The sequence below is a fragment of the Calidithermus timidus DSM 17022 genome, from assembly GCF_000373205.1.
In the GTDB taxonomy this organism is placed as follows: Bacteria; Deinococcota; Deinococci; order Deinococcales; family Thermaceae; genus Calidithermus; species Calidithermus timidus.
This window is the reverse complement of sequence record NZ_KB890688.1, coordinates 250,895-475,816: the sequence shown is the minus strand read 5'-3', so window position 1 is coordinate 475,816 and position 224,922 is coordinate 250,895. Positions and strand designations below refer to the sequence as shown.

The following is a 224,922-nucleotide window of genomic DNA, read 5'->3' as shown; positions in this document are numbered from 1 at the left end:
CCCGATAAACCCCACCCGGATGGGCTGGGGCTGGGCTAGGCCCAGCCCGCCCAAGCTCAACGCCAACGCCCAAACGCCCGCTCGCCAAGATTTCCACATGGCCTCCTCCTTCTGGGAATCCCAACAGGTGCTGTTTCTACTGGCCTACTTATGTCTACAGTTAGTAGAACTATATACACTTTACGTTTTTGTGTCAACAATGCTAGGATGAAGCCATGGAGAAAGCCCCCCCCAGCCGTGACGGCCAGAACATGCTGCACATCCACGACCGGCTGCGGGCCTCCATCCTGCGCGGCCTCCTGGCCCCAGGCCAGGTCACCAGCCAGCTCGAGCTAGCCCGCGACCTAGGGGTAGGCCGCACCCCCCTGCGCGAGGCCCTGCGCCTCTTGCAGCGGGAAGGGCTGGTGTTGCAGGAACCCAACCGTCGGGTGCGCATTGCCGCGCTCTCCGTCTCCGACGCGGAGGAAATCTACACCCTGCGCATCACCCTCGAGGCCATGGCCATGCGCCTTACCGTGCCCAGGCTCACACCCGAGGACTTCGCCGAGCTGGAAGGCCTATACGCCCAGATGGAGCACTACATCCGCACCCAGGACATCGAGCGCCTAGACGGCCCCCACCGGGCCTTCCACCTGCGATTTGTGCAGGCAGCAGGCCCCCGCTGGGTGGAGGAAATTGGCCGGCTTTTTGACCACGCCGAGCGCTACCGCCTTTCGTTTTTCCATGCCCACCCCGAGCGGGGCCAGCTCCGCCAGGCCGAACACCGGGCTATGTTGGATGCGGCTGTCCAGCGTGATGTGGAAGCCGCCGTAAGATGCATGGCCCGCCACTACGCCCACACCGCGCTGGCGGTGTTTGCCCAGTTAGCGCCCGGATATGTTTCGGAAAAGCTCAACACCGTACTGGAAACCATAATGTCGGATTCCTCAACCGCACTGCAATTTGGTACACGCTAGACTTGCTGAAGAAGTAGTACTGCTCTAGTAAACGTAAGCTGGGAGCTAAAGATTCAACTAGTGATGGATTGCCAGACAGGGTTTGAGTACGACTACAACCATTGCCAGACAGGGTTTGAGTACGACTACAACCGGGGATGCTGATGCGGGAACGGGTACCGGACTAATCCCCTCCAAGCGGCAGCACCAGGGTCAGGTGCACCACCGGGCGCCCCAGCCAGGGTGCCCAGAGGGGGCTCGTCCAGCGGGCGTACTCCCGGAAGCCCAGCTTCTGATAGAGCCCCAGGGCCGCCCGATTTTCCTCGGTGGTGGAGAGCTGGACACCGGGCAAGCCTTTTTGCTGAAGGCAGGCCAGGTGCGCCCGCAGGAGCCGCTCGCCCCAGCCCTGGCCCCGCACCCCGCTCAGAAGGTTGAGGTGCAGATGGGCAGGAAAAAGCCTATTGGGAGCGGCCTTGCTGGGGTAGCGCAGGGCGCGCAAGAGGAAGCGCAGGCTGGCCTCGAGCCCTGAAAAACGACCCTGGGCCGCCTGGAGCAGCCAGCGGGGCAGCCCTTGCAGGAAGTATCGGCGGTAGGCCAGGGGGTCTTGCGCGCCCAGCACGTAGCCTAAAATTTGACCCCCTTCCTCGAGCACCAAACCACACCCTCCCGCAGGCCCCAGGTAGGGCCCCACCCAGAGCTCGCCGAAGAGCCGCTTGGCCGGAAAGTAGACCTCCGCCGAACGGCCAAAAAAGCCGGTAGCGTAGGCCACCTCGGTGAGGGCCGCAAGGTCGGTGGGAAGGGCAGGGCGAAGCTGGGGGGGCATGGCAGCTCCTAGGCGGAAAAACCGCTCACCAGCCTGGCCAGGCCGTAGGCCGCGCCGGCGGCCAAACCCCCGACCAGCACGGTTTGCCAGGCCCCTTTCAAAAGGGGGAGTCCGGTAAAGCGGGCCTTGAAAGCTCCAAAAATTCCCAGGGCCACCAGCGTTATCCCTGCACTCAGCAGTAAGGACTGCCCGATGGAAAGCGGCAAGAGGTAGGGAAGCAAGGGGATGGCCCCACCCGCCACATACGAACCCCCAATGGTCAGGGCGCTGCGCAGCGCCCGCCTGGGGTCAGGCTCCTCCAGGCCCAGCTCCTCCTGCATCATGAAGCTGAGCCAGACCTTAGGATCGCGGATTATGGCCTGGGTGGCTTGCTCGAGGGCCTCCCCTTCCAGACCGTAGCGACGGAAGACCGCCCGCACCTCCTCGATCTCGGCCTGAGGCAGCTCGCGCACCTCCCGCTCTTCGCGCGCCAGCTCGGCTTGGTAGTGGTCGGCCTCGGTGCGGGCCGCCAGGTACCCACCCAGGCCCATGGCGATGGAGCCGGCCACCACCTCGGCAACCCCCGCCACCAGCACCACGAAGTTGGAATCTACCGCCCCAGCCAGTCCCGCCGCCAGGGCAAAGGGCACCGTAAGGCCATCGGACATCCCGATGACCACATCCCGTACGGTCTCAGAGCCGGAAAAATGCCGCTCGATATGAGCTTTAGGCACAAGGTACCTCCGTGGAAAATCCCCTCCAGCTATCGTATTTAAGCCCCACTTCAGCACCCTCCGCCCTTGGGGAGTCCTGCACCCGGCTCACACACAATCAGGGCTCTGGCAGCTCCAGCCGGGCCCGTAGCCCCCCCTCGGGGGCTTGCTCCAACCTAAGGCGCCCCCCGTGCTGCTCGGCGATGGCCATGACCAAGGTCAGGCCCAGGCCGGCCCCCCGCACCCCCTGGGTGCCCGCGCCGCGCTGGAAGGGCTGCAGGAGACGCTCGAGCTGCTCGGGGGGAATGCCCGGCCCCTCGTCGGCCACCTCCACCACTGCGCGCGCTCCCTCGCGCCGGGTGCGCAGCCAAACCCGCCCGCCCACCGGCCCGTACTTGATGGCGTTGGAGAGCAGGTTGGCGATGGCGGTGCGCAGGGTGAAGGGATGGCCTCGGTAGGGGGTGGGCTCGAGCTCCAACACCAAGCGCACCTGCCTCTCCTTGGCCAGCCCCTCCAGCTGCTCCTGAACCTCCAGGGCCAGCAGGTCGAGCTCCACCGGCTCGGGCTCGAAGGGCGCGTGGGTGCGGGCTAGCAGCAGGAGGGCTTCGATGACCTGGGCCAGATCCTCGGCGGTGCGGGCGATCTCCGCGAGGGCCTCGCGGTACTGCTCGGGGGTGCGGGGCCGCTCCAAGCTCAGGCTGGCCCGACCCTGCAGCAGGCTCAAGGGGGTGCGCAGCTCGTGGGCCGCGGCCAGGGCGAAGGCCTTTTCGCGCTCGATGGTGCGCTCGAGGCGGCCCAGCATGGCGTTGAAGGTACGGGTCAGCCGGGCCATCTCGTCTTGCCCGGGGCTCTCCGGCACCCGCTGCCCGTACCGCCCCGAGGCGGCGATGGCCCCGGCCAGCCGGGTGACCTGATCCACCGGGCGCAGCGAACGGTCGGCCAGCAGATACCCCACCCCCAGAGCCACCACAAAGAGCACCGGCAGCCCCAGCAGCAAGGTTTTTTGGGTTCGGCTCAGGGTATTCACAGCCTCCTGCTGCGAGCGCATCACCTGCACCACCCCACCGTCCGGCAGGGGGTGGTTGTAGACCCGCGTCCCCTGTACGCTCAGGAAGCCGGTTTTGAGCTCAACTTCGACCCAGGGCTCCCCCAGCTGCCAAAGCGGCCGCCCCTGGGCGTCGTAGACGGTGAGCGCGGTGACCCCCGGTAAACGGTTTTGTAGCCGGCTGGAGCCTCCGTCAGAGGCCGTGCCGAGCCGAATCTCCGCAGCGGTGAGGATGGCGGTCTCTTGCAGGGACTCATCCAGAGTCTGGTGCAGCGCTGCGTGAAAAACCCCATAGACCACAACCCCGCTCAGCAGCAAAAAAGCCACCAGCACCAGGCCGTAGTACAGGGTCAGGCGCAGCCGCAGACTCAAAGGCTCTCCTCCAGCCGCCCCAGGCGGTAGCCCAACCCGCGCACCGTCTCGATAAAATCCTCGCCCAGTTTGCGCCGCAGGCTCGAGACGTAGACGTCCACCACCTTGGTGTCCACCTCGCTCTCCCCCGGCCAGACCCGCTCGATCAGGCTGTTGCGGCTATAGGCCCGCCCCGGGTTCAGCCCAAAGCACTCCACCAAGGCGTACTCCCGTGGGGTGAGGGGCACCGGCTGGCCGTCCTTGAGCACCTGGTGGGCCGCCAGGTCGAGGGTGTAGCCCCGGGGCAGTGGAATCAGGTTGGTGGCCTCGCCCCTGGCCCGCCGCACCAGGGCGCGGATGCGGGCCCGCAGCTCGCGGAAGTCGAAGGGTTTGCTCAGGTAGTCGTCGCCCCCGCTGTCGAGCCCGGTGAGCTTGGAGTCCACATCCCCCCGGGCGGTGAGGAAGAGGATGGGGGTCTTGTCCCGTTGGTTACGTAGCATGCGGGCCAGCGCGAAGCCGGCCTGGGGCCCTTCGGGCAGCATCACGTCCAGAATCAAGAGGTCGTAGGTCTCCAGCTCGGCCATGCCCCGCCCGATGGCGGCGTTGGGGGCATGGTCCACCATCAGCCCGTCGTCGCGCAAACCCTCGGTGATGAGCGCGGCCAGCCGGGGGTCGTCTTCTACCAGCAGCACCCGCATAGGCTCCTCTAGCATGGCAGGCTACGCCGCGAGGGTAAAGATTGGGTAAAACTCAAAGAGGCAGCCATAGGCTCATCCGGGCTCCTTCCGCGGTATTGGTCGCTTCCACCCTCCCCCCATGCCAGCGCACGATGGCCGCAACCAGGGCCAGCCCCAGCCCGCTGCCGCTGCGGCGGTGCTCTACCCGCGCCTGGTAGAAGCGCTGGAAAAGGTGGGGTAGGGCCTCCTCCGGGAAACCACCCCCGGTGTCCTCCACCTCCAGCAGGGCCCATTCCCCTTCCTTCCGCAACCGCACCCGCACCTCACCCGAAGGGGTAAATTTGAGGGCATTTTCCAACAGGTTGCGCAGGGCCAGCCCCAAAGCCAGCCGATCCCCCGTCACCTCCAGCGGCTCCTGCGGCAAGAGGACGTGCAGGGCCAGACCTTTGACCTCGAAGAGGGGGCGCATATCCTCCACCTCCTCGGCCACCAGACGATGAAGGGAAACCCGCTCGCGCAAAAGCCCCTGGCCAGCCTCGGCCCGGGCCAGGTGCAGGAGCTTTTCCACCAGCGCCAAGAGCCGCTGGGCCGAGCGGTAAGCCTGTTCCAGGGCCCGGGCCACCTGGGGGTCGTGGTTCTTTTCCTGGGCCTGCTCGAGCCGCCCCAAAAGCACCGTGAGGGGGGTGCGCAGCTCGTGGGCGGCATCCTGGGTAAAGCGCCGCTCGCTCTCGATGAGCTCGCCCAGGCTCTTTAGCAGCGCGTTGAAGGCCTGACTCAGGGTAAATAGCTCGTCCCGCACAGAAGGCTCGGGCAAGGGACGGTTCCAGATGCGGCCTAAGGCCCGCTCACGGGCGGCCTCGGTTAGGAGGCGCACCGGGCCGAGCGCTCGCCCCACCAGGAAGTAGCCCAGGCCCAAGGCCAGCAGCAAAGCCCCCGGAGCGATGGCCCAGAGCACGCGGTTGAGCGCTTCCAGGCTGGCCTCGAGCCCGGCCAAGGGCCGACCCGCTAGGAGGATAGCCCCCTCCACCCCACGGCCACAAAAGCGCCACTCTCCCGAGGCAAAGCAACCGATCCGCGCGGCGGGCAGGGGCTGGGGTTTGGGGCCCAGGGCCTCCACCAGACCCCGAGGGCCATACAGCAGCAAGGCTAAGTCGGCTGGCAACTTTGGCGGTAGCTCCCCTTCCTGGCTCAGGCCCAGGCGGCCATTGTCGTTGTTCACCCAGGGCTCGGCTAGGATTAGCGCTGCTTGCAGGCTCTGATCTAGTTCGCTTTGCAGGATACGCTCCAGCCCCAGCCGCAGGCTTATCCCCGCCAGTAGCAACACCCCGGCCACCAGCAGGGCGTAGAACAGGGTAAGCCGCAGGCGAAGGCTCATCCGATGAGGCGGTAGCCCAGCCCGCGCCGGGTCTCGATGGCCTCCGGGGCCAGCTTCTGGCGCAGGCGGGAGATGTAAGGGTCGAGGCTGCGCGGGTCGATGCTGGCCTCGCCGGGCCAGATGTGCTCCAAAAGCAGCTCCCGGGGGTAAAACGTCTGGGGGTGGAGGGCGAGGAATTCCAGGATCGCCCACTCCTTGGCGGAGAGCTCGAGCGCCTCTCCCGCCCACCAGGCCTGCTTGGCCCCTAAGTCCAGGGCGAGACGCCCCACCTCCACCCGGTTGTGGGGCACGCCCCGCGAGCGACGCAGCAAGGCCCGCACCCGGGCCCGGAGCTCGCGCAGGTGGAAGGGCTTGAGCAGGTAGTCGTCGGCTCCTGCCTCTAGTCCTTGTACCCGGTCGTCTAGGCCGTCGCGGGCGGTCAGGATGAGCACCGGTACCCCATGGCCCTGTCCTCGGAAGTGGGCGAGCAGGCTTAGCCCGTCCCGCCGCGGCAGGCCCACGTCCAGCACCACCAGGTCGTAGGGAAAGCCCTGCCAAAGGCCCAAGGCCTCCTCACCGTCGGTGGCCCAGTCCACCGCGTAGGGTTCGGCCTCGAGGGTCTCCTTGACCAAGGCGCCCACCTCGAGGTCATCCTCCACCAGCAGGATGCGCATGGCCTACCCCCTTTGGCCCACCGCCCAGCGGTACCACAGCCCCACCACCCAGAGGAAGCTCAAGGCCCAGCCCGCCAGCACGTCCGAGGGGTAGTGCACCTGCAGGTAAAGCCGGGAAAGGCCCACCAAGAAGGCCCAGGGTAGGCCCAAGGCCAAGACCCAGCGGGCCGCCTGGGGAAAGCGGGGCGCCAAAAGCCCATAGAGTGCCAGTACCAAGGTCAGGCTGGCCATGGTGTGGCCGGAGGGGAAGCTGTAGTCGTGCTCGGGGGTGAGCTGGGGGAAAAGGTGGGGCCGGGTACGAGCAAAAAAGAGTTTGGAAGCCAGGTTCAAGAGCACCGACCCGCCCAGGCCCAGGGCAAAGAGGGGCCAGGCCAACCGGCGCCCGTAGGCCCACAGCAGCACCAGCAAAGTCAGCCCCACCACCGCCGGCGCCGAGGCCGATTGCGTGAGCGCCAGGGCGATGGCGTTCCAGAGGCTGTTTTGTTGGGTGTGCAGGAAGGCCAGAATGGGCCCATCAAAGAAAAAACCCTCCCGCTCGTAGACGTCCTCGGCCAGGCCTATAAAGGCCAGCAAGCTTAGAAACAGCAGCCCCAGAAGCCACAAAGGCGCCAGGCGAAGCCCCTTTTCCCAGATGCCGGATATCCTTTGGATCACGCTAGTTCTCCTCGATTTTATCGTAGTCGGGACGAACCCTCCGAACCGAGCAGCTCCGAGAGCTCAACGAAAACGAACCCCCGCGCCTGCAAAGCCGGGATCAGCTCCCTGAGGGCCGGAAGCGTGGCGGGGCCTCCCTGGCTGTGCACATCCTCACCGCATCACCCCGGTGTGCCCCAGGGAGTAGCGACCCGGCTGGGGGTAGATGGCCAGCCCGTGGGGGCCTTTGCCTACCTTGATGCGCCGGATCAGGCCACCCTTTTGCAGGTCGGTATCGAAGACGTACACCTCCCCGTGGTAGCGCCCAGAAAGCCACAATGTTCTGCCATCCGCTGAGACCCCGCCCATGTCCGGGCTGCCCCCGCCGGGAATCTTCCATTTGGTCACCAGCTTGCGGGTGGCGAACTCGAGCACGCTCACCGAGCCCTCGCCCCGGTTGGAGATGTAGAGGTACCGGGTATCGCGGCTGGGGTAGAGGCCGTGGGCCCCTTTGCCGGTAGGGATGAAGCCGAGGGGGTGAAACCTCTCGGCGTCGATCAGGTGCACCCCGCCCGCGTCCATGTCAGCCACGTAGAACACCCGGCCATCCGGGGAGAGCTTCACGTCCTGGGGCATCCCCCCCAGGTGCAGCTTGTCCAGCACCTTTCGGGCTGCCACGTCGATCTTCAGCAGGTCCCCGCTGAACTCGCAGGCCGCCACCAGGGTGCGCCCGTCGGCGCTGTAGTCCATGTGGTTGATACCCTTGCAAGGCACCCCCAGGCTCCCTTGGGGCTGCCAGGTCTGCGGGTCAAAGAAGTCCAACCGGTGCTGGTACTCCGCCACCACGATGGCCGATCTTCCGTCCGGGGTGAAGTAGAGGTTGTAGGGGTCTTTGACCGGGATTCGCTTCCCCAGGGCTCCGCTCTGGGGATCGATGGGAATAAGGGTATTGCCCACGTCGTTGGCCACATAGAGGGTCTTCAGGTCGTAGGAAGGCACCACGTGCTGGGGCTCGGCGTCCATCTTATCGCTGGCCACCACCCGGTAGGTTTTGGGGTCGATCACGTACAGCCGGTTGGTCTTGCCATCGGGCACATAGACCCGTTCGGGGAAATCCCTGACCGTAGGCGAGAGCATCCCTGCCTGGGTGAAGGCGTAGACGTTCTTAGGGTCGTAGGGGGGCATTCCCGGCAGGCCGGACTTAAGCCCTTGGCTCGCGGCCATGGGGGGCAGGCTTGAACCTCCCCTTGCCGAACCAAGGTTCCGCGCCTGGGCCCAGCAAGCCACAAGGGAGAACAAGAGCAACGCCGCCCGCCAACCAGGGTGTATTCCACTCATAACCGCCCTCCGTGGGAGCACGTTAGAGCGCTTAGGTAAAGCTCTGGTAAAAAGCTGCCGGGCAGGCCCGGCAGCCCCCAGGTTCAGGGTTTAACCGTTATCGTCGTGGCTTTCCCCGTCGTTTTCGTCGTGGCGCTCGCCGTCCTTCTCCTCCGGAGCACCCACAGCCTCCTGGTGCAGCACCTGGCCGTTGCCCGCGTCTACCTTGACCTCCTGCCCGGCGAGCACCACCTCCCAGACCAGGTAGCCGTTCTCCACCCCCAGTTTGACCTTGGTGGGCGTGGCGGTGGTGTTCAGGGCCGCCTGCGCCGCCTTTACAGCATCCTGTAGGGAGACCTTGGCCATAGCCTGGTACTGCTGGGCGCTCAGGTTCTCCGAAACCGGCAGACTGCCGGTGTAGCTGGGGTTTTGGGCGCCGTTCTGCCCCGTCTTCTGGGCAAAGGCCGCCAGGCTTAAGAGGGCCGAAGCCGCCAACAAGATCGCTTTGCCGTACTTTTTCATCACTTTCCTCCTCGCCAGGCTCCTGCCTGGACAGGGCCAAAGTAACCCCGCCACCTTGCAGAAAGGTTGCGCTCTTTGAGGGGAAGGTGAGGGCCGGCGCCGCTTTTTACCAAACCTTTACGTGGCCTCCATAGCCTGGGGCGTGCTCGAGGGTCTGCGCTTCCTGTGGAACAACCCCTACGTGCGGGGGGTGGCCGGGCTGCTGCTGCTTTTGGCCCTGCTGCGGCTTTTGTACCTCACCGCCGACCTCTTCGGGCTTCTCCTTCTGGCCCTTCTGCTCGCAGCCCTGGTGCGCCCGTGGGTAGACCGGCTGGAGCGGCTCCGACTGCCGCGCCCGGCCGCTTTGGCGCTGGTACTGCTGCTTTTGGGGCTGGGCCTGAGCCTCCTCGGGGTGGGGCTGGTGCGGGTCGGGGAGGAGCTGACCCACTTCGCCCGCACCCTCCCGGGGGCCGCCGGCGGCCTGAGCACCTGGTGGAACCAGCTGCCCGAACGGCTCCACGCCTCGGGGCTGCCTCCTTGGCTGATGGGGGCCCTCGAGCAGGCCTATGGTTCGGTGGGCAGGCTCTTGCAAAACCTCTCCGCCGAGCTCATCCCCCGCCTGGGTGGCTTCGCCCAAAGCGGGCTGATCCCGGCCCTGGCCCTTTTGTTTGGCGGGGCGGTCAAGCTGGCGGCCTTTGTGGTGTCCTTTATCTACCTGCTGGCCGATGGGCCGCGCATGGGCCAGGACCTTTTGCATAGGCTTCCCCCCAACCTGCGGGCCTGGAGTGAGCGGATGGTGGGCTACCTCGAGCGGGCTGTGATGGGCTACTTTCGGGGACAGCTCCTGGTCGCCGCCAGCCTGGGTGGGCTGGTGGGGCTCAGCCTGGGTCTGCTGGGGGTGCCCCTGGCCTTGCCGCTGGGCCTGCTGGTGGGGGTGCTGGAGCTCATCCCCTACCTGGGCCTCGCACTGGGAGGGGTGCTGGTCTTCTTCGCGGCGTTGCCGCTGGGCTGGCCGGTGGTGCTCAAGGCCCTGCTGGTGCTCCTGGCCGCGGCCCAGCTCGAAGGCCACCTGCTGGCCCCGTGGCTGGTAGGCCAGAGCACCTCGCTGCACCCGCTTACAGTGCTGTTCGCTTTGCTGCTGGGTGAGCGGCTGGCCGGGGTGCCGGGGCTGCTGGTCGCGGTGCCTCTGGCCGCTTTGCTCAAGCTCTGGCTGGAAGATTTCTGGCCCTGGAGGTAGATTATGGATATTCTCAACAACCTCTTCTGGCTCTTCTTGCTGCTCTCCTTCCTGAGCCCGCTTCTGCAGCGGCAGATGCTGGCGCTGGCTCGAGCCCGCAGCCTTCAAACCCTCGAGCGCCGCCGGGGTAGCCGCCTCATCACCCTCATCCACCGCCAGGAGGCCGTCGCCCTGCTGGGCCTGCCCCTGAGCCGCTACATCGACATCGACGACTCCGAGCAGGTCTTGCGGGCCATCCGCCTCACCGACCCCCAGCTGCCCATCGACCTGGTGCTGCACACCCCCGGTGGGCTGGTGCTGGCTGCCGAGCAGATCGCCGAGGCCCTCCTGCGCCATTCGGCCAAGGTCACGGTTTTCGTGCCCCACTACGCCATGTCCGGCGGCACGCTCATCGCCCTGGCCGCCGACGAGATCGTCATGGATGCCAACGCCGTGCTGGGCCCGGTCGACCCCCAACTCGGGCAGTACCCGGCGGCCTCCATCCTGAAGGTGCTGGAGCAGAAGCCCATCGAGAAGATCGACGACGAGACCCTGATCCTGGCCGACCAGGCTAAAAAGGCCCTGGTGCAGGTCAAGGCCGTCGCCAAGAACCTCCTGCGCAAGCACCTCGAGGAAACCCAGGCCGAGACCCTGGCCCATAGGCTCTCCCAGGGCACCTGGACCCACGACTATCCCATCAGCGCCGAGGAGGCTCGCGCCATGGGCTTGCCCGTCTCCACCGCGATGCCCCCGGAGGTCTACGCCCTGATGGAACTCTACCCCCAGCCCCGCGGCAACCGGCCCAGCGTGCAGTATGTACCCCTGCCCTACCGGCGGGAAGAGCACCGGCCTCGCTAGGAAGCCATGCTGAGCCACGGTCCCTTGAGCGACCCCGAAACCCAGGCCGAGGCCCTGCGGGTGCTGGAGCGCCGCTCGGAAAAACGCGGGCTGGCTCGAGTCCTGCCCTTTTTGGGCCCGGCTTTCGTGGCCAGCGTAGCCTATATGGATCCCGGCAACTTTGCCACCAACATCCAGGCCGGGGCCCAGTTCGGCTACCGGTTGCTTTGGGTGGTGCTCCTCTCCAACCTGATGGCCATGCTGATCCAAAGCCTCTCGGCGCGTCTGGGCATCGCCGCCGAGATGAGCCTGCCCGAGGCGATCCGGCGCACTTACCCCCCTTCAATGAGCTACTTCTACTGGGTTCAGGCCGAGCTGGCCGCCATCGCCACCGACCTGGCCGAGTTCATCGGGGCCGCACTCGGCTTCCATCTGCTCTTAGGGGTTCCCCTGGCCTGGGGCGCGGGGTTGGCGGCGCTGGTCACCTTCGCCCTGCTGGGCCTGGGGCGCTATGGCTTTCGCCCGCTCGAGGCGGCCATCACTGCGCTGGTGGGGGTCATCGCCGCGGCCTATATCCTGGAGCTTTTCCTCGCCCACCCCGACCCCCGGCTGCTGCAGGGGTTTGTGCCCCACTTTGAGGGCCAAGAGAGCGTGCTGCTGGCGGTGGGCATCCTGGGGGCCACGGTGATGCCCCACGTGATCTACCTGCACTCCGCCCTTTCCGACCAGCGCATCCCCCTACACGATCCCGCCCTCAAGCGCCGCCTGCTCGCCTTTAGCAACCTCGACGTGGTGCTGGCCCTCTCCATAGCAGGCTTCGTGAATCTGGCCATGCTGGTTGCGGCTGCGGCCACCTTTCACCACACCGGCCGTACCGAGGTGGCCGACCTCACCACCGCCTACCAGACCCTCTCGCCCCTGTTGGGGCCGCTGGCCGCCGGGGTTTTTGCCCTGGCCCTGCTGGCCTCGGGGCTCTCCTCTACCACCGTCGGCACCATGGCCGGCCAGGTGGTGATGCAGGGTTTCGTGGGCTTTGGCATCCCACTTTGGGTGCGCCGCCTGGTCACACTGGTACCCTCTTTTGTGGTGATTCTGCTTGGCCTGGATCCCACCCGGGTACTGGTGCTTTCGCAGGTGGTGCTCTCCTTTGCCATCCCCTTTGCCCTGGTGCCGCTGCTGCTCCTGACCGCTAGCCGCCAGCTGATGAGCGAGCTGGCCATCGGCAAACCCCTCCAGGTACTGGGCTGGCTGGTGGCCGCGCTGATCATCGGGCTCAACCTGTACCTGCTAGGGCAGAGCCTGTGGCCGGTTTAGCCCACCGGAAAGGAGGCGAAGGTTGTGACGAAGTCCCTGCTTCAAGTTCTATACGTGCTGACCATGATAGCGGTGGTGGTCTTGGTGGACGTCCTGTTTTTGCGAGACAAATTCTGGCTACGGCTGTGGGTGAACATCGGCATTGTGGCCCTGTTTGTGGTTTTCTACCTGCTCTTTTTGAAGAACCGCTAATCCCCGAAGCTCAAAACCGGGCCAAGCCGGTTTTTGCCGGATGGCCGGTGTTTTCAGCGCCTCGAGCGGATTTTGCTTTTACCGAACTTAAACCTCGAGGGCCTACCCTTCTGGCTGTGCTTGCGGATGCAAGCCAGGGAGCGACAGCCATGAAAAATACCGTACTCAAAACCTCCAGCCTGCTGGCGGTGATGGTGCTTTCGGGTTCGGCTTTGTGGTTCGCCCTTAGCCAGGGCCAGCCAAGCCCCACCCCCGCCCCGGCCCCCAGCGCCCTCCAGGGCCTTCTGCCCGACGAACGCAACACCGTCGAGATTGCGCAGACGGCCAGCCCAGGGGTGGTCTACATCTCGGTGCGCAGCAACCCGGCAGCCAGCCTGCCCGACAACCTCCAGCCCTTTGCGCCCTTCCTGCAACCCCAACCGCAGCAGGGCACCGGCTCGGGTTTCGTGCTGGATAAGCAAGGGCACATCCTCACCAACTACCACGTGGTGCAGGGGGCCAGCCAGATCACGGTGCGCTTCAAGGACAGCCTCAAGAGCTACAGCGCCAAAGTGCTGGGCACCGCTCCGGCCCTCGACCTGGCGGTGATTCAGGTACAAGCCCCGGCCAACCTGCTCAAGCCCCTGACCCTGGGCAACTCCGACCAGGTGCTGGTGGGCGAAAAGGCCATCGCCATCGGGAATCCCTTCGGGCTCGACTACAGCGTCTCCACTGGCATCGTCTCGGCGGTGCGGCGCAACCCGGGCGCGGTGGACGCGCTGGTACCCACCCTGATCCAGACCGACGCGGCCATCAACCCCGGCAACTCCGGTGGGCCTTTGCTCAACTCCAAAGGCGAGGTCATCGGCATCAACACCGCCATCCTCTCGCCCTCGGGCCAGTTTGGCAACCCGCAGAACGCCGGGGTGGGCTTCGCCATCCCCATCAACCTGGCCAAGCAGTACCTGCAGCCGCTCGAGCAGGGCAAAAACGTCAGCGACAAGGAAATCCTGGCCTCCCGCCCGCGCCTGGGAGTCTCGGTGATACCCCTGGCGGCCTATAGCCCCCAAACCCTCAAGGCCAACAACCTACCCGAAGCAGGCCTGATGATCCAGAGCGTGGAGAAGGGCTCGCCCGCCGAAAAAGCTGGCCTTAAAGCACCCACCCGCTTCCTCCAGGTGCAATCCCCAGACGGCACGGTGCAACAGGTAGGGCTCAACGGGGACGTCATCTTGGAAGCCAACGGCAACCCCATCCAGGACATTGGCGATCTGCGAGGGGTGCTGGAGGCCGCCAACGGCCAGCCGGTCACCCTCAAAGTCTGGCGCGAGGGCAAGATCTTGAACGTGAACGTCATCCCCCAAATTCTCGCTTCCCAATAGAAAGCGCTTCGAATTGGTGGGGTTATACCAGCTTCGGTTGGTGCGTCGCCGCTTGGTGACGCACCAACCCTGCTTCTCCGAGGCGGTAACGCAGCTTGAGCAGCCCCCAGAACATTGGTGTTCTGTTAGGCCAAGCGTACACGCCTCGGAGGTGAACAATACAAGCTACTCACCCGGTGCGTTATGTGTTAGTATTTAGGGCGCTTACCGCCGCAGTGCTGCAAAGCCAAAGAGCGCCCGCTCGCTTGAGCAAGAATGGTGCCAAAACCGCGCTCGAGCGCAAGGCTGACAAAAAGCTGAAGTGGCGCTTTTATGGTTCGGGCGGGAAGTCATTCCCAGGAGGAAGCATGAAGCATAGCATGCCCGTCTTGATGCTGATAGCGATTTTGGGAACGGTTGGGCTAGCTCAACGTGTGACGGTGGAATTCTGGCACGCCTTCGGTGATCCCAAGCGGGGTGGTTGGATCCAAGCCAAGGCCGAGGCCTTCAACAAAGCCAATCCTAACATCAATGTAGTTCCAACCTTTAAAGGCAGCTACCCGGAGATCCTGCAAGCCGCTACCCTCGCCGCACGCCAGGGTAAGCCTCCCGCACTGGTGCAAATGTACGAGATCGGCAGCCAGTTCGCCCTCGACTCCGGCATCTTCCAGCCGGTCAGCAACGTGGGTCCTATCGATACCGCCGACTACATCAAGCCGGTGCTCAACTACTACACCATTGGCGGCAAGGTCAATAGCATCCCCTTCAACTCTTCCTCACCGGTGCTCTACTTCAACAAAGATCTGATGAAGAAAGCCGGCCTGGATCCGGCCAAACCGCCCATGACCTTTGGTGAACTCACCGCCGCCTGCGGCAAGATCGCTGCGGCCAACCTGGGGGTGAAGTGCTTCGGGATGAGCCTCAACGGCTGGTTCTTCGAGCAGTGGATGGCCGAGCAGGGAGCCCTCCTGGCCAACAACTCCAACGGGCGCAAGGGCCGGGCTACCGAGGTGCTGCTGACCAGCGAGCCGGCCAAGCGGATCGTCTCCTGGCTCAAGGAAATGAACGACAAGGGCTACTACACCTACACCGGCAAGCTCGAGGACTGGGACGGCAGCGATGCCATCTTCACCGATGGCAAGGTGGTCTTCCACATCACCTCCACCGCCGACATCGTCAACATTAACGACGCTGCCAAGAAGACCGGCTTCGAGATGGGGGTAGGTTTCCTGCCCATTCCCGATGGAGTCAAGCGCAACGGGGTGGTGATCGGCGGGGCCAGCCTGTGGATCAGCAAGGGCATCCCCAAGGAGCAGGCCGAGGCGGCCCTCAAGTTTGCCCTGTACATGACCAACACCGACAACATGGCCGAGTGGCACAAGATCACCGGCTACTACCCAGTGCGGCTCAGCTCGATCGAGCGGCTGAAAAAAGAGGGCTGGCTGAACGCACAGGCCCCGCAGCTCGTGGCCTTCAACCAACTCCTCGAGACCATCCCCAACGAGGCCACTGCCGGGGCCTTAATCGGCCCCTTCCAGCAAATCCGCCGCATCGTCGAGGAGACCATCCAGAAGGTTTTCTCCGGTACCCCGGTAGACGCTGCTCTGAACGAAGCCAAAACCCGGGCCGACGCCGCGCTCAAGGAGTACAACGCCAGCATCAAGTAAGCTCCATAGAAAAGGGGGCCGGGAGCGGAGCGCTTTTGGCCCTCTTTTCCTGACTTTGTTCATATGAGCAACTTATCTGTCTTCAAGAACCGCTGGTTGGCTTTTTTAATGCTCCTACCCACCTTGGTGGTGCTGGGAGTGTTTTTGTATTATCCGGCCCTCGAGACCTTCCGCCTTTCCCTCTACCGCGCCAACTTCGTCTTCCAGACCGAGACCTTCGTGGGGTTGGCCCAATTTCAACGGCTTCTGGGCGATCCTGCTTATTACCAAAGCCTGCTACAAACCCTGATTTTCTGTGTCCTGGTGGTAAGCCTGGGGCTTGCCACAGGTCTCGGTTTGGCCCTTCTGACCAACCAGCCAATCCGTGGGAGCGCGGTATACCGTGCGCTGTTACTCTACCCTTATGCCCTCTCTCCCGCCATCGCCGGAACCCTATGGCTGTTCATGTTCAACCCCGAGGTGGGGCTGGTAAATAACCTCCTACGCACCCTCTTCGGCATCGCCCCACGCTGGCTGGATAACCCCATTTTGGCCTTTGTCCTGGTGGTATTTGCCGCCGTATGGAAAAACATCGGCTACAACCTGGCTTTCTATACCGCGGCTTTGCAAAACCTACCGAGGGAACTGCTCGAGGCTGCTGCCATAGACGGAGCAACCCCCTGGCAGCGGTTTCGTTATGTAACCCTGCCTTTGCTCTCCCCGATTACCTTTTTTCTCATTTTTGTCAACCTCACCTACGCCATCTTCGACACCTTCAGCTTGGTGGACATCCTCACCGCTGGTGGCCCTACCCTGGGAAAAACCGGCATCACCACCTTTTTGATCTACCGGATATACCAAGATGGATTCCAAAATTTCCAAACCGGCTTCGCCGCGGCCCAAGCCATCCTAATGCTGGTGATCGTGGGGGCCCTTACCCTCTTGCAGTTCCGTACAGGTCGGAGGATCAACTATGGGGCGTAAGACTATCCAAGCCGCTCTGACCCATCTGGCCTTGATCCTGGCAGTACTGCTGGTGGGATTCCCGCTGCTGTTCGCCCTGATCAAAGCTACCCAAGCTGGCTCGGCAGTGAACTCTGCCAACCTCATCCCCAGCACCCATCTATGGGATAACCTGCTGAGCGCTTGGAACGGAGCCAAGTTGGGGCTTTATATCCGCAACAGCTTCGTAGTGGCTGTGGGAATCACGGTCTTGAAAGTAATTACTTCAGCCTTAGCGGCAATGGTTCTGGTGTATTTTCGCATCCCGGCCAAGGGAGTGTTGTTCAGCCTGATTCTATTGACCTTGATGCTCCCTAGCGACTTACTGGTAGTCGCGCTATTTGACTTGGTCAATGCACTGGGTTGGGCCAACACCTATCAAGCCGTTATCCTCCCTTTTGCCGCCTCGGCGACGGGGATTTTCCTGCTGCGTCAACACTTCATGAACATCCCCTCGAGCCTGTTGGATGCAGCTCGTATTGACGGGGCTGGCCCTTTTCGTTTCCTCTTTTCCGTGCTGCTTCCCTTGAGCTGGAACACCATCGGCGCACTGGCGCTGATTCAATTTATCTATGGCTGGGAGCAGTACTTGTGGCCGCTGATCATCATCCGTGATAGCAGCCACCAAGTGGTTCAAGTAGGCCTCAAGAGCCTTATCGGGCAGGCCAGCGGGCAGACCGATTGGGGTATGGTGATGGCCGGAACCTTGGTGGTCATCCTTCCACCCATGGTGGTATTTACCCTGTTGGGGCGGCAATTTAGCAAGGGCTTTGTGCTCTCAGAAAGCAAGTGAAGTCAGTCTAATGATGAGATCGCAAGCGCGGCCTTGGGTATCACCGTACTGGCGCTCCTTCCTGGTCCTGGGGTTTAGCCTCCTGGGCAAAAGCGCAGTGTCCACTTCCACTGGCCGCCAAGCAGTTCACTTTGCCGAAGGCTGGCAGAGGGTGCGGTATATTCAGGCCCGATGGGTACGCGCTTAGCCCTCTATCTCGGCCTTAGCATGGTGGCCGTGCTGGTTCGGCTGCTGTGGGACCTGCGCTTTGCTGGGCCAACTTTGTATGCCCTGGCGGCGGTCGCAACCCTGGCAGCCGGGTTATGGGCGATCCGGGGTAAACCGCTGCCGCTGGCCTGGTTGGGACTGACCATCGGCCTGACAGGGGCCGTGGCGGGGTATGGCCTGCCCTGGCTCTCGCTGCTGATACCGCTGGGCGTATTCGTGGGCTACTGGGGCTGGGCGAAGCACGTCAGCGAGAAGGACCTAGGGGCGTTTTGGGGCTGGGCGCTGGTCTGGCCTGCGGTGGGGCTGCTGCTGGTGTGGCAGGTGATCCCCGCTTTTTACGCTCTGTGGCTTTCTTTTTTCGACCGCTTCAATTTCATCGGCCACAGCCGCTTCGTGGGATTGTTGAACTACGAAATTCTGCTGACGCGTGATCCGCTGTTCTGGAAAGCCATGGGCAACACCTTTTGGTTCGTAGTCTTCACCGTGCCCATCGGAATCGGGCTAGCGACCCTCGCGGCCATCCTGCTCAACGAGAAGGTGAGGCTGCAGGGGCTCTTCCGTACGCTATACTTCCTGCCCTACATCACCGCACTCACCGCAGCGGCGGCGGTATGGGACTGGATCTACAATCCTGAGTTCGGCTTCTTAAACTGGCTGCTGGGAACACCCGGCTTCCAGTGGCTGAGCACGCCGGAGGGCATCTTCGCCCGCATGCTCAGGCCGCTGGGCATAAACCTAAGCGGCTTCTGGGCTGGCCCGAGCGTGGCCTTCGTGGCGGTGATGGCCATGAGCGTTTGGCACTTCCTGGGTTATCAAGTGGTGGTACTGCTGGCCGGACTGCAAAACATCCCCAAAGAGTACTACGAGGCTGCTGAACTCGACGGGGCGAGCTGGTGGCAGAAGGTGCGCTTCATCACCTGGCCGCTGCTCTCCCCCACCACTTTTTTCCTCTTCACCCTGTCCTTAATCGGAGCTTTCCAGGTTTTCACGCAGGTGCTCATCCTCACGCCCACCGGCGGGGTCTTGCAAGACACGCTGACCATAACGCTCTACCTCTACAACAAGGGCTTCCGCGACTCCAACTTCTCCTACGCCTCAGCGCTGGCGGTGGTGGTGTTCATGGTGATTCTGGTACTGACGCTGGTGCAGCGGCGGGTGCTCGAGCGGAGGGTGACTTATGAGGCCTAAACCCCTGCGCTGGCAAGCCCTGTTGGGACAAGCCGCCCTCTACGCCGTGCTCATCACGGGTTCGGTGGTCATGGCCTTCCCCTTCTACTGGATGCTTGCCACCAGCCTCAAGAGCCCCCAGGAAGCCCAGCAGGCCGTGCCGGTGTGGGTGCCCGAGCGGCTCAAGCCGGCCAACTGGGCCGCGGCAGCCCGACTGGGGGCGCAGGGAGGCTCCATGTGGTGGGGGGGCTACCGGGCCGGGCGCAGCGTGGTGCTGCGGATCTATACGGGCGAGAAGGGCCTCGAGCCGGTGGTTACCATCCCCACCCCCCCGGCGGCCTTCTCCGACCCCCGGGCCGATAACACCCGCGTCGAGACGACCTTTAAGGATGGCCGGTGGGAGATCGCACTCACCAACGGCGGACAGGGGTCCTTCCGGCTACTACCGGTGCGGGTGTACATTGCCAAGAGCTACCGGGAATTCCACCCTGAGCTGCAACCCGATAGCGTCAGCAGCCGGGGCGACAACTGGGAGCTCTCCTGGAGCAACCTGGCGCCGGGGGTGCTGGGTTATGTGTTCCACAACTTCCGTGAGGCCTGGTACGCTGCGCCCTTTGGCCGTTACTTCTTCAACAGCTTCTTCACCGCGCTCACGCAGGTGCTGGGGGGCCTCTTCATCGCGGCCATGGCGGCCTTCGCGCTCGCACGCATCCCCTTCCCCGGCAAGGAGTTTGTGTTCGGCCTGATCATCGCCACCCTGATGATCCCCGGCGAGGTGTTGCTGATCCCCAACTACATCCTGCTCTCGCGCTTGGGTTGGCTCGACAGCTACTACGCCCTGATCGTGCCCTGGCTGGCCTCGGTGTTCGGCATCTTCCTGCTGCGCCAGTTCTATCTCTCGCTGCCACAAGATCTATTCGACGCTGCCCGCATCGATGGGGCAACCTACTGGACTCAGCTCTGGCGCATCGCCCTGCCGCTGTCGGTACCGGGCATGGTCACCTACGGCATTTTCACCTTCTTGGGTGCCTACAATGCGCTCTTGTGGCCGCTGATCGTGACGAACTCACCGGAGATGCGCACCATCCAGCTCGGGCTACAGTCCTTCATCGGAGAGGCAGGAAGTGACTACGGCGGACTGATGGCCGCCTCGACGCTCTCGATTCTGCCGATCGTATTGGGGTATTTCCTGGCTCAAAAGCAGTTCGTTCAGGGTGTGGCCAGAAGCGGAATCAAATAGTAGCGTGCGTATCGCACCGGGAATTGCAAGGGACATTTCGCCCCAAAACTCATAGCCATAATGAAAATGCCGGAAAGTGCCATCTCAATGTGATTGATCCGGCTTTGGACGTGGGTGCGCGTGCTGGCTCGGCCGTGCTAGGGTAACCCGGCTGCGGGCTGGGGATGTCATGGTTGGTGTCGCCGTTGACGGGAGATGAAAGGAGGCAACAGCCCCCTCGCTGAACATCTGCGATATCAAGAACGTCTTCAGTAGCGCTTTTGTGAGGAGGTTTTATGTACAGTAGGATCCTGATTCCCACCGACGGCAGCGGCTGCAGCGAGGCCGCCGCTCGGGTAGGCCTCGAGCTAGCCAAAGCCCTGGCCGCCGAGGTCACCGCCCTCCACGTGCTCGAGCCGCTCACGAACCTGGTGGTGACGCCCGCCAGCATCCCCTATTACTCCGACCTGGAGCGCGATCTGCAGGTAGCCGGACAAACGGCACTGTCCAAGGTGGAAGAGCTGGCGCGCTCTGCCGGGGTGGTCTGCCATGCCCAGCAGGAGACGGGCCGTGCAGCCGAGGTCATCGTCAAGCGAGCACAGGAACACGACCTGATCGTGATGGGAACCCATGGCTACGGCGGGTTGGATCGCTTTCTGCTGGGTAGCGTCGCCATCAGCGTGCTGCACAGGAGCACCAAGCCGGTGCTGGTGGTGCGGGAGGGAGCCAAAGCCGACGCAATCCGGCAAATCCTGCTGCCCACCGACGGCAGCCAGGCCAGCCAGAAGGCGCTGGGTCAGGGCCTCGAGCTGGCCAAGGCCCTAGGGGCCAGCGTGGGCTTGCTGTATGTGGTGGAAGGTGTGTATCACTACCTCGGGCCCGAAGCGGCCATGTACGCCGTAGCCGAGGACTTGGAGGCCAGTTTCAAAGAGATCGGCCAGGAAGCCCTTGATAAAGCCCTGGAGGCGGCAGCCGGAGCAGGGGTGCAGGTGCAGAGCAAACTGGCCCTGGGCAAAGCGGTCGATCAAATCGCAGAAGAGGCCAAGGCCTACGATTTGGTGGTCATGGGCACGCATGGACGCAGCGGCCTGAACCGCTTGTTGTTGGGGTCGGTGACCGAGGGGGTCATCCGCAGGAGCGAAAAACCCGTGCTGGTGATCCCCGTCCGTGAGTGAGGGTTCGTGTCCGGCCCTCGAGGAGTAAAAGCCATGAGCCAGCGTGGGCTGTCCCACCGGGAAGCCCAGGCGCGACTGAGCAGGTATGGCCCCAACATACTCCCGGAAAAGCCCCTCGAGCCCATCTGGGCCCGGTTTTTCCGCCAGTTTCAAAGCCCTTTGATCTACATCCTGCTCTTCGCGCTGCTCTTCGATTTGGGGTTGTGGTTCTACGAGGGCATGCACGGCCTGCCCATTGAAGCATTGAGCATCGGCCTGATCCTCCTGTTCAACGCGGGGCTAGGGGTCTATCAGGAGTCCCGTTCAGAGAGAGCGCTGGCCCGTTTGAAAGAGCTGGCTGCCCCCAAAAGCTGGGTGCTGCGCGAGGGGGAGTGGCTGCACTTACCCAGCCGGGAGATCGTGCCGGGGGACTGGGTGCGCCTGGAGGCCGGGGACCGAGTTCCCGCTGACGGGGTGCTGCGCGAAGCCCAGGGGGTGCTGCTGGACGAGTCGGTACTCACCGGCGAGTCGCTGCTGCAAGAGAAAGAATCGGCTCAGGAAGCCTTTAGTGGCACCCTGCTGGTGCGGGGAAGGGCCTTTCTGGAGGTCAGCCGTACGGGCGCGCACAGCAGCATGGGCAAACTGGCCCTGATGCTGGGTGAGATCGAGGCCAGCAAGACCCCCCTCGAGCAGCGGCTCGAGCGCTTCGGCCAACAGGTCGCCCGCTGGGTGCTGGCCCTGGCTGCCCTCATCGCGGTGGCCGGCGTGCTGGCGGAAGGCCTGGAACGACTCGATGAGGTGATGGTGTTCGCCGTAGCGCTGGCGGTGGCTGCGGTTCCGGAGGGGCTCCCGGCGGTGCTCACCCTTACCCTGGCCCTCGGCGTCGAGCGCATGGCCAAGCGCAAGGCCGTGGTGCGGCGTCTGGCCGCCGTCGAGGCGCTGGGCTCGGTCACGGTGATCGCCACCGACAAGACCGGGACCCTGACCGAGAACCAAATGGAGGTGCATCACCTCGACTCGCCCGACCCCGCCCGGGCCCTCAAGGCCCTGGCCATCGCCAACGACGCCGACGAGGCCACGGGGGCGGGAGACCCGCTGGAACTGGGGCTCATGCGCTTCGTCCGGGCCCAGGGAGTGGACGCAGCGGCCCTCCGGGGGCTCCCACGCCGCTCGAGCCGCTCCTTCGACAGCGCCTGGAGGTACATGCGGGTCACGGTGGAGGAAGGGGAGAAGCCCGTGAGCTACCTTAAGGGGGCCCCCGAGGTCTTGCTCAGCCGAAGCCGGCTGAGCCCCGAAGAACAGCGCTTGTGGAGCGAGAAAGCCATTGCCTATGCAGGCGAGGGATACCGGGTATTGGGCATAGCCGCTGGATCGGGGGAAGTCGAGGAAGGCCTGGAATTTCTGGGTGTGGTGCTGTTTTGGGACCCCCCTCGGCCCGAAGTCTCCAAAGCAATCGCCAGGGCCCAACAGGCCGGGATCCGGGTGCTGATGGTTACGGGAGATCACCCCGCTACCGCACTTGCCATCGCCCGGCAGGTTGGTATTCACAGCGAGGGCGTGCTGAGCGGGGAGGACCTGGAGGACTACACTGCCGAAGCCCTGCAGCAAGCCCTGCGACAGGTTAGCGTGTTCGCTCGCGTGCGCCCCGAACACAAGCTGCGCCTGGTGCAAGCCCTACAAGCCCAGGGGGAGATCGTGGCCATGACCGGCGACGGGGTCAACGACGCCCCGGCCCTCAAGCGCTCGGACGTGGGAGTAGCGATGGGCCAGCGCGGCTCGGACGTGAGCCGCGAGGTGGCCGACCTGGTCCTCTTAGACGACAACTTCGCCACCATCGTGGCGGCCATCGAGGAAGGGCGCAGCATCTACGAGAACATCCAGAAGTTTTTGCGCTTCTTGTTCTCCACCAACCTCTCGGAGGTGCTGCTGGTCGCGCTGGGTGCCTTCATCGCCTTCTTCCTAAAGCTGCGCGAGGTCGATGGCTCACTTTTGCTTCCGCTTACGGCGGTGCAAATCCTATGGATCAACCTCATGACCGACGGTCTGCCCGCACTCGCGCTGGCGCTGGACAAAAACCCCGCGGTGATGCAGCGCCCTCCCAAACCACCCAACGCTCCCCTGCTGGACCTGGCCTCACTGCGCTTCGTGCTGATCTCGGGCCTGGTCAAAGCGCTGCTGGGCCTAGGCTTGCTGGGACTGGTACCGCGGATAGGGAACTCGCTCGAGGCCGCCCGCAGTGTGGCGTTCAACTTCATGGCGATCGGGCAGCTCTTCTTCACCTATCCCTCGAGGCGCACTGAGGTCTCCCCGCCCCCAAACCCAGCGCTGCACTTGGTGGTATTGCTGGGGATCGGGGTTCAGGTGCTGGTGGGAGCCTGGCCCACAGCCATCCGGGCTTTCGGGAGCGTTATGCTTCCGCTGCCCTTGTGGGGACTGGTCCTGGCCGCCGCGCTTTTGGCCTGGGCCTTGGCTGAACTCATTGGCCGGTGGTTCTGGCAGGCTAGGCGAAACGGTTGTGAAAGCCAAAGAAGCCTTGGTTAGGCCGATGGTTGTGTCGAGCATCGGCTTTTGGCTTTCGTCATGACATAATCCTGACAAGCACTACCGAATGTAGGGCTGTAACCGAGGAGGAAGCATGAAACGGAGTTTCGCGCTGTGGCTGTCGTTGGGGATCGCTAGCTTAGCCGTGGCTCAGCCCAAAGCCGAGGACCTGATCAAGGAGCAGTGCGCCAAGACCGAAGTGGTGGCTGAGCTGTGGCACGGCTTCACCGGGGGCGCGCCCAAGGCTGCGCTGGAGAATTTGGTTGTGGAGTTCAACCGGAGCAAGGGGGGCGCGGCCTGTGTCAGGCCTGTAGCTCAGGGCAACTACCGCGACCTTTCCACCAAGCTTAAAGCGGCCTTCGCCGCAGGCAAGGTCCCGGCCATGGCCCAAGCCTTCGAGAACAACATCGCGCTGTACCTCGAGGCCGACGCCGTATTGCCGGTCTCGAGCCTGGGCCTCGACCTCAAGGGCCTCAACCCCCTCTTCGTCAATGCCACCAAGATCAAGGGGCAAATCTACGGCGTGCCCTTCAACAAGAGCGTCCAGATCATGTACTACAACAACGACCTCTTGAAGAAGTACGGCGCCAAGGTGCCCAGTTCCATCGACGAGTTCGTGGCGACAGCCAAGCGCCTGTCGGAGGGCGAGAAGACCCCGGTCTACTTCTTCGTGCCCGACGCTTCGACCTACGCCTACTGGTTCTTCACCCGCGGCGGCAACTACCTGCAAAACGACAAGCTGGTGCTCAACTCCAAGGTGGGGGTAGAGACGCTGGAATTCCTGGTGAAGGCCGTGAAGGACGGCTGGGCTAAGCCCATCACCCAAGGTTTCATCAACCAGAACTTCGGCTCGGGAACCTTCGGCTTCTCCACCGACACCTCCGCGGGCTATAGCTTCTACAAGAGCGCGGCCAAGTTCGACCTGGGCACCGCGACCCTGCCGGGCAAGACCAGCAAGCAGCCCGGCTATGCCTTGGTGCAAGGCACCAACCTCATCGTCTTCAAGCAGGCCGACGCCAAGGAGCGCGCGTTGGCGACCGAGTTCCTCAAGTTTGTGATCAGTCCGAAGGCCCAGGCGGTGTTTGGCGTGGCCACCGGCTACGTGCCAGTGCACCTGGGTGCGGGGGCCGACGCCATCGTGACCCGCTACGTCAAAGAGAACCCCTGGTTCGGCACCATCCTCACCCAAAGTCGCTTTGCCCGCTTCGAGCCGGCCATCGCCGAGTGGGAGCAGATCCGCTTCGACATCCTGGGTCAGGCCATCAAGGAGGCGGTGTTGGGCCAGGCCACGCCCAAAGCTGCCCTGGACAAAGCCCAGAAACAGGTGGAGGATCTGCTTTCAGGACGGACGCGCTAGGTCATCAAGCCGATCATCGGCTAAGTGAATTGGGACCCCACTCCGCTCGAGCCGGGCCTCGAGCGGAGTAATCTATTGCAGGCGCGCTGCTTGGACGCAGTTCAGGAGCAGCCGGAGTGGAAAAGTTGGGGTATAGTGTGAGCGCTGCTGCGAAGCAGAACCCCACACAGGGAGGAACTATGCGCGTAGGAATCAACGGTTTTGGGCGTATCGGTCGCCAGGTGTTCCGCATTCTCGAAGAACGCGGGGTGGAAGTGGTCGCCCTCAACGACCTCACCGACAACTCCATCCTGGCCCACTTGCTCAAGTACGACTCCAACTACGGCAAATTCCCCGGAAGCATCAGCTACGACGAGAACAACATTATCGTCAACGGCAAGACCATCCGGGTTTACGAGGAAAAAGACCCGGCTGCCCTGCCCTGGGGCGACATCGGCGTAGACATCGTCATCGAGTCCACCGGGCGCTTCACCAAGCTCGAGGCCGCCGAGGCTCACCTCAAGGCCGGGGCCAAGAAGGTCATCATCAGCGCACCGGGCAAGGGCGAGATGCTCACGGTGGTGATGGGGGTCAACGAGCACATGTACGACCCCGCCAAGCACCACGTCATCTCCAACGCCAGCTGCACCACCAACGGCCTGGCTCCCGTCGCTAAGGTGCTCAACGACCGCTTCGGCATCGAGCGAGGCCTCCTGACCACCGTGCACGCCTACACCGCCAGCCAGAGCCTGGTGGACGCGGCCAAGGATGACCCCCGCGACGCCCGCGCCGCCGCCCTCAATATCGTGCCCAGTGAGACCGGGGCAGCCAAGGCCGTGGGACTGGTAATCCCCGAGCTCAAGGGCAAGTTCGGCGGGATGGCCTTCCGCGTACCCACCAGCACGGTGAGCGTGGTGGACTTCACCGCCGTCTTAAAGCGTGAGGCCAGCAAGGAGGAGATCAACGCTGCGATGAAGGAGTACGCCGAGGGACCCATGAAGGGTATCCTGGCCTATACCGAGGAACCGTTGGTGTCCTCCGACCTCAAAGGCGACCCGCACTCCTCGATCTTCAGCGCCCTTGACACGCTGGTGGTGGGCAATCTGGCCAAGGTGGTGAGCTGGTACGACAACGAGTGGGGCTATTCCTGCCGCGTGGCCGACCTGACGCAGTACATCGGCAGCAAGCTGTAGCGACGCAAGGGGCAAAGCGCGAGTGGCTGTCGACCATCAGCCATCGACTATCGGCATATTCCATGAGGTGAATCATGCATACCCTCAAGGACTTCGATGCGTCCGGCAAGCGGGTATTGGTGCGGGTAGACTTCAACGTGCCCCTCAAGGAGGGCAAGGTAGGGGACGCAACCCGCATATCGGCGGCCATCCCAACGCTCAAGCACCTGCTCGAGCAGGGCGCCACATTGGTGCTCTTCAGCCACCTGGGCCGCCCCAAGGGGGGTTTCGAGGAGGCCAGCAGTTTGGCACCGGTGGCCCCGGTGCTCGAGCAGCACCTGGGTCGCCCGGTGACTTTCATCGGTGGCAGCCCCGAGCTGACCCCGGCCTCGGAGGCTACGCTCGAGCGGGTCAAGGCACTGCCCGCGGGCGCGGTGGCCCTGCTGGACAACGTGCGCTTTGAAGCGGGAGAGGAAAAGAACGACGAAGCTCTAGCGCGCAAGTACGCCCGGCTGGGCGACGCCTTCGTGCTCGATGCCTTCGGCTCGGCGCACCGCGCGCACGCCTCGGTGACGGGGGTGGCCAGGTTCCTTCCCAGCTACGCCGGGTTTCTGATGGAGAAGGAGGTCTCGAGCATCAAGCGCGTCATCGACAACCCCGAAAAGCCCTACTGGGTGGTGCTGGGCGGGGCCAAGGTCTCCGACAAGATCGGGGTGATCGAGAACCTGCTGCCGCGCGTGAGCGGTATGGTGATCGGCGGGGCCATGGCCTTCACCTTCATCAAGGCTCGAGGGGGTAAGGTGGGGTCTAGCCTGGTCGAGGACGACAAGCTCGAGCTCGCCCGCGATCTGCTCGAGCGGGCGCAGGGGCTGGGAGTCAAGCTGCTGCTGCCCAGCGACGTGGTGGCCGCGCAGAAGATCGAGGCAGGGGCCCAGACGCAGGTCGTCCCGGCGGACCAGATCCCTGAAGGCTGGATGGGCCTGGACATCGGCCCCGAGAGCGCCAAGACCTTCGCGGCGGCGCTGCAGGAGGCCAAGACCGTGCTGTGGAACGGCCCCATGGGGGTCTTCGAGGTGGACGACTTCGCCAGGGGCACCTTGGCCGTGGGGCAGGCCATCGCCGAGCTGAAGGGAGCCTTCACGGTGATCGGCGGAGGGGACTCGGTGGCAGCGGCCAATAAGCTGGGCGTGGCCGACAAATTCAGCCATGTCTCGACGGGAGGCGGGGCCAGCTTGGAGCTGCTCGAGCTCGGCACCCTGCCCGGCATCGAGGCGTTGTCGTAGGATTCTCTATGCGTAAAACCCTGGTTGCGGGCAACTGGAAGATGTATAAGACCCCCTCCGAAGCCAGAGCCTGGTTCAAGGAACTGCTGGAGCGCTACCCCACCACCCCTGCCGAGGCCGCCCTGATGGTCTCCTTCCCCTCCCTGCCCGCTGCCCAGGAGACGCTCTGGGGTACGGTGGTAGCCTACGGCGCCCAGGATGTCTCGGCTCACGTGGAGGGGGCCTATACCGGGGAGGTCTCGGTGCGGATGCTGGCCGACGTAGGCTGCAAATACACCGTCATCGGACACTCCGAGCGTCGCAGCTATCACCGCGAGGGCGACGCGCTGGTGGCCGAGAAAGCCCGGCGGCTCCTGGAGCACGGCATCATCCCCATCGTCTGCGTGGGGGAGCCGCTGGAGGTGCGCGAGGCCGGCGGAGCGGTGGAGTACACCCTCCGCCAGCTCGAGGGGAGCCTCGAGGGGGTAGAGATCGAGGATCACGACCAACTGGTGATCGCTTACGAGCCGGTCTGGGCCATCGGCACCGGCAGAACCGCCACCCCGGAGGACGCCGAGGCCATGCACCGCGAAATCCGCGCCTGGTTCGCTCGCCGCTTCGACCTGGCCTTCGCAGACGGGGTGCGCATCCTCTACGGCGGCTCGGTCAAGCCCGACAACGCGGCGGCCCTGTTCGCCCAGCCCAACATCGACGGGGGGCTGGTGGGCGGGGCCAGCCTGCAGCTCGAGAGCTTCATCGCGCTGCTGCAAGCCGCCCCCGGAGGGAAAGCGTGAAGGTGGAGAGCTTCGAACACTACCAGCGTGAGTCGCGCAGGACCTGGAACCTGGTCCACACCGACCACCCCATCGTCTACCCCACCCTTGGCCTGGCCAACGAGGCGGGCGAGGTAGCCGGCAAGGTCAAGAAGCTCTTTCGCGATAAGGGTGGACAGATCGGCGAGGCCGACCGCGAAGCGCTGAAGCAGGAGCTGGGGGATGTGCTGTGGTACTTGGCTCAAATCGCCACCGAGCTGGGTTTGAGCCTGCAGGAGATCGCCGAGGCCAACCTCGAAAAGCTCAAAAGCCGCCTCGAGCGCGGCCAGATCAAAGGCGAGGGCGACAACCGCTGAAAGACGCGCTATCTTGACCTATGCCCGCTGAGCTCCATCCCCGCACCAAGATCACCACCGAGAGCATCTTCTCCCGGATGAGCCGCCTGGCCCTCCAGCACGGCGCGATCAACCTGGGCCAGGGCTTCCCCTCCAACCCGCCGCCCGCCTTCTTGCTCGAGGCCGCCCGCAAGGCGGTGGGAAAGGTAGATCAGTACACCCCGCCCTTCGGCCTGCCCAGTCTGCGCGAGGCCCTGGCCGAGGATTTGGGGGTCTCGCCCGAGGACATCGTGATCACCGCCGGGGCCACCGAGGCGCTGTCCTCGCTGGCCGACTCCCTCTACGGCGAGGGTGACGAGGTGGTGATGCTCGAGCCCTACTTCGACGCCTACCTGCCCCAAACGCTGATGGTGGGTGCCAGGCCCGTGCTGGTGCCCATGCGCCTGACGGACGGCTGGGAACTCGATCTGGAGGCACTCGAGCGCGCCATCACCCCGCGCACCCGGGCCCTGCTGATCAACAGCCCCTACAACCCCACCGGCTCGATCTTCTCGCGGGAAGAGCTCGAGGCCATCGTAGCCCTGGCCCGCAAACACGAGCTTTGGATCATCAGCGACGAAGTATATGACGAGCTGTACTTCGGAGCACCGCCCACCCCCCTGCGCACGCTGGCTCCTGAGCGGGTGTTCACGGTGGGTTCGGCAGGAAAGCGGCTCGAGGCCACCGGTTGGCGCATCGGATGGATCGTCACCCCGCCCGGCCTGGCTCCCGCCGTCACCGGAATGCGCCAGTGGTCAAGTTTCTGCTCGGCGGCCCCCCTACAAGCCGCCGTTGCCCAGGCCCTGCCCGTCGCTCGAGCCGAGGGCTTTTACCAGCAACTTCGGGAGAGTTACCGCCAGCGCAAGGACCTGCTCGCGCAGGGGCTGCAGGCCATGGGCCTGGAGGTCTTCGAGCCGGCGGGCACCTATTTCCTGACCGCCCGCATGCCGGGTTTGAGCGCTGAGAGCCTGGTGCAGCAAGCCAAGGTCGCCCTCATCCCCGGCAGCGCTTTCTACGCCTCTAGTCCACCCCCCGAGGGGCTCGTCCGCTTTGCCTTCTGCAAGGCCCCCGAGGAGATCGCGCGGGCGTTGGAGCAGCTCGAGCGCTTCCTGAAGATCCAGGGCTGAGCGCGGGGAGGCTTTATGTGCTTTATTTCACGATAAGTCTGGCTTGTGATTTTTTTATTTGAATAACCGGGTCGAACCCCTAACGGGCGTTAGGGTAAACTGATCGGCGTGGATACAGTTCGCTACCTTGACGATGACGGAAAACCCTTGCGGGACATACCCCTGAGCGAGGAAGAGCTGCTGTCGGGCTACCGCGCCCTGAGGCGAGCGCGGCACTTCGACGAACGTGCGCTGGTACTGCAGCGGCAAGGACGGCTGGGGGTGTATCCGCCTTTTCGCGGCCAGGAAGCGGCACAGGTGGGGGTGGCGCTGTGCTTAGAGCCCTCGCGCGACTGGCTGCTGCCGAGCTATCGTGAGACGGCGGCAGCCATCACCTTTGGAATGCCTCTGAGCAAACTCATCCTGAGCTGGCGGGCCGATCCCGCCGGTTGGGGGGCACCGCCCGAAGTGAACATGGTGCAGTTCTATATCCCCATCGCCACCCAAGTACCCCAAGCCGCCGGAGTGGCCCACGCCCTGCGGCTACAGGGGAAGGATGCGGTGGCGGCAGTATTCATCGGGGATGGCGGGACCTCGGAGGGCGATTTCCATGAAGGGCTCAACTTCGCCTCGGTCTTCGATGCGCCGCTGCTGGTGGTGGTGCAGAACAACGGCTGGGCCATCAGCGTGCCGACCCAAAAGCAGATGAAGGTCCAGCGCATCGCCCTGAAGGCCCAAGGCTACGGCATCCCCGGCGTAACGGTGGACGGCAACGACCTGGTGGCGGTCTGGACGGTGGCCCGCAAGGCCGCGGCCCGGGCCCGCGCCGGGGAAGGTCCCACCCTCATCGAGGCTCTGACCTACCGGGTAGCCCCTCACACCTCCTCCGACGATCCGGGGCGCTACCGCACCGAAGACGAGGCCGAGGCCTGGAAGAAGCGCGATCCCATCGATCGGATGCGGGGTTGTCTGCTGCACCTGGGCCTGTGGGACGAGGAGAAGGAGCGGGCCTTGAGCGAGGAACTCGAGGCCGAGTTCCTCACAGCGGTGGAAGAGGCCGACCAAGCTTCCGAGCCTAGGCCCTGGGAGATCGTCGAACAGGTCTACGCCGAGATGCAACCCGACCAGCAGGCGGCGTGGCAGTATCTGCACGGAGGTGAAGCATGATCGTCGAGCGCGGCACCCGCGTGATCAACCTGGTCCAGGCGGTAAACGAGGCACTGGACTTAGCCCTAGAGCGCGACCCGCGGGTGGTGCTCTTCGGCGAGGACGTGGGCAAGATGGGCGGGGTGTTCCGGGCCTCCGACGGCCTGCAGCCCAAGTACGGCGAGAAGCGCGTCTTCGACACCCCGCTGGCCGAGAGCGGAATCGTGGGCTTCGCCATCGGCATGGCCATGGCTGGCCTGCGCCCGGTGGCCGAGATTCAGTTCGCGGGCTTCCTCTACCCCGCCCTCGATCAGATCCTCTCGCACCTCGGGCGCATGCGCCACCGCACCCGGGGCCGCTTCACCATCCCGCTGGTGATCCGCGCACCCTATGGCGGCGGGGTCAAGACCCCCGAGCAGCACGCCGACAGCCCCGAGGCCATCCTCTGCCACGTCCCCGGCGTCAAGGTGATCATCCCCAGCAGCCCCGAGCGGGCCAAGGGCTTGCTGCTGGCGGCCATCGAGGACCCCGACCCGGTGTTCTTCCTCGAGGCCATCAAGCTCTACCGCGGCGTGAAGGCCGAGGTGCCCGAGGGCTACTACACCTTGCCCATCGGCAAGGCCCGCGTGGTGCGCGAGGGGAATGCCGCGACGCTGATCGCCTACGGCGGCATGGTCGAGGTGTGCCAGAAAGCCGCCGAGGTGGCCGCGCATGAGGGGGTGGAACTCGAGGTCATCGACGCGGAAACCCTGGTCCCGCTCGATACCCCGACGCTGGTGGAGTCGGTGGCCAAGACGGGCCGCGCCGTGGTGGTCTACGAGGCCATGCGCACCGGCGGCTTCGGCGCGGAGATCGCGGCCCGCCTGGCCGAGGAGGCCTTGGACTACCTCGAGGCCCCCGTCGTCCGCGTGGCCGGCTGGGACGCGCCCTACCCCCCCTTCAGCGCGGTGGAGAACTTCTACCGACCCGATGCTAAGAGGGTGCTCGAGGCGGTGCGAAGGGTGCTGATGTACTGAAAGAGGTCGATAGCCAGCAGTGGCAAGGGTCTAGTAGGGGAGGGCTCCGTGCTCGCCCCTACGCCGATTGCGTTTGGCGTCTTGCTTTTGACGACTCCTCAAAGCACGCTAAACTCTTGAAGGTATGCAACGCGTCTTCATCGAGGAAATCAGCAAGCGCGAAGGACAGGAGGCCCTGATCCGCGGCTGGGTCACGGGCCGCCGTAGCAAGGGCAAGATCCACTTCCTCACCCTGCGCGACGGGACCGGCTTCATCCAGGCTACCGTGTTCAAGGGCGAACTCCCCGACGAGCAGTTCGAGCAAGCCGACCACCTGCCCCAGGAGGCCGCCGTCGAGGTGGGGGGGCTGGTGCGCTCCGACCCTCGCGCTCCGGGCGGCTTCGAGCTTTCGGTCAGGAGCCTGAAGGTCATCAGCCTGCCCAGCAAGGAATACCCCATTACTCCCAAAGAGCACGGCGTGGACTTTTTGATGGATCACCGCCACCTGCACCTGCGCCACCGCAGGGCCTGGGCAGTACTGCGGGTGCGCGACGAGCTCGAGCGGGCCATCCACGACTTCTTCCACGCACGGGGCTTCATTCGCCTCGACGCCCCCATCCTCACGCCCAACGCCGTCGAAGGCACCACCGACCTCTTCGAAGTGGACCTCTTCGACGGGGAAAAGGCCTATCTCTCGCAATCGGGCCAGCTCTACGCCGAGGCCGGGGCCATGGCCTTCGGCAAGGTCTACACCTTCGGCCCCACCTTCCGCGCCGAGCGCAGCAAGACCCGCCGCCACCTGCTGGAGTTCTGGATGATCGAGCCCGAAGTAGCCTTCATGACCCACGAGGAGAACATGCAGCTGCAGGAGGAGCTGGTGGCCTATTTGGTGGGGCGGGTGCTGGAGGAGAAGAAGCTCGAGCTACAAATGCTCGAGCGCGATACCACCGCGCTACAGGCCACCGCGCAGGGCAACTACCCCCGCATCCACTACACCCAGGCGGTGGAGATGGTGAACCAAATTGCAAGGGAGCAGCCTGAGCAGGGGCTCACCCCCATGCAGTGGGGCGACGACTTCGGCGCCCCCCACGAGGCCGCCCTCACCAGCCGCTTCGACCGGCCCATCTTCGTCGAAAAGTACCCCGCTGCCGTGAAGGCCTTCTACATGCAGCCCGACGACGAAGACCCCCGGCTGGTCAAAAACGCCGACATGCTGGCGCCCGAGGGCGTGGGCGAGATCATCGGCGGCAGCCAGCGCATCCACGACCCCGAGCTGTTGCGGCAGAAGATCCGCGAGCACGGCCTGCCCGAAGAGGTCTTCGACTGGTATATGGACCTGCGACTCTTCGGCACGGTGCCTCACTCAGGCTTCGGAATCGGGCTCGAGCGCACCGTACGCTGGATTTGCGGCATCGAGCACATCCGCGAGGCGATTCCCTTCCCCCGAATGTACACCCGTATGCGGCCATGACCTTAAGGGTTACCCCCACCAGCGCCCACTCAGCACCAGCAGCGCACGGATGGCCAGAGGAGCGAGGGGCAGCGATAGCTGTGCGAAGTCGGGCTCTCCCCAGGTCAGCGCAAGCACGTATGCGAAGCCGAAGATGGCACCGAAGGGCAACCAGCCTACCTGGGGCCAAAGGCGTTCGTGGGTGAGCTTGTGCAGGGCTCCAATCGCCAGGGCCAATACCAGACCAATCAGGGCCGGGCCGGGCAGCAGGTAGAGCACGTAGCCGAAGGCCGGAGCCAGGCCGCCCCCGCCACGAAAGCCGAAGAACACCGGCCAGATGTGGCCCGTAGTCAAGGCCGCCCCCATCCAAGGCCGCACCTCTGGGCTTGCCGCTTGCGCCAGCAGGGCGGCCAACATCCCTCGGCCAATGTCGGCCAAACCCACCCCGATTCCCCACATCGGCCCAAATTGGCGAAAAACTCCAGAAGCTCCGGCGATGTCCCACTGGCGAATGTCGAGGTGCTTGAGCCGACCGACCACGATAGCCAGATTCAGCGAGCCGATGAGGTAAGCCAGCACCAGCAAAAGCCCATCCATCTAGCTTAGACTACAAGCAAGCTAGCCTTGCCCATAGCCAGAAGCCCCAACCCTCGTTCAATCACCCTGAAGCCGCCTATCTCTGGCGCCGGGGGCCGGAGGGCTGGGGTTCGCGCTCGTAGGGCAGGGGCACGTACTGCACGCTGGGCTTGCCCCCTCTGGGCTGGGGATACATCTCCATGAGGGCATAGACCTCCAAGGGCATCTCGGTGGAGACTTTGAGCCCCAGCGAACGGGCTTCCTCCACGCTGATGGGGTAGTCGTGGGTCCAGGTGCCTTGGGAGAGAATCTGGGCCACCTCCTCGGCCCGGGTTTCCTCGAGGTGCTTTTGCAGCAAGCCCTTGACCGTGGCCTTGACCTGAAGCAGGGCTTTGCGAGCCACGTCGGCCAGGATCAGGGTTTGGTCGTCGATCTCGCTAATGGGTTTGTGCTCGAGTACCTTCAGCACCGAAGCCGCAGGGTACTGGCCCAATTGAGGATCCACCGGCCCCAACACCGCGTTATCGTCCATGACGATCTCGTCGGCGGCTAGGGCGATGAGCGTGCCGCCGGACATGGCGTAGTGGGGCACGAAGACCGTGACCTTGGCGGGGTGCTTCAAGAGGGCCTCGGCGATCTGCTCGGCAGCCAGCACCAACCCGCCGGGGGTGTGCAGCACCAGGTCGATGGGCAGCTGGGGGTCGGTGAGGCGGATGGCCCGCAAGACCTGCTCGGAGTCGTCGATGTCGATGTAGCGGGCGAAGGGGATGCCTAAGAAGGAAAAACCCTCCTGGCGGTGGATCAGGGTGATAACCCGGCTCTTACGCTTGCGCTCGAGTTCGGTGATCTTGCGCGCGCGACCGAGCAGGAGCATTTGCTGGTTGAAGTAGGGGGTCAGGGTGGAGAGGATGAAGAATAGCCAGAACAACTGGAAAAAGATGTCCATCGCGCCTCCTCGGTAGAAAAGCAAGCTACCCAGGCCCCTCACCCGCTCCGCCTCGAAGCGATCAGGGGCGTGCGCCCAGCAGGATGGAAGCCAGTACCAGCATAACCACTACCTGGTACCTGGGCTGCTAGTAAAACCGCTTCCTCAACGCGAACGCGCATCCTTGCCCCCTCCCCACTGCTGGGTGGCCAGGGCGCGGGCTGCCACCAAAGCCAGCAAGCCACTGCTCCAAAGCAGTACTTCCGTGCCCTGAATGTCGCCGCCGAACAGGCCCAGCAGCATCTCCCGCAGCACAAAGGCCACCCCCACCTCCAAGAGCACCTCCAGCCGGATGCGCTCGTACTCGAAGTACTCCACGAAAGCCCGTACCAGCTCCAGCATCACCACCAGCGAGAGCACGTTGGTGACCAAGTCTTTCAAACCCAGGCGCACGCTGGGCTCGGAGAGGGTCAGGCCCAGCTCGAGCAGCGTTCGCCCAACCCCGATCAAAAGCCCCAGCAGCAAGGCCAGGATCGCCAAGTTGAAGATGAGCTGTATGGTGAAGCGAAACCCCCGGAGGACGCTCTGCTGGAGACCCTTTTGCATGATCCCCTCACTTTGGCTTCAGCCCTCGATGGCGATGGAGCGCCGGGCTGGGCCAGGGCTGGGAGCACGGGGGATTTCCACCTCCAGCACTCCCCGCCTCAAGCGGGCCTGGATCCCCTCGAGTCGGGCGTCGGCGGGCAGGGGAATGGAGCGGTAAATGCGGCCATAGTAGATCTCGGATAGGTGGCGCTTACGCTGCTCCTCCTTGCGCTCGGCCTCAATGATGAGGAAAGGCCCCTCGAGATACACCTGGACATCCTTCTTGTCCAGGCCCGGCAATTCGGTGCGCAGCAGGTAACGCCCCTCTTCTTCTACCAGCTCGCTGCTGGGCTCGAAGTCCGCTCCTTCAAAGGCTTTCTCCAAAGCCTCGTCCAGGGCCTTGCGAAATTTGCTACGCCGCGTAAAAGGCCAGATGCGCTCTAGCATAGCTTTTTCACCTCCACAACTCAGTTCTTCTGTAGATGGGGAGCCAGTCGGGCCAGGAGGGCCGCTTTGGGCACGGCTCCGACAATGCGCTCGGCGGGCTGGCCGTTTTTGAAGAGGATCAGGGTGGGGATGCTGTGTACCTGATAAGCGCTGGCTGGGAGGGGATGCTGGTCCACGTTCAGCTTCACCACCTTGAGCCGCCCGGCCTGCTCGCGGGCAATTTCCTCGAGTACCGGGGCCATCATACGGCAGGGGCCACACCACTGGGCCCAGAAGTCCACCAACACCGGCACGCCGGCCTGGAGTTCGGGCGTGAGGCCGCCCTCGCCGGCCTCCACCAGCCAGGGCAGGGGCTTCTTGCAGGCCCCGCAAACCGGCACCCGGCCGGCGGGTGGGGTGCCCAGGCGGTTCTTAGCCCCGCAGGAAGGGCAGGTCACCACGGTGTTCACCAAACCACCTCAAGAGAGCCGCGCCGAGCGAGGGCTCGGGGCCAGCAGAGAAGCGCCCATCAGCCGGAGAATCAACAGGGTCAGATCGGTCATCGTCTACTCATCTCCTTCCCCGGAGGAGCCCCCAGGCACAAGCGTGCGACGCCGAGATCCCTCACCATAGGCGACTCCTCCCGGCTTCAGCAGTAGCACATTGAGTAAAGCTTTGTCAAGATATCTGATTGTACTTATTGGCGATCAACTTAGGGTAGCACGCGCAAAGCCGCGGAAGCTCGAGGCGGCCAAGCCTGATATACTGACTAACAATCGTTAGTTAGTACCTTAGGGAGGATCGATGCAACTCAGCAGTTACGCCGCAGGAAGCTGGTTTAAGGCCAGCGACGGTGGAATTCTGGTCACAGACGCGGTCTACGGAGAGCCCGTCGCTACGGTCAGCAGCACGGGGCTGGACTTCGGGGCGATGGTGCGCTATGCCCGCGAGGTGGGTGGGCCTAACCTGCGCCGCTATACCTTTCACGAGCGGGCCGCCATGTTGCGGGCGCTGGCGCAGTACCTCATGGAGCGCAAGGAGAGCTTTTACGAGCTTTCCTTCAAGACCGGTGCCACCCGACGCGACGGCTGGGTGGACATCGAGGGTGGGATCGGGACCTTCTTCTCCTACTCCAGCCTGGCCCGGCGCGAATTGCCCAACGAGAAGTTCCTGGTCGAGGACGACGTGCAGCAGATCTCCAAGGCCGGGACCTTCCTGGGGCGACACATCCTGGTGCCCCGCGAGGGCGTGGCAGTGCACATCAACGCCTTCAACTTTCCCGTGTGGGGGATGCTCGAGAAGCTGGCCCCCGGCCTCATCGCCGGGGTTCCGGCCATCGTCAAGCCCGCCACCCAGACCGCCTACCTCACCGAAGCCGTTTTCCGGGCCATGATCGAGTCGGGGATTTTACCCGAGGGGGCCATCCAGCTCATCTGCGGCAGCACCGGCGATCTGCTGAACCACCTCAGCGAGCAGGACCTGGTGACCTTCACCGGCTCAGCCTCCACCGGACGCAAGCTCAAGACCCACCCCAACCTGGTAGCCCACTCGGTGCCCTTCAACCTCGAGGCCGACAGCCTCAACTGCTCGATCCTGGGGGCTACGGTGGAGCCCGGCGACCCCGAGTTCGACCTCTTCGTGCGCGAGGTGACCAACGAGATGGTCGTCAAGGCCGGGCAGAAGTGCACGGCCATCCGGCGGGTAATCGTGCCCGCCGAAAAGGTGGAGGCGGTGATCGAGGCCCTCAAAGAGCGCCTGAGCAGGATTACCATCGGCGACCCCAGCCGCGAGGATGTGCGGATGGGCCCGCTGGTGAGCACCGCCCAGCGCGAGGAGGTCAAAGAGCGCGTGGGCGAGCTCTCCCGCAGCTGCGAGGTGGTGCTCGAAGCCCCCCTCGAGCTCCTGGGCGGCGACCCCGAGAAGGGCGGCTTCCTCAGCCCGCGGCTGTTGTACTGCGACCAGCCACTAAAGGCCCGCGAGCCCCACGAGGTCGAGGCCTTCGGCCCAGTAGCCACGCTGCTCCCCTACCGCAACCTCGACGAGGCCATCCAGCTCGCCAAGATGGGCCGGGGCAGCCTCGCCGGCTCCATCGTCACCCACGACCGCGACGAGGCCCGCACGCTCTTCTTCGGCTGCGCCAGCTCGCACGGGCGCCTCCTGATCCTCAACCGCGAGAACGCCAAGGAGAACACCGGCCACGGCTCCCCCCTGCCCCAGCTCATCCACGGCGGGCCGGGGCGGGCCGGGGCGGGCGAGGAGATGGGCGGGGTGCGGGGCATCAAGCACTTCATGCAGCGCAGCGCCATCCAGGCCGACCCCACCACCCTGAGCTTCATCTCCCGCGAGTACGTGCGCGGGGCCGAGACCAAAAGCGACGGCGTGCACCCCTTCCGCAAGTACTTCGAGGACCTCCAGATCGGCGAGAGCTTCCTCACCCACCGCCGCACCGTCACCGAGGCCGATATCGTCAACTTCGCCAACGTCAGCGGCGACTACTTCTACGCCCACGTGGACGAGCTCGGGGCCAAGGATTCCATCTTCGGCAAGCGCGTAGCCCACGGCTATTTCCTGATCTCGGCGGCTGCTGGGCTCTTCGTGAGCCCGGCCCCGGGGCCGGTGCTGGCGAACTACGGGCTCGAGAAGCTGCGCTTCATCGAGCCGGTGGGCATCGGCGACACCATCCAGGCCCGTCTGACGGTAAAGAGCAAGACCAAGAAGGACCCCAAGCCCGGCGAGCGCCCGACGGGGGTGGTGACCTGGGCGGTGGAGATCACCAACCAAGAGGGCAAGACCGTGGCACTGTACGACATCCTGACGCTGGTGGAGCGTAGGGGGGAATCCTCAGCGCGAGCCTAGGGCGTGTCACAAAACTAGCCCGATTGCCTCCCCTCCCGGAGCGGGTTCTGCCCGGTAGCCCCTCTCGGTTTGGATCAATCTCCCCAACGGGTAACCCGGCTCGTGGGTGAAGCACAATAGGTAATCGCCCTCGAGCCAGCGCACATACATCTTCTTGCGGGTCTCCAGCGTGGTCATGGGGTACAGGTCGAAGGCCATGATGTAGGGCAGCGGGGTCTGCATGAGGGTGGGGACCAGGTCAGCGGTGAAGGCCAGCCGCTGGCCCTCGGACTCGAGTTCGACCGCCTGCATGCCCAGGGTGTGGCCGGGGACCGGGATCAGACGCAGGCCCCCCAACAGCTCGGCCTCCCCTTCCACGACCTCGAAGAGGTCCGCCTCGAGCACGGGCTCGATGTTCTCGGGTAGGTAGCTGGCGCGGCTGCGCTCATGAGGATGGGTGGCGTCCTCTAGCTCCTGTTTCTGCACAACGTAGCGGGCTTTAGGAAAGGTAGGGAGCAATCTTCCCCCCTCCAGGCGGGTGTTGAGCCCGGCGTGATCGAAGTGCAGGTGGGTGTTGATCACCCAGGCGATGTCCTCGGGCCAGACGCCGAGCGAGGCGAGCTGGGCAAGCACCGGGTTTTCGTCGCCGAGCCTATAGAGCTCACGGTGCTTAGGACCGGGCTTGCGGTCGATGCCGGTCTCGATAAGTACCCACTGCCCGGCAATCCGCACCAGAAGGGGGTTCATGCTCAGGCGGATGCGGTTTTGCTCGTCGGGCTCGGTGAGCTGGCTCCAGATGACGCGGGGGACCACCCCGAAGGTGGAGCCCCCGTCGAGCCAGATATCCCCGTCGTTGAGCACGAACAGCTCAAGCTCGCCGAGCTTGAAGTGAAGCGGGGGGCGCATCGAAGTTGATTATCTCAGGGTCGTAGGGAGCGAGTCTACGCCGCATGACCTCGAGGGCATCGGGGTTCTGGTCCACCAGCACGAAGCCCCGCCCCTGCCGTGCGGCGGCCTCACCGGTGGTTCCCGATCCCGCGAAGAAGTCGAGCACGACCTCGCCGGGGTTGGAGTGAACCCTGACGATGCGCTCGAGCAGCTTGAGCGGTTTCTGCGTGGGGTAACCGGTCTTCTCCCTGCCGCCCGTGGGGACGATGGTCTGCCACCACACGTCGGTAGGGGTTTTACCCCTGGCCGCCTTCTCCGGACCGACCATCCTGGGGGTCATGTAAGGGATGCGGTCGATGGCCTCGCGGTTGAAAGTGTAGGCCTCGGGGTCTCTGGCATACCAGAGGATCGTGTCGTGTTTGGCGGGCCAGCGGTTGCGCGGGCGGCCTCCGTAGTCGTAGGCCCAGATGATCTCGTTGATGAAGTGCTTGCGGCCAAAGATACCGTCCAGGAGCACCTTGACGTAGTGGACCTCGCGGTAGTCGAGGTGGACGAAGAGCGAACCGGTGGGGGTGAGCAGGCGGTAGGCCTCGCGCAAGCGGGGCTCGAGGAAGCCCAGGAAGTCCTCGAAGGAATCGGGATAGGCTGGAGACTCCAGCACTTCACTGCGATACCTCTTGCCACCAAAGCCACTGCGCGAGCCGTTTTCATCCTGTACCACCCGCATGCGGTTGCGCTTTTGGGGTTTGCCGGTGTTGAAGGGCGGGTCCAGGTAGATCAGGGGGAAAGATGCGTCCGGGAGCGTTTGGGTATAGCTCAGGCACTCCGCCTGGACGATGCGCTTCATGCTTTGGATTGTACTGGTTGTGGGCTAAACGCTCGCCTGCCTAAAGAGCCCCAGCCGCACCTCCTCCAGTACGGGCTCTACGGCTCTCCCCTCCTCGTGGGCACGGATGAGGGCGCTGGCGATCACCGCGCCGTCGGCGGCCCTCGCGGCCTGGGCGGCGGTAGAGCGGCTCGAGATGCCAAAGCCTATGGCCACCGGCGCGTCGGTGTGCTGTTTGATGCGCTGGACCAATTCCGGGAGGCCCTCCGGCAGACGGTCGCGGGCCCCGGTGACGCCGGTGACGGAGACGGTGTAAACGAAGCCGGTGCAGAAGGGGGCGACGGTCCTTATGCGGGCGTCGGTGGAGGTGGGAGCCAGGAGGAAGGTGGTCTCGAGCCCCGCCGCGTGCGCTTTCTCAACCAGCGCGAGGTCTTCGTCCGGGGGGAGGTCGGGCAGGATCAGCCCGGTGGCCCCGGCGCTGCGGAAGGCCTCGAAAAAGCGCTCGGGCCCGGCGGCGATTACCGGGTTGATGTAGGTCATCACGAACAGCGGCTTGTCGGTGAGGGTGCGTACCTGGCGCACGAACTCGAGCACGTCCTTCTGGCGGGTGCCCTGCCTCAGGGCTTGCTCGGAGGCCCGCTGGATCACCGGACCGTCGCCCAAGGGGTCGGAATAGGGCAAGCCGATCTCGAGCACGTCGGCAAAGGGCAGCACCCGGCGCAACAGCTCGAGGGCCCCCGTGGCGTCGGGATATCCGGCCATGACGTAGGGGATCAGCGCAGCTCGGCCTTCAGCGGCGGCGCGTTCGAAGGCCTCGCGGGTGGTCATCAAGCCACCCCCTGGGACACTTGACCCTCGGCCCTCGAGCCTCGGCGCTCTTCGAGCACCCGCATCACCTCCACCACGTCCTTGTCTCCACGGCCCGAGAGGTTGATGACGATGACCTGCTCGGGATCCATCTCGGGAGCCAACTTGGCGGCGTAGGCGATGGCGTGGGCGCTCTCGAGGGCGGGCAGGATACCCTCCAGGCGCGCCAGGAGCTTGAAGCCCTCCAGGGCCTCGTCATCGGTAATGCCCACGTACTCAGCGATGCCCCGCTCGGCAAAGTAGGAGTGTTCGGGGCCCACGCCGGGGTAGTCCAGGCCCGCCGAGACCGAGTGGGCCGGTTGGATCTGGCCGTCCTCGTCGTAAAGCAGGTACATCATCGCCCCGTGCAGCACTCCCTTGCGGCCCGCGCCGATGGAGAGGGCGTGCATGCTCGAGGTCAGCCCGTGCCCGGCGGCCTCGACGCCGATGAGCCGGGGGCGCTCTTCCTGGTAGGCGAAGGGCGCGAACACCCCGATGGCGTTGGAGCCTCCCCCCACGCAGGCGATCACCGCATCAGGGGTCGCACGGCCCTCTTTGGCCAGCAACTGCTGTTTGACCTCCTCACCCACGACGCTCTGAAAGTCGCGGGCCATGGCCGGATAAGGGTGTGGCCCCACCACCGAGCCGATGATGTAGAAAGAATCGCGCACGTTGGTTACCCAGTCACGGATGGCCTCGTTGGTGGCGTCCTTGAGGGTCTTGGTACCGCTCTCTACCGAGCGCACTTCAGCCCCCAACAACCGCATGCGGAAGACGTTGAGCGCCTGGCGGCGCACGTCCTCGGCACCCTGATAGACCACGCACTCCAGGCCCATCAAGGCGGCTACCGTCGCCACCGAAACCCCGTGCTGCCCGGCCCCTGTCTCGGCGATGACCCGCCTCTTGCCCATGCGCTTGCATAGCAAGGCCTGACCCAAAGTGTTGTTGATCTTATGGGCTCCGGTGTGGTTGAGGTCCTCGCGCTTGAGGTAGATCCTGGCCCCGCCGAGGTGGCGGGTCAGGTTTTCGGCGAAGTACAGGGGCGTGGGACGGCCCACGTACTCCTTGAGGTAGTACTCGTACTCCTCGAGGAAGCCGGGGTCGTGCTTGAAGTGGAGGTAGGCAGCGGTGAGCTCCTCGAGCGCCGGGATCAGCGTCTCGGGCACGTAGCGTCCGCCGAAGTCGCCGTAGCGGCCTCGGGAGTCGGGCAAGGGGTAGTTGGGTAGTTGCATGCGGGCACCTCATTTCAAGGCCGACGGTCGATAGCCCCTAGCTACGACATACGACCTTTGGCATCTTGCGCTTTGCGTCTTAAACCGTGTACGGCGAAGACCCCTGCGGTCTTCGGCTTTCAGCGCCGGGCGTAGAGGCTCTGCCTCCACTTCTGGTGGTGCCACTTATAGCTGCGGGGGGTGCGGGGTCTTATGCCCTCCATGCTCGCCCCAGGGTATCGGCCATCACAAGGCGTCGTCAAGCTTCGGGTAGAGTGTTGGGGCATGAGCAGCAACGACTTCACCACCAAACTCGATCGCCTGGCCCAGATCGCAGTGAAGGTTGGCCTCAACCTCCAACCGGGGCAGGAACTGGTCATGACCGCCCCCGTCGAAGCCCTCGAGCTCACCCGCAAGATCACCGAGCAAGCCTACAGGGCCGGGGCCTCCTTGGTCACCACCCTCTTCAGCGACGACGCGGCCACCCTGGCCCGTTTCCAGCACGCTCCTGAGGAAAGCTTCGACAAAGCTCCCGCCTGGCTCTACCGGGCCATGGCCGAGGCCTACCGCAGCGGTGCGGCCCGGCTGGCCATCAGCGGGCAGAACCCCACGCTGCTTAAAGGGCAAGATCCCGGGCGCGTGGCCCGCGCAAGCAAGGCCCAGGCCATCGCCTATCAACCGGCGCTCGAGCTCATCACCCGCTTCCACGTCAACTGGACCATCGTGGCCTACGCCACCCCTGCCTGGGCCAAGGCGGTCTTCCCCAACGACCCCGAAGAGGTAGCCGTCTCCAGGCTGTGGCAGGCCATCTTCCAGGCCTCGAGGGTGGACCAGGACGACCCGGTAGCCGCCTGGGAAGCCCACAACCGGCAGCTCAAGGAGCGGGTGGACTTTCTCAACGCCAGGCGCTACCAGGCCCTACACTTTCGGGGGCCCGGCACCGACTTGCGGGTGGGCCTGGCCGAAGGGCACCTGTGGGTCGGCGGCAGAAGCCCGGCTAAGAACGGCGTGGCCTGTAACCCCAACATCCCCACCGAGGAAGTCTTCACCACCCCCCACAAGGACCGCATCGAGGGCTACGTCAGCTCGAGCAAGCCGCTCTCCCATCAGGGCAGCCTCATCGACGGTATCCGGGTGCGCTTCGAGGGGGGCAAAATCGTCGAGGCCAGCGCCCGCCAAGGGGAGGAGATCCTGCGCAAGTTGCTCGAGAGCGACGAGGGCGCGCGAAGCTTGGGTGAGGTCGCGCTGGTGCCCCATTCTTCCCCCATCGCTCAGATGGGCATCCTCTTCTACAACACCCTCTTCGACGAAAACGCCGCCAGCCACATCGCCCTAGGGCAGGCCTACAGCGAGTGCATGGTGAATGGTGAGCGGCTCAGCGCGGAAGAGCTGGCCGCGCGCGGGGCGAACTCGAGCCTCATCCACGTCGACTGGATGATCGGCTCAAACGAGGTGGATGTGGACGGCGTCACCTTCAGCGGAACCCTCGAGCCGCTGATGCGCTCGGGCGAGTGGGTGCCTGGCCTTTAGAGCGCTTGGCCATACCTCCGGTTATCGTCTTTGAACTCGCTTAGCAAAAGCTTGGTTATTTGCCGCAGGGATTTACTCTTTGGCTTGCTAGGCTCGAGTTCAAGTTATGACCCTGGTCCAGGCCATCGAAATCGTGCTGCGGGAAGCGGAGGGTCCGCTTTACCACCGGGAAATTACCCGGCGCATCGTGGAGAAAGGGCTTTGGAAAGAGACCGATAGCCTAGCCGACAACGTCTTGCAAAAACTCACCGCCAGCGTGCGCTGGGCGTATTCCCCTTTCGAGCGGGTCGCGCCAGGGTACTACGCCCTGCGGGCGAGGGATCTCGACTTCGGCACACACGAGCCGCCGGTTCCGGGATCGGTGGCCGACTGAGCACGACCCGGGAAGATCGCGTTCAGCTATCGATCATCAATCGCTCTGGCGCGTGCGCTCGAGATAGAATCATCGCCGGTGCCGAAGTGAAGCAGAATCCGAGCCAGCGCATGCAGAGCAAGAGCGTCAAACCCCGAACCCCGGTGGCCAACCACCGCTTCTGGCTGATCTTCTTCGGCCTGATGCTCTTCTTCGCCGCCAGCGTGGTGTTCTACGTCTGGCGGGCCCTCAGGCCAATTCCCCCGGCCCCCGAAGCGCTCAGCGCTCTCAGCAGCGACGCTGCCGTATCGGTCGAGGCCAGGGACTGGGGCTACCTGATGAAGCCCACCCACAACACTGCCCAGCTCGGCCTGGCCTTCTACCCCGGCGCGCGGGTAGATTACCGCGCCTACGCCCCGGTGCTGCGGCAGATAGCGGCAGCGGGCTATCCGGTGGCCCTGATGTGGGTGCCCTTCAATCTGGCCATCACCGACCAGGACCGAGCCAAAGTGGTGCTCGAGGGCTATCCCCAGCTCAGGTGGGTGTTGGCCGGGCACTCCATGGGCGGGGTAGCCGCGTCTAATTTTGCATCTTCGGACGACCCAGCCGTGCGCCGATCGGTGGTTGGGCTGATCTTGTGGGCTTCCTACCCGCAATACGACCTCTCCGGGCTCACCCTGCCCACCCTGGCCCTCTTCGGCAGCAAGGACGGGCTGATCCCGGCGGAAAAACGCGCCCTCGAGGTCCCCCGCATGCCCAAAGGCACCCGCGTGGAAGTGCTCGAGGGGCTCAACCATGCCGCTTTCGGGGCCTACGGAGCCCAAGCTGGGGATCAGCCCGCCGACCTCCCCCAGGCCGAGGGGTGGGAGCAGATCGCGCGGGCGAGCATTGAGTTTTTGCAACAGGTCGATAGCCGATAGCCAGACCGAACGGCCCCTTGCCTTCGTCGTCAGTTACACGCAGCGTTGGCCGGGTCTACCACCTTGGACGCGTCGATCAGGCCGTAGCCAAGCTCGAGCGAGGGCGTGGAGAACTGGGCTGCGCTGCGCAGGCACTCCCGCACCGCTTGCAGCACCTGGCTCCCGGCTCCCCCTGCGTAGAAAGTACCGTACTGGCGTTGGTTCTGGTAGAGGTGCAGCGCCACCGTGGCGCTGACGAAGGCCGCCGACACCGAGGTACCGTAGGCGTTTCCCACCACGTCGGCTTCCTGGCCGCCGTAGCTGGGAACGGCGGTACCGGGGGCCACGAAGTCGAGCTCTGGGCCATAGTTGGAGCCAAAGCCGCTGCCCCATACCGCCCGCCGACCTTGATCATCGGTCGCACCCACGGCGATGACGTAGGGGGAGGAAGCCGGATAGCTCACGCTGTCACTGTCGCCATTGCCGCTGGAAGCCACCACTACCAGCCCCTGGGCCGTGACTCGAGCCAGCACGCTCTCGAGGTAGGGATCGTAGGCCTGCCCGGCCAGCGAGAGGTTGACCACCTGGGCGGGGGTGGGGTTGGTGAAGGTCTGGCCACCGATTTGGGTCTGCCCGGCGGCGTACTCGAGGGCCTGGGCGATCTGAAGCGTGCCGGTGCGACCCTGGGCGTCGAAGATCTTGATGGGCAGCACTTGGGCTAGGTTGTAGCTCACCCCGGCCAGCATCGAGCCGTCGTTGGTAGTAGCAGCGATGACGCTGGCCACGGCGGTGCCGTGGGAATTGCCGCCGTGGGGAGCCGCGACTCCCTGGCGGGGCTGGGGCGCTTCGAGGCTCGAGCCCACCACGTCGAGCCAACTCGGCTGGGGGGTGAGGTTGGGGGCGAGATCGGGGCGGTCGGTGAAGAAGCCGGTGTCGGCCACGGCGACCACCGGGCGCGGGCACCCGGCGCTGAGGCTCTTCCAGGCCTGCTCGAGGCGCATCTGGGCGAAAAGTTCGTTCTGGGCAGGATACTGACGGTTGGCCGGGGGCACGGCGGCCTCGGCGGCCTCGTAGAGGTACTCGGGCTGGGCATAGTCGGCTAAGCCCTGCTCAACGAGGGCGCGGGCCTTGGCGGCCTCCTGGCCCTGCGGTACCCGCATCAGACCCCACCCACCCTCCAGGCGCACAGCGCCCAACTTCTGCAGGCGGCTGTTGCTCTTGCTGAACACCAGCAGGCGGCCGCTGGCGTAGGGCCGGTCGAAGCGACCCAGTCCGGTGGGGCTGAACTGCTCAGGCGCAGCGAGGGCGGCGCGGACGGCGGAACGGCTCGAGCTCGGGCAGCTCACGGAAGCCTGGGGCTCGACCGTGAGGGTCTGGGTCTTGCGCACGCCACCGAGCTCGAGGGTGAAGCGGTAGGTCCTGGCGGTGGTGGTGGGGTTGCCCCGCACCCTCACCGAGAAGGAGCGATCGCGGGTGGTGAGGGGAAATCCGGGCAGTTGGGGGTCGCTCGAGATGGTGACCTCCGTAATACCCTCGGCTTGCCAGAAGAAGGAAAGCTCTCCCCCGCTCACCGGAAGCCGGGCGGGTGCGACGGTGAACTCGGCCTGGGTCTGGGCGATGGGTTGTCCACAACCCGCCAGAACCACGGCAGCGAGCCCGGCCACTGCCCAAAGCGGACGAAAGGTCGAAAGGCCAACGGTGGAGATGGATGGGAAAAGCCGGGGTCCGTCAGGAACGCTTTCTTCGCGCTCGGCCGGTTGCACCACTGGCTCCCCGGTTCCCTTGGTGCCCACATTGGGAAACACGGTTCAACGCCTCCGAACACCCTAAACAACGCCTAGGGCCAGGCTGGGAGCCTGACCGGCGAGAAACGCCCACGGCGCGGCAAATTGCGTACGGAGTGGCTGTCTCTCGGCCGGTTGCGCCACTGGCTCGGCCTGTCCCAGGCGCCCAAGTGCAGGACAGGCTTCGTCGCTTCCGAGGGGAGGTTTCCCTCCAAGTGTCGTTATACCACATCCCCTAGGTGGGGGAAATGGCCAAACGTCACATCTGGAGCGTTACTTTCGTGACTTGAAGGTACCCGCGCCTCATTCCCACTCGATGGTAGCGGGCGGTTTGGAGGTTATGTCGTAGACCACGCGCCCGACTTCGGGAACCTGGCGGGTGATCTTGCGGGCGACCTCGTCGAGGAAGTCGAGGGGCAGACGAGCCCAGTCGGCGGTCATGAAGTCGGCGGTGCTCACCGCGCGTAGGCCCAGCACGTAGCCGTAGCTGCGCTCGTCGCCGATGACGCCCACGCTCTGCATGGGGGTGAGCACGGCCAGGGCTTGGGAAACGCTGTCGTAGAGATTCCACTCCCGCAGGGCGCTGATGAAGATGTCGTCGGCGCGACGCAGGATGTCGAGCTTCTCGGGCGTAACCTCGCCCAAAATGCGGATCGCAAGGCCAGGGCCGGGAAAGGGGTGGCGCATGCGGATGGGCTCGGGCAGACCCAAGAGCAGGGCCAGCTCGCGCACCTCGTCCTTGAAGAGGTAACGGAAGGGCTCTAAGAGCTCGAATTTCAAATCTGGAGGCAGCCCTCCTACGTTGTGGTGGCTCTTGATGTTGGCCGCCCCTTCCCCACCCGCCGACTCGATGACGTCGGGGTAGAGGGTACCCTGGGCCAACCAGCGGCAGCCCTCCTGCGAGAGCTTGCGGGCTTCGGCCTCGAAGACCCGGATGAACTCCCGCCCCACGACCCGGCGCTTTTCCTCGGGATCACTCACGCCCTTCAGCGCCCGCAAAAATTGCTCGGAGGCGTCCACCACACGTAAGTTTTCGTCACCCAGTGGCCTAAGGGCCTGCTCGACCTCGTGGCGCTCGCCCAGCCGCAACAGCCCGTGATCCACGAACACGGCGGTGAGCTGGGAACCGATGGCCCTCGAGAGCAGCAGGGCCAGCGTGGAGGAGTCCACTCCACCCGACACCGCCAGCAGCACCCGGTCCTTGCCCACTTTGGCGCGGATGTCGGCGATGAGGGTTTCCAGGGTGTGCTCAGGGGTCCAGTCGCGGCGCACCCCGGCGAGCTCGAGGAAGTTCTCCAGCACCGCCATACCCTTGGGACTGTGCGCGACTTCGGGGTGGAACTGCACCCCAAAGGTCCTGCCGTCGGGCGCGGCAATGGCGGCCACCGGGTTTTCCGCGGTCTCGGCGATCACCTTCCAGCCCTCGGGCAGCGCAGTCACGGCGTCGGAGTGGCTCATCCACATTTGGAGTTCGCCTTCCAAGCCCGCGAACAGCGGCCCCTCGTGGCGGGTGAGGATGGCTTTGCCGTACTCACGCCGTCCGGCCCGCTCCACCCGCCCTCCCAGGGCCTGGGCGAGGTACTGCATCCCGTAGCAGATGCCCAGCACCGGCAGACCCCGCTCGAGCAGCCCCTCGGCGGGCTTAGGTGAGCCTGGATCGAAGACCGAGTTGGGCCCACCCGAGAGAATTACCGCCTGTGGCCGCTCGGCCAGGATGCGCTCCAAGCTGGCCGTGCCGGGCAGGATTACCGAGTAAGCCCGCAACTCGCGCACCCGCCGGGCAATGAGCCGGGTGTACTGCGAGCCAAAATCGAGGATGACAACGCTCATGTGGGTGAGTGTACCCGTAAAAGACGGCGATGGGTATCACCATCGCGCTTACTGCAACCTAATCGTCACCCCACCGGGCGTGGGCACGTCCAGCAGAACCTCCTTGGGCTCACGGCCATCCACACGAATGCGCACACGGTAGGCTCCGGCCTTGTCAAAATGCACGGGGCCCGGAAGCTCGGCGATGGTGCGCCCCTTCTCCATGGCGGAGCCAGGAGGGGCCTCCAAGATCTCGATGCGGCCTGTGGCTTCGGGGGGATCGAAGCGGAATTCGACGACATAGCCGCTGACGACGGGTTGGGGGCGGGGCCACAGCCACACGGCCAGACCCACCGCCACCAGCAGCAGCAACCCCCCCAAGTAGCGCAGCAAGCTCCGACGGCGAGGCTGGGGCTCGATCACAGGGAAGGAGGGCTCGAGCGGCTCTTCAATGCGGATGCGGCGAGGTGCGACGGGCGCTTCTTCGCCCGGTGACCCCTCAGGAAGGCGCGCGGGCTGGGACTCAACCCGCAGTTGGGATTTGCTCTTGGGGACGGGAGTAGGCGGAGGTGGGGGTTCTTCGGTGGCCCGCACTGCAGGCGTGGGCTCGTCCTCGAGCGCGGCCTGAAGGGGGGCCGGGGGCTCAGCCTCCACCTCCGCGGCCTCTGCAGCCACTGCCTCGGCCACAGGTTCGCTCGTGAGTCGCCCACATACTTCTTCCAGGCTAAGTTTGCCTTGAGCAAAGGCCTCGAGCTCGGTGGAAAACAGCAGGTGCGACCAACCCTCCCCCGCCAACTGGCGCAGGGCCTCTACCACGCCTTGGGGGTCGGGTTTCATGGGCTGCGTCGGCAGGCCGGCGCCCTCGAGCCATATGCGCGGGCCCCGCACCCATAGCCGCTCGACGCTGATGTTGCCGTGGCTCAGCCCGGCCTCCTGCAAACGTCCCAGCGTCTCGAGCAACCCCCGCGCCCAGGCCAGAAGGCGCTTGGGGTCGGCGGTGCCTTGAAAACGGGTGGCTTCCACGGCGGCCGCGGGGATCTCGGCGATCCAGGCCGACTCGAGGCTCTCGAGCCAGGGCAGCATCCCGGCCACAGCCTCCGGTGGCTCGCCCTCGAGCGGGCGGTATACCACCACGCCGATGCCGGTGCGCGAATCGCGGCCCAGCCAGGCCTCGAGCACGCGGCCCTGGGTGTCGAGCAGCCCTCCTGGGATAACGGGTGCGTGTAGAACATAAGGTCCCAGGCTATCCATAAACCCGAGTATACCCAGCCCCGAGGCCCAGACGAAAAACGCGCCTCGACCTTGCCCTAGCCCGATCGCAAAACCTATAATCTCGTTGAACGAACGGCCACCCGCTTTTGGCGATGGGGGCAGACCGGCGGCCCTTGGGCCGCATGCTGGAAAGGAGCAACAGGATGGAGTTCAAGGTGACCCTATCGACCGAGGAGATCGTGCGCGGGCTCAAACACTACCGCCGCATTGCCAAGCAAGACGTGCTGCGGGCCCCCGAAACCCCTAACCCCGAAGTGTTCCGCCTTCACGCCGAAGCCCGCCGTGAGGTGTACGCTCGCCTGGCCGAGACCGCCGAAACCGATGGCCCCGAGGCCGTGGTTGCCAAGGCCCTCGAGCTCTACCAAAATCTCCCCTTCGTCACCGGCACCAGCGAGGACGCTTATCCCGAGGTCAAGGGGCAGGAAAACGCCCTGGAGAACTTCTTCCTCATGATCGGCCTCGACCCCAAGGTGCGCCGCGAGGCCCGCAAAGCCCGCAAGCCCATCGAGTGAGGGACAAGGCACAACACCAGAGCAAATTTTAGAGCAGGCCGAAAGCGAGGCAGTCTACAGCGCTTTTGGCCTTTTGCTGTGTAGGATGTTCGGAGCCATGAGTTTGGATCTGGAGCTACTGGCCGCACAGGCTCGCACTTGCACTGCCTGCCGTCTGGCCGCTTCACGGCTGAACGTAGTATTCGGCGAGGGAAACCCCGACGCCCAGCTCATGATCGTGGGCGAGGGGCCCGGCGAAGAAGAAGACAAGACCGGACGGCCCTTCGTGGGCAAGGCCGGCCAACTGTTGGACAAAATCCTCGAAGCCGCGGGCATTCCCCGCGAGGGCATCTACATCGGCAACATCGTCAAGTGCCGCCCGCCGGGCAACCGCGTTCCCCTGCCCGACGAGGCCAAGACCTGCACCGCGCTGTGGCTCAACAAGCAGCTCGAGCTCATCCGGCCCCAGATCATCGTGCCGCTGGGAGCCACAGCCTGCGAGTATTTTCTGGGCGAGAAGGTCTCGATTAGCAAGATTCGCGGGCAGTGGCTGGACTGGCAGGGCATCAAGCTGTTCCCCATGTTCCACCCGGCCTACTTGCTGCGCAATCCAGCCCGCACTCCGGGCAGCCCCAAACACCTCACCTGGCTGGACATCCAGGAGGTCAAGAAAGCCCTCGACAGCCTGGGCGAAAAACCCAAGCGCTCGCTCAAGACCGTGAGCCAGGAGTCGCTCTTCTGAACCCCCTGCCCACCAGCGGCCTGATCCACCTGGGTGTGCTCTACATAGTGTGGGGTAGCACCTACCTGAGCTTTCGGCTAGGTGTGGGGCCAGGGGGTGGCTTTGAGCCCTTCATGATGGGAGCGCTGCGCTTTTTGCCCTCGGCAGCGGTGCTGATGGGCTACGCTCTGCTCACCCGGCAACGTTTGAGGCTCGAGCGGCGCGAGTTGCTGGTGATGGCACTTTCGGGCGTGGTGCTGTGGGTGGGCGGCAACGGCCTGATCCTCATCGCCAGCCAGTACTCCAGCTCGGGCTACGCGGCCTTGATGGTAGCGACCACGCCCATCTGGGCCGCGACCTTCGAGGCCATCCTCAACCGCAAAGCCCCCTCGCCCAAGCTGGTCGCCGGGCTGCTGTTGGGTCTGGTAGGGGTGGTGGTGCTCTCTGTGCCCAAACTGGCCCACAGCTCACAAGCGACCTTGCTGGCGGTAGGGCTCTTACTGCTCTCCCCCATGCTGTGGTCGGCGGGCACGCTCTTCTACCAGCGCAACCAGAGCCGCCTCGAGCCCGTGGTGGTCTCGGCCTACCAGCAGCTCTTCGGCGGCCTGGCCTTCCTGCTGCTCTCCCCCCTGCTGGGCGAGCGCTGGACTATGCCCACCCTCCAGGGCTGGCTGGCGCTGGCCTACCTGATCGTCTTCGGCTCGCTGCTGGCCTACACCTCCTTCATCCTGGCCGTGAAGCTCCTGCCGGTGAGCCTGGTGACGACCTATGCCTACGTCAACCCGGTGGTGGCGCTGTTTTTAGGCTGGCTGGTGCTGGACGAAACCATCGGCCTATGGACCATCGCCGGAGCCACGCTGGTGCTGATCGCGGTGGGGGTGGTGTTCCAAGCGAGGAAGCGGTGAAATTGGGCCACCTTCGGCCCTTTCAGTTCGTCCACGAGGCATGATACCGGATTCAAAAAGATAATCACCCAAACCAAAGACCTTCAGAGGCTATCTTTTTGAATCCTAGAGCACTCCCTTCGGTCGGGTCAGTTCGTTCCCGAATGGGAACGAACTGACCGAATCTGGTATGAGAACCGCGCTCAGTGCTTGAAGTGCCTCGAGCCCGTGAACACCATCGCCACGCCCAGCTCGTCGGCGGCGGCGATCACCTCGGGGTCGCGCTTGGCCCCGCCGGGCTGGACGATAGCCCTGACGCCGGCGGCGGCAGCGGCACGCACCACGTCGTCGAAGGGGAAGAAGGCTTCGGAAGCGAGCACCGCACCCTTAGCCCGCTCCCCGGCGTTGAGGATGGCGCGCTCGGCGGCCCAGATACGGCTCACCGCGCCGGTACCCACCCCCACCGTCACGCCGTCCCTGGCGAGCACCACGTTGTTGGAGCGGGCGTGCTTGCCCACCTTCCAGGCGAACTCGAGGTCGCGCCACTCCTGTGCAGTAGGCTCGCGCACCGTCACCACGCGGGGCTCGAGGCCACCCCAGGCCTGAAGGTCGCGGTCTTGCACCAGAAAGCCGCCCAGGATGGGGCGGAACTCCAGCGGGCCGAAGCGGCTCGGCCCGGCTACCAGCACCCTCAGGTCGGGCTTCTTGGTTCTGAACCACTCCAGGGCCTCCGGGCTCACCTCGGGGGCGATGAGAACCTCGAGGAAAGTCCCCTTCGTGGCCTGGGCGGTCTCGAGGTCCACGGGTCGGTTGAGCGCTACCACCCCGCCGAAGACCGAGAGGGTATCGGCGTCGCGGGCGCGCTCCCAGGCCGTCTTGGCATCGGCGGCCACCGCGACCCCACAGGGGTTGGCGTGCTTGATGCATACGCACGCGGGTTCGTCGAACTCGCTCACCAGCGCCCAGGCCGCGTCGGCGTCGGCGTAGTTGTTGAAACCCATCGGCTTTCCAGCCAGCACCTCGGCGTCGAGCACCGGACCGGTTTCGCCCTGAAGCCGGTACAGGGCTGCAGCCTGGTGGGGATTCTCGCCGTAGCGTAGCTCGCCGACACGCTCGAGCGCGAGCGTGAGGCTCGGCCTGAACTTCTCCTGGCCCAGGAATTCGGCGATGGCCGCGTCGTAAGCGGCAGTGTGGGCAAAGGCCTTGTAGGCGAGTTCCTGGCGCAGGGCGCTGCTCACCCCGTTGCGCAGGGCCTCGAGCACGCGCGGGTAGTCGGCGGGATCGCACACCGGCAGCACGGCGGCGTGGTTCTTGGCTGCCGCCCGCAGCATGGCCGGGCCGCCGATGTCGATGTTCTCAATGCATTCCTCGAAGCTGGCCCCTCGGCGCACGGTCTGGCGGAAGGGGTAGAGGTTGACGCACAGCAGGTCGATGCGGGTGATGCCGTGCCGCTCGAGCTGGGCCTGGTGGGCCTCGCTGCGGGTGGCCAGAAGCCCGGCGTGGATGTTTGGGTGCAGCGTCTTGACCCGCCCGTCCAGGATTTCAGGAAAGCCGGTCACGTCAGAGACGTGGACGACCTCCAGCCCCGCCTCCTGAAGGATCTTATGCGTTCCACCCGTGGAAAGCAGCTCGAAGCCCATAGCCGCCAGCTCACGGGCAAACTCCACCAGGCCCGCCTTGTTGGAAACCGAAAGCAGCGCACGCATACAGGGGGCATCATATAGGTCGATCGTCGGTAATCGATAGCCAGGCGTTCAGCGTCCTGCACCCACACCTGTGTAACAACTCTGTAACAGCCCCCCGGTAGACTCGGCCTCAATCGAACTCGAGGGGTTTTGTGATGCCTTATCTACGGGGCCTTGGAGTCTACTTGCCTGTACCGCGCATGACCAGCGGCGAAATCGCCGCGGCGAGCGGTTTGCCGGAGTGGGTGGTGCGGGAGAAGCTGGGCATCCACCAAAAGCCGGTGCCGGGGCCGAACGACCACCCCGCCCGCATGGCCGGGTGGGCTGCGGCCCAAGCGCTGGAGGAAGCGGGGCTCGAGGCCAGCGCCATCGACGTGGTCATCAGCATCACCGATGAGCACAAGGATTATCCGGTCTGGACCAGTGCCCCCCTCATCGCGCAGATGGTCGGGGCCGAGCGGGCTTGGGCCTTCGACGTCAACCAGAAATGCGCTACTTTCATCACCGCTGTGGCAATCGCCGACGGGCTGTTCGCCGCTCGAGCCGAGGTACGGCACGTGCTGATCGCAGGTGGCTACCGCAACGGCGACCTGATCGACTACACCGACCCTGACGTGCGCTTCATGTACGACCTGGCCGCCGGGGGCGGAGCCGCCGTGCTGAGCCGGGAGGGGCCGGGCCTACGGCTGCGTTCCACCCGGCTCAAGACCGATGCCGTGCTGGCCCAGGCGGTGCGGGTTCCGGTGGGCGGGACCGCCGAGCCACTGAGCTCTGAAAACGTCGGGCAGTACAGGCTACGGGTGGCCGAGCCCGAGCTGATGAAATCGCGCCTGGAGGCCGTTTCCATGTCTGGCTTTCTCGAGGTCATCGGCGGAGCCTTGCAAGACGCAGGCTACACCCCTGCCGACCTCGACTACCTGGCGCTGCTGCACATGAAGCCCTCGGCCCACCGAGGGGTGCTCGAGGGGCTGGGTCTGAGCGAGGCGCAGAGCATCTACCTCTGCGACTACGGTCACCTGGGCCAGCTCGATCCCATCCTCTCGCTCAAGCTGGCCCGCGAGGTCGGGAAGATCGGACCCGGCAGCCTTATCGCGCTGGCGGCGGCGGGCGTGGGCTACCACTGGGGGGCGGCGGTGCTGCGCTGGGAGGAGGGCTGATGGAACTCAACGCCAACTGGCTGGGGCGCCTGGCGGCCTACCACCCCGAGCGCCCGGCGGTCTACTGGCGGGGAAGCTGGATCGGCTACGGTGAGTTGTACGCTCGGGTCCGGCGGGCGGCGGGGTCGCTGGCCGGGCTGGGTGTGGGCCAGGGGGACCGGGTAGCGGTGCTCGGCCCCAACCACCTGGGCTACCTCGAGCTCTACTTCGCCGCTGCCTTACTGGGCTTCGTGCCCGCCTTCCTCAACCACCGGCTGAGCCTGAGCGAGTTGCAGGGGCTGATGGAGTACGTCCAGCCCAGGGCGCTGTTCTTCGGAGCGGGGCAGGAAGAAGCAGCCCGGCGGCTAGACCCCGCAGCGAGGTCGCTCGAGGAGTTGCAGACCCTACCCACCGCCGGGTTCACCCCCTTCACCGCGGGGCTGGAGGACACCGCGCTCATCCTGTTCACCGGCGGCACCACCGGGCTGCCCAAGGGGGCCATGCTGCCCTATCGCCAGCTGCTGGTCAACGCCGCCCAGACCGCCATGACCTGGGGCCTCTCCCCACAGGACCGCTACATCGTCGCCACGCCGATGTTCCACGCCGCCCTCAACGCGCTGTGCACGCCCCTTCTGTACCTGGGGGGCAGCGTGATGATCCAGGAGAAGTTCGACCCTGCCGAGTACCTGGCCTGGGTAAGAATGCACGGCGTAAGCCTTTTGTTCTTGGTGCCCACCATGTACCAAATGCTCGCCGCTCACCCCGACTTCGCCCGCAGCGACTTCTCCGGCGTGCGCTGGGCCATCTCGGGCGGAGCGCCCTGCCCGGCCCCCGTGCGGGAGGCCTACGCCGCCAAGGGCATTCGCTTCCGGCAGGGCTACGGCCTGACCGAGTGCGGGGTCAACTGCTTCACCCTCGAGCCCGACGAGGCCGAGCGCTTTCCCGAGTCGGTGGGTCGGCCCATGCCCCACCTGTGGGCGCGGCTGGTAGATGCCGAGGGCCAGGAGGTGCAGGGGGCTGGAACTGGGGAGCTGTGGCTGAGCGGACCCACCGTGATGAGCGGCTATTTCGCGCGCCCGGAGGACAGCGCGAAGGTTCTGCTCGAGCAGCAGGGGCGAACCTGGCTGCGCACCGGCGACCTAGCCCAGCGCGACGAGGCCGGACGTTACTTCATCGTCGGGCGCAGCAAGGAGATGTTCATCTCGGGTGGGGAGAACGTCTATCCCATCGAGATCGAGCGGGCCCTCTACGACCATCCCCTGGTGCAGGAGTGTGCCGTGATCGGCGTCCCCGATGCCCAGTGGGGCGAGGTCGGGCTGGCCTGCGTGGTGCTCAAGGGTGGCAAGACCCTGACGGAAGACGAGCTGCGCAGCTTTCTCAGGAGCCGCCTGGCCGCCTACAAGGTGCCCAAGCGCTTTGTCTTCCTCGACGAGCTTCCCAAGAGTGCCCCCGGCAAAATTCTCAAGGGCCAACTGGCCGAGCGCTACGGGAGGAGCCATGCCTAAAATCGCCGTGAACGGCACGGAATTGTACTACCAGCTCGAGGGCAGCGGCCCCGTCCTGGTGCTCGCCAACGGCATCTTCCAGCGGGTCGAGGCCTGGGAGCCCCTGATGCCGCACCTACAAGGTTTGACGGTCCTGCGCTACGACATGCGCGGCCAGGGGCGCAGCGCCGTACCAGAAGGGGCTTATACGCCTGAACTCCACGCCCAAGACCTTCGGGCCCTGCTCGAGGCCCTCGGCATGGAGCGCTACCACCTGCTGGGGCTCTCCAACGGCGGCGTGGTCGCCCAGGTCTTCGCATCCCATCGGCCCAGAGGACTGCAAAGCCTGATCCTGTTGTGCACCACGCCCCGGCTGGACCCCCTGATCCGGGCCAAGGTCGAAAGCTGGCGGCTGGCGCTGGAGTGGGACGGCTCCATGGGACGGCTGCGGGTGGCGCTGCCGTGGATCTGGGGCCGAGCCTATCTCGAGGCCCACCCCGAAGTGGACAGCCCTCCCTCGCTCGAGCAAATGCTCCTCGCCGCGCCTAGCGAAGAGGCCCAGCGCAACCTGATCGCTGGCTTCCTCACCCTGGGCGACCTGCGGCCCCGGCTGGCGAGCATCGCCGTCCCAACCCTGGTGATCTCGGGCGAGGAGGACCTGCTCTTCCCACCGCGCTACGGCCAGGAGATCGCCCAGGCCATCCCCGGCGCGCGGCACCACACCCTGAGCGCCGTAGGGCACGTGGCGGCGCTCGAGGACACCCCCGGCCTGGCTCGGCTGCTGCACGAATTCCTGGAGGTGAAAGCGTGAAGTTCAAGGTAGGCGACGCTGCGAGCTACTCGCAGACCATCACCGAGGCCAGCATCGCCCTGTTCGTCGGCGCGGTGGGCGACACCAACCCGCTGCACACCGACGCCGAGTACGCCCGAAAAAGCCGCTTCGGTGGGCGTATTGCCCAGGGCATCTTGGTAGCCGGGCTGATCTCGAGCTGCATCGGCACCAAGTTGCCCGGCGTGGGCGCGGTCTACTTGGGCCAGAGCCTGAAGTTTCTGCGCCCTACCTACATCGGCGACACCATCACCGCAACCGTCACGGTCACGGCCATTCGCGAAGACAAACCCATCCTCACCCTGCAAACCCTCTGCACCAACCAGCGTGGTGAGCGGGTGATCGAAGGCGAGGCCACGGTGCTCTACGAGGAGCCCACGTGAAGCACAGCAGCGCAGACCAACAGCGCAGGCGCTGAAGTTCGAGGAGGCAAAACATGAGGAAACTGTGGGTTTTGGCAAGCACAGCCGCTGCGGTCATGGGCCTGGGTCTGGCTCAGACCAGCGTGAAGGTAGGCGTCATCCTGCCGCTTTCGACCGTGGGTGGCAAGGCTGCCCTCAACGGCATCCAGCTCGCCGCCGATGAGGCCGCTGCGGCAGGCAAGGTCAGGCTCGAGCTCGTGACCGTGGACGACGGCAACGCCGCCGATAAGGCAGTCCCCGCCCTGACCAAGCTGCTGACCGTGGACAAGGTGGACATCGTCATCGGCGGGCTGGGCTCGGGCCCCACCCTGGCGATGGCGGGCCCGGTCAAGCAGTACAAGCCGCTGTTTTTGGCCATCGGTGCCGCCAGCTCGCTCGTAGAAAACGCCTTCACCGGCTACGACGACTTCTTCCACTTCCACCCCTGGGACTACCACAACGTCGCCGCGGCCATGGACTTCTTCAAGTACCTCTACGGCCAGGGAGCCCGCAAGATCGCCATCCTCTACGAAGACGGCCCCTTCGGCTCGGCGGGGATGCCCACCTACCGCAAGCTCTTGCAGGACGCGGGCTATGAAGTGCAGGCCGAGCCCTTCAAAACCAATAGCGGCAACTTCACCGCCATCCTGACGCGCTTCAAGTCCTTCCAGCCCGACATCCTCTACTGGATCGGCTACGACTGGGACGCCCTTCCCATCGCCACCCAGGCCCGTCAGGTAGGCCTCAAGCCCAAACTGATCTACGGCGCCCCCCCAGCCTGGCCCATCGGCTTCGATAAGAACCCCAACAGCAACGACGTGGTGGGCATGAGCGCCTGGCTGCCTTCGGTCTCCAACCAGGAGTCGCGCAACTTCGTCGCGGCCTACAAGAAGAAATACGGCGAAGTGACCGAGGAGTACATGGCTCCCATGGGCTACACCATCGTCAAGGCCCTCACCGCAGCCATCACCGCGGCGGGCAGCGCCGAAAAGGACAAGGTGGCCGAGGCCCTGGCCAAAGTCAAGCTCAACACCCCCTTCGGCCCGCTGGCCTTCAAGCCCTCCGACACTGGAAAGACCAAATACCAAGGCTTCGACGCGAGCATCTGGTTCCAGTTCCAGTACCTGGGCGGCACGCGTCGTCAGGTCTACCCCGTTCAGGGGGCCGCCCGTCCCATCCGCTACCCTGGTAGCTATTGATCCGCGTTGGGGCGATTGGTGAAGCGCCTCAGCCTCTACCCCCTATAGCCCTGTGGAAACCTTCCTGCAAACCCTCATCAACGGACTGCTGGCGGCTGGGGTATACGCCCTGGTCGCCAGCGGGCTGGCCCTGGCAGTGGGCGTCGTCGGCATCGTCAACTTCGCCCACGGCGAGTTCCTGATGCTTGGCGCCTTCGTCTCCTACTTCCTGTTCAGCGCACGGGGCCTCGACCCCCTGATCGCGCTGGGGGTGGCAGCCATCGCAGTCTTTGCGGTCGGAGCCGTCAGCTACTACGGGCTCATCCGGCCTGTGCTGGCCGCGCCTGAACTCAACCAGATGCTCCTGACCTTCGGCCTGTCCATTGCCTTGCAAAACCTGGCGCTGCTGCTCTTCGGGGCCGACACCCGCGTGGTCAGCCCACCCTACCAGGGCAGCACCATCAGCCTGCTCAGCCTCTCCTTCGGAGTGGTGCCCTTCGCCTCCTTCGTGCTCTCGGTAGTGCTGCTCGGTGGGCTGTATTGGTTCTTGGGTCGTACCCGGCTGGGTTTTGCGGTGCGGGCGGTGGCACAGAACCGGCTCGCTCCAGGGTTGTTGGGGATCGAGACCCAGCGGATCTACCTCATCGCTTTCGGGCTCTCGGCGGCGCTGGCCGGGATCGCCGGGGTCATGCTCTCGGTGATGCTCTATGCCTCGCCCACCATCGGCTTCGCCTACACCCTCAAAGCCTTCGCCATCATCGTGATGGCGGGATTGGGCAACCTGCGGGGAGTGATCCCAGCCGCCATCGTGCTGGCCATGGCCGAGGCCTTCGTGAGCACCTACGTGCCGGGTGGGGGCGGCTGGGTGGAGGCGGTGTTCTTCCTGGTGATCTTCATCAGCCTGACCTACCGAAGCTGGAGGTTTCGATGATCCTCGCGGGCATCTTGTTGCTCTTGGCCCTGATCCTGCCCGCGTTGCCCCTGGGAAGCTGGCAAGCCTTTGCGCTGGACACTGCTCAGTTCGCTTTTCTGCTCAGCGGGTTGGCGCTGTCGTGGGACCTGCTGGCCCGCACCGGACAGCTCTCGCTGGCGCACGGGGCCTTCTTCGGGCTGGGGGCCTACACCGCCGCGCTCAGCGCCCCAACCCTCGGCACACTGCCCGCGTTGCTCGCGGGGGCTGGCGTCGCTGCCGCGGGGAGCTTCCTGCTGGGTCTGGCAACGCTGCGGCTGCAGGGGATGTACTTCGCCATTGCTACCTTAGCCTTCAGCGAGGTGATGCGCACCTTCGTGCTCAAGGCAGGCTTCACCGGTGGCTCCATCGGCATGATCGTGGCCCCACCCTTCGACGGGCGCTTCCCCCTGGGGGGGTACTACCTGGCGGTAGGGGTGCTGGGCCTGTGCGTACTGGCGAGCTATCTCGTCAGCCGCAGCCGCTTCAGCTACGCCATGGCCGCCATCCGGCAGGGGGAGCCGGTGGCTCGTGTGCTGGGAGTTCCGGTGGTTCGGGTAAAGCTGCTGGCTTTCCTGCTCTCGAGCGCCCTCGCCGGCCTGGCCGGGGGTGTGTACGGCATGAAGACGCTCTTCCTCTCGCCTTACGACGCCTTCAGCCTGGGCCGGGCGGTTGAAGCGCTGGTGATCCCCATCTTCGGCGGGCTCTACACCACAGCGGGGCCGCTGGTGGGAGGTCTGCTGCTGGTGGGCCTGGAGACCTGGCTACGGCTGCGCATCGGGGAGGGATACCTGGTGGTCTACGGGGTGCTGCTGATCCTGGCCATCCTCTTCCTGCCGCGTGGCCTCGTGGGGTGGCTCTCCCGGCGTAAAGGGGGGCCGCATGCTTAAGCTCAATCGCCTGACCAAGCGCTTCGGCGGCCTGGTGGCCGTCAGTGAGGTGAGCTTCGAGGTGCGGCAGGGCGAGATCTTCGCTGTGATCGGGCCTAACGGTGCGGGCAAGAGCACGCTGCTCAACCTGATCTCCGGGCTGCTGCGGCCCGACGGGGGGAGCCTCGAGCTACAAGGCCGAGACCTGACCCAGGCCCCTCCCGAGGCGCGGGCCTGGCACGGCTTGGGGCGGGCCTTCCAGATCGTACAGCCCTTCCCCGAGATGAGCGTGCAGGAGAACCTACTGGTGGGAGCGCTTTTCGGCAAACCCAAAACCCCCATGAGCAAAGCAAAAAAGGTCGTGCAGGAGGTGCTCGAGCTCACCGGGCTAGCTCCCAAGGCCCAGACACCCGCTCACGAGCTGACGCTGCTGGAGGACAAGCGGCTGGAGCTGGCCCGCGCCCTATGCACCCAGCCCAGGCTACTGCTGCTGGACGAGGTGATGGCCGGCCTACGGCCCGCCGAGGCTATGGAGGCCGTCGAACTGGTCAAGAAGGTTCGCGCTAGCGGGGTGACGGTGCTCTTCATCGAGCACCTGATGCCGGTGGTGCGGGCCCTGGCCGACCGGGTGGTGGTCATGGACTACGGACAGGTCATCGCTCAGGGCACCTACGATGAGGTGGCCGCCGATCCCAGGGTGCGCGAGGCCTATTTGGGGAGGAGCGCGTGAAGGCTGAACGTCGGAGGTCGCCATGAAGCTCACCGTCAGTAACCTCACCGCCGGTTATGCCAAGGCCCAGGTGCTCTTCGGGATGAACCTCGAGCTTGGTCAGGGGGAGCTGGTGGCCGTGCTGGGGGCCAACGGGGCGGGCAAGACCACCACACTGCGAGCCATCTCCGGGCTGATCCGACCCTGGGGCGGGGAAATCCGGCTGGATGGGCAAAGCCTGATGGGGCTCTCCGCCGCCCGCCGGGCCGGGATGGGGCTGGGGCACGTACCCGAGGGTCGGCAGCTCTTCCCCTTGATGAGCGTGGAAGAGAACTTGCTGCTGGGCGCGGCTTTTTTGGCCTGGGACAAGCGGCGGGAGAGCCTCGAGCTCACCTACACCCTCTTCCCCCGCCTCGCCGAACGCCGCGGCCAGCTCGCGGGCACCCTCTCCGGCGGAGAACAGCAGATGCTGGCAATTGGCCGGGCCCTGATGGGCCAGCCCCGCATCCTGATGGTGGACGAACCCAGCCTGGGCCTCTCCCCCAAGCTGGCCGAGGAAGTGCTCGCGACCCTGGCCCGCATCAAGGCCGAGGGCATGGGGGTGCTGCTGGTCGAGCAAAACGTGGCGTTGTCGCTCGAGGTCGCCGATAGGGCCTACGTGGTCGAGCACGGCAAGGTGGTGCTAGCGGGCCCGGCACAGGAGCTGGCCCAGGACGAGCGGGTACAGAAGGCCTACTTGGCGCTCTAATACCGGATTCAAAAGCTACTCTTCAAAACCAAAACCCAGACGAACTAACCGAATCTGGTATAAGACTTGGTTCGTAGCTTGTGGCTTTCGAAGCTTGAAGCATGACGTACGGTGTACGACCGCTTTAGGATACCGCCATGCAACTCTCCGGCAAAACCGCACTCATCACCGGCGCGGGTAGCGGCATCGGTCGCGCCATCGCCATCGCCTTCGCCCGTGAGGGGGCGAAAGTTGTACTCAACGACATCTCCCCCGCGGCAGAGCATCTCGCCCACGACCTGGGAGGGGTCTTCCTCAAGGCCGACCTCTCCGACCCCGAAGCCGTGGTAGGACTGGCCCGGCGGGCACTCGAACGCGACTCCATAGACATCCTGGTCAACAACGCCGGGCTCCAGCGCATCCACCCGGTAGACGAATTCCCCGAGGAGACCTGGAGCATGATGATCCAGGTGCTGCTCACGGCTCCCTTCCAGCTCATCAAGTACACCCTGCCGGGCATGAAGCAAAAACGCTGGGGGCGGATCATCAACATCTCGAGCCTGCACGGGCTGGTGGCGAGCCCCTACAAGGCCGCCTACATCTCGGCCAAGCACGGCTTGCTGGGCCTGACCAAGACGGTCGCGCTCGAGGTAGCCGAATATGGCATCACCTGTAACGCCATCTGCCCCGCCTACGTGCGCACCGGCATCGTCGAGAGCCAAATCGCCGACCAGAGCCGCACGCTGGGCATTCCTGAGTCCGAGGTCATCGAGAAGGTCATGCTGGCCCCCGCTGCCATCAAGCGACTGATCGAGCCCGAGGAGGTCGCGGAGTTCGCCCTGTTCCTCGCCTCCGACAAGGCAAGCGCCATCACCGGCTCAGCCCAGCTCATGGACCTGGGCTGGACCGCGCGCTGATCCAGCTCCGGGGCACTCTCGCACACACACGATGCTGGGGGAGGGTAAAACCCCTCCCCCAGGGCTTTTTCTACCCACTGGACGCCTTGGGCTGTGAGCAAGGGTTTGCAACGAAGTCTACAATTCTAGGGACATTTGTCCTATACTGTGGACAAACTTCTTCAAGCGTTTCCAGTCATTCCGTCCGGCGCATCCGGCATGTCCACCTAAGTTAGGAAGGTGCAGGTCCAAGGAGGTAGCGGATGAGGCTGCAAGAAGAGCTGGAGATCTTCGTTCGGGCTCCGATTCAAGTGGTCTGGGACACGCTCAACGACTTCGAGAGCTGGCCCCGCTGGTCTACCTACATCAAGGAGGTGCGCAAGGAGCCGAGGGGGTATCGCTTTGTGGCTCGCGGGATGCCACCGGTCGATCTGGTCTGGGTGGCCCAAGGGGTCAAGCGCGAAGAGCCTTATTACCTCGAGTTCGCCAGCGTCCCCGGAGCCCAGCACGGCCTCAACGTCAGCGGTTGGGTCAAGCTGGAGGAAACTCCCAAGGGCACCCAGCTAGACCTACACTTCGACGGCATGGTCGATTTCTCCTCTCCCCTGCTCGAGCGGGTGGCCGATGTCTACGCCACGCTCTTCGGCGAGCCCCATAAGCTGCTCAAGGTCACCCTCGAGGAGTTCAAGCGCGAGGCCGAGCGCAAAGCCCAACTGGCTGCAGCCTAAGCCCATCTAGCGGTATAGCTCCCGCTCGGCGGGGGCTATATTGTTTGCCTTCCAATAAGCGCGCTCCTCGCCCATGTGAGCAGATATGGCGTAAGATAGGGCTATGGACCGCAGAATTCGGGTTCTAGTAGCCAAACCAGGCCTGGACGGACACGACAGGGGTGCCAAGGTAGTCGCTCGAGCGCTGAGGGATTCGGGGATGGAAGTAATCTACACCGGCTTGCGACAAACCCCGGAGATGATCGTCTCTGCTGCTTTGCAGGAGGACGTAGACGCCATCGGTCTATCCGTTCTCTCGGGGGCTCACATGCACTACTTCCGGGAAGTCAAGCGGCTCCTGAGTGAACAGCAAGCCGACGACATCCTGCTCTTCGGCGGAGGGATCATCCCCGACGAAGACGTTCCCAAGCTCAAAGATCTCGGCGTCGCGGCGGTGTTTGGACCCGGCACCAGCACCCAGGACATCGTCGCATTCTTGCAGCAGTCGGCCCCCAAGCGCTGGGCGGCCCAAGGAGGGTAAGTGGCCTCAAACGCTGTAATCGACCAGGTTTTGGCGCTCTCGCAAGAGGGCAAGACCCCCACCGAAATCGCTCGACAGACGGGGATGCCTTTTCGCCAGGTGCGCAGTTTGCTGAGCAAAGCCGGGCAAATCGCCTCCTCCGAGGCGCCCGACGCCTCCACTCAGTCCAAGCGCGCATCCGAGGAGCTATCCGAGGAGTTGCTGGCGGAGATCGAAAAGCGCTACCAGCAAGGCGAAACCGCCATCAACATCGCGACCTCGCTGGAGCTCAACTATCAGAGGGTGTTGCGCACCCTACGGGAGAAGGGCCTTCTGCGCCAGGAGCGACGGAGGCGAGGCAACAAGGGGAGCGGGCAACCCACGGCTGCCGAGCCATCCCAGCCGCTCACCGCGGAGGTGCTGCAACTCGCCCAGCAGGGCATGAGCCCGGTACAGATCGCCCGTTCGACGGGGCTGAAGGTTCGCCAGATTAACAGCATCCTCCAGCGCAGCACCCACCCACCGGTGGCCCCAGCTCCTCCCCGGCCTCAACGCGTCTCCAGGCACGATGCTACCTCGTGGCTCAGGGTGCCGGAGGCCCAGGAGTTGCCGGAGCAGGTACAGACCCTCTTTGGCAAATTCATCGAGAAAACCGGCTTCCTCCCCAATGTCATACGCAATTTCGCCCTGCTGCCGGAGCACCTGCTGCGCTGGTTCGGCTACTACGACTACCTCATGCGCTCAGAGGGTCACCTCTCCCGGCGCGAACGCGAGATGATCGCGGTGGTGGTCTCGAGCCTCAACCGGTGTGAGTACTGCTTAGCCTCGCACTCGGCCTACCTGCGCGACCTCAGCGGCGACCCCGTTCTCCCCGACGTGCTCATCGCCAACTACCGACGCGCGGAGATCTCCCCGCGTGAGCGGGCTCTCCTGGACTTCGCCTTCAAGCTAACCACCGATTCCCCGCACATGGAAGAAGACGACCTCGAGCCGCTGCGAAACGTGGGGCTCAGCGATGAAGCCATCTTCGAGGCTGCCCAGGTCGCGGCCATGTTCAACTTCACCAACCGTCTGGCCAACGCCTTGGGCTGGAAACCCAACGCCGAATACTACGCCATGCACCGCGCTTACGAATAAACCGACATGGAGGGAGTGGGACGCTTCTTAAAGTGGACGGCTGCCGCCGTCGCCGCCGGGCTGGTGCTACAGGGCCTCAAGCTCTACCTCGAGCGCCAGGGCCAGGCGGTGGACCTCGAGCTGGGCGTGCTGGGCTTCGTGGCGGTTTATGCCCTGGCCCTGATCAGCTTGCTCAGCACCAAGCCCAAGTAGAATAACCCTCATCTTAGGGGCAGGCAGCCGTGTCTGCCCTGTTTTTCTCGGCCTGGCAAGATCTATGGAAGGTTTGCTGATCAACGCGGTCCTGCGCGAGCTCGCCGGGCGCTTGCCGGCGCGAAGCCTAGGCTGGGCTTTCCCAGACGAGGGCACGGCGGCCTTGCTGGTCGAGGGGCTGGGCAACCTGGTGCTGCGCTACCGACCGCCTCACCCCCTGCTCACCCTCGAGCCCGGCAGCCTCGAGGGTGAGGCCAAAACCGCCTTCCAGCGCTCGCTGGCGGCCAGGGCCAAAGGACGTCTGCTCAAAGCAGAGCAGCTCAAGCTCGACCGGGTGGTCTTCTTCGAGCTCGAGGGCGAGAGCGGCTTCGTGGACACCCCGCCCACCCGTCTGATCTTCGAGCTCACCGGGCGCAACGCCAACCTGCTGCTCACCACCCCCGAGGGCCGCATCCTCACCCTCGACCGCGAGGTGACCCAGCAGGTCAACCGCTTCCGCGAGCTGCGGCCCGGTCTCACCTACACCCCTCCCCCGCCCTACCACAAGCTCGACCCGCGCACCGCGGGGCCTGGCGACCTCGAGCGGCTGCTCGGCCTGAGCCTGAGCCAGGCAGCCTCCAAGCACCTCGACGGCCTGGGCAAGGAGCTGACCCTGGAACTGGCCCGCCGCGCGGGCCTCCCCCCGCAGACCGTGCTCTCCCCGGAGCACCTCGCGCCCCTCCACCGCGCCCTCAAGAGCCTGGTCGAGCGCCCAAGCGGTACCCCAGAGCACCCTTCCCTCGCCACCGAGCTCCGGGCCGAGTGGGAGCGGCAGGAGGCCGAGGCCCTGCGCCGCCCGCTGCGCGAGGCCCTGCGCAAGCGCATCCACACCCTCGAGGCCCGCCTGGCCGACTACCATAGGGCCCTCGCCCGGCTCGACGAGGTGCCCGCGCTGCGCGAGAAGGGCAACGTGCTGCTGGCCTACTTGCACCGCGTCCCCGGCGGGGCCGCCTCGGTGACGCTGGAGGACTTCACGGGTAAGCCCCTCGAGATCGCCCTCGACCCCACCCTCACCCCGGCCCAGAACGCCGAGCGCTACTACGGCCGTGCCCGCCGCCTGGAGGCGCTGGCCGAGCGGGCCATGGAGCTACAGCCGCGCACCCAAGCTCAGCTCGAGGCCCTGCGTCAGGAAATCGCCGGCCTGGAGAAAGCCACCCTTCCCGAACTGCTCAAGCGGCTACAGCGCAAGGAGGAGTCCGAGGAAGGACGCGTCGGCCTGCGGCTGCGCTCACCGGGCGGCTTCGCGGTGTGGGTGGGCCGCAATGCCAAGGAGAACGACTTCCTCACCCGCAGCGCCCACTCTATGGATCTGTGGTTCCACGCCCAGGGCATCCCCGGCTCGCACGTCATCCTGCGCACCCAGGGCCAGCCCGCCCCCCTCCCCGACCTGCTCTTCGCCGCCCAGCTCGCCGCCTACCACTCCAAGGCCCGCGGCGAGCGCAACGTCGCGGTGGACTACACGGCCAAGAAGAACGTCTGGCGTCCACGCAAGGCCGCACCGGGACAGGTGCTCTACACGGGGGCCAAGACCCTCTTCGTGGACGCCGAGGACCCTTCGGCGCCGTCTGAAGGCGTAGACTGAGAACGGTTTTCACCATGATCGCACGGCTTCGCACCTACCTCGAGCTCGTCCGCTTCGAGCACACCCTCTTCGCCCTACCCTTCGCCTACGGCGGCATGCTGCTGGCCGGGCGCGGCTGGCCGGGCCTGGAGACCTTCTTCTGGATCACCCTGGCCATGGTGGGCGCCCGCACCGCCGCCATGGCCCTCAACCGGCTCATCGACCGGGCCATCGATGCGCGCAATCCCCGCACCGCTCAGCGGCACCTGCCCCGGGGTGCGCTCAGCCCGGCCGAGGTGCTGGCGCTCTCGCTCATCAGCCTGCTGCTGCTGGGCGTGGCGGCGCTCAAGCTCAACGCCCTCACGGCCTCGCTGCTGCCGGTGGCGGTGTTCTTCCTGGTGGGCTACAGCTACACCAAGCGCTTCACCTGGCTGTGCCACTACTGGCTGGGCCTCACCATCGGCGCGGCGGCGGTGGGCGGCTGGATCGCGGTAACCGGGGCCTTCGAGCCGGCCACCTTCGCCCTTTGGGCTGCGGTGGGCCTATGGATCGCGGGCTTCGACATCCTTTACGCCACCCAGGACTTCCATTTCGATCGGCAGAACCGCATCCACAGCGTCCCGGCTCGTTTTGGCCTCGCCACGGCACTGCAAATTGCCCGCGCGACCCATTTCCTGGCCTGGCTGGGGTTCGGGCTCACCGGCCTGCTGTATGGGGCGGGGGTAGTCTATTTTCTGGGTGTGCTGTGCGTGGGAGTGGTGCTGTGGTACGAGCACCGCCTGGTCAGCCCCTCCGACCTCTCCAAGATCGACGCTGCCTTCTTTCAGGCCAACGTGGTGGTGAGCTTAGGCATGTTCGCGTTCATCGCCCTGGAAACCCTTCTATAGCTGCAAGCGAAGCCCCAGGCCACCTTGCCTGGCGCAGCTGCCCTCCATTTGCTTTTCCCTCATCTGGGCCCCGCGGGAAGCGTTGATCCGCGCGCCGATGGGGAAACTTGGTAAGCGCCAAGCCAAGATGTGAAGCCTCCCGTGGGGTGCTTAGGAAGCCTGATGCGCTATCCTTCCTTGTATGGCCCTCGAGCCCAGCCAGTCCACCCCGCAAGCCTCGAGCATTCCCCCCCTCATCCGGCGCAACACCTTGCTGCTGGCGATCACCCAGGCTGTGGTGGGGGCCGGGATGCAGCTCATCCCCGCCCTGGGGGCCATCAGCGTGGTGCAGCTGATGGGAAGCACTACCTGGTCGGGGCTGGCCACCGCGCTGGCCGGGTTGGCCCGCATGCTCATCGCCTATCCGGTGGGCCGGGTGAGCGACTCGAGAGGCCGCAAGGCTGGCCTCTACATCGGCTTGCTGCTGGCCCTCTTCGGCTCACCGATCATCGGCGTGGGCATGGGAGCGGGATCCTTCTGGCTCTTCGTCCTTGGGGTACTGGTCTTCGGAGCCGGGGTGGGGGCTACCCAGCAGCTACGGGTGGCCGCCGCCGACATGTATCCCCCCCAACGCCGCAGCGAGGGGATCAGCTTCGTGCTGATGGGGTCACTGCTGGGAGCACTGCTCTCGCCGCTGATCGTGGCTCTGGCCGAGCGGCTAGCGGTGGAGGTGGGGCAATCCCCCCTGGCGGTGGCCTGGTTCATCGTGCCGCTGGGTGTAGCCCCGGCCTTCGTGTTCACCGCCCTGGTCCGGCCTGACCCCAAGCGCATCGCGCTGCGGCTGAGGGACTACTACCCCCAGCTTCCTCCTCAGAACGTGGGCCAGGTGCATTCAAGGGCCCACTCGAGCTTCCCCCGCAGAGTAGCCATCTGGGCTGGGATCGCCGCACAGGGGCAGATGGTCATGCTGATGGCCATGACCTCGCTGGCCCTGCACCAGCAGGGGTGCAGCTTTAACCTGATCTCCCTCTCGGTAACCCTGCACGTGCTGGGCATGTTCGCCTTCTCCTGGCCGGTGGGCTGGCTCGCCGACCGCATCGGGCGCAAACCGGTAATGCTGGGAGGATTGCTGCTCTCGGCCTTGGGGGCCTTGCTGGTAGGCTTCACCGGAGAGTACGCCTCGATCACGCTGGGCACCTTCCTGGTGGGCCTGGGCTGGTGCGGCACCTACAACGGCGCGACCACCGTCGTCGCCGACACCACCGCCCCAGGCGAGCGGGGCCGGGCGGTGGGCATTCTGGACGTGTGGTCAAACGGGGCGGGAACCGTGCTGCCCATCCTGGCGGGCTTCCTGGTGGAGGGAATCGGCATCTGGGCCATTGGGGTCGCAGGCGTGCTGCTGCTGGGCTACCCGGCTTTGATGGTCTCGAGGCTCACGGAGGTCAGCCCGGGGCGGTACGAGGGCTGATACCGGGTGCAAAAAGATGATTGCCCAAGGCGGTCGGCGAACACATCCCTCCGGCTGACCGAATCGGGATTTTCCCTACGGCGTCTCGCGTACGGCTTACGACGTAGGACTCCCACCCAGCCCCCTCACCGCAGAAACGCCGTGAGAATCTCCTCCACCTGGTCGGTCTCGATCAGGAAAGCGTCGTGCCCGTGCGGGCTCTGGATCTCGCGGTATTCGCCGCCCGAGAGCAGCGCGCCCAGCCGCACCTCGGCGGCGGTGTAGAGCACGTCGGTGTCGATGCCCACCCACAAGCTGGGGATGCTCCGCAAGCGGTTTAGGGCAGCCTCGAGGCTCCCCCGACCCCGTGCGACGTCGTGGGTGTCCATGGCGTTCGACAGCACCAGGTAGGCGTTGGCGTCGAAGCGGCGGATGAACTTCTCGCCCTGGTAGAGCACGTAGCTCTCCCCCTTGACTGGGTTCTCGTTCCAACGCAGGTTGAAGGAGTGCGGCGAGCGAAAGGAGAGCATGGCAATGGCTCGAGCGAGTTGCAGACCCAGGGGCTGCTCGCTGTAGTAGCCGCCCCGGTAGCCCGGATCGCTGAGCACGGCCTCGCGGGAGAGCCGGTTGAAGGCGCGGGCCCAGGGGCCGTGCGTGGTGGGCGCAGCCAGCACGATGAGTTGTCTGACCCGCTCAGGGTAAAGCAGGGCAAACTCCAGCGCCACCATTCCCCCTAAGCTGCCGCCCAGCACCGTGACCCGCTCGATGCCCAGGTGGTCGAGCAACCGGACCTGGGCGCGGGCCATGTCGCGCACGGTGATGGCGGGGAATTCCGGGCCGTAGGGCTCGCCGGTGAGGGGGTTGCGCGAGAGCGGTCCGGTGGAGCCATAGCACGAGCCGATGTGATTGGCGCAGATCACGAAGCTGTGCCGGGTGTCGAGCACCCGGCCCGGCCCCACCAGCGCGTCCCACCAGCCGTCGGCGCCGAAAGCCTGCTCGAGCGGGCTCAGCAGCTTGAGGGTGGGCTCGTCGTAGGTTCCGGCCAGGTGAGCCGAGCCCGTCCAGGCGTGGAAGACCAGCACCGCGTTGTCACGGGCCTGGTTGAGGTAGCCGTAGGTCTCGTAGCGCAGGTGCAACTCGGGCAGGAGGCCGCCCTGCTCGAGCCCAAACACCTCGCCCGGCGCGGTCAGGCGCAGGGTCTGGGGCTGGGGCGGCGCAACCCGTCCCCTCGAGCGCGGCGGCTTGTAGAGCAAGGCCTCGTGCTCGCCCCAGGTTTCCTGGATCAAGCCGCCTCCAGAGTCAAGCACCACACTGGTCGTGCTCACGGCCTTGGCCTCCCCTCTGCCCCGCTCAAACGCCCACCGGGGCCCGCAGCGCCTGCTTGAGGTCGGCCTTGAGGTCCTCGGCGGCCTCGAGGCCCACGCTCAGGCGCACCAGCTCGGGGCTGACCCCAGCCAGTGCCTGCTCCTGGGCGCTGAGCTGGGAGTGGGTGGTGGAGGCGGGGTGAATGGCCAGGGTGCGCGAATCCCCCACGTTGGCCAGGTGCGAGATGAGCTCGAGGCGGTTGATGAAGCCCTTAGCCGCCTCGTAGCCGCCCCTGAGCCCGAAGGTGAGCACCGCGCCCGGCTTGCCGCGGAAGTACTTCTGGGCCTTGGCGTAGCTGGGGTGGTCTTCCAGGCCGGGGTAGTTGACCCAGGCCACCTCCTCCCGCTCGCGCAGCCAGTGGGCGATCTCCAGGGTGTTCTGCACGTGGCGCTCGGCCCGCAGCGAGAGGGTCTCTAAGCCCAGCAGCAGCACCCAGGCCTCGAAGGGGCCCAGCGCCTGGCCCTGGTCGCGCAGGCCATCGACGCGGGCCTTGAGGATGAAGGCCAGGTTGCCGAAGGCCTTGGTGAGCTCGAGGCCGTGGTAGCCGGGCTGGGGCTGGGTGAGGAGCGGGTAGCGCCCGTTGTCCCAGGCGAAGTTGCCCCCGTCCACGATCAACCCGGCGATGGCCGCCCCGTGCCCGCCGATCCACTTGGTGCCCGAGTGCACCACCACGTTGGCCCCCCACTCGAGGGGCCGGAATAAGTAACCCCCCTGCCCGAAGGTGTTGTCCACGATCAGGGCCACGCCCTTCTCCTGGGCAGCCTGAGCGATGGCTTCGAAGTCGGGGATGTTGAGCGCGGGATTGCCGATGGACTCGATGAACCAAGCCCGGGTGTTCGCGTCGGTGGCGGCGAGGAATTCCTCGGGGCTCTCGGCGCGGCTGGTGAAACGGGTCTCGATGCCCAGACGCGGCAGCGTGACCTTGAGCTGGTTCCAGGTGCCACCGTAGAGGTTGGGCGTGGCCACGATGTTGTCCCCGGCCTGAGCCAGGTTGGTGAAGGTGAGGAACTGCGCGGCGTGGCCCGAGCTCGTCGCCAGGCCCGCCACCCCGCCCTCGAGCGCGGCGATGCGCTTCTCGAGCACGTCGGTGGTGGGGTTCATGATGCGGGTGTAGATGTTGCCGAATTCCTGCAAGCCAAAGAGCCGCGCCGCGTGGTCGGCGTCCTTGAACTGGTAAGAGGTGGTGGCGTAGATGGGCACCTGGCGGGCGCCCGTGCTGGGGTCGGGGCTGTAACCGGCGTGAAGCTGCAGGGTCTCAAAAGCGAGCTTTCTGGACATAAAAAACCTCCAACCGCAGGCTTTGGGGCGGGACTTCTGGCTGGAGGTTTCAAAAGCGAAACCCCCATTCCGATGACGGTTCTCTACCGGAAGGGGGCTCACTGTGCCTAGCGAACGCGCACCCTTCTCTCATCTGCCTCCGGGCGTTTCCCCCGCCTGGAGTCGGAATTGGCACCTTTGCACTCGTGTCCGGTGATGAAACGAACACTCCTGCGGGTTGCCGCGGCATCTTCGGGCCGAATCCCTCCGCCGCTCTGGATAAGAGAACGTGTTATGTCTCGGTTGTTGCCGCGCCCCGGCGCGGTTAGATGCGAGTGTAGGCGAGAGAGGGCGGGGATGTCAAGGGAAAAGCCAAACGCCGGGCACGGGTCGTACGTTTTACGTCGTACACGATACGCAAGACGCCCCAGCTCTAGACGCTGGGCAATGGCCCGGAGGGCCGGAAATGGGTGATCAGGGCCTCGAGCGCGCTATCCAGCGGCTTGCCCACGGACAGGAGGCCGACGCCGGTTCCGGCGAGGAGGAGCTGGCCCTCGAGTTCGTCGGGCTTGAGGCGGGCCTCGGACACGCGGAGGCCGAGGGTGGCTGCCTGCTCGGCCACTTTTTGGCGGGTGATGCCCTCGACCCCGCCCTGCAGCACGCACAGTTCGCCGGCGCGGTAGAGCAGCGGGCTGGTACGGCTGCCGTCGACGACGTGCCCCTTTGCGTCGAGCAGCAGGCCCTCGAAGTGCCCGGCGCGCTCGGCCTCGAGGCGGGCCAAGCGATAGGGCAGGTAGTTGCCGGTCTTGTAGTGGCCGAGGTCGGGGTGAACCCGCAGCGAGGTGACGCAGACGCTCACCCCGCGGGTGTAGGTGGCTTCGGGGGGCGGGGCGAAGGGGCGTGCGCTCGAGACGTAGGCCTCTGGGGCCACCACCAAGCGCAACAACATGTCGGCGCGCTGCTGGCAGTGATGTTCGACCTCGCGCTCGAGCGCCTTAAAACCGGGGAAGGCAATGCCTAAAGCCTGGGCGTGGCGGCGCAGGCGCTCGAGGTGCTCGGGAAGCCACAGCGGTTCACCACCCTCTAAGCGAAGCGTGGTGAACACGAAAAAGCCATGCCACAGGGATTCGGGGAGCGGGGTGCCGACGGGTTCGCCGTTGATGCGGGTCATGGGGAGGGCCTCGAGGTCAGGAGGGGATCGGTTCAGGCCGGCCTGCCGGCTCGTCCACGGGGCTCAGCGACAGGAAGTTGCTCAGCAGCACCATCCCGTACTCCGAGAGCATGCTCTCCGGGTGGAACTGCACGCCCCAGGCCAGGCCGTGGGCGTGGGATAGCGCCATGCACAAACGCGTCTCTGGATCCCCGCCCTGGGTCCAGGCCTCCAGTCGCAAGGTCGGGGGCAGGTCGCGGATGAGCAGGGAGTGGTAGCGCGTGAAGCGGGCCGGGCTAGGCACTCCCGCGAAGATCCCCTCGCCGCGGTGCTCGACCGGGAAGGCCTCGCCGTGGACCGGGCGGGGGGAGCGCCCCAACCGCGCCCCCAGCGCCACCCCGAGCGCCTGATGCCCCAGGCAGATCCCCAGGAAGGGCAAGCGGGCCTCGAGCGCGGCCCGGGTCCACTCGAGGGTCCGGCCCGCCGTCGCCGGCTCACCCGGCCCCGGCCCGACGACGAGGTGGGTGGCCCAGGACAGGTCGGGGGCCACGCCGTGGTCCAGCACGCGGATTTCCGCCCCGAGCGCGGCCAGGTAGTCCACGATGTTGTAGCTGAAGGAGTCGTGGTTCTCCAGGAAGATCACCCGGGCCTCGAGGCGTCTCGCCGGTCTTGGCGGCCTCCAAACGCTGTCTCGGCGCGGCGGGGCCGGGGCCTGCCCCTCCCGGCCCTGCCCCAGAGCTTGCAGCAGGGCTTCCGCCTTGGCCTGGGTCTCGGCGTACTCGCGCTCGGGATCGCTCTCGATAACGATGCCCGCTCCAGCCGAGAAATAGCCGCTGCCTGCCGCAAAGCTGAAGCTACGGATGAGGATGTTGAAGTCGCAGCCCTTCCCCGAGACGTAGCCCATCGCCCCGGTATAGGCCCCGCGGGGAACGGGCTCGAGCTCAGCGATAGCGCGCATGACGCTCTCCTTGGGCGCTCCGGTGATGGTCCCACCGGGAAAAATGCTGGCGAACACCTGCCGCAAGGGCGCGTGGCTGCGGCCCCGCACCTCGGAGACCAGGTGCATGACGTGGGAGTAGCGCTCGAGGGTAAAGGCTTCGCTCACCTCCACGCTTCCCGGCTCACACACCCGCGCCAGGTCGTTGCGCAACAAGTCCACGAGCATGACGTGCTCGGCTCGCTCCTTGGCGTTGGCAAGGAGCTCGGCCCCCAGCGCCTCGTCTTGCCGGGGCGTCCGCCCTCTGGGCCGGGTTCCGGCGATGGGCCGCGCGGTGAGCATCCCCTCGCGGTAGGCGAACAAGCGCTCGGGGCTGCCTGCGACCACCGCGTAGCCCTCCCGGCGTACCGGTGAAGCCGGTCCCGTAAGGGAATCTGCCTCCCGGCGTACCGGTGAAGCCGGTCCCGTAAGGGAATCTGCCTCGCCCTCGAGCAGGCCCATGAAGGGGCTGGGGTTGTAGCACCGCAGGGCCCGGTACAAGGCCAGGGGATCGATCCCGCCCGCTGCGAAGCGGAAGCGGTGCGAAAGGTTGACCTGGTAGACCCAACCGGCTCGGATGCGCTCTTGCACCTCCTCGACGCCCGACAAAAAGGCATCCCTGGGATAGTCGCTATGCAACTCAACTTTTGGCAGCGGTTGAGCCCCGGCCAGCAGCGGGGCCAGCGACGCAGAGGGACTCTGGACGCGCTGCCCCTCGAGCCAGGCGTAGCCCTCGGGATAGAAGTAAAACGCCGCCTCGGGCAATCCGGGCAGGGGAGCGTGGGTAGGCAGCCCCAAGTGACGGGCGTACTCGTAGGCGAAGAAGCCGATCCAGGCCGGAAAATACCCCGCTCCCAGGCCCTGCTCGAGGAAGCCGAACACCTCGAGCGCGTCCCCCACCGCCTCCCCGTCGAGGTAGGTGATGCCGTCCCAGACCTCGAGCCGCCGCGTAGCCCCCACCCCGAGCAGGGTCAAGCGCCCAAACGGGGTCACGACCCCGGCGGACTCGAGCAAGGCCGGGCGCAGGCCCAAAGCCCGGGCCCGGGCGTAGAGGGTGGCGGCGTCGTCCGGCATCGCCTCGATTGTAAACGCATCGAGAGCAGTTTCAGTTCCCTGGTTCGCTCGCTGCACCCGCACGCGGGGCAGGTCAAGACCTTCTCAAAATCGCTCTCATCCACTCGGGTGTGTTGCCCTGACTTCAGGTAGCAAACGAGGTCATTGTGGAGCAGCCTGCTCACTCATAGATTGAAGTACTTCGCCGACGGGTGGTGCACCACGATCGCGCTGGTGGACTGCTCGGGGTGGAGCTGGAACTCCTCGGAGAGTTCGACCCCGATCTCCTGCCACTGCAAGAGGTCTTGCAGGTATTTCTGATCCTCCAGGCGTGGGCAGGCGGGGTAGCCGAAGCTGTAGCGGCTACCCTGGTAGCCCTGTTGGAACAAAGCTTGCAGGTCGGTGGCGTCGTCCTGGGCGATGCCGAGTTGCTGGCGCACGCGCTTGTGCCAGTACTCGGCCAAGGCTTCGGCCATCTCCACCGAGAAGCCGTGCCAGTAGAGGTAGTCCTGGTAGCGGTCGGAGCCGAAGAGCTTCGCCGCGTGCTCGGAAGCGGCGCGGCCCATGGTCACGACCTGGCAGCCCAGCACGTCGCGCGCGCCATTTTCCCAGGCCGCTTTGGGCATCCAAAGGGCCTCATCGCCAATGGGGTCGGCATAGCGGGGGCGGAAGAAGTCGGCGATGCAAAGGTGGCGGCTACTGGCCCCCATCTGGCGGGGGAAGTCGAAGGCGAAGAGCTCGGCGCCGGTTTCGGGGTCGAAGACGGCGAGCTTGTTCTTGTCGGAGGCCACCGGCCAGAAACCGTAGACCACGGCCGGTTCTAAGGTCCTCTCGCGCATAGCCTGCTCGAGCAACTCACGGAAGATGGGCTCGGCTTCGCGCTCGAGCTTCTGGGCGTACTCCGCTTTGTCCATCTCGCCCCGGCGAAAGCCCCACTGGCCGCGGAAGAGGGCGTTCTTGTTGACGTACTGGGCGATCACCCCTAGGTCGAGTTCGCCCTGGGTCTCGAGACGCCCTGCCCGGTGCGGCAACATCTCCCCTTCCATCCGCACCACCTTGCGCCCCCAGAAGGGCGGGCGGGGAATGCGGGGGGCAGGGGGAAGGTTCGAGGGGATGTACTCCGAGCCGGCCTCGAGCTTCTCCATGAGGATCTCGTAGGCGGTCTTGTACTTGTGCCCGCTCTGCTCGCGGCTGGTGAGTTTGGGCGGAGCGTGGCCGCAGAGTTCGTCCATCAGTTGTAGGCCGTCGAAGGCGTCGGAGGCGTAGTAGACGGGGCCGGTGGTGTAGGTCTGGCGCAGGTCGTTCTCCACGTAGTGGCGGTTGAGGGCCGCCCCGCCGAGCACCACCGGGATGCGGTAGCCCCGCTCGCGCATGTACTCGAGGTTCTCCTTCATCACCACCGTGCTCTTGACCAACAGGCCGCTCATGCCCACCGCGTTGGGCCGGTACTCCTCCACCGCGGCCAGGATCTCCTCGATGGGCTTCTTGATGCCCAGGTTCACCACCTTATAGCCGTTGTTCGAGAGGATGATATCGACGAGGTTCTTGCCGATATCGTGCACATCGCCCTTGACGGTGGCGAGGACCATGGTGCCCTTGTGCACGCCCTCGAGCCGGTCCATCTTAGGCTCGAGGTAGCGCACCGCCGCCTTCATGCATTCGGCGGCCTGGAGTACAAAGGGGAGCTGCATCTTGCCCGCGCCGAAGAGGTCGCCCACCACCTTCATGCCCTCCAAAAGCACCTCGTTGATCACCGAGACCGGGGTGTAGCCCGCCTGCAAAGCAGCCTCGAGATCGGCCTCGAGGCCCACCTTGCGCCCCTCGATGATGCGCTTTTTCAGGCGCTCCTCCAGCTTTAGCCCAGCGAAAGGATCCGTCGCCGCCGATCGCTCCACCTTGTTCTTGGCGAAGTAGTCCACGAAGGCGAAGAGTGGGTCGTGGGCCACCGAGCCGTCGGGGTTGAAGCTGCGGCGGTCGTAGATGAGGTCGAGGGCAAGCTTGTACTGCTCCTGGGGGATCTGGTTGATGGGCAAAATCTTGCCCGCGTTGAGGATGGCCGCGGTGAGCCCGGCCTTGATGCACTCGTCGAGGAAGACCGAGTTGAGCACCACGCGCGCCTGGGGCGAGAGACCGAAGGAGACGTTGGAGACACCCAGGATGAAGCCCACCTCCGGCAGCAGCTCGCGCAGGCGGCGGATGCCCTCGATGGTCCACATCGCCAGCTTGCGGGTATCCTCGTCGCCCTGGGTGATGGGGAAGGTGAGTAGGTCGAAGAGGATGGAGCTTGCCGGGATGCCGTGAACCTGGGTCAGGCGCTCATACATGCGCAGGGCGATCTCGACCTTGCGCTCGGGGGTCTTGGCCATCCCGGCCTCTTTGTCCTCGTCGATGGTGAGCGCGACCAGGGCCGCCCCGTGCTGGCGGGCGAGGGAGGCCACACGGTCGAACTTCTCCAGGCCGTCCTCGAGGTTGACCGAGTTGAGGATGGCCCGACCCCCCAGGTGCTCGAGCGCTTCCTGCATCACGTCGACCTGGGTGGAGTCGATCATGAGGGGGATTTGCACGCTGGTGGCAAAGCGCCTGACGACCTCGCGCATGTCGCGCACCTCGTCGCGGCCCGTCCAGGCTACGGAGATGTCGAGGACGTGGGCTCCTTCGGCCACCTGCTCCTGGGCGAGCTCGAGCATCCCCTCGAAGTCGTCGGCGAACAAGAGCTCGCGGAACTTCTTGCTCCCCGTGGCGTTGGTGCGCTCCCCCACGATGAGGATGCCGGTGTCCTGCCTCAGCGGCAGCGCCTGGTAGAGGCTCGCCACCTGTGCAGGAAACTGCGCCGGGGGCTTTGCGGCCTGCGGGTGGCCGTCCAGAGCCTCTGCCAGTGCACGGATGTGCTCTGGTCCGGTGCCGCAGCAGCCGCCCACGACGTTTAGGCCGTACTCGCGCACGAACTTGAGCTGCCAGCGCACCAGCTCGGCAGGGGTGAGGTCGTAGACCACCCGCCCCCTCTCGTTGCGCGGCAGGCCGGCGTTGGGCAAGCAGGAGACCCAGCGGGTGGAGTTCTGGCAGAAGAAGCGGATGTGCGAGTCCATCAGGTCGGGGCCGGTGGCGCAGTTCATCCCGATGACATCGATGGGGAGGGCCTCGAGCGCGGTCAGCGCAGCGTTGTCATCGGTGCCTACAAGCATGGTTCCGGTGGACTCGATGGTGACCTGCACCTGGATGGGCACTTCCCGACCCACCTCGCGCATGGCCGCACGGGCCGCCTGCACCGCACAGCGCACCTGGAGGATGTCCTGGCAGGTCTCGATGAGCAGGAGGTCTACCCCACCCTGGATCAGGCCGCGGGCGGCCACGCGGTAGGACCCCAGCATCTGCCGCCAGCCGATCTGCCCCAGGCTGATGAGCTTGGTGCCCGGCCCCAGCGAGCCGGCCACAAAGCGGGGCTTTTCGGTCGTGGAGAGCCTATCGGCCTCCTCACGGGCGATGCGGGCGCCCAGGTAGGCCAACTCCTCGGCCTCGGCCTCGAGCCCATACTCCACCAGCACGTGAGGGAAGGCCCCGAAGGTGTTGGTCTCGATCACGTCGGCGCCGGCCTCGAGGTAGCTGCGGTGGATGCGTGCGATCACGTCGGGCCGGGTGCGGTTGAGCACTTCCGGGCAGCCGCTGTAGGGCTCGCCGCCAAAATCGGCTGCCGTGAGGTTGTATTTGAAGATCTCGGTACCCATGGCCCCGTCATAGACCAGCACCCGGCGTGAGAGGGCCTGAAGGTAGGGAAAAGCTCGAGCCCGCGCCTCTCGCTGATAGCCCTGGGCAGTAAGGGGCTCCAACCCCTGCTCAGCAAAAAAGTCACGGTATACCCGCCCGCTCATGCCCCGTATTGTGCCACAGAACGCCGGGCGCTGGATGCCGATAGCCAAGCGCCTTGCGTTTCGTAAGACCAGCCCTTCACGTTGGACGTATATTGAACCCATGGCCAGCCTCACCGAGGGCATATTGCTCACCGACCAGTACCAGCTCACCATGGCCCAGGTCTACTTTCGCCTGGGAATCCACGAAAAACCCGCGCTGTTCGAGTACTTCTACCGCAAGAACCCCGATTACGGGCAGCATCAGGCAGGGTATGGCGTGTTCGCCGGATTGGATCCCCTGCTGCGGTGGATGGAAACCGCACGTTTTGGCGCGGAGGAGCTCGAGGTGTTGCGCTCGCACAAAACCCGCGCAGGCAAACCCCTCTTCGGAGCGGATTTCCTGGCCTGGATGGGACGCAACGGCTCCTTCGACGGGCTCACCCTGCGGGCGGTGGCCGAGGGTCGGGTGGTGCATCCCCAAGTACCCCTGGTTGCCATCGAAGGACCGCTGGCCCAGGCCCAGCTGCTCGAGACCGCCCTGCTGAACAAGCTCAACTTCGAGACCCTCATCGCCACCAAATCCAGCCGCATCCGCGAGGCCGCCGGAGCAGCGGCCTACATCCTGGACATGGGCCTGCGCCGGGCCGCCAGCGGGGCGGGCAACGCCGCGACCCGCGCCGCGCTGATCGGGGGCGCCAACCGTAGCTCGAACGTGGGGATGTCGCACGAGCTGGGCTTGCAAGCCGCCGGAACCCACGCCCACAGCATGGTGCAGGCCTTCATGGCGCTGGGCATGGGCGAACTCGAGGCCTTCCGGGCCTTCGCCGAGGTCTACCCCGACGACACCGTGCTGCTGGTAGACACCGTAGACGTGCTCGAGAGCGGCATCCCCAACGCCGTCAAAGTCTTCGAGGAGCTCAAGCGCAAGGGCCACCGCCCTATCGGCATCCGGCTCGACTCGGGCGACCTGGCCTACCTCTCCATCCGCGCAGCCCAGATGCTCGACAAGGCGGGCTTCGCCGACGTCTCGATCGTGCTCTCCTCCGAGCTCGACGAGCTGGTGATCTGGCAGATCCACACCCAGATCCGCGAGGAGGCCCCGCGCTACGGGGTAGATGCCGATGCCCTGATCAGGCGGCTGGTGTTCGGGGTAGGCACGCGCATGGTAACGAGCTGGGGCCAGCCGGCCCTGAACGGGGTGTACAAGGTGGTAGCCGTGCGGGATGGCGAGGAGTGGAAACCGGCGATCAAGGTCTCGGAGTCCATCGAGAAGGTACTCAACCCCGGGCGCAAAAAGGTCTGGCGGCTCTACGACGAGCGCGGGCTGGCCTCCGCCGACCTGCTCACCCTCTTCGACGAGGACCCCTGCGCCGAGCGCTCGCTCACGCTGCACCACCCCTCCGAGGCTGGCAAGCTGCGTCGGGTCAATATGGAGCGCTGCCGCCTCGAGCCCCTCCACGCCGAGGTCTGGCGGGGCAAGCGCCTCCTCGAGCCCCAGCCCCTCGAGGTCCTGCGCGAACGCCACCGCAAGGACGTGGAGCTGCTCGACCCCGGCGTGCGCCGCCTGATCAACCCCCACACCTACCACGTCTCCCTCTCCAGCCGCCTCTGGCAGCTCAAGAACCAGATGATCGAAGCCCTGACGCAGGGGGAAGGGGAATAGGCTTTCGCATCTTGCGTTAGCATAACCCCATGCGAATTGAGGCTGCCCAACTCAAGCTCATCACCCTTCCGCTACGCTTCCGCTTCGAGACCTCCTTTGGCGTCCAGACCGAGCGGCACATCATCGTGCTCACCCTCTACGGCGAGGGCCTGGAGGGCTACGCCGAGACGGTGATGGAGCACACGCCGCACTACCGCGAGGAAACCATCGCCGGAGCCTGGGCGCTTTTGGAGGAGCTGCTCATTCCCAGCGTCCTGGGCAAGGAAATCCCCAACCCTGAGGCCCTGTGGTCGCACATCGGCAATTTCCGGGGCAACAAGATGACCAAGGCCGCGCTCGAGATGGCCTTCTGGGACCTGTGGTGCAAGAGCCTGGGACAGCCGCTTTGGAGGGTACTGGGCGGGGTGCGCGAGGAGATTCCGGTGGGGATCAGCTTAGGCATCGAACCCACCATCGAGAGCACCCTCGAGAAGGTCGGCAAGGGGCTCGAGCAGGGCTACAAGCGCATCAAGCTCAAGATCAAACCCGGCTGGGACGTGAAGATGCTGCTGGCGGTGCGCGAGGCCTACCCCGAGGCCAACCTCACCGTCGACGCCAACTCGGCCTACACCCTCAACCACATCGCCACCTTCAAGGCCATGGACGCCGCCGGGCTCGATTACATCGAGCAACCCCTGGCCTTCGACGACATCGTCGATCACGCCAAGCTGCAAGCGGCCATCTCCACCTCGATCTGCCTCGACGAGTCCATCACCTCCCCTGAGGACGCGCGCAAGGCCCTCGAGATTGGCGCCGGACGGGTGATCAACCTCAAGCCCGCCCGCGTGGGGGGCATCCTCGCCAGCCGCAAGATCCACGACATCACCGAGAGCTGGGGCCTGCCGGTGTGGATGGGAGGAATGCTCGAGGCTGGAATTGGCCGGGCCACCAACATCCACGTGGCGACGCTGCCCATGTTCGTCAAGCCCGGCGATACGTCCTCGGCCAGCCGTTACTGGGAGGAGGACATCATCGAGGAGAGCCTCGAGGCCAATGGCGGCATGATGAGGGTACCCCAGGGGCCCGGCATCGGCGTGACCCCCAAGCGCGAGTTCATCGACCGCCTGGCCCTCAAGTCGGCCTACATCTCCAACACCTGAGGATGAAAGTCATCGTACGCGAACTGCACCAGCCGGAGGAGATTCTCCCGCTGGAGGAACTCCAGGCGGCGATCTGGGGCGACCCCGAGGACGTGATGCCCGCCCGCTCGATGATGGCCATGGGCCACGAGGGCGCCCTGATCGCCGGAGCCTTTCTCCATGATCAACTCGTGGGCTTCGTCTTCGGCTTCCCCACCGCCGACCCCAAGCGCCACCACTCGCACATGATGGGGGTGCTCGAGGCCCACCGCGGCAGCCCAGCAGCCCTGCTGCTCAAGCGCTTCCAGCGCGACTGGTGCCTGAGCAAAGGCTACGAGCGGGTGGTCTGGACCTTCGACCCTTTGCGCGGGGTCAACGCCAACTTCAACCTGCGCAAGCTGGGCGCGACCTTCGGCAAATACATCCCCAACTGCTACGGCCCCATGGGCGGCATCAACGCCGGAGCCCCCTCCGATCGAGCCGAGGCCGAGTGGGAAATCCGCAGCGAGCGGGTCTTCCGGCGCATCTACGCCCCCGAGTCTCTGCCAGAAGTCGAAGGCCTGCCCCAGGCTAACACCGTGCAGGACGAGCGGCCTGTGGCGCTGAACCTGGGCCTGGAGGCCCGCAGGCTGCTGCTACAGATCCCCGAGGACTGGGGAAGAATTCTGCAAAACGATAAGGCTCTGGCCATGACCTGGCGCGAGCACTCGCGGCAGTTATTCGGCCATTACTTCGCCCTGGGTTACCGAGCGGTGGACTTCGTGCGCCACCCCAACCGCTACCTGCTGGAGCGTGCATGGTGAAGCTCGAGCCCGAAATCTGGAGTGCCGAGGTGGTGTACCTGGGTTTCGGAACCCCCATGCTGCGGGGCGGGCTCTTGGTGGTGGGCGAGCACGTCGCCATGGCAGGGGGGCTCGAGGAGCTGCGCCGCGCCTATCCCGACGCGCCGATCCGATCCAAGGGCAAGGCGCTGACCCCCCCTGTGGTCAATGCCCACGCCCACCTCGACCTCTCACGGCTCCCCTACTTCCGAGGACGCTACATCGACTTCATCCGCCACGTCATCGCCCACGGCTCGGCGCGGGGAGTGGAGGCGGCCCGGCAGGGGCTGGAAGAACTGCAAAGGCTGAGCGTGGGCGCTTTCGGCGACATCGTCGCCCGTGGCGAGGTGATGGATTGGCTGCTCGAGGAGTCCGGGCTACCGGGAGTCGCCTATTACGAGGTGATCGGCCCCGACCCCAGCAAGGCCGACGACATCTTCGAGGCCATCAAGCCGCGCCTGCTGGCTTGGAAGAAGCGCGAGGGCCGGGTTCGGGTAGGCATCTCGCCCCACGCTCCCCACACCGTCAGCGCTCCTCTGTTGCAAAAGACGGCGGAGTTCGCCCGCCTCGAGGGCTTTCCCGTGCAAATCCACGTCGCAGAGAGCCCCGATGAAAGGGAGTACCTGGAGCGAGCCAAAGGCAGCTTCGTGGAGTTCAACCAGCAGATGAAGATCCCCGTTTGGGAGCCTCCCGGTGTCTCACCCATCCGCTACCTGGCCGACCTGGGCGTCCTGGGCCCTGGCGTCACCGTGGTGCACGGGGTTCAAGTGGACGAGGGCGACGTTCAGATCTTGGCCCAAGCCGGGTGCTGGGTGGTTTCCTGCCCCCGCAGCAACGAGGGGCTGGAGTGCGGCGAGTTTCCCTGGGCGCTTTACCTCAAGCACGGCGTAGAAGTGGCCTTGGGCACCGACTCACGCGGAAGCAGCCCCGACTTGAACGTAAAGAACGAGGCCCTACACCTGTGGGGCAAAGTAGACCCACGGGTGCTGGTACGCGCCGCCACCCGCAGCGGCTACCGGGTGCTGGGTCTGGAAACCCCGCGCATTACGCGTGGAACCCACCTAAGCCAGGTAGAATCGTGGTAGTGCGAATGCTCACGACTGATCCGGCGCCCAATTCAACAATCCCCTCCCGGTGCAGTCCTGCGCTCGGCGTAAAGCGCAGGACGCACAGCCTTCAGCCGGCTTTTGACATCTGACAGGTATCCTCATGCAGGTCGGCCCCCTCATCCTCTACAGCGGATTCGTCGGTGCGCTCACCGGCCTGGTGGCGGCCCTGTTGGCTCTTGGCCTGGGTCTGGTGCAAAACCTCGTGCTGGGCTGGGTGCTGGGCTACCAGCCTCCGGGGCTGCCCGGTGAGGGCGGGCTGGCTCAGGCCTTCACCGGGCCACGCCTGTGGGTGCTGGCCCTGCTGCCAGCGCTGATCTTCGCCCTCGCCAGCCTGGTGGGCACGGGCCACGGGCTGGGTTGGTTTCTGTCGATGTACCGCACCGAACGCCGTGCCCGCTTCCTCGAGCACCTGCGCTCGAGCCTCGCCGCCATCGGGCAACTGGGTGCGGGCTCTCCCCTAGGCCGGGAAGGCCCCATGGCCACGATGGGCCTGTGGATTGGAGCCGTCATCGGACAGCGCTTTCCCATGGGGGGCTCCGGGCGCTACCTGCCCTTCGCCGGCATGGCCGCCGGGTTTGCCGCAGCCTTCCACGCCCCCCTGGCCGCGGCCCTGCTGGCCTCGGAGATCGCATTCCGTGGGCTGGCCCTCGAGGTCACCGCACTGGCTCCGGCGCTGATCGGGGCGCTGGCCGGCTTCTCGGTCTACGGCGCGATCATGGGCTATGGCCCCATCTTCGACATCAAAGCCGGCGCCGTTCCCCTGACCTCGCTGGTCTTCGGGCTGGCGGTGGGGCTGTTGTGCGCGGGGGTCGGGGCGCTGTGGCTGGAGGGCAGCTACTGGCTGCGCTTCCTGGTGAAGAAGCTCCCCTACCTGTATCGCCACCTGCTGCTGGGCCTGCTGATGGGGGTCGTGGTGTTGGTGTTCCCGGCCGCTTTGGGCAATGCCCTACCCTGGGTGCAGCTCGGGCTGTCACCCATCCTGGATCTGCGCTTCCTGGCCCTGCTCTTCCTGCTTCAGCTCATCCTGCTGATAGCCGCCGGCGGGGTGCGCGGCTATGGGGGTTATTTTGGCCCGGCGCTGGCCCTAGGAGGTCTGGTGGGGATCATCGCCTCGAGGGTCGTGCCGGGATTCGCTCCCCCTGCCGAGGCCGCCGCGCTGGCTGGCATGGCCGGCTTACTGGCAGGGATCGCCCGCGCTCCCTTTGCCTCGGTGGTCTTAGCCTGTGAGATCGGCGGGTACAGCGTCCTGCCGGTAGCCCTCCCCGCCGCCTTCGCAGCCTACGCCCTGACCAATCCCCAGCGTATGCCCGACCAGGTGGCTATTCTGGAAGATAAGGGTGGGGCAGCGGTCCCTCCGCCTGAAAGCGCTCAGCGTAGCGAACCCCAGCCAGACTCCCAAGCCGCGCCCGGTTCGCCCTGAAGGCCTCGAGGCTGTAGTCCCATTGGTAAAAATCACGGTACAAGCTGAAGACCCGCTCGGCCACCGCCTGCCCTTCCTCCCCGATGTCAACGTAGACCGCCGGACGCCGGATGTCCTCGCGGTAGTAGTGCAGCAGCCGGATCCGACCACGGTGGGCTTCACCCACCAGCTTGGGAATGCGGCAAAACTTGAGCGCCGAAAGCGTCGCGGTGTGGGCCGCGCGGTGGTCGGGGTGAACGTCGTGAGGGTCCCAGGTAAACACCACGTCCGGCTTCCAGGCCGCGATCAGCCTGGCGATGCACAGCGCCTCTTCCCGCCCACCGGTGAGACCGGTATCGGGATAGTTCAGAAACTCGTACTCCGCCCCCAGAATGCGGGCCACTTCCCGGCCATGACCTTCGCGCACGGCCGCCACCTCTTCGGGTGGCGCATCGCCAAACTGGCTGGCCAGCTCGCCCCTGGTGAGCCAAACCAGCTTGACGGCATCGCCGCGCAGGGCGTGCTTGGCCAGGGTTCCAGCCGTGCCAATCTCGTCGTCGGGATGGGGAAAGATTGCCATCAGCCGCATTGTTGCAGTCTACCCCGCACCGCCCCTTTATGACAGAAACATGCGCTAGACACAACCTGGAGGGTGTGCTACATTCATGGGTGCTGCGCCGTGGAGAGGTGCCCGAGTGGTTGAAGGGGCACGCCTGGAGAGCGTGTATAGGGCGTTCGCTCTATCGAGGGTTCGAATCCCTCCCTCTCCGCCAGCAGCAGGGGAAAAACCCCCACTCCGCAAGGGTGGGGGTTTGAACACCCTAGAGTAGTTCCCACGATTACCGCCTACAGCGAGAGGCCGCTGTAGGCGGTAATTTACGCCGCGCCGCGTGCGGCGTAAATGTGAGAACCGCGATAAGGGTTCGTTGGTTTGTGTTGATTATCTTTTTGAATCCCAGAGCACACCCCCCCCTGACGGTCGACCGCCCCGCCTTGGCGGGGCGGCGTCACCATTCGGTGACGAACTTCACGTCTTCCTCGGCGTGCGGACAAACGCTGGGGAAAATCAAGCGAAGGGCACTTATTTAGCCTCGAGCCAGTTCTCCCCGACGCCGGTGCCCACCTCCAGCGGCACCTCGAATTCCCAGGCTGTGCGCATGGTCTCGCGGGCCAGCTCGGCCACTTCTTCGGCGCGCTCCCTAGGGGCCTCGATCACCAGTTCGTCATGGACCTGCAGCACCAGGTGGGCATCCAGGGGCTCGAGCTTCGGCCCCAGCTTGACCATGGCCAGCTTCATCAAGTCAGCGGCGGTGCCCTGCACCGGCATATTGAAGGCCATGCGCTCGGCGGCTTGGCGCACGCTGGAAACCTTGGCCGAGAGTTCGGAAACGAAGCGCTTGCGGCCAAAGAGCGTTTCGACGTAGCCGCGCTCGCGGGCTTCCGCCAGGGTCCTGTCGATCCAGGAGCGCACCTTGGGGTAGGTTGCGAAGTAACGCTCGATAAAACCCTCGGCCTCGGCATAGGGGATGGAGAGTTCGCTCGAGAGCCGGTGGGCACTCATGCCGTACAGCACCCCGAATACCACCGTCTTAGCCGCCCGGCGGCGGTAGGAATCGACGGTCTCGGGCGCGATGCCAAACATCCAGGCCGCGGTCTGGGTGTGGATGTCGCGGCCCTCGAGGAAGACCTGCTTGAGGTTCTCGTCGCCCGAGAGGTGGGCGAGCAGGCGCAGCTCGATCTGGGAGTAGTCGGCGGCTACCAAGCAGTAGCCGGGGCGGGCCACGAAGGCCTTGCGGATCTTGCGGCCCACCTCGGTACGCACCGGGATGTTTTGCAGGTTGGGGTCGGAGCTCGACAGCCGCCCGGTGGCGGTGGCGGTCTGGTTGAAGCGGGTGTGGAGCCTTCCGGTCTTGGGGTGGATGAGCTTGGGCAGGGGGTCGAGGTAGGTGCTCTTGAGCTTCGACAGCTCGCGGTAGTCCAGGATTTTATCGACGATGGGGTGGAGGGAGCGCATCTCCTCGAGCACGCTGGCGGCGGTGGAACGCTTACCGGTGGCGGTCTTCTTGCCCCCGGCTTGCAACTTGAGCTCGTCGTAGAGGATGGCCTCGAGCTGATCGCGCGAGTTGACGTTGAAGGGGCGCCCGGCCAGGCGGTGAATCTCGGCCTCGAGGTAGCCCAGCTCCTTGCCCAGCTCCTCGGAGAGCTCCCGGAGGTAGGGCACATCCAGGGCCACCCCCTGCACCTCCATGCGGGCCAGGATGCCCGAGAGCGGCTGCTCAACTTCGCGGTAGAGCCACCACAAGCGCTCGTCCTTCTCGGTGCGGCGCCCCAGGGTCTCCCAGAGGGTCTGGGCGGCCAGAGCCCGCTGGGCCGGGTCGGTGGTCCAATCGCCGGCCCCGTAGCGGCGCACGGTTCCAGCCGGCTCACTGTTGGCCGGGTCGTAGAGATAGGCCAGCAGCATGGGGTCGTCGCCGGGAGGCACCCAGTAACCCTCCCGCAGCAGCAGCACGCTGAGGTCTTTGGCCTCGAGGCTGTTGAGCCGCCCAAGCGTTTTCAGGTCGGCGAGGTCGGTCGGGCCCCTGTAGAGCGTGTCGCCCTTGGCCGCGGCCAGCCCGGTCAGCTCGGCCCACATCGGCTGGGCACGGTCGAGGGTGAAGCCCAGGAACGCTCCGGGAGGGGGGGGCCAAGGGGCTTCGGTGGTAGGTCTGTGTGCCTCCAGGAGGCCTAGGTCGCGCAGGATCGAGCCGAACTCGAGCCGCTCGAGCATCTCCCGCAGCTCGGCAGTCTTCGGCTCGCGGCGGTGGGCTTTTGAGAAGTCGCACAGCTCGGGCTCGAGGGGGACGTCGGTGTGGATCTGGGAGAGCTCGCGCGAGAGCTTGATGTCCTCCAGGCTGGCCCTGATGAGCTCGCGGGTGCGCTCGGGCCTGACTTCCTCGAGGTGCGTGAGGAGGTTGTCCAGGCTCTTCCACTCCTCAAGAAGCTTGCTCGCCCCCTTGGGGCCGATGCCCTTGGCACCGGGGATGTTGTCGGAGGCGTCGCCGGTGAGGGCACGGTAATCCACCCACTGCTCCACGCTCACCCCGTACTTCTCCCTTACCTGGCTGGGGCCGATGATCGAGCCGTCGGGGTGAAAAATCCAGATGTTCTCGCTCAGAAGCTGGTAGGCGTCGCGGTCGCCAGTGAGGATACGCACCTGGTAGCCCTCGGCCTCGGCTTTCTTGGCCAGGGTGCCGATGACGTCGTCGGCCTCGTAGCCGGGGACCTCGAGGCACACTAGCCCCAGCAGCTCGACGAGTTGTTTGATCTTGCGGATCTGCTCGGGCAAATCCTCCGGCGTCGGCGCGCGCCCGGCCTTGTAGGCCTCGAAGTTGTCGTGGCGGAAAGTCCTGGCCGGGGCGTCGAAGACCACGATGACGCAGGAGCTGTTCTCCTTGAGGTACTTCAGCAGCGTTCGCAGAAAACCGAAGATGGCCTGAACCGGCTCTCCGGTGGAGGTGGTGAGCTTCTCGAAGGCGAAGTAGGTGCGGTAGGCCAGGTGGTGGCCGTCGATCAGGATCACCCGCTCGGCGCGGGGCGCCGGAGCGGGCTTGGGCTGGGTCTCGGGTTCGGGGTCAAATAGGCTTCGCTGCTGCACGAGGCTATTCTAACCCCATTCGTTTCGCCCTGAACAGAACCAAACGGTGAGCGCAAGCCCCTCAATTACCCCTCAAACCGCCCGACGAGCTCCAGGCGCAAAGCCCCCCGGCTGGCATCCCTCAAGGCGACCCGAAAGGCCTCGAGCCGGGCTTCCTCGAGGACGAACTCGAGCACCAGACCGGCTTCGGTGTAGCCCTCGAACTCACGGGCCAGCTTCCAGCGCTCGAGCAGGGCGTAGACCTGCCCGGCCATCTCGAAAGGGGCCTCCAGGCGCAGCCGCAGCCGCGGCACGATCTCGCGCTTGGGCGCCTGACGCAGGCACTCCGCCGCAACGCCACCGTAAGCCCGCGCCAGCCCGCCCGCCCCCAGCTTGACCCCGCCGAAGTAGCGGGTGACCACCACCATCACCCGGTCGAGGCCCTGGGCCTGGATGGCCCGCAGGATGGGCTGCCCGGCGGTGCCGCCCGGCTCGCCGTCGTCGCAGAAGCGGTAGAGCAGCCCGATCTGGTAGGCCCAGCAGTTGTGGGTGGCCTCGGGCTCGCGCACGCGCTCGAGGAAGGCCAGGGCCTCCTCGGGCGTAGTTGCGGGGGCAGCCCGCGCGATGAAGCGGCTCTTCTGCACGAGCTGCTCGAGTTCGCAGGGAGCGGCCAGCGTGATCATGCGCCCAGCGTCTCCCGCGCAGCCTGGTACATGACCTCGACCGGAGGCCGCACCCCGGTCCAGAGCTCGAAGGCCAGAGCCCCCTGCCAGATCAGCATAGGCAGCCCATCCAAGGTCTTGAGACCCGCCGCCCTGGCCTCCCGTAGCAGGCGGGTCTCGAGGGGGTTGTACACGATGTCCACCACCGTACCCTTTTCCGGAAACCACTCGGCGCGTAGGGGCGTGGCGGAAGGGTCCTTGAGCCCCACGGTGGTGGTGTTGACGATGAGGTCGCTCGAGCGGGCCATGCCCGAGAGCGCCCACTCGTCGTTGGTGACCTCACCCAAGCCGAATTCCCGCTGGAGCTGGGCAGCGCGTTCAAGGGTGCGGTTGGCGAGGCGCACCTGGGCACCGGCTTGCTTGAGGGCCCAGGCGATGGCCCGTGCAGCACCTCCGGCCCCCAAGATGAGCACCTTGGCATCCCGGTACTCGATCCCCGCCTCCTCGAGCCCCTTGAGGAAACCCGGCGCATCGGTGTTGTGGCCCTCGAGCCGGCCCGCGTGGTTGACGACGGTGTTGACCGCGCCGATCGAGCGGGCCTCGGGGGAAAGGGAGTCGAGGTAGGACATGACCGCTTCCTTGTAGGGCACGGTGACGTTTACCCCGCGGTACTCCCGGCGCAGCTCCTCCAAGCGCTGGGCCAGGGCTTCGCCAGGGGTCTCGAGCGCGACATAGCTGCCTCCCAGACCCAGAGCCCTCAGGGCCGCGGTGTGCATGGCTGGGGAGAGGGTGTGCGAGAGTGGATAGCCGATCAGGCCCAGTCTCATGGGGTCAGTTTACAGTCGAGGGCGCCTGGCCCATTATGATGAAGCTAGTGATACGTCTAGTTTTTCTGCTTCTTCTTGCTCTGGGCTGGGCAGGCGCGAAGAGCTACATCATCCCCATTGAAGGAGCCATCGATCAGCCCCTGGCCATCTTCCTCGAGCAGTCCCTCGCGCGGGCTGAGCGGGAAGGTGCCAGCGGCGTGGTGCTCTACGTGGATACCCCCGGAGGGCGGGTCGATGCGGCCATCCGCATGTCCGACGCCATCCTAGCCAGCCCCCTGCCCACCATCGCCGTGGTGCAGAACGCCTTCTCGGCAGGGGCCCTCATTTCCTTGTCGGCCCAGCAGATCTACATGCTGCCGGGTTCCGAGATCGGGGCGGCCCTGCCCATCACTGTGAGCCCCATCGCCCAGCCGGAGGCCGCTGACCGTAAGGTGATCTCGGCCCTGAGGGGCAAGTTCCGCGCGGTGGCCGAGGCCCGTGGTCGTCCGGTCAACCTGGCCGAGGCCATGGTAGACCCCGAGCGCGAGGTGCCGGGCCTCTCGACGCGGGGCGAGCCCCTCACCCTCTCGGCGCAGAAGGCCACGGAGACCAAGATCGCCGATGGGGTGGTGAGCAGTCTGGGTGAAGCCCTCGAGAAGGCCGGCTTCAGCACCCAAACCGAGCGGCTCGAACCCGGCACTCGGGTCAACGTGGCCCGCTTTCTCACCAACCAGATCGTAGCGGCCATCCTGCTGGCGGTGGGCATCCTGGGCATCGCGCTGGAGTTCTTCACCCCTGGCACTTTCCTCCCGGCCACCATCGGCATCATCTCGCTGGCGCTGTACTTCCTCGGAGGCTACCTCGCAGGCTTCTCGAGCCTGCTGGAGATCAGCCTGTTCGTGGGTGGGTTGCTGCTACTCCTGATCGAGCTGTTCGTCACGCCGGGCTTTGGCGTGCTGGGCGGCTTGGGCATCGCGAGCATCGTGGCCTCGGTCTACCTGACCTTCGGCAGCCAGTCGGTGGCGGTGGGTTCTTACGCCATCGTGATCGTGGCCTTCGGTCTGTTCCTGATGTTCCGCTTCTTCCCCCGCTCGCGCCTGGGCCGCTCGCTGGTGCTCGAGAGCGCCATCGGGGAGCAGGCCCCTCCGCGTGAGGAGTTGCAAGACATGGTGGGGGCCATCGGCACGGCCCTGACCGACCTGCGCCCCGCCGGGACCGCGCTCATCGGCGAACGCCGGGTGGACGTGGTCACGCAGGGAGAGTTCATCGAGCGCGGCACCCCGATCCGGGTCACCAAGGTCGAGGGTGTGCGCGTGGTGGTAAGAAAGGAAGGATAAGCGTGGAAGTACTGGCTCCAGTTGTCTTAGCAACGCTGATCATCATCGTTCTGTTCGTCTTCTTCACCTTCATCCCGGTGGGGCTGTGGATCACGGCTTTCTTCTCCGGGGTACGCGTGAGTCTGGGCACGTTGGTGGGCCAGCGGCTGCGCCGCATCCCCCCGGCTCGCATCATCCTGCCCATGATCAAGAGCTTCAAGGCCGGCATTCCGGTGGAGGTAACCCGCCTGGAGTCGCAGTACCTGGCCGGGGGCAACGTCGACCGGGTGGTCGACGCTCTGATCGCCGCCGAAAAGGCCGGGATCAAGCTGACCTTCGACCGCGCGGCGGCCATCGACCTCGCCGGGCGCGACGTGCTCGAGGCGGTACGGCTTTCGGTCAATCCCAAGGTCATCACCAGCCCCATGGTCGCAGGCATGGCCAAGGACGGCATCCAGCTCCTGGCCACCGCCCGCATCACCGTGCGGGCCAACATCGACCGCCTAGTGGGCGGCGCCGGTGAGGAGACCATCGTCGCCCGCGTGGGCGAAGGCATCGTAGCCTCCATCGGCCAGTCGGAGGACCACAAGCAGGTGCTCGAGCAGCCCGACCGCATCTCCAAGACCGTGCTCGCCAAGGGCCTTGACGCCGGCACCGCCTTCGAGATCCTTTCGGTGGACATCGCCGAGGTGGACGTAGGCAAGAACATCGGCGCCCAACTGCGCACCGACCAAGCCGAAGCCGACAAGAAAATCGCCCAGGCCAAGGCCGAGGAGCGCCGCGCTATGGCCGTGGCTGCCGAACAGGAGAACCGAGCCATGGTCGAGGCCATGCGGGCCAAGCTGGTCGAAGCCCAAGCCGCCGTACCCCTGGCCATGGCCGAGGCCCTCAGGAGCGGCAAGCTCAGCGTGATGGACTACTATCAGCTCAAAAACATCGAGGCCGACACCGACATGCGCCACTCGATCAGCAGGGCCACCGAAGGGGAGGAGGGTCGGTGATGAGCGATGCAGCTTGACGACCTGCTGGGTCTGTTGTTCTTGTTCTTCTTCGTCATCCTCCCTGCCCTGCGCGGCCTGCTGCGTCGGGGTGAGAATACTTTCGACATCCCCGACATCGACGAGCTGCCCAACGAGCCCGACCACCCGGCCTCGGCTCAACCCCGGCCCGCCCAGTCCACCCCTCAACCACAGCCGACCCAGCCTCCCGCACCCTCGAGCCCCCCTCCCAAGGCCCAGCCGCGTCCGGCCCAACCCCGGCCCCAACGCAAAGAGGCAGACCCCTTTCGGGAGCGGGCCAGGCTCGCCGCGTCTGAGGAGCAGGTGCGGCGCAAGCTGAGCGAGCTCGAGCGCCGGCTCAGCCAGGCTCAGCCCAAAGCCGCAAAGCCCGCTCCCCAAGAACCTGCCCAACAACCCATGAAAAAGCCGCCCGCCTTTGGCACCGACAGCCAGGCGATCTTGAACGGGATCGTGTGGAGCGAGATCCTCAAGGAACCCAAGGGCCGGTCTTACCTCAACAAACGCAATCCCAGGTTCGACGTCAAGAGCCTGGTAAAGGAGCGGTGAAGCTTTGCCACAGAGCGTCAAAGAGGTCCTCATTCCCCTGCAATCGGCACAAGAAGCCATGACCCTGATGGGCCAGGGCGACCGCCATCTCAAATACCTGCGCCGGCTCCTGTCGGCCCAGATCGTCGCTCGAGGCCAGGAAATCCGCGTCCAGGGGAGCCCCGAGGAGGTCGAGTTCGGCGAGCGGGTCATCCGGGATCTGCTCGCGCTGGTACGTCAGGGGGCCGAGATCGACCAGAGCACCCTCGAGCAGGCCGTCTCACTGGCCCAGGGCGGGAGCACCCTGACCCAGAGCACCACCCTCCAGGACATGGGCGAGATCCACCTGCCGGGTCGTCTCAAGCCCAAGACCGCCGGTCAGACCCGCTACGTCGAGGCCATCGCCCGCAGCGACATCACCTTCGGCATCGGCCCGGCGGGCACGGGAAAGACTTACCTGGCCGTGGCACTGGCCGTGGCCTTCCTCAAGGCCAAGAGGATCAAGCGCATCATCCTCACCCGCCCCGCTGTCGAAGCCGGCGAGAAGCTGGGTTATTTGCCCGGCGACCTCCAGGCCAAGATCGACCCCTACCTGCGCCCGCTCTACGACGCGCTCTTCGACATGATCGATGCCGAGCGCTTCGAGCACTACCTGCAGTCGGGGGTGATCGAGGTGGCGCCGCTGGCATATATGCGTGGCAGAACGCTCAACGATGCCTTCATCATCCTCGACGAAGCCCAAAACACCACCCCCGAGCAGATGAAGATGTTCCTGACCCGCATGGGCTTCAATTCGCGGGTTGTCATCACCGGCGACGTGACCCAGATCGACCTGCCCAAGGCCCAGAAGAGCGGGCTGATCGAGGCCATGAGGATCCTCAAGGACATCGAGGGCATCGCCATGATCTACTTCCGCGAGTCGGACGTGGTGCGCCACCCCCTCGTCGCCCGAATCGTCAAAGCCTACGAGTTGAGCGAACACAACCTCGAGTTAAATGCCCCACATCGACCTGATCACCAAGATCAATCCGCCTAAGGGCCTGCGCCCGCGTCTGCGCAAGGCCCTGGGCTCTCTGATGCGAGAGCTCGGCTACGGCCATCACGCCCTCACCGTCGTGCTGACCGACGACAACGAGATTCGCTCGCTCAAAAAGCAACACTGGGGCGAGGATGAGCCTACCGACGTGCTGTCTTTCCCTACCTTCGAGCCCGGCGACCCCTTCGTGCCCCCGCACCTGGGGGACATTATCATTAGCCTGGACACTGCCGCGCGGCAGGCTCGCCAGCAGGGACACGGCCTCGAGGACGAAGTGCTGATCCTCGCAGCCCACTCACTGTGGCACCTGCTGGGACACGACCACACCACGGAGGCCGAATGGGCTGGGTTCCACCGCGTCCAGGCGCAGATCCTAAAGCGATGAGGGGGCTCAGGGCCTCCTTCGCCTACGCCTTCGCGGGCTTGCGCCATGCCTGGAAAAGCCAGCGTAACTTCCGGCTGGAGTGCTACGCGGGGGTTATGGCCCTGGGGTTGTCGCTGTGGCTGGGGGTGGGGCTGGTGGAAGTATTGCTGCTGATCCTGGTAGTGCTTTCCCTCGAGCTGCTCAACACCGCGCTCGAGGCCGTGGTGGACCTGTCCTCCCCCACCTATCATCCCCTGGCCAAGGCCGCCAAGGATACCGCAGCCGCAGCGGTACTGGTCTCGAGTGTGCTCTCTGCTACTATCGGTGCGGTGCTCCTCCTACCGGCTTTGCTGCAGCGCCTTGGCCTGTAGCCTCGTACCGACGGAATTGAGCAGGCAAGGGCCTCCTGCAACCGATACCCTCCCTCAAATGTGGCCCCACCTCTGACAGGTGGACTGAGGGGGTGTGCTAGAATCGCATTCGTTAGGTATGGATAACCCTTCCAGTCGTAGGGCTGTTGCCGCGTTTCTCCCTGCACAACCCATTTCGCTCCGCAGGACTCACCCCTCTTTCGTCGCATCGCAGGGGCCTTTTCCCCTGCGCGCACCCCTGATGGTTTTTGTGTCACCCGATCTCCAACGTGGCCTGCTCAGCCCTTAAGCCGAGCGCCCTATGGAAATCCTGATCCTCCTGGTCCTGACCCTCTTCAACGGGGTTTTCGCCATGTCTGAGCTGGCGCTGGTTTCAGCCCGCAAGGCCCGCCTGCAGCAACAAGCCGAGGATGGCAATGCCGGAGCCAAAGCCGCGCTCGAGCTCTTAGAGCACCCCAGCCGCCTGCTCTCGACGGTGCAGGTAGGCATCACCCTCATCGGCACGGTCGCCGGGGCCTACGGCGGCAGCACCGTGGCCAAGAACCTCGAGCCCGTGGTAGGGCGGGTGTCCTTCTTGGCCCCCTACAAGCAGGAGATCGCCTTCATCCTGGTGGTGCTGTTCATCAGCTACCTCTCGCTGGTCCTGGGCGAGCTGGTGCCCAAGCGGCTGGCGATGCGCAACCCCGAGCGCATCGCCAGCGTCGTGGCCTACCCCATGCGATTCGTGGAACTGCTCAGCAAGCCGTTGGTGTGGCTGCTGAGCGCTTCCACCGACGCCGTTTTGCGCATCTTCGGCATCCGCGGCGCTTCCGAAACGACCGTGACCGAGGAGGAAATCAAAGTGCTCATCGACGAAGGCACCAAGGCCGGGGTCTTCGAGGAGGCCGAGCAGGAGATCGTCACCAGCGCCCTCGGACTGGCCGACCGGCAGGCCGTCTCCTTCATGACCCCCCGCCACGATATCGTCTGGATCGACCTCGAAGAACCCATCGAGAGCATACGGAAGCTCATCATGGAAAACCCCCACGCCCGCTTCCCGGTAGCCGAGGGGAGCCTGGACAAGGTGGTGGGAATCATCCGGGCACGCGACCTGCTCGATGGCAACTTCACCAAGGAAAGCATCCGCGAGCGCATGCAAAAACCCCTGGTCGTACCCGATGGCTTCAGTGGCCTCGAGCTGCTCGAGCAGTTCAAGCGTGAGCGCACCCACATGGCGCTGGTGGTCGATGAGTACGGCAACCTGCAGGGCCTGGTCACGCTCCACGACATCCTCGAGGCCATCGTGGGGGACCTGCCCGGCAGCGACGAGGACGAAGAGGAGCCTTGGGTGGTGGCTCGCGAGGACGGCAGCTACCTGCTTGACGGGGCCTTGCCGGTGGAGGAGCTCAAGAAACTCTTCGACCTCGACGAGTTGCCCGAGGAGGATGAGTACCGCACCCTAGGCGGCTTCGTGGTCAACCGTCTCGAGCACATCCCCAAGGCGGGCGAGCACTTCACCTGGCACAACCTGCGCTTCGAGGTCGTGGACATGGACCTCAACCGAGTGGATAAGGTACTCGTCCTGCCCCAACAACCCGAAGAAGCTCCAGTCCTGCCCGAGGCCACCGAATAATGGACACCATCGCCGATCAACTGCGCGCCCTGCTGCAAAAAGCTTATGCACCCTACTCGCGCTACCCCGTCGCGGCCATCGTCAAAAGCGCCAGCGGGCGGCTGTTCTTCGGGGTCAACGTGGAAAACGCGGCCTATCCCATGACCCGCTGCGCCGAGCAGATCGCGGTGGGCGCAATGGTTAGCGCAGGTGAACGTCGGATCGCCGAGGTCTGGGTGATGGGCCGGAATGCCCCTACCCCCTGCGGGGGCTGCCGCCAGGTGTTGAGCGAGTTCGCCGGGCCTGAAGTCAAAGTGCACTGCCTGGCCCAGGACGGGCAAGAGCAGGTCTACCGCATGGCCGACCTGCTCCCCTTTGCCTTCCGCCCCGAAGACCTAACCCAAGCAGGCGAGTAGCCCGCGCTCCGTGAGCAAGGGCTTTCGACACATACCATCAGCCTCGAGCGATCTTTTCGCGTTATACCGGATTCAAAAAGATACTCTTCAAAAACCCAGAGCACTCCCTTCGGTCGACCGCCCCGCCAAGGCGGGGCGGCGTTCCCATTCGGGAACGAACTGACCGAATCTGGTATTATACCGGATTCAAAAAGATAATCACCCAAACTAAAGACCTTCAGAGGCTATCTTTTTGAATCCTAGAGCACTCCCTTCGGTCGGGTCAGTTCGTCCCCATTCGGGAACGAACTGACCGAATCTGGTATTAGACCCCCTTTAGCGCAAAAGCCCCTCGAGCACCTGGCGAATGTCCCGCTCCCAGATCCCGGGGATGCGGGCCTTGAGCTCGACCTGCACCTGCACACTGCCCAGGCCAGGAAAGCCGCTCAGGCGTACCGCTGCGTCGCTGCGCTCGCGGGCGCCGGGGGGTAGGCGCATATCCAAGTCGACCTCGGCCACCCGGCTGCCGCCGATGAGCACCCGTACGGGACCCTCGAGGCTAAAGCCGATGGGGTTGGGGTTGGAGACCTCGAGCCCAATCCTCAAGCTGCCCCCCTCCAACCGCAAGTCCACCAAACGGAGAGTGGGAGGCTGGAAGTTGAGGCTGATCTGCACCGTGCGGTCAACGAAGGTCAGGGGCCCCAGGGGTACCGCCACCGGCCCCGCCGAAACCCGCAGCTCCCCCGAGAGCCGCAAGCGGGTGGGCTGGCCGCTCAGCAAGATGCCCAACGAGCGGGCCCCCTCCACCACCGGAACCCGCAGGCGGGCTAAGGTCTCGCGAGTGCCACCCGCCGGGAGTTCAACCGCACCCAGCCTCATGGCAAAGCTGGCCCCGGCCAGCTCGGCGGTGAGGGTGCTGTCGAGGATGGGCAGGGTGAGGGCGTTGGGGTTGGTGAGCTTGAGGCGCAGGTCGAAGTCGGCGCTGCCGGCGAAGGGGTCCAGGCGCAGCAGGCGGAACTCGAGCAACTCGATGCCGGGCGGCTGCGGGCGCGCCACCTGCGGAACACAGCCCGCCAGCCCGAGCATCACAACGATCAGGAACCAGCTTCTCCTCATCGGCATTCCTCCGGTCAACTCAGTCGCCCGTGATCAGCCACCCCTCGGCCTTGAGGTCCTCCAAAATTCCCTTGAACAAGGGCCATAAGGGGCTTTCGGCAGGGTAGGGGGGGCGGGGATAGCCCGCGGGCAGACCCAGGTGGCGCATGGCCTGCTTCAGCAGCACGAAGCCCCCCTGCCCCAGCACCCGGCCCAGCGGCTCCAGGCGGGTTTGCAGCAGGTTGGCCGTGACCATGTTGCCCGACCTCCAGGCCTCCTCGAGCTTGCGGAAGGCCAGGGGAGCCAGGTTGGAAGCCGCTAAGATCCCGCCGCTGGCCCCCAGGGCTAAAGCGCCCAAGAAGGTGGGGGCGTGGCCGGTGAAGTACTCGAGGTCTAAGCTCTGGGACTGGTAAAAAGCCAGCCGGGCCAGCTCACCGCTGGAGTCTTTGAGGCCGCTGATGTTGGGGTGGCGGCTGAGGTTGGCCACCACGCTCAGGGGCATCTCGGCCTTGGTGTTCTGCGGCACGTGGTAGAGCCAGAGCTGTTTTCCGGCGTCGGCCAGGCCGCTGAAGTAGGCCTCGAGCCCCTCGTTGCCTAGGTTGGCCGCGTAGTAGCGTGGAGGTGTGACCAGTACGGCCCTGGGCTGTACGATCTGGGCCTGCTCGAGGGCCTCGAGGCCCTGCGCCAGGGTCTCCTCCATCAACCCTACCAGCGGGGGCTTGCGGGGGTTCTGAACCGCCAGCCCCTTTTCTCGCTCGGCGCGGGTGAGGTGGACGCCTTCGCCGTTGGAGCCATAGAACAGAATGCCGTCCACGTGGGGCTCGAGCATCTGTGCCAGATCGCGGAAAGCTTCGACATCGAGATTGCCTTTGCGGTCAAAAGGAGTGGGTATGGGGGGATAGATCACATTGCACCTCGGCGCGGACGGGCCAGCAGCCACATCACCAAATGAACGAGAACGGCCACAACGACCCCGTAAAGGGCCGTCGCCTGGCCCGCTTGGTAAAGCCACAGACAGTACAGGCCAAAGCCGGCCAGCAACACGCCCCAGCCCTGGCTATACAGCGGACTACCCAGGAACAAAAGCTGCACCCCGTAACGCCAGTTGGGGTAACCGGCGGCGCCACGGGGGCGGGGCAGGAAAAAGCTCAGCAGGATAAACAGCAACAGCACCAACAGCACAATACCGCTGGCCCAAGCCGCCACGGGATTTGCAACGATGCGGATGTCGCTCCAGGTGCGCAGGAAGTCGCGGCGCAGGTCCTCGAGCCCGGCCTGGGTCACCACCAGCCACATCAAACGTAGGGTCGGCACCCCCTCCCTGGCCACTCCGGCATCGCGATACGCCTGTGACCAGGGATCGGCACCAAAGCCCAGCGCGTCCTGCACGGCGGAGTACTGCGGTGCAGCCCAGTAGGCCCGGCTGAGGGATTCGGGGTCCCCGCGCCCCAGCAACACGACCGGCCAGCTCGAGGCCGCCCGGTAAAGCCGCTGCGATTCGGCGGGGTCGCTCTGGGCCAGGGCATAGGCCAGCAGCCCCCGGCTGGCGGGGACATCGGTCAGGCTGCGAAGCAGGTTCTGCGCGGCCTCCGAGCGCAAAGTCCCCCGGCTGAGCGCATCGTTGGCGAGGAGGGTCTCGGTGCGCCGAACGAAGCCATACACCACCACCGCCCCCCCAAGCAACAGCAACAACGCCAACAGCACGACACGCTCGGAAACGGTGGCATAGGCCAGCGCAGTGTGCCTTAGGCGCAGCAAGGGATTGGTGAACCACCCCACCAGCCACCCCCCCACCGCAGCCAGGTTGCGCCGTTGCGCAGGCAGATAGGCCAGCATCAGGTATACCCCCACCAGCAAGAACAACCCCGCGCTCACCCCAGCCAGCACCAGCATCGAACTCGAGCGCAGCGGCACATCCCACGACCGCAAGGTGCGCAAGGCAACGCGGTAACGCAGGGCGAGGTCGGGGCGACCCTGGTTTTCCAGCCAAAGCGCCTGCTCGAAGAGAGCCTGCCGCCCGCCGGGAAACTGCGGCAGGTACTCCAGCAGGGTGTCCGACCACATCAGGCTAGCTTCGATGCCCTGAGCGCGTGCGGCCCGCATGCGCTCGAGCCAAGGAGACAGCCAAAGCATCACCCCCTGGCCCCAGGGAAGTTCAGGGCGGTGTCCCCGGCGCAGGAGATCACGGCCAAAGGCCTTGAGGTCTTGGGCGCTAAGGCGGCTGGGGGGCTGGGCCAGGTAGTACCAGTAGGGCCGGCCCTCGGTGGGGCTTTGATCGAGGTTGCGGCTGCCGCTGCTCTCGAGGAGCTGGTCAAACTCGCGGATGACCTGCAAGCTCTCCCAGCGCCCTTCGTAGGGCAGCCCCCCCAGGGCATCGAGCCTCAGCCGCCGCCCACCCTCGAGCAGTACGCTCGGCAGGTTCTCTCCAGGGGCGGGAACCTCGAGGGCCTGGACCTCGGCAGGGGGGTAGTAGCGGTTGGAAATCCTGGGGTTGCTCAGGTCGATCTCGAGCACCAGCGGCCCCCGGAAGATGTAGGCTCGGTTGGCCACCACCAGCGGCTCGCTCCAGTCTCCGGGCAGGGGCAGTTTCCAGTTGCCCACCCGCAGGCCCTCAGCGGTGAGCACTGGGGTCTGGGCCATGATCTGAACGCTGCTGCTGGCCTCGAGGGTGCGGTCGGGCAGGACCAGTCGGAACTGGTAGGTTCCGGGCACCTTGGGGGTGTAGGACAGCTTGAACGCGCCGCGAGAGGTCTCCACGGGAAAGGACTCGTTGCCCGCCGGAGAGGTGACTTGCAGGGTGTAAAGACCCTCGGGCAAGCTCTCTCCCGAGATCTCCAGGGCAGAGCCGGTTCGACCCGATGGCGGGGCGCTGAGGGTCTGAGCCCAGCCGAGGGAGGCCACACAAAGCAGCCCCACAGCGAGCCATCGCTCATACCCCCGCCCTCGAGAGGCTCGCAAAGGGCATAGCCCAGGGCGCAGGCGTCGGAATCGCATCTGCATGGGCCTATTGTATCGGTATCCACCACTTTCCACACCCCAAGGCCCACTGTCCGCGCTATAATCCCCTATCAGTACCAGCCCCGGACGGCGTGAGGCTGGTGGTGCTTTTTTGCTGTGGCCGCGCATTTTGAAGGCGCGACCTGGAACCCAAAGGCATCTTTTGGAGGAGGCATGACCAAGAAACCCGTATACATGACCGCTGAAGGGGTAAAGCGGTTGCAGGAAGAACTGACCCACCGCAAGACCACCAAACTCGCCCAGATCGCCAACGACATGGGAGCCGCCATCGCCGAGGGCGACCTGCGCGAAAACGCCGGATACGACGAGGCCCGGCGAGCCATGTGGGACAACAATAGCCGCATCGCCGAAATCGAGGACATTCTGAGCCGGGTGGTGGTGGTGGAAGCCGGCAACGGCACCCCCGAGGAAGTTAGGGTGGGCGTCACGGTAGAGCTCGAGACCGAAACCGGCCAGCGCATGAGCCTGACCATCGTCGGCAGCGCGGAGGCCGACGTGTTCAGCGGCAAGATCTCCGACGAGTCGCCCATGGGCAAGGCCCTGCTGGGCAAGAAGCCGGGCGACCACGTGGAGATCCCCGGACGCCGGGGCGCTCAGATCTACCGGGTGCTCGAGCTGAAGTACGCCTGATACCAGATTCGCTCAGTTCACCACCGAAGTTATACCGGATTCAAAAAGATAATCACCCAAAGCAAAGACCTTCAGAGGCTATCTTTTTGAATCCTAAAGCACACCCCTCCCTGACGGTCGGCCGCCCCGCCAAAGCGGAGCGGCCGACCGAATCTGGTATTATCCGCGTAGCGGAGGGCGGTAGCGCCCACAAGCGCCTGTGTTGTAGGCGCCAATCGACGCCTCACCGTGTGCGGCGTAAATGCAGAAAACGCAACAGGACCCCAAAAGATAGCCACTGGGGTTGTTTGAAGGCTTTGCGCCCAGCGCTAAAGCATACGGCTCAGCCAATCGTGAATGTGGTGTGCTTGGCCTTGAACTCCGGCTCGACGTGAACCGTCAGCTGGGCCCCGGGCAGAAGCTGGCGAAGGGTTTCCTCGAGCTGGTCACAAATTTCGTGGGCCTCGGCCACCGACATCTCGCCCGGCACCACCAGGTGCAGCTCGGCAAAGGTGCTGGGTCCAGCCCGGCGGGTCTTGAGGTCGTGGATCTCGATGACCTTGTCCTGCAGCACCAAGCCCTGTACCGCCTGGTGCAGGGCCTGGCGGATCTGCTGGAGCTCCTCCGGCTTGAGGCTCTCGTCCATCAACCCCCCCACCGAGTCCCGCACCAGCTTCCAGCCCACCCACAGGATGTTACCGGCGACCACGATGGCCAAGAGGGGATCGAGCAGCCAAAAGCCCGTCAGCCAGGCCAACCCCATTCCCATCAGAACACCCAGCGAGGTGATCACGTCGCTGAGCACGTGGTGCGCGTCGGCGACCAGGGCTGGAGAGCGGGCCACCTTGCCGCTGCGCATGAGGAAAGACGCCAGGGCCAGGTTCAGCCCCGAAGCCAGCAGGGAGATGAGCAGGCCCACCCCTACCGTGTGGGGCGCGCTGGGGGCCAGCAAGCGGGGCCAGGCCTCCCGCACGATGGTGAAGGCGGCCAGTACGATCAGAACCCCCTCGAGCACCGCCGAGAAGTACTCGGCCTTGCTGTGGCCGTAGGGGTGGTTGGCATCGGCAGGACGCCGGGAAAGGCCCACTGCCCACAGTGCCGCCAGCGCCGCCACGATGTTGACGATGGACTCTAGCGCATCCGACAGCAGGGCCACCGAGCCCGTAAGCCGGTAGGCCGTCCACTTCAGGGCGAAGATCGCGCAGCCTACCAGCAGGCTCAGGTAGGCAGCCTGCAGCGGTTGCATCACTCGACCTCGGCGGGAATGGTCTCGGCCCCAACGGGGCCGGCCTTGCGCGGTTTGAGCAAGGGGAACAGCAGCACGTCGCGGATGCTGGGCTGGTCGGTGAGCACCATGGTGAAGCGGTCGATGCCGAAACCCATGCCGCCCGCCGGAGGCATGCCGTATTCCAAAGCCAGCAGGAAGTCCTCGTCGGGTTCGGGGATCTCCTCATCGCCCGCCGCCCGCTGCTCGAGCTGCCGCATGAAGCGCTCGCGCTGCTCGAGGGCGTCGTTGAGTTCGGAGTAGATAGGGGCGATCTCGAAGCCGGCCACGAACAAGTCGGTACGCTCGGTCAGGCCGGGGCGAGTGCGGTGCTTCTTGACCAGCGGGCTGATGGCCAGCGGCACGTCCATCACAAAGGTGGGGTTGATCAGGGTGGGTTCAACGTAGATCCCGAAGAGCTTATCGAGCAGGCCGTAGTCGGGGACTTTGCGCAGTTCGGGGTGGCGGGCGTCGGTCCACTCACGCAGGCGGGCAAGGTCGGTGGGGTCGAAGTCGAGGCCGGCCTTCTCCTTCAAGGAGCCCACGAAGTCGACGCGGGCGAAGGGGCGTGAGAAGTCGATGTCGTGCTGGCCGTAGCGCAGCTTGGGGCTGCCCTTGACCGCCACCACCACCGAGTGCACCAACTCCTCGACGAGCGCGCTCATATCGTTGTAGTCGGCGTAGGCCCAGTAGGCCTCGAGCATGGTGAACTCGGGGTTGTGCTTGGGGCTGATGCCCTCGTTGCGGTAGTTGCGCCCGATCTCGAAGACCTTCTCGAAGCCGCCTACTAAGAGCCGCTTGAGGTGTAGCTCGAGGGCGATGCGCAGGTTGAACTCGTGGCCCAGGGCGTTGTGGTAGGTCTTGAAGGGCCTGGCCTCGGTGCCGCCGGCCACCTCGTGCAGGGTGGGGCCTTCGACCTCGAGGAAGCCTCGCTCCTCGAAGAAGCGCCGGATCAGCCGGATGATCTGGGTGCGGGTTTTGAAGACTTCGCGTACCTCGGGGTTCTGAATGAGGTCGAGGTAGCGCTGACGGTAACGCACCTCCACGTCCTTGATGCCGTGCCACTTGTCGGGCAGGGGGTGCAGCGCTTTGACCAGCGGTGTCCAGTGCCGCACCTTGACGGTGATCTCCCCGGTCTTGGTGGTGAATACGTGACCCTCCACCCCCACGATGTCGCCCACGTCGAGCTTCTTGAGGAGTTCGAAGCGCTCGGTGTCGCTCTTGGAGAAGTAGAGCTGGATGCGCCCCGAGCCATCTTGAAGGTGGGCGAAGATGACCTTACCCATCTCGCGCAGGGTCATCAGCCGACCCGCGACCCTCACGTGCTCATCAGGCCACTCCTGCTGGGGCTGCGCTCCCCCGTGGGTCGCGCGGATCTGCGCAGCGTCGTGGGTCTTGTCGAAGCGGTAGGGGAAAGGCTCGAACCCTGCCTCGACCAGGGCCTCGAGGTTCTTCAATCTCTGCTGGGTCTGTTCACTCCACTCGGGCATAGTCCCTCACAAAAAGCAAAGACCAAACGCTCCCGATTCTACTCGGTTTCCGCGTTTGGCATTTGAGTGCTCTGTTTTGCTGCTGCGCTGCGATCAAGCCTCCACGGAAACGATCTTGAACTCGCGTTTACCTTTGGGGGTGTCCAGCAACAGCTTCTCGCCCCTCTTGCGCCCCAGCAGGGCCTTGCCCATGGGCGATTCGTCGGAGATCTTCATGGGCACCTCGAGCACGCTGGCCTCGGCTGGCGAGACCACCCGAACCTGTAGTTTGCCGCCGTGGTCGTCCTCGAGGTTGACCACCGCCCCCAGCGTCACCAGGTCGCCCTTGCTCGCAGATCCCTCGAGGATGGCCGCCCGCGAGAGGGTGTCTTCCAAGGTACTGATGCGGGCCTCGATGCGGGCTTTCTCCCGCTTAGCGTCCTCCAGGCCCGAGTCGTCGTAGTCGTCGGAGGACTCCATCAGCTCCTGGAGGATGCGGGTGGCCTCGCTCAGACGCTCGCGCTCCTGCTCGAGTTCCCGCAGCAGGCGCTCGTATCCATCACGGGTAAGCTGTACTTCACGCGGCATGTGTTCTCCTCGTTCACTCAAATGGGCGCTCACCGCCCGTGGTCCTTAGTGGTACTTAAGTGAAGCCCCGGCCAAAGCCTGGGGCTGGAATCTGTGAGGGATTTGTCAATCCCTAACTGCGCTTAGATTATACTCCGGCGCAGCAATTCCCTCAATCGGCGGGGCTCAGCCAGCCCATTGCACTGGCCGGTGTCCCGGCAGAGCGTCAGGTAGCGCCAGCGCCGGCCCGAGGGCCCCACGCTGAAGCGGAAGAACTGCACCGAAGCCCGCGACATCTGACGCAGGCAGGCCTCACAGAGCACCGGAGCCGTGGAAGGGGTAGCCTCGAGCGGCTCGAGTACCATTTCCAGAGGCTCCTCGGCGATGTGGACCCTGCCGTCTTCGTCGCGGTAGTAAAGCACCTCACCGGGCGGGAGCAAATCCGGGTCTGTTCCGGGGAACAACTCCAGGATGAGCTCCCGCTCATCGAAGCTCGGCTCGCTCATAGTTCAGCCCAGCATACCCCATTCCATCCAGCTTTGCTCAGCCCGGCCTCGGCCATACCCAGCCGCCAGCCGCGCCGCCTGTCGGCCCAGAAGGGCCCCCACCACGTTTCCGGTTCCGCTGTAAGCCCCAATCGCCCACACATCCGGGCGCACCTCCTCGAGGATGGGCCAGCCGGTGCCGGTATAGGCCACCGAAGCCGCCCAGCGGTGGGTGATCTCGGCCCGCACACCCAGGCGATCGCGCAGGAAGCGCTCGAGCCGGCCCTGCACCTCCGCACCGGGTTCGGCGTCGTAGGTCCACTCCGCCTCCCCGCCCTGGTCGCGGAACCCCCCCAGCGCGATGCGGCCATCGGGGAGTTGCTGCCAGTACTCGTAGCCCCAGCGGTAGTAGACCGGACGGGGGAAGCTGACCTCAGGAGCGGGGGCCGTCGCCAACATCTGCAAGCGGGCGGTGCGCACCCGTCCGGCCAGTTCGGGGAGCAGGCGCTCGAGCCCCCCGTCCACCGCCACGATCACCTTCTTGCAACGGATGCTTCCCCCAGGCGTTCGCACCATGCCGCTGCCGATCTCGAGGGCTGGGGTGCGCTCGAACAGCGCCACCCCTTCCCGCAGCAGCCCCTGCGCCAACAGGCGGCAACGCAGGAGCGGGTTGAAGGCCCCGTCCGAGGGGATGAGGATTCCCCGGCCCTCGGGGCCGTCGTAGGGCTCAGCGGGGAAAGCGTCGGCCTGGAGCGCCCGGAGGTGCTCGAGGCAGTCGCGGTATTCCTCCTCGCCTTCGGCGATGCGCAGGCTCCCCACCCGCCGAATGGCCTCGGGGGTCTCCCGGCCCATGCGCTCTAGCTGCTCGAGGGTAGCCTGGTAGACGGCCCTGGCCCGCTCGCGCCCCAGCTGCGCCACGCTCTCGTGGTAGAAACGGGCGAGCCCGGCCAGCAGGAAGCCGCCATTTCGCCCCGCCGCACCCCCGGCCACCGTCGCGGCGTCTATACCCACCGCCCGCTCTCCCAGCTCGAGCAGCTCCCGCAGGGCCGACAGCCCCGACCCCCCGAGCCCCACCACGCAGACGTCGGTCTCGAGGTCGCCCTCCAAAGCAGGCAGGCCGGGCCAGGACAGGTCCTCCCAGACCGGCGTGTTCGCAGGGTAAGTCTTCATGCCAAACGGAGGCTACCAAAAAAGCGACCGGGGCTCGAGCCCCGGCCTTGGTGGTGGAGGTGGAGGGATTTGAACCCCCGACCTTCGCCTTGCAAAGGCGCTGCTCTCCCGCTGAGCTACACCCCCGAAAGGGCCGAACGCCTGACACTAAACGCCCGACCGGTTTGGAAGTATAGCAGCCCTTCCCCACTTCCGCAAACCGCCTTCTTCACCTATAATCGGCCAGGTGTGCCGAAGGCGGCACGGGGCAGGGAGAGGTCCCCGCGCCAAAGGCCCAGGCCACAAATCCAAACGCCGCTCCAACCTCTCCCGTACGGAGGCTTATGCCCTTCAACATCAGCATCAAAGAACTGCTCGAAGCCGGGGTTCACTTCGGTCATGAGACCAAGCGCTGGAACCCCAAGATGAAGCGCTACATCTACGCCGAGCGCAACGGCATCTTCATCATCGACCTGCAGAAGACGATGGTGGAGATCGAGCGCACCTTCAGCTACATCCAGGACCTCTCCATGCGCGGGGGCACCATCCTCTTCGTGGGCACTAAGAAGCAGGCCCAGGAGATCGTGGCCCTCGAGGCCGAGCGCTGTGGCATGCCCTACGTGAACGTGCGCTGGCTGGGCGGAATGCTCACCAACTACAAGACCATCGCCAGCCGGGTGGGCCGCCTGGCCGAACTCGAGGAACTCTTCGCCTCCGAGGAGATCAACGAGCGCGTCAAGACCGAGCAGGTACGTCTTAAGCACGAGCTCGACCGGCTTCAGAAGTACCTGGGCGGCTTCCGTCACCTCAAGCGCTTGCCCGACGCCCTCTTCGTCATCGACCCCTCCAAGGAGGCCATCGCGGTCAAGGAAGCCCGCAAGCTGGGCATCCCCATCGTGGCGCTGGCCGACACCGACTCCGACCCCGACCTCGTCGACTACATCATCCCCGGCAACGACGACGCCATCCGGGCCATTCAGCTCATCCTCTCCCGCGTCACCGACCTGATCGTGGAGACCCGCGGTGGAGGACGCCCCGCCGCCGCAGCTACGGCGCCCGCCGGAGCCGAGGAGGTCGCGGGCGAAGAAGCCCAGGCTTAGAAGCCCGGGGGTCCAGAGCTAAGGTGAGATCTGAAGGATAGCTATGAGCCAACTCGAGCAGATCAAAAAACTACGCGAGCAGACCGGCGCGGGCATGAGCGACGTCAAGAAGGCCCTGGAAGACGCTGGCTGGGACATGGAAAAAGCCACCACCCTACTGCGCGAGCGCGGGGCGCTGAAGGCGGCTAAGAAGGCCGATCGCGAGGCCCGCGACGGGATCATCGGCTACTACATCCACCACAACCAGCGGGTGGGGGTTATCGTCGAGCTCAACTCCGAGACCGACTTCGTAGCCCGCAACGAGGAGTTCCAGGCCCTGGCCAAGGACATCGCCATGCACATCGCCATGGCCAACCCTCGCTACGTGAGCGTCGAGCAGGTTCCGGCGGAAGACCTCGAGAAAGAAAAGCAGATCTACATCGCCCAGCTCCTGGGCGAGGGCAAGCCCCAGCACATCGCCGAGAAAGCCGCCGAGGGTCGCCTCAAGAAGTTCTACGAGGAGATGGTGCTCTTAGAGCAGCCCTTCGTCAAGGACGAAAAGATCAAGGTGGGTGACCTCATCAAGGCGGCCATCGCCAAGATCGGGGAGAACATCGTAGTCCGGCGCTTCAGCCGCTTCGAGGTAGGAGCGTAAACCATGTCCAGGGTCGAGGGTCGAGCGCGGGAAGCTCGATCCTCGACTTTCTTTCAAAGCCTCGACTTTTTGGGTTATGAGATACAAGCGCGTACTGCTCAAGCTTTCGGGGGAGTTTCTCTCGGGTAACGGCTTCGGCATCCAGCCCGACGCCACCAAGACCCTGGCCCAGGAAGTCGCCAAGGCCCACGCCCTGGGCACCCAGCTCGCCATCGTGGTGGGTGGGGGCAATCTGTGGCGCGGAGCACGGCAGGGAGTAGGGATGGACCGGGCTACTGCCGACTACATCGGTATGCTGGGCACCATCATGAACGCCCTGGCCTTGCAGGACGCCCTCGAGTTTTTGGGGGTGCCCACCCGCGTGCAGACTGCCCTGACCATCCAGCAAGTCGCCGAGCCCTACATCCGCCGCCGGGCGCTACGGCACTTAGAGAAGGGCCGGGTGGTGATTTTCGGCGGGGGCACGGGCAACCCCTTCGTCACCACCGATACCGCCGCTGCGCTGAGGGGGCTGGAGATGAACGTGGAGGCGGTGCTGATGGCCAAGAACAAGGTGGACGGGGTCTACGACGACGACCCGCGCAAGAACCCCCAGGCCAAAAAGTACGACACCCTCACCTTCCACGATGCCTTGGTCAGGGGCTTGCAGGTCATGGACGGCACCGCCATGACCTTGTGCCAGGAACAGGGCCTCCCCATCATCGTCTTCGACATGTTCAAGGAGGGGAGCCTCGAGGGTGTTATCCGAGGCGAGCCCATCGGCACGCTGGTTCACAGGTGAGTAAAGGGCTCCACAGCCCACGAATCCGGGCTGCCCTCGCGGCACGGATACGCTAATGTAGAGGATACCGGCAAACCCCTTCTCAGGAGGCGCTATGCTAAAAGACATTTACGCTGAAGCCAGAAATCACATGCAGAAGGCTCTCGAGGCCCTCGAGCACCACCTCAGCGGAATGCGCTCTGGCAGAGCCAATCCCGCCCTGCTCAACAACATCAAAGTCGAATACTACGGCTCACTCATGCCCCTCAACCAAGTCGGGACCGTCTCCGCGCCCGACGCGCGCACCCTGGTCATCCAAGCCTGGGACCCCCAAGCCCTCAAGGAGATCGAGAAGGCCATCCGTGACTCCGACTTGGGGCTCAACCCCAACAACAAAGGCGATTCCATCTTCATCGTCATCCCTCCCCTGACCGAGGAACGCCGCAAGGACCTGGTCAAATCGGTCAAGCACTACGGCGAGGAGGCCAAGGTAGCCATGCGCAACGCTCGCCGGGAAGCACTGGACAAGATCAAGAAGCTGGAAAAGGAGAAGCTCATCTCCGAAGACGACCTCAAGCGCGCCGAGGCCGAGGTGCAGAAGATCACCGACGAGTTCGTGCACAAGGCCGATTCGGCGGTGCAGAAAAAGGAGCACGAGATCCTCGGCAGTTGAGCAAACCTCAGGCATCACCCAACTGCCAATCGCGCTCAGGCAGTGAGGTCGCCACACCCTCAATCCCCCGCCCCGGTTTTTTCCCATGGAAAAGCCCACCCAGCCAGAGCAAGCTCGAGTCAAAACCGCAGAAGATTCGCTGGCTACGCGCTTCTTCTCCTCCATCGTCGGCTTCGCCCTGCTGCTGTTCATCATGTGGGTGGGGCTGTCGCTGATTCTTCCGGTGCTGATCGGAATCCTGTGGCTGGCCACTGCCGAATTGCGCGACATGCTGCGCCTGCGTGGCATCGCGCTCAACATGCATTTCCTGCGCTGGGGCGGGGTGGTGATGCTGCTGTTCTCGCTACCCCAACTGCACGACATCTACCCCGGCATCCCCTGGCGCGAGGTGGCGCTGGGGCTGGTGCTCATCGGCGCTTTCAGCTACGAGCTGCTCTACGGCGCCAATATCCCCCGCTTTGCCTTCAGCCTGATGGCCTTCCTCTACGTGCCGTTCATGCTGGGCTATCTGGTGCTGCTGCGTTACACCCCCGACGCCGTGCAGGGCTTCTGGACGCTGCTGCTGCCGATCTTCGCTAGCTTCAGCACCGACGTGGGGGCCTACCTCGTGGGCAAGCGCTTTGGCAGGCACAAGCTGGCCCCCAGCATCAGCCCTGGCAAGACCGTCGAAGGCTCCATCGGCGGCATAGTGGCCGGCTTCCTGGGGGTGCTGCTCATCGCCGCCCTGGCCAACGCCGCCATGCCCTTCCGCTGGGTCGAACTGCTGGCCGTCAGCCTCCTCCTCTCCCTCTCCGCCCAGCTCGGAGACCTCACGGAGTCCATGCTCAAGCGCTATTGTGGCGTCAAGGACTCCGGCTCCTTCCTCCCCGGCCACGGTGGCCTTCTCGATCGCATGGACAGCCTGCTCTTCAGCGTGCCCCTGACGTACTTCCTGCTCCGAATCTTCGTAGGATAGGCTTTGACGCTCTCGTCACGATTCCCACATTTACGCCGCACACGGCTCAGCGTAAACGCCTACAGCAAGAGGCAGCCGTAGGCGGATTGGTAATTTTCTAAATTTCGTGCGATTTCCAGTGCGCCTCGAGCCGCCGCAAAATCTCCGGCGGGATGCGGGTGGCCCGCCCCTCCCGGCTCTGGCACAGGTGGCGGCTGTAACCCTCGGCCAACAGGGTTTCGCCGCGCCAGACGCGGTAATCATAGCGCAGGGCCCTCGAGGAAAGCTCGCTCAGGCACACCTCGACCTCTACCGTGTCGCCGAAGCGGGCGGGAACGCGGTACTTGAGGCTGACCTCGACCACGGCAAAGGCCAGGCCCTGGGCCTCAACCTCGGTGTAGGGGAGCCCCAGGCGCTCGAGCCACTCCACCCGGGCGAGCTCGAGCCAGGGGATGTAGCGGGAGTGGTGTACCACGCCCATGGCGTCGGTTTCGGCGTAGCGCACCTTGACGGGAACGCGGATCGTCACGGGTCCTATCTTACCCAGAGGCTTCGAGTGCAGCTTCATGCGGTAGGCCAGTTCACCTTGAATGAAGCGGTGAGCGTGGTTGAGGATCTCCAAGGTTTCGCCGATGCGCTCGAGGGTGCTGACATAGACCACTGCCGAGGCGTTGTCGGGTGAGAGGTCCACGGTAAGCGCGGGTCCCGCTGCGGCTCGAGGAAACTCAGTATGCCGCACCCACCGGCAACGCTTCAAGCCTCGTCGAGCTGCTGCACCAGCTGCACCATCTCCGCCGAGACGCCTTCGATCAGCTCGGTGGGGCCCTCCACCATAACCCGCACCAACGGCTCGGTGCCCGAAGGGCGCACGTTAATGCGCCCCTGGCCTGCCAGTCTGGCCTCGGCCTGGGCAATGGCCGCGTGCAGCTCGGGCTTTTGCATCAGGGCGTGCTTGTCGCGCACCCGCACGTTCTTGAGGAGTTGGGGGAACATGGGCAAAGCGTCGCGCCACTCACAGAGGTCCTTGCCCGACTCGAGCATGGCCGAGAGGGTAAGCACAGCAGTAAGCATGCCGTCGCCGGTAGGGGCGTGCTCGAGGAAGAGGATGTGCCCGCTCTGTTCGCCCCCCAGGGTGAGGCTGCTGGCCTTGAGCTTCTCGTAGACGTAGCGGTCACCCACCGCGGTGCGGTAGAAAGCGATGCCTGCCTCGCGCAGCTTGACCTCCAGGCCCATGTTGCTCATCAGCGTGCCCACCACGCCCGGCTCGCGTCGCACGAGGGCGTTGAGGTAGAGGATGTGGTCACCGTGGAACTCGCGCCCCTGCCGGTCGACGAGGATGGCGCGGTCGCCGTCACCATCGAAGGCCACGCCGAGGTCGTAGCCCATCTCGACCACCTGGGCCTTGAGGAACTCAGGGTGGGTCGAGCCGCAGCCCTTGTTGATGTTGCGCCCGTCCGGGGTGTTGAACATCACGAAGACCTCGGCCCCCAAGCGCTGGAAGAGGCGGTGCGCCAGGCGGTAGGTGGCCCCGTTGGCGGTGTCGAGCACGATCTTGAGGCCCTCGAGGCTGCGACCCTTGGAGGCCAGGAAGTCGAGGTACATGCGCTCGGCCTCGCTGAAGTCGGCCACGGTGCCGATGCCGACGGTCTTGAGGTCTTGCTCCAACAGCTTCTCGATCTCGAGCTCCACCTCGTCGGGCAGCTTGTCGCCCTGGGCGCTGAAGAACTTGATCCCGTTGTCCTGGTAGGGGTTGTGGCTGGCCGAGATCATCACCCCGGCCGTCGCCCCGAGCTGCTTGGTCAGGTAGGCCACGCCCGGCGTGGGCAGCACCCCCAGGTGCTCGACCCGCACGCCCTGCGACATGAGCCCGGCGGCCAGGGCGGCCTCGAGCAGGTCGCACGACTGCCGGGTGTCCTTGCCCAGGAGCACCACCGGCCGGCGGTCGTGGGCCTTGAAGTACGCACCGGCCGCCTGGCCGAGCTTGAGCACGAATTCCGGCGTCAGGGGCGGCTCACCGGCCACGCCGCGCACGCCATCGGTACCGAAGTATTTGCGACTCACGGCGAATAGTCTAACGGGGAATGTCGATAGCGGATAGCCGGGTGCGGGTCCTACGTCGTACGCAAGACACAAGGCGTCATCCTCTACAAGAGTTCATCAGTGCACCGGGGCGAGAAGCACGGCGAGCTTGTAGCGTCGCCCGGCAACCCCACGCTTGCCGTTATTGCTCAGGTTGCGAAGCATCTCCTCGAGCATAGCGACTTGCTCACTGGTGAGCACCAAATCCAGTATCTTGACAGGGGATCGGGGTAGTTTCGGGAAGTCTTCACCGACGAGGATAAATTCCTCATCTAATTCTTGTTGCCAGTGAGCCACTGCTTGGCGAAGCAATTGCAGTATTTCGGCAGACGCCAATCCCAGGGCTTCTTCCAAGCTCGAGTAAGGTGTTAGGGAAAAGGGTATTCTGAAGTTACGAGCCTTCCGCTCGAGAAAAACCCTACGACCTTGCCGGTAACACACCACCAGCAACCCCAACTGTCGCAGTAGCCTGATGTGGTGCCCAACTCGGTTAGGCACCTCCCCGATCTCCCGGGCAACCTGTGCAGAGGTTTTCGGTACGTCAAACGCCAACAGCACCCGCAAACGTGCTGGGTTGAGGATTGCTCGAGCCTGCATGGGATCTTGGACTACATACTCATCGAGCATAGCTACTTGATACCAGAGAAGCCCATACGGATCACCAGGCGCTCGAGAAAAGCATATCCTAGCGTTCCTAGCGACAAGGAAACTCCGCACACAACAGCAACAGTACCTATATCCGTCGTGCCACGCATCAAGCCTTGTACTACCGAAAACGGTAGGTAAGAACCTACAGAACTCATCAGCGAACTGGGCAAAAACGCCCCGGCCAGCACGATGATCGCCATCAAGTTGACCAATGCCCCGGTTTTCTTGAGTAAAAGCGAAAATCCGCCCAAAAGCAATCCTGGTCCTAGGCCGGCGAGAAAGGCTACAGGGGCATAAATCCACAAATCAATAAGGGTACTCGTGGGCAGGTGCAGGGGAAAAAGCATCACGAGGTAAACGATGGTAAAGCTGAACACAGTCCTCACAGCCAAGCCGATTGCTTGAAAAATCAGCGTGGCGATGGGGGGGATGGGATACAAGTACACCTCCTCCGGCTCCGCTGAGCTGTCTTCTAATGCGCGCTGAGGGGCTTGCAGCGCCGCAAGGATTATGAACGTGATGAATAGGGCGCCTTCGATTCCCCCAACGCCGATCGCGCGCCCCCCTAGCAATAGCAAAGTTAGGAATAATGCCGTAGATACCACGTTGCTTAGGAACACGACCGGATAGCGAATCTCCACCAAAACGCCAAACCGGACGATGCTCCACAAGGCCAGCATCATGTCGTCTCTCCCCTCACCAGCCGCTCTATACCCGAGACTTGCTCAAGGCCCACTAAGCCTGCACCCGTAGAGCGCAGGTAGGATATAGCCTCCTCCAATCCCTCCAAACTGAGCGGTCCTTCAAGAAACTCCCCATCCCACGAGAAGCCTGGAGGTATCGGGATTACCATCTTGGCTGGATTGAGAACCCTTAGGCGCACTCGAGCGCTGTAGCCTAGGATGCACAGCACGTCCGATGGCGCTCCAGAAGCCACCACTCTTCCCCGTTCCAGAACGCTTACCCAACTTGAGATCTTTTCCATGAGTGAAATTTCCTGTGAGGTTATCAGCACTGCCCCCCCGAGCTTGTTCGTTTGCTCGATGAGCTCCAGTAGCAGATCCCACCCCCGAATATCCAGACCCAGGGTAGGCTCATCGAGAAGAAGAACTCGGGGTTTATGCAGAACAGCTCCCGCTAGGATAAGCCGCTGTCGCATTCCCCTCGAGTACCGGTTTACCGGTTCGTTAGCAGGAAGATCGAAGTGGTCTAGCAGGGCCTTAACACGGTCATGGAGTTCGGCTTTGGGCAGCCCGTACATCGAGCCTTTGAGCGTTAGGTTCTCTAATCCGCTCAGGCGGGGTTCTAGCGCGCGCCTACCATCCAGCAAGACCCCGACCTCCCGCATGATCTGGGTACGCCGTGTGACGGGATCTTTGCCCAGTACGCTGACTTTCCCGGTCAGAGTAGGCAACAAGCCTAGGATTAGCCTGAGCAGAGTGGTCTTCCCAGCACCGTTGCGACCTATCAGCGCATGGGTTTCGCCCGGCATCAATCGAAGACTTACGCTCTCCAGGGTCAGCCTGGACTGACCCTGGAAAGAACGGTAGATGGCACTGGCTTGGTCAATTAGTACTAGAGGAGCGGTCATGAGGCTCGGAGATCAGCCGGTTCAGGGGCAAACCAACACAAAACTCCAGCCTGCCCACCAGCATCCAAAGGGCTTCGGATCGTTTCCAATGGCCTCGAGCCTGCCTTCTCCCCGTTTAGGGTCGGTGACTTCGAGCCTCCCAACCCCGTTCCATATAACTTCTCCCTTGAGCGTCCTGAGCTGAACCCGGAAGTCATCACCGGTTTGGGCCGGAATCGTTGAGCCAGTTTCGCGCTTGACCCAACGCTCATAAATCTCGCCCTCGGGGTTGATAAGGTATCCCGCCAAAGCCTCTCCCCCAACCGGAAGGAAATACAGTGAAGGCCGCCCCTCCGTCTTGGTTGAGATTTGCACTGGGATATGGATCATCCTTCCAAAAGGAGTGCACACAGAGGTAGCGAAGTGGGGATTGACCAGTCTAGGAGCAAGACCAAGGTTGGTGAGGGCCGGTTCGAGCTGTAGCGGGTTGGTGATGCCTAGTTGATACACGGTTTCGATGAGTGATTGCACATAACCGTCCACGGTATTCGGTGAGTTGGGCAAAAGCGACTCGGGCCTTTGAAGTTTCATCTTTACTCCCTTATCTGCGACACCTTTTGGGCATCTCTCAGATTAATCCGGCTACCGGGTGGCAGAATCAATGCCCTTTCCTGTCATATCCAAAACTGTGCTCCGGACGGCCCACGACTGCCCGGATTCGCGGCATCCTGTAGGCATGCGCTGGTTGCTGGCAAGTTTGGCGGTCCTGGGGTTGGCGGGGGCGCAGCAGGCCCCGCGGGGCGGTTTCGTGGACGTGCCGCCTTGCCACTGGGCGGCGGAGGCGGTGCGGGCGCTGGCGGCGAAGGAGTTGGTCCAGGGGAGCCCGGCGGGCTCGAGGGAACTCGTAGAGAACGCCCTGCGGCAGGTGTTCGAGGGGCTCAGGTGCGGCGATCCGGGGTGGAGCCTCGAGTTCCTCGAGGGCGCCCCTCCCGGCTTCGCGACCGGTGCCGTGGGGAAGATCGACGGGTTCGAGCTCCGGGGGCTGCAAACCCGCGTCAGCGGGGGCGAGGCCACGGTCAGCTTCCAGGTGGTCATCTCGGAAGGGGGCAGCGTTTACACCCGCCGGGGCACGGCCCGGCTCGTGTCGGGTCCGGGCGGCTGGCGCGTGGTTTATAGCAGCTTAGTGGCGCTCGGCCTGCCCTACTTCAGGTAGGGTCACACCGGCCCGCACTTTTTGGGATAGATTATGAACAGGTGAACCCCTTGGGCGAGTTGCTGAACTGGTGGAACTTCGTCTTCGCCCTGCCCCTGGCGGTGGGGCTGCTGCTGAGCCTGGGGGTGGTGCCGATGGGCGCCCACGGCGATCACGCCCACGACGGCGACGCCGACCACGGCCACGGCTCGCCTTTGGGCGACCTGGCAGGCTTCTTCGGCTTCGGACGCGGGGTCTCCCTCTCCCTGCTGCTGCCGATGCTGATGGCGACCTGGTGGGCATGTGGGGCCGCGCGGCGTTCCGCGTCACGGCCACGGGCGGAGCGGCCAACGTGCGCGACCGCTTCGGCAACATCCACCGGGTGGTCTGCCAGACCCTACCGGGGGAGCCCGAGCTCGAGGCGGGCCGCGAAATCCTGGTGCTCGACTACGACAAGGAGCGCGGGGTCTACCTCGTGCAGGCCCAACTGACCCGCCGGCCGGCGGTCGTGGGCCTTGAAGTACGCACCGGCCGCCTGGCCGAGCTTGAGCACGAATTCCGGCGTCAGGGGCGGCTCACCGGCCACGCCGCGCACGCCATCGGTGCCGAAGTATTTGCGACTCACGCCAGGAAGGCGATCATCGATAGCCAGTCGTAAGCCCGTGAGGACACAGCCTGGCCGGCTTTTATCCAACCGGGCTGGAAGGTGCTCTGCGAAAGCCTGGTGGAGCTTTTCCCCAAACCTTAGCCCTGGCGTACCAAGTGCTCGGTACCCAGGCGCCGCTCCTGGGCCTCGAGCCAGGCCCATATTTCCTCGGCCTTGGCCGATTCCGGAGGAAGCTTCAGGCGTCTGAGCTTGGGGAACTGGCGCAGAAGCTGTTTTCTGGCCGATTCCAGCAGCAGCGCATCGGGGTCGGACTGCCCCGTGAGGTATTCCAGCAGGTCGTAGACCTCTTCCGGCTCGTGACAGAGCATCCATCCGCTGAGCACGCTGAGGATGGCCCGCAGGCTGAAGCGCCTCGCCAGGACTTGCCGTCGTGGCTTGCGGCCTTGACCCAGCGAGTAGGGCATCACGTAGGCCACCCACCAGCCCACGAAGACCACCCCGTAAGCGCCCATGAGCACAGGAGCAACCCCGCTCAGGCTCATCAGCATCAGGCCGCCACACACCACACCCAGGCTCAGCCCGGCAAACATCACCCGCTTGGGGCTCAGCCCTCCCGCCCTCACGCCAACCTCCTCCGCACTCCAACACCGCTTAACTCTCGCATCCTCAACCCTCAGCACTCTAAAAAACTCCGGCTCGAGGCCGGGGTTCTAAGCAATATAGCATCGGCGGGGGCCAATGAAAAAGGCAGATGACCTCGAGGCCTCTAATACCTCATAGCCCCAACCGCTCGACCTGCCGCTCGAGCTCCTCCAAGTAGCCAAAAAACAGCGGGCCATAGTGGGCCAGTTCGTCCCCGCCGTTGACTACCAGCGGGTAATTCCAGCCTCGCGAAGCCATCAGGATGGCTGCCCGCTCCCGGGGACGGGAACGGTGGGGCTTGGGCTCGTAGATCACAAGGTCGGGGTGAAGGGTGGGGACGGCCTCCAGGTCGGGGGTGAAGTAGCTGTGGGGGTGATCGGCGAAGACATTGACCAGGCCCAGGTGGCGCAGCGCCTCTCCCACGTAGCTTCCCCGGCCCACGCTGATCGGTCCACCCAGGTCGAACTCGAAGTAGACCCGCAAAGGGGGCAGGATTCCGGCCAGTCGGCCATATCGCTCGGCCAGTTCGGCGCACAGTCGCGAGGCTCGCTCCCCCACTCCCAGCAATTCGCCCAGCAGTACGATGTTCTCGAGGATACCATAGGGGCTTTGCGGCAGGGGAACGGGAAAGACTGGGATCCCGCCTTGGCGCAGCTCCTCCAGCAGCCCCCGCTGCACCCCGGTGCTCACGAGCACCAGGTCGGGCTCGAGGCTCCTCAGCAGCTCCCAGCGCACACGGGTGTAGCTGGAAAGCACGGGCAAACCGAGTACCGCTGCCGGGCGGTAGCAGAAGGCGCTGCGCCCCACCACCCTCTCCCCCAAGCCCAACGCGAAGAGGGTATCGGTGGCATTGGGAGCCAGCGAGACGATGCGGCGGGCCGAATCGGGCAGTTCGATGGGCCCCAGCCAGTCATGCACGAGCTTCATCCCTCACCTCCTCGAGCCAGCTCCGCACCCGTGCCCGCAGGCTCTCTAGGTCGGAGTCGTTCCAGATTATCCAGGTCGCCCGCCGGAGCTTTTCCTCCTGGGGCACTTGGCTGGCGTCCCTGGCGGCGAACTCCTCGACGCTGAGGCCGCTACGGGCCCGTACCCTTCGCAGGCGCGCTTCGGTGGGGGCGACCACCACCAATACCCCGTCGAAATCGCCCTCTCTACCGGTTTCGAACAGCAGGGGTATGTCCTGCACGATCAGGGATTCCCCCCTTTCCCGAGCCTGCTGCGCGGCCTCGGCCATGCGCTGGCGCACGTAAGGGTGCAGGATGGCCTCGAGGTCGCGCCGGGCTTGGGGGTCGGCGAACACCAACTGCCCCAGCCTGCGCCGGTTCAGTTCCCCTGCCACACAGGCCTCGGGGAAGCGTCGGCAGATGGCCTCACGCAACACCTCCGACCCCTCGCGGGCAAAGGCATCGGCATCGAGCACCGTCACCCCCAGTTCGCGCAAAATCCGCGCGACCGTGCTCTTACCGCTACCAATGCTGCCCGTGAGGCCGATGATGCGCATCGATGAGAAGCTGCTCGTGAGATACTTAGGAGCGGCGACGCCTACGGCGACGGGACCCGGACTGGCTTTCCGAGGGGCGTTCGGGAGCCGGGCTGCCGCTCCACTCGCCAAAGTAGATCTTGCTGAGCGTGGCCCTGGCCCCTCGGTCGGGTCGTTCACGCTTGGCGGGAGGACCTACCGCGCTGCGGGTGGCCTTTTTGTCCCCGCCCCGTCCCCGTGTAGGGCCTGCCTTGGCGGGCTTCTCGCGCTTGGCTGGTTTGCCGGAGCGGGCCTGGCCCTCAGCCCGTGCGGGCTCCATGTCGATCTGGCGGGCGGCGGGGTTGGCAGCCATGATGGAGACCTCGAGCGCATCCCCGATGCGGATACGCCGCTTGCTGCGCTGGCCTACTAAGGCCAGCAGGTCGGGGGTGTAGTGGTAGTAGTCGTCGCGGAGGTTCTCCAGGCGGATCATGCCCTCGACGCCGTTCTCCAAAGCCACGAAGACCCCGAAGTCGGTGACGCCGCTGACGATGCCCCCAAACGTCTGCCCGACCTGCCCCTGTGCCCACAGGCACTGGTAGAACTTGGTCAGGTCGCGTTCGGCTTCCTCGGCGGCGCGCTCGCGCTCGGAGGCGTGGAGGGCCATGTCGGGGAAGCGCTCGGCCCACTCGGCGCGTTTTTTCTCGGTGATGCGCTTCCTGAGCAGCGCCTTCAGCACGCGGTGCACCACCAGGTCGGGATAGCGACGGATGGGGCTGGTGAAGTGCAGGTAGTGCTCGGCGGCCAAGCCGAAGTGGCCCAAGTTCTCCGCGGCGTAGCGGGCCAGGCGCAGCGAGCGCAGCAGCAGGCTCGAGACCACCTTCTCCTCGGGTTTCCCTTCGGCCTGCTTGAGGATTTCCTGCAGAGCCTTAGGGCTAGGCTCACCGTGGGGAAGCTTGTAGCCCAGCCGGGCCAGGTTCTGCACCAGCTCGGCATAGGCCTTCTCCGTAGGGTCCTCGTGCACGCGGAACAGCGCGGGGATACCCCGCTCGAAGAGGTGGCGGGCCACGGTGCGGTTGGCCAGCAACATCAGCTCCTCGACGAGGCTGCGAGCGTCGGGCTCGCGGATAGGGATCAGGTGCAGGCTGCCCTCCTCCCCCACCTCCACTTTGACCTCGCTGAAATGAAAGTCCAGGGCACCGTGCGCGAGGCGGTCCTCCTTGAGGGCCTTGGTGAGCGCGAGCAGCAGGGTCAGGTCGGCGGCCAGGAAGCTATATTCCTCAGGCAGGGGCTTACCCTCGGCGTAGTCCTGCACCTGGTTGTAGGTCAGGCGGGCCACGCTGCGGATGACGCCTTCCCTGAGCTGGTAGTCACGGATGTGGCCATCCTTATCGATGTCCAGCAGCACCGAAAGCACCAGACGATCCTCGCCGGGCACCAGCGAGCAAACCCCGTTGGACAGTCGCTCGGGAAGCATGGGCAGCACCCGGCCTGGCAGGTAGACACTGGTCGCACGGGCGTAGGCGTCCTTGTCGAGGGCGCTGTGCTCTTTGACGTAGTGGGATACGTCGGCGATGTGCACCCCGACGCGGAAGATGCCCTTGGGCAGCCGCTCGACATGGATGGCGTCGTCGAAGTCCTTGGCGTCGGCGCCGTCGATGGTGAAGATGTTGAGGCCGCGGAAGTCACTGCGGCGCTCGAGCTCGGACGGCGGGATCTCGAAGGAGATGCGCTCGGCCTCGGCCAGGGCCTCGGGGCTGAACTCCTTGAGGAGGTTGTGCTTGACGATGACCGCCTCGGTCTCGCTCTGGGGGTCGTCGGCCTGCCCCAGGTATTCCAGAAACTCGCCGTAGGGTTCGTGGCCCGGCCGGTCGGGGTAGTTGATCTTGACGGCGATACGGGCTCCGGCCTCGAGCCCACCCAGGCCCAGCGGCATCAGCTTGATCATGCGCGGTAGCTTGGGGTCGTCGGAGATGAGCCAGGCGAAGCCGCGCTTGAAGTCGAGCCGCCCGGTCATACGGTCGCGGGCGCGCTCGAGCACCTCCGCCACCACCCCCCAGGGCTTGCGGTCGCGCCCCGGCGGCTGCGGCACCACCACCACCCGGTCGCCGTGCCAGGCCCCGGCGAGCGAGCCTTTGGGGATGTAGAGGTCTTCGCGCCCCGGCTCCTCGGGCATCGCGAAGCCAAAGCCCAGCGGGTGCACCTGGAGCTTGGCGACGAAGCCCCGCCCGGGCCGCCCGCCCACGGGCTTGCGGATCTCCGATCCCGCACCGGGCAGCACGTAGGTGTGCCGACGCGTTTCGATCAGCTTGCCCTCGGCCACCAGCCGGTCCAGCGACTCCTTGGCTTCAGCCCGCTCGAGGCGCAGGCTACGGATAATCTCTCGCAGCCCGTACTGCTTGTCCGGCTGCTTGCGCAGAAATTCGAGAATTGTGTCGGTCATGGTTTTCGTAGCTACTAGTTGCTACATCTCCGTAGGTCTAGCACAGTAAGTCTAGCATATCTGTCGGATTGTCTTCGGTTAGTTAGATCGTATACAGATCATCATATATTAAATTTGGTTCTTGACAGTTATATTATAGATTTTATAAAATAACCGAGGGAGGAGCTTGTGGGAAAACGCATTGTCTTTTCATTTCTAGCTCTTTTCCTGCTCATTGGATGTAGCAAGAAGACCCCAGAAATCAAGGAACAAATGCCTACCCAATTTGATTGGAGTGGAACCAAGATAGAATCGGTTGGGGATGTTATCGTCTCAGACTTTCTCAAGGGTGAAGTACTGAGAACTCTCAAGCTAGCTCGTGAGCCTGGAAACCAGACGGCTATGATTCCATATAAGGCTGTGACATTTGTCCAAGTCGGCGATCAAATTTCAAAAGACTTGGACACAGGGCCGTTCATAAACCCAGTTGAGGTCGTACGCAAAACCGGTTCTTTCATCGTCGATATCGAACCTGATGGAGCCGTCGTCTACTTCCCTGTGTGGAACAACCCACGCAACGAGCCTCCCGCGCTATCTGAGGTTTCTAGCGATAGTCCCGTACCGCAGCAGGTGTGTTGCATTCTTGGTTACAAGATCGATACCAGGGTGGGCTATTCATCCGACGGGGATTGCTGCAAGGCTTTTGTCGGAGCGCTCAGAAACCACACCGACCAACCTGCAATCATCAGCATCACCGTCAGTCATACGGCTACTTCTTCAATCAGTGGCGGCTTCGACCAAGGAAAAATCAAATACTCGATCAATTGGCAGTCCTCCACTAGTCGCACCTGGACGGTTTCACAAACTGTATCGCCACGCAGCGTCAGAAAAATCTACGCTTTTGGCACGGGTCGCCGCTACTACGGCGAGCAATATAAATATCCGGCCACAGCTTCCAGTTGCTCGGCCGCGCCGGCGCAGTGCAGCGCGACCGACTGGAACGCATTCGTAGCGCAGGGCATCGGTTACACGATCACCGGCGGCTACTAAGCGCAAAGCTCCTGCTTCTGGGGCGCCTCGAGGTCCCCGTTACAGCACCCCCTCGAGCGCCACCTTGGTCGCCGCCAGGCTCTCCCCCAGCGCCTCGACGGCCTGGTCGATGTGCGCCTTCTCCACGATGAGGGGGGGCTCGAGGCGCACCACCTTGGGGTTGTTGAGCCCGAAGGCGGTGAGGATGCCGCGGGTAGCAAGCTCGGACACCACCAGCGCGCCGATGTCGGCGTCGGTGAACTCCAGGCCCACCATCAGGCCACGCCCCCGCACCTCCTCGATGAACTCGGGGTAGGCGTCCCAGAGCTGCTTCAAGGAGGCCATGAGGTACTGGCCCATCTCCTGGGCGCGGGCCGGGAGGTCTTGCTCTAGGGTCACCTCGATGGCCGCCAGGGCCGCCGCCGCGGCCAGTGGGTTGCCGCCGAAGGTGGTGGAGTGGATCAGGGGCTCGTGCTTGTAAACCTCGAAGATCTCGGGGCGCACGATGGTGGCGCTGATGGGCATCACGCCCCCGCCCAAAGCCTTGGCGCTGGTGAGGATGTCGGGCTCGACCCCCTCCCAGTCCACGCCCCACAGCTTGCCGGTGCGCCCCAGGCCGGTTTGAACTTCATCGACGATGAGCAGCACGCTCTTCTCGCGGGTAATGCGCCGCACCTCACGCAGGTAGCCCTCCGGCGGGATCCGGATGCCGCCCTCCCCCTGGATGGGCTCGAGGATCACCGCCGCCGTATCGGGAGCGATGGCTTCCTCGAGGGCCTTGGCATCGCCAAAGGGCACCACCGTCACGCCGGGCACCAGTGGGGCCGCCGGGAGCTGGTAGTGCTCCTTGGGCGTCACGGAGAGTGCCCCGTAGGTCTTGCCGTGGTAGCCGTTCTTGGTGGTGATGAAACCGGGCCGCTGGGTGTGGATGCGGGCGAACTTGAGCGCGGCCTCCACGGCCTCGGCGCCCGAGTTGCCGAAGAAGACCATCGAGAGGTCGCCGGGGGTGATCTCGGCCAGCCGGTGGGCCAGACGGGCGGTGGGCTCGGAGACCATCACCCGCACCGACATGGGCATGCGCTCGAGCTGGGCCTTGACCGCCTCGACTACCCGGGGGTGCCGGTGCCCCAGCGAGAGCGTGCCGTAGAGCCCCAAGAAGTCCAGGTAGCGCTTGCCCTCGGTGTCCCACACGTAAACCCCTTCGGCGTGGGATTCCACCTTATCGAGCCCGGTGAAGCGGAGCAGGCCCGCGAGCCCGGGGTTGACGTGCTTCTCGTACCAGTCGAAAGCTTCCATCAGGGCGATTGTAGTATAAAGTCATCGTACGCAAGGCATAAGGCCATGGCCCCACACTTCTCTCAGCCCCTATTCCGGCCACAGGCCCAGGTTCTCGCGTTCAACGTGATAGCCGGCGCCCTCGAGCCGCGCCACCACCTCGCGCCCGTGTTCGTCATCGCGCACCTCGAGCACCAGTTCCACGCCCACCTTACCCAGCGGGGCCAGCCACAGCGCCCGGCGGTGAAAGATGTCCACCACGTTGGCCCCAGCCTCGGCCACCTTCTCGACGATGCGGGCCAGGGCTCCAGGGCGATCGACCAGCGAGAGCTTGAGCAGAATGTAGCGGCCCTGACGCACCAGCACCTGCTCGATGACCCGAGAAAGCAGGTTGCCGTCGATGTTACCCCCGCACAGCACGGTGCAGACCACCTCGTCAGGGCGCAGCAGAACTCTGCCGGCCAGCAAAGCAGCCACGCCCGCCGCACCCGCCCCTTCCACCACCAGCTTGCTGTTCTGGGCGCAGTGGAAGATACCCCTGGCGATCTCATCGTCGCTGACTTCGACCACCTCGTCGACGTACTGCTTGATCAGGGGGAGGGTGAGGTCGCCGGGGCGCTTGACGGCGATGCCGTCGGCGATGGTCTGGGCAGCGGTGACGGCCACGGGATGCCCGGCCTCGAGCGAGGGCCGCACCGGAGCGCAGCCCGCCGCCTGTACGCCCACCACCCGCAGCGAGGGCTTGAGGCTCTTGGCCGCGATGGCGACGCCGGAAATGAGGCCCCCGCCGCCGATGGGCACCACCAAAATGCTCACCTCCGGGAGGGCGGCGAGGATCTCGAGGCCGATGGTCCCCTGGCCCGCGATCACTTGCTCGTCGTCGAAGGCGTGGACCCAGGTGTAGCCGTGCCGCTGAGCCAGTTCACGGGCGTGAGCGGCGGCGTCGTCGAAGGTGAGGCCCTGCAACACCACCTCCGCCCCCAGGGCCTGGGTGGCCTTGACCTTGGTCAGCGGCGCGTACTGCGGCATCACGATCACCGCGCGGATGCCGTGTAGCCGGGCCGCCAGCGCCACGCCCTGGGCGTGGTTGCCCGCCGAGGGTGCAATCACACCCCTGGCCTTCTCCTCCTTCGAGAGGTGACTGATCTTGTTGTAGGCTCCGCGAATCTTGAACGAGCCGCTCTTTTGCAGGCACTCGGCCTTGACGTAGGCCCTCGCGCCGAGTTCCCCGGAGAGCACCTCATCGGCCAGCAGCGGGGTTGAAGCGACGATGCCCTCGAGCGTTCTCTGAGCCGCCCGAATCTCCGCTAGCGTGAGACTCATCGCCAGGCGCCCCCTAGCGTCCGCTCGCCAGCAGGCGGAAGCGGGAGGTGAGGTAGCTCAGCGCCTGGGCCTCCAGCGCCACTACATCTACTTGAGGGTCGTCGCTGCGGCTGTTGAGGAAGATGCTCACCAGCCCTTGGCCGCGCTCGCGGATGAGCCAGGCCATCTTGATGGTCCCCAGCACCTTGCCTTGAGCATCCACCTTGCGGGCTAGGTAGGAGACTTGCACCTCCTTGGGATTGGAGGGCTGCTGCACTACCGCGAAGGGGCCGTAACCCGCCGGAGGCACCACCCGCAGCGAGTAGAACACCGCCAGCTCGGAAGCGAAGGGCGCGGTAAAGTCGGGGCGGTAGGAAGGATCGCTGCGGCTGACCAGGGCGTCGGTGCTGGCGGCTACGCCCTCGAAGACCATCTCGCCCTTGCTGGCTTCGATCTGCGGCGCACAGGCCCCCAAAGCCAGCGCCAGCAGGAGCAACCCAAGGGCCTTTTTCATCGGACAATCTCCTGAAGCCCCAGCAGCCTGGCCCAGTCGGTGGCCTCGCGGGCCTGGGCGTAGGCGGTGTCCATCTGGGCAAGCTGGAGCCGACCCGAGTACTCCTCGTTGACCGCGTGCCAGTAGGTGTATTCCTCGATCACCCATACCCCGCTCTCGCGGGTGCCGTTGCCGCTGCCGCGAATCCCGCCGAAGGGCAGGTGGGCCTCGGCCCCCACGGTGGAGTTGTTGATGCTGCTCATGCCCGCCTTGATCCCCACCTTAAAGCGGTAGGCCGAGTGGCGGTGGTTGGTGTAGATGGCGGAGGAAAGCCCGTAGGGGTGCGCGTTGGCGTACTCGAGGGCCTGCTCGAGGTCCTTAGCCTTGACCAAATTGATGGTAGGGCCGAAGATCTCCTGCTCAAACTGGCGCATCCCCGGCGCGGCCTCCCAGACCGTGGGGGTACCGAAGATTCCTGCGTCGGGGTCGCCCTTGAAGCGGGGGTAAGGGTTGCTCGAGGTGATGCGCCCAGAGCCGAAGAGCAGCTTTGCCCCGTCTTGCTCTCCCCACCGGTAGTGCTCGCTCCAGCGCTGGAAGAGGCGCTCGTTCATGAAGGGGCCGTAGGTCAGGTCGTCGTAGAGCAGGGGGTTGCCCACCACTGTGGACTCGGTCTTCTCGAGGAAGCGCCGCTTGAACTCCTCGTAAATGGACTCCTCGACGATGAGGTTGCCCGCGCTGGTGCAACGCTGGCCGCCGGTGGCAAAAGCGCTCCACCAAGCCCCCTCCACCGCCAGCTCGAGGTCGGCATCAGCCAGCACGATCAGGGGATTCTTGCCGCCGAGCTCGAGGGTGGGGCGGATGAGGTTGCGCCCAGCCACCTCCCCGATCTGACGGCCCACAGCGGTGCTGCCGGTGAAGGCGAACTTGTTGAGCAGGCCCTCGTCCATCAGCTCGATGAGCCATTGACCCGTGGAGTCCTTGCCCCCGCCAAAGACCACGTTGACCACGCCCGGCGGCAACCCAGCCTCCTCGAAGAGCCTGACGAAGACGTAGGAGAGGGCTGGCGAGTCTTCCGAGGGCTTCCAGACGACAGTATTGCCGGTGAGCACCGCCGGGATGATCTTCCAAGAGGGCACGGCGATGGGGAAGTTGCCCGCAGTGATCATGCCCGCCACCCCCAGGGGGCGGCGGAAGGTGAAGAGCTCCTTATTGGCCATCTCGCTGGGCACGGTCTGGCCGTAGAGCCGCCGCCCCTCCGAAGCGAAGAACACCGCGGTGTCGATGGCCTCCTGCACGTCCCCGCGGGCTTCCTTGAGGGTCTTGCCGATCTCACGTACCATCAGGCGGCTGAGGGTCTCCTTCTCGCGGGTCAGCACGCTGGCGAAGTTCATCAGCACGCCACCCCGCACCGGCGCAGGAGTGCGTGACCACTCCTCGAAGGCTTTGCGGGCGGCCTGAGCGGCTCGTCGCACCGTTTCCTTGGAGGCTTCCGGGAAACGGGCGGTGAGGTCCTCGCAGTCGGAGGGGTTGCGCCGCTCGAGCACTCCCCCCTCAAACACCTCCTCCCCGCCGATGAGGTGACCGATCTCCAGGGCATTACCGTATTTGCTCTTGAATGTGTTCATAGGGCTATCCTAATCCGAGTCTCGGCCTCAGGCCTACTGCTGGGCCTGCTGCTTGTACAGCAGGGCCTCGAGGGTCGCCGGGGGCACCATCTCGCTCACGTCGCCGCCGTAGCGGGCGATCTCCTTGACCATGGTGCTGGAGATGAAGGACCAGCGGGTAGCGGCCATGATGAACAGCGTCTCCGGGTGGGGCGGGTATTGCCGGTTGAGGTGGGCCATCTGCAGTTCGTACTCGTAGTCCGAGACCGCCCGCAGACCCTTGACAATCACTTTGGCGCCGAGCGACTTGAGAAAGTCCACCAGCAGGCCCTGGAAGGTGTGGACCTGAACGTTGCCGAGGTTGGCCTGGGCCACTGCGTCGCGGATGATGTGAACACGCTCCTCGGCGCTGAAGAGCTGCTGCCCACGCTTGGAAGGGTTCTCCAATACCGCCACCGTGACGCGCTCGAACAGGCCGCTGGCCCGCCGAATCACATCGAGGTGGCCGTTGTGCAATGGGTCGAAGCTACCAGGGTAAACCACGTGCATGTGTCCTCCAGAAAAGCAAGGGAAAGTCTATCCCACTCAAGGCTCCTGGCACACGATGGTCAAACAGTTGGTGCCGTAAACCCGGCGCTCGCCCATGGGTAGGTGCAGCTCGGTGGGGTGCTGTAGGATGCGCAGACCGCCCGGCTCGACGATATCGGCCTCGAGCAGCCGCTGAAAGTCCCGCAGGAGATCATGAGGGTAGGGTGGGGCCATAAAGGCCACCACAAAGCGCTGTCCTCTCCGTGCGGCGAGCTCGAGGTAGCGCTCGACTGCCATGGGCTCTATGTGCACCTCGAGCCTGGCCCTCATGGCGTTCTCGCGCAAAAACCGCTGGGCCTGCCGGTCGAGTTCCACCAGCGTCACCTCGAAGCCCTCGCTGGCCGCCTCGAGGCCGATCGCCCCCGACCCCGCGTACAGGTCGAGGAACTTTCCCCGCTGCGGATAGCGCAGCCGCAGGTAATCGAACAGGGCCTTGCGCAGACGTACCGGGCTAGGACGGGCCGAGGCGGGCACCTTGAGGGCCACACCCCGTGCGCTTCCGCCCAGGATGCGTAGGCTCATCGCGGGGAGGGCACCAAGGTGGGGATCTGCACCGCCTGGGGGTTGCGGAACCAGATCTTGCAGCTATAGCTCCCGGCAGCAGGCTTGGGCACGCTCACCCGGAAGGCGCTGGTCTTGCCGCCGTTCAGCGCCCGCAGGCTGATGAACGCGGAGTTGGTGGCGAGCTGCGCACCCACCGACACCTGCAGGTTGGCGCGAACGTCGCGCAGGACGGCGGGGGTGAGGTTGAGCACTACCCCCTCAGCGACCACGCTGCGGCCCTCGAGCTTGCAGCTCCAGCTCTGCACCTTGAGCTTGTACGGCTCTGGCTGGGCCAGCGCCAGCGAGACGAAAACGATCAGCAGGAGTGAGTAAAGACGCATAGTCAAACCTCTGCAGGGCATTGTACCCCAAGGCAAAAGCCGCCTTTCGGCGGCTTCTCGGGCTTGGTCGAGGAGAGAGGATTCGAACCTCCGACCCCCTGGACCCGAACCAGGTGCGCTACCAGGCTGCGCTACTCCTCGTCCGGCACCCAAGTATAGACAGGCAAGGGGATTTTGTCTAGCCGACGCCGCTTCACGAGGCGAAGGACGGCAGCCTTGGCCGCCCAGCCAGGCGTAGCTTCAGGAGCAGATCTTCAGGTGATTAAGCGGCCATTAACCCCGAAAACCCCAAAAAACTTCAGCGCTCCGCTAGCCTCAAAGAGGAGGCGTATGCACAGAGGGCTCTATCTCGGACTGATCGTGCTATTAGCGGCCTGCACCAAGCCCCCTACTAGCACCCCCATCGACGTCAGGTGGTCGCAGTGGAGCAACAGGCCCACCCAGCCGGGCCAGGAAGTCACCATCCCACAAGGCACCAGCGTCCTGCTCGACGAGAACCCGCCGCCTCTGCGCGGCCTAACCATCGATGGCGCCTTGGTCTTCGATCGCAAGGACCTCACGCTGCAGGCCGACTGGGTCATGGTACACGGGCGGCTCGAGGTGGGCACCGAGGACAATCCCTTCACCCACAAGGCCGAGATCGTCCTCACCAGCAACAATCTCGCCGACAACGTGATGAACATGGGCGCTAAGGTGCTGGGGGTGATGGGTGCGGGGGTGCTCGAGCTCCACGGCAAGCCCTACATCTCCAGCTGGACCCGGCTGGGGGCCACGGCGGCCAAAGGCGCGACCGAGATCGTGCTCGAGAAGGCCGTGGACTGGCCGGTGGGAGCCGAGATCGTCATCGCCTCGACCGACCACTACGGCTGGCAGGCGGGCGTGGACCCGGCCAAGCCGCGCAGCGAGCGGGCCATCATCAGGGCGGTCAACGGCCCCAGGATCACCCTGGAAGCGCCCCTCAGCTACGGCCACTACGGCGCCGACGCCGACGGCATCCCCCAGTTCGCCGAGGTGGGGCTGCTCACCCGCAACGTGGTGGTGCGCAGCGACGAGAAAGCCCGCGACAGCAGCTCGGCAGCCTACCAGGTCGGTGGGCACCTAATGGTGATGGGCGGCAGCGCCAGGCTGAGCTGGGTGGAGCTGCGCAACATGGGCCAGAAGGGCAAGTTCGGGCGCTACCCCGTCCACTTCCACCAAATCGGGGACGGGGGGGCCAGCTCCTACTTGAAGTCCAGCAGCATCCGCGAGAGCTTCAACCGCTGCCTTGTGATCCACGGGACCAACAAGCTGCGCGTGGAGGGCAACGTCGCCTTCGACACCTTCGGGCACTGCTACTTCCTCGAGGAGGGCAGCGAGACCGAGAACGTCCTCTCGGGCAACCTCGCCGTGCTGGTGCGCGCGCTCAAGGATGACCAGCGCCTCATCCCCTCCGACAGCAACCCAGCCGGGTTCTGGATCACCCACCCCGCCAACCGCCTCACGGGCAACGCGGTCGCCGAGGCCGGCACCGGCTACTGGTATGCGCTGCCCAAGCGCCCCATCCCCTTCGGGCGTGCCAACCAGGACCTCACCTGGATGAACGACATCCGGCCCCGGACCACCGCCCTGGGCGAGTTCAGCGCCAACGTGGCCCACTCGGTGCAGAACGACGGGCTCAACGTCGATCGCTCACACGACTCCAAGCTCTGCCCTGGCGATGCCGACCGCAACGCCTGCAAGGACCACAAGCTCGCCGATCTCACCGACGGGGTGACCACGGTCTACAACCCGCGCACCGACCCTAAAGGTAGCGAGAGTGACGACGCCAAGAACCCGCCCGTCGTCGCCGACTTCAAGGACTTCGTGGCCTACAAGAGCGGCGTACGCGGGGTGTGGCTGCGCGGGGTCAACCACCGCCTGAGCAACCCCAAGCTCGGCGACAACGCCATCGGCGTGACCTTCGCCTCCAACAAGAGCTACCTCGAGGGCGGCCTGATCGTGGGCGAGAGCGCCAACGGTACCACCCGCATCAGCGGCACCTGGATCACCGGCCTGGTGGGCTTCGAGCACTACGACGGCCACGTGGGCGTGGAGGGGACCACCTTCCGCAAGTTCTCGGGTACGGTCCAGCGCGATCTCTACTGCAACGGGGTCAAGACCGCCACCCTTACCGTGCGCAATGCCGCCATCGGCACCCTGCGTTGGACGAGCTTCGGGCTCAGCGGGCAGAACTACGTGAAAAACGTCAAGATCGAGCCGGGAAATACCGCCGTCACCTACGACCCGCCGCCCGACCCCTGCTTCGCCGCCGGCGGCAAGGACCCCCACGACGGCTACCGCACCGCCGTGTTCTACGACGCCGACGGCAGCTTGACCGGCAGCGCGGGCCAGTCGGTGGTGGTCGACAACCCCTTCCTGCTCACCGCCGACTGCAGCGCCCGGGCCGACTGGAACGCCCACGTCTGCGGCCACCTCTACGGCACCCTCTCCATCAGCAACGAGGAGCCCAGCCCCAAGCCGCTGGCGGGTAACGACCTCTCGAGCGCCCTCACCCTCACCCGCGACGGCGGCCCCAGCACCCGGCTGTGGGGCATGCCCAATGCCTTCACCTACTTCGAGGCCCGCCTGATCGCCAACCGCCCCGGCACCGCCAACCCCTTCACCTACAGCGTGGCCTTCGGCACTGCCAACCGCAGCGCCAAGCTCCGCGTGGGCTACAACCTCCGTGCCCTGCCCGACGGCACCTTCCCCCAGGGCAGCGCCGGCTCCTTCGTGCGGATCGCGCTCCCAGTCCCCAGCGGCGACGTGTGGATCTACCGCAACTACTACTTCAGCGAGAGGAACAACAAGACCACCCGCGTCGCCACCCTGGCCGAGCTCGACGCCGACACCACGGGCAAGGTCTACTACCGCGAGGGCGACACCGTCTACCTCAAGCTCTCCCTCACCCAGGCCGACCTCGAGGGCAAGCGCAGCGCCTCGGTCAACTACCACATCTGCGCGACGCTCGAGTGCAAGTGAGGCCGCCATGGATGGCAGGGAGTGGGCAGCCCTCGACCCTCCCAGCCGGCGTTGAGGATCGAGGCGCCTCACATCTTGCGCCTTGCGTACGGCTTAGAACGCACGATCCACGCCCGGCGCCTGGCTACCGGCCATCCACCACCCCTGCCTTCTCCGCCAGCAAAGCCCGCAACCCCTCCTCATCCAGCACCGGAACGCCGAGTTCCTTCGCCTTCTGGAGCTTGCTCCCCGCCCCCGGCCCGGCCACCACGTAGCTGGTCTTCTTGCTCACCGAGCCCGCGACCTTGGCGCCGAGGGCCTCGAGCTCGCGGCTCACCTCCTCGCGGGGGCGGGAAAGCTCGCCGGTGAGCACAAAAGTCAGGCCAGTCAGTGCGTCGCCTTTGGGCTTCTCCTTGGCCTCGAACTCGACCCCGGCCTGGCGCAGGGCCTCGATGAGCCGTAGCATCTGGGGCTTGTGCAGCGCCTCGTAGATGGCCTTGGCCGTGGTTTCGGCCACATCTTCCACCGCGTCGAGTTCCTCCACCGAAGCCGCGATGATGCGGTCGAGGTGGCCGAAGCGGCGGGCCAGGGTGCGCGCCAGCGCTTCCCCCACCTGAGGCAGGCCCAGGCCGAAGAGCAGACGCTCCAGTCCCCGATGCTTGGAGGCTTCGATCTGCTCGAGCAGCTTCCTTGCGCTCTTCTCGGCCTTGCGCTCGAGGCTGGCGATGTCCTCCAGGCGCAGCTTGTAAAGGTCGGCCACATTCTCGACTAGGCCCGTCGCCAGCAGTTGCTCGATGAGCTTCTCCCCTAAGCCCTGGATGTCCATGGCCCGGCGGCTGGCGTAGTGCCGTATGGACTCGAAGGCCTTGGCTGGGCACAGCGGGTTGGGGCATAGGTGTACTTTGCCCGAGAGCACCAGCTCACTCCGGCACTCAGGGCAGTGGGTAGGCCACACCACCGGGTGCTCACTTCCCGTGCGCCGCTCCTCGAGCACCCGCAGCACCTCGGGGATCACCCCGCCCGACTTGTGTATCAACACCGTGTCCCCGATGCGCAAGCCCAGCTCGGCGATGTAGCTCTCGTTGTGCAAAGTCACCCGGCTCACCGTGGAGCCCTCGAGGTCGACGGGCTCGAGCTCGGCCACCGGGGTCACCCTGCCGGTGCGCCCGACCTGAAAGGTCACGCCCAGCACGCGGGTGGTCTTTTCCTCTGCGGGAAATTTGTAGGCAATGCCCCAGCGCGGGCTCTTGGCAGTGAAGCCCAGCTCCCGCTGCAAGCGGAATTCGTCCACCTTGACCGTAATGCCATCGGCCTCGAAGGGCAGCTCCCGCCGCCGGGAGAGCATCTCCCGATAGGCCGCCTCAACCTCCTGCGCGCCCGTAACCCGGCGATGGTGGGGTTCGACGGCGAAGCCTAGCTCGGCCAACCGCTCCAACAGTTCGGACTGACCCGCCACCCCCAGGGCGTTCATCCCCAGCCCGACCCCGTAGAAATAACTCCTCAGACCCCGACCGGCGCTGACGCGAGGGTCTTTCTGCCGCAAAGAGCCCGCCGCGGCGTTGCGGGGATTCTTGAACGGTGGGTTGCCTTCCTCCTCCAACCGGGCGTTGAGCTCGAGGAAAGCGGAGATGGGTAGGTAGACTTCCCCCCGCACCTCCAGCGGCCCCGAAAAGGCCACCCGCCGTGGAACCCCGGCGACGCCCAGCAGGTTGGGGGTCACGTCCTCGCCCACGGTGCCGTTGCCGCGGGTAGCCCCCCACACCAGCACGCCGTCTTGGTAGAGCAAATTGATCGACAGCCCGTCAATCTTGTACTCCAGGGTGTAGTTGAAGGGCCCCGGCAACCCCAGCGCACGCGCCACTCGGGCTTCGAACTCGACGATGTCCTGCTGGCCAAAGGCGTTGTCCAGGGAATAGAGCGGGGTGGGGTGAGCGATGGGGGCGAAGGTGGTCTCGAGCACCCCGCCCCCCACCACCTGGGTGGGCGAGTCGGGGGTGACCCACTGGGGATGCTGCTCCTCGAGGCGCTTGAGTTCGGCCAGCATGCGGTCATACTCGGCATCGGAAATTACCGGCGCGTCGAGGACGTAATAGCGGTAGTTGTGGTAGCGCAACGCCTCCCGCAGCTCGAGGATTCGCCTGTAGGCCTCGGAATTCTCCATGGCTAAAGTCTACCCCGATTATGCTCTGAGCGAAACGCCACCTCCATCCCACCTGCTTCGTGCCCACCGCAGCCAATGCTTTGCAAGACTCACGAAATGTGCCATATAATGCCGCTCGGCAATAGCCAAATGTTGGTTTTCACTTCGAGAGGAGTCACGATGAAGAAATCCGTAGTGCTCGGGATCGCGGCCCTGGGCCTGGCCGGTGTGGCCAGCCTGGCGGCGTTGGCCCAGAACCAGATTCGCGTGGGCCTGGCATTCGACGCCGGGGGTAAGCAGGACCGCAGCTTCAACCAGTCCACCTACGAAGGTGCCCAACGCGCCGCCAAGGATCTTGGCGTGCAGATCTTCGACTTCGAGCCCGCCGACCCCTCACAGGTGGGTTCGGGCATCCGCAAGTTCGCCGAAGAGGGCTTCGATCTGGTCATCGGCGTGGGCTTCGCCAACAACCCCGCCATCACCCAAGCGGCCAAAGAGTTCACCGACGTGAAGTTCGCGGTCATCGACGATGTGCCCGGCGAGGGCAAGTTGCCCAATGCCGTAGGATTGGTCTTCCGCGAGCACGAGGGCAGCTTCCTGGTGGGCTACATCGCCGGCAGCCTGTCCAACACCGGCGTGGTGGGCTTCGTAGGCGGCATGGACATCCCGCTGATCCACAAGTTCGAGCAGGGCTACAAAGCCGGTGCCGAGCGGGCCTTCGCTGCTCGGGGCATCAAGGGCAAGGTGCTCATCAACTACGTCGGCACCACCCCCGCTGCCTGGAATGACCCCGGCAAGGGCAAGGAGCTCGCCACCAGCCAGAGCCGCCAAGGCGCCGACATCATCTACGCCGCCGCCGGCGCCAGCGGTCTGGGCGTAAAGGACTTCATCCTGCAGAAGCGCTGCCTCAAGGCCAGCGAACTGCCCGCGGGCGTGAGATTCGTCAGCGACAACTTCAAGGACGTGCCCAAGTACGCCGCCTACAATCAGGCCTGCGCCGGCAACACCCGCCCGGTCTTCATGATCGGTGTGGATGCCAACCAGAACTACCTGGGCGACACCGACCGCAACCCCGCCACCCTCAACCACGTACTCACCTCGATGCTCAAGCGCGTCGATCAGGCCACCTACTCGGTGATTAAGAGCGTCAAGGAGGGCACCTTCAAGGGCGGAGTGCAGGAGTTCGGTCTCTCCAACAACGGCGTGGGCTTCGCCCTCGACGAATTCAACAAAGCCCTGATCCCCCAGGCCGTCCTCAACCGCCTGGGCACCCTGCGCCAGCAGATCATCAGCGGCGCTCTCAAGGTCCCCTCGGCCCGCTAAAACCTGGCATACACCATGCCTCTCCCTTCGGGGAGAGGTTTTTTTGGTAACCCCTCCCCGCCCGCAGGAAGGGGGTATCTCTCCAGCCCCGCTTGGACAAGGCGTCTTGCGTTTGGCGTACGACGTAGGACATCCACCCCACATACAGCATCCGGCATCGGACGTACACTCTACAGCCGTTCGGTATTATCTATGCCATGACAAAGGCCCTCGAGCTGCGCAACATCACCAAGCGTTATCCCCTGGTCCTGGCCAATGACCACATCTCCCTCGACGTGGGCTGGGGCGAGGTGCTGGCGATCGTGGGGGAAAACGGCGCGGGCAAAAGCACCCTCATGAAGATCGTCTACGGCCTGGTCAAACCCGATCAGGGCGAGATCATCGTGGACGGCCACCCCGTCCACGTCACCAGCCCACGCGATGCCATCGCCAAAGGCATCGGTATGGTGCACCAGCACTTCATGCTCGTCGAGCCCTTCACCGTCCTGGAGAACGTCATTCTAGGCTCCGAACCTGGCAGCCCTGCCCAAATCGACCTCGCGCGTGCCCGGGCCGAAGTGGAGACCCTGAACAAAGAACTGGGCTTCAACCTCGACCTCGACGCCAAAATCGAAGACCTGGCCGTAGGTTTGCAGCAGCGGGTCGAAATCCTCAAGGCCATCTACCGCAAGGCCCGCATCCTCATCCTCGACGAGCCCACCGCCGTGCTCACCCCCCAGGAAGCCGAGGAGCTCTTCGAGTTCCTGCGCAAATTCGTGCAGCAGGGCAACGCAGCCATCTTCATCAGCCACAAGCTGGCCGAGGTGATCCGGGTCTCCGACCGCACCACCGTCATCCGCGACGGCAAGGTGGTGGGTACGGTCACGACCAAGGATACCAGCGTGGAAGAACTTGCCCGCATGATGGTGGGACGCGAGGTCATCCTCACCGTGCAGAAAACCCCCAAGGCCCCCGGCGAGGTGATGCTCGAGGTCGAAGGCCTAGTGGCCCAGTCGCACAACCCCAAGCACAGCCTCAAGGGGATCAGCTTTAAGGTTCGCGCTGGCGAGGTGGTGGGGATCGCCGGGGTGGAAGGCAACGGGCAGACCGAGCTGGTCGAGGCCCTCACCGGGCTGCGCCCTTACCTCGGCAAGGTCCGCTATGGCGGCCAGGAGCTGCCGCAGAGAGCTCGAGCCGTGCGCGAGTGGGGCCTATCCCACATCCCCGAAGACCGCAATCAGCGCGGCCTGGTGCTCGATTTCAGCACCCGCGAGAACTGCATCCTGGGCGACCACTATCGCGAGCCATATGCCGTAATGAGCTTCCTCGAGGCCGACAGCATCGAGCAGCACGCCCGCAGGGTCGTCGAGAACTTCGACGTGCGACCCCGCAGCACCGAGCTTGCCGGACGGCGCTACTCCGGGGGAAACGCCCAGAAGATCATCGTCGGGCGCGAACTCTCTCGCGATCCTAAGGTGCTGATCGCGGCCCAGCCCACCCGCGGGGTGGATATCGGGGCCATCGAGTTCATCCACGAGCAGATCGTCGCGGCCCGCGACCGGGGCCTGGCGGTATTGCTGGTCTCTGCCGATCTCAACGAGGTGCGCTCGCTCTCCGACCGCATCCTGGTGATGTTTGAAGGCCGGATCATGGGCGAGCTCAAAACCGAAGAGGCCACCGAGGAGCGCCTGGGCCTGCTGATGGCGGGAATTAAGGCGTAACAGAGCTTTCGCTCAATCCTGGAACTCACCCTGAATGCCCTCGAGCACCACCACGTCACCGGTGTCGAGGTTGTACTTGAGCCTAGCACCTCGCACCTTACCGTCTTTGCTCTCGCTGCTGACAGGGGCTTGGGGGGTGCCGTAGAGGAAAGCCACGCCGTCTTTCTCGCGCACTACGGCACTTTGCGCAGTGGTGGTGCGGTCCTTCTGAACCAGCCGTACCTGACCAACGAGCAGTAGGGTTTCGTCGTCTACGTTGTAGCTCAGGGCATTCGCGCTGCCGCTGAGGGGCTTGTCGCCCGAGCGCTCGAGCTTGATGGGCCCCGAGACGCTGGCCTCGCCGGTCTCGTTGTTGTAGAGCAGCTCGGTGCCAAAAGCCCTGCTGCGACCCTGCTGTATCTCGACCGAGTTGGGGGTGGCTTTACGGGTGACCTCGAGCCTTTCTGTATCGCCCTCCCCCGCCAGCCGCGCGATGCCGTCGGTCAGCAGAATGAGTTCCTCCAGGCCCTGGTCCACCAAAACCAGGTGGCCAAAAGCGGTCGCATCCTGGCCAAAGGTCACCTTGACCCGCTTGGCGTCCGACATGACCGCGTAGTTGTACTTGGTGCGCTTTTCTACAGACTGTTCAGCGCTTTTGCTCAGCGGGACCAGCCGCATGACGAAGCTCTGCCCCGCATCGTTCTTGCGGTCGGAGTTGAACACCAACTCCACCCACTCCCCTACCTCAAACTCCTCGAGCCTGGCCTGCCGGTGTTGCCGCTGGATGCGGGTTTCCGCATTGGTCCAGTAGGCCCCTCTACCCTTCAGGTGGATGACCCCCTGCTCGATGGCCTCGATCTGGCCCACCACGATGTCGCCGAACTCGGCGGCGAAAAAGCTCTCAGGGGTCTGCTGCTGGGCCACGATGGTCTTGCCCCGGCGCACCAGCTCGACCGTCGCGGGATACCACTCCTGGGCGAGGGCGAGGGCCAGCGTCGCCCCCGCCCACAGCAAAAGCCAGCTATCTAGCCGCCTTTTGGAAGTCATTGACGGGAAGGGTGAAGGGCTTGGTGTACTGCACCGCACGGTGTTTGTTCACGTCGTGCTGGATGACGCCGATGGAGAGGCGGAAGTTTTCCTTGGGGTTCTCGCTGCGGGCGGGCCTGCCCGCCACGATGGCGATGCCGGTTTTATCGTCGTAGAGCAGGCTGTCGCCGGTGGTGGTGATGTTGCCGTCCACCAGGGTAACCCCGCCGGTAGCGATGAGGCGCTTGTCGTTGGTGAGGCTGCGCACCTCCTTGGCCCGGATGATCAGGTTGCCATCGGCCCCGCTGCGCTTGCGGACGAGCACCACCTGCTCCTTGTCGCTGAAGATGGCCAGGCCGCGCTTCTCCTCGTAGTACACCGTGTCCGACTGGCCCTCCTGGTTGCCGTTCTTGAGCACCACGCCACCCTCACTGGTGGAGACGTCGGTGTCGACGTCGAAGGTCATCTTGCCGGCGGTGACCTCGACCGGGTCGCTTTTGTCGTCCTTAGGCTCCTGGCGCATCTGCGCCGGGCCGGAGAGCGTGCCCAGGCCGGTACTCTCCTGGTAGACCAGCTTGGGGCCTTTGGCGGTCATGCGGTCGCGCTTGACCACGATGCTGCCCTCGAAGGTGGCGGTGCGCTCACCTTCGGCGTCCTTCATGGTCTTGCCCTGGGGGGCGCTCAGCGTGGCCTTGCTCGAGGTGATCACCAGGTCCTTGACCGTGCCCTTGATCCCACCGGGCTGGCTGCTCTGGTAGAGCCAGGGACCATAGCGCAGATCGCCGGAGCGGGTCGCGTTGGGATCGGTGCTTTCGATGGTGATGATCCTCACCTCATTGGCAGCCAGGGCCACCCCAATCAGCGCAAGCCAAAGCATTCGTCTCATGTCTTATCGACCACCTTCTATCTCACACGGGGGCAGCTCGCCGCCCGTCTGGGCAGATTCCTTCTGGATGTTCCAGGTCGGGCTCTGCATGCCAAAGTCGCTGCGGAAGTTGCGCCCGAAGACCTCGATCCCCGGCGCGGTGAGGTGGATGCTCGGAGCGCTGAAACCGGAGCGCTGGTCCACCAGCACCTCACCCTCCCCTGGCTTGCCCAACTCGAGCCGGTAGCAGCCCTCGAGGATTTCCACGGTGGCATAGGGCAAGCGAAGGTTGTCCGCGCGGTCGATGATCACCGAGGGGGCCTTGAGCCGGAGGTCGAGCTTAGCTCCGACGTAGCGCTCGCCGCCCTTGAGCCCACTCACCCTAGCCTCGCGGCTACCGGGGTCCTGCTCGACTTGGCCAGCCTCGAACTTCCAAGTAGCCTCGGGGTCCTGTTCGGGATAGAGGTCGAGCCGGACGTTCTGTAGCACCACTCCCCGGCTGGGCGTCGGCGGAAGGGGCACCGGGCGACTGGTGAGCACCACCGCCAGGACAACGATGACAGCCAGCAGGATCAGAGCGGGACGCAGCACGGTCTCAACCTAGGTACTCACGGCCTTAGAAGCGTGAAGCCTGAGCCAGGGCGCAACCCCAAGCAACATCCATCCATCTCACAAAACGTCTCGGGTAGTGCCCCGTGTGCGGTAGTTCATCCAGTTTTTGCGCAGGCGCAGGGCTTTGGTCAGCAGGCCATAGAGGGGCGAGAAGGCGAGGTCATAAGCTGGAAAACGCACCCGTCGCCCTCCAAAGCCCTCCTTGAAGCGGTCGATCCCCGCCGCGTGGCTCCCCTCGCTCTGACGTGGAACGCCCCACAGGTCGTAGGTGTGGTAGCCGTGCTGAATGCCCCACTCTATGGCTCCCCAATGCATCCCGTTGGGGGCTTTGGCGTTGGAGTTCTCGCGGCTGGAACCCCCGTAGAGGTAATCGAGCTTGCCCGCGAAGGCCACGAACAACCCCGCGGCCAGAGCCCTGCCCTCGTGGCGAGCGATGGAAATGAAGGCCCGCCCTTCCGGTTGGTTCATCTCACGCAGCACGGCCTGGTAGTACTCCTTGCTGTGCTGGAGCAGCTTTGCCCGGCGGTTGGTTTCCTCGAACAGCGCCCAGAACTCCTCGAAAGCCTCCTCACCTTCGATGGTGGTGACGACACGTTTTTGGGCGAGCTTGGTATTGCGCTTGTGCATGCTGTCCATGCCCTCGAGCAAGCCTTCGCGCCCCAGCCGCAGGTCGAGCCAGATGGTGTACTCGGGCTGGATGGTCTCGCTCTGGCTCAGGGGCAAAAAGCTCGGGGGGGTAGCCGCCGCGTCCTGCCCGCCCTCGGGCTCGAGCTTGAGGTAGGCCGCCCCCCCCGCCCTGGCCCGCAGGGCCTCGGCCACCCTGGGCAAATCCTCGATCCTCCGCAGCGCCGGGCCCCTCGAGGCGTAGAGCATCGAGAGCGGCCCAAAGAAGCTGCGGCGGAACAACTGAGCTGCGGCTACCAGCTCGTCGCCTTCGTAGAGCGCAATCCGCTCAGGCATCCAGCCCGACAGCTTCTTGACCTCCCCCCAGCCCCAGCTTTGCAGCGCACTGGTGATGGGCAAGGACGCCACCAACGCGTTCCAGTGGGTGGGATCGGTGATGGTCTGGAGTCGAAGCACGAGAGGTCATTATGCCTCAAAGCCGCGGAGGGAACAAACGGGAGTCGAGGAACTCCCACAGCTTGCGCGTGGTGATGATCTGCCCGGCGTGGTGCTGGGCGTGTGCGGCGATATGGTCGAAGACGTAGATCGCCCAGACCGGGGCAAAGGCGCCCCAGGAGCGCAGGGCCTCGAGCTCGGCCTGCTCGAGCCGGGAGAGCCCCTCCCGCACCAGGTGCAGGTTCTTGCGAAACTCCTCCAGCACCGCCGCAGGGCGTTGGCCTCGAGCGCGGGCATCCACCAGAAGCCCTCCGCGGAGAGGTCGGCAGCCCATCTGTCCACGGTCTGCGAGACCTCCTCGAGAGGGGTGAACGCTTTCGACGTCGCCGCGCAGGAAGGGCGGAAGCTGAGACGATGTCTGCATGGGGTGATTCTACCTACCCTGAGCTTCAGGGCTCGAGCTTCGACGAGCAACGCCCCGTGAAGTTCTTCTGTCGCACTGCTTCAGGATAGGCCTTGCGGGCGCTTACGAAGGTGAAGCCCGATCATAAACCTGCATGCATTCTAGAAAATCCAATTTGGATGTAGCAGATACAGCTTTCGGTCATTGGTTTTTTAAACGCCGAGTTTATCCGTACGCTGCTTCTCTACCGGTATTCCAGTTATACCGTGGAAGGCTTCGACTTCCTCGAGGAAGCGCCGGAAGAGGTAGAGCGAGTCGTGGGGACCGGGACAGGCCTCGGGGTGGTACTGCACGCTGAAGACCGGGTAGCGCAGGTGGGCCATGCCCTCGAGGGTACCGTCGTTGAGGTTGATGTGGGTGGGGCGAAACTCCTTGAGGGAGTCGGGGTCTACGGCGTAGCCGTGATTCTGGCTGGTGATCTCGATCTTGCCGGTGAGCAGGTTCTTGACCGGGTGGTTAGCCCCCCGGTGGCCGAATTTGAGCTTGAAGGTGCGCCCGCCCGCGGCCAGGCCCAGCAGTTGGTGGCCCAGGCAGATGCCGAAGGTGGGCAAGAGCCCCATCAGCTTCCACAGCGTCTCGTGGGCGTAGCGGGGCATGGAGGGGTCACCGGGGCCGTTGGAGACGAAGAGCCCGGCGGGCTCGAGCGCCATGATCTGGGCCGGGTTGGTCTTGCCGGGCACCACGATGAGTTCGAAGCCCAGCTCGGCCATGTAGCGCATCTGGGCGTGCTTGATGCCGAAGTCCATCACCACGATGCGGCGCTTGCCCTTGAAGGTGGGGAACTGGTAGGGCAGCGGGGTGGAGACCTCGGGGGTCATGTCGCGCCCGTCGATGTCCTTCCAGTTGCGGGCTTCCTCGCGCAGGGCCTCGAGGTCGGCCTGGTGGAAGCGGTAATTGGGGTCGCCGAAGTGGGAAGCGTGGGCGATAACCCCCTTGAGCACGCCCCCCTCGCGGATCTTGCGCACCAGGGCGCGGGTGTCGATGCCCTCCAGTCCCACCACCCCGTGCTCGGTCATGAACTCCGCGAGGCTCTGCTGGGCGCGGGGCCCAGCGGCGTAGGTGCTAAACTCCCGCGCCACGAAACCGCGCACCCAGGGACGGTTGGACTCCATGTCGAAGACGTTGACCCCGTAGTTGCCTTGGTGGGGGTAGGTCATGACCACGATCTGGCCGTTATAGCTGGGGTCGGTGAGGATCTCCTGGTAGCCGGTCTGGGCCGTGTTGAACACCACCTCTCCCACGTTCTTGCCCCGGTGTCCGAAGGCGTAACCGTGGTAAGTGGTGCCATCCTCGAGGACTAAAACCGCGCGTTCCTTCATAGCAATCTCCACATTCTAGCCCAGCAGGGCCTCGAGTTGCTCGTCGAGGGTTTTCTCGTTGGCAAAGGTGAAGCCCCACTGGCTGCTCAACTCATCCAGCACCGGCTCGGGGATGCCCAGCAGCACGTAGAGCACCTGCTTAGCCGGGATGCGCAAGTCGGAGGCGATACGCTGGTGGCGGTCGAGGGCCTCCTCGAAGTCCCCGGTCTTACACTCGACGAGCACGAAGCGGTTGGGGGTGCGCACCAGCAGGTCTACCTCGAAGCGGTCGCCGTTGGGGTAGAGGATCAGGGGGTTGGCCTCGAGGTCGTGGGGAGTGTTGCGCCGCCGCAGGATGAGCTGCGCCCGTTGGCGCACGTAGCGCTCGAACCAGCCGCCGGTGAGAAAGCCTTGGTGCTTGCCCTCGTTGCTGGGCCGGGCGTAGATGCGCCGCTGCTTGCTGGAGTAAGTGTATTTCTGCAACAGCCCGGCCTCCTTCAACCACAAGCAGATCTGGGTGTTGGTGCCGATGTCCTGCTGGCTCAAAGCGCTCAGCGAGTACTGAAAGTCGGCTCCACCCCGCGCCGCTGCGCTCTTGAGGCGGGCATAGAGCCCCTCGAAGGCTGAGTAGCGCTCGCCCATGAACCCCGCCAGGCGCTCGAGCGCCTTGTCCTCGGTCTCGTTGGATGAGGGTAGGCTGGGTTTGAGCTGCAGGCCTACCTCGGCCAGGTAATCGGCCACCTTGAGGCTGGGGCGCTTGGGCTGGGGCTGGGTCTGGGCTTGAGGAGCCGGGGCGGCAGGCTGAGCCTCCGGGCGTCCCCCTCCCCCGCCCCGGCGCAGGCTGCGCAGTTCCTGGAGGATGGTGCGGGTATTCTGCAGGATGGCCTGCTCGATGGGGTTGGTGCTGGGATGAGTACTGAGGGCGAGTTCCTGCAGGAGAGCCCCTGCCCCACCGAGCTCGGGGAGCATCTGGTGCGAAAGCAGGGCCCTGGCGAGCCAAGTTTCCAGCTCACTGCGCAGGCGTTCGCGGCATTCCTCGAAGGTGCGACCCCGCACCAACAAGCCAGGGATTTCCGGGACGGTTCCTTCGACGAAACCTCCCTCTCCTAGCTTGTAGATAGCCGACTTGAGGGCGGCAGCAAGGTAATCGGTGAGAAGACCCATGGCTGAAGTTTACCCGGCCAGATGAACAAGCAGATGGCCCTACTTCCGGAAGGCGTTGTCAGGATCGAGCACTTTGGTCACACCGATCTCGCGGCAGTTGTCGTAGAAGGGGCACTGGCTGCACTCCTGGTAGACCTTGGGCGGCAGGTTCTCACGGGTAGTGACGTGGTAACCCAGACCGGTGAAGAACTTGACCTGCAGCGTCCAGGCGAAGATCTGAGGCAGCCCCAGGTCCTTGGCCTCGCGCTCGGCGGCCAAAGCCAGCCAGCGCCCCAGGCCCTGCCCCTGGCGCTCGGGGTGAACCGCCAGGCCGCGCACCTCGGCGATGTCGTGCCAGAGGATGTGCAGCGCCCCCGAGCCCACGATGTGGCCGTCCTCGTCCTCGAGCACGAAGAAGTCGCGCAGGTTCTCGTAGAGGTGGTTGTGGCTGCGCACGAGCATGAGGCCGCGCTCGGCCCAGTACTTGATGAGGGTGTAGATCGGCTCGACATCCTTCATCCTGGCCTTGCGCAGCTCGACATTGGCATCCCAACGCACGTCTGGGAGCCGAGTGCTTCCAACTTCGATCAGGGTGCTCATCCCTTGCCTCCAATTAAAGTCCAACCTCGCGTTTGGCAATCTCGATGGCTTCTCGGACCCGCTCCGGCGCGGTCGCGCCGTAGGAGCGTCGTCGGTGAATGGCGGTCTCGAGCCGGGTGAGCTCCAGGGCCTCCGCAGCGAAGAGGGGATGGAAGGACTGGAGCTCGGCGAGCTCGAGATCGCGAAGCTCCTTGCCTGCCTCGGCGCAGTGGCGCACAATGCGCCCGACCACGTGGTGGGCCTCGCGGAAGGGCAGGCCCTGCTGCGCCAGGTAGTCGGCGAGCTCGGTCGCCAGGGAGAAGCCTGACTCGGCGGCCTTGGCCATGGGCTCGGGCTTCCACGCCAGCCCCGGCAGCATCGCCGCCATCAGCTTGAGCGAGGCGCGGTAGGTGTCGCAGGCGTCGAAGAGGGGCTCCTTGTCCTCCTGCAGGTCCTTGTTGTAGGCCAGCGGCAGGCCCTTGACCACCGTCGCCAGCGCGACCAGGCTGCCCAGCACCCGCCCGGCTTTGCCCCTGATCAGCTCGGCGACATCGGCGTTCTTCTTCTGAGGCATGATGGAGGAGCCCGTGCTGAAGGCATCGGGGAGCACCGCGAAGCCGAACTCGAAGGAGGTGTAGAGCACCACTTCCTCCGCCAGGCGCGAGAGGGTGAGTTGGCCGATGGCTAAGGCCGAGAGGGCCTCGAGGGCGAAGTCGCGGCTGGCCACCGCGTCGAGCGAGTTGCGCATGGGCCGGGCAAAGCCCAGCGCCTCGGCGGTGTAGTGGCGGTCGATGGGAAAGCCGGTCCCCGCCAGCGCCGCCGCGCCCAGCGGGGATTCATTGAGGCGTTTGAGGGCATCCTGGATGCGCCCGGCGTCACGGGAAAACATCTCGTAGTAAGCCAAAAACCAGTGGGACAAGAGCACCGGCATGGCCCGCTGGAGGTGGGTGTAACCGGGCAGGACGAGGGGAGGCTCGAGGTACTTCTCGGCCTGCTGAACCAACACCCGGCGCAGGGCCTCGAGTTCGCCCAGGATCGCGCCGAGTTCTCCCCGCAGCCATAGCCGCAGGTCGGTGGCGACCTGGTCGTTGCGGCTCCTGGCGGTGTGCAGCTTGCCGCCCACCGGACCCACCAGCTCGCTCAGGCGGGCCTCGATGTTCATGTGCACGTCCTCGAGTTCCTCCCGCCAGACGAAGCGGCCCTCCACGATCTCCCGGCGCACCTCGAGCAGTCCCCGCCTTAGGGTCTCGGCCTCCTCGGCGCTGATGATGCCCTGCTTCGCCAGCATCGCCGCGTGGGCCAGCGAGCCCTCGATATCCACCAGGGCCAGCCGCCGATCGAAGGTCCAGGAAGCGTTGAACTGCTGGGCCAGCCGGTCGGGAGCCTCGGCGAAGCGCCCGCCCCAGGTGCGTTGGGTCTGATCCTGACTCATGGGTGGACCTCGAGGTGTTTATGCAGCGCAAACGGCCAAGTCACCCGGCTAATCCTTCGGCTGGGCCTTGGCCCGCACCCGCAAGCGCAGGGCGTTGAGCTTGATGAAGCCCTCGGCGTCGGCCTGATCGTAGCCACCCTTCTCGTCGAAGGAGACCAGGCTCTTGTCGTAGAGCGAGAGGGGCGAGCGGCGCCCGGCCATGATGATGTTGCCCTTGTAGAGCTTGAAGCGCACCGTACCGGTGACGGTGCGGGCCACGTGGTCGAAGTAAGCTTGCAGCGCTTCACGCTCAGGGGCGAACCAAAAGCCGTTATAGACCAGTTCGGCGTACTTGATGGCCAATTGATCGCGCTGATGCAGCACCTCGCGGTCGAGGGTGAGGCTCTCGACCGCCCGCCGGGCATGGTAGAGCAGCGTGCCGCCGGGGGTCTCGTAGATGCCCCGTGACTTCATGCCCACGAAGCGGTTTTCCACCAGGTCCACCCGGCCAATGCCGTGCCGCCCGCCAATTGCGTTGAGTCTGGTCAGCAGCTCGGCGGGACTCAGGCGCTCGCCGTTGACCGCCACCGCGTCGCCGCCCTCGAACTGAATTTCCACCAGCTCAGGCTCGTTGGGGGCTTCCCAGGGGTCTTTGGTGAGGCGGAACATGCCCGCCGGAGGCTCGGCCCAAGGATCCTCGAGCACCCCCCCCTCATAGGAGATGTGCAGCAGGTTGGCGTCCATGGAATAAGGCTTCTCCAGCGTCACCGGGACGGGGATGCCGTGCATGGCTGCATACTCGATCATCTGCGGGCGTCCCACGAAGTCCCACTCCCGCCACGGAGCGATCACCCGGATGGAGGGCTCGAGGGAGTAGGCCGTGAGCTCGAAGCGCACCTGGTCGTTGCCCTTGCCGGTCGCGCCGTGAGCGATGGCTTCAGCGCCCTCCTCCTTGGCGATGCGCACGAGGTGCTTGGCGATGAGGGGTCGGGCGATGGAGGTACCCATGAGGTAATAGCCCTCGTAGAGCCCACCGGAGCGGAACATGGGAAAGACGAAATCCCGCACGAACTCCTCGCGCAGGTCCAGGGCATAGGCCTTGCTGGCCCCGGTCTTGAGCGCTTTGAAGCGAGCTTCCTCGACCTCCTCGCCCTGCCCGATATCGGCGGTGAAACAGATGACTTCGGCGTTGTAGTGCTCAATGAGCCACTTCAAGATGATGCTGGTATCCAAACCGCCGGAGTAGGCCAAAACGATTTTCATGCTCATCATTCTCCAATCGTGCTGCATAGTTTGGGCGGGGACGCGCCCCGCCCAAAAACGGCAAGCCGACGTCCTGGCTCAAGCACAAAGTCGTCGCACTCGCCCTTCCATACTGCATAACTATACGCAGGGGGTGTCCGGAGGTCAATATGCAGGCGGCGGGAAGCGCGATATGCTGTGGATTGCGGCTATGGACTACCTCAACGCGCTGCTGGCGGGCTACTTCTTCGGAAGCCTCCCCTTTGCCTACTGGTTCGGCCTCCTGCAGGGGAAAAACCTGATGGCCGAGGGTTCGGGCAATGTGGGAGCCCTCAACGCCCTGCGGGTGCTGGGAGTAATACCCGGCCTGATGGTGCTGCTTCTGGACGTGGCCAAGGGCCTGATGGCCGTGGCCATCGGGGAGTTTCTGGGGAAGAGCTTCGAGGCGGGCCTCCTCGCGGGAGCCGCCGCGGTCTGGGGCCACTGCTTCTCGGCCTGGCTGCTAGGCCGGGGGGGCAAAGGCCTGGCACCCGCTGCGGGGGTGCTGCTGGCGGTCAAACCGCTGATGTTGCTGTTCTCCTTCGCGCTGATCGGGCTGATCTATCTCCTCTCGCGCAGCCTCTACCGGGCCATCGCCCTCGTCGCCCTTTGTCTGCCGGTGATCGCCGCGAGCGTGGGTCAGGCTACGCCTTATATCTGGTTTGGCTTCGGCGTGGGGATTCCCATCGCCCTGCGCCACCTTCCCGAGTGGAATCGCCGCAGCCTACCCAAGCCCAAAGAGCGAAGTCAAAGCCGCTGAGCAGCGCGCAAATCCAGGGCCCTGGCGTGGGCCTCGAGGCCTTCTTCCCTCGCCAACCTAGCCCCTAGCTGCGCCAGCCGCAGCGAGCTTTGAGCGGAAAGCCCCACCACCGGGATTACCTTGAGAAAATCGCGTAGCGCTAAGCCTCCCCCATAGCGCGCCGTGCCCGCGGTGGGCATGACGTGGCTGGGCCCGGCGATGTAGTCGCCCAGCGCCTCGCAGGAGTGCTCTCCCAGAAAGATCCCCCCGGCGTTACGCACCATCCCCAGGTATTCCAGCGGCTCGCGCACCGACAGGCAGAGGTGTTCGGGCGCATAGAGGTTGGCCCACTCCAAAGCCTGCTCCAGGCTCTCGACCCGCACCAGCCCGCTGCGGGCGAGGGCCTGGCGGGCGATGGCGGCGCGGGGCAGGTCGGAGAGCTGGCGCTCGAGCTCGGCCTCAACGGCCTCGAGCAACTCCGCGTCGGGCGAGAGCAGCCAGGCTTCGGAGTCGGGCCCGTGCTCGGCCTGGGCCAGCAAGTCGGCGGCCAGCAAACGGGGATTGGCCGAGGAATCGGCCACGATGAGGGTCTCGGTCGGACCCGGCAGGGCCTCCATGCCCACCGAGCCGTAGACCTCGCGCTTGGCCAGCACCACGTAGCGATTGCCCGGCCCCATCACCTTGTCCACGCGCGGCACCCGCGCGGTGCCGTAGGCCAAGGCGGCGATGGCCTGGGCTCCGCCCATGGCGAACAGCCGGTCAGCTCCGGCCACCCAAGCCGCAGCCAGGATGGCCGGATGAACCCGCGGCGGACTCGCGAGCACGATCTCACCGACCCCTGCGACCTTGGCGGGAACGGCGGTCATGAGCACCGTGGAGATCAGGGGGGCGCTGCCTCCGGGGACGTAAACCCCCACCCGATCCAGCGGGCGCACCAGTTGGCCCAGAACCCCCTCGGAGCTGGCCTCGAGAAAACCCCCCTGCGGCTCCTTGCGGTAGAAGGCCTCGATGCGCTCCCTGGCGGTCTCCAACGCGTCGCGCAGCTCGGCCTCGAGGTCGTCGTAGGCTTCACGCCACTCGCGCTTGGGGATCTCCTCGACGGCAGCCCCGTCGAGCTCGAGGCTCCAGCGGTCGAGGGCGGCATCGCCCTCGAGTTCGATACTCCTCAATATCTCCCGTACTCTCTCCAGCGCATCGCCATACTCGATCGTCATGCGGCGGTCGGCGAAGCGCCCTCGAACTTGCTGTGCGGTCTGAATCATAGCGGTCAGGGCAAAAGCTTACTCGAAACGGCGACGACGGCGGCGACGGCGGCTGCGGCCATGCGGGCCTTCCTTTTCCTTGGACTTCGGCTGCAGCAGCTCGACCGCCAACAACTCGGCCTCGAAGACGTGATCGCCCACCTTCTGGGTCAGGCGAACCGGATAACCTTCCGCGTCGAAGTACAGCAGCGAGAGGCCGGGGCGCAACCGATAAACCCGCACCGGGGTCTCGCCCCAGGGGAGGGTGAGGCTTTGGTCGGGTAGGCGCTCGGCATAGGCCCGTCCCCCCACCAGGCCGAACTGGGCGACTCCCCCCACCTCGAGTTCGAGCCTCGAGACCGCTACCACCAGCGACAGCGGGTCGTGTAGGTCGGCCAGGTAGGGGATGGCGAAGTCGTCGCGCCCCTGGCTCACCACCACCAGGCCGTCCTCGCGGGAGAAGTCCACCTCCATCACCCCTCCCCCATTGCCCTCGACGCGCTCGACGTAGCGCCGGGGAAAGCCCCGAGGGTCGAGGTCGCTCTCCCAGCGGTGCCTCGTTCGCGGCGGGGGTAGGTCCACCTGGGCCTCGAGCACCACCCTCCAGCCCCGCCCCATGGGCTCGAGAGTCAGCCGCTGCTCCCCCGCCGGCTGCCCGGCATAGCGAAGCACGAAGCGCAGCGATTGCGGCGTAGCCAGGTTCATGGCCCAATCATAAGACAGCAGTCAGCCTTCAGCTTCCAGCCGCCTCCCAGTCCTCCAGCCGCAGGCCGACTACCCGTGAGAATTCCCCCACGTTATGGCTCACCAGCACCGCATCGTTAGCCCTGGCAATGGCTGCGATCCACAGATCATTGGGAGCTATCGGGCTTCCCTGGCGCTCCAGGTCGGCTCGGATGAGTCCGTACAGCTCCGCTGCCATCCCGTTCACCTCGTAAACCTCCACCTCACTGCGCAGCACATCGATCCGGCGCAGGTTGGCTTCGACCCGCTGACTCTTGCGAGCGCCATAGTAAAGCTCCCCCAGGCTGATGGTGGAGATGGCAAGCTTAGGTTCCCGCTGCACCCGCTCGACGATAGCTGGACGGCCCTTGAGGTAGCCGATCCAGGCGTTGGTGTCGAGCAGGTACATCAGAGCCCTTCCCGCGTCTCGAGCTCACCCTGCTCGGGGCGCTCGAGCTCACCCTCCCAGCTTCCGGCCAGAGCCAGGAACTCCGGCGAGCGCTGCGAGCGAACCTCGGCTTCCAGAATCTCTCGCATCAGCTCAGAGAGCTTGATCCCCCTGGCCTTCGCCCGCTGCTCGAGGGCCCGGTAGGTTTGCTCCTTGAGATAGGTCTGAACCTGAGGCATACTAAATATAGTATATATATTTAGGATATTTAGCACAAGGTATCCAACCATCCGGCTAAAAACCAAGCGCCCTCCATGCCGAAGAGGCGTCCGGTCGCATAAACTCAGGCGACCATTTGTGCCCCTCCCCAACTCGCCTCCCCAAAGCATCGGATAAGATACGCTTTGTGCAGGAACGCATTCGCAACTTCTCCATCATCGCGCACGTGGACCACGGCAAGTCCACCCTGGCCGACCGCATTCTCCAGATGACCAAGGCAGTGTCGGAGCGGGAAATGCGCGAGCAGTTTCTCGACTCGCTGGAACTCGAGCGCGAGCGCGGCATCACCATCAAAGCCAGCGCGGTGCGCTTGTTTTACGAAGCCAAGGACCGCCAGACCTACACCTTCAACCTCATCGACACCCCCGGTCACGTGGACTTCGGCTACGAGGTGAGCCGAGCCCTCGCCGCCGTAGAGGGCGTATTGCTGGTGGTGGACGCCTCCCAAGGCGTCGAAGCCCAGACCATCGCCAACTTCTACTTAGCCCTCGAGCACGACCACACCATCATCCCCGTGGTCAACAAGATCGACCTGCCCTCCGCCCGGCCCGAGGAGGTGGCACTGGAGATCGAGGAGGTGCTGGGCCTGCCCGCCGAGGAAGTGGTCTTCGCCTCGGGCAAGACCGGTCTGGGCGTGGAGGACATCCTCGAGGCCATCGTCCATCGCGTTCCCGCCCCCAAGGGCAAGCCCTCCAATCCCACCAAGGCCCTGATCTTCGACTCGGTCTATGACGCCTATCAGGGCGTGATCCCCTACGTGCGGGTCTTCGAGGGGGGCATCCACCCCGGCGACCGCATCCGGGTGTGGTCGAACAACAAGGAGTTCGAAGTGGACAAGGTGGGGGTCTTCCGGCCCGGCAGCCTCGAGCCCACCGGCGGCTTAGGTCCTGGCGAGGTCGGCTGGCTCACCGCCAACATCCGCGAGATCGGCGACACCCAGGTGGGCGACACCATCACCCTCGCCACCAACCCCACCGATGCGGCCTACCCCGGCTTCAAACCGGCCAAGCCGGTGGTCTTCGCCGGCATCTATCCCACCGATACCCAGGACTACAACCGGCTACGCGACGCGCTGGAGAAGCTCAAGCTCAACGACGCCGCCCTGCACTTCGAGCCCGAGACCTCCGAGGCGCTGGGCTTCGGCTTCCGCTGCGGCTTTCTGGGGCTCCTGCACGCCGAGATTGTCCAGGAGCGGCTCGAGCGCGAATTCGACCTCGACCTCATCGCCACCGCGCCCAGCGTGATCTACCGGGTCATGCGCTCGGACGGCTCCATCGAGGAAGTCCACAACCCCTCCATGATGCCTGACCCCGGCACCATCGAAGTCATGGAGGAGCCCTACGTCAGGCTCACGGTCTACACACCGGAAGAATACGTGGGTTCCATCATGCAGCTCCTCCAGGAGAAGCGGGGGCGCATGGAGCAGATGAACTACCTGGGGGGCACGGGAAGCAGCAAGCGGGTCGAGCTGCGCTACGAGGTGCCCTTCGGCGAGATCCTCTACGACTTCCACGACCGCCTCAAGAGCCTCTCGAGGGGCTACGCCTCCATGGATTACGAGCAGGCCGGCTACCGCGAAGGCGACTTGGTCAAGGTCACGGTGCTGGTCAATGACGAGCCGGTAGATGCCCTGGCCTTCATCGCCCACCGCGACAAGGCCTATTCCATCGCGCGCAGCATGGTGGACAAGCTGGCCGAGGTCATCCCCCGCCAGCAGTTCGCGGTGCCCGTTCAGGCGGCCATCGGAGGCAAGATCATCGCTCGAGCCACGGTCAAGGCCTTACGCAAGGACGTGCTGGCCAAGTGCTACGGCGGCGACGTCAGCCGCAAGAAGAAGCTCTTGGAGAAGCAAAAAGAGGGCAAGAAGCGGCTGAAGTCCATCGGCAAAGTGGACGTGCCCCAGGAGGCCTTCCTGGCCGTGCTGTCGGCAGGACGCGAGTAGACTTCGATGCGGCAACGGCTGTTCTGGATCATCGCTGCGCTGATCTTTCTGCCCAACTGCGTCTTCATCCTGGGGATGTGGTGGCTCGATCCCCAGAGCAATTTTCTCTCCATCGGCGTGCGGGTGGGCTGGCTGTTGCTGCTGGTGCTGATCGCGCTCTTGGTGGGCTCGCTGTTGACTTCAGCCCTGCTACGCCCCCTCACCGAGCTGACCCGCGCGGTCACCTACATGCGCGGCAGCCAGCGCACCCTGGCTGAGCTCAGCCTACCCCGGCCCAGCGAACCACCCCCTCTCGAGATCGCCGAGTTGCGCTCGGGCATCGAGGAGTTGTTGGCCCACATCAAGGAGTTGCTCGAGGCCCGCGAGGCCCTCTTCGCCACCTTAGCCCACGACCTCAAGACCCCCCTGCTGGCCGGGCTACGGGCGCTGGAGTACCTCGAGCAAGCCGACACCATCGGGGCCCAGCAGCGCAAGCAGGTGCTGCACGAGTTGTGGCTGGAGCTGTCGGGGGCTTATCAGTTGGTGGAAAACCTGCTCACCGCCAGCCGTATGGAAAACCAGCGGCCCCAGCTCGAGCCCATCCTGCTGCTTTCGCTGCTGGAAAACATGCGCCTGCGCTTCCAGCGCCGAGCCAGCGAGAAGGGCGTGACGCTGGTGGTCAGCGGCCTCGGTCAGGCCAGGGCCGATCGCTACCTGCTCGAGCGGGCGCTCTCCAACCTCATCGACAACGCCCTGCGCTTCACCCGCAGCCGCATCGTGTTGCGCTGCGGCGAGGGCTGGGTCGAGGTCGAAGACGACGGCCCCGGCTTGAAGGAGCCGCTAGAGCAGCTCTCCCAACCCTTTCGCAGCCAGCGCCTGCGGGGCATCCGGGCGGGCAGCGCGGGCTTGGGTCTGTTCATCGTGCGCCGGGTGGCCGAGCTTCACGGCGGCAGTCTACACAGCTCACAGGGGCCGCTGGGAGGAGCCTGCTTGCGAATCCGGCTGGGGTGAGTATCCGGGCCCCGTTAAAAGTGCTACGGTAGTTACGTGCGCCTGATCATTGCCGACGACCATCCGCTGTTCCGCATGGGACTGCGGGCGGCGCTCGAGCTACAAGGCTACGAGGTGGTGGCCGAGGCTGGCGATGGCCTCACGGCAACCCAGCGAACACAAGAACTAGCGCCCGACGCTGTGCTGCTGGACATTCGCATGCCCGAACTCGATGGGCTCAGCGCCGCTCGTAGGCTGCGCGAGCAAGGTTACAGAGGGCTCATCGTCATGCTCACGACCTTCGGCGAGCCCGCTTTGGTCTACCAGGCGGCCCAGGCCGGCGTCGACGCCTACTGGTCGAAGGAGCTGCCCCCTGAGGAGCTGGGCCAGCGCCTAGGCCGCCTGGCGCAGGGCCTCGAGCCCAAACTACAACTCCCCAACCTGCCCACCCTCAGCCCCCGCGAAAAGGAGGTGCTGACCCAGCTCGCCAAGGGACAGTCCACCAAGGAAATCGCCCGCGACCTCAAGCTCTCCCCCGAAACGGTCAAGGACCACCTCGAGCGGCTGTACGCCAAGCTCGACGCCCGCAACCGGGTGGAGGCGCTCGAGCGGGCCAGGGGCCTGGGACTGCTGTGACCGCTCCCCCGCAAGGGGGTTGGCTTTTATGCAAAACGGCGTTACTTTTGTTACAACTTAGGGGGTCTCACCATGCTCAGACCAGCAGGCATTGCCCTCATCTCAGCCCTGATTTTCATGTTTATTGTCGTGGTCTTCCTCAGTATCGTCATCAATAACGCCGTGGGCAACCAGCGAAACGCCTCCGATTTTCTGAGGACTTCCCAGGCCCAGTTCGCCGCGGAAGCCGGTCTCGACGATGCGGTGGCCGCCGTCTGGCACCGCTTGTGGGGAAGCATCCCCCTCACGGAGCGCAGCCTGACCCGCTACCACACCGAGTTGAGCAAAGATCCCCTCAAGCTGGGCACACCCGGCGCGGTCTACAAAGGTCCCGTCAAGACCCTCCCTGCGGGCTCGAGCTATAGCTACGAAATCAGCCGCTTGCCCGATGTCGTCTCCAATGGGGTCACCCAATCCATACTCCTGCGGGTCAAAGCCACCGGAACCCTCCCCGACGGGAGAACCACGCGCATACTGCAGTCGGATTTCGCCGTTCAGCGGGGATTCTTCCCCTTCGACTTCGCCCTGCTCACCAATAAGGCCGAGTGTCTTTTCTGTCATGCCGACATCAAAAGCCTCGATGCGTTCCGCGGAACGCCCGATGCAGACGACCCTGACTCGTGGTGGCATCGTACCAAAGTGGGGGTGCTGGATAGTCTCATTATGCGCGCCGACGAGCATGCGGGCATGGTAAGTGGCTCACTGCTGACACGCGGCAATGTGTTCCAGCAGAACGGCAGTCCTGGGGTCTCCAACCTGCTCTACACCAACATGACAGTGGGCCAGGACAGAATCAGTCAGGATCAGCCCGTCGCCATCAGCAGCGATCCTAGTTATCAAGCCAACTGCAAGCTAAGCCCCGCCGATTGCCGTATAAAGCGCGCGCTGTATCTCAATTACCCAACCGGCAGCAGCGCCAGCGACTTCCCCGACGGCGAACTACCCACCAGCTTCCCCCTTCCCATCCCTGACGCCAATAACAACCGCGCTATTGACGATAGCGAGTGGAAAGCGGCTTTGGACGAGAGCATGGCCGGAACGAGCGACATGTATCCCGCCGGCAGCATCACCGCAGACATGCAAATAGGGCCAAGCTCCCTCTCCTGGGGAGGAAGCCGCCAAACCCGGACTTCCAGCGATCTGGGTAACCTACCCAACACAGTTATCCTCGACGGCAGCCAAAACCCCATCTTGATCACCGGAACCGTCTTCATCAATGGGGACCTGATCATCCGAGGCAGGGTTAGCGGCAACGGCAGCATCATCGCGCGAGGAAACGTCTACGTTCTGGGAGACCTCACCTACGACTGCACCGCAACCCAGGGCAGGGCCAATTGCGACTACAGCAAGCAAAGCGAATTGCCCCAGCTCAGCCTGATCGCAGGGGGCAGCGTGCTGGTGAGTGATTATGCCACTGTAACCACCCTCAACGAGAGCAAGTTAGACCTGCTGAAGCCAGGCAACGTGCAGGCCAGCTTCACTTACTGCAAGAACGACCCTCCGGACCCTAGCCGGTGCGGCCCACGAAACGACTTCCTCCAACCCAATTTCATCCTGACGCAGATGGCCAACTTCAACCGCGACGAGCTGTGGAAAGCCCTCAATGACCCCAATTACACAGCTCGCTTTTACACCTACGGCGAAGGCGAAGTGTACTATACGAACAACTGCGCCCACAATGCGCAGGACTACAGCGCTTACAGGTCGCTTTCCGAGGCTTCCAAGAGTGGAGGCACAGTTCAGTTGTGTACCGGGGACACGGAAGTAGCCGGAAAAGCCATACCCATACCCGATACATTGCCCGCAAATGTGGCTCGAGCGGCCAAGGTCGAGCTCAATCCCAAGTCCTTCACCGCTGAGGACATCAAAGATCTCTGGATCGAAAGCGTCAGAAACAGGCCCAGCAGTCCATTACGCACCGACGGCCTGCTGTACTCCGCCAACTCCATCTTCTCCGTGCTTCCCCAGGACAACCCCGGCGCGGTGAGCAAAGGCCAGTGGGATTTGCGGGGAGCGCTGGTGGCTCCGGACACCGGTATCCTTGCACCCGGCCCCTGCACCAACGGCGAGGCGGCCAAGACCTGTAGCGTTAATGGCACCACGTATGAAAACTTCGGCCTCAGAATCTACCACGACAGCCGACTGCGGCCCCGTATCGCGCAAGACCAAAAGCTTGGGCTGTTCCGCAGCCAGTGGCAGGTGGTGGCCCGATGAGGTCGCGGGGTCTGACCCTGCTCGAGCTTCTCGTCAGTATGGGGGTGCTGGCGATCTTGTTGGGCATAGGAGTATCGGGCTACGTCAACTACCGGCGGAGCCTGCTCATCCGCGAAGCGACCAGCCAGTTCGTCACCGATCTGGCTTACTGGCGCTCTCAGGCACGCAAGACCTCAAGGAGCTACCAGTTCGTGATCATCGCAAACAGCGGTGCCTACCAGGTAGGTGAGTACGACAAAAGCACGTCTGGCGGCTTCAAGGGCGTCCCCATAACCAAGAACCTGCCTGCAGGGGCAATATTCAGTCGAGTCAGGGATTCAACCTTTCAATTCTTTGCTCCCTACGGCACAACCTCTGCGGCCAATAACTCCATCGAGATCCAGGCTTTAGGTAACCGCAAGCTCCAGGTCAACCTGGTTGGCCTCACGGCCAAGGTGGTGGTCCGTGCGCCGTGATGGCCTTACCCTCATCGAGGTTCTGGTCGCTTTGGTCATCATCACGGTGACCACGCTATTGCTGGGTTACTTCATCAGCGGCTACACCGCTACCAATACCGCCCGCAGCGACACCCAGGCTCAGGTCTTCGCCCGCAGCTACTTCGAGGCGGTGCGCTCAGAGTGGGCCACGCCGTCGGACTATAAAAACAAGCCTCTCCCCGACCCCGCGAGCCTCAGCGGTCTCCCTGCTGGTTTCAGGGTGATCGCTTATGGGGTTATCGGCAAAGAAACTGTAGGAGATGAGGAGATACTGCGGGATATTCGCCTCGAGCTCATCGGCCCCAAGGACAAGACTTTTGTCTTCGAAACGCGGATCGTCAAGCCGCCTTACTAGGAGCTTCAGAGTGAAGCGAGCGCTGCGCCAGGGATTCACCCTTCTCGAGCTTCTGCTCGCCGCAGGCATCACCCTCCTGCTGCTGGGGCTCATCGCCCAGGGCCTGCGCAGCAGCAGCGATACCAGCCGCTATATCCAAACCTCACAGAGTGCCCTCGAGGACCTGCGCTTCGCAGGCAACTTTGTCAGCGACTACCTCTCCACGGCGGTCTTCATCTACCCCAAGGGCATCACCCTCACGCTCAACAGTGGCTGCGAAAGCTACACGGTGTGCAACCCCCTCACCAACAGCAATAAGTGGACCATTGGCACCGACCCCATCATCGCTGCCATCTTGCCGCCTGAAGACTCCAGCATAACCTGCGCCGATAGCTCTACGGGAAAGCGTGGCTGCTACCGTTTCTTCGCCGCCTATACCCTCTCTCGAGGCAAGGTGGTCGAAGCTGCAAGCGGTGCTGAAAATCCCGGCCCCGACCCCATCAACAACGACAAGTGGACGCTTTACGTCAACCTGAAGTACCTCTCCGACCCCAAAGAGCAAAAAGACTTCCAAGATAACGAGATTAGCTTCACGCCCCCTAACCCCAAGATCCCCGTAAAACTGACCAATACCCAGGGCAACCTGCTGGCCGACTACATCAAAGCTGGTGACGGTCTGTCCGTCAGCTTTGAAAGGTGCCTTGACTTTAGTGGTGGAGATATCGCCAGCCTGAGCAGTTGCAGCAATGTGCCACCCGCGAACCTGAGTATCTACACCAGCGCGGCCCGCGTACGCTTCAGCCTTTCGGGCCAGATCACCAGCGGGAGCAAAACCCACACCTTTCCTGGGCCGACTCAGCCGCTGGTTTTTCAGGTAGGAGCTCGCAACCTCAGTATGCGCAAGTAAGTCCTGGTATACTCGAGCCACGTGAAACTGCTCATTACCATCGTCCAAGACGCCGACGCCCCCGGGCTCATCAAGGCCCTGGGCGAAAAAGGCATCCAGAGTACGAAGCTTTCGAGTACCGGTGGCTTCCTGCGCGAAGGCAACACCACGCTGCTGATCGGCCTGGAGGAAGCCCAAGTCGAAGTCGCCAAGGAGATCATCCGCGAGAAGTGCCGTACGCGCACCCGCCTCATCACCCCCGGCGTTCCGCTGGCCGAAGCCCCCGATCCTTTCCTGGCCCAGCCGGTCGAGGTCAAGGTAGGCGGAGCGGTGGTGTTCGTGCTGACGGTAGACGAGTTCTTGAAGGTCTGAAGCAGGCAGCTGGGCAGACGCCAGGGATGGCTGCAGCGCCCCCGCTTGACAGTGGGCAAGGGGTTTGGCTAAACTTGTGAGCGCTGTCAGGCTCAGCCCCTGGCGCTAAAACTTGCCTCCATAGCTCAATTGGTAGAGCTCCCGACTCTTAATCGGTAGGTTCCAGGTTCGAGCCCTGGTGGGGGCACCAAAACAAAGTTCAGCACGAAGAAGGCCGGGGTGTTCGTTGCCCCGGTTCTTCGCTTTGTATCCACAGAGTCGGTTCATCGCAGATGTGCAAATCAGCAAAGCAATACCGATTTCACGTGCTACCATTGGCGCGTCTCGTGAGAAGGCTTATTCGTTCCATGCTCAATCGGCTGCTCACGATCCCTTTCCCACACAGGTGGGCTTCGCTGCTGGGTATGGTGATTTGGGGATATGGCTCGAGAGAACTCGGAGCCTCCCAAACCCTGGGGCTATTCGGCTTCATTCCACTTCTGCCTTGGGTCTGGCGCGATGGACAGCGCAGCCTGCTGTGGCTGGCGCCGCTCTACCTGGCCTACATGGGTACTCTCTTCGCCTTCCGCAATCGCCAGATCGAAGCCGTGTTCATGCCGCACGGGGTACTGCCCAGCCTCCTGGCCTTGATCCTTCTGGCCCTGTGGCGACAGCGCGAGCTCAGCCAGCAGATCCAGATGCGCGAGACCCTGCGCCAGATGCAGGTGCTCGAGGAGGGTAGCATCGAGATCAGCGCCGCCCTTGAGCCTGCAGAGCTAGCGGAGACGGGAGTGGAAGCGGTAGCCAAGCTCGGGGTGGCTCCTCACATCGCCTTCATACGCTTTCGTGAGGGCAAGCCGGTGGTCATCAGCGCTCGCGGCGACCTCCGGCGCTACCAGGGGCACAAGCTACCGCGCCAGCAGCTGAGCATGCGGGCAACCCTGACCGACTCCTTCTCGCTGGGCAGCTACCTCGAAGGTGTGCCCGAGAGCACCAAGTGGTCCAGTGCTGCCGTGCCGGTATCGGCCCGCCAGGGCCGGTCGCTAGGTGTGCTGATCCTGGCGCGGGACGGAGCAAAGCCCTTTCAACCCGACGAGAAAGCCCTGGCGACCTCGCTGGCCCGGGTGATGGGGGCCCAGCTTGGGCAGATGGAGGCGCTGCAGCAGCTCGAGGCCGCCTACGACGGAACCCTGCTGGCGTTGGGGGTGGCGCTGGAGTATCGTGACCACGACACCCAGGGCCACACCCGCCGGGTGGCGAGCTGGGCCGAGCGGCTGGCCAGTGAGATCGGCTTGGATAATCGGGACCGGGAGTACCTCCGCTGGGGAGCCTATCTGCACGACATCGGCAAGCTGGGCGTTCCGGACAGAATTTTGCTCAAGGAGACGCAGCTTACCGACGAGGAATGGCGTTTGATGCGCATGCATGTGCAGATCGGCTACGAGATGCTGTGTAAGGTGCCCTTCCTGCCCAGGGAAACCCTCGAGGTGGTGCGTTATCACCACGAGTCCTGGGATGGACACGGATACCTCGAGGGGTTGAGGGGGGAGGGAATCCCCCTGCTGGCTCGCATCTTCGCCGTGGTGGACACCTTCGACGCGCTGTGCTTCCCCCGCCCCTACAAAGAAGCCTGGCCGGCTGAACGCATTCTGGACGAACTCGAGCATCAGCGCGGACGCAAGCTCGATCCGACGCTGGTAGACACCTTCTTAGCGCTCAACCCCCTGAGCGAGCCCTCGCTCGAGGTGAGCGAGAACGCAGCACCCCCGGTAAAATAACCAGGTGTCCAACCTTTTTCCACCGCTTCCCGAGCCACCCCGCAGGGCCCTGCTCGAGGCCGACTTGCCCAAAGGGGAACCCTGGGGTTGGCTGTTGGCCGGAGTTCTGCTGGGGGCCGAGACCCTGGCGCGTAAACTGCTCACCCAGGGGCTGAGCCCTGGCCTGGCCCAAATTGTCCAGGAGGAGTTGTTGGCCCTGCGTCAGCGCCTGCACGTGCTGCGTACCTCGGACAGGCTATCCAGCTTCGGCCTGCGTGAGCCCAGCCCAGCCGAGCTCGCAGCCCTGCAAGTGCTCGAGCACGGCGACGCCGACGACCTGCTGGAGCTCTACCGGCGGCACGGCTACGGATCCTTTGCCCGCCACAGTGCTTATCTGTTCGAGGGCCGCCTCGAGGTCGTCATCAACCCCGACCCGGTCGATTTCTCCGCCCTGGTGGGCTTCGAGCGGCAGATCACCGCGCTCAGGACCAACGTCGAGCGCTTCCTGCGCGGGCAGCCCGCCCTGCCTACGCTGCTGTACGGAGCCAGAGGCTGTGGGAAGTCCACGGCGGTAAAGGCCCTGCGCAGCACCTACGCCTCCGAGGGGCTGCGGCTGGTGGAGGTGCTCTACCGCGGGCTGGGCCACCTGCCGCACCTGCTCGAGACCCTGCGCCCGCTGCCCCAGAAATTCCTGCTCTACCTCGACGACCTGGCCTTCAGCGCCGAGGACCCCGGCTTTCACCAGTTGAAAGCGCTCCTAGAAGGAGCGGTGTACCAGCGACCCCCTAACGTGCTGGTCGTCGCCACCTCCAACCGCCGTAACCTCATCAACGAGTCCTGGGCCGACCGCCCCGAGCCCGGCGACAACGACCCCGCCGCCTGGGACACCCTGCAGAACAAGTTGGCCCTGGCCGACCGCTTCGGCCTGGTGCTGACCTTCCCCCCCTTCGACCAGCAGAGTTTCCTGCGCACGGTGAGCTACCTGCTGGGCCGCGAACTCGACGACACCACCCGCCAGGCTGCCCTGCGCTTCGCCCAGGAAGGCCGGGGCTTTTCCGGACGCACCGCCCGGCAGTTCGCCGACTGGTATCGTTGAAATGAGCGAGCACTTACGCATACAGGTCCAGACCTATCTGGAGATCTACGACCCCCTGGGCATGGCCGGGCTGGCGGCGCCGGAAGTGCTGTACGCCTCGGTAGCCCCGGAGGTAGTGAGCGCCCTCGAGCAGGCCACCGACCCCGAGGCGCTGGCTCAGGCGGTCCACAGGGTGCTCTACCTGAGCTACGGCACCCAGGCCGGGCACCCCCGCGACTACCAGGAGCTTGCCCGCGAACTGTGGAGGCTGAAGGCGCAGGGTGCGGGCTGACACCATAACCCGACCACCCGGAAGGTACAATCCAGGGCATGAGCGACGAACGCCTGGCTCAGCTCCCGCCCAAGCTCCAGCAGGTGGTCAAGGCCCTGGGTTCGGCCCCCAAGGTCCTCAAGACCGAGATGCTGCTGGAATTCGCCAAGAAGATGCCGCCTCTGCCCGAGGGCATGGAGGCCAAGCTCGAGCAAGTCCACGAGTGCACCACACCCTTCTTCGTGCACGCCGAGCTCGAGGGCCCCACCGTGCACCTGTTCTTCGACGCGCCTAAGGAGGCTCCTACCGTGCGGGCCTTCGCCGGGATGCTGGCGGAGGGGCTCGAGGGGGAATCCCCCGAGACGGTGCTGAGCGTCCCCGAGGACTTTTACACCCTGGCCCGCCTCGAGGAGGTGGTGACCCCTCTGCGCCTGCGGGGCCTGCAGGCGGTGCTCGCCCGCATCAAGCGGCAAGTGCGCGAAGCCCTGAGCGCATAAAATTCCAAGCTAAGCTCGCCCAGAGCCCCTCGTGAGGGGGTTCATTTTCTTTTCATGGACCTCTGCTATTTCCTCATCTTGGAGACACATGACTGTACGGCTGGAGGTTTAGCCTATGGTACGCGCTTTCGCTCTGTTGCTATTGCTAGGGATATCCTTGGCCCAAGGCTTCCGGGGTCTCTCCCTCTCGACCCCCTACCCCAACCAGACCGTCCGAACAGGTGAAACGCTAACCCTTCCCATCGAGCTCAAGAACTTCGGCCTGCCCCCGCAGGTCGTGCAGGTGCAGGTGATAGAGGTGGCGCCCGGCTGGAAGGCCAGCCTGCTGGGCGGCGGACGGGTGGTGGGCGCGGTCTACCTAGCCCCGGACGCCACCCAGTCGCTCAGCCTGCGTCTGGAGCCGCCCAGGGGCGTGAAGGGTGGAAGCTACCGCTTCCGCCTCCTCGCCACGGGAACGAATGCGCGGGCCGAGCTCCCCATCACCCTTACCGCTGGCGAGGTGCTGCCCAAGCGGCTGTCGCTCGAGGCCGAGCTGCCGGTGCTCAAGGGCACGGCGGGCTCGAGCTTCCGCTACCGTGTAACGCTGCGCAACGAGAGCGACCAAGACTTGCTGGTCAACCTCGAGGCCGAGGCCCCCCAGGGTTTCCAGGTCTCCTTCACCCCCTCCTTCGCCAGCCAGCAGGTCACCAGCCTGCCGGTCAAGGCCGGGGAATCGCGCGACCTCGACGTGGAGGTCTCTCCGCCGCGCGAGGTGGAGGCCAGGGCCTACGGCGTCACCCTGCGGGCGCTGGCCGGTGAGGCCAAGGCCGAGCTGGCCGTGACTTTGCAGATCAGCGGTCGGCCCGAGCTCACCCTCTCCACCCCCGAAGGACGCCTGTCGGGACGGGCCTACGCGGGCCGCGACAACCCCATCAAGCTGGTGCTGAAGAACACCGGCAGCGTGCCCGTGGAGGAGGTGAGCTTCTCCTCGAGCGAGCCCTCGGGTTGGGAGGTCAAGTTTGACCCTGAGAAGCTCGAGGCCATCGCTCCCGGCAAGGAGGCCGAGGTCACCGCACGGGTCAAGCCGACCTCGAGGGCGGTGGCGGGCGACTACATGCTCACCCTGCGGGCCTCGGCCGGGGAGGCTTCGGCCTCGATGGACTACCGGGTCACGGTGCTGACCTCGACCGCCTGGGGCATCGTGGGAGTGGGGCTGGTGGCGGTGGCTCTGGGCGTGCTGGGCTTCGCCGTCTCGCGCTTTGGGCGGCGGTGAGGGCTATGGTCATCGAGACCCACGAGCTGAGCAAGCGTTATGGTCGGGTGGTGGCCGTGGAGGGGCTCAACCTAGAGGTGGGCGAGGGCGAGGTCTTCGGCCTGCTGGGCCCCAACGGCTCGGGGAAGACCACCACCATCCTCATGCTGCTGGGCCTGACCGAGCCCACAGGGGGCACGGCACGGGTGCTGGGCCACGATCCGGTGCGCGAGCCCCTCTCGGTCAAGCGGCAGGTAGGCTACCTGCCCGACTCGGTGGGCTTCTACGGTGAGATGAGCGCCTGGGAGAACCTGCGCTACACCACCCGCCTGCTGGGCCTATCCCGCGCTGAGGCCGAAAAACGCATTGGCGAAGTCCTGGAGCGCATGGGCCTAGCCGACGTGGCCCGGCGTCCGGTCGCCACCTTCTCCCGCGGGATGCGGCAGCGGCTGGGGCTGGCCGAAGTGCTGCTCAAACGCCCCAAGGTGGCCATCCTCGATGAACCCACGCTGGGCTTGGACCCCGAGGCTGCGCTGGAGTTCCTGGCGATGATCCGGGGGCTCAAGGCCGAGGGCATCACCGTGCTGCTCTCCTCCCATCTGCTGCACCAGGTGCAGGCCATCTGCGACCGGGTGGGGCTTTTCCACCGGGGGCGCATGGTGCTGGTGGGCACGGTGCGCGAGCTGGCCGAGCGGGTGCTGGGCGGGGCTTACCGCATCCGCGTGCGGGCTAGCGCCGGGGCGAGCCTGGCCGAGCGGCTCAAAAGCCTCGAGGGCGTGGGCGCGCTGCGGCAGCAGGACGGTAGCTGGTACCTCGAGGCCCGGCGCGACCTGCGCCCCGAGCTGGCGAAAGCGGTGCTCGAGGCGGGTGGAGAGCTGCTCGAGCTGGGGCTCGAGGAGCCCAGCTTGGACGAGGTCTACGCCCACTACTTCCAGGGGGTGCGCCATGCTGAGGCCGCGTGAAGGTTCGCCCTGGACCGGCCTTTGGGCAGTCTTCTTCAAGGAGCTGGCCGACCACCTCTCCAGCATTCGTATCCGCTTGCTGGAGGTGCTCATTGCCCTCAGCGCCCTGGGCGCGGTCTACACCGCCAGCCAAACCCTGCGCCAAACGGTGAGCGAGGACCCCTTCCTCTTCCTCAAGCTCTTCACCACCGAGCAGGACCCCCTGCCCTCCTTCGTGGCCTTCCTCAGCTTCTTCGTACCCCTGGCCGCCATCGCCCTGGGCTTCGACGCGGTGAACGGGGAGCATGGGCGCAACACCCTCTCGAGGGTGCTGGCCCAGCCCATCTACCGCGATGCCCTGCTCTTCGGCAAGTTCCTGGCCGGCCTGACCACGCTGGGGGTGGTGCTCCTGGCGCTGTTTTTGCTGGTAGCCGGCCTGGGCTTGCTGTTTTTGGGAGTACCGCCGGGCGGGGAGGAGGTGGGCCGGGCGCTGTTGTTCTTGCTGGCCACGCTGGTCTACGCTGGCATCTGGCTGGCTTTGGCTATCCTCTTCTCGGTGCTCTTCCGCCAGCCGGCTACCTCGGCGTTGGCGGCCATCGCGGTCTGGTTGTTCTTCACCATCTTCTGGGGCATCATCGCCCAGCTTCTGGCCCAGGCCCTGCGCCCAGTGGACCCCTTCAACCCCGAGAGCGAGCTGGCCAACGCCCAGGCGCTTTTGTTTTTCTCACGCTTCTCGCCCAACACCCTCTACGCCGAAACCATCCTGGTGCTGCTCAACCCGGCGGTACGCTCCTTGGGACCGGTACTTTTCACCCAGCTCGAGGGCGCCCTCATCGGCACGCCGCTGCCCCTCTCGCAGAGCCTGCTGCTGGCCTGGCCCCAGCTCACCGGGATGCTTGCCGTCTGCACCCTCCTTTTCACGCTCACCTACGTGCTCTTCCAGCGGCGAGAGGTGAGGGCGTGAAGGGACGAAGGGTCGAACGCCAGTCGTACGCCCCACGTCGTGCCCAAGGCGCTAAACATGGGTTTTAGCCCTCGACCTTGGACCCGGCGCTTACCCTAGGCTTCTGCCTGCGCCGCCTATGTCCGCGCGGGGTGGGGGCTGGGGGGCGGGTGAAGGGGCGCTCGTAGGCTTTGCCCTGGTGGGCCACGAGGCCAACGTCCTCGAGCTCGAAGAGGATCCGCAGCGCCCCCTGGAGCATGCGGCGGGAGGCCTCTCCCGCCAGCAGGACCGCGCCGCCTAGCCGCTCCCCAATCAGCGAGCCCTCGCTGCTCCAGAAGTGCCAAAGGCCCATTTCCACATCGGCGAACACGGGCAAACCCCCCTCAACGACGGCGTGGCGGTAAGGGTGGGGTTGGTAGAACTCGGCGGCTAAGCGCTGCCATAGCTCCTCCTCCAGCGCCAGCAGATCGGCGCGGAGGCGGGCGCGCTCCCGTTCGCTCAGGCCAGGCTGGTCCAAGCGCTCGCGCAGGGCCAAGCGCTCGGCCTCGAGATCGCGTTCCTCGGAGGGTGCCTCCGGCTCGGGGGGTAGCTCACCGTAAGGGTTCTGCCGCAGGGCGGGCTTGCCCAGCATGGCCGCCTCGGCCTCGCGGTAGCTAGGATACTCGACCAAGCGCCCCTCCTCGATGCCCCAGAAGCGGGTAGCGACCTTTTGCACCAGGGCCCGGTCGTGGCAGACGAAGAGCAGGGTGCCCGGATACTCGATCAGGGCGCGCTCGAGCGCCTCGAGCAGCTCGAGCTCGAGGTGGTTGGTGGGCTCGTCGAGCACCAACAGCCCGGCCCTCAATCCCGACAGCAGGGCTAAGCCAGCCCGCGCCCGCTCCCCGCCGGAGAAGCGGGCGGGCGGGTCGAACCAGTGGGGTGGGCGAAAACCCATGCGGCCCAGCATGGCCGAAGCCCTGGCCTCGCCGAAGCGCTCGCGGAACTGCTCGAAGAGGCCCTTTTCGGGCTCGAGGCCGTGGAAGTGCTGGTCTAGGTAGGCCGTGCGCACACCGGGCATCAGCTCGCGCTCGCCCTCATCGGGCCACTCCTGACCCAGCAGCACCCGCAGCAGGGTGGTCTTCCCCGAGCCGTTGGGGCCCAGCAGGGCGATGCGGTCTCCACGAAAGATGCGCAGCTTCACACCCCTGAGAACGGTACGCACCCCTGGCGCTTCGGGGGTCTTGTACGACTTCTTCAGCTCCCGCACCTCGGCCACCAGCCTGGGCGTGCCCTCGGCGGCGAGCTCGAGGCTCCAACGCCGTTGTGGGGGCAGGGGTTCGGGGGCCTCGATGCGCCGGGCGCGCTGCCTGAGCTGGGCTTTCTGGGCCCGGCGACGGTCCTGGCCTGGCCTGCGCCGGTCGGGGAGGGCCGCCAGCAGGCGCTCACGCTCCTTCTCGGCCTCCTTACGGGCCTTCTCGAGGGTGCGCTGGATGCGCTCCTTCTCCTGCAAATAGGTGACGTAGCCGCCCGCCACCCGGATGAGTTGGGCGGCCTCGAGGTGATAGACGGTGCTGGCGACACGGGCCACCAGCGCGCGGTCGTGGGAGACAAGGCCCAGCGCGCCGGGGTAAGCCAGCAACAGGTCTTCCAGACGCAGGCGCATGCGCAGGTCGAGATGGGTAGTGGGCTCGTCCAAGAGCAACACCTCGGCCCCGGAGAGGAAGGCCATCGTCAATCCCAGCCGCACCCCCTCCCCCCCCGAGAGCCCTGACGCCTCCCGCTCCCACATCTCCTCCCCCAGGCCAAAGTCGGCCAGGGTGCGGCCAACGCGCCCCTTCCAGAAGCTCAGCTCGCGCACCCGCTCCCAGGCCGCCGCACTCTGCTCGGGGGGAAGTTGCTCGAGCAGCTGCTCGGCAGCCCACAAAGGCGTGCTGCGGTAAGCCAGCTCCCAAACGCTCCCCCCCGTGGGCCTGAAGTCCTGGGGCAGGTAGAACACCCGGGTACCCTTTAGGCGCTCGAGGCGGCCTCCGTCGAGGCTCTCCCGGCCCGCCAGGACGCGGAGCAAGGTGGTCTTGCCCGCGCCATTGGGGCCGATCAGCACGGCCTTCTCGCCCCGCGAGAGCCTGAAGTTGGCCTGGCTGAGGATCTTGCGCTCGCCAAAGGCCTTCTCGGCCTCGAGCAGCCGCAGGTAGACGAGCGAAGCCGACATGGCGGGCCGTCAGCCAGAGAAGGGAAAGCGCGCCACCTCAACCAAGCTACCATCGGCGGCGTCCTGCACCAGGGCGGCCTCGCGCACCACGAAAGACTTGTAGTGGGGCAGGGGCAGTACCCGCAGCAAGTCGGCGGCGGCCTCGGGGCTTAGCCCCAGCGCCAGGGTGAGGTGCGGGATGTAGCTGGGGCCCTCGATCTCCTTTAGAGGGGAAGCCAAGGGCTCGAGGGCGTGGTGAAGCTTGCGAAAAGGGGTTCCGCCGTAGGCCCGCAAGTAGACCACCCCTTGGGGAAAGCTGCCCCACCCCCCCAAGCGAAGGCGGAAAGGGGCGTGGCTGCGCAGGATGCCCTGCACCGCCTTCTTCAGCGATTCCTCACCGTGCTCCCACTCGAAAGGCTGCCGCAGGTTGAGGTGCGGCGGGCCGAAGCCCCTGACCCGGTGCTGGCGTTGCAGCTCGCGCAAAAAAGCTCCGAGTTCCTCGGGGGGCCAGACCAGGATGCCGTACACAAGCGGCAGTATACAAGCTAGCTCGGGATTACCGGGAATCTTCCCATCAGTACGAATACGGGTCCCGCCATCCGAACCCCCTCAGCGCTCTCCCTCCTCGGCCAGGCTCCGCGCCCGTAAGGCCAGGTGCAAGCGGGCGAGGGTCTCTGGGCTCTTGAGCGAGGCCCCCAGGCGCTCCTCGATCTTCTGCAGGCGGTAGCGCAGGGTGTTGGGGTGGACGTGCAGGGCCTCGGCGGTGGCGGTGAGGTCGCCGGAGTGCTCGAGGTAGCGCTCGAGGGTGCGCAGTTCCTTGGGGGAAACGGGCAGAAAACGCTCGACCAGGGCCCTGAGGTCTTCGGGTGACTGCTGCAGCAGCACCCAGGCCACCGGGTCGAGTTGCCCGAAGCCCAGCGCCTCCCCTACCCTCGCCGCCTTGAGGGCGATGAGGGCCTCGCGGTAGGCGGCCTGCACCTCGGAGGGGTCGGCGTGAACGGCGGAATAGCCCAGCCGTACCCCTTCGGGCGCGGTGGAGAGCAGAGCCTGCACTTCCCGCGCCACGTCGTGCACCTGCCACAGCACCACCGCCCGCGCACCCCGCCCAGAGAGCAAGTAGGGCACCCCCAGGCGCTCGAGATAGGCTCCCGCCGCCTGCTTGAGCCGCATCAACACCTCCCGCCGCCAGGCCTCGGCCAGCCGGTGCCGTCCGGTGGGGGCCGGGGCTTCGATCAGGGCCAGGACCAGGGCCAAGCCAGGTTGCAGGCCGAAAGCCAGAGCTCGCTCGGGCTCGGCCTCCCCCAGCAACAGTTCATCGAGGAAGGCTGCCCCCAGGCTCTCTTCCTGGGCCCGCTCGAGGCTGCGCTCGCGCGAGCGCAGCCTCAAGAGCCGCGCCGCCAGCTCGAGCAGACCGGCGGACCGGTTCAGCCGTTCCCCCTCGCCGTAAGCCACCAGCCGCCACTCCCCTGCCTCCAGCGCCAGGTGGCGGGGTCCGCGCCCGACCTCTTTGGGGTGGTGTGCGGGAACCGCGCCCACCCAAGCCAACACCTCTCCCCAAGGAGCCAGCAGCACCAGCGGCAGCCCCGTGATGGCCCCCAGCGCCTCGAGAAAGCCGCGGTAATCGGTCAGCCGCGCCAGCAAAAGCTCGAGGGTATTGACCATCCCCAAAGCCTCCCGGCTGCGGGCTTCGGCCAGGCGGCGGCGGGCCTCGTCGAGCGCGGTGGCCGGCGAGAGCCAAGGCGGCAGCAGGGCCAGCCCGTACCCTGAAGCCAAGCAGGTCTGCTCGAGGGCGGCGAAGTCCTCCTCCACCCGCACGAAGCAGCCGGCCAGGAAAGGGCGCAGCCGGGGCACCAGGCGGGTCGAGGAGCCCACCAGCACCACGCCCTGCGCCAGCGAGGGGCGCTCGGAGGGTTCCAGCAGCGTCACCTCCTTGCTGCTGGGGACGCGGATCTCGAGCCTCAGGCTCTGGGCCAGATCGTCAAATTTCATGTTTCCTCCAAAGTAAAGCCTTTGATTTGTTATTATCTACAAAATAACCCGCGTCACCCATGGCAAGCCCACAATCAGCGGTAAGTTCTTTGTGTTATTAGACAATTTTCCCCAACATATTTGTATGATCCCAAGCTAGCCCCGCGGGCTCGAGCGCTGTACCTTCGCCTTATCAACAAACCAGGCCAGGCCCTAGCCCACAGGAGGAATACATGGCCCGAAGCGGAAAAGAATACCTCGAGGCCCTGCGGCACAACCCCCCCAACCTTTGGTACAAGGGGGAGAAGGTCGAAGACCCCAGCACCCACCCGGTGTTCAAGGGCGTCGTGGCCAATCTGGCACGGCTTTACGACATGCAGCACGACCCCAAGTACCGCGACATCCTCACCTACGAAGAGGATGGCAAGCGCCACGCCATGAGCCTGCTGCCCGCGCGCAGCAAGGAAGATCTGGCGCGGCGCAGCGCGGCCTACAAGCTGTGGGCCGACGCCAACTTAGGCATGATGGGTCGCTGTCCCGACTACCTCAACGCCGTGCTGATGGCCTACGAGCACAGCGCCGATTTCTTCGGCGAGTTCGCCGACAACGTGCGCAACTACGTGGCCTACGTGCGCGAGAAGGATCTCGCCACCACCCACTGCCTCACCAACCCCCAGGTCAATAGGGCCAAGCCCGTCACCGAGCAACCCGATCCCTACATCGCGGTAGGGGTGGTCAAGCAAAATGCAGAGGGCATCGTGGTGCGCGGAGCCCGCATGCTGGCAACCCTGCCCACCGCCGATGAGTTGCTGGTTTTTCCAAGCACCCTGCTCAAAGAGGGACCGGGCGCCGATAAGTACGCGGTAGCCTTCGCCATCCCCACCAGCACGCCAGGGCTGCACTTCATCAGCCGCGAGAGCCTGGTGGCGGGCGACTCCTCTTACGACCACCCCCTCTCCAGCCGGGTCGAGGAAATGGACTGCCTCACGGTCTTCGACGACGTGTTCGTGCCGTGGGAGCGGGTCTTCATCCTGGGCGACCTGCAGCGCTGCAACAGCGCCTACGCCGAAACCGGAGCCCTCATGCACATGGCCCACCAGGTGGTGGTGCTCAAGAACGCCAAGACCGAGGCTTTCTTAGGGCTCGTGAGCCTGATCGGAGAAGCCATCGGGGCCGACGCCTTCCCCCACGTGCAGGAAAAGATCGCCGAGCTGATCGTGTACCTCGAGGCCATGAAGGGCTTCTGGGCCAGGGCCGAGCGGGACGCGCAACCCAATCAGTACGGCCTGATGTGCCCGGATCGCAGCGCCATCGACGGGGCGCGCAACCTCTATCCCCGGCTCTACCCCCGCATCAACGAGATCGTGCAGCAGATCAGCGCCTCGGGCCTCATCACCCTGCCCAGCGAGAAGGACTTCGAGGGGCCCATGGGACCATACCTCGAGAAATACCTCCAGTCGGCGACACTGGGGGCTAGGGAACGGGTCCAGCTCTTCCGCTTAGCCTGGGACATGACCTTGAGCGCCTTCGGAGCCAGGCAGGTCCTCTACGAGCGCTTCTTCTTCGGCGACCCGGTGCGCATGTACCAGACGCTGTTCTCGGTCTACGACAAGGAGCCCTACAAGGCCCGTATCAAGGAGTTCCTCGGCTGGAGCGAATCCCCCAAGGCCGAGGCAGTGGTGGGGAATTGAGGTGCTCATGGAGATCGCCCAGCCTACCCTCACCGAGCTGTTCAAGAGCGCCCTGGCGCGCTGGGCCAGCGGGGTAAGCGTCGTAGCCGCCGAAGCCGCGGGTGAGCGCCGCGGCATGACGGCCAGCTCCTTCTCCTCGCTGAGCCTCCGGCCCCCCTTGGTCCTGGTCTGCATCGACGAGGGTGCCAACCTCCTCGGCCTCCTCGAGCGCAGCCAGCGCTTCGTCATCAACCTCCTGGCCGAGGGGCAGCAGGCTGTGTCCAACCACTTCGCCGGTCGCCCCGGCACCAACCTCGACTTCGAGCCACTCAACCCCGACCTCTCCATCGAGGGAGCGCTGGCCACGCTGTACTGCTCGAAGTGGCAGCTCTACCCCGGAGGGGACCACCGCATCGTGGTGGGCCAGGTCGAGGCCGTCAGGCTGGGCAAGGCCGAAAAACCGCTGGTTTACTGGAACCGGGCTTACCACAGCCTCCGCTGATCACACGCGAGGGGAGGGATACCACATGGCCATGACCCCAAACATCATCCGCATCGGCCACGGGGTGTTCTACGTGACCGACTTGGCGGCTTCGCGCCACTTCTACGTGGAGTTGCTGGGCCTCAACGTGCTGCACGAGAGCGCTTCGGCGCTGTACTTGCGCGGCAACGAGGACCGCGAGTGGACCTTGAAGCTCGAGCTCGCCCCCGAGGCCGGCGTCAAGCACCTGGCCTACCGGGTGGCCTCAGAGGCCGACCTCGAGGCCCTGATCGCTCTGGCCGAGGCCGAGGGCCTGCCCTGGCGCTGGGAGAGCGAGCAGGATCGGCCCAAGCTGCTGCGCTTGCAAGACCCCTTCGGCATCCCGGTGGCCTTCTACACCGAGTCGGTGAAGTACCCCTGGCTGCTGCAACGCTACGACCTGCAGCGCGGACCAGGATTGCAGCGCATCGACCACATCAACGTGATGAGCCCGAAGGTCGAGGCCACCCTGCGCTGGTACATGGAGCGGCTGGCCTTCCGCCTCACCGAGTACACCGAAGACGACGAGGGCCGCATCTGGGCAGCCTGGATCCAGCGCCGGGGCGGGGTGCACGACCTGGCCCTCACCAACGGTGCCGGCCCCCGGCTACACCACTTCGCCTACTGGATGCCCGACTCGCTGTCCATCCTCAGGGCCTGCGACATCCTGGCCGGGGCCAGAGAGACCGACGCCATCGAGCGCGGGCCCGGTCGCCACGGTATCTCCAACGCCTTCTTCCTCTACCTGCGCGACCCCGACGGGCACCGCATCGAGCTCTACACCTCCGACTACCTCACCGTGGACCCCGATTTCGAACCCATCCGCTGGCACCTCAACGACCCCCGCCGCCAGACGCTGTGGGGAGCCCGGACGCCCAAGAGCTGGTTCCTCGAGGGCTCGCGGCTGGAAGCCTTCGGGGGCGGCTGGGTGGAACTGGAGGAAGCGCAGCTGCAAGGCCTCCCCCAGCACGTCATCTGAAGCCGAAGCCCGCGGGCTGCTTGATGCTCGAGGAGCGCCATAATAAACTGACGCAACCTTATACAAACGAGTGTTAGTTTGGTATAAAAGCTCAAACCTCAGGGGTGAAGGGTGAACGAACGCGTGGCAATCATCGGAGCGGGGACCATGGGGCGCGGCATCGCGCAGGTGGCGGCCCAGGCCGGGCATCCGGTGCTGCTCTACGATCCCTATCCTCAAGCCCTCGACAAAGCTATGGCCGAGATCGAAGCCGAGCTGCAAAAAGCCGCCGAGAGAGGCCGCTTGCAGGACGGGGTCGAGGAGATCCTGGGACGCATCGAAAGCGTTTCCCAGCTCGAGTCCTGCGCGGGGGCCGAGTGGGTCATCGAAGCCGTGCCCGAGCAGCTCGAGCTCAAGCAGCAACTGCTGAGCAGGTTGGGCGAACTCAACCCCCAAGCCGTCCTCGCCACCAACACCTCCACCCTCTCCATCTCGGCCATCGCGGCCAGGGTGCCGCGTCCGGAGCGGGTGGTGGGATTACATTTCTTCAACCCGGCCCAGCGCATGAAGCTCGTCGAGGTCATCCCCGCGGTGCAGACGGGTGAAGAGGTGGTGCGGCAGGCGCTCGAGCTCTCCCGCCGCTGGGGCAAGGAGCCGGTGCGGGTGGGAGACTTCCCCGGTTTTCTGGTCAACCGGGTGGCCCGCCCCTTCTACGGCGAGGCCCTCCGGCTGCACGGCGAGGGCATTCCCAAGGAGCACATCGACTGGATCCTGCGGGGCATGGGCTTCCCCATGGGCCCCTTCGAACTGATGGACCTCATCGGGCTGGACGTGAATTACGCCGCCTCGCAGTCGGTGTTCAAGGGGATGTATGCCGAACCCCGCTACCGTCCGCACACCCTTCAATACCAGCGGGTGGCGGCGGGCCTGCTGGGGCGCAAGAGCGGCGAGGGCTGGTATAAGTATCCACCCGGCCCCCCGGTCCCGCCCACACCCCCCAAGCCCGACCCGGCTTCGGCCCCGCTGGCTTTTATCGTAGGACCCAACCCTTTAGCCCAGGAATTGCGTGCGCGCTTCCGCCACACCGAGGAGGTAGGCGAGGCCGATTTCGTGCTGGACTGCCGGGTGTTGCTCGAGCGCAAGGCCGATTTCCTCGAGGACCTTCCGGTGGTCACCCTAACTTGGGGTCACTCGGCCAGCCTCGCCAGCGCCGGCTACGGTCACCGCCCAGTGGCGGGCTTCAGCCTGGTACCCCCCCTCGGCGAGCGCAGCGTGGCGGAAGTCATGGTCCCCCTGAGCGGCCCCAACGCCGCCTCACAGATCGCAAAGCGCTACTTCGAGGCCCATGGCCACACCACGCTCGAGCTACCCGACCAGCCCGGCGGGGTGGGCTTTCGCATCCTGGCCCTGCTGATCAATGAAGCCGTCTCGGCCCTGGCCGAGGGCGTAGCCGGCGCCGCCGAGATCGACAAGGCCATGCGGCTGGGCACGGGCTACCCCAGGGGACCGCTGGAGTGGGCCGAAATCCTCTGGCTCAAACCGGTCTTGCGGGCGCTCGAGGGCCTACACGCCGAGCTAGGCGAAGACCGCTACCGCCCCAACCCCCTGCTGCGCCGCATGGTAGCCGCAGGGCTGGAAGGCTTCGGCAGTATCGTGGGTTTGCCCTGGGCAAGCCCCGTTGCAAAGGAAAGCGCTTAGGAGGTCAGGCATGAAACGATGGTTCTTTCTTCTCGTCGCGGCATTAGGTTTAGCCCTCTCCCAGCAACCCGCCCCCCTCAAAATCGGGGTGGTGGTCTCGGCCACCGGTCCGGCGGCCAGCCTGGGCATCCCCGAGAAGAACACCTTCTTGCTGCTGGAGGAAGAAGCCAACAAGCGGGGAGTCGCCGGGCGCAGGGTGCAGTTCATCATCCTCGACGATGCCTCCGACACCACCCAGGCCGTGCGCAGCACCCGCAAGCTGATCCAGGAAGATGGGGTGCTGGCCATCATCGGCACCACCACCACCCCGGCCTCCTTGGGTATGATCGACGTGGTGGCCGAAGCCAAAGTGCCCATGATCTCGCTGGCCGCCTCCAAATCCATCATCGCCCCCGTGGACGCCAAGCGTAGCTGGGTTTTCAAGACCCCCCAGACCGAAGAGCTCATGGCCCGCGCCATCATCGCCGACATGAAGGAACGCGGGGTCAAGAGCGTAGCCTACATCGGCTTCAACGACGCCTACGGCGAGGGCTGGTGGACCTTCTTTTCGCAAGAAGCCAAGGAAGGGGGCCTCAACGTCGTAGCCAGCGAGCGTTATGCCCGCACCGACACCTCGGTTACCGGCCAGATCCTCAAGATCATCGCTGCCCGTCCCGACGCCGTGCTCATCGGGGCTTCGGGTACCCCGGCAGTGTTGCCCCAGCGCACGCTGAACGAACGTGGCTACAAGGGATTGATCTACCAGACCCACGGCGTGGCCAACCCCGACTTCCTGCGCGTGGGCGGCAAGGACGTCGAGGGAACCCTGCTGCCCGCCGGGCCTATCCTGGTGGCCGAGCAACTGCCCTCCGGCTTCCCCTCCAAGCGGCCCGCACTGGACTACATCACCCGCTACGAGACCAAATTCGGCATCGGCAGCTACTCCACTTTCGGAGCCCACGCCTACGACGCTTGGCTGATCCTCAGGCCGGCCCTCGAGCGCGCCCTCAAGAACGCCAACCCCGACAACCTCACGGCCTTCCGCGCGGCCCTGCGCGATGAGCTCGAGGCCACTAAGAACGTCGTGGCCTCGCACGGGGTGTTCAACTACTCCAAGGACGACCACCTGGGCCTGCGCTTCCAGGACACCGCCGTGATGGTGCAGGTGCAGAACGGACGGTGGAAGCTGGTGCGGACGTTCAGGTAAGAGCCAATGGCCCATAGCGGATAGCTGATAAAAGGAGTCGCTGCCAACAGCTATCCGCTACTGGCTATCAGCGGGTTTTATGGACTGGACGATCTTCTCCTTCCTCCTGGCCGATGGGCTGCAGAACGGCACCATCTACGCGCTGCTGGCGCTGTGCCTGGTGCTGGTCTTCGCGGTGACCCGGGTGATCCTGGTGCCGCTGGGCGAGCTGTTGATGTTTGCACCGCTCTCCTACGCGCTCTTGCTGCAGGGCCAGTTTCCCGGCACCGCCTGGCTCTCGGCGTCCATGCTGGTAGCCTGGGCCCTCCTCGATCGCAGCCGCCTGCGGCTGGCCCTGGCGCTGTTGCTCCTGGCAGGGGGGCTGCTGGGGCTGGCCTACTGGGGCTCCCACGGGGCTCCGGGATGGGTGGCCTGGCTGCTGGCCGTGCTGGTCGTGCTGCCGATGGGGCCGGCCACCTACCGCCTGTTCTTCGAGCCGCTGCCCAGGGGCACAGTGCTGGTCTACCTGATCCTGGCGGTGGGCCTGCACTTCGTGTACCAGGGGCTAGGGCTGGTCTTCTTTGGGCCGGAACAGTACCGACCACCGCCTTTGCTCTCGGGTGAGGCCAACCTGGGCTCGCTACCCCTGCCGCGCCAGGTCTTCGTGGTCTATGCCTTCGCCCTCCTGGCGATGCTGGGGTTGTACCTCTTCTTCACGCGCAGCCTCTACGGCAAGGCCCTCAGGGCCTGTGCGGTCAACCGGCTGGGGGCCCGCATCAGCGGCATCAACCCCAGCGAGGCCGGGCGGGTGGCCTTCCTGCTGGCCACGGCCATAGCCGCCGTGAGCGGCATGCTGATCGCCCCGCTGGTCAACGCGGCCTACTTCATGGGCTTCCTGCTGGGGCTCAAGGGCTTCGTGGCCGGTATCCTGGGCGGGCTCATCAGCTACCCGATGGCCGTAGGCGGGGCGCTGGTGGTGGGACTGCTGGAGTCCTACAGTTCCTTCGTAGCCAGCGCCTATAAGGAAGCCATCGTCTTCGCCCTGCTGCTGCCGGTGCTCTTCTGGCGCAGCCTGCGCACCCTCGAGCTGGGAGGTGAGGAGGAGTGAGAGCCCTGCTCCTGGTAATTCTGGCGCTCCTGCTGCTGGCGCCGCTGTTTCTTCCACCCTTCTACATCACCCTGCTCAACTTCGTGGCCTTCGGTTCGCTGGTGGCTTTGGGGCTCTACTTGCTCACCGGGATGGCGGGCATGACCAGCTTCGGTCAGGCCGCTTTCATGGGCCTGGCGGCCTACACCACCGCCCTGCTGAGCACCAAGCTGGGGCTCTCTCCCTGGCTCACCCTGCCCATCGGGCTGCTCTTCGCCGGGGTGGGGGCGCTGGTGCTGGGCGGGCTCACCGTACGGCTCAAGGGTCACTACCTGCCGCTGTCCACCATTGCCTGGCAAATGGCCCTGTTCATCGTGCTGGGGAGCTGGACCACCCTCACCGGCGGCCACACCGGGCTGCCCGACCTCCCGGCGGTCTCAATCATGGGTTTCTCCTTCCGCACGGAGGGCAGCTTCTACTACCTGAGTTGGACTTTTGCGCTGCTGGCGGCCTGGGGCGCGGTCAACCTGACCGGCAGCCGGATAGGGCGGGCGCTGCGGGCGCTGCGTGGCGACGCCGTGGCGGCGGCCAGCTTCGGCGTGCACCCCCCCAGCCTCAAGCTCCAGGTCTTCCTGCTGGCGGCCCTGCTGGCGGGGATCGCCGGTTGGCTGTACGCCCACTTCCTGCGCTTCGTCAACCCCAGCCCTTTTGGCCTCGAGGCTTCCATCAAGTACCTCATCATGGCCGTGGTGGGGGGCATCGGCAGCATCCCCGGCGTCTTCCTGGGAGCCTCGCTCATCACGGGGCTGGAGGAGTGGCTCAAGGACATCCTGCCCAAGGTCTTTGGCCGCACCGGCAACTACGAGGTCATCGCCTACGGGCTGGTGCTCGTGGTCATCCTGATCCTGGCCCCCAGAGGGCTGTGGCCCTTCCTCGAGCGCTACCTGCCCCGCCCCACACCGCGCAAGCCGCAAGGGATGGGGCTGCCCGCCAGACAGGGGCAGGGGTCCCCGGTACCCAAAGGAGAGGTGATCCTCGAGGTCGAACACCTCAGCAAAGCCTTCGGCGGCCTGCTGGCCGTGTGCGAGCTCTCCTTCCAGCTTCGCCGGGGAGAAGTTCTGGGCCTCATCGGCCCCAACGGCGCGGGCAAGAGCACCTGCTTCAACCTGATCACGGGCGTTCATGGCCCCACCAAGGGCCAGGTGCGCTTCAAAGGGGAGGTGATCTCGGGGCTTGCCCCGTTCACGGTGCACGAAAAGGGCATTGGTCGCACCTTCCAACACCCCCACCTCTTCCCCGAGATGACCGTGCTGGAAAACGCCGCTCTGGGCACCTACGCCCGCACCCGCTCTGGGATGCTCCCCTGCCTCCTGGGCATCAACCGCCGTGAGGAAGCCGCCGCCCTCAGCGAGGCCTACCGGGCATTGGAGCGTGTGGGGCTGGCCGAGTTGGCCCACCACAAGGCCGGAGGGCTGGCCCTGGGCCAGCAGCGCCTGCTGGAGATCGCCCGTGCCCTGGCTTCCAGCCCCGAAGTGCTCCTGCTGGACGAGCCTGCGGCGGGGCTCAGGGCTGCGGAGAAGCTCGAGCTGGCCCGGCTGATCCGCCGCCTGGCCGCCGAGGGCATCACGGTGTTGTTGGTAGACCACGACATGGACCTGGTGATGGGCTTGGTAGACCGCGTGGTGGTGATGCATTACGGTGAGAAACTGGCCGAGGGCACCCCCCGCGAGGTGCAGAAGAACCCCAAGGTGATCGAGGCCTACCTGGGCCAGGAGGTGGCCTGATGAACCACAGGCTAAACGTAGGACGCTCTTTGGAGGAACGCCCATGAGCGTGCTCGAGGTTGAACACCTCACCGTGCGCTACGGCGCCGTGGAGGCCGTGCGTGACCTCTCCTTCCGGGTGGAAGAGGGGGAGGTGGTCACGCTCATCGGCCCCAACGGGGCGGGCAAGACCAGTACCCTGCTGGGCCTGGTGGGGCTGGTGGCGGCAAGGGGCAGCGTGCGCTACCGCGGCCAGACCCAGCCCCGTCGAACGCCCGAGGCCCTGATGGCCCAGGGGCTGGTCCTGGTGCCCGAGAAGCGCGAGCTGTTCACCTCCTTGAGCGTGGAGGACAACCTCCTGCTGGGAGCTTTCCAGCGTCATCAGCGGCGGGAAAGCGGGATCCGCGCCGACCTCGAGTGGGTCTACACGCTCTTTCCTCGCCTGCTCGAGCGACGCACCCAGTTTGCGGGCACCATGTCCGGCGGCGAGCAGCAGATGCTGGCCATCGGGCGCGCGCTGATGGCCCGGCCCAAACTGCTCCTCCTGGACGAGCCCAGCTTGGGCCTGGCCCCCCTGATCGTGCGGGAGATCTTCGACATCCTGGAGGGGCTCAAGCGGGAGGGTATTCCCATCTTGCTGGTCGAGCAGAACGCCCGTATGGCGCTGGGCCTGGCCGACCGGGGCTACGTGCTCGAGGCCGGCGAGTTGGTCATGGAAGGCCGCGCCCAGGACCTGCTGCACGACCCGCGGGTGCTGGAGAGCTACCTTGGCCTGCGCGGGAAGGAGGCCGAAGCATGACCGACCCCTTTATGGCGCTGCTGGGCATCGAGCTGCGCTCGATCGGACGCGGGCAAGCCCGCTTGAGCGCCCGCGTAGCCCCGCAGCACCTCAACATCCACGGCTCCTGCCACGGGGGCTTCCTCTACAGCCTGGCCGACGCCGCCTTCGCGCTGGCCTCCAACTCGCACGGGGTGACGGCAGTGGCCCTCTCGACCCACATGGAGTACTTCAAGCCCGCTCGTGAAGGCGACGTGCTCGAGGCCCTCGCCACCGAGGAGAACCTGGGCCGCCGCACGGCCACCTACCGCATCGAAATCCGGCGCGGCGCGGAGCTGGTGGCCCTGTTCACGGGTACAGTGTTCAGAAAGGAGGCCGATGGCTCATAGGGCCGATGGTCAAAGACACCCGTCTTGGCTATGACACCCGTCTTGGCTATGACACCCGTCTTGGCTATCAGCTCTTAGCTATCAGTGTTCATATGGAAGCCTACATCATCGACGCAGTACGTACGCCCGTCGGCAAGCATGGCGGGGTGCTCTCCTCGGTGCGCCCCGACGATCTGGGGGCCATTCCCATCCGGGCCCTCTTACAGCGAACAGGCGTGCCGGGAAGCGACATCGAAGACGTCTACATGGGTTGTGCCAATCAAGCCGGCGAGGACAACCGCAACGTGGCGCGGATGTCGCTCTTGCTGGCCGGATTACCCATCTCGGTGGGGGGTTCGACCGTCAACCGGCTGTGTGGCAGCGGCCTGGAGGCGGTAGCGAGCGCGGCCAGGGCCATCATGGTGGGTGAAGGGCAGGTCTACATCGGCGGCGGGGTGGAGAGCATGAGCCGCGCCCCCTGGGTCATGCCCAAAGCCGAGAAAGCCTTCGCCACGGGCAACGTGACCGTCTACGACAGCACGCTGGGCTGGCGCTTCATCAACCCACGCATGAAGGAGATGTACGGCACCGAGGCCATGGGCGAGACCGCCGAGAATCTTGCCGAGCAGTACCAGATCTCCCGCGAAGAACAGGACAAGTTCGCCCTGCGCTCACACCAGAAGGCCATCGCCGCTCAGCTCTCGGGCGCTTACGAAAGCCAGATGGTCCCGGTGGAAATCCAAAGCCGCAAGGGCGACCGCGAGTCCATCTGCAAGGACGAGGGGCCCAGGGCCGACACCAGCCTCGAGGCCCTGGCCAAGCTCAAGCCGGTGTTCCGTCAAGGCGGGAGCGTCACCGCCGGCAACAGCTCTTCGCTCAACGACGGGGCCGCGGCGGTGCTGCTGGCTTCGAGGGACTACGCCCAGGCCCACGGGCTCAAAGCGCTGGCCCGCGTGCGCTCTATCGCCGTGGCGGGGGTCGAGCCACGCATCATGGGCATCGGGCCGGTTCCCGCAACCCGCAAGGCACTCGAGCGGGCCGGGCTATCCCTCTCCGACCTCGGCCTGATCGAGCTCAACGAGGCCTTCGCCGCGCAAAGCCTGGCTGTGCTACGCGAGTGGGGGATGGACCCCGAAGACCCTCGGCTCAACCCGGGCGGCGGGGCTATCGCCATCGGTCACCCGCTAGGCTGCTCGGGGGCACGCATCCTCACCGCTTTGGTGCACGAGATGCAGCGACGCGAGGTGCAGTTCGGCCTGGCGACCATGTGCATCGGCGTGGGGCAGGGCATCGCGATGGTAGTCGAGAGGGTATGAGGGTGCTCGAGCAGTTCCGCCTCGACGGCAAGGTGGCCCTGGTGACGGGGGGCTCGCGGGGCCTGGGGCTCGAGATCGCCTACGCCCTGCGCGAGGCCGGGGCCAAAGTCGCGCTACTGGCCCGCCGGGAGGGCTTCTTCGAAGACGCCCTCAAACTCATCCCCGACGCCCTACCCATCGTGGGCAACGTGCAAGACGAGGAGGGCCTCGAGCGTGCCGTCGAGCGGGTCGAGGCCGAGCTCGGGCCCCTCACGGTGCTGGTCAACGCCGCCGGGGTGACCTGGGGCCAGGACGCACTCGAAGTCCCCGCCGCCAAGATCCGTGAGGTGCTCGACATCAACATCACCGGCGCCTTCCTCGCCAGCCGCATCGCCGCCCGGGGTATGAAGCAACGCGGCTACGGCAAAATCCTCAACATCGCCTCGGTAGCCGGGCTGATGGGTAGCCCCAGCGAGGTCATGGATGCCGCCGCCTACTCGGCCTCCAAGGGCGGCCTGATCGCCCTGACCCGCGACCTCGCGGTGAAGTGGGGCCCCTTCGGCATCCGGGTCAATGCTCTGGCCCCCGGCTTCTTCCCCACCCGCATGACCGAAAAGGTGCTGCCGCGCATCGAAGCCGCCGTGGCCGGGCGCACCCCGCTGGGCCGCCTGGGCCGCAGCGGCGAGCTCGCCGCTGCCGCGCTCTTCCTCTGCTCCCCCGCCTCCGACTACGTCAGCGGCCAGGTGCTCGCCGTGGACGGAGGAATGACCGCTCAGTGAGTTCCGTGCGGGCGCACGATTTGACAGGAGGTACCCATGCCCATCTTCCAGCCCGAACTCGAGACCCTTCCCCGCCCCAAGCTCAAAGCGCTCCAGGACGAGCGGCTGCGCGAGCAGGTGGCCTACGTCTACGAGCGGGTGCCCTTTTACAGGCAAGCCCTGGACGAGCGGGGTCTGAAGCCCGGCGATATCCGGGGCCTCGAGGACATCCACAAGCTCCCCTTCACCAGGAAAAAAGACCTGCGCGAGACCTACCCCTTTGGCCTCTTCGCGGTGCCGCGCCACGAGCTCGCCCGCATCCACGCCAGCAGCGGCACCACCGGCAAGCCCACGGTGGTGGGTTACACCAAAGGCGACCTCGAGATCTTCGCCGAGGTGGTGGCTCGCTCGCTGGCCGCCGCGGGGTGCGAGCCCGGCATGATGCTGCACAACGCCTACGGCTACGGCCTCTTCACCGGCGGGCTGGGGCTGCACGGGGGCGCGGAGAAGTTGGGCATGATCGTGGTGCCCGTCTCCGGCGGCATGACCGAGCGACAGATCATGCTGATCCAGGACTTCAAGCCCGAAGTCATCTGCTGCACCCCCTCGTATGCCCAGACCCTGGCCGAGGAGTTCAGGAAGCGCGGGGTGAGCCCGGAGGAGATCAGCCTCAAGTACGCCGTGCTGGGCGCGGAGCCCTGGACCGAGGCCATCCGAAAGAGCGTGGACGAGGGCTTAGGGGTGAAGTCCACCAACATCTACGGCCTCTCCGAAATCATCGGCCCGGGTGTCTCCAACGAGGACGTCAACGAACGCGACGGCCTGAGCTACATCTGGGAGGACCACTTCTACCCCGAAGTCGTCCACCCCGAGAGCGGCGAGGTTCTGCCCGAGGGCGAGGTGGGCGTGCTGGTGCTCACCACCCTCACCAAGAAGGCCATGCCGGTGCTGCGCTACTGGACCGGCGACCTCACCTACATCACCCGCGAGCCGGCTGCCTCCGGGCGCACCCACGCCCGCATGGCGCAAATCCGGGGTCGCACCGATGATATGCTCATCGTGCGCGGGGTCAACGTCTACCCCACCCAGATCGAGGCGGTGCTGACGCAGATCCCCGAGGTGGCCCCCCACTACCAGATCGTGCTGCGGCGCGAACGCACCATGGACGAGGTCGAACTCAAGCTCGAGGTCGCCGAGCCTTTCTTCCGCGAAGTGGGCGCGCAGATGCTCTCCGACGAGGTCGTCGAGGCCGATCACCGCCTCTCGGCGCTGCGCGACAAGGTGGCGCACAAGATCAAGGACAACATCGGCGTCTCGGTCAAGGTCACGCTGCTCAGCCCCGGCACCGCCCCGCGCAGTGAAGGCGGCAAGCTCAAGCGCGTGGCGGACTTGAGAAATTTGGGCTGATATTGGCCACTATGAAACCCATACCCATCGGATACCAAGCGACGCTCGAGCTCACCGTCACCGACGAGATGACCGTGGACTTCGAGCACCCCCACGACCCCCGGCTGGGCAAGCTGCACGCCGTCTACGCGACCTACTGGATGGCCAAGCACATGGAGATGGCCGGGCGCATGATCATCCTCGACTTCCTCGAGGAGGGCGAGGAGGGCATCGGCTCGAAGGTGAGCGTGGATCACCGGGCCTCGGCCCTGCCGGGCATGAAGGTGCGGCTCTTAGCCGAGCACACCCGCACCGAGGGCAACCGTGTTTGGGCCGCCCTCAAGGTGTGGAACGAACTCGGCGACCTCATCGGCGAGGGCGAGACGGAACAAGTGATCTTGCCCAAGGGCAAGCTCGAGCGCATTTTCGAGAAGCTCGAGGAGCGCTGGGCGGCTCACCTGCGCGCCCAAAGCTAGGCCCCGGTGCACATGGCCCGCCTGCCGCTATTCCCCCTACCCGAGACCGTGGTCTTCCCCGGCCTGTTAATTCCGCTGTTCATCTTCGAGGAGCGCTACAAGCAGATGACCCGGGACCTGCTCGAGCGCGAGGAGGGTGAGCGACGCTTCGTGATCACGCTGGCGGGGCCGGAGCCGGGGATGTATCGCCGGGTGGGCGGCTACGTGGAGTTGCTGGCGGCCTCGGAGAACCCCGACGGCACCTTCAACATCGTCTGCCGGGGTGGGGAGCGCTGCCGCGTGGGCGAGGTGGGGTTGGGCGAGGGCAAGCTTTACTACTCGATCCCCGACCAACCCCTGCCCCTCGAGCGCTCCGACCCCGGCCTCGAGGCCATTGCCGCCTGGGACGCGATGGAGGCTTTTCGCAACTACGTCGCGGGCAAGGCCGATCCCAGAGCCCTGGAGCAGGCCATCGCCAACCTGCCCGAGGACCCGCTGTACCAGGCTTCCTTCCTATGCGTAAACCTGCGGGTGCCCGCCGCCGAGAGGCAGGCCCTGCTCGAGGCCCCCTCGCTGGTGGCCCGCCTCGAGCTCGCCCAGAAGCTCATGCGCCAGGGGCCGCTCTCGAGCAGCGGGTCGGAGGCCTGAAGCGGGCAATCCAGGTCTTTCGATGCGGCCCCGGCGCCCGACCTCACCGCAAACTGCGAAAGCGCTCGAGCCGCCGGTCAGGCTCCAGCCCCAATTCCCGCATCGCAGCGGCATACAGGCTCCACCCCTCGGCGGCTAGGGGGGTTTCGAGCAGGCGCTCGAGCACGGCCTCGTCGGTGGGCTCCAGGCGCAGGGCCTCGAGCCAGGAGGCCGGTTCGCTGCTCAGCAGCAATCGCTGGCGTCGTGAAGCGCGGTAAGCTTCGCGGAAGCGGTCGATCTCGGGGTGGTCGAAGCCCTCCAGCGGCAGGCGGTTGGAATCCGGCAACTCCCACACATCGACCCACAGCTCGGGCACCCGGACCAGGCCGTAGGGCTTGAGGAAGTAGCCGGGCACACGGCTGGGACGACCTGGCTCGAGCGCCCCCAACAACTCTGACCACAGCACCCGGAACTCCCCGTCGGAAACCTCCAAAGTCTCCAACAAAGCCTCCTTGCTCCACTCCCGAATCAGCAGCAAGGCCAGCAGCAGGCGGGCTTTTTCCCGCTTGAGCCGCACCTCCCGCCCTTCCACCCGCAAGCTGAGCCCACCCAGCGCAAAAAGCTCGACGCGAACCCCTGGGTGGTAGGGCAACGGCAGCTTTCCCGCCTCCCACAACAGCCGGCGGGTGCGGTGAATGGGCGGGGCGAAGAGCGTGGGCTGGGCCAGGAAGGGATAGCGCTCGAGCAACTCGGTGGGCGCGCTGCTCCAGGGGTAGGCCGCGGCCAGCGCCAGCAGGAAGGGGTCCTCGAGGGCGGTGAAAGCGGGCAAGCCAAAGGGCTCGCCCCGGCGCAGGTGGGCGTAGGCTACGGCCAAGGTCATGAAGGCTTCTACCCAGGGGTCGCCCGCTTCCCGGCTCAGGCGGATCATATCGGCATAGGCTCGCGCGGCGCCTATCGCCGCCAGACCGCCCAGGGCCTCCACCTTCAGCCGCGCCGGCCCGCCTTCAGCCAGGGCCAAGGCCCGCTCGTAAGCCGCACGGGCTTCTTCCCAGCGGTTCTGCGCCAGCAGGGCGTGTCCCAGCCGAGCCTCGGCCAAGGCCACCACGAAGGGGCTCCCCAGGGTCTCGCCCTCGCGGCGGCCTTTGTGGGCCATGGCCTGAGCGCTCTCAGCGTCCCCGGCGACGGCCTCGAGCAACGCCAGCAGCAGCGTGCCCTCGCGGTGGTTCTGGGCTACGGGAAGGCTACGGGTGTGCTCGCGGCGCAGCTCCTGCAAAGCCCTCTCCGGCTGCCCACCCCGCAGCCAGAGCCTAGGGCCTACCATGCCCATCGCCGCGGCCTCGGTCACCCGGCCCGAGTTGAGCAGGTTCTCGGCCCACAGCCGCTTTGCCTCCTCGGGGTGGGTCTTGCGGGCGGCCTCGAGATAAGGCCAAGCCCTCGCCGGCTCCACGGTGTCGAGGAACAGCCGGGCTAAGCCCACGTTGGCCTGCTCCACGCCCGACTCCAATGCCCGGCGGTAGGCCTGCTCGGCCTCGGCGTAGCGCCCGGCCTGGCGCAGGCCCTCGGCGTGGAGGTAGCACAGCGCCGGACGGGTGGCAAACATCTCCTGGGGGATGCGCTCGAGCATCGCCAGCACGGTGTAAGTCAGGCCTTGCCGCAGCCACTCCGCGCCCTGGCTCATTACCAGGTCGGCGGCGTGGCCCAAGCGCCCGGCCTCGAGCAAGTATCCCGCCGCCCGCACACCCTCTCCCCTCTCCAGCGCGGCGTCGGCAGCCCGCGTCAGCAGAGCACGCACCTCGGCGGGCTCGAGCAGGCTGATGAGGGCCTGGCGTACCAGGGGATGAAAACGGATGCGCCCCCCCACCCACTCCAGCAGCAGATCGCTGGCGTAGGGCTCGAGGGCGGAGACATCCCCTATCCAGGCGAGTTCCTCCGGCCCTAACTCGCCCAGAACACTCGCGCGGGCGGCGATCTTCTGCACGCTCTCGGGCAGGCTGGGCAGCAAGTAGGCCAGGAGCCCGGCGGGGTCGGGGTGAGCGTAGAAAGCCTCCTCGGGGCGTGCTCCGCGCCGCATGGCCCTCAGCAGCAAGCGCAGCCCCAGCGGCCACCCCCGCACCAAGCTGTGGGCCTGCTCGACCTCGAAGGCCGGGAGTTCGGGCGCGATGGCCACGGCCAGCTCCAAAGCCTCCTCGGCGTCGAAGGCCAACTCGCGCTCACCCAGCACGCGCCCCAGCACCTCCCAGGGCGCCGCCCGGCGGCTCAACACGGCCATCTGTAGGGCGGGGGCCTGCGAGAGCATACGCAGGAAGGCCAGCGCTTCGCGGCTGGCAGCCCGCTGGGCTTCGTCGAGGACCAGGAGGTGAGCCGGACCCAGGGGATTATGCCACGCGGCCAGCTCCTCCAGCAGCGCTTCGGCGGCCTTGGCCCAAGCGCCGTGCTCGAGGGCTTGTTCGACCTCGAGCGCATGGCCCCCGAGCCGGGGGCGGTAGGCCTCGAGCAGGTGCCAGCCCAGCACCACCGGATCCTGGCAGTCCTCGGCCAGGGTGAGCCATACCCCACCACCTGCCATCAGCGAGGCCATCAGTGTGGACTTGCCCCAACCCGCCCCAGCCGCCAGCACCAGCACCGGGCTTTTGGTGAAACCCTGGCGCACCACCTCGCCCAAACGCAGGCGGCTGACTTCTCGAGCCGTGCGCGGGGGCAGCAAGCGGCTTTTGGGCACACGGTAGGGCATGGCGTAGCTAAGGAATTGTACCCGCAAAGAGGCTACACTGGCTCACATGAGCACGACCATTTACGACGCGATCAAGAAGACCATCGTCGAGGCCATGAAAGCCAAGGACCAGACCACCCTCGACTTTGCCCGCGTGATCAAGGCCGAGATGGACCGCAAGGGCGATGGCCGCCCCCTGCCCGACACCGAGGCAGTCAAGATCCTCAAAGCCCTGCGCGTCACGGCCGAGGAGACGGGAAACCGCTTCGACCTCGAGTTCCTCGACCGCTTCCTGCCCAAGGAGATGAGCGAGGAGGAGATCGAGGCTTGGGTGCGGGCCAACATCGACTTCAGCCAGTTCAAGGCTCCCCTGGCGGCCATCGGCGTGGTAACCAAGGCTCTGGGTCCCGCGGCTCCGGGAGACAAGGTGCGCAAGGTGATCGAGCGGGTTGCGAAGGGTTGAGCTTGGGCACCGGCAGGGCAATCATACCAGATTCGGTTAGTTCGTCACCGAATGGTGACGCCGCCCCGCCAAGGCGGGGCGGTCGACCGAAGGGAGTGCTCTGGGATTCAAAAAGATAGCCTCTGGGTTTTGGTTTTGAAGAGTATCTTTTTGAATTCGGTATCAGATCGCAAGGCACTCGCCAGCCTTGACGCCTCTTGGCCTCCTTCGGGTTTTTGAGCTAAACTGAAGTCTTGCCTGGGAAAGGGGCACGGTCGCGGATGGGTAACCATCTGAGGAAAGTCCGGGCTCCACAGGGCAGGGTGCCAGCTAACGGCTGGGCGGGGCAACCCGACGGAATAGTGCAACAGAGAGCAGACCGCCGCCAACAGGCGGCAAGGGTGAAACGGTGGGGTAAGAGCCCACCAGTGCCCCTGGAGACAGGGGGAGCTAGGCAAACCCCACCCGGTGCAAGGCCTACGTGAGGGCTCTGCCCTCGCGCACCACAGGGAGAGCTGGCCCGGCTCGCTTCACCTGTAGGGATTGGCCGCTCGAGGTCGCTGGCGACAGCGATCCCAGATAGATGACCGTGGAAACAGAACCCGGCTTACGCCCTTTCCCAGGCAGCCCCCTCCTCGAGGAGGGGGTTTTTAATGTTTTCTTTATTTTTATTCGCCTCAGACAGATCGAATTTCTAGGTTCTGACGCCAATAGAACCAGAAAATTGCTTCACTTCAGCCTTTCCCAGCACCCCTCATCAGAAAAATTCCCTCCCAGACGGAAATCCCTATACACCCGCGCCCCTTCGGCTTCGCTTTACCCTCCGATGGGAGTTGGGTGGGACAGAGGTGGGGCAGAAGTGGGATACAGTGGTAAAACGTGGGAGTTTTGTGGTAGATTGAGCTACAGAACGGCGATGCCAGTGGGATAGACACCCAAAACCCCGTTGGCGAAGGGAAGCCAAAAGCTTGAACTGGAGAAAAGACGATGCCCTTCGGTGAATACCAGTATAGCCTCGACGACAAGGGGAGGGTTGTGATACCGCAACCCTTCCGTCCTTTTATCGAGGACGGCGTGGTGATCACCCGGGGGCTCGAGGGCTGCTTGTACATGTTTCCCCTGCTGGCTTGGAGCAAGATCGAGCAGCAACTCGTGAACCTTTCGCTTATCGACCTGGAGTCGCAGAAGTTCATGCGCTTTTTCTACATGGGCGCTTACAAAACCCAGATGGACAACGCCTCGCGGGTCACCATCCCGCCACCGCTACGCAAGTTCGCGGGAATCGAGGACTCCAATGAGGTGGTGGTGGCCGGGGCTCCCACCCGGCTCGAGCTGTGGAGTGAGAGCCGCTGGTGGGAGAACATCAACCAGGTGCTGGCCAATCCGCCCGCCCCAGAGGCGCTGCGAGGGTTGGTGGGGTGATGACCTTGGAACCAGGCCCCTCCCACACCCCGGTGCTCCTCGAGGAGGCGCTAAAGTGGCTCGACGTCCGTCCCGGCGGGCTCTACGTCGATGCCACGCTGGGGGGCGCGGGCCACACGCGGGGCATCCTGGAGCGCGGGGGCGAGGTGATCGCCTTCGACCAGGACCCGCAGGCCATCGCGCGGGCCCAGGCGTTGAAGCTGCCTGGGCTCAGGCTGGTGCAGGCCAACTTTCGCCACCTCACCGCCGAGCTATCCAGGCTCGGCGTCACCCTCGCAGACGGCATCCTGGCCGACCTAGGCGTCTCCAGCTACCACTTCGACGACCCCGCTCGAGGCTTCAGCTACCGCCTCGAGGGGCCGCTGGACATGCGCATGGGCGAGGGCGAGCTCACCGCAGGCGAGGTGGTCAACACCTTCGAACTCGAGGAAATCGCCGACATCCTGCGCAGCTATGGCGAGGAAAATCGGGCCTATCGCATCGCCCGCCACATCGTGGCTTCACGTCCCATCCGCACCACCACCCAGCTGGCCGAGGTGGTGCGCAAGGCCACGGGCTTCCGCGAGGCTGGGCACCCGGCGCGACGCACCTTCCAGGCCCTGCGCATCTACGTCAACGACGAGCTAGGGGCGCTGCGCGAGCTGCTGGAGGGAGCGACCGGGGTGCTGCGTCCAGGCGGGCGGCTGGTGGTGATCAGCTTTCACTCGCTGGAAGACCGCCTGGTGAAGCACTTTCTGCGCGAGCACCCGCGCTTGTCGGTGCTGACGAAGAAACCGGTGATCCCCAGCCAGCAGGAGATGGAATCCAACCCGCGTGCCCGCAGCGCCAAGCTGCGCGCGGCGGAACTGAAAGGGGGCGGGGCATGAGGGTGATCGGGCGGTGGGGGGGGCTGTATCTGTCTCTGCTGATCGCGCTGGGCACGCTGGGGTACTTTAACCAGTCCTCCAATCAGGCTATCGCCCGGCTCGAGCAGCACAAAGCCGAGCTCGAGGAGCGCGTGCTGCAGCTAACCCTTGCCCACTACCAGCACACCTCGGCCCTGGCCTTGCGCGAGTGGGCCAAGAACAACGGCTTCATTCCCATGAGCGTGGCCCGGTGGGCCAGGGAGGGGCAATGACCCAGGCCAGCTTGCACCGGGTATGGGTGGTGATCATCGCCTTCGTGTGCTATGGCCTGGCGGTGGGGTACGGGCTGGTGCAATTGGCCCTGCACGCGCCCCAACTACAGCCGCGCAGCTCCCAGTCCAGCAAGCCCCTATCCCCTCGAGGCACCCTGCTAGCCCGCGATGGCACGCCTCTGGCAATGAGCAGCCGCGCAGGCGAGCGGCTATACCCCTTAGGACCCTCGGCCTCGCAGGTGCTCGGTTTCGCCGAGCGGGACCCCAGGGGTGTGGCCGGGCAGGGGTTGGCCGGGCTCGAGCGCGACCTCGAGGGCGTCCTGGCCGCAGGCCGCGACGTGCGCCTGACCCTCGATCCCGCCGTGCAGTCGCTGGCCGAGCAGGCCCTGTGGGGTGCTCTGGAGAGTTCCAAAGCCGACTGGGGCACCGCGCTGGTCATGGAGAGCAGGACCGGGCGGCTCCTGGCCGTGGCCAACGCTCCCGCCTTCGATCCTCAGGCGCCCCGCAAGGACCCAGCCGTAGACCTCTCCTGGCGCAACCATGCCTTCAGGGTGGCGCTCGAACCGGGCTCGACCATGAAGGCCATCACGGCGGCGACGTTGCTCGAGCAGCGCAAGGCCAGCCTGGACACCGTGGTAGAGGCTCCGATGTACTACCAGGTCGGGGGCTGGACCATCAACGACGCGGTGTCCCACCCGCCCAAGCTCACCCTGGCCGAGGTGCTCAGGTACTCCTCCAACGTCGGCATCAGCAAGCTGGCCCGCAGCATGGAGCGCAGCAAGCTCTACGAGAGCATGCAGAAGCTGCACTTCACCGATCCCCGCCCGATGAGGGGAGCCTGGCTCGAGCGGCCCCAGGTGCGCCCCCCCGAGCAGTGGGGGCCCAGCGAGTACGCCAACGCCACCTTCGGGCAGGGCTTCTTGATCACCCCGCTGCACCTCGCCGCAGCCTTCAACGCCCTGGCCAACGACGGGGTCTACCTGCCACCGCAGCTGGTGCAAGAAGCGGTGGGCGAGGGCGAGCGGGTGTTCCGCAGCGAAGTGGCCCGCAGCATCCGCAAAGCCCTCACCGACGGGGTAGCTCCCCAGGCCAGGCTCGAGGGCTACGTCCTGGGAGGCAAGACCGGCACCGCGCAGGTGGTGGTAGACGGGCGCTACTCCAAAACCATCTACAACGCCCTCTTTGCCGGGTTCATCCCCTCCGATGAGCCCAAGGTGACGGTGGTGGTGGTGCTGCATCACCCCAAAGGTCCTCGCATCCACGGCGCGATGGTGGCAGCCCCGGTCTTTCGCGAGATCGCCGCCGGGCTCTTCAGCCTGTGGGGGGAGCCGCCCCGGCTGGAAGCCTCATCCAAAAGCCGCTAGACTGGGAGCCCAGTGAGGCTGTTGTGCATGTTGAGTATCTGACACATCTTACTGCTTATACCGAACAAACCCCGGAGGTCAGGACCTGATGGAAGCCACACCCAAACAAGCCGATCAGAGCTGGGGCAGCCTCAGCCCGGAATGGGTCGCCTCCGTCCTCGAGGGTCGCCTGCACCCGCCGGTGGCAGTGGCCCACGACCTCACTTGGGATTCGCGCATGGTGCGGCCAGGGGCGGCCTTCGTGGCCCTGCCCGGTGCCAAGGTTCACGGACGGGAGTTCGCCGTCAAAGCCCTCGAACAGGGGGCGGCCTTCGTCATCACCGACCAAGCCCACCCCGGAGCCATCGAGGTGGCCGACCCCGCTCTGGCCCTGCGCAAGCTGGGCTTAGCCCTGCGCCGGCGTTTCGGCGGAACGGTGGTGGCGGTGGGAGGTAGCTCTGGCAAAACCACCACCAAGGAAGCCCTGGCCCAGGGGCTGGCCTGGCCCGCACCTCAGGGCAACCTCAACAACGCGCCCGGCCTAGCCCAGTTCCTCTGGCGGCTGGACCCCAAGGCCAAGGGAGCGGTGCTCGAGCTGGGCATCGACCGACTGGGTGAGATGGACGAGCTCGTCGAGATGACCCGGCCCACGCTGGGCCTGCTGAGCGCGCTGGGACCGGAGCACCTCGAGGGCCTGGGTAGTTTCGAGAACGTCGTGCGCGAGGAGTCGCGGCTGCTACAGGCCACCGAGCTTCGCCTGTGCAGCCAGCAGGCAGCCCGGTGGGTCCGGCTTCCCGGCTTGAAAAGCTACGGCTTCGAGCGGGCCGACTTCCAGGGGACGGACCTGGAACTGGGAAGCGACTCGAGCCGCTTCCGCTACGCCGGGCGCGGCGTCAGGGTTCCCTATGCTGGCTTGGGCCCCGCCCTGGGCGCGCTGGCCGCGCTGGCGGTGGCCGAGGTCCTAGGCGAGCCGCTGGGGGACGTGATCGAGCGCCTGGCCCACCTGCGGCTCCCCGGCGGGCGCATGGAGCGCCTCGTCCGTGGGGGCATCACTATCCTCAACGATGCCTACAACGCCAATCCGCTCTCGGTGCAGGCTGGGCTCGAGTACCTCAAGACCCAACCGGGGCGCAAGTGGCTGGTGCTGGGCGAGATGAAGGAGCTGGGCGAGCGCAGCTTGGAGTACCACCTCGAGGCCGCCCGCCAGGCCGCCGCCGTGAGTGAGCGGCGCATCTTCCTGGGCACGCACGCCCAGGCTCAGGCCCAGGCTGTGGGCGGAGAGGTGGCCGCCAGCATAGAGGAGGTGGCCGAACTGCTCTCGAGCGTCGAGGAGGGCGACCTGGTCTACCTCAAGGCTTCGCGCTCGGTGGGGCTGGAACGGCTGCTGGAGATCTGGCCGAAGGAGGCGCGGTGAGGCGGCTGTTGGGCCTGTTGCTCTTGAGCCTGTTGGGCTGTGCGCCCCAGGTCGGGGGAGGTCAGACCCCCGCCTCCGAACAGACCTTGCTGCTGAGCAACGGGCTGATTCAGGGGCGCACCGTGCGCCTGAAGGGGTTGGAGTTCAGCCTGCCGGGGGTGCCCCTGGTGGCGACCACCGCTGGCGAGCGGCTCTATGTGGGCTTCCCCTTCCAACTGCTGGTGTACGAGCAAGGGCAGCTCGAGAACAGCTTGCCGCTGAGTTCCAGTCCACGCTTCATCAAGGGCTGGCCCGGTGTGGTGGTGGGGCTCGAGGAGGGGGTATACACCCCGGGCCGCGGGCTGCTGCGGCTGAGGGAAAAGGCCCTCGACGCGCTGGTGGTGGGGGACCAGATCTACTGGGTGGACGGTAAATCCTTCTTCGGCGGCTCGAGCCTCCTCTCCGAGGGCGCTTACAAGCTGGTGGCGGGCGACGAGCGCCGGGTGATGGCCCTCACCGCTGCCTCGGCGTTTATCTACCCTGACGGGCGCAGCATCAGCCTGCCCGAAGAACCCCTCGCCGCCGTGGTGGTCGAGGACCTCTACATGCTGGGCAAAAGGGGCCTCTACCGCATTTCAGCCAGCGGGCTACGGATCGCTTTCCAGCCGGGAGACTATAGCGCCATCGCCACCGACGGCGAGAGCCTGTCGCTGTTGCAGGATGGTCGCCTGGTGCGCTTCAACCTTTCGCTGGGAGGGCTATGACGCTGGTTGCTGCCGTGGTGCTTTCGTGGTTTCTGGGTGGCCTGTGGATCACCCTGATGCGCTCGCTGGGCCTAGGCAAGCAGGTGCGGGCCGAGGGCCCACAGAGCCACCTGAGCAAGAGCGGGACGCCTAGCATGGGCGGGGTGAGCTTCCTGCTGGCCGCCGCCATCGTCTATGGGTTGCAAGGCGGCGACCAGTACGCCGGGCTCTGGCTTCTGGGGTTGGGCTATGCCCTGTTGGGACTGGCCGACGACCTGGCCGGGATGATGCGTCGTCCCCTCAAGGCGCGGGAGAAGCTGGCGGTACAGGTGGTGATGGGGCTGGTCTTCGCCATCTGGGCCAGTGGGCAGGTTTCCTATACGCCTTACCCCCTGATGGACATCGCCCTTTTCGTGCTGGTGCTGATCGCCGCTACCAACGCCTTTAACTTCACCGACGGGGTGGACGGGCTCCTAGCCAGCGTAACCGCCGTGCTGCTGCTGCCCTTTCAAGGGCTGACCCTGGCGCAGAGCCTGCTGGGGGCACTGTTGGGCTTTTTGTGGCACAACGCACCCAAGGCCCGCTTGTTCATGGGCGACACCGGCAGCATGGCCTTGGGCGCGCTGGTGGCGGGGATGTTCATCCTCGAGGGCAAGCTGTGGTGGCTGCCCCTGGCCGCGCTGATCCCGGTGCTCGAGGTGCTTTCGGTGATAATCCAGGTCACCTACTTCCGCCGCACCGGCAGGCGCATCTTCAAAATGAGCCCGCTGCACCATCACTTCGAGCTTTCAGGCTGGGAGGAGAGCAAGGTGGTGTTCCGCTTCGTGGTCCTCACCGCCATCACCACCGCCCTCTCTTATGCCCTGTGGGGGAGGGGGGCATGAAGGGGCGGCTGGTCTTCGGCCTGGGGCGCAGCGGCCTAGGGGTGCTGGCCTATCTGCGGCGCAAGGGGCTTCCCGCCGACTTCCACGACGACAGGCCCAAGGCCGAAGAGGTGGCGCAGGCCCAGGCCTGGGGCTTCGCTCCGGCGGCCCAGCTCTCGGGCTACGGCGAGGTGATCGCGGCGCCTGGCGTGCCCATCGACCACCCGGCGCTCGAGCGCCTGCGCGCGGAAGGGGCCGAAATCCTGGGCGAAGTCGAGCTGGCCTATCGCCTCTCCCCCACCCCCCTCATCGGGATCACCGGGACCGCGGGCAAGGGCACCACCACCGTCGCCACCGAGTATTTTCTCAAGGCGCTGGGCTTTAGGGCCTTGGCCGGAGGCAACCTCGACCCACCCCTCTTGGACATCGTGGACCAGGCCGAGGTGGCCGTGGTCGAGCTCTCCAGCTTCCAGCTCGAGCGCGTCGTCCATTTCCGGCCAAGGGTGGCGGTGCTGCTCAACCTGGGCGTAGACCACCTCGACCGCCACAAGACCCTGGCGGCTTACCACGCCGCCAAGCTCAACCTGCTGCGCAACCTCACCCCGGAGGATGCCCTGGTCTACAACGCCGCCGACGAGCGCATCATCACGGGCATCCAGGGCTGCGTGGCCCGACGAATCCCCTTCTGGCCCCAGGCCACGCCCCGCCAGACCAACCTGCTGGCGGCCCGCCTGGCGGCCAGGGCTTATGCCGAGCTAGCCGGAAAAGCCGTGGACGAGGAGGTCCTCGAGCAGGCTCAGGCCACGGCGCCGCAGCTCGAGGGCCGCTTTGAAGCTTTTGCTCGCACGGGGGAGGTGACCTTCATCGATGACTCCATCGCCACCCGCTTCGATGCGGTGCGCGCCGCGCTGCTGGCCGCTCCCCAGCCCATCGCCTGGATCTTAGGCGGGGTGGACAAGGGGGCTCCGGTGGCCGAACTGCGCGAGGTGGTCCGGGAGCGGGTGCGGGTGATCCTGGCCGTGGGGCGCGACGGGCCGCGGATGGCCCAGTGGTTCAGCGACCTCACCGAGGTCGTACCCATCCACGAAGCCGAGGGGCAGGCTGCCCTGCGCAAAGCGGTGCAGGAGGGCCTGCAGCGCCTGCAAAGCGGCAGCGTCCTGCTGGCCCCGCTGGGCACCTCCTTCGATCAGTTCAAGGACTACAAGCACCGCTCCAGGGTCTATAGGCAGGTGGTACTCGAGCTGGGCGCCGTTCCGCTGGGGGGAGGGTAAGCCGTGGACCCGGTCCTGCTGCTCTCACAAGCGCTGTTGCTGGGCTTCTCGTTCGTCGGCATCGCCACCGCCCGCCCCCACCTGCTCGAGGAGCATCTGATCCGCGTGGCCCTATGCCTCGCCGCGACGGGCCTGGGAGCGCTGGTGCGCCCGCTGTGGCTGGTGCGCTACGCCAAACCCCTGTTCGCCCTCACGCTGGCGCTGCTGGTAGGGGTGCTCTTCGTGGGCACCGGCCCGACGGGGGAGTACCGGCGCTGGTTCAGCCTCGGCCCCGTCGACCTCCAGCCCTCCGAGCTTTTGAAGCTGGTGGCGATCTTCTACATCGCGGCCTACTTCCACCAGCGCAACCTCGACCAGCCCATCCTCAAGGTGGTGGCCTGGCTGGGGCTGGCCTCGGTGTTGGTGGTGGCCGAGCCCGATGTGGACGGCGGGATTTTGATGGTGGCGCTCACCGGCACCATGCTGCTGCTCATCGGCGTTCCCTGGCGGCGCATCCTGGCCCTCACCGCGCTCTTGGGCGTGCTGCTCTTAGCCTTCATGACCTTCGTCCCCGACAAGTTCACCTACATCCCCCAGCGCTTCGAGGGGATGCGGCTCTACCTGCGCGGGGAGGCCGACCCCGGCAAAGAGGGCTACCAGGCCACCTACGCCCACCGCGCAATCCTGCAGGCCGGGCTCTTTGGGCGGGGGCCGGGCACCCCGATGCAGATTCCCACCGGCTTGACTGGCCTGACCAGCGATCTGGCCGCCGTTCCCATCGTCTGGGCCACGGGCTGGCTAGGCGGCGCCATGCTGCTGAGCGCGCTGGGATTGTTGCTGCTGCGGGGTTTCAACATCGCTCTGCACCTCGAGGGCAGCGCTGCGGTGCTGGCTACTGGCCTGACCTCCTACCTGCTCTTCCAGACCACCTTCAACCTGATGGGCACCCTGATCTACCCCATCATCGGCATGCCCCTGCCCTTCGTGAGCTACGGCGGCACCTCGCTGATCACGGCCGGCTTCGCCGTAGGGCTCATCCACGCCCTAGCCCGCGAGGCCCGTCCCAGCCTGTCGCAGGAGGCCACCGCATGAGCCGCCCGATCCTGGTAACAGGCGGAGGAACCGGGGGGCACTTCTACCCCGGCCTGGCCGCCGCCCAGGCGCTGCGCTCGTTGGGAAACGAGGTGGCCTACGTGGGAGCGGAGGAGGGCCTCGAGGCCCGCCTACTCCCGCAGGGAGAGCTGCCCTACTACCTCATCCCCGCGGGCAAGCTCTCACGCGAGATGCTGCGCCCGGCGGAGGGGGGCAAGGTGGTGCGGGGCCTGGTGAGCGCCCGCCGCCTGCTGCGCCGCCTCAAGCCCAGGGCGGTGCTCTCCACCGTGGGCTACGCCGGATTCCCACTGGCCTTCGCCGCTGAGTGGGCTGGCGTGCCGGTGGTGATCCACGAGCAGAACGCCCGGCTGGGGTTGGCAGCCCGCTGGCTGGCCGCTAAGGCCCAGCGCATCGGCCTTTCGCTGCCGGTGGCGCTGGGCGAACCGCTCGCCTCCCGCTCACGGGTGGTGGGCTACCCGGTGCGCGAAATCCGGCACGACAAGGTCGAGGCCAGGCGGGCGCTGGGTCTGGACCCGGCCCGTCCACTCATCCTGGTCATGGGCGGCAGCCAGGGCAGCCTCGAGCTCAACCGTGAGTTGCCAAGCCGGCTCGAGCCCTTTGTGGGCGAGTACCAGGTGCTGCACCAGTGTGGGCTTCGCTGGGAAGCCCAGATGCAAGCCGAACACGCCAGGGCTGCGGGCTACGTGGTGCGCGGCTTCGTAGACGGCCCCCTGGCCTGGAGCGCTGCCGACTTCGCCATCACCCGCGCCGGAGCCGGGACCCTGGCCGAGGCCGCCTACCACCAGGTCCCCAGCCTCCTCGTGCCCCTCCCCGCCGAGCTTGACGGCGGCGCGCAGCAAGCCAACGCCCGCTTCTATGCCCAGCGAGGCGCTTCGGTTATCCTGGAAGGCTGGGAGCGGTTCCAGGCCAAGCTGGAACAGCTCTTCACCCAGGCCACAGCCATGAGAAGCGCACTCGCTCAGCTCTCCCCCGCCGGGGCAGCCTGCCGCCTGGCCGAACTGGTGCTGGAGGTTGCCCGATGAACTCGCGCCACTACCACCTCATGGGCATCGGCGGGATCAGCGTCTCGGCGCTGGCTGAAATCCTGTTGCGGCAGGGACACCGGGTATCCGGCTGCGACCGGCGGCTCTCCGAGCGCACTGCCCGGCTCGTCCAGAAAGGCATCCGTGTTTTCGAGGGGCACCATCCGGGGCACCTCGAGGGCGTGGACGTGCTCGTAGCCTCTACCGCCATCGGCGAGGAAGAGCCCGAGCTGGCCGAGGCCCGTCGGCGCCAGGTTCGGGTGCTGCGGCGCATCGAGCTGCTCGGCGAGGTCATGGGCCGGGGCGAGAGCCTGGGCGTGACCGGCTCCCACGGCAAGACCTCCACCAGCGCCATGCTGGCCCAGATTCTGCTCAAAGCCAACCTCGACCCCACGGTGGTGCTGGGGGCCGACTTTGCGGCCATCGGCGGTAACTACCGCATCGGCAGCGGCCCCATCGTGGCCGAGGTAGACGAGTCCGACCCGCTGTTCCAGCACCTCAAGCCCAGCGTCGCCGTCATCACCAACCTCGAGGCCGACCACATCTCCCCCGACGGCCTCAAGCGCCCCAATTACCACGAGTCCTTCGAAAGCCTCAAAGAGGCCGTCCGCAGCTTCGCCCAGGGCGCAGCCAGGGTGGTCTACAACGCCGAGTGGGAACCGCTCGAAGCCCTCACCGCCGGGACCGAGCGCTACAGCTTCGGGTTGGCACAGGGCGACTGCCACGCCGCAGATATCGAGCTGCTGCCCTTCGGCAGCCGCTTCGACCTCGTCTGGCAGGGCCAAGCGCTGGGGCGACTCGAGCTGCGGGTTCCGGGCAGACACAACATCGCCAACGCCCTCGCCGCCGCGACTGCCGCCCTGCTGGTGGGGGTCCCCTTCGCAGCCATCCGCGCCGCGCTCGAGGACTTTGCCGGAGCCCAGCGCCGCTTCGAGCGCTTAGGCGAGTGGCAGGGGGCCTTGGTGGTGGACGATTACGCCCACAACGCCACCAAGCTCAGCGCCCTGCTGGCTGCGGCCAGGGCCACCGGGTTGCGGGTGCGGGTGGTGTTTCAGCCCCACCGCTACGGGCGTAGCGAGCAGGAGTGGCCCAGCTACGCCAGAGCGCTCGAGCAGGCCGACGAGGTACTGCTCCTCGACGTGTATGCCGCTTCGGAGCAGCCCATAAGGCTCACCAGCGCCCAGATCGTGGGCAACATCGTGCGACACCTCGAGCAACGTGGCCGCCCCGCCCGGTACTACGCCTGGGACGAAGCCCTGGCCTATCTGCGCCATAGCGCCCAGCCAGGCGACCTGATCCTGACCGCCGGCGCGGGCAACGTAACTCAGCTCGGGCGGCTGCTGGTCGGCGAACTGGGCAAGGAGGTCGTGTGAAGGTCGAGCGGCTCGAGCTCAGCAAGCTCACCACCCTGGGGGTGGGCGGCCCTGCCGAGGTCTGGACGGTGGAGACCCCTGAGGATTTGCCCCTGGCCACCCAGGCCCCCTACCGGGTGCTGGGCAACGGCTCCAACCTGCTGGTGGCCGACTCCGGCGTGAAAGAGCGGGTCATCAGGCTGGGCGGGGTCTTCAAGGAGTGGGACCTGAGGGGCTGGGTGGGGGCAGGGGCGCTGGTCAGCAGCTTGCTGCTCAAGAGCGCCCGGCTGGGCCTTTCCGGCCTGGAGGGCCTGTACGGCGTCCCGGCCCAGGTGGGCGGGGCCATCCGGATGAACGCCGGGACCCGCTTCGGGGAGATGGTCGACGCGCTCGAGCGCGTCGAGATCTTCCACGACGGAGCTTTGCACATCTACCGCCCCGAGGAGCTGGGCTTCGCCTACCGCCACTCCGCGCTGCCCGCTGGGGCCATCGTGACCCGCGCAAAGCTGCGCCTGCGCGAGGTGGGCGAGGAGGCGGTGCGGGCCAAGATCGCCCTGGTGGACGCCGCCCGCAAGGGTCAGCCCAAGAAAAAGAGCGCGGGCTGTGCCTTCAAGAACCCCGTCGGGGACTCGGCGGGCCGCCTCATCGACCGGGCCGGACTCAAGGGGCTCACGGTGGGCCGGGCTATGGTCAGCCACGAGCACGGCAATTTCATCGTCAACCTAGGCGGAGCCACGGCGCGGGAGATCTATACGCTGCTGCGCAGGGTACAGCAGTTTTTACCGCTGGAAGTCGAGTGGGAGATCTGGGGCAACCTGGAAGCGGAGGAGGTGAGGGTGTGATCCGAAGCTTGTTGGCACTGCTCACGCTGGCCACCCTCGGCATAGGCAGCCGGGTGGTGTGGCCGGTGGAGCGGGTAGAGGTCGTGGGCAATATCCAGCTCTCCGACAGCCAGGTACGCGCCATCACCGGCCTCGAGGTCGGTACGCCCTGGCTGTGGGCCTGGCCCAAGCGCCTCGAGGCACTACGGGCCAACCCCTGGGTGCGCTCGGCCCGGCTCGAGCGCCCGGCCATCGGCCAGTTGCGCATCGTGCTCGAGGAGCGCAAAGCCCTGGCCACGCTGGTGTTGGGGGGAATGGAATGGGGGCTCAGCGACGACGGGACCCTCCTACCCAACCCTCCCGAGACCCCCATCCGCGTCGAGGGGCTTGGCTCAATTCGGCTTAGCGATGTGATCGCCATCGTCAAAGCCCTTCCCAACGCCACTTCGATCCGCTATACTCCTGCGGGTTATACGGTCCGTGGAAAGGGCTTCGAGGTGTGGGCCGCCACGGCCACCGAATTGCAAAAGTGGGCCAGCGAGCGCAAATCCCTTGCAAACAAGCCCACCTACCTCTATCCTTGGGGGGAGAGTAAAAGCCGATGATTCTTGTTGGAATTGACGTAGGGACCACCAAAGTATGCACGGTGATTGGTGAACTCTCGTCCGACGGCCACCTGGACGTGATCGGTGAGGGAACCGTTCCTTCCCAAGGGCTCAAACGCGGGGTCGTCACCAACCTCGAGCGCACCAGTGAGGCCATCCGGCAGAGCCTCTTCCAGGCCGAGCGGGTGGCCGGGGTCAAGGCCGAGCAGGCGTTCGTGGGGGTTGCGGGTTCGCACATCAAGAGCGTGACCAGCCACGGCCTGGCCGCCATCCGTCGCGGACACAGCATCACCCAAGCCGATATCGAGCGGGCCATCGAACAGGCCAAGGCCTATCCCTTCGAGGGCGACGTGGACCTGATCCACGCCCTGCCGCTGGAGTTCAGGGTGGATGGGCAGGAGGGCATTCGCGACCCCATCGGCATGGCCGGGGTACGGCTGGAGGTGGACGTTCACCTCGTAGCCGCCGGGCGCGGTCCCCTCATCAACCTGCGCAAGGCCGTCGAGGACGCCGAGGTGAGCGTGGGTGGGGTGATCCTGCAATCGTATGCTTCGGGTCTAGCGGTGCTTTCACCCGAAGAGATGAGCATGACGGTCATGCTCATCGACGTGGGCGGGGGCACCACCGACGTGGCCGTGTTCAAGGGGGGTCGCCTGGCCCACTCGGCGGTGATTCCGCTGGGCGGCGACCACATCACCAGCGACATCTCCCAGCTACTGCGCATTCCCTTCGAGGAAGCCGAGCGGGTGAAGAAGAAGTACGGGGCGGCCCTGCCCGAGCTCGCCGACCCCGAGCTGGTGCTGGAGATCAACCAGGAAGGCGGCCCGCCCCAGGTGGTGCAGGCCACCGAGCTGGCTAAGATCATCCGCCCGCGCCTGCGCGAGATCCTGCACTTCGCCCGCTCCAACGTCGATGAGGCGCTGGGGCCGCTGGAGATCACGGTGGGTAAGGTGGTGCTCACCGGGGGCAGCGCCCTGGTGCGGGGTTTGGAGGAACTCGCCCGCAAGCAGTTCAACCTGCCCGTGCGGCTGGGTCGCCCCATCGGGATCTCGGGGCTGACCGACGTGGTGGCTTCCCCTACCCATGCGACCGCGGTGGGCCTGGTGCGCTACGCCAGCCTCCATGCCCAGCCGGCCTCGGCCAAGCCCGGCGTGCTGCGTCTGGGGCGCAAGTCCCAGAGCGCGAACAGCGCTACGAGCGGCCACAAGGAGGACGAGGGGCCGGGGCTGTGGGAGCGAATCAAGGGCGTATTCAAAAATTTCTTCTAAGGAGATGGGGTTATGGGTGACGTCGTAATCAAGGTGATCGGCCTGGGTGGCGCAGGCAACAACGCGGTCAACCGCATGATCGAGTCGGGGCTGACGGGAGTGGAGTTCATCGCCGCCAACACCGACGCCCAGGTGCTAGCGACCAGCTTGGCCGACATGCGCATCCAGCTGGGCGACAAGCTCACCCGTGGCCTGGGGGCCGGAGCCAACCCCGAAATTGGCGAGAAGGCCGCCGAGGAAACCCGCGACTTGATCGAGGAGCAGCTCGAGGGCGCCGACTTAGTCTTCGTCACCGCCGGTATGGGCGGCGGCACCGGCACCGGCAGCGCTCCGGTGGTGGCCGAGATCGCCAAGAAGCTGGGCTGCCTCACCGTGGCCGTGGTCAGCCGCCCCTTCTCCTGGGAAGGCCCCCGCCGGATGCGGGCTGCCGAGGATGGCATCCGTAAGCTACGCGAGCGCGTAGACGCGATGGTGGTGGTCTCCAATGACCGCCTGTTGCAGGCTTTGGACAAGAAGATCGGCATGAAGGACGCCTTCATGGTGGCCGACCGGGTGCTCTATCACGGGGTCAAGGGCATTACCGACGTGATCAACCTGCCCGGCATGATCAACCTCGACTTCGCCGACGTGCGAACCCTGCTGGAAAACGCCGGACAAGTGCTGATGGGCATCGGCGCGGGCCAGGGCGAGAACAAGGTAGCCGACGCGGTCAAGAGCGCGGTGCACTCCCCGCTGCTCGAGCGCTCCATCGAAGGGGCGCGCAAGCTGCTGGTCAACGTGGTGGGCTCGGAGGAGCTGGGCCTGGCCGAGGCCTCGGCGGTGGCCGAGCAGATCCGTGAGGCCACCGGGATGGAAGACGTGGACGTGCTCTACGGCCTGACCTACGACGAGCGCGCCAAGGACGAGATGCGCGTGATCCTCATCGCGGCAGGCTTCGGCGAAGGAGCGGTGATCGCCAAGCCCGCCGGCTCACGTCTGGTAGACTTCCCCGCCAACAACGTTGACCTCTCCAACATCGACATACCGGCCTTCATCCGCTACGGCGACGGGGACATGCCCAAGCGGGGCAATTGATGATTGATCATCGTAGGCAAAGCGCAAGGCGCCTAGTTCCCGGCCCTCGGCCCTAAACAATGATCGTTTTGGGCGTCGATCCTGGCATTACCAACATGGGCCTGGGGGTGGTGGAGCAGGTGGACGATTCCCTTCGGGACCGGGCAAGCTCGGTACACCCAGCGGACAAGCGGCAGCGCCTGCTATATGCCGGCGTGATCACCACCAAGCACTCCACCCCGGCCCCCGAGCGCATCGGCAAGATTTACCAGGCGGTGCTCGAGACCGTCCGCACCTACAAACCCCAGGCCATCGCGGTCGAGGAGCAGTTCTTCTACCGCCAGAACGAGCTGGCCTACAAGGTGGGCTGGGCCATGGGCGCTGTGCTGGTGGTGGCGGCCCAGCACGATTTGCCGGTTTACGGCTATGGCCCACCCAAGGTCAAGCAGGCCCTGGTGGGCTACGGCCACGCCGACAAGGACCAGGTGGCCTTCATGGTACGGGCGGTGCTGGGCCTGAAGGAAACCCCCAAGCCCAGCCACAAGGCCGACGCCATCGCCATCGCGCTCACGCACTGCTTTTTCGCCAGGCTGGGGCAACCGAGCCCGGTATAGGAAGACGTCCGACCCACGTCCCGCGTTCAGCACGCGGCCCTCCCCCATGACATTTGTCACCGCCCGGGGCTGACTTTGAGCAATACCCCTCCTCCTTCGGCCCTGCGAGACTGCGGCCTGGGAGGGACTCATGGTTCATAGCCTCACCGGTGTCGCCCACAAAACCCCGAGCCCGGCGGTGCTCGAGCGGGTCTCCAAGCACTATGGCAACGTGAAGGCCCTCGAGGACCTGAGCCTCGAGGTGGCACAGGGCGAAGTGCTGGCCCTTTTGGGCCCCAACGGAGCCGGCAAGACCACGGCGATCAGCCTGCTGGTGGGCTTGAGGAAGCCCACCAGCGGGAAGGCTTGGCTGTTCGGACTCGACCCACGAGACCCCAAAGCCAGGGTCAGCCTCGGGGTAACGCCGCAAGAAACCGGGCTGCCCAACGAGCTGCGCGTGGAGGAAGTCCTCGAGTTGGTACAGGCCTACTACCCTGACCCGATGCCCAGGAAAGAACTCCTCGAGCGCTTCGGGTTGGCTGGGCTCGAGCGGCGGCAGTGCGGCGGGCTCTCCAGTGGACAGAAGCGCCGCTTGGCGGTTGCGCTGGCCTTCGTCGGAAACCCCCGGCTGGTCATTCTCGACGAGCCCACGACCGGCCTCGACGTGGAAGCACGGCGCTCGCTGTGGGAAGGGGTGAAGCAGTATCAGGCCCAAGGGGGCACGGTTCTGCTCACGACCCACTACCTTGAGGAAGCCGAAGCCCTCGCCAGCCGCATCGCTGTGATCGACCGTGGTCGGATCATCGCCGAGGGAACGGTGACGCAGATTAAGGCTAGGGTGGGGCTGCGGCAGGTACGTTTCCGCGCCGCTGAGGTGCCCCCGCTGAAAGGGGTCAGCAAGCTCGAGCGCCAGGGCGACTTCTTCGTGCTCTATACCCCAGACTCAGATGCCGTCGTGCGCCAGTTGGTAGGGCAGAACGTGGCTTTGAGTGGGCTAGAAGTTCGACCGGTGAGCCTAGAGGAAGCGTTTATCGCCCTGACGGGCGAGCCCAGGCGCGAATCGAAAGGAGAAAGCGAAAGATGAAGCTCGTCCTCGCTCAGTACAAAGCCAGCGTGCTCAGCCTCGCGCGCAACAGCGGCTACTTCATCGGCAGCATCATCTTCCCAGCACTCTTCTTCCTGTTTTTCGCCCCCTTTGGCGTTCGGAACACCGCCGAAGCCAATTTCGTGATGGGTTCGTTCATGATCTTCGCGGCGATGGGAGCCCTGTTCTTCGGTTTCGCGGTGGGGATCGCCCAGGACCGGGCCTCGGCGTGGGCAGTGTACGAGCGAACACTGCCCGGCTCGCCGCTGAGTCGGCTGGTCTCGAGGGTCATGAACGGCTTTACCTTCGCCACTTGCGCTGTGGCGGTGATGGCTGTGGTAGCCCACCTCACCACGCCGGCCCACCTTCCGCCTCTGGCCTGGAGTCGCCTGGCGCTGGCCCTGGTAGCCGGCGCTATCCCAATCAGTCTCCTGGGCTTCGCCATCGGCTACTTCGCCTCGCCCAGGGGAGCAGGCACCCTGGCCCAGCTTCTCTACCTGCCGATGTCATTCGTAGGCGGGCTGTGGGTTCCGCCACAGCACCTGCCCGAGGTGGTGCAGAAGCTCTCGCCCTTCACCCCTACCCGCCACTGGGGTGAGGTGGTGTGGCCTGCCGTAACCGGTGGGGCTTGGCGAGCGCAAGACTTCCTCTGGCTAGGGGCTTTCACGCTCGTCTTCGGCTTACTGGCTCTGTGGGGTTACCACCGTGACGAGGGGCAGCGGTTCAGCTAAGCTCCAACTAAACTGGCCCTATGTCTGCTCCGCAATCCAAGCCTCCAACCTCTCGGCGGCGCAGGTGGTTCGATTACGCCTATTTGGTCTACCTGGCCAACCTGCTGTGGCAACCCACCTTCGACCCCCGGGGCTTCGGCTGGGTTAACGCAGCCGTCACGCTGGCCTCGGCAGCGGTCTGCCTCATCTTTTTCCTGTTCCCCCACCGCGACAACCGCTCTCGCCTGAGCGCCGCTACCACACTTGCCGCCATGGGGCTGATCGTGGCCCCCTTTAACTACGGGGCCAACGTCTACATCGTCTACGCCTCGGCCATCGCGGGCACCGTGTGGCCCTCGAGGCTGGCCTTGCGGACGATCTGGGGCTTGTTAGTGGCCTCGGCGCTTTACCTGGCGGTCCTCCTTGGACTGGGAACGCCCTGGCAAATAGGGCTGATCTACTGCTTTCTCACCGCGGTGCTCGTGCTGGGTGTGGGCCTAGGCAACATCAGCCAGACCGAGCGCGATCACCACCGCAGCCAGCTTGAAGCAGCCCTGGAGGAGAACCAGCGCCTGGCGGCCATCGCCGAGCGTGAGCGCATCGCCCGCGACCTGCACGACCTGCTGGGCCACACCCTCTCCCTCATCACCCTCAAGGCCGAGCTGGCCGCCAAGCTCGCCGAGCGCGACCCTCAGCGTGCTGCCCAGGAGATGCGGGAGGTAGAGCGCATCTCGCGCAAGGCCACCGCCCAGGTGCGCCAGGCCGTGCAGGGCTACAAGTCGCGGGGCCTGCAGGGCGAGCTAGCGAGCGCCCGCCTGGCCCTGGAAGCGGCCGGGGTCCGCTTCGAGTACTACGCCCAGGCCCTCGCCCTCTCCCCCACCCAGGAGACCGTGATCGGCATGGCGTTGCGCGAGGCGGTGACCAACGTGATCCGCCACTCGGGCGCCACCCGCTGCGCCATACGGCTCCTAAAGGAAGCAGACCGCGTCGTCCTCGAGGTCGAGGACGACGGCCGGGGCGGCGTGCTCGAGGAAGGCTCGGGCCTGCGCGGGATGCGCCAGCGGGCCGAGGCGCTGGGGGGAAGCCTAGAGTACAGCGGCGACGGCGGCACCCGGCTGCGCCTATGGCTGCCCACAACCGACCCCGAGCGTGCCCTCCCCCAGGCCCACCCCACGGCCCTTTACCCCAAGCCCGACACCCTATGATCCGCGTCGTCATCGCCGAAGACCAGGGGTTGGTGCTCGGAGCTCTGGCCGCGCTGCTCGAGCTGGAAGGCGACATCGAGGTCGTCGCTCAGGCCAAGGACGGCAAAACCGCGCTCGAAGAGGTCAAAACCCACCAACCCGACGTCCTGCTCACCGACATCGAGATGCCCCACATGACCGGGCTCGAGCTCGCCGCCGAGGTCAAGCGGCTGGGCCTCAAGACCCGCGTCGTCATCGTGACCACCTTCGGCCGCGCCGGGTACCTGCGGCGGGCGCTCGAGGCCGGGGCCAGCGGCTATCTCCTCAAGGACGCGCCCTCCTCCGAACTCGCCGAGGCGGTGCGCCGGGTGCACCTGGGCGGCCGGGCCATCGACCCCAACCTGGCCGCGCAGGCTTGGAGCGAGGAAGACCCCCTCACCGACCGCGAGCGCAAGGTGCTGCGCCTGGCCGGCGAAGGCCACACCAGCGCCGAGATCGCCGCCGAGCTGGGCCTCTCCGAGGGCACGGTGCGCAACTACCTCTCCGAGGCCATCAGCAAGCTGGGGGCGCAAAATCGCGTGGAGGCAGCCCGCATCGCCCGTGAGAAGGGTTGGCTTTAAACCCACGGAAAGAAGGTCGCCGAAAGCCGGATGATCGTCGCCACCATCAGCCACAAACCCGCCCAGGCCAGCACATACTTGTGCCACAGCCCGCTGAGTACCAGCAACCCGACGATGAGGTCGTTGAGCTTGATGAACTCCACCCAGGGGCGCAGGTCTGCGATCACACGCCCCATGAAGCTCGTGCGCAGCAGGTCCATGTAGGAGCTGGTGTCGTACCAGGCTCCGATGCTGTTGCTGATGAAGATCCCAGCCAGCCCCAGCCGCAACAGCCAGTGCAGCAGGCGGTCTGTATGGGCAGAGGACATGGCCTACAGCAGGTTGGCCCCAAAATCGGCCTCGTAGTCGCGCCAGACGCTGTGGATGTGGGTGGCGCCGTTGCGGGAGTTGTCGTGCTCGAGCAGGAAGGTGGGTCCTTGCAAGCGCCAGTAGTAGGGGCGGCGCACTTCCGTGCTCCCCGCCCAGCCGAAGCGCACCTTGTCCAAACCCGTACGGACGATGCGCTCGAATATCGGGCCAGCGACGGCAGCCGGCAGCGAGCCCAGATAGCTCTGGATGAGCTCGACTACCAAGCGCTCTTGGGCTGGGTTCAGTTCCGAGACCGGCAGCCCCACGGGCTCTAGAGGGCTCACCCTGACGTCGTTCCAGGTCACGTGGCGGTATAGCGTCTCGCGCTGGAAGATGGCGATGCCCTGGCGGCGGGCATCCAGCGAGCGCACCAGCTCACGGGCAGCGTCCTCTTCTCGGGCCATCACCCGCACGCCAGCGCGGGTCTGGGTGGGCCAGGTTCCGTGGAAGAAAGGCATCGTGGTCACCCGTTCGCCCGAAATCGTGTAGTGGCGCGATAGGTGGTGCCCTTCCCAGCGCCAGCCCCACGGATCGCGCCCACCCGGCGTGCCGAAGATCGAGACGTAAAACAGCTCGGGGTCCTGACCCAGCTCGCTCTGCAAAGCCATGATGTCCAGCGACTTCCTGTAACCCGCCTCCGAAACGCCACTGCGCAGCAGGGCCAGAGCAGCAGTGCGCTGGGCCGGGGTCATGTCCCTGAGGGCTATTCCGTTACGGGGAAAGCCACGGGGGGTAGTCCAGTGCCAGCGCAAGCGCTCGGCGCTATCGAAAGCAAAGGTGGCCTGGGAACGTTTATCGCCCAGGGCGCTGAGAAACTGCTTCGCCGCCTGGGCCATGCTCGCAGCCAGTGAGCCGCCCTGCTGGGCCCAGGCCCGCTGGCCCAGCAGCAAGGCCCCTGTGCCGATGGCTGAAGCCTCGAGAAACCTACGCCGGGTCCACCTGTTCACGAGTACCTCCTCGCAACCTTACGAGCTTTTGCGACGCAGGGGTCGTGGTTGGGTTGGGCTATTATGGTAACCGGTCTCGAGCCTGGCGCGTGGAGGCTAAGGCTCAATCCTCGACCGAAGGCGGCTCGTGAACCACCCCGCTCAGAGGCCCAAATCGCGCTCGAGCGCCTCGGTGCTGATCTCGGCCCCCAGGTCCTGCTCCGAAGCCTTGGTAGCCCAGGCCGGGTAGGGAAAGTTGAGCGACAGAGGTACCGGAAGCTCCGGCTGCTGCACGATCATGGTGCCCTGAGGCAAAATCACCGCGCGATCGCGGAAGGAAGCGGGCATGAAGCGGTACTCCGGGCGCTCGGCCTCGGCGGCGTCGAGGCGGCCCACCACCCGGATGGCCGCATTGCCCACCACCCGCCGCTCAACCTCGCTGGCGGTCTGCTGCGCCCCGATGAGGATGACGCCCAGTGAGCGCCCGCGCTCGGCGATGTCGAGCAGGATGTCTTTGATGGGGCTCTCGTCCTCGCGGGGAGCATACTTGTTGAGCTCGTCCAGTACGATGAACACCGCACCTGGCCGCCCGGCGCTCTTCTTCTCGAAGACCTCGCGCAAAATCGAGCCCACCACGAACATCTGAGCCTGAGCCGAGAGGGTGTTAATGCCCACCACCGAGACCTGCTCCTGGGCGGCGAGGGGGTCGGGTGGGTTGCCTTTCTTGTCGCCGCGGATGAGGAATTCAACGTTATGGACCGAGACCCGCAGTCGGCGCACGAAGGCCTCGAGCGTTCCCGTAGCCTGCCGCGCGGTCCAGTGGGAGTCACCCTTGGGCCGCTTCTCTTCCTCCTCGACCCCCTCGGGGCCCAGCAGCTTGAACTCGATGTAGCGCACCAGCTGGGCAAAACTCCTGATCGGAACCTTGTCGAGCTTGTCCCACTCGATGCCAGCTTCGATCATCCCGTCCTGGTCGGACCAGTCGCTCACGTAGAGCTGCGGCCCCCTCTGCCCCTCGGCCAGCTTGCGCAGGCGTTCGGTCACCTGGTCGATGAGGAAGCCCAGGTTGGTCATCAAGCCGCGGTCGGTGAAGAGGTAGGGCAACAGGCCTTCCCGGCAGAACTGCACCAGATCCCAGTAAAAGGGCAAAACCCCCGCTTTGCGGCTCTCCACGTCGGGAACGATGTCGCCGGGAGTGGGTTTGGGCGGGGCACGGAAGGTCACGCTGCGGAAGGGACCAGCAGGCAACCCCAAAGCGCGGTACATCTGGCGGTCTTCCTCCCGGAGGCCCTTGTTGGGCTTGTCCAAAAAGAACAAATCCTCGCCCTTGACGTTGAAGACCAGAGCCTTGGCGTTGTGGGAGTCCTGCATCACCCCACTCTCGAAGAGGGAGTAGAGCAAAAAGGTGGCGTAGCTGGTCTTGGTCGCCACGCCGCTGATCCCTGAGATGTTGACGTGGCCACCCTTGCGCCCGTTGAGGAACTCGAGGTTGAGGTAAGCCACCTCGCCGTTCTTGAGGATGCCCGCGGGAAGGCGGGTGCTGTGGCCCTCGCCGGTCATCTTGTCGTAGTACAGGGCCATCTCGAGGTGCTGCTCGCGGGCTACGTAGACCGGACAACCGGGGTCGGGGGGAAGGTACTCCTCGGGGTCGAGGCGGGTCACCTTGACGTGGGCGGCATAGGACAAGCTGATGGGTAATAGCTGACGGTTGGCCAGAAACACGTCGGTGTCGAATTGCGAACCCTCATAGAGCTTGAGCACCTGGTCCACCATACCGTAGTAGCGCACCTGGCCCTTTTGGGGGTCGGGGTGTTGAAACTCTACGTAGACCAGGTCGTCGAGGCGCAGGTACTGCCCCTCCTCGACGGCCACCCAGAAGTCCAAAGCCCCGGCTTCCCGGCTTCCTAGCACCATTCCACACGGTTTCATCGCGTCTCCTGACATGGCCCGGCATCCAGCGTATCACGCCTATGAAAACAGCCCCTGGATGATCCTGCGGCGCACCACCTCGGCCTGCCCCATGTAACGGCCTAGCCACAGCTCGAGCCCCCCCACGGGAATGAGGTTCTGCGGGGCGCGGGGGTCGCGGGAGGGCGAGGAGGCCAGGCCGCACAAAAGCCCCACCGAGAGGTCGGCGAGGTTGCGAAGCTGCTCCAGATCCCCTGCCGGGGTCTCTACCCGCAGCAGTGCGGCCCCGCTGTGGAAGGGGGCGGCGGGGTTGAGGGGCAGGCGTATGTACCAGGAGAAGAGCTCCAGGGGTCGGCGGGCATTTTGCGGGATACGGAAGATGGGGGTGCGCTGGGCAGGTGCCAGCCGGGAGAGGATGCCTTCTTCGGCGGGCGGCAAGTAGCGCTGCCACATGGTCTTGGCATAGCCGATGACGCCCTCGCGGGGCGTGAGCCCCGGCGCGACGAAGATGGGGCCATCCAGCACCACCAGCCCGCCCGGCAGTTCCTGGGCCAGACGGGCCTCGAGGGCGCGCATTTGCTCGTTGACCTTGCCCGCCAGCATGCGCAAGTCGTGTATCCCTTTCAAGGCCACCGGACGATAGCAGAAGGGGCCGATCTCCACCGGCTCGAACGCGTGACCCTCGGCATGGAGCAGCACCCGCTCGATCCGCGGTTCTCCCGCGGGGCGAATGCCCGCGTCATCCCGCACCAGCGCCCCGGCGGCCAGCGTGACCAACAACGCACGCTGCCCGTGCTCGTTGACCACCACCGCGTCGATGCGCTGGCGCCCATCTACGAAGTAGAGTACCCCCCACTCCTGGGCGGGGGGCTCGATGGGCTGCCAGGGGGGCTCGAGGTCGGTGGCGACCCCCTCCACACCGCCACCGTCGCTCAACTCCACCTGCGGCAGTGCATAATCGGGATTCCAGGCCTCCAGTCGCAAGCGCACGTCTTTAGACTAAAGGCAAAAGCCAAAAGCGTCGAGGGTAGCCCCACCCCAGCAGTGGGCCTTACCCCCAGGTCCTCTACTGCACCCTGGCCAGCGCTTCCTCAGCATCCTTGTAGCCAGGGCGAAGCTGGAGGGCGCGGGTATAAGCTTCCTTGGCCCCACCCTTGTTGCCCAGAGCCTCGTTGGCACGCCCAAGCCAGTAGAAGTACTCAGCGTTGCGAGGGTCCATAGCCACCGCTTTGGTCAAGTTCTCACGGGCCTTGGCCGCTTCGCCAAGCTCGAGGTAAGCCCGGCCCAACCCGGCATAGGCCTCGGGGTACTTGAACGGCGATTTAACCACCGCGTTCTGGAAGTTGGCCCCGGCATTCTTCCAGTCCTTAGCCGCCTGGTACGCCTGGCCCAGACGCACGTAGCCTTCTGCCTCGGCGGGGTTGAGAATGGTGGCCTGCTTGAGTTGCTCGATGGCGGCAGCAGTCTCGTTCTTAATCAGCAGGGCGATGCCGTAGTTCAGACGCAAGGTGAAGTCCTTGGGAAAGGCCTTGACCCCTTCGTCCAGCAATCCAAGCGCGTCGTCGAGCTTGCTCTGCTTGAGGTAGACGTTGGCCAGCAAGCCGATGACCTGGGGATCGCGCTCGAGCGCGAGCGAGCGGTTGAGGGCTTCAACCGCCCGGTCGAAGCTGCCCATCGCCGAATAGACCGCCCCACGCGTGGCGAAGATGGGAGCATACTTAGCGTTGACCCGCTCGGCATCGCGCAACACCATGAGCGCCTGTTCCAGCAGGCCCTTACTGGTCTCACGGCTATCGGAAAGGCGGTACTGATCGTAGTAAGCCTGTGCCAGGGCGACATAGGCCTGCACATAGGCAGCGTTATGGGAGATGGCCCTGCGCAGGTTCTCCACCGCAGCAGTGGTCAGGCCCAGCCGCAACTGGGTGCGAGCCAGCCAGTATAGAGCGTCGGGGTTGGTGGGGTTGGAGCGCACCGAGCGCTCGCATACCACCAGGGCATCCTGGTAGCGCGCAAGCCGAAAGAGCTGCACGCACAGGTTGAGCAACTCCTGGAATTGATTGTTCCCCTGGTTGGGCTGGGGATTCTGCGCCTGGGCCGCCACAGGCCCCGCGAAACTCCCTATCAACATCAGCATCGGCAACAACAAACGCATTCCAAAGCCTCCTCACAGGATGTATCGCGACAGGTCAGGGGACGCCAGCACACCCTGCAACCTGGCTTCTACGTACTCGCGGGTGATCTCTACCCGCCCTAAGTCACTCTGGAAAGAAACCTCTTCCAGAACCCGCTCGAGCACCGTCGAAAGCCTCCGCGCTCCAATATCCTCCAGGTCACGGTTAGCCTGATGAGCAAACTCGGCCACCGCTCGGATGGCCTCGGGGGTGAAAACCAGTTCGGTGCCATCGGCTTCCAGCAGGGCGGTGTATTGCCGCAACAAGGAGTTGGCGGGCTCACGCAGGATGCGCTCGAACTCGTCGGGGCCCAGGGGCTCGAGCTCGACCCGAATGGGAAAGCGCCCCTGCAGCTCGGGGATCAGGTCGCTAGGCTTGGAGACGTGAAAGGCCCCGGCGGCGATGAACAGCACGTGGTCGGTGGAAACCGGCCCCAAGCGGGTGGCGACCACGGTGCCCTCAACCACGGGCAGCAAGTCGCGCTGTACCCCCTCACCCGAGACGTCAGGTCCTCCGGAGGCCCCTTGTCTGCGGGCAATCTTGTCGATCTCGTCGAGAAAGACGATGCCGTCCTCCTGAGCCCGGCGCAAAGCCTCCTGGGTGGCTTCTTCCTTATCGACCAGGCGCTCGGCTTCTTGGTTGCGCAAGACCTCGAGCGCCTCCCGCACCTTCAAGCGGCGGCGCACCCTGCGCTGGGGCACGAGGTTCTTGAGCATCTCCCCCAGTCCCTGCATCTGCTCGCTGCCGAACATGCCCACGAAGGGCAGAGCGGCCTCCTCGCTGACCTCGATCTCCACGAACTGCTCGTCATAGCGGCCCGAGCGCAACTCGCTCGCCGAAACCCGCAGCAGCGAGGCCACGTTGTCCACCGCCAGGGTCTCGGCGCGTTCGGCCACGCGGGCCTTCATCTCCTGCATCACCAGCTGGTAGCTGGCCTCGGCCAGGTCGCGCACGATGGAGTCCACGTCGCGGCCCACGTAACCGACCTCGGTGAACTTGGTGGCCTCCACCTTGATGAAGGGGGCCCCGGCCAGCCGGGCCAGGCGACGGGCAATCTCGGTCTTGCCCACCCCGGTGGGGCCAATCATCAGGATGTTCTTGGGGGTGACTTCGCGGGCCATCTCCGGTGAGAGGCGCTTGCGGCGGCTGCGGTTGCGCAGGGCCACGGCCACCGCGCGCTTGGCTGCGGCCTGCCCCACGATGTACTTATCCAGCTCCCGCACGATCTCGGCGGGGGTAAGGTCGGATTTGTGAATGGTAACGCTCATGCTTCTCCGAGGCTGTAGACGGTAGGGTTGCCGCTGGTGTAGAGGTCGATCTCCCCAGCGATGCGGATGGCCTCCTGGGCAATCTCGGGCGCACTCAGACCGGAATAGCGCAGCAGGGCCTTGGCCGCCGAAAGGGCGTAAGCTCCTCCCGAACCCACCGCCAGCACCGGTTCATCGGGAGAAAGCACCTCGCCGTTGCCGGAGAGCAGCAGCAGGTTGTCGCGGTCGGCCACCACCAGCATGGCCTCGAGGTTTCTGAGCACCCGGTCGGTGCGCCACTGCTTGACGGTATCCACCGCGGCCCGCTGGAGGTTGCCTTTGGCCCCCTGGAGGGCCGCCTCGAATTTTTCCAGCAGCGTCAGGGCATCGGCTACCGCCCCGGCGAAGCCCACCAGAACCCCGCCGCCTACCTCGAGGCGGCGAACCTTCACGGCACCGGTCTTCATGATGGTCTGGCCCAGCGTCACCTGCCCGTCCCCGGCCAGCGCGGTCACGCCATCCTTGCGCACCGCGACGATGGTTGTGCCGTGCATTGAATCCATCAGGTGAAGCCTAGCCCTGGGCGATGAAATAGGAGTGAGAATGCCCGCAGGGGCTATCGACTCCTACCCGTACCCAGCTCCCGGAAGGCCTCGAGCGCTTCCTGGCCGCTCTTGAAGCGTTCGGCGGGATCCTTGGCGAGCATGGTGTAGATAAAGCCCAGCAGCGCTGGGGTCAGCTCGAGGCGCGTGTCCAGCGTGGGAATGGGGGGGGGAACCGCCTGCTTGAGATGGGCTTCCATCACCTCCTCGGTGGAGCCGAAGAAGGGAAGTTCGTTGGCAAGCGACCAGTACAGGAGAATCCCCGCGGCGTACACGTCGGAGGCAGGGCTGGTGATCTGGCCCAGGAACAGCTCGGGGGCCATGTAGGCCGGGGTGCCTACCAGAAACTGCCTGGGCAGGCGTTCGCCCACGGGGCCGGCCAGGTCGAAGTCCACCAGGCGGGCCTGCCCAGTGCCGTCTACCACGAGGTTTTCCGGCTTGATGTCGCGGTGGACATAGCCCTGCTGGTGCATGTGGGCCAGGCCCTCGAGCAGCTGCTCGAAGACCCGCAGGACCAGGTCGGGGCGGCGCGAGCGCCAGTCGTTGAAGCGCTCGCCAGGGGCATAGGCGATGAGCACTGCCGGGCCACCCTCCTTGCCCGCGGACTGCTCCTCGAGGTCTAAGCGCTGGTAAACGGGGTTGATGTGCGGGTGCTGCAACACACCACCGATCTTCCACTCACGGTCGGCGCGGGTTTCAAAGCCCTTGGGAAAGACTTTGAGTGCGTAGGGAGTGCCGTGTAGGTCGAAGGCCAGATAAACCGTGGCCACCGCCCCCCTGGCTATGGGACGAATCACCCGGTAACGGCCCAACAGCGTTGCCCCTGGTAACCCCACGATCACAACTATACGGGTTTGTCCCAGGCTTTTGGACCGCAAATGGCCGGGTTATAGAATGGCTTTATGCAAGGACTAGTGCTTTCAGGCGGGGGGGCGCGGGGACTGGCGCACATCGGGGTGCTCGAGGTGCTCCAGCAGCGGGGCTTCGAGGCAGAGGCGCTGGCGGGGACCAGCATGGGCGCCATCGTTGGAGCGCTATGGGCCAGCGGCAAAAGGGCGGAGGAAATCCTCGAGATCGCCCGCAAAGCCCCGTGGCTTTCGCTCTTTGACTTCGGCGTGAGCCTGCGCCTGATCAACCCCAACAAGCTCGAGCGCTACCTCGCCCAGTTCCTGCCCGAGCGCTTCGAGGAACTGCCGCGCAAGCTGGTGATAGTGGCCACCGACTTACCCAGGGGCCAGGCAGTCTACCTCCACCAGGGGCACTTGCCCAGCGCGGTGGTGGCCTCGGCGGCCATTCCGGGCGTGATCGGGCCGGTGGTGCGCGAGGAGCAGATGCTGGTAGACGGCGGTGTACTGGACAACCTCCCCATCGTCGCAGCTCGCTTTTTGGGAGCCGAGAAGGTGCTGGCAGTGGACGTCACCCCCGACGCAGCCCTACCTCCCGACGACCGCAGCCTGCGCAACACCCTGGGCCAAGTGCGCCATACCGTTCGTATCATGCAGCAGCGACTCACCCAGCTCACCCTGGCCATGCACCCCCCCGACCTCTACATCAAGCCCAAGCTCGATCACATCGGTATCGAGCACTTTGAGCGCCTCGAGGAAATCGTGGAGGCCGGGCGCAGGGCGGCGCTCGAGGCGCTGGGGGAGGCGGGGGGCGTGGTATCTACCTGATTTCATCTGGCTTCATGCAAACGTGTATGCTGTTGGGGTTGTGGTTTTGGATGAGGCAAACATGCGAAGCTTCTGGCACTATCTCTTCCGCGAGTGGTTTCGCCAAGTAGGCGAAGCGCTCCTGCTAGCCTTCCTGGTAACCACTTTCCTCTTCACCACGGTGGGCGTGGTGGGCTCCTCCATGAACCCCACCCTGCTCAACGGCGAGCGGGTCTTCGTGCCCAAGTACGAGACCTGGCTGGTGCGCTTCGGTCTAAGCCAGTGGCGACGGGGCGAAGTCGCCATCGTCAAGCCCCCCGAGGGCACCCCCAATGCCTACGCCCGCTTCCCTGTGCTGGGCTTCCCCTTCCGGGCCTTCTTCATCAAGCGCATCGTGGCCGTGCCGGGCGACACGGTGAGCTACCGCGAGGGGCAGCTTTACATCAACGGGCAGCCGGTGAGCGAACGCCACATCACCGACTTCCTCGAGTTCGACCCCAAGAGCCCGCTCTACACCAGCGACTACAACTACCCCAGGGTATGCCTGAAGGACGGGCAGATCACCAGCATCTCCACCCAGTCGCGTTACCAGGTTTCCCCCGCCGACATCGAGAGCGACCCCGACTACGCCTACCTGAAAAACACCCTGCGGATGCTGGTACCCCCTGGCGAGGAGGAAAAGGCCCGCAGCCGGGGTCAGGAATACTGCTACACCGGAGCGTTGAAGCTCGAGCCTGGCTACTACTTCGTCATGGGCGACAACCGCACCCCCGGCGGCTCGGAGGACGGGCGCACTTTCGGCCCCATCCCCGCCAGCGCCATCGCGGGGCGGGCCAGCTTCGTGTGGTGGCCCCCGGTGATCCAAGGCAAGCTGCGCTGGCGCAGCCTGCCCATCCCCGAGGGCTTCCGGGACATTCGTTAGGCTGGCGTACTCGGAGCGGTTTCCACAAATACCCGGCACGGCAAAACCTGCCGTACCGGGTACATTCGCACCACGCGCGGTGCAGCGTCAATGTGGGAAGCGCGATCAGCGTTGCTCGAGCGGCACGTAAGGCAGGTCGAGCTGGCCGACGTAGGCGGCGTCGGGGCGCAGGAGGCGGTTGTCGAGGCGGGTGTACTCGAGGATGTGCCCAGTCCAGCCGGAGATGCGGGCCACGGCGAAGATGGGGGTGAAGTACTCCAGGTCGTAGCCCAGGTCCTTGTAGACCACGCCGGAGTAGAAGTCGACGTTGGGATAGATGCCCTTGGGGTTGTAGATGGCCCCCGCCTGGCGCTCGACCTCCTTGAGGATGGCGTACTCCCTGGAGTGGCCTTGCTTCTCGGCCACGATGCTGGCGTACTTCTCCAGCACTCCCGCGCGCGGGTCGTAGGCCTTGTAGACCCGGTGGCCCATGCCCATCACCCGGCCCTTGCTCGCGACGAGGTGCTGGAGCCAGGGCCCCACGTTCTCCACGCTGCCGATCTCGCCGATCATCTTCATCACCGCTTCGTTGGCCCCGCCGTGACGCGGACCCTTGAGGCTGGAAACCCCGGCGGTGATGGCCGAGTAGATGTCGGTTTGGGTGGAGTAAGCGGCGATGGCGGTGAAGGTGGAGGCATTGAAGCCGTGCTCAGCCTGGAGGATGAGGGCTACATCCATCAGCTTGGTCTCCTCGGCGGTGGGCTCCTTGCCGTTGCTCATGTAGAGGAAGTTGGCCGCATGGGAGAGGTCGGCTCGAGGGGCGATGGGGTCGAGGCCCTCGCGCAGGCGCTTGTTGGCCGCGACGATGGTGGCGAACTTGGCGATGAGCGAGAGGCTCTTCTCGTACAGCGCCTCGGGGCTGACGTTGTCCTCGGCAGGGTCGAGCATCCCCAGCTCGCTCACCGCCGTGCGTAGCGCCGACATGGGGTGAGCGTCTTTGGGGTAGCGCCGCATGGACTCCAGCAGCGCAGACGGCAAGGCGCGCAGTGAGGTGAGCTTCTGACTGAAGGCCTGTAGCTCTTGTCGGCTGGGTAGGTGCCCGTGCAGCAGTAGGAAGGAAACTTCCTCGAAGGTGGAGTGCTCCGCCAGGTCTTGGATCTTGTAACCGCCGTAGTAAAGGCGTCCTGCCTGGCCGTCAATGAAGCACATCGCGCTCTCGGTGAACAGAACGCCCTCGAGGCCTCGGGCAATGGTTTGGGTGCTCATGGTTCCTCCGTTTTGTTCCGGCTAGGTACCGGATGTTCCCCGCGGTCCCCCGTGCGGGGCCAACGGCGTCAAAGGCCGCTCTAGCCGTGGCATTCTAACACTACGGCGCTTTAACCTTTGCAGTATAGCTCTAGGTCACTCAGTGTAGATACACCGTTTACACCACAAGCGCCGCAGTCCTCCCGCCGCCGCAGACCAAGGGTGCGAAACTCGCTGTAAAGCCCGTCGTAGAGGAGCAACTTGCCCGATAGGGGTTCGCCGATCTCGAGCAGCAGCTTGAGCGCTTCGGTGGCCATGAGGCTGCCCACCACTCCGGGCAACACCCCAAAGACCCCGGCTTCAGCGCAGTTGGGCACGTGCTGGGGTGGCTCGGGGAAAAGGCAGCGGTAGCACGGCCCCCCGGCGTGGTTGAACACCGAGACCTGCCCCTCGAACTGGTGAATCGCGCCGTAGACCAGCGGCTTGCCCAGCAGCACACAGGCGTCGTTGATGAGGTAGCGGGTGGGGAAGTTGTCGGTGGCGTCGATCACCAGGTCGTAAGGGCGCAGGATCTTTAGGGCGTTCTCCGCGCTCAGGCGGGTCGGGTAGACGTCCACGGTAACGTGGGGATTGAGAGCCAGCAGGCGCTTTTGGGCGGCCTCGGCCTTCGCTTGGCCCACCTCGTCGCTGGCGAAGAGCACCTGGCGCTGGAGGTTGGAGAGATCTACCGTATCCATCTCCACGATACCCAGCCGCCCCACTCCGGCCGCCGCTAGGTAGAGCAGTACGGGCGAGCCCAGCCCACCCGCCCCTACCACCAGCACCGAGCTGTGCTTGAGCCGGGCCTGGCCTACCCCACCCACGCCGGGCAGCACGATGTGCCGGGCATAGCGATCGAGTTCTTCACGGCTCCACATGTAGCTTCACTTCCTCGCCCTCAGGGAGTTTATACGCCCGCACCTCGCCCGACTCTAGGGCAAAGATCACGTACGGCACCCGCCAATAAGCCTGCGTTCGGTCGCTGGAGCTGGGACTGGCCGGCCCCTGGGGGTGCGAGTGGTAGATCGCCAGCAGTTCGAGTCCCTCGCGCTCGAGGCCCCGGATCCCCCTAAGCAGCGCGCCGGGATCGGCGGTGTAGGCCACCTGTGGCGTTTCGTGAACGTTGGGGAGGGGCAGAACCCGCTCTACCCGTCCCCCCCGGCCCGCCCACAGCCCCACGCCCTCCCTGGGCAACTCGGATCGCAGGTGTTGCAGGGTACGCTCTAGCTCAGCCTGGCCCACGCGCAGCACGTACAGCAGCTTACCCCCTCTCCATCTGTCCCGTGGGCAAGTTGAGCACCTCGCAAAGGTAGCTCACCAGCTTGTTGGTTTTACCCAAATACTCGAGCACCAGCCCTAAGAAGCCGCTCGAGCACACCTCCTCGTCGCTGAGGGGAAACCAGGTGACGAAGCTCTTGAGCTTGAGGTCTTCGATCAGCGGGTGAGCGGGGTCGAAGCCCTTGGGCGGGCGCTTGAGCTTGTCTTCCTCCAAGAGGGGCACGGCCCGCTTGGCCTCGAGCCAGCGGAAGTCCTGCCGGGCGATGGCTGCGCGCACGCGGGCCAGGTTTTCGGGGTCGGGCTGCCACAGCCCCCCACCCACACCCGACTCACCGGGCTCGAGGTGCAAGTAAAACCCCGGCGCGTGCACGTCACCCGAAGTCAGGAGGTGGCGAAACTGGGCTGCGGCGTGGGTCTTGTAGGGGCTCTTGTCGGCGGAGAAGCGGGTGTCGCGGTGGATGCGGAAGAGGCTGCGCTCATTGGCGGTGTAGGCGGGGTTGAGGGCCTCGAGGTGCGGGGCGAGGTCGGCGATGAAGCGCAGGAACGGCCCCCTGACGTATTGCTCGTACCGCAACTTGTTGGCCTGGAACCAGGCCCGGTCGTTGTTGTAGCGCAGCTCGAGCAGGAAGCTGAATAGCTCAGGGGTGAAATAGGGGGTGTCGCGCGTATTTGCGGAACGAGCCAGGGCATTTCTTGTCATGGCGTAATGCTACCGCGATGGGCCGCTAGCAGATCGCAAGCGGGGACACAGGGAGGGCCACTGGTTCGCCCCTACCTCGAACGCTTGCTGTCTTGCGTGTAAGACCCATCCCGGCGTTCGACGTTCGGCCCACAAAGCGTATACTCTCTTCTAACAAAGGAGGCCAGGATGATCCGGACCGTAGCCCTCGTAGGGCACAGCGGCAGCGGTAAAACCACCCTCGGCGAGGCATTGCTGGTGGCGACGGGGGCCAAGGACCGCATGGGCCGTGTGGAGGACGGCACTACCACCAGCGATTACACCCCGGAGGAGAAGAACCACCGCCTTTCGGTGCGCACCGGGGTACTGCCACTGCAGTACAAAGAGCACAGGATCTACCTCCTCGACGCGCCCGGCTATGCCGATTTCGTGGGCGAGATTCGCGGGGCGCTCGAGGCCGCCGATGCGGCGGTGGTGGCGGTCTCCGCCGAAAGCGGGGTGCAGATCGGCACCGAAAGAGCCTGGACGGTGGCCGAGCGGCTCGGGCTCGCGCGGATGCTGGTCGTCACCAAACTGGAAAAAGGTGGCGATTTTTTTGCGCTGCTAGAGGACTTGCGCTCGACACTGGGCCACATCGTCCCAGCCCACCTGCCGCTGTACGAGAACGGCCAGTGGGTAGGCATTGTGGACGTGCTGCACAACCGCGCCCTGCGCTACAGCAGCGGCAAGGCCACACCCATGGAAGTGCCCCAGGACATGCGGGCCCAGGTCGAGAAGTACCTGGGCGAGGCCCGCGAGGCCATCATCGAAACCGACGAGGGGCTCTTAGAGAAGTACCTCGAGGGCGGCGAGATCGAGGAGGCGGCGCTCTCCAAGGCTTTTCACGAGGCCGTGCGCCGGGGGCTGGTGTATCCCGTGGCCATCGGTTCTTCGGGAGCGATGATCGGCCTGGATCTGCTGCTGGAGCTGTTTCTCGAGGCTCTGCCCTCCCCTACCGAGCGCTTCGGCGAAGGCAGCCCGCTGGCCAAGGTGTTCAAAGTGCAGGTAGACCCCTTCATCGGGCACGTGGCCTTCGTGCGGCTGTACCGGGGTACGCTCCAGCCTGGCGACAGCCTGCAATCGGAAGCAGGGATTGTGCGCTTGCAGCACCTCAACACCATCCGGGGCAAGGATCTCCTCGAACTCGAGGTCGCCGAGGCCGGGACCATCCTGGCTTTGCCCAAGGCCGAGAACCTGCACCGTGGCATGCTCTTGTGGAGCGGCACCAAGCCCGAGTCGGACGAGGTACCCTTCGCCCGCCTGCCCGACCCCAACGTGATGGTGGCGGTGGTACTGGAGAACAAGGGCGACGAGGCCAAGCTGGGCGAGGCCATGCGCAAACTGCTGGAGGAGGACCCCAGCCTCAAGTTCGAGCGCCAGCCCGACACCGGCGACATGCTCTTGTGGGGGCACGGCGAGCTGCACCTCGAGACCGCGCGCGAGCGCCTGGGTGACTACGGGGTCAAGGTGCAGTACCGCCTGCCCAAAATCCCCTACCGTGAGACCATCCGCAAGGTGGCCGAGGGTCAGGGCAAGCACAAGAAGCAGACCGGCGGACACGGCCAGTACGGCGACGTGTGGCTGCGGCTGGAACCTGCTCCGGAGTACCAGTTCGAGTGGCGCATCACCGGCGGGGTGATCCCCACGAAGTACATGGAATCGGTGGAGATGGGCATCCAGGAAGCAGCCAAGCAGGGCACGCTGGCCGGTTTCCCAGTGATCGGCTTCAAGGCCATCGTCTACCACGGCTCTTACCACGACGTAGACTCCTCGGACATGGCTTTCCAGATCGCAGCCTCGCTGGCCTTCAAGAACGTGATGGCCCAGGCCAGCCCGGTGCTGCTAGAGCCGGTCTACAACCTCAAGGTCTTCGTTACCCAAGACCGCGTGGGCGACATCATCTCCGATCTGCAAGGCCGCAGGGGCCGGGTGCTGGGCATGGACCAAGACGGAGCGCTGGCGGTGGTACAGGCCGAAGTGCCTCTGGCTGAGCTCCTGGAGTACAGCCGCGTCCTCTCCGGCCTGACCCAGGGCACCGGGGCCTACAGCCTGGAGTTCTCCCACTACGCCGAAGTGCCTCCCCATCTTGCTCAGAAGGTGGTGAGCCAGCGGCAGGCTGAGGCGTGAGGGGTGGGGGCTTGGCGGTCAAGCATTCGGTATACGGCCTCGAGGGCGTATATCCACACCCCTTTTTCCCCGCGGCGGGCTAGAATCGGCACATGAAAAGCCTGATCCGATGGATTTCCTGGGCATTGCTCCTGCTCAGCCCTGCGCTGGGGCAAAACTTGGTTTCGCTGGCCCCTGCGGGGGCCATTGCCGGGTTCTATCTGGGGGAGCTGGGCAACAGCCCCTATCTCAAAGGCATCGGCGAGGACTGGAGGCAGAGCGGACTCGAGGCCTGGGTCCGTCGCAACCTCGAGAAGGAGCTGGGTCAAAGCAGCGACCTGCTGGGCCTGGCTCAGGGAGGAGCCTTCGCCGCCCTTTACCCCGACGGGGGCTTTTTCTTCATCTCCAAGCCCAGCGCTCGGGCGATGCAGGCGATCCGGGCCGAGATCAAAAAAGCCAAGCCCGAGAATGGCTGGCTGGTCGAGCGCAGTGCAGACATGGCCAGCGGCGTGAGCCGGGAGCTGGTCTTCATCGCCACCCCCAAGCAGGCCAAGCTCTTCCTGGGCAACCAGCGCGGCCTGCGGGCTCCGATTTCGGGCGACCTGTTCTTCTGGGCTGAGCCGCCTAAGAACCTCGACCTCGAGCTTGGCCTGCCACCCCGCCTCGGGCTTACCCTGGCCTCACTCAAGCGCATCGGCGTGGGCCTGAAGCTCACCGCCGGGGGTTACACCACCGAGGCCCGCCTCGAGGTCGACCGCAACACCGACCCCGCTTTCGGCAATCTGCTCCTTCCCCGCGAAAGGCCCTGGGAGCTGGGCGAGTTCCCGGCGGGCTACTCGGGTGGGGTGGGCGTGCTGGACCTCCCCGCCGCAGGCCGCTACCTCAGCAGCTTGCTCTCCGACTTCGAAGCGAAGCTTGGCTTCGACCTGCGGGCCTTCGGCACCCGCTACGCCCTAATCACCGTGCCCGGCCCGCGCAGCAGCGGGGTGGGCAACCTCGAGGCCCCCCTGGGTCACCAACTCATCTACCTCGAGGTGAAGGACGCCGCCACCGCCGAGGCCAACTTCTTAGCCGCCGTGCAAAGCCTCGCGGCCTTTGCCACCCCCGAGGGGCAGGGGGGATTCAAGGTGGCCGGACTGGAGGGCAATTTCAAGGGGCTCGAGGTGGGGCTGTTGGGCAAGCTCTACTACCGCCTCGACGCCGACAAGCTGGTCATCGCCACCAGCAAGGCCGCCCTCGAGGCCGCCACCGGCAAGCTCTGGAAGGAACACCCCGCATACCAGCGTTTCCGCGTCACCGTACCGCGGAACGCCGTAGCCTACAGCTTTGGTGATCAAAAGGGCCCCGCCCTGGACTCGCTCGCCACCCTGCGTCAGAGCATCCCCCAGACCATCGGCAGCGACGACAAAGAGAGCAAAGAACTCACCGACAGGCTCATGAACTTCCTCGAGCGCCTCTATGGGCGCCTGGGCAACAGCATCTCCTACTCGGTAGTCGAAGGCAACGCCCTGGTGAGCCGGAGCTTCGGCGAGGTGCGGTGGAGGTGAGGGGCGGGTGACCTTCGCCCACCCACTCCTGCTGGCGATCTTGCCCCTGGTCCTGGGCCTGATCTACGGGCTCTACCGTCGCCGCAGGCCGCGCGAACGCAAGGTCGCTGGGTTGTGGCTGTGGCAGCAGGCCCGGCGGCGGGGCCAGGCCCGTCGCCGCTTCGATTTGCGGCTGTTTCTGCTGCTGCTGGCGGGGTTGTTCGCCGGGCTGGCGCTGTCCCTGCCGCGCCTCGAGCTCGACCGCCCCGGACCGCTGGTACTCATCCTTGACGCCTCGGCCTCGATGGCCGCGACCGATCGGGCTCCCAGCCGCCTGGAGTGGGCCAAGGCGCAGGTGCGCGGGCGGCTCGCAAGCAGCCCCAGGGCAGTGCTGGTGCGGGCCGGGCGCAGCAATGAGGTTTTTGGCCCAGCAGCAGGGCAGGAGCTGCTCGACGAACTCGAGCAGCTTCGCGCCGGGGACGAACAGGCCAACCTCACCGCCGCGGTCGCGCTGGGCAAGTCCCGCCTGAACGCCCCGGCCCTGGTAGTAAGCGACGCATCCCCGCCCGAGAATGCCGATGGCTACCTCAACGCGGCAGGCAACGGGCAAAACGTGGGCATCACTGCCGTCGGGGCGGGCTTCGTGGCGGTGGGCAACAGCGGTCCCGGCCCCTGGAAGGGCGAAGTGATCGTCGGAGGCAGGAGCTATCGCCTCGAGGTGCCCGCCGGAGGCTTCAGCACCCTCGAGGTGCCCGCCACCCCCACGCTCCAGGCCCGCCTGGGCACCACCGACGCCCTGAGCCTGGACAACAGCGCCGAGTTCAGCCGCCGCCACGTGCGGGTGGCGCTCGAGGAAAATTCCCCCGTGCTGGAGCGCCTATTGGCCCTGCTGGGCACCATCCGCAGCAGCAGACCCGAGGTGCGCTTCAGCTTCGCCCCCCCTCCGGAGAACCCTCCGGCCTTCAGCGTCTACTTCGCCCGCAGGGGGAGCCCACAGGCCATGGTCGACGACGTCGAGCGCAGCGTCCCCTACTTGCGCGGGGTAGAGCTGGTGGGCTTTCGCCTCCCCATTCCCCCCGCACCCCCGGCCACCTGGCAACCGCTGGTCCGTAGCGAAAGCGGGCAGGCCATGGCCTGGTTTCACCCCAACGGCCTCTACCTGCCCGACCCCGCCTCCTTGCAAAACCTCCCGGCCTTCCCGGTGCTGCTCTACAACCTCATCGTCCCGAGGGGCGAGCAGCGGCGGGGCCTGCTCAGCGCCGGGGAAACCTTGTTGCCTCGCCCCCAGCCCGACAAGCCCCTGCCTCCGACGCTGAGGCTGGAGCTGAGCCCCTGGCTGGCGCTGCTGGCGGCGATGGTGCTGGGGCTCGAGAGCTTCCTTTACCGAAGCGCTCGAGCCGGAAAGCAGCCTCCGTTAAACCTCCGCTTGACGGAAGGGGCGAACCCGGCGTAGCCTGGACCAGACCTTTAAGGCCAGTCCCGTGAGGCTGGGAAGGAGGAAAAAGTGAAACACCCGCTCAGTCACAACCTGAAGTCGCACGCACCCTTGGGGTGCGTTTTTTTCGTGCCCCGGAGGTTGCCTTGAAATTCAAATCCCGCATCCTCAGCGCCGAAGAAATCCGCCGCGCCCTCACCCGCATCGCCCACGAGGTGGTGGAGAAGAACAAGGGCACCGACAGGCTGTGCTTCGTGGGAATCCACACGCGCGGCATCACCCTGGCCCAGCGCCTGCGCGAGCTGGTGCGGCAATTCGAGGGGATTGAGGTGCCCATGGGCATTCTAGACATCACCCTCTACCGCGACGACCTCTCCGAGATCGCCGTTCAGCCCAAAGTGCGCGAGACCCGCATCCCCTTCGATATCGGGGGGCGATCGGTGGTGCTGGTAGACGACGTGCTCTTCACCGGGCGCACCGCCAGGGCCGCCCTGGACGCCCTGATCGATCTAGGTCGTCCCAGCCGCATCTACCTGGCGGTGCTGGTGGACCGGGGACACCGTGAGCTGCCCATCCGGGCCGATTTCGTGGGCAAGAACCTGCCCACCTCCAAGAGCGAGGTGGTCAAGGTCAAGGTGCAGGAAGTAGACGGGGAGGAGGCCGTGGAGCTATGGGAACTGGAGTAGTGCAGGCACAAACACCCAGTGCCGAGCAGCCCAAACACCTCCTCGACTTCCAGGGCTGGAAGCGCTCGCACATCGAAAGCCTCTTTGAAACCGCCCGGATGATGCAGGAGGTGCTCTCGCGCCCGGTGAAGAAGGTCCCAGCCCTCACCGGCTTCACCATCGCCACCGTCTTCTTCGAGCCCTCCACCCGCACCCGCCTCTCCTTCGAGCTCGCCGCAAGGCGCATGTCGGCGGACGTGCTCTCCTTCAGCGGTGCGACCTCCTCGATGTCCAAGGGTGAGAGCTACAAGGACACCCTGCTGACCCTAGACGCCATGGGCATCGACGCCTACGTGATCCGGGTGGACGCCGCCGGGGTAGCGCATCAGGCCGCCAGATGGCTGGACAAGCCCATCATCAACGCCGGCGACGGCTGGCGGGCCCACCCCACCCAGGCCCTGCTCGACGCCTTCAGCCTGCTCGAGCGCCTCGGCAGCCTCGAGGGCAGGAAGATCGCCATCGTGGGCGACATCCTGCACTCCCGCGTAGCCCG

217 protein-coding genes, 4 tRNA genes, 1 other RNA gene, 2 pseudogenes and 3 riboswitches (2 of these 227 only partly in view) are annotated in these 224,922 nt (G+C 65.4%); of the genes and pseudogenes, 131 read left to right on the top strand and 93 right to left on the bottom strand.

The window, feature by feature from the left end:
- On the bottom strand, positions 1–99 hold the 5' end (the start) of the coding sequence (locus B047_RS0105505) for an ABC transporter substrate-binding protein (RefSeq protein WP_040779232.1). Its footprint begins 1,056 nt before the window's first position; only the first 99 of its 1,155 coding nucleotides appear in the window; the start codon lies at positions 97–99; its stop codon lies beyond the left edge, outside the window.
- A 116-nt stretch (positions 100–215) separates the two neighbouring features.
- Between B047_RS0105505 and B047_RS0105500 the strand changes: the two genes are divergently transcribed.
- Positions 216–956, top strand: a complete 741-nt coding sequence (locus tag B047_RS0105500; protein ID WP_018465960.1) for a GntR family transcriptional regulator — start codon at positions 216–218, stop codon at positions 954–956.
- A gap of 163 nt (positions 957–1,119) precedes the next feature.
- On the opposite strand, the gene B047_RS0105495 is transcribed toward B047_RS0105500, so the two are convergent.
- The 9 genes from B047_RS0105495 to B047_RS0105455 form a co-directional block, all read right to left on the bottom strand.
- Positions 1,120–1,758: a GNAT family N-acetyltransferase gene (locus tag B047_RS0105495; RefSeq protein ID WP_018465959.1), complete on the bottom strand. Its 639-nt coding sequence runs from the start codon at positions 1,756–1,758 to the stop codon at positions 1,120–1,122.
- Positions 1,759–1,766: 8 nt separating this feature from the next.
- Positions 1,767–2,471 (bottom strand): VIT1/CCC1 transporter family protein, encoded by a 705-nt coding sequence (locus B047_RS0105490; RefSeq protein WP_026234614.1) that lies wholly within the window; start codon positions 2,469–2,471, stop codon positions 1,767–1,769.
- A gap of 97 nt (positions 2,472–2,568) precedes the next feature.
- Positions 2,569–3,867, bottom strand: coding sequence for a sensor histidine kinase (locus B047_RS0105485; RefSeq protein WP_018465957.1), 1,299 nt, complete (start codon positions 3,865–3,867; stop codon positions 2,569–2,571).
- Positions 3,864–4,559, bottom strand: a complete 696-nt coding sequence (locus tag B047_RS0105480) for a response regulator transcription factor (protein ID WP_245533701.1) — start codon at positions 4,557–4,559, stop codon at positions 3,864–3,866. Before B047_RS0105480 ends, B047_RS0105485 begins: the two co-directional genes overlap by 4 nt.
- Before the next feature lie 37 nt (positions 4,560–4,596).
- A complete protein-coding gene (locus B047_RS0105475; protein WP_018465955.1) occupies positions 4,597–5,898 on the bottom strand; it encodes a sensor histidine kinase in 1,302 nt (433 codons plus the stop codon).
- The gene (locus tag B047_RS0105470) at positions 5,895–6,551 is read right to left on the bottom strand and encodes a response regulator transcription factor (protein ID WP_018465954.1); all 657 of its coding nucleotides are present in this window, start codon (positions 6,549–6,551) and stop codon (positions 5,895–5,897) included. The genes B047_RS0105475 and B047_RS0105470 overlap by 4 nt, the downstream gene beginning before the upstream one ends.
- 3 nt (positions 6,552–6,554) lie before the next feature.
- On the bottom strand, positions 6,555–7,205 hold the full coding sequence (locus B047_RS0105465; protein ID WP_018465953.1) for a phosphatase PAP2 family protein: 651 nt from the start codon (positions 7,203–7,205) through the stop codon (positions 6,555–6,557).
- Positions 7,206–7,358: 153 nt separating this feature from the next.
- Complete coding sequence (locus tag B047_RS0105460; protein ID WP_018465952.1) at positions 7,359–8,408, bottom strand: YncE family protein; 1,050 nt, start codon at positions 8,406–8,408, stop codon at positions 7,359–7,361.
- A gap of 204 nt (positions 8,409–8,612) precedes the next feature.
- Positions 8,613–9,023, bottom strand: coding sequence for a PepSY domain-containing protein (locus B047_RS0105455; RefSeq protein ID WP_018465951.1), 411 nt, complete (start codon positions 9,021–9,023; stop codon positions 8,613–8,615).
- A 121-nt stretch (positions 9,024–9,144) separates the two neighbouring features.
- On the opposite strand from B047_RS0105455, the gene B047_RS0105450 reads away from it, so the two are divergent.
- The 21 genes from B047_RS0105450 to asnS all read left to right on the top strand — a co-directional run bounded on the left by B047_RS0105450 (position 9,145) and on the right by asnS (position 33,265).
- Positions 9,145–10,239, top strand: coding sequence for an AI-2E family transporter (locus B047_RS0105450; protein ID WP_084784932.1), 1,095 nt, complete (start codon positions 9,145–9,147; stop codon positions 10,237–10,239).
- Between the two features lie 3 nt (positions 10,240–10,242).
- Complete coding sequence (locus tag B047_RS0105445; RefSeq protein ID WP_018465949.1) at positions 10,243–11,076, top strand: SDH family Clp fold serine proteinase; 834 nt, start codon at positions 10,243–10,245, stop codon at positions 11,074–11,076.
- Positions 11,077–11,082: 6 nt separating this feature from the next.
- The gene (locus B047_RS0105440) at positions 11,083–12,369 is read left to right on the top strand and encodes an Nramp family divalent metal transporter (protein ID WP_018465948.1); all 1,287 of its coding nucleotides are present in this window, start codon (positions 11,083–11,085) and stop codon (positions 12,367–12,369) included.
- Between the two features lie 24 nt (positions 12,370–12,393).
- Positions 12,394–12,561, top strand: coding sequence for a hypothetical protein (locus B047_RS17835; protein ID WP_157205812.1), 168 nt, complete (start codon positions 12,394–12,396; stop codon positions 12,559–12,561).
- Between the two features lie 149 nt (positions 12,562–12,710).
- The gene (locus tag B047_RS0105430; protein ID WP_018465946.1) at positions 12,711–13,922 is read left to right on the top strand and encodes a S1C family serine protease; all 1,212 of its coding nucleotides are present in this window, start codon (positions 12,711–12,713) and stop codon (positions 13,920–13,922) included.
- 347 nt (positions 13,923–14,269) lie between these two features.
- Positions 14,270–15,568, top strand: a complete 1,299-nt coding sequence (locus tag B047_RS0105420) for an ABC transporter substrate-binding protein (protein WP_026234613.1) — start codon at positions 14,270–14,272, stop codon at positions 15,566–15,568.
- Positions 15,569–15,631: 63 nt separating this feature from the next.
- Positions 15,632–16,531 carry a carbohydrate ABC transporter permease gene (locus tag B047_RS0105415; protein ID WP_026234612.1) on the top strand — a complete coding sequence of 300 codons (900 nt, stop codon included), beginning with the start codon at positions 15,632–15,634 and terminating at the stop codon, positions 16,529–16,531.
- A complete protein-coding gene (locus B047_RS0105410; protein WP_018465942.1) occupies positions 16,521–17,342 on the top strand; it encodes a carbohydrate ABC transporter permease in 822 nt (273 codons plus the stop codon). The genes B047_RS0105415 and B047_RS0105410 overlap by 11 nt, the downstream gene beginning before the upstream one ends.
- A 171-nt stretch (positions 17,343–17,513) precedes the next feature.
- Complete coding sequence (locus B047_RS0105405; protein ID WP_018465941.1) at positions 17,514–18,737, top strand: carbohydrate ABC transporter permease; 1,224 nt, start codon at positions 17,514–17,516, stop codon at positions 18,735–18,737.
- Positions 18,727–19,956 carry a carbohydrate ABC transporter permease gene (locus tag B047_RS0105400; protein ID WP_018465940.1) on the top strand — a complete coding sequence of 410 codons (1,230 nt, stop codon included), beginning with the start codon at positions 18,727–18,729 and terminating at the stop codon, positions 19,954–19,956. Before B047_RS0105405 ends, B047_RS0105400 begins: the two co-directional genes overlap by 11 nt.
- A gap of 275 nt (positions 19,957–20,231) precedes the next feature.
- A complete protein-coding gene (locus B047_RS18590) occupies positions 20,232–21,110 on the top strand; it encodes a universal stress protein (protein ID WP_018465939.1) in 879 nt (292 codons plus the stop codon).
- 33 nt (positions 21,111–21,143) lie between these two features.
- Positions 21,144–23,630: a cation-translocating P-type ATPase gene (locus B047_RS0105390; protein WP_018465938.1), complete on the top strand. Its 2,487-nt coding sequence runs from the start codon at positions 21,144–21,146 to the stop codon at positions 23,628–23,630.
- 94 nt (positions 23,631–23,724) lie between these two features.
- Positions 23,725–24,987: an ABC transporter substrate-binding protein gene (locus tag B047_RS0105385; RefSeq protein ID WP_018465937.1), complete on the top strand. Its 1,263-nt coding sequence runs from the start codon at positions 23,725–23,727 to the stop codon at positions 24,985–24,987.
- 179 nt (positions 24,988–25,166) lie between these two features.
- The gene (gap, locus tag B047_RS0105380) at positions 25,167–26,159 is read left to right on the top strand and encodes a type I glyceraldehyde-3-phosphate dehydrogenase (RefSeq protein WP_018465936.1); all 993 of its coding nucleotides are present in this window, start codon (positions 25,167–25,169) and stop codon (positions 26,157–26,159) included.
- Positions 26,160–26,233: 74 nt separating this feature from the next.
- Complete coding sequence (locus tag B047_RS0105375) at positions 26,234–27,421, top strand: phosphoglycerate kinase (protein ID WP_018465935.1); 1,188 nt, start codon at positions 26,234–26,236, stop codon at positions 27,419–27,421.
- Positions 27,422–27,429: 8 nt separating this feature from the next.
- Positions 27,430–28,194, top strand: coding sequence for a triose-phosphate isomerase (gene tpiA, locus B047_RS0105370; protein WP_018465934.1), 765 nt, complete (start codon positions 27,430–27,432; stop codon positions 28,192–28,194).
- Positions 28,191–28,529 carry a nucleoside triphosphate pyrophosphohydrolase family protein gene (locus B047_RS0105365; protein WP_018465933.1) on the top strand — a complete coding sequence of 113 codons (339 nt, stop codon included), beginning with the start codon at positions 28,191–28,193 and terminating at the stop codon, positions 28,527–28,529. Before tpiA ends, B047_RS0105365 begins: the two co-directional genes overlap by 4 nt.
- Positions 28,530–28,549: 20 nt before the next feature.
- Entirely contained in the window at positions 28,550–29,674 is a 1,125-nt protein-coding gene (locus tag B047_RS0105360; RefSeq protein ID WP_018465932.1) for a pyridoxal phosphate-dependent aminotransferase, read from the top strand.
- 108 nt (positions 29,675–29,782) lie between these two features.
- A complete protein-coding gene (pdhA, locus tag B047_RS0105355; protein WP_018465931.1) occupies positions 29,783–30,820 on the top strand; it encodes a pyruvate dehydrogenase (acetyl-transferring) E1 component subunit alpha in 1,038 nt (345 codons plus the stop codon).
- On the top strand, positions 30,817–31,815 hold the full coding sequence (locus B047_RS0105350) for an alpha-ketoacid dehydrogenase subunit beta (RefSeq protein ID WP_018465930.1): 999 nt from the start codon (positions 30,817–30,819) through the stop codon (positions 31,813–31,815). The genes pdhA and B047_RS0105350 overlap by 4 nt, the downstream gene beginning before the upstream one ends.
- Positions 31,816–31,939: 124 nt before the next feature.
- Complete coding sequence (gene asnS, locus B047_RS0105345) at positions 31,940–33,265, top strand: asparagine--tRNA ligase (RefSeq protein WP_018465929.1); 1,326 nt, start codon at positions 31,940–31,942, stop codon at positions 33,263–33,265.
- Positions 33,266–33,274: 9 nt separating this feature from the next.
- Here the strand turns inward: asnS and B047_RS0105340 are convergent, their stop codons facing one another.
- From B047_RS0105340 to trxA, 5 genes are all read right to left on the bottom strand, one after another.
- Positions 33,275–33,841 carry a glycerol-3-phosphate acyltransferase gene (locus tag B047_RS0105340; RefSeq protein ID WP_018465928.1) on the bottom strand — a complete coding sequence of 189 codons (567 nt, stop codon included), beginning with the start codon at positions 33,839–33,841 and terminating at the stop codon, positions 33,275–33,277.
- A gap of 76 nt (positions 33,842–33,917) precedes the next feature.
- On the bottom strand, positions 33,918–34,766 hold the full coding sequence (locus tag B047_RS0105335) for an SDH family Clp fold serine proteinase (protein ID WP_018465927.1): 849 nt from the start codon (positions 34,764–34,766) through the stop codon (positions 33,918–33,920).
- Between the two features lie 144 nt (positions 34,767–34,910).
- Entirely contained in the window at positions 34,911–35,351 is a 441-nt protein-coding gene (locus B047_RS16280) for a phosphate-starvation-inducible PsiE family protein (protein WP_018465926.1), read from the bottom strand.
- Between the two features lie 18 nt (positions 35,352–35,369).
- Positions 35,370–35,777, bottom strand: coding sequence for an Hsp20/alpha crystallin family protein (locus B047_RS0105325; RefSeq protein WP_018465925.1), 408 nt, complete (start codon positions 35,775–35,777; stop codon positions 35,370–35,372).
- A 20-nt stretch (positions 35,778–35,797) separates the two neighbouring features.
- The gene (gene trxA, locus B047_RS0105320; RefSeq protein ID WP_420805371.1) at positions 35,798–36,217 is read right to left on the bottom strand and encodes a thioredoxin; all 420 of its coding nucleotides are present in this window, start codon (positions 36,215–36,217) and stop codon (positions 35,798–35,800) included.
- A gap of 343 nt (positions 36,218–36,560) precedes the next feature.
- Here trxA and paaZ point away from each other — a divergent pair, with 343 nt between their 5' ends.
- A complete protein-coding gene (gene paaZ, locus B047_RS0105315; protein ID WP_018465923.1) occupies positions 36,561–38,612 on the top strand; it encodes a phenylacetic acid degradation bifunctional protein PaaZ in 2,052 nt (683 codons plus the stop codon).
- Positions 38,613–38,618: 6 nt separating this feature from the next.
- Here the strand turns inward: paaZ and B047_RS0105310 are convergent, their stop codons facing one another.
- From B047_RS0105310 to trpB, 4 genes are read right to left on the bottom strand one after another with little or no spacing between them, the layout of a single operon-like run.
- Positions 38,619–39,497, bottom strand: coding sequence for an MBL fold metallo-hydrolase (locus B047_RS0105310; protein ID WP_018465922.1), 879 nt, complete (start codon positions 39,495–39,497; stop codon positions 38,619–38,621).
- On the bottom strand, positions 39,460–40,326 hold the full coding sequence (locus B047_RS0105305; RefSeq protein WP_018465921.1) for a DNA-methyltransferase: 867 nt from the start codon (positions 40,324–40,326) through the stop codon (positions 39,460–39,462). The genes B047_RS0105310 and B047_RS0105305 overlap by 38 nt, the downstream gene beginning before the upstream one ends.
- A 24-nt stretch (positions 40,327–40,350) precedes the next feature.
- Positions 40,351–41,133 carry a tryptophan synthase subunit alpha gene (trpA, locus tag B047_RS0105300; protein WP_018465920.1) on the bottom strand — a complete coding sequence of 261 codons (783 nt, stop codon included), beginning with the start codon at positions 41,131–41,133 and terminating at the stop codon, positions 40,351–40,353.
- Complete coding sequence (trpB, locus tag B047_RS0105295; RefSeq protein WP_018465919.1) at positions 41,133–42,383, bottom strand: tryptophan synthase subunit beta; 1,251 nt, start codon at positions 42,381–42,383, stop codon at positions 41,133–41,135. The genes trpA and trpB overlap by 1 nt, the downstream gene beginning before the upstream one ends.
- A 264-nt stretch (positions 42,384–42,647) precedes the next feature.
- Here trpB and B047_RS0105290 point away from each other — a divergent pair, with 264 nt between their 5' ends.
- The 3 genes from B047_RS0105290 to B047_RS0105280 all read left to right on the top strand — a co-directional run bounded on the left by B047_RS0105290 (position 42,648) and on the right by B047_RS0105280 (position 45,164).
- Positions 42,648–43,892 (top strand): aminopeptidase, encoded by a 1,245-nt coding sequence (locus B047_RS0105290; protein ID WP_018465918.1) that lies wholly within the window; start codon positions 42,648–42,650, stop codon positions 43,890–43,892.
- 106 nt (positions 43,893–43,998) lie between these two features.
- On the top strand, positions 43,999–44,265 hold the full coding sequence (locus B047_RS0105285) for a winged helix-turn-helix domain-containing protein (RefSeq protein ID WP_018465917.1): 267 nt from the start codon (positions 43,999–44,001) through the stop codon (positions 44,263–44,265).
- A 110-nt stretch (positions 44,266–44,375) separates the two neighbouring features.
- Complete coding sequence (locus B047_RS0105280; RefSeq protein ID WP_052606040.1) at positions 44,376–45,164, top strand: alpha/beta hydrolase; 789 nt, start codon at positions 44,376–44,378, stop codon at positions 45,162–45,164.
- Between the two features lie 29 nt (positions 45,165–45,193).
- Here B047_RS0105280 and B047_RS17825 read toward each other — a convergent pair whose 3' ends face one another.
- From B047_RS17825 to B047_RS17165, 3 genes are all read right to left on the bottom strand, one after another.
- The gene (locus B047_RS17825) at positions 45,194–46,906 is read right to left on the bottom strand and encodes a S8 family peptidase (protein ID WP_157205811.1); all 1,713 of its coding nucleotides are present in this window, start codon (positions 46,904–46,906) and stop codon (positions 45,194–45,196) included.
- Positions 46,886–46,971: riboswitch (cyclic di-GMP riboswitch) on the bottom strand. It overlaps the preceding gene by 21 nt.
- Positions 46,972–47,047: 76 nt before the next feature.
- Positions 47,048–47,131, bottom strand: a riboswitch (cyclic di-GMP riboswitch).
- A gap of 99 nt (positions 47,132–47,230) precedes the next feature.
- Positions 47,231–48,757 (bottom strand): glutamine-hydrolyzing GMP synthase, encoded by a 1,527-nt coding sequence (gene guaA, locus B047_RS0105270; RefSeq protein ID WP_018465914.1) that lies wholly within the window; start codon positions 48,755–48,757, stop codon positions 47,231–47,233.
- A 48-nt stretch (positions 48,758–48,805) separates the two neighbouring features.
- On the bottom strand, positions 48,806–49,987 hold the full coding sequence (locus tag B047_RS17165; protein ID WP_018465913.1) for a hypothetical protein: 1,182 nt from the start codon (positions 49,985–49,987) through the stop codon (positions 48,806–48,808).
- A 164-nt stretch (positions 49,988–50,151) separates the two neighbouring features.
- On the opposite strand from B047_RS17165, the gene B047_RS0105260 reads away from it, so the two are divergent.
- From B047_RS0105260 to B047_RS0105250, 3 genes are all read left to right on the top strand, one after another.
- The gene (locus B047_RS0105260) at positions 50,152–50,520 is read left to right on the top strand and encodes a hypothetical protein (protein ID WP_026234609.1); all 369 of its coding nucleotides are present in this window, start codon (positions 50,152–50,154) and stop codon (positions 50,518–50,520) included.
- A gap of 103 nt (positions 50,521–50,623) precedes the next feature.
- The gene (locus tag B047_RS0105255; protein WP_026234608.1) at positions 50,624–51,241 is read left to right on the top strand and encodes a uracil-DNA glycosylase; all 618 of its coding nucleotides are present in this window, start codon (positions 50,624–50,626) and stop codon (positions 51,239–51,241) included.
- A gap of 47 nt (positions 51,242–51,288) precedes the next feature.
- The gene (locus B047_RS0105250; RefSeq protein ID WP_018465910.1) at positions 51,289–52,125 is read left to right on the top strand and encodes an EamA family transporter; all 837 of its coding nucleotides are present in this window, start codon (positions 51,289–51,291) and stop codon (positions 52,123–52,125) included.
- A 182-nt stretch (positions 52,126–52,307) separates the two neighbouring features.
- On the opposite strand, the gene purH is transcribed toward B047_RS0105250, so the two are convergent.
- Positions 52,308–53,810 carry a bifunctional phosphoribosylaminoimidazolecarboxamide formyltransferase/IMP cyclohydrolase gene (purH, locus tag B047_RS0105245; RefSeq protein WP_018465909.1) on the bottom strand — a complete coding sequence of 501 codons (1,503 nt, stop codon included), beginning with the start codon at positions 53,808–53,810 and terminating at the stop codon, positions 52,308–52,310.
- A gap of 134 nt (positions 53,811–53,944) precedes the next feature.
- On the opposite strand from purH, the gene B047_RS0105240 reads away from it, so the two are divergent.
- From B047_RS0105240 to B047_RS0105160, 17 genes are all read left to right on the top strand, one after another.
- Positions 53,945–54,946: a 3-oxoacyl-ACP synthase gene (locus B047_RS0105240; protein ID WP_040779225.1), complete on the top strand. Its 1,002-nt coding sequence runs from the start codon at positions 53,945–53,947 to the stop codon at positions 54,944–54,946.
- Positions 54,946–56,430: a class I adenylate-forming enzyme family protein gene (locus B047_RS0105235; RefSeq protein WP_018465907.1), complete on the top strand. Its 1,485-nt coding sequence runs from the start codon at positions 54,946–54,948 to the stop codon at positions 56,428–56,430. The genes B047_RS0105240 and B047_RS0105235 overlap by 1 nt, the downstream gene beginning before the upstream one ends.
- Entirely contained in the window at positions 56,423–57,220 is a 798-nt protein-coding gene (locus B047_RS0105230) for an alpha/beta fold hydrolase (protein ID WP_026234605.1), read from the top strand. The genes B047_RS0105235 and B047_RS0105230 overlap by 8 nt, the downstream gene beginning before the upstream one ends.
- Positions 57,217–57,621, top strand: coding sequence for a MaoC family dehydratase (locus tag B047_RS0105225; protein ID WP_018465905.1), 405 nt, complete (start codon positions 57,217–57,219; stop codon positions 57,619–57,621). Before B047_RS0105230 ends, B047_RS0105225 begins: the two co-directional genes overlap by 4 nt.
- A 53-nt stretch (positions 57,622–57,674) precedes the next feature.
- Entirely contained in the window at positions 57,675–58,838 is a 1,164-nt protein-coding gene (locus B047_RS0105220) for an ABC transporter substrate-binding protein (RefSeq protein ID WP_026234604.1), read from the top strand.
- 52 nt (positions 58,839–58,890) lie between these two features.
- Positions 58,891–59,748 (top strand): branched-chain amino acid ABC transporter permease, encoded by an 858-nt coding sequence (locus B047_RS0105215; RefSeq protein WP_018465903.1) that lies wholly within the window; start codon positions 58,891–58,893, stop codon positions 59,746–59,748.
- Positions 59,745–60,656, top strand: a complete 912-nt coding sequence (locus B047_RS0105210) for a branched-chain amino acid ABC transporter permease (protein WP_018465902.1) — start codon at positions 59,745–59,747, stop codon at positions 60,654–60,656. The genes B047_RS0105215 and B047_RS0105210 overlap by 4 nt, the downstream gene beginning before the upstream one ends.
- The gene (locus tag B047_RS0105205) at positions 60,649–61,365 is read left to right on the top strand and encodes an ABC transporter ATP-binding protein (protein WP_018465901.1); all 717 of its coding nucleotides are present in this window, start codon (positions 60,649–60,651) and stop codon (positions 61,363–61,365) included. Before B047_RS0105210 ends, B047_RS0105205 begins: the two co-directional genes overlap by 8 nt.
- A 22-nt stretch (positions 61,366–61,387) precedes the next feature.
- Positions 61,388–62,092, top strand: a complete 705-nt coding sequence (locus tag B047_RS0105200) for an ABC transporter ATP-binding protein (RefSeq protein WP_018465900.1) — start codon at positions 61,388–61,390, stop codon at positions 62,090–62,092.
- Positions 62,093–62,229: 137 nt separating this feature from the next.
- On the top strand, positions 62,230–62,988 hold the full coding sequence (locus B047_RS0105195) for a 3-hydroxybutyrate dehydrogenase (RefSeq protein WP_018465899.1): 759 nt from the start codon (positions 62,230–62,232) through the stop codon (positions 62,986–62,988).
- Between the two features lie 242 nt (positions 62,989–63,230).
- The gene (locus tag B047_RS0105190) at positions 63,231–63,695 is read left to right on the top strand and encodes an SRPBCC family protein (RefSeq protein WP_018465898.1); all 465 of its coding nucleotides are present in this window, start codon (positions 63,231–63,233) and stop codon (positions 63,693–63,695) included.
- A gap of 103 nt (positions 63,696–63,798) precedes the next feature.
- Entirely contained in the window at positions 63,799–64,215 is a 417-nt protein-coding gene (locus tag B047_RS0105185) for a cobalamin B12-binding domain-containing protein (protein ID WP_018465897.1), read from the top strand.
- Positions 64,216–65,331, top strand: coding sequence for a peroxidase-related enzyme (locus B047_RS18335; RefSeq protein ID WP_018465896.1), 1,116 nt, complete (start codon positions 64,216–64,218; stop codon positions 65,329–65,331).
- A gap of 15 nt (positions 65,332–65,346) precedes the next feature.
- Positions 65,347–65,523 carry a hypothetical protein gene (locus tag B047_RS0105175; protein WP_157205810.1) on the top strand — a complete coding sequence of 59 codons (177 nt, stop codon included), beginning with the start codon at positions 65,347–65,349 and terminating at the stop codon, positions 65,521–65,523.
- Between the two features lie 64 nt (positions 65,524–65,587).
- Positions 65,588–67,144 carry an Rqc2 family fibronectin-binding protein gene (locus tag B047_RS0105170; protein WP_018465894.1) on the top strand — a complete coding sequence of 519 codons (1,557 nt, stop codon included), beginning with the start codon at positions 65,588–65,590 and terminating at the stop codon, positions 67,142–67,144.
- Between the two features lie 17 nt (positions 67,145–67,161).
- Complete coding sequence (gene mqnP, locus B047_RS0105165; protein WP_026234602.1) at positions 67,162–68,010, top strand: menaquinone biosynthesis prenyltransferase MqnP; 849 nt, start codon at positions 67,162–67,164, stop codon at positions 68,008–68,010.
- A gap of 181 nt (positions 68,011–68,191) precedes the next feature.
- Positions 68,192–69,457 carry an MFS transporter gene (locus tag B047_RS0105160; RefSeq protein ID WP_018465892.1) on the top strand — a complete coding sequence of 422 codons (1,266 nt, stop codon included), beginning with the start codon at positions 68,192–68,194 and terminating at the stop codon, positions 69,455–69,457.
- Positions 69,458–69,582: 125 nt separating this feature from the next.
- Here B047_RS0105160 and metX read toward each other — a convergent pair whose 3' ends face one another.
- The 5 genes from metX to metH form a co-directional block, all read right to left on the bottom strand.
- Entirely contained in the window at positions 69,583–70,722 is a 1,140-nt protein-coding gene (metX, locus tag B047_RS0105155; protein ID WP_018465891.1) for a homoserine O-acetyltransferase MetX, read from the bottom strand.
- 64 nt (positions 70,723–70,786) lie between these two features.
- Positions 70,787–72,079 (bottom strand): O-acetylhomoserine aminocarboxypropyltransferase/cysteine synthase family protein, encoded by a 1,293-nt coding sequence (locus tag B047_RS0105150; protein WP_018465890.1) that lies wholly within the window; start codon positions 72,077–72,079, stop codon positions 70,787–70,789.
- Positions 72,080–72,205: 126 nt separating this feature from the next.
- Positions 72,206–72,344: riboswitch (SAM riboswitch) on the bottom strand.
- Between the two features lie 147 nt (positions 72,345–72,491).
- Positions 72,492–73,229, bottom strand: a complete 738-nt coding sequence (locus tag B047_RS0105145; RefSeq protein WP_018465889.1) for an aminotransferase class IV — start codon at positions 73,227–73,229, stop codon at positions 72,492–72,494.
- 16 nt (positions 73,230–73,245) lie between these two features.
- Positions 73,246–75,258 carry an aminodeoxychorismate components I/II gene (locus tag B047_RS0105140; RefSeq protein WP_018465888.1) on the bottom strand — a complete coding sequence of 671 codons (2,013 nt, stop codon included), beginning with the start codon at positions 75,256–75,258 and terminating at the stop codon, positions 73,246–73,248.
- Positions 75,259–75,422: 164 nt separating this feature from the next.
- Positions 75,423–79,103 carry a methionine synthase gene (gene metH / locus B047_RS0105135; RefSeq protein WP_018465887.1) on the bottom strand — a complete coding sequence of 1,227 codons (3,681 nt, stop codon included), beginning with the start codon at positions 79,101–79,103 and terminating at the stop codon, positions 75,423–75,425.
- Between the two features lie 100 nt (positions 79,104–79,203).
- Here metH and B047_RS0105130 point away from each other — a divergent pair, with 100 nt between their 5' ends.
- The 5 genes from B047_RS0105130 to B047_RS0105110 all read left to right on the top strand — a co-directional run bounded on the left by B047_RS0105130 (position 79,204) and on the right by B047_RS0105110 (position 85,213).
- Positions 79,204–80,745, top strand: a complete 1,542-nt coding sequence (locus B047_RS0105130; protein WP_018465886.1) for a nicotinate phosphoribosyltransferase — start codon at positions 79,204–79,206, stop codon at positions 80,743–80,745.
- A 29-nt stretch (positions 80,746–80,774) separates the two neighbouring features.
- Positions 80,775–81,884: an o-succinylbenzoate synthase gene (menC, locus tag B047_RS0105125; RefSeq protein WP_018465885.1), complete on the top strand. Its 1,110-nt coding sequence runs from the start codon at positions 80,775–80,777 to the stop codon at positions 81,882–81,884.
- Between the two features lie 2 nt (positions 81,885–81,886).
- Positions 81,887–82,666, top strand: coding sequence for a GNAT family N-acetyltransferase (locus tag B047_RS0105120; protein ID WP_018465884.1), 780 nt, complete (start codon positions 81,887–81,889; stop codon positions 82,664–82,666).
- Positions 82,660–83,769: an amidohydrolase family protein gene (locus B047_RS0105115; RefSeq protein WP_018465883.1), complete on the top strand. Its 1,110-nt coding sequence runs from the start codon at positions 82,660–82,662 to the stop codon at positions 83,767–83,769. The genes B047_RS0105120 and B047_RS0105115 overlap by 7 nt, the downstream gene beginning before the upstream one ends.
- 124 nt (positions 83,770–83,893) lie before the next feature.
- Positions 83,894–85,213, top strand: coding sequence for a chloride channel protein (locus tag B047_RS0105110; protein ID WP_018465882.1), 1,320 nt, complete (start codon positions 83,894–83,896; stop codon positions 85,211–85,213).
- Here B047_RS0105110 and B047_RS0105105 read toward each other — a convergent pair.
- A complete protein-coding gene (locus B047_RS0105105; protein ID WP_018465881.1) occupies positions 85,113–85,781 on the bottom strand; it encodes a PIG-L deacetylase family protein in 669 nt (222 codons plus the stop codon). The genes B047_RS0105110 and B047_RS0105105 overlap by 101 nt on opposite strands.
- Before the next feature lie 92 nt (positions 85,782–85,873).
- Between B047_RS0105105 and B047_RS0105100 the strand changes: the two genes are divergently transcribed.
- Positions 85,874–85,965: transfer RNA gene (locus tag B047_RS0105100), tRNA-Ser, on the top strand.
- Positions 85,966–86,273: 308 nt separating this feature from the next.
- Here B047_RS0105100 and polA read toward each other — a convergent pair.
- The 3 genes from polA to B047_RS0105085 form a co-directional block, all read right to left on the bottom strand.
- Positions 86,274–88,751, bottom strand: coding sequence for a DNA polymerase I (gene polA / locus B047_RS0105095; RefSeq protein WP_026234601.1), 2,478 nt, complete (start codon positions 88,749–88,751; stop codon positions 86,274–86,276).
- A 140-nt stretch (positions 88,752–88,891) separates the two neighbouring features.
- The gene (locus B047_RS0105090; RefSeq protein ID WP_018465879.1) at positions 88,892–89,488 is read right to left on the bottom strand and encodes an IMPACT family protein; all 597 of its coding nucleotides are present in this window, start codon (positions 89,486–89,488) and stop codon (positions 88,892–88,894) included.
- Positions 89,485–90,294, bottom strand: coding sequence for a shikimate dehydrogenase (locus B047_RS0105085; protein ID WP_018465878.1), 810 nt, complete (start codon positions 90,292–90,294; stop codon positions 89,485–89,487). Before B047_RS0105085 ends, B047_RS0105090 begins: the two co-directional genes overlap by 4 nt.
- 38 nt (positions 90,295–90,332) lie before the next feature.
- Here B047_RS0105085 and B047_RS0105080 point away from each other — a divergent pair, with 38 nt between their 5' ends.
- The 8 genes from B047_RS0105080 (at position 90,333) to cdd (ending at position 96,911) form a co-directional block, all read left to right on the top strand.
- Entirely contained in the window at positions 90,333–91,610 is a 1,278-nt protein-coding gene (locus tag B047_RS0105080) for an NfeD family protein (RefSeq protein ID WP_026234600.1), read from the top strand.
- Between the two features lie 2 nt (positions 91,611–91,612).
- Positions 91,613–92,590, top strand: a complete 978-nt coding sequence (gene floA / locus B047_RS0105075) for a flotillin-like protein FloA (RefSeq protein WP_018465876.1) — start codon at positions 91,613–91,615, stop codon at positions 92,588–92,590.
- Between the two features lie 6 nt (positions 92,591–92,596).
- A complete protein-coding gene (locus tag B047_RS16270) occupies positions 92,597–93,154 on the top strand; it encodes a hypothetical protein (RefSeq protein ID WP_052606019.1) in 558 nt (185 codons plus the stop codon).
- Positions 93,155–93,212: 58 nt separating this feature from the next.
- Positions 93,213–94,169 carry a PhoH family protein gene (locus tag B047_RS0105065; protein WP_084784936.1) on the top strand — a complete coding sequence of 319 codons (957 nt, stop codon included), beginning with the start codon at positions 93,213–93,215 and terminating at the stop codon, positions 94,167–94,169.
- On the top strand, positions 94,129–94,554 hold the full coding sequence (ybeY, locus tag B047_RS0105060; protein ID WP_018465874.1) for an rRNA maturation RNase YbeY: 426 nt from the start codon (positions 94,129–94,131) through the stop codon (positions 94,552–94,554). Before B047_RS0105065 ends, ybeY begins: the two co-directional genes overlap by 41 nt.
- A complete protein-coding gene (locus B047_RS0105055) occupies positions 94,509–94,904 on the top strand; it encodes a diacylglycerol kinase (protein WP_026234599.1) in 396 nt (131 codons plus the stop codon). Before ybeY ends, B047_RS0105055 begins: the two co-directional genes overlap by 46 nt.
- Positions 94,905–95,205: 301 nt before the next feature.
- Entirely contained in the window at positions 95,206–96,516 is a 1,311-nt protein-coding gene (locus B047_RS0105050; protein WP_018465872.1) for a hemolysin family protein, read from the top strand.
- The gene (gene cdd / locus B047_RS0105045; RefSeq protein ID WP_018465871.1) at positions 96,516–96,911 is read left to right on the top strand and encodes a cytidine deaminase; all 396 of its coding nucleotides are present in this window, start codon (positions 96,516–96,518) and stop codon (positions 96,909–96,911) included. The genes B047_RS0105050 and cdd overlap by 1 nt, the downstream gene beginning before the upstream one ends.
- A gap of 315 nt (positions 96,912–97,226) precedes the next feature.
- On the opposite strand, the gene B047_RS0105040 is transcribed toward cdd, so the two are convergent.
- From B047_RS0105040 to B047_RS0105030, 3 genes are read right to left on the bottom strand one after another with little or no spacing between them, the layout of a single operon-like run.
- Complete coding sequence (locus tag B047_RS0105040) at positions 97,227–98,006, bottom strand: LEA/WHy family protein (RefSeq protein WP_026234598.1); 780 nt, start codon at positions 98,004–98,006, stop codon at positions 97,227–97,229.
- A gap of 19 nt (positions 98,007–98,025) precedes the next feature.
- Positions 98,026–98,892, bottom strand: coding sequence for a dihydrodipicolinate synthase family protein (locus tag B047_RS0105035; protein WP_018465869.1), 867 nt, complete (start codon positions 98,890–98,892; stop codon positions 98,026–98,028).
- The gene (locus B047_RS0105030; protein ID WP_018465868.1) at positions 98,889–100,886 is read right to left on the bottom strand and encodes a hypothetical protein; all 1,998 of its coding nucleotides are present in this window, start codon (positions 100,884–100,886) and stop codon (positions 98,889–98,891) included. The genes B047_RS0105035 and B047_RS0105030 overlap by 4 nt, the downstream gene beginning before the upstream one ends.
- Before the next feature lie 270 nt (positions 100,887–101,156).
- On the opposite strand from B047_RS0105030, the gene B047_RS0105025 reads away from it, so the two are divergent.
- A complete protein-coding gene (locus tag B047_RS0105025) occupies positions 101,157–101,633 on the top strand; it encodes a GreA/GreB family elongation factor (protein ID WP_026234596.1) in 477 nt (158 codons plus the stop codon).
- A 322-nt stretch (positions 101,634–101,955) separates the two neighbouring features.
- Here B047_RS0105025 and B047_RS0105020 read toward each other — a convergent pair whose 3' ends face one another.
- From B047_RS0105020 to B047_RS0104995, 6 genes are all read right to left on the bottom strand, one after another.
- On the bottom strand, positions 101,956–102,858 hold the full coding sequence (locus B047_RS0105020) for a cation diffusion facilitator family transporter (RefSeq protein WP_018465866.1): 903 nt from the start codon (positions 102,856–102,858) through the stop codon (positions 101,956–101,958).
- Complete coding sequence (lysS, locus tag B047_RS0105015; protein WP_018465865.1) at positions 102,858–104,366, bottom strand: lysine--tRNA ligase; 1,509 nt, start codon at positions 104,364–104,366, stop codon at positions 102,858–102,860. The genes B047_RS0105020 and lysS overlap by 1 nt, the downstream gene beginning before the upstream one ends.
- Before the next feature lie 93 nt (positions 104,367–104,459).
- Positions 104,460–104,933 carry a GreA/GreB family elongation factor gene (locus B047_RS0105010; RefSeq protein ID WP_018465864.1) on the bottom strand — a complete coding sequence of 158 codons (474 nt, stop codon included), beginning with the start codon at positions 104,931–104,933 and terminating at the stop codon, positions 104,460–104,462.
- 122 nt (positions 104,934–105,055) lie between these two features.
- Positions 105,056–105,418 carry a hypothetical protein gene (locus tag B047_RS0105005; RefSeq protein WP_018465863.1) on the bottom strand — a complete coding sequence of 121 codons (363 nt, stop codon included), beginning with the start codon at positions 105,416–105,418 and terminating at the stop codon, positions 105,056–105,058.
- Between the two features lie 3 nt (positions 105,419–105,421).
- Positions 105,422–106,567 carry an NAD(P)/FAD-dependent oxidoreductase gene (locus B047_RS0105000; RefSeq protein ID WP_018465862.1) on the bottom strand — a complete coding sequence of 382 codons (1,146 nt, stop codon included), beginning with the start codon at positions 106,565–106,567 and terminating at the stop codon, positions 105,422–105,424.
- Between the two features lie 51 nt (positions 106,568–106,618).
- Positions 106,619–106,693: transfer RNA gene (locus B047_RS0104995), tRNA-Ala, on the bottom strand.
- Positions 106,694–106,890: 197 nt separating this feature from the next.
- Here B047_RS0104995 and rpsB point away from each other — a divergent pair.
- The 5 genes from rpsB (at position 106,891) to B047_RS0104970 (ending at position 110,668) form a co-directional block, all read left to right on the top strand.
- Positions 106,891–107,646, top strand: coding sequence for a 30S ribosomal protein S2 (gene rpsB, locus B047_RS0104990; RefSeq protein ID WP_018465861.1), 756 nt, complete (start codon positions 106,891–106,893; stop codon positions 107,644–107,646).
- A 43-nt stretch (positions 107,647–107,689) separates the two neighbouring features.
- A complete protein-coding gene (gene tsf / locus B047_RS0104985; protein WP_018465860.1) occupies positions 107,690–108,280 on the top strand; it encodes a translation elongation factor Ts in 591 nt (196 codons plus the stop codon).
- Between the two features lie 76 nt (positions 108,281–108,356).
- Positions 108,357–109,061, top strand: a complete 705-nt coding sequence (gene pyrH / locus B047_RS0104980) for a UMP kinase (RefSeq protein WP_018465859.1) — start codon at positions 108,357–108,359, stop codon at positions 109,059–109,061.
- A 94-nt stretch (positions 109,062–109,155) separates the two neighbouring features.
- Positions 109,156–109,713, top strand: a complete 558-nt coding sequence (frr, locus tag B047_RS0104975) for a ribosome recycling factor (RefSeq protein WP_026234595.1) — start codon at positions 109,156–109,158, stop codon at positions 109,711–109,713.
- An 85-nt stretch (positions 109,714–109,798) separates the two neighbouring features.
- Entirely contained in the window at positions 109,799–110,668 is an 870-nt protein-coding gene (locus B047_RS0104970) for a phosphatidate cytidylyltransferase (protein ID WP_018465857.1), read from the top strand.
- A gap of 97 nt (positions 110,669–110,765) precedes the next feature.
- Here B047_RS0104970 and B047_RS0104965 read toward each other — a convergent pair whose 3' ends face one another.
- The 7 genes and pseudogenes from B047_RS0104965 to B047_RS17820 all read right to left on the bottom strand — a co-directional run bounded on the left by B047_RS0104965 (position 110,766) and on the right by B047_RS17820 (position 115,535).
- Positions 110,766–111,215, bottom strand: a complete 450-nt coding sequence (locus B047_RS0104965) for an acyl-CoA thioesterase (protein WP_052606034.1) — start codon at positions 111,213–111,215, stop codon at positions 110,766–110,768.
- Between the two features lie 185 nt (positions 111,216–111,400).
- Positions 111,401–112,708, bottom strand: coding sequence for a phosphoglucosamine mutase (gene glmM / locus B047_RS0104960; RefSeq protein ID WP_018465855.1), 1,308 nt, complete (start codon positions 112,706–112,708; stop codon positions 111,401–111,403).
- A 96-nt stretch (positions 112,709–112,804) separates the two neighbouring features.
- The gene (locus B047_RS18330; protein ID WP_245533708.1) at positions 112,805–113,080 is read right to left on the bottom strand and encodes a hypothetical protein; all 276 of its coding nucleotides are present in this window, start codon (positions 113,078–113,080) and stop codon (positions 112,805–112,807) included.
- A 96-nt stretch (positions 113,081–113,176) separates the two neighbouring features.
- Positions 113,177–113,323: pseudogene (locus tag B047_RS18325) on the bottom strand (helix-turn-helix domain-containing protein); the annotation flags it as partial.
- A gap of 32 nt (positions 113,324–113,355) precedes the next feature.
- Positions 113,356–114,057 (bottom strand): hypothetical protein, encoded by a 702-nt coding sequence (locus B047_RS0104950; RefSeq protein ID WP_040779215.1) that lies wholly within the window; start codon positions 114,055–114,057, stop codon positions 113,356–113,358.
- Positions 114,054–114,965: an ABC transporter ATP-binding protein gene (locus B047_RS0104945; protein WP_018465852.1), complete on the bottom strand. Its 912-nt coding sequence runs from the start codon at positions 114,963–114,965 to the stop codon at positions 114,054–114,056. The genes B047_RS0104950 and B047_RS0104945 overlap by 4 nt, the downstream gene beginning before the upstream one ends.
- Positions 114,966–114,986: 21 nt before the next feature.
- A complete protein-coding gene (locus tag B047_RS17820) occupies positions 114,987–115,535 on the bottom strand; it encodes a hypothetical protein (RefSeq protein WP_013156912.1) in 549 nt (182 codons plus the stop codon).
- A 145-nt stretch (positions 115,536–115,680) separates the two neighbouring features.
- Here B047_RS17820 and B047_RS0104940 point away from each other — a divergent pair, with 145 nt between their 5' ends.
- Complete coding sequence (locus B047_RS0104940; protein ID WP_018465851.1) at positions 115,681–116,157, top strand: S-layer homology domain-containing protein; 477 nt, start codon at positions 115,681–115,683, stop codon at positions 116,155–116,157.
- A 2-nt stretch (positions 116,158–116,159) separates the two neighbouring features.
- On the opposite strand, the gene B047_RS0104935 is transcribed toward B047_RS0104940, so the two are convergent.
- The 6 genes and pseudogenes from B047_RS0104935 to rnr all read right to left on the bottom strand — a co-directional run bounded on the left by B047_RS0104935 (position 116,160) and on the right by rnr (position 121,287).
- Entirely contained in the window at positions 116,160–116,342 is a 183-nt protein-coding gene (locus B047_RS0104935; protein ID WP_018465850.1) for a hypothetical protein, read from the bottom strand.
- A gap of 290 nt (positions 116,343–116,632) precedes the next feature.
- Positions 116,633–116,761: pseudogene (locus tag B047_RS18660) on the bottom strand (hypothetical protein); the annotation flags it as partial.
- A 119-nt stretch (positions 116,762–116,880) separates the two neighbouring features.
- Positions 116,881–117,366 (bottom strand): DUF7736 domain-containing protein, encoded by a 486-nt coding sequence (locus B047_RS0104925; RefSeq protein ID WP_018465848.1) that lies wholly within the window; start codon positions 117,364–117,366, stop codon positions 116,881–116,883.
- 151 nt (positions 117,367–117,517) lie between these two features.
- Positions 117,518–118,312: an ABC transporter substrate-binding protein gene (locus B047_RS0104920; protein ID WP_018465847.1), complete on the bottom strand. Its 795-nt coding sequence runs from the start codon at positions 118,310–118,312 to the stop codon at positions 117,518–117,520.
- Positions 118,296–118,886, bottom strand: coding sequence for a dephospho-CoA kinase (gene coaE, locus B047_RS0104915; RefSeq protein ID WP_018465846.1), 591 nt, complete (start codon positions 118,884–118,886; stop codon positions 118,296–118,298). The genes B047_RS0104920 and coaE overlap by 17 nt, the downstream gene beginning before the upstream one ends.
- A 25-nt stretch (positions 118,887–118,911) precedes the next feature.
- Complete coding sequence (gene rnr, locus B047_RS0104910) at positions 118,912–121,287, bottom strand: ribonuclease R (RefSeq protein ID WP_018465845.1); 2,376 nt, start codon at positions 121,285–121,287, stop codon at positions 118,912–118,914.
- A 168-nt stretch (positions 121,288–121,455) separates the two neighbouring features.
- On the opposite strand from rnr, the gene B047_RS17810 reads away from it, so the two are divergent.
- Positions 121,456–122,316 carry a hypothetical protein gene (locus B047_RS17810; RefSeq protein ID WP_157205808.1) on the top strand — a complete coding sequence of 287 codons (861 nt, stop codon included), beginning with the start codon at positions 121,456–121,458 and terminating at the stop codon, positions 122,314–122,316.
- A gap of 39 nt (positions 122,317–122,355) precedes the next feature.
- Here the strand turns inward: B047_RS17810 and B047_RS0104905 are convergent, their stop codons facing one another.
- The 8 genes from B047_RS0104905 to B047_RS0104870 form a co-directional block, all read right to left on the bottom strand.
- Positions 122,356–123,591, bottom strand: a complete 1,236-nt coding sequence (locus tag B047_RS0104905) for an aspartate aminotransferase family protein (RefSeq protein WP_018465844.1) — start codon at positions 123,589–123,591, stop codon at positions 122,356–122,358.
- Positions 123,592–123,660: 69 nt separating this feature from the next.
- Positions 123,661–124,893 (bottom strand): threonine ammonia-lyase, encoded by a 1,233-nt coding sequence (ilvA, locus tag B047_RS0104900; RefSeq protein WP_018465843.1) that lies wholly within the window; start codon positions 124,891–124,893, stop codon positions 123,661–123,663.
- Between the two features lie 13 nt (positions 124,894–124,906).
- Positions 124,907–125,386, bottom strand: a complete 480-nt coding sequence (locus tag B047_RS0104895; RefSeq protein ID WP_018465842.1) for a hypothetical protein — start codon at positions 125,384–125,386, stop codon at positions 124,907–124,909.
- A complete protein-coding gene (locus B047_RS0104890) occupies positions 125,383–126,990 on the bottom strand; it encodes an aldehyde dehydrogenase family protein (RefSeq protein WP_018465841.1) in 1,608 nt (535 codons plus the stop codon). The genes B047_RS0104895 and B047_RS0104890 overlap by 4 nt, the downstream gene beginning before the upstream one ends.
- Positions 126,991–127,023: 33 nt before the next feature.
- Complete coding sequence (coaD, locus tag B047_RS0104885) at positions 127,024–127,518, bottom strand: pantetheine-phosphate adenylyltransferase (protein WP_018465840.1); 495 nt, start codon at positions 127,516–127,518, stop codon at positions 127,024–127,026.
- 36 nt (positions 127,519–127,554) lie between these two features.
- Positions 127,555–128,079: an RsmD family RNA methyltransferase gene (locus tag B047_RS0104880; protein WP_040779209.1), complete on the bottom strand. Its 525-nt coding sequence runs from the start codon at positions 128,077–128,079 to the stop codon at positions 127,555–127,557.
- Entirely contained in the window at positions 128,076–128,441 is a 366-nt protein-coding gene (locus B047_RS0104875) for a hypothetical protein (RefSeq protein ID WP_018465838.1), read from the bottom strand. Before B047_RS0104875 ends, B047_RS0104880 begins: the two co-directional genes overlap by 4 nt.
- A gap of 64 nt (positions 128,442–128,505) precedes the next feature.
- Positions 128,506–128,582 (bottom strand) — tRNA-Pro (locus B047_RS0104870).
- 189 nt (positions 128,583–128,771) lie between these two features.
- Here B047_RS0104870 and B047_RS18525 point away from each other — a divergent pair.
- The gene (locus B047_RS18525) at positions 128,772–131,441 is read left to right on the top strand and encodes a G8 domain-containing protein (protein ID WP_018465837.1); all 2,670 of its coding nucleotides are present in this window, start codon (positions 128,772–128,774) and stop codon (positions 131,439–131,441) included.
- 124 nt (positions 131,442–131,565) lie between these two features.
- On the opposite strand, the gene ligA is transcribed toward B047_RS18525, so the two are convergent.
- Entirely contained in the window at positions 131,566–133,581 is a 2,016-nt protein-coding gene (gene ligA, locus B047_RS0104860; RefSeq protein WP_018465836.1) for an NAD-dependent DNA ligase LigA, read from the bottom strand.
- A gap of 159 nt (positions 133,582–133,740) precedes the next feature.
- Here ligA and B047_RS0104855 point away from each other — a divergent pair, with 159 nt between their 5' ends.
- Both B047_RS0104855 and B047_RS0104850 read left to right on the top strand, forming a co-directional pair.
- Positions 133,741–134,883: a BMP family lipoprotein gene (locus B047_RS0104855; RefSeq protein WP_026234591.1), complete on the top strand. Its 1,143-nt coding sequence runs from the start codon at positions 133,741–133,743 to the stop codon at positions 134,881–134,883.
- A gap of 197 nt (positions 134,884–135,080) precedes the next feature.
- Positions 135,081–136,583, top strand: a complete 1,503-nt coding sequence (locus tag B047_RS0104850) for an ABC transporter ATP-binding protein (RefSeq protein ID WP_018465834.1) — start codon at positions 135,081–135,083, stop codon at positions 136,581–136,583.
- 12 nt (positions 136,584–136,595) lie between these two features.
- Here the strand turns inward: B047_RS0104850 and B047_RS0104845 are convergent, their stop codons facing one another.
- The 10 genes from B047_RS0104845 to B047_RS0104800 all read right to left on the bottom strand — a co-directional run bounded on the left by B047_RS0104845 (position 136,596) and on the right by B047_RS0104800 (position 146,281).
- Complete coding sequence (locus B047_RS0104845; protein ID WP_026234590.1) at positions 136,596–137,609, bottom strand: hypothetical protein; 1,014 nt, start codon at positions 137,607–137,609, stop codon at positions 136,596–136,598.
- The gene (locus B047_RS0104840) at positions 137,584–138,474 is read right to left on the bottom strand and encodes an LptA/OstA family protein (RefSeq protein WP_026234589.1); all 891 of its coding nucleotides are present in this window, start codon (positions 138,472–138,474) and stop codon (positions 137,584–137,586) included. Before B047_RS0104840 ends, B047_RS0104845 begins: the two co-directional genes overlap by 26 nt.
- Positions 138,475–138,477: 3 nt before the next feature.
- Positions 138,478–139,044 (bottom strand): hypothetical protein, encoded by a 567-nt coding sequence (locus B047_RS0104835; RefSeq protein WP_018465831.1) that lies wholly within the window; start codon positions 139,042–139,044, stop codon positions 138,478–138,480.
- A gap of 78 nt (positions 139,045–139,122) precedes the next feature.
- Positions 139,123–140,145, bottom strand: a complete 1,023-nt coding sequence (locus B047_RS0104830) for a lipid II:glycine glycyltransferase FemX (protein WP_018465830.1) — start codon at positions 140,143–140,145, stop codon at positions 139,123–139,125.
- A 16-nt stretch (positions 140,146–140,161) separates the two neighbouring features.
- A complete protein-coding gene (locus tag B047_RS17475) occupies positions 140,162–140,548 on the bottom strand; it encodes a hypothetical protein (RefSeq protein WP_245533697.1) in 387 nt (128 codons plus the stop codon).
- 191 nt (positions 140,549–140,739) lie between these two features.
- Entirely contained in the window at positions 140,740–141,906 is a 1,167-nt protein-coding gene (carA, locus tag B047_RS0104820; RefSeq protein WP_018465828.1) for a glutamine-hydrolyzing carbamoyl-phosphate synthase small subunit, read from the bottom strand.
- A gap of 15 nt (positions 141,907–141,921) precedes the next feature.
- Complete coding sequence (locus B047_RS0104815; protein WP_018465827.1) at positions 141,922–143,049, bottom strand: hypothetical protein; 1,128 nt, start codon at positions 143,047–143,049, stop codon at positions 141,922–141,924.
- Positions 143,050–143,088: 39 nt separating this feature from the next.
- A complete protein-coding gene (locus B047_RS0104810) occupies positions 143,089–143,628 on the bottom strand; it encodes an N-acetyltransferase (RefSeq protein ID WP_018465826.1) in 540 nt (179 codons plus the stop codon).
- A 13-nt stretch (positions 143,629–143,641) separates the two neighbouring features.
- Positions 143,642–145,039: an argininosuccinate lyase gene (argH, locus tag B047_RS0104805; RefSeq protein WP_018465825.1), complete on the bottom strand. Its 1,398-nt coding sequence runs from the start codon at positions 145,037–145,039 to the stop codon at positions 143,642–143,644.
- 48 nt (positions 145,040–145,087) lie between these two features.
- Positions 145,088–146,281, bottom strand: a complete 1,194-nt coding sequence (locus tag B047_RS0104800; protein WP_018465824.1) for an argininosuccinate synthase — start codon at positions 146,279–146,281, stop codon at positions 145,088–145,090.
- Positions 146,282–146,471: 190 nt separating this feature from the next.
- Between B047_RS0104800 and B047_RS0104795 the strand changes: the two genes are divergently transcribed.
- Positions 146,472–147,059 carry a glycerol-3-phosphate acyltransferase gene (locus B047_RS0104795; protein ID WP_018465823.1) on the top strand — a complete coding sequence of 196 codons (588 nt, stop codon included), beginning with the start codon at positions 146,472–146,474 and terminating at the stop codon, positions 147,057–147,059.
- Here B047_RS0104795 and hisD read toward each other — a convergent pair.
- From hisD to B047_RS0104775, 4 genes are read right to left on the bottom strand one after another with little or no spacing between them, the layout of a single operon-like run.
- Positions 147,047–148,300 (bottom strand): histidinol dehydrogenase, encoded by a 1,254-nt coding sequence (hisD, locus tag B047_RS0104790; protein WP_018465822.1) that lies wholly within the window; start codon positions 148,298–148,300, stop codon positions 147,047–147,049. The two genes, B047_RS0104795 and hisD, sit on opposite strands and share 13 nt — an antisense overlap.
- Before the next feature lie 18 nt (positions 148,301–148,318).
- Positions 148,319–148,984 carry a DUF3108 domain-containing protein gene (locus B047_RS0104785; RefSeq protein WP_018465821.1) on the bottom strand — a complete coding sequence of 222 codons (666 nt, stop codon included), beginning with the start codon at positions 148,982–148,984 and terminating at the stop codon, positions 148,319–148,321.
- A gap of 28 nt (positions 148,985–149,012) precedes the next feature.
- Positions 149,013–149,411 carry a type II toxin-antitoxin system VapC family toxin gene (locus tag B047_RS0104780; RefSeq protein ID WP_018465820.1) on the bottom strand — a complete coding sequence of 133 codons (399 nt, stop codon included), beginning with the start codon at positions 149,409–149,411 and terminating at the stop codon, positions 149,013–149,015.
- Positions 149,411–149,629: a ribbon-helix-helix protein, CopG family gene (locus B047_RS0104775; RefSeq protein ID WP_018465819.1), complete on the bottom strand. Its 219-nt coding sequence runs from the start codon at positions 149,627–149,629 to the stop codon at positions 149,411–149,413. Before B047_RS0104775 ends, B047_RS0104780 begins: the two co-directional genes overlap by 1 nt.
- Positions 149,630–149,796: 167 nt before the next feature.
- Between B047_RS0104775 and lepA the strand changes: the two genes are divergently transcribed.
- The 16 genes from lepA to B047_RS0104695 all read left to right on the top strand — a co-directional run bounded on the left by lepA (position 149,797) and on the right by B047_RS0104695 (position 164,252).
- Positions 149,797–151,611, top strand: a complete 1,815-nt coding sequence (gene lepA / locus B047_RS0104770) for a translation elongation factor 4 (RefSeq protein WP_018465818.1) — start codon at positions 149,797–149,799, stop codon at positions 151,609–151,611.
- Between the two features lie 6 nt (positions 151,612–151,617).
- The gene (locus B047_RS0104765) at positions 151,618–152,601 is read left to right on the top strand and encodes a sensor histidine kinase (protein WP_018465817.1); all 984 of its coding nucleotides are present in this window, start codon (positions 151,618–151,620) and stop codon (positions 152,599–152,601) included.
- A gap of 36 nt (positions 152,602–152,637) precedes the next feature.
- A complete protein-coding gene (locus B047_RS0104760) occupies positions 152,638–153,216 on the top strand; it encodes a response regulator transcription factor (RefSeq protein WP_018465816.1) in 579 nt (192 codons plus the stop codon).
- A 72-nt stretch (positions 153,217–153,288) separates the two neighbouring features.
- Complete coding sequence (locus B047_RS0104755; protein WP_018465815.1) at positions 153,289–155,469, top strand: pilus assembly PilX N-terminal domain-containing protein; 2,181 nt, start codon at positions 153,289–153,291, stop codon at positions 155,467–155,469.
- Positions 155,466–155,924 carry a GspH/FimT family pseudopilin gene (locus B047_RS0104750; RefSeq protein WP_040779361.1) on the top strand — a complete coding sequence of 153 codons (459 nt, stop codon included), beginning with the start codon at positions 155,466–155,468 and terminating at the stop codon, positions 155,922–155,924. The genes B047_RS0104755 and B047_RS0104750 overlap by 4 nt, the downstream gene beginning before the upstream one ends.
- Positions 155,914–156,300, top strand: coding sequence for a type IV pilus modification PilV family protein (locus tag B047_RS0104745; protein ID WP_018465813.1), 387 nt, complete (start codon positions 155,914–155,916; stop codon positions 156,298–156,300). Before B047_RS0104750 ends, B047_RS0104745 begins: the two co-directional genes overlap by 11 nt.
- A gap of 10 nt (positions 156,301–156,310) precedes the next feature.
- Entirely contained in the window at positions 156,311–157,186 is an 876-nt protein-coding gene (locus B047_RS0104740) for a hypothetical protein (protein WP_018465812.1), read from the top strand.
- A 21-nt stretch (positions 157,187–157,207) separates the two neighbouring features.
- The gene (locus tag B047_RS0104735) at positions 157,208–157,537 is read left to right on the top strand and encodes a cyclic-di-AMP receptor (RefSeq protein WP_018465811.1); all 330 of its coding nucleotides are present in this window, start codon (positions 157,208–157,210) and stop codon (positions 157,535–157,537) included.
- A 114-nt stretch (positions 157,538–157,651) separates the two neighbouring features.
- Positions 157,652–157,727 (top strand) — tRNA-Lys (locus B047_RS0104730).
- 214 nt (positions 157,728–157,941) lie between these two features.
- Positions 157,942–159,294: an HD domain-containing phosphohydrolase gene (locus tag B047_RS0104725; RefSeq protein ID WP_169336586.1), complete on the top strand. Its 1,353-nt coding sequence runs from the start codon at positions 157,942–157,944 to the stop codon at positions 159,292–159,294.
- Positions 159,295–159,298: 4 nt separating this feature from the next.
- Positions 159,299–160,369 carry an ATP-binding protein gene (locus B047_RS0104720; RefSeq protein ID WP_018465809.1) on the top strand — a complete coding sequence of 357 codons (1,071 nt, stop codon included), beginning with the start codon at positions 159,299–159,301 and terminating at the stop codon, positions 160,367–160,369.
- A 1-nt stretch (position 160,370) separates the two neighbouring features.
- Positions 160,371–160,640 (top strand): DUF1871 family protein, encoded by a 270-nt coding sequence (locus B047_RS0104715; RefSeq protein WP_018465808.1) that lies wholly within the window; start codon positions 160,371–160,373, stop codon positions 160,638–160,640.
- A gap of 38 nt (positions 160,641–160,678) precedes the next feature.
- Positions 160,679–161,116, top strand: a complete 438-nt coding sequence (locus B047_RS0104710) for a SufE family protein (RefSeq protein WP_018465807.1) — start codon at positions 160,679–160,681, stop codon at positions 161,114–161,116.
- Between the two features lie 115 nt (positions 161,117–161,231).
- Complete coding sequence (locus B047_RS0104705) at positions 161,232–162,368, top strand: COG1470 family protein (protein ID WP_018465806.1); 1,137 nt, start codon at positions 161,232–161,234, stop codon at positions 162,366–162,368.
- Between the two features lie 5 nt (positions 162,369–162,373).
- Entirely contained in the window at positions 162,374–163,309 is a 936-nt protein-coding gene (locus B047_RS0104700; RefSeq protein WP_018465805.1) for an ABC transporter ATP-binding protein, read from the top strand.
- Positions 163,293–164,252: an ABC transporter permease gene (locus B047_RS0104695; protein WP_018465804.1), complete on the top strand. Its 960-nt coding sequence runs from the start codon at positions 163,293–163,295 to the stop codon at positions 164,250–164,252. The genes B047_RS0104700 and B047_RS0104695 overlap by 17 nt, the downstream gene beginning before the upstream one ends.
- Before the next feature lie 64 nt (positions 164,253–164,316).
- On the opposite strand, the gene B047_RS0104690 is transcribed toward B047_RS0104695, so the two are convergent.
- The 3 genes from B047_RS0104690 to B047_RS0104680 form a co-directional block, all read right to left on the bottom strand.
- Positions 164,317–166,419 carry an ABC-F family ATP-binding cassette domain-containing protein gene (locus tag B047_RS0104690; protein ID WP_018465803.1) on the bottom strand — a complete coding sequence of 701 codons (2,103 nt, stop codon included), beginning with the start codon at positions 166,417–166,419 and terminating at the stop codon, positions 164,317–164,319.
- 9 nt (positions 166,420–166,428) lie between these two features.
- Positions 166,429–166,926 carry a 2'-5' RNA ligase family protein gene (locus B047_RS0104685; protein WP_018465802.1) on the bottom strand — a complete coding sequence of 166 codons (498 nt, stop codon included), beginning with the start codon at positions 166,924–166,926 and terminating at the stop codon, positions 166,429–166,431.
- 81 nt (positions 166,927–167,007) lie between these two features.
- The gene (locus B047_RS0104680; protein ID WP_018465801.1) at positions 167,008–168,387 is read right to left on the bottom strand and encodes a PucR family transcriptional regulator; all 1,380 of its coding nucleotides are present in this window, start codon (positions 168,385–168,387) and stop codon (positions 167,008–167,010) included.
- A gap of 212 nt (positions 168,388–168,599) precedes the next feature.
- Between B047_RS0104680 and hpaB the strand changes: the two genes are divergently transcribed.
- The 14 genes from hpaB (at position 168,600) to B047_RS0104610 (ending at position 182,915) form a co-directional block, all read left to right on the top strand.
- On the top strand, positions 168,600–170,057 hold the full coding sequence (gene hpaB / locus B047_RS0104675) for a 4-hydroxyphenylacetate 3-monooxygenase, oxygenase component (protein ID WP_018465800.1): 1,458 nt from the start codon (positions 168,600–168,602) through the stop codon (positions 170,055–170,057).
- A gap of 7 nt (positions 170,058–170,064) precedes the next feature.
- Positions 170,065–170,538, top strand: a complete 474-nt coding sequence (gene hpaC / locus B047_RS0104670; protein ID WP_018465799.1) for a 4-hydroxyphenylacetate 3-monooxygenase reductase subunit — start codon at positions 170,065–170,067, stop codon at positions 170,536–170,538.
- A 25-nt stretch (positions 170,539–170,563) separates the two neighbouring features.
- Positions 170,564–171,535, top strand: coding sequence for a 3,4-dihydroxyphenylacetate 2,3-dioxygenase (hpaD, locus tag B047_RS0104665; protein ID WP_018465798.1), 972 nt, complete (start codon positions 170,564–170,566; stop codon positions 171,533–171,535).
- Positions 171,536–171,646: 111 nt separating this feature from the next.
- Positions 171,647–173,212, top strand: a complete 1,566-nt coding sequence (locus B047_RS0104660) for a 3-hydroxyacyl-CoA dehydrogenase NAD-binding domain-containing protein (protein ID WP_018465797.1) — start codon at positions 171,647–171,649, stop codon at positions 173,210–173,212.
- Between the two features lie 10 nt (positions 173,213–173,222).
- A complete protein-coding gene (locus B047_RS0104655) occupies positions 173,223–174,398 on the top strand; it encodes an ABC transporter substrate-binding protein (RefSeq protein WP_018465796.1) in 1,176 nt (391 codons plus the stop codon).
- A gap of 79 nt (positions 174,399–174,477) precedes the next feature.
- Positions 174,478–175,485: a branched-chain amino acid ABC transporter permease gene (locus B047_RS0104650; RefSeq protein WP_018465795.1), complete on the top strand. Its 1,008-nt coding sequence runs from the start codon at positions 174,478–174,480 to the stop codon at positions 175,483–175,485.
- Positions 175,482–177,248, top strand: a complete 1,767-nt coding sequence (locus B047_RS16260; protein ID WP_018465794.1) for a branched-chain amino acid ABC transporter ATP-binding protein/permease — start codon at positions 175,482–175,484, stop codon at positions 177,246–177,248. Before B047_RS0104650 ends, B047_RS16260 begins: the two co-directional genes overlap by 4 nt.
- Positions 177,249–177,291: 43 nt before the next feature.
- Positions 177,292–178,026: an ABC transporter ATP-binding protein gene (locus B047_RS0104640; protein WP_018465793.1), complete on the top strand. Its 735-nt coding sequence runs from the start codon at positions 177,292–177,294 to the stop codon at positions 178,024–178,026.
- Entirely contained in the window at positions 178,023–178,394 is a 372-nt protein-coding gene (gene paaI / locus B047_RS0104635; protein ID WP_018465792.1) for a hydroxyphenylacetyl-CoA thioesterase PaaI, read from the top strand. Before B047_RS0104640 ends, paaI begins: the two co-directional genes overlap by 4 nt.
- Positions 178,395–178,486: 92 nt before the next feature.
- Entirely contained in the window at positions 178,487–179,689 is a 1,203-nt protein-coding gene (gene pcaF, locus B047_RS0104630) for a 3-oxoadipyl-CoA thiolase (RefSeq protein ID WP_018465791.1), read from the top strand.
- A complete protein-coding gene (locus B047_RS0104625) occupies positions 179,686–180,447 on the top strand; it encodes an SDR family oxidoreductase (protein ID WP_018465790.1) in 762 nt (253 codons plus the stop codon). Before pcaF ends, B047_RS0104625 begins: the two co-directional genes overlap by 4 nt.
- 36 nt (positions 180,448–180,483) lie before the next feature.
- Positions 180,484–181,833, top strand: coding sequence for a phenylacetate--CoA ligase family protein (locus B047_RS0104620; protein ID WP_018465789.1), 1,350 nt, complete (start codon positions 180,484–180,486; stop codon positions 181,831–181,833).
- Positions 181,834–181,844: 11 nt separating this feature from the next.
- Positions 181,845–182,288: a thioesterase family protein gene (locus B047_RS0104615; protein WP_018465788.1), complete on the top strand. Its 444-nt coding sequence runs from the start codon at positions 181,845–181,847 to the stop codon at positions 182,286–182,288.
- Positions 182,289–182,300: 12 nt separating this feature from the next.
- Positions 182,301–182,915: an LON peptidase substrate-binding domain-containing protein gene (locus B047_RS0104610; protein ID WP_018465787.1), complete on the top strand. Its 615-nt coding sequence runs from the start codon at positions 182,301–182,303 to the stop codon at positions 182,913–182,915.
- Positions 182,916–182,958: 43 nt separating this feature from the next.
- Here the strand turns inward: B047_RS0104610 and B047_RS0104605 are convergent, their stop codons facing one another.
- Positions 182,959–185,625: a hypothetical protein gene (locus B047_RS0104605; protein ID WP_018465786.1), complete on the bottom strand. Its 2,667-nt coding sequence runs from the start codon at positions 185,623–185,625 to the stop codon at positions 182,959–182,961.
- 46 nt (positions 185,626–185,671) lie between these two features.
- Here B047_RS0104605 and B047_RS0104600 point away from each other — a divergent pair, with 46 nt between their 5' ends.
- From B047_RS0104600 to B047_RS0104500, 22 genes are all read left to right on the top strand, one after another.
- Complete coding sequence (locus B047_RS0104600) at positions 185,672–186,067, top strand: GatB/YqeY domain-containing protein (protein WP_018465785.1); 396 nt, start codon at positions 185,672–185,674, stop codon at positions 186,065–186,067.
- A 238-nt stretch (positions 186,068–186,305) separates the two neighbouring features.
- Positions 186,306–186,672, top strand: an RNA gene (gene rnpB / locus B047_RS17175) — RNase P RNA component class A.
- 361 nt (positions 186,673–187,033) lie between these two features.
- The gene (gene mraZ, locus B047_RS0104595; protein WP_018465784.1) at positions 187,034–187,468 is read left to right on the top strand and encodes a division/cell wall cluster transcriptional repressor MraZ; all 435 of its coding nucleotides are present in this window, start codon (positions 187,034–187,036) and stop codon (positions 187,466–187,468) included.
- Positions 187,468–188,334 (top strand): 16S rRNA (cytosine(1402)-N(4))-methyltransferase RsmH, encoded by an 867-nt coding sequence (gene rsmH / locus B047_RS0104590; RefSeq protein WP_018465783.1) that lies wholly within the window; start codon positions 187,468–187,470, stop codon positions 188,332–188,334. The genes mraZ and rsmH overlap by 1 nt, the downstream gene beginning before the upstream one ends.
- Complete coding sequence (locus tag B047_RS0104585; protein WP_018465782.1) at positions 188,331–188,585, top strand: hypothetical protein; 255 nt, start codon at positions 188,331–188,333, stop codon at positions 188,583–188,585. Before rsmH ends, B047_RS0104585 begins: the two co-directional genes overlap by 4 nt.
- On the top strand, positions 188,582–189,949 hold the full coding sequence (locus B047_RS0104580; RefSeq protein WP_018465781.1) for a peptidoglycan D,D-transpeptidase FtsI family protein: 1,368 nt from the start codon (positions 188,582–188,584) through the stop codon (positions 189,947–189,949). The genes B047_RS0104585 and B047_RS0104580 overlap by 4 nt, the downstream gene beginning before the upstream one ends.
- Before the next feature lie 88 nt (positions 189,950–190,037).
- Positions 190,038–191,342: a UDP-N-acetylmuramoyl-tripeptide--D-alanyl-D-alanine ligase gene (locus B047_RS0104575; RefSeq protein ID WP_018465780.1), complete on the top strand. Its 1,305-nt coding sequence runs from the start codon at positions 190,038–190,040 to the stop codon at positions 191,340–191,342.
- Positions 191,339–192,085, top strand: coding sequence for a nucleoside phosphorylase-I family protein (locus B047_RS0104570; RefSeq protein ID WP_018465779.1), 747 nt, complete (start codon positions 191,339–191,341; stop codon positions 192,083–192,085). Before B047_RS0104575 ends, B047_RS0104570 begins: the two co-directional genes overlap by 4 nt.
- On the top strand, positions 192,082–192,948 hold the full coding sequence (locus tag B047_RS0104565) for a phospho-N-acetylmuramoyl-pentapeptide-transferase (RefSeq protein WP_018465778.1): 867 nt from the start codon (positions 192,082–192,084) through the stop codon (positions 192,946–192,948). Before B047_RS0104570 ends, B047_RS0104565 begins: the two co-directional genes overlap by 4 nt.
- Positions 192,945–194,198: a UDP-N-acetylmuramoyl-L-alanine--D-glutamate ligase gene (gene murD, locus B047_RS0104560; protein WP_040779349.1), complete on the top strand. Its 1,254-nt coding sequence runs from the start codon at positions 192,945–192,947 to the stop codon at positions 194,196–194,198. Before B047_RS0104565 ends, murD begins: the two co-directional genes overlap by 4 nt.
- Positions 194,199–194,201: 3 nt before the next feature.
- Positions 194,202–195,269, top strand: coding sequence for an FtsW/RodA/SpoVE family cell cycle protein (locus B047_RS0104555; protein ID WP_018465776.1), 1,068 nt, complete (start codon positions 194,202–194,204; stop codon positions 195,267–195,269).
- A complete protein-coding gene (locus B047_RS0104550; protein WP_018465775.1) occupies positions 195,266–196,312 on the top strand; it encodes a UDP-N-acetylglucosamine--N-acetylmuramyl-(pentapeptide) pyrophosphoryl-undecaprenol N-acetylglucosamine transferase in 1,047 nt (348 codons plus the stop codon). The genes B047_RS0104555 and B047_RS0104550 overlap by 4 nt, the downstream gene beginning before the upstream one ends.
- Positions 196,309–197,685: a UDP-N-acetylmuramate--L-alanine ligase gene (gene murC / locus B047_RS0104545; protein WP_018465774.1), complete on the top strand. Its 1,377-nt coding sequence runs from the start codon at positions 196,309–196,311 to the stop codon at positions 197,683–197,685. The genes B047_RS0104550 and murC overlap by 4 nt, the downstream gene beginning before the upstream one ends.
- The gene (locus tag B047_RS0104540; protein WP_018465773.1) at positions 197,682–198,506 is read left to right on the top strand and encodes a UDP-N-acetylmuramate dehydrogenase; all 825 of its coding nucleotides are present in this window, start codon (positions 197,682–197,684) and stop codon (positions 198,504–198,506) included. The genes murC and B047_RS0104540 overlap by 4 nt, the downstream gene beginning before the upstream one ends.
- Positions 198,503–199,090 carry a cell division protein FtsQ/DivIB gene (locus tag B047_RS0104535; RefSeq protein WP_018465772.1) on the top strand — a complete coding sequence of 196 codons (588 nt, stop codon included), beginning with the start codon at positions 198,503–198,505 and terminating at the stop codon, positions 199,088–199,090. Before B047_RS0104540 ends, B047_RS0104535 begins: the two co-directional genes overlap by 4 nt.
- Positions 199,087–200,358: a cell division protein FtsA gene (gene ftsA, locus B047_RS0104530; RefSeq protein WP_026234584.1), complete on the top strand. Its 1,272-nt coding sequence runs from the start codon at positions 199,087–199,089 to the stop codon at positions 200,356–200,358. Before B047_RS0104535 ends, ftsA begins: the two co-directional genes overlap by 4 nt.
- A gap of 12 nt (positions 200,359–200,370) precedes the next feature.
- Positions 200,371–201,432, top strand: coding sequence for a cell division protein FtsZ (ftsZ, locus tag B047_RS0104525; RefSeq protein WP_018465770.1), 1,062 nt, complete (start codon positions 200,371–200,373; stop codon positions 201,430–201,432).
- 59 nt (positions 201,433–201,491) lie between these two features.
- Positions 201,492–202,025 (top strand): crossover junction endodeoxyribonuclease RuvC, encoded by a 534-nt coding sequence (ruvC, locus tag B047_RS0104520; RefSeq protein ID WP_018465769.1) that lies wholly within the window; start codon positions 201,492–201,494, stop codon positions 202,023–202,025.
- 130 nt (positions 202,026–202,155) lie between these two features.
- Positions 202,156–203,088 carry an ABC transporter ATP-binding protein gene (locus B047_RS0104515; RefSeq protein WP_018465768.1) on the top strand — a complete coding sequence of 311 codons (933 nt, stop codon included), beginning with the start codon at positions 202,156–202,158 and terminating at the stop codon, positions 203,086–203,088.
- The gene (locus B047_RS0104510; protein ID WP_018465767.1) at positions 203,085–203,819 is read left to right on the top strand and encodes an ABC transporter permease; all 735 of its coding nucleotides are present in this window, start codon (positions 203,085–203,087) and stop codon (positions 203,817–203,819) included. The genes B047_RS0104515 and B047_RS0104510 overlap by 4 nt, the downstream gene beginning before the upstream one ends.
- 20 nt (positions 203,820–203,839) lie before the next feature.
- Positions 203,840–205,003 carry a sensor histidine kinase gene (locus tag B047_RS0104505; RefSeq protein WP_018465766.1) on the top strand — a complete coding sequence of 388 codons (1,164 nt, stop codon included), beginning with the start codon at positions 203,840–203,842 and terminating at the stop codon, positions 205,001–205,003.
- Positions 205,000–205,602, top strand: coding sequence for a response regulator transcription factor (locus B047_RS0104500; RefSeq protein ID WP_018465765.1), 603 nt, complete (start codon positions 205,000–205,002; stop codon positions 205,600–205,602). Before B047_RS0104505 ends, B047_RS0104500 begins: the two co-directional genes overlap by 4 nt.
- On the opposite strand, the gene B047_RS0104495 is transcribed toward B047_RS0104500, so the two are convergent.
- From B047_RS0104495 to B047_RS0104460, 8 genes are all read right to left on the bottom strand, one after another.
- A complete protein-coding gene (locus tag B047_RS0104495) occupies positions 205,599–205,910 on the bottom strand; it encodes a hypothetical protein (protein WP_018465764.1) in 312 nt (103 codons plus the stop codon). The genes B047_RS0104500 and B047_RS0104495 overlap by 4 nt on opposite strands.
- 3 nt (positions 205,911–205,913) lie before the next feature.
- A complete protein-coding gene (locus B047_RS0104490; protein ID WP_084784928.1) occupies positions 205,914–206,897 on the bottom strand; it encodes a DUF3500 domain-containing protein in 984 nt (327 codons plus the stop codon).
- 141 nt (positions 206,898–207,038) lie between these two features.
- Positions 207,039–208,805 carry an ATP-binding protein gene (locus B047_RS0104485; RefSeq protein ID WP_026234583.1) on the bottom strand — a complete coding sequence of 589 codons (1,767 nt, stop codon included), beginning with the start codon at positions 208,803–208,805 and terminating at the stop codon, positions 207,039–207,041.
- A gap of 39 nt (positions 208,806–208,844) precedes the next feature.
- Positions 208,845–209,774, bottom strand: a complete 930-nt coding sequence (locus B047_RS0104480) for a DNA double-strand break repair nuclease NurA (RefSeq protein ID WP_018465761.1) — start codon at positions 209,772–209,774, stop codon at positions 208,845–208,847.
- Between the two features lie 76 nt (positions 209,775–209,850).
- The gene (locus tag B047_RS0104475; RefSeq protein ID WP_157205806.1) at positions 209,851–210,936 is read right to left on the bottom strand and encodes a tetratricopeptide repeat protein; all 1,086 of its coding nucleotides are present in this window, start codon (positions 210,934–210,936) and stop codon (positions 209,851–209,853) included.
- Positions 210,937–210,948: 12 nt separating this feature from the next.
- Entirely contained in the window at positions 210,949–212,223 is a 1,275-nt protein-coding gene (locus B047_RS0104470; protein WP_018465759.1) for an ATP-dependent protease ATPase subunit HslU, read from the bottom strand.
- Positions 212,220–212,765 carry an ATP-dependent protease subunit HslV gene (hslV, locus tag B047_RS0104465; RefSeq protein WP_026234581.1) on the bottom strand — a complete coding sequence of 182 codons (546 nt, stop codon included), beginning with the start codon at positions 212,763–212,765 and terminating at the stop codon, positions 212,220–212,222. Before hslV ends, B047_RS0104470 begins: the two co-directional genes overlap by 4 nt.
- Positions 212,766–212,818: 53 nt before the next feature.
- Positions 212,819–213,640 (bottom strand): serine/threonine-protein kinase, encoded by an 822-nt coding sequence (locus B047_RS0104460; protein ID WP_026234580.1) that lies wholly within the window; start codon positions 213,638–213,640, stop codon positions 212,819–212,821.
- Positions 213,641–213,706: 66 nt separating this feature from the next.
- Between B047_RS0104460 and B047_RS0104455 the strand changes: the two genes are divergently transcribed.
- Both B047_RS0104455 and lepB read left to right on the top strand, forming a co-directional pair.
- Complete coding sequence (locus B047_RS0104455; protein ID WP_018465756.1) at positions 213,707–214,477, top strand: patatin-like phospholipase family protein; 771 nt, start codon at positions 213,707–213,709, stop codon at positions 214,475–214,477.
- Positions 214,478–214,538: 61 nt separating this feature from the next.
- Positions 214,539–215,378 carry a signal peptidase I gene (gene lepB, locus B047_RS0104450; protein ID WP_018465755.1) on the top strand — a complete coding sequence of 280 codons (840 nt, stop codon included), beginning with the start codon at positions 214,539–214,541 and terminating at the stop codon, positions 215,376–215,378.
- A gap of 105 nt (positions 215,379–215,483) precedes the next feature.
- Here the strand turns inward: lepB and B047_RS0104445 are convergent, their stop codons facing one another.
- The 4 genes from B047_RS0104445 to B047_RS0104430 all read right to left on the bottom strand — a co-directional run bounded on the left by B047_RS0104445 (position 215,484) and on the right by B047_RS0104430 (position 218,619).
- Positions 215,484–216,623 carry a citrate synthase/methylcitrate synthase gene (locus B047_RS0104445; protein ID WP_018465754.1) on the bottom strand — a complete coding sequence of 380 codons (1,140 nt, stop codon included), beginning with the start codon at positions 216,621–216,623 and terminating at the stop codon, positions 215,484–215,486.
- A gap of 110 nt (positions 216,624–216,733) precedes the next feature.
- Positions 216,734–217,519 (bottom strand): HesA/MoeB/ThiF family protein, encoded by a 786-nt coding sequence (locus B047_RS0104440; protein WP_018465753.1) that lies wholly within the window; start codon positions 217,517–217,519, stop codon positions 216,734–216,736.
- Positions 217,506–217,892: a M67 family metallopeptidase gene (locus B047_RS0104435; RefSeq protein ID WP_018465752.1), complete on the bottom strand. Its 387-nt coding sequence runs from the start codon at positions 217,890–217,892 to the stop codon at positions 217,506–217,508. The genes B047_RS0104440 and B047_RS0104435 overlap by 14 nt, the downstream gene beginning before the upstream one ends.
- A gap of 10 nt (positions 217,893–217,902) precedes the next feature.
- Positions 217,903–218,619, bottom strand: a complete 717-nt coding sequence (locus tag B047_RS0104430; RefSeq protein ID WP_018465751.1) for a DUF2461 domain-containing protein — start codon at positions 218,617–218,619, stop codon at positions 217,903–217,905.
- A 168-nt stretch (positions 218,620–218,787) separates the two neighbouring features.
- On the opposite strand from B047_RS0104430, the gene B047_RS0104425 reads away from it, so the two are divergent.
- The 5 genes from B047_RS0104425 to B047_RS0104405 all read left to right on the top strand — a co-directional run.
- Positions 218,788–220,764: an elongation factor G gene (locus B047_RS0104425; RefSeq protein ID WP_018465750.1), complete on the top strand. Its 1,977-nt coding sequence runs from the start codon at positions 218,788–218,790 to the stop codon at positions 220,762–220,764.
- A gap of 92 nt (positions 220,765–220,856) precedes the next feature.
- Positions 220,857–222,290, top strand: a complete 1,434-nt coding sequence (locus B047_RS0104420) for a hypothetical protein (protein WP_018465749.1) — start codon at positions 220,857–220,859, stop codon at positions 222,288–222,290.
- A gap of 7 nt (positions 222,291–222,297) precedes the next feature.
- Positions 222,298–223,722 (top strand): vWA domain-containing protein, encoded by a 1,425-nt coding sequence (locus tag B047_RS0104415; RefSeq protein ID WP_018465748.1) that lies wholly within the window; start codon positions 222,298–222,300, stop codon positions 223,720–223,722.
- Between the two features lie 128 nt (positions 223,723–223,850).
- A complete protein-coding gene (gene pyrR, locus B047_RS0104410) occupies positions 223,851–224,390 on the top strand; it encodes a bifunctional pyr operon transcriptional regulator/uracil phosphoribosyltransferase PyrR (protein WP_026234579.1) in 540 nt (179 codons plus the stop codon).
- A protein-coding gene (locus B047_RS0104405; protein ID WP_052606016.1) for an aspartate carbamoyltransferase catalytic subunit crosses the window boundary here: on the top strand, positions 224,375–224,922 show its 5' portion. Its footprint extends 403 nt past the window's final position; only the first 548 of its 951 coding nucleotides appear in the window; the start codon lies at positions 224,375–224,377; its stop codon lies off the right edge, out of view. Before pyrR ends, B047_RS0104405 begins: the two co-directional genes overlap by 16 nt.

What these genes read in the sequence shown, in the direction of transcription:
- B047_RS0104695 (WP_018465804.1), top strand. Translation starts at nt 163,293, where the DNA reads ATGCTGAGGCCGCGTGAAGGTTCGCCCTGGACCGGCCTTTGGGCAGTC.
- metH (WP_018465887.1), bottom strand. Translation starts at nt 79,103, where the DNA reads ATGAGCGGGCGGGTATACCGTGACTTTTTTGCTGAGCAGGGGTTGGAG.
- B047_RS0105440 (WP_018465948.1), top strand. Translation starts at nt 11,083, where the DNA reads ATGCTGAGCCACGGTCCCTTGAGCGACCCCGAAACCCAGGCCGAGGCC.
- B047_RS0104655 (WP_018465796.1), top strand. Translation starts at nt 173,223, where the DNA reads ATGAAACGATGGTTCTTTCTTCTCGTCGCGGCATTAGGTTTAGCCCTC.
- B047_RS0104620 (WP_018465789.1), top strand. Translation starts at nt 180,484, where the DNA reads ATGCCCATCTTCCAGCCCGAACTCGAGACCCTTCCCCGCCCCAAGCTC.
- B047_RS0104605 (WP_018465786.1), bottom strand. Translation starts at nt 185,625, where the DNA reads ATGCCCTACCGTGTGCCCAAAAGCCGCTTGCTGCCCCCGCGCACGGCT.
- B047_RS0104765 (WP_018465817.1), top strand. Translation starts at nt 151,618, where the DNA reads ATGCGGCAACGGCTGTTCTGGATCATCGCTGCGCTGATCTTTCTGCCC.
- ilvA (WP_018465843.1), bottom strand. Translation starts at nt 124,893, where the DNA reads ATGAGTCTCACGCTAGCGGAGATTCGGGCGGCTCAGAGAACGCTCGAG.
- B047_RS0105230 (WP_026234605.1), top strand. Translation starts at nt 56,423, where the DNA reads ATGCCTAAAATCGCCGTGAACGGCACGGAATTGTACTACCAGCTCGAG.
- frr (WP_026234595.1), top strand. Translation starts at nt 109,156, where the DNA reads ATGCTAAAAGACATTTACGCTGAAGCCAGAAATCACATGCAGAAGGCT.
- B047_RS0105005 (WP_018465863.1), bottom strand. Translation starts at nt 105,418, where the DNA reads ATGAGCGAGCCGAGCTTCGATGAGCGGGAGCTCATCCTGGAGTTGTTC.
- B047_RS0104920 (WP_018465847.1), bottom strand. Translation starts at nt 118,312, where the DNA reads ATGAAGCTCGTGCATGACTGGCTGGGGCCCATCGAACTGCCCGATTCG.
- B047_RS0105055 (WP_026234599.1), top strand. Translation starts at nt 94,509, where the DNA reads ATGGGCTGGGTTCCACCGCGTCCAGGCGCAGATCCTAAAGCGATGAGG.
- B047_RS0105130 (WP_018465886.1), top strand. Translation starts at nt 79,204, where the DNA reads ATGGCCAGCCTCACCGAGGGCATATTGCTCACCGACCAGTACCAGCTC.
- B047_RS0104680 (WP_018465801.1), bottom strand. Translation starts at nt 168,387, where the DNA reads ATGAAATTTGACGATCTGGCCCAGAGCCTGAGGCTCGAGATCCGCGTC.
- B047_RS0105145 (WP_018465889.1), bottom strand. Translation starts at nt 73,229, where the DNA reads ATGACCCGCATCAACGGCGAACCCGTCGGCACCCCGCTCCCCGAATCC.
- B047_RS0104420 (WP_018465749.1), top strand. Translation starts at nt 220,857, where the DNA reads ATGAAAAGCCTGATCCGATGGATTTCCTGGGCATTGCTCCTGCTCAGC.
- B047_RS0105000 (WP_018465862.1), bottom strand. Translation starts at nt 106,567, where the DNA reads ATGAAGACTTACCCTGCGAACACGCCGGTCTGGGAGGACCTGTCCTGG.
- hpaB (WP_018465800.1), top strand. Translation starts at nt 168,600, where the DNA reads ATGGCCCGAAGCGGAAAAGAATACCTCGAGGCCCTGCGGCACAACCCC.
- B047_RS0105335 (WP_018465927.1), bottom strand. Translation starts at nt 34,766, where the DNA reads ATGGACATCTTTTTCCAGTTGTTCTGGCTATTCTTCATCCTCTCCACC.
- lepB (WP_018465755.1), top strand. Translation starts at nt 214,539, where the DNA reads ATGCGAAGCTTCTGGCACTATCTCTTCCGCGAGTGGTTTCGCCAAGTA.
- B047_RS17820 (WP_013156912.1), bottom strand. Translation starts at nt 115,535, where the DNA reads ATGAAACTTCAAAGGCCCGAGTCGCTTTTGCCCAACTCACCGAATACC.
- trpB (WP_018465919.1), bottom strand. Translation starts at nt 42,383, where the DNA reads ATGCAACTACCCAACTACCCCTTGCCCGACTCCCGAGGCCGCTACGGC.
- B047_RS0104705 (WP_018465806.1), top strand. Translation starts at nt 161,232, where the DNA reads ATGGTACGCGCTTTCGCTCTGTTGCTATTGCTAGGGATATCCTTGGCC.
- B047_RS0105020 (WP_018465866.1), bottom strand. Translation starts at nt 102,858, where the DNA reads ATGCAACCGCTGCAGGCTGCCTACCTGAGCCTGCTGGTAGGCTGCGCG.
- B047_RS0105285 (WP_018465917.1), top strand. Translation starts at nt 43,999, where the DNA reads ATGACCCTGGTCCAGGCCATCGAAATCGTGCTGCGGGAAGCGGAGGGT.
- B047_RS0104850 (WP_018465834.1), top strand. Translation starts at nt 135,081, where the DNA reads ATGACAAAGGCCCTCGAGCTGCGCAACATCACCAAGCGTTATCCCCTG.
- B047_RS0105445 (WP_018465949.1), top strand. Translation starts at nt 10,243, where the DNA reads ATGGATATTCTCAACAACCTCTTCTGGCTCTTCTTGCTGCTCTCCTTC.
- B047_RS0105140 (WP_018465888.1), bottom strand. Translation starts at nt 75,258, where the DNA reads ATGCCGGACGACGCCGCCACCCTCTACGCCCGGGCCCGGGCTTTGGGC.
- B047_RS0104445 (WP_018465754.1), bottom strand. Translation starts at nt 216,623, where the DNA reads ATGAGCACCCAAACCATTGCCCGAGGCCTCGAGGGCGTTCTGTTCACC.
- B047_RS0105150 (WP_018465890.1), bottom strand. Translation starts at nt 72,079, where the DNA reads ATGTCCAGAAAGCTCGCTTTTGAGACCCTGCAGCTTCACGCCGGTTAC.
- guaA (WP_018465914.1), bottom strand. Translation starts at nt 48,757, where the DNA reads ATGAGCGTTGTCATCCTCGATTTTGGCTCGCAGTACACCCGGCTCATT.
- B047_RS0104895 (WP_018465842.1), bottom strand. Translation starts at nt 125,386, where the DNA reads ATGAAAAAGGCCCTTGGGTTGCTCCTGCTGGCGCTGGCTTTGGGGGCC.
- B047_RS0105455 (WP_018465951.1), bottom strand. Translation starts at nt 9,023, where the DNA reads ATGAAAAAGTACGGCAAAGCGATCTTGTTGGCGGCTTCGGCCCTCTTA.
- murD (WP_040779349.1), top strand. Translation starts at nt 192,945, where the DNA reads ATGAAGGGGCGGCTGGTCTTCGGCCTGGGGCGCAGCGGCCTAGGGGTG.
- B047_RS0105170 (WP_018465894.1), top strand. Translation starts at nt 65,588, where the DNA reads ATGGAAGGTTTGCTGATCAACGCGGTCCTGCGCGAGCTCGCCGGGCGC.
- B047_RS0105085 (WP_018465878.1), bottom strand. Translation starts at nt 90,294, where the DNA reads ATGAGACTGGGCCTGATCGGCTATCCACTCTCGCACACCCTCTCCCCA.
- B047_RS0104425 (WP_018465750.1), top strand. Translation starts at nt 218,788, where the DNA reads ATGATCCGGACCGTAGCCCTCGTAGGGCACAGCGGCAGCGGTAAAACC.
- B047_RS0104890 (WP_018465841.1), bottom strand. Translation starts at nt 126,990, where the DNA reads ATGAACACATTCAAGAGCAAATACGGTAATGCCCTGGAGATCGGTCAC.
- B047_RS0105405 (WP_018465941.1), top strand. Translation starts at nt 17,514, where the DNA reads ATGGGTACGCGCTTAGCCCTCTATCTCGGCCTTAGCATGGTGGCCGTG.
- B047_RS0104495 (WP_018465764.1), bottom strand. Translation starts at nt 205,910, where the DNA reads ATGTCCTCTGCCCATACAGACCGCCTGCTGCACTGGCTGTTGCGGCTG.
- B047_RS0104905 (WP_018465844.1), bottom strand. Translation starts at nt 123,591, where the DNA reads ATGGAAGCTTTCGACTGGTACGAGAAGCACGTCAACCCCGGGCTCGCG.
- B047_RS0105110 (WP_018465882.1), top strand. Translation starts at nt 83,894, where the DNA reads ATGCAGGTCGGCCCCCTCATCCTCTACAGCGGATTCGTCGGTGCGCTC.
- B047_RS0104550 (WP_018465775.1), top strand. Translation starts at nt 195,266, where the DNA reads ATGAGCCGCCCGATCCTGGTAACAGGCGGAGGAACCGGGGGGCACTTC.
- B047_RS0105280 (WP_052606040.1), top strand. Translation starts at nt 44,376, where the DNA reads ATGCAGAGCAAGAGCGTCAAACCCCGAACCCCGGTGGCCAACCACCGC.
- B047_RS0105010 (WP_018465864.1), bottom strand. Translation starts at nt 104,933, where the DNA reads ATGCCGCGTGAAGTACAGCTTACCCGTGATGGATACGAGCGCCTGCTG.
- B047_RS0105190 (WP_018465898.1), top strand. Translation starts at nt 63,231, where the DNA reads ATGAGGCTGCAAGAAGAGCTGGAGATCTTCGTTCGGGCTCCGATTCAA.
- B047_RS0104505 (WP_018465766.1), top strand. Translation starts at nt 203,840, where the DNA reads ATGTCTGCTCCGCAATCCAAGCCTCCAACCTCTCGGCGGCGCAGGTGG.
- argH (WP_018465825.1), bottom strand. Translation starts at nt 145,039, where the DNA reads ATGAGTCAGGATCAGACCCAACGCACCTGGGGCGGGCGCTTCGCCGAG.
- paaZ (WP_018465923.1), top strand. Translation starts at nt 36,561, where the DNA reads ATGCAACTCAGCAGTTACGCCGCAGGAAGCTGGTTTAAGGCCAGCGAC.
- B047_RS0105410 (WP_018465942.1), top strand. Translation starts at nt 16,521, where the DNA reads ATGGGGCGTAAGACTATCCAAGCCGCTCTGACCCATCTGGCCTTGATC.
- B047_RS0105160 (WP_018465892.1), top strand. Translation starts at nt 68,192, where the DNA reads ATGGCCCTCGAGCCCAGCCAGTCCACCCCGCAAGCCTCGAGCATTCCC.
- B047_RS0105310 (WP_018465922.1), bottom strand. Translation starts at nt 39,497, where the DNA reads ATGCGCCCCCCGCTTCACTTCAAGCTCGGCGAGCTTGAGCTGTTCGTG.
- B047_RS0105240 (WP_040779225.1), top strand. Translation starts at nt 53,945, where the DNA reads ATGCCTTATCTACGGGGCCTTGGAGTCTACTTGCCTGTACCGCGCATG.
- B047_RS0104840 (WP_026234589.1), bottom strand. Translation starts at nt 138,474, where the DNA reads ATGAGACGAATGCTTTGGCTTGCGCTGATTGGGGTGGCCCTGGCTGCC.
- B047_RS0105260 (WP_026234609.1), top strand. Translation starts at nt 50,152, where the DNA reads ATGGAGTTCAAGGTGACCCTATCGACCGAGGAGATCGTGCGCGGGCTC.
- rsmH (WP_018465783.1), top strand. Translation starts at nt 187,468, where the DNA reads ATGACCTTGGAACCAGGCCCCTCCCACACCCCGGTGCTCCTCGAGGAG.
- B047_RS0105325 (WP_018465925.1), bottom strand. Translation starts at nt 35,777, where the DNA reads ATGCTAGAGCGCATCTGGCCTTTTACGCGGCGTAGCAAATTTCGCAAG.
- B047_RS0104875 (WP_018465838.1), bottom strand. Translation starts at nt 128,441, where the DNA reads ATGCGTCTTTACTCACTCCTGCTGATCGTTTTCGTCTCGCTGGCGCTG.
- B047_RS0104750 (WP_040779361.1), top strand. Translation starts at nt 155,466, where the DNA reads ATGAGGTCGCGGGGTCTGACCCTGCTCGAGCTTCTCGTCAGTATGGGG.
- B047_RS0104725 (WP_169336586.1), top strand. Translation starts at nt 157,942, where the DNA reads ATGGTGATTTGGGGATATGGCTCGAGAGAACTCGGAGCCTCCCAAACC.
- B047_RS0104455 (WP_018465756.1), top strand. Translation starts at nt 213,707, where the DNA reads ATGCAAGGACTAGTGCTTTCAGGCGGGGGGGCGCGGGGACTGGCGCAC.
- B047_RS0105050 (WP_018465872.1), top strand. Translation starts at nt 95,206, where the DNA reads ATGGAAATCCTGATCCTCCTGGTCCTGACCCTCTTCAACGGGGTTTTC.
- coaD (WP_018465840.1), bottom strand. Translation starts at nt 127,518, where the DNA reads ATGCACGTGGTTTACCCTGGTAGCTTCGACCCATTGCACAACGGCCAC.
- B047_RS0105290 (WP_018465918.1), top strand. Translation starts at nt 42,648, where the DNA reads ATGAGCAGCAACGACTTCACCACCAAACTCGATCGCCTGGCCCAGATC.
- B047_RS17475 (WP_245533697.1), bottom strand. Translation starts at nt 140,548, where the DNA reads ATGCAGACATCGTCTCAGCTTCCGCCCTTCCTGCGCGGCGACGTCGAA.
- hisD (WP_018465822.1), bottom strand. Translation starts at nt 148,300, where the DNA reads ATGATTCAGACCGCACAGCAAGTTCGAGGGCGCTTCGCCGACCGCCGC.
- B047_RS0104565 (WP_018465778.1), top strand. Translation starts at nt 192,082, where the DNA reads ATGACGCTGGTTGCTGCCGTGGTGCTTTCGTGGTTTCTGGGTGGCCTG.
- B047_RS0104815 (WP_018465827.1), bottom strand. Translation starts at nt 143,049, where the DNA reads ATGGGTCTTCTCACCGATTACCTTGCTGCCGCCCTCAAGTCGGCTATC.
- murC (WP_018465774.1), top strand. Translation starts at nt 196,309, where the DNA reads ATGAACTCGCGCCACTACCACCTCATGGGCATCGGCGGGATCAGCGTC.
- B047_RS0105350 (WP_018465930.1), top strand. Translation starts at nt 30,817, where the DNA reads ATGATCGTCGAGCGCGGCACCCGCGTGATCAACCTGGTCCAGGCGGTA.
- B047_RS0105475 (WP_018465955.1), bottom strand. Translation starts at nt 5,898, where the DNA reads ATGAGCCTTCGCCTGCGGCTTACCCTGTTCTACGCCCTGCTGGTGGCC.
- B047_RS0105185 (WP_018465897.1), top strand. Translation starts at nt 63,799, where the DNA reads ATGGACCGCAGAATTCGGGTTCTAGTAGCCAAACCAGGCCTGGACGGA.
- B047_RS0104970 (WP_018465857.1), top strand. Translation starts at nt 109,799, where the DNA reads ATGGAAAAGCCCACCCAGCCAGAGCAAGCTCGAGTCAAAACCGCAGAA.
- ligA (WP_018465836.1), bottom strand. Translation starts at nt 133,581, where the DNA reads ATGGAGAATTCCGAGGCCTACAGGCGAATCCTCGAGCTGCGGGAGGCG.
- B047_RS0105495 (WP_018465959.1), bottom strand. Translation starts at nt 1,758, where the DNA reads ATGCCCCCCCAGCTTCGCCCTGCCCTTCCCACCGACCTTGCGGCCCTC.
- B047_RS16270 (WP_052606019.1), top strand. Translation starts at nt 92,597, where the DNA reads ATGCAGCTTGACGACCTGCTGGGTCTGTTGTTCTTGTTCTTCTTCGTC.
- B047_RS18590 (WP_018465939.1), top strand. Translation starts at nt 20,232, where the DNA reads ATGTACAGTAGGATCCTGATTCCCACCGACGGCAGCGGCTGCAGCGAG.
- B047_RS0104470 (WP_018465759.1), bottom strand. Translation starts at nt 212,223, where the DNA reads ATGAGCGTTACCATTCACAAATCCGACCTTACCCCCGCCGAGATCGTG.
- lysS (WP_018465865.1), bottom strand. Translation starts at nt 104,366, where the DNA reads ATGCCCGAGTGGAGTGAACAGACCCAGCAGAGATTGAAGAACCTCGAG.
- B047_RS18525 (WP_018465837.1), top strand. Translation starts at nt 128,772, where the DNA reads ATGCACAGAGGGCTCTATCTCGGACTGATCGTGCTATTAGCGGCCTGC.
- B047_RS0104715 (WP_018465808.1), top strand. Translation starts at nt 160,371, where the DNA reads ATGAGCGAGCACTTACGCATACAGGTCCAGACCTATCTGGAGATCTAC.
- B047_RS0105080 (WP_026234600.1), top strand. Translation starts at nt 90,333, where the DNA reads ATGAAGCTAGTGATACGTCTAGTTTTTCTGCTTCTTCTTGCTCTGGGC.
- B047_RS0104440 (WP_018465753.1), bottom strand. Translation starts at nt 217,519, where the DNA reads ATGTGGAGCCGTGAAGAACTCGATCGCTATGCCCGGCACATCGTGCTG.
- B047_RS0104600 (WP_018465785.1), top strand. Translation starts at nt 185,672, where the DNA reads ATGAGCACGACCATTTACGACGCGATCAAGAAGACCATCGTCGAGGCC.
- ruvC (WP_018465769.1), top strand. Translation starts at nt 201,492, where the DNA reads ATGATCGTTTTGGGCGTCGATCCTGGCATTACCAACATGGGCCTGGGG.
- B047_RS0104430 (WP_018465751.1), bottom strand. Translation starts at nt 218,619, where the DNA reads ATGACAAGAAATGCCCTGGCTCGTTCCGCAAATACGCGCGACACCCCC.
- hpaC (WP_018465799.1), top strand. Translation starts at nt 170,065, where the DNA reads ATGGAGATCGCCCAGCCTACCCTCACCGAGCTGTTCAAGAGCGCCCTG.
- B047_RS0104795 (WP_018465823.1), top strand. Translation starts at nt 146,472, where the DNA reads ATGGACTACCTCAACGCGCTGCTGGCGGGCTACTTCTTCGGAAGCCTC.
- B047_RS0104800 (WP_018465824.1), bottom strand. Translation starts at nt 146,281, where the DNA reads ATGAAAATCGTTTTGGCCTACTCCGGCGGTTTGGATACCAGCATCATC.
- B047_RS0104810 (WP_018465826.1), bottom strand. Translation starts at nt 143,628, where the DNA reads ATGAGCACCCTGATCGAAGTTGGAAGCACTCGGCTCCCAGACGTGCGT.
- tsf (WP_018465860.1), top strand. Translation starts at nt 107,690, where the DNA reads ATGAGCCAACTCGAGCAGATCAAAAAACTACGCGAGCAGACCGGCGCG.
- B047_RS0104640 (WP_018465793.1), top strand. Translation starts at nt 177,292, where the DNA reads ATGAGCGTGCTCGAGGTTGAACACCTCACCGTGCGCTACGGCGCCGTG.
- B047_RS0104580 (WP_018465781.1), top strand. Translation starts at nt 188,582, where the DNA reads ATGACCCAGGCCAGCTTGCACCGGGTATGGGTGGTGATCATCGCCTTC.
- B047_RS0105385 (WP_018465937.1), top strand. Translation starts at nt 23,725, where the DNA reads ATGAAACGGAGTTTCGCGCTGTGGCTGTCGTTGGGGATCGCTAGCTTA.
- B047_RS0105195 (WP_018465899.1), top strand. Translation starts at nt 62,230, where the DNA reads ATGCAACTCTCCGGCAAAACCGCACTCATCACCGGCGCGGGTAGCGGC.
- B047_RS0105460 (WP_018465952.1), bottom strand. Translation starts at nt 8,408, where the DNA reads ATGGCCGCGAGCCAAGGGCTTAAGTCCGGCCTGCCGGGAATGCCCCCC.
- B047_RS0104755 (WP_018465815.1), top strand. Translation starts at nt 153,289, where the DNA reads ATGCTCAGACCAGCAGGCATTGCCCTCATCTCAGCCCTGATTTTCATG.
- gap (WP_018465936.1), top strand. Translation starts at nt 25,167, where the DNA reads ATGCGCGTAGGAATCAACGGTTTTGGGCGTATCGGTCGCCAGGTGTTC.
- B047_RS0105065 (WP_084784936.1), top strand. Translation starts at nt 93,213, where the DNA reads ATGACCCTGATGGGCCAGGGCGACCGCCATCTCAAATACCTGCGCCGG.
- B047_RS0105400 (WP_018465940.1), top strand. Translation starts at nt 18,727, where the DNA reads ATGAGGCCTAAACCCCTGCGCTGGCAAGCCCTGTTGGGACAAGCCGCC.
- hpaD (WP_018465798.1), top strand. Translation starts at nt 170,564, where the DNA reads ATGGCCATGACCCCAAACATCATCCGCATCGGCCACGGGGTGTTCTAC.
- B047_RS0105090 (WP_018465879.1), bottom strand. Translation starts at nt 89,488, where the DNA reads ATGATCACGCTGGCCGCTCCCTGCGAACTCGAGCAGCTCGTGCAGAAG.
- B047_RS0104950 (WP_040779215.1), bottom strand. Translation starts at nt 114,057, where the DNA reads ATGATGCTGGCCTTGTGGAGCATCGTCCGGTTTGGCGTTTTGGTGGAG.
- B047_RS0104785 (WP_018465821.1), bottom strand. Translation starts at nt 148,984, where the DNA reads ATGAACCTGGCTACGCCGCAATCGCTGCGCTTCGTGCTTCGCTATGCC.
- trpA (WP_018465920.1), bottom strand. Translation starts at nt 41,133, where the DNA reads ATGACCACCCGCGAGGCCTTCGAACGCGCCGCCGCTGAAGGCCGAGCT.
- B047_RS0105420 (WP_026234613.1), top strand. Translation starts at nt 14,270, where the DNA reads ATGAAGCATAGCATGCCCGTCTTGATGCTGATAGCGATTTTGGGAACG.
- asnS (WP_018465929.1), top strand. Translation starts at nt 31,940, where the DNA reads ATGCAACGCGTCTTCATCGAGGAAATCAGCAAGCGCGAAGGACAGGAG.
- B047_RS0105415 (WP_026234612.1), top strand. Translation starts at nt 15,632, where the DNA reads ATGAGCAACTTATCTGTCTTCAAGAACCGCTGGTTGGCTTTTTTAATG.
- B047_RS0105120 (WP_018465884.1), top strand. Translation starts at nt 81,887, where the DNA reads ATGAAAGTCATCGTACGCGAACTGCACCAGCCGGAGGAGATTCTCCCG.
- B047_RS0105470 (WP_018465954.1), bottom strand. Translation starts at nt 6,551, where the DNA reads ATGCGCATCCTGCTGGTGGAGGATGACCTCGAGGTGGGCGCCTTGGTC.
- coaE (WP_018465846.1), bottom strand. Translation starts at nt 118,886, where the DNA reads ATGCGCATCATCGGCCTCACGGGCAGCATTGGTAGCGGTAAGAGCACG.
- hslV (WP_026234581.1), bottom strand. Translation starts at nt 212,765, where the DNA reads ATGGATTCAATGCACGGCACAACCATCGTCGCGGTGCGCAAGGATGGC.
- B047_RS0105040 (WP_026234598.1), bottom strand. Translation starts at nt 98,006, where the DNA reads ATGAGGAGAAGCTGGTTCCTGATCGTTGTGATGCTCGGGCTGGCGGGC.
- B047_RS0104515 (WP_018465768.1), top strand. Translation starts at nt 202,156, where the DNA reads ATGGTTCATAGCCTCACCGGTGTCGCCCACAAAACCCCGAGCCCGGCG.
- B047_RS0105305 (WP_018465921.1), bottom strand. Translation starts at nt 40,326, where the DNA reads ATGAAGCGCATCGTCCAGGCGGAGTGCCTGAGCTATACCCAAACGCTC.
- rpsB (WP_018465861.1), top strand. Translation starts at nt 106,891, where the DNA reads ATGCCCTTCAACATCAGCATCAAAGAACTGCTCGAAGCCGGGGTTCAC.
- B047_RS0105430 (WP_018465946.1), top strand. Translation starts at nt 12,711, where the DNA reads ATGAAAAATACCGTACTCAAAACCTCCAGCCTGCTGGCGGTGATGGTG.
- tpiA (WP_018465934.1), top strand. Translation starts at nt 27,430, where the DNA reads ATGCGTAAAACCCTGGTTGCGGGCAACTGGAAGATGTATAAGACCCCC.
- B047_RS0104880 (WP_040779209.1), bottom strand. Translation starts at nt 128,079, where the DNA reads ATGAGCCTACGCATCCTGGGCGGAAGCGCACGGGGTGTGGCCCTCAAG.
- menC (WP_018465885.1), top strand. Translation starts at nt 80,775, where the DNA reads ATGCGAATTGAGGCTGCCCAACTCAAGCTCATCACCCTTCCGCTACGC.
- B047_RS0105500 (WP_018465960.1), top strand. Translation starts at nt 216, where the DNA reads ATGGAGAAAGCCCCCCCCAGCCGTGACGGCCAGAACATGCTGCACATC.
- B047_RS0104775 (WP_018465819.1), bottom strand. Translation starts at nt 149,629, where the DNA reads ATGCCTCAGGTTCAGACCTATCTCAAGGAGCAAACCTACCGGGCCCTC.
- B047_RS0105205 (WP_018465901.1), top strand. Translation starts at nt 60,649, where the DNA reads ATGCTTAAGCTCAATCGCCTGACCAAGCGCTTCGGCGGCCTGGTGGCC.
- rnr (WP_018465845.1), bottom strand. Translation starts at nt 121,287, where the DNA reads ATGACCGACACAATTCTCGAATTTCTGCGCAAGCAGCCGGACAAGCAG.
- B047_RS0104585 (WP_018465782.1), top strand. Translation starts at nt 188,331, where the DNA reads ATGAGGGTGATCGGGCGGTGGGGGGGGCTGTATCTGTCTCTGCTGATC.
- B047_RS17165 (WP_018465913.1), bottom strand. Translation starts at nt 49,987, where the DNA reads ATGGATAGCCTGGGACCTTATGTTCTACACGCACCCGTTATCCCAGGA.
- B047_RS0105480 (WP_245533701.1), bottom strand. Translation starts at nt 4,559, where the DNA reads ATGCTAGAGGAGCCTATGCGGGTGCTGCTGGTAGAAGACGACCCCCGG.
- B047_RS0104690 (WP_018465803.1), bottom strand. Translation starts at nt 166,419, where the DNA reads ATGTCGGCTTCGCTCGTCTACCTGCGGCTGCTCGAGGCCGAGAAGGCC.
- B047_RS0104965 (WP_052606034.1), bottom strand. Translation starts at nt 111,215, where the DNA reads ATGAAGCTGCACTCGAAGCCTCTGGGTAAGATAGGACCCGTGACGATC.
- purH (WP_018465909.1), bottom strand. Translation starts at nt 53,810, where the DNA reads ATGCGTGCGCTGCTTTCGGTTTCCAACAAGGCGGGCCTGGTGGAGTTT.
- B047_RS0104610 (WP_018465787.1), top strand. Translation starts at nt 182,301, where the DNA reads ATGGCCCGCCTGCCGCTATTCCCCCTACCCGAGACCGTGGTCTTCCCC.
- B047_RS0104485 (WP_026234583.1), bottom strand. Translation starts at nt 208,805, where the DNA reads ATGAAACCGTGTGGAATGGTGCTAGGAAGCCGGGAAGCCGGGGCTTTG.
- ftsA (WP_026234584.1), top strand. Translation starts at nt 199,087, where the DNA reads ATGATTCTTGTTGGAATTGACGTAGGGACCACCAAAGTATGCACGGTG.
- B047_RS0105360 (WP_018465932.1), top strand. Translation starts at nt 28,550, where the DNA reads ATGCCCGCTGAGCTCCATCCCCGCACCAAGATCACCACCGAGAGCATC.
- cdd (WP_018465871.1), top strand. Translation starts at nt 96,516, where the DNA reads ATGGACACCATCGCCGATCAACTGCGCGCCCTGCTGCAAAAAGCTTAT.
- mraZ (WP_018465784.1), top strand. Translation starts at nt 187,034, where the DNA reads ATGCCCTTCGGTGAATACCAGTATAGCCTCGACGACAAGGGGAGGGTT.
- B047_RS0104710 (WP_018465807.1), top strand. Translation starts at nt 160,679, where the DNA reads ATGAGCGACGAACGCCTGGCTCAGCTCCCGCCCAAGCTCCAGCAGGTG.
- ybeY (WP_018465874.1), top strand. Translation starts at nt 94,129, where the DNA reads ATGCCCCACATCGACCTGATCACCAAGATCAATCCGCCTAAGGGCCTG.
- B047_RS0105375 (WP_018465935.1), top strand. Translation starts at nt 26,234, where the DNA reads ATGCATACCCTCAAGGACTTCGATGCGTCCGGCAAGCGGGTATTGGTG.
- ftsZ (WP_018465770.1), top strand. Translation starts at nt 200,371, where the DNA reads ATGGGTGACGTCGTAATCAAGGTGATCGGCCTGGGTGGCGCAGGCAAC.
- B047_RS0104615 (WP_018465788.1), top strand. Translation starts at nt 181,845, where the DNA reads ATGAAACCCATACCCATCGGATACCAAGCGACGCTCGAGCTCACCGTC.
- B047_RS0105390 (WP_018465938.1), top strand. Translation starts at nt 21,144, where the DNA reads ATGAGCCAGCGTGGGCTGTCCCACCGGGAAGCCCAGGCGCGACTGAGC.
- carA (WP_018465828.1), bottom strand. Translation starts at nt 141,906, where the DNA reads ATGAAGGAACGCGCGGTTTTAGTCCTCGAGGATGGCACCACTTACCAC.
- B047_RS0104700 (WP_018465805.1), top strand. Translation starts at nt 162,374, where the DNA reads ATGGTCATCGAGACCCACGAGCTGAGCAAGCGTTATGGTCGGGTGGTG.
- pyrH (WP_018465859.1), top strand. Translation starts at nt 108,357, where the DNA reads ATGAGATACAAGCGCGTACTGCTCAAGCTTTCGGGGGAGTTTCTCTCG.
- B047_RS0104650 (WP_018465795.1), top strand. Translation starts at nt 174,478, where the DNA reads ATGGACTGGACGATCTTCTCCTTCCTCCTGGCCGATGGGCTGCAGAAC.
- B047_RS0104945 (WP_018465852.1), bottom strand. Translation starts at nt 114,965, where the DNA reads ATGACCGCTCCTCTAGTACTAATTGACCAAGCCAGTGCCATCTACCGT.
- B047_RS0105235 (WP_018465907.1), top strand. Translation starts at nt 54,946, where the DNA reads ATGGAACTCAACGCCAACTGGCTGGGGCGCCTGGCGGCCTACCACCCC.
- paaI (WP_018465792.1), top strand. Translation starts at nt 178,023, where the DNA reads ATGACCGACCCCTTTATGGCGCTGCTGGGCATCGAGCTGCGCTCGATC.
- B047_RS0105200 (WP_018465900.1), top strand. Translation starts at nt 61,388, where the DNA reads ATGAAGCTCACCGTCAGTAACCTCACCGCCGGTTATGCCAAGGCCCAG.
- B047_RS16280 (WP_018465926.1), bottom strand. Translation starts at nt 35,351, where the DNA reads ATGCAAAAGGGTCTCCAGCAGAGCGTCCTCCGGGGGTTTCGCTTCACC.
- B047_RS0105105 (WP_018465881.1), bottom strand. Translation starts at nt 85,781, where the DNA reads ATGCGGCTGATGGCAATCTTTCCCCATCCCGACGACGAGATTGGCACG.
- B047_RS0104575 (WP_018465780.1), top strand. Translation starts at nt 190,038, where the DNA reads ATGGAAGCCACACCCAAACAAGCCGATCAGAGCTGGGGCAGCCTCAGC.
- B047_RS0104625 (WP_018465790.1), top strand. Translation starts at nt 179,686, where the DNA reads ATGAGGGTGCTCGAGCAGTTCCGCCTCGACGGCAAGGTGGCCCTGGTG.
- B047_RS0104475 (WP_157205806.1), bottom strand. Translation starts at nt 210,936, where the DNA reads ATGCGTTTGTTGTTGCCGATGCTGATGTTGATAGGGAGTTTCGCGGGG.
- B047_RS0104855 (WP_026234591.1), top strand. Translation starts at nt 133,741, where the DNA reads ATGAAGAAATCCGTAGTGCTCGGGATCGCGGCCCTGGGCCTGGCCGGT.
- B047_RS0105025 (WP_026234596.1), top strand. Translation starts at nt 101,157, where the DNA reads ATGACCAAGAAACCCGTATACATGACCGCTGAAGGGGTAAAGCGGTTG.
- B047_RS0104845 (WP_026234590.1), bottom strand. Translation starts at nt 137,609, where the DNA reads ATGACTTCCAAAAGGCGGCTAGATAGCTGGCTTTTGCTGTGGGCGGGG.
- B047_RS0104500 (WP_018465765.1), top strand. Translation starts at nt 205,000, where the DNA reads ATGATCCGCGTCGTCATCGCCGAAGACCAGGGGTTGGTGCTCGGAGCT.
- B047_RS0104510 (WP_018465767.1), top strand. Translation starts at nt 203,085, where the DNA reads ATGAAGCTCGTCCTCGCTCAGTACAAAGCCAGCGTGCTCAGCCTCGCG.
- B047_RS0105340 (WP_018465928.1), bottom strand. Translation starts at nt 33,841, where the DNA reads ATGGATGGGCTTTTGCTGGTGCTGGCTTACCTCATCGGCTCGCTGAAT.
- B047_RS0104940 (WP_018465851.1), top strand. Translation starts at nt 115,681, where the DNA reads ATGCGCTGGTTGCTGGCAAGTTTGGCGGTCCTGGGGTTGGCGGGGGCG.
- B047_RS0104780 (WP_018465820.1), bottom strand. Translation starts at nt 149,411, where the DNA reads ATGTACCTGCTCGACACCAACGCCTGGATCGGCTACCTCAAGGGCCGT.
- B047_RS0105220 (WP_026234604.1), top strand. Translation starts at nt 57,675, where the DNA reads ATGAGGAAACTGTGGGTTTTGGCAAGCACAGCCGCTGCGGTCATGGGC.
- B047_RS0105115 (WP_018465883.1), top strand. Translation starts at nt 82,660, where the DNA reads ATGGTGAAGCTCGAGCCCGAAATCTGGAGTGCCGAGGTGGTGTACCTG.
- B047_RS0105210 (WP_018465902.1), top strand. Translation starts at nt 59,745, where the DNA reads ATGATCCTCGCGGGCATCTTGTTGCTCTTGGCCCTGATCCTGCCCGCG.
- pcaF (WP_018465791.1), top strand. Translation starts at nt 178,487, where the DNA reads ATGGAAGCCTACATCATCGACGCAGTACGTACGCCCGTCGGCAAGCAT.